General features: G+C 70.7%; 205 protein-coding genes, 4 tRNA genes, 3 rRNA genes, 4 pseudogenes and 3 riboswitches (1 of these 219 cut by a window edge). Of the genes and pseudogenes, 105 read left to right on the forward strand and 111 right to left on the reverse strand.

The window, feature by feature from the left end:
• The 10 genes from fusA to RGE_RS21430 form a co-directional block, all read left to right on the forward strand.
• Positions 1-763, forward strand: the 3' portion of a protein-coding gene (fusA, locus tag RGE_RS21390; protein WP_014430570.1) for an elongation factor G. Its footprint begins 1,298 nt before the window's first position; only the last 763 of its 2,061 coding nucleotides appear in the window; its start codon lies off the left edge, out of view; the stop codon is at positions 761-763.
• 243 nt (positions 764-1,006) lie between these two features.
• Positions 1,007-1,960 (forward strand): TerC family protein, encoded by a 954-nt coding sequence (locus tag RGE_RS21395; RefSeq protein WP_014430571.1) that lies wholly within the window; start codon positions 1,007-1,009, stop codon positions 1,958-1,960.
• A 43-nt stretch (positions 1,961-2,003) separates the two neighbouring features.
• Complete coding sequence (locus RGE_RS21400) at positions 2,004-2,663, forward strand: energy transducer TonB (protein WP_014430572.1); 660 nt, start codon at positions 2,004-2,006, stop codon at positions 2,661-2,663.
• A complete protein-coding gene (locus RGE_RS21405; RefSeq protein ID WP_014430573.1) occupies positions 2,663-4,921 on the forward strand; it encodes a TonB-dependent receptor in 2,259 nt (752 codons plus the stop codon). The genes RGE_RS21400 and RGE_RS21405 overlap by 1 nt, the downstream gene beginning before the upstream one ends.
• Positions 4,921-5,604 carry a Fe2+-dependent dioxygenase gene (locus RGE_RS21410; RefSeq protein ID WP_014430574.1) on the forward strand — a complete coding sequence of 228 codons (684 nt, stop codon included), beginning with the start codon at positions 4,921-4,923 and terminating at the stop codon, positions 5,602-5,604. Before RGE_RS21405 ends, RGE_RS21410 begins: the two co-directional genes overlap by 1 nt.
• A complete protein-coding gene (locus RGE_RS21415; protein ID WP_014430575.1) occupies positions 5,589-6,668 on the forward strand; it encodes an alpha-hydroxy acid oxidase in 1,080 nt (359 codons plus the stop codon). Before RGE_RS21410 ends, RGE_RS21415 begins: the two co-directional genes overlap by 16 nt.
• A 39-nt stretch (positions 6,669-6,707) precedes the next feature.
• Positions 6,708-7,316 (forward strand): hypothetical protein, encoded by a 609-nt coding sequence (locus RGE_RS21420; RefSeq protein ID WP_070099459.1) that lies wholly within the window; start codon positions 6,708-6,710, stop codon positions 7,314-7,316.
• Positions 7,317-7,694: 378 nt separating this feature from the next.
• Positions 7,695-7,850 carry a hypothetical protein gene (locus tag RGE_RS24410; RefSeq protein WP_014430577.1) on the forward strand — a complete coding sequence of 52 codons (156 nt, stop codon included), beginning with the start codon at positions 7,695-7,697 and terminating at the stop codon, positions 7,848-7,850.
• 48 nt (positions 7,851-7,898) lie between these two features.
• Complete coding sequence (locus RGE_RS21425; protein WP_100226722.1) at positions 7,899-8,141, forward strand: hypothetical protein; 243 nt, start codon at positions 7,899-7,901, stop codon at positions 8,139-8,141.
• A gap of 62 nt (positions 8,142-8,203) precedes the next feature.
• Positions 8,204-9,064 carry an HDOD domain-containing protein gene (locus RGE_RS21430; protein ID WP_014430579.1) on the forward strand — a complete coding sequence of 287 codons (861 nt, stop codon included), beginning with the start codon at positions 8,204-8,206 and terminating at the stop codon, positions 9,062-9,064.
• 9 nt (positions 9,065-9,073) lie between these two features.
• Here the strand turns inward: RGE_RS21430 and RGE_RS21435 are convergent, their stop codons facing one another.
• Positions 9,074-9,556, reverse strand: a complete 483-nt coding sequence (locus tag RGE_RS21435) for an Lrp/AsnC family transcriptional regulator (RefSeq protein WP_043785934.1) — start codon at positions 9,554-9,556, stop codon at positions 9,074-9,076.
• A gap of 124 nt (positions 9,557-9,680) precedes the next feature.
• Here RGE_RS21435 and phhA point away from each other — a divergent pair, with 124 nt between their 5' ends.
• On the forward strand, positions 9,681-10,634 hold the full coding sequence (phhA, locus tag RGE_RS21440) for a phenylalanine 4-monooxygenase (RefSeq protein ID WP_014430581.1): 954 nt from the start codon (positions 9,681-9,683) through the stop codon (positions 10,632-10,634).
• Here phhA and RGE_RS21445 read toward each other — a convergent pair.
• Positions 10,585-11,484, reverse strand: coding sequence for an esterase/lipase family protein (locus tag RGE_RS21445; protein WP_014430582.1), 900 nt, complete (start codon positions 11,482-11,484; stop codon positions 10,585-10,587). The two genes, phhA and RGE_RS21445, sit on opposite strands and share 50 nt — an antisense overlap.
• Before the next feature lie 128 nt (positions 11,485-11,612).
• On the opposite strand from RGE_RS21445, the gene RGE_RS21450 reads away from it, so the two are divergent.
• Together RGE_RS21450 and RGE_RS21455 are read left to right on the forward strand one after the other, a co-directional pair.
• Positions 11,613-12,329 carry an FFLEELY motif protein gene (locus RGE_RS21450; protein WP_014430583.1) on the forward strand — a complete coding sequence of 239 codons (717 nt, stop codon included), beginning with the start codon at positions 11,613-11,615 and terminating at the stop codon, positions 12,327-12,329.
• 60 nt (positions 12,330-12,389) lie between these two features.
• Positions 12,390-13,346: an MBL fold metallo-hydrolase gene (locus RGE_RS21455; RefSeq protein ID WP_014430584.1), complete on the forward strand. Its 957-nt coding sequence runs from the start codon at positions 12,390-12,392 to the stop codon at positions 13,344-13,346.
• Between the two features lie 207 nt (positions 13,347-13,553).
• Here RGE_RS21455 and rrf read toward each other — a convergent pair.
• From rrf to RGE_RS21495, 8 genes are all read right to left on the reverse strand, one after another.
• Positions 13,554-13,666, reverse strand: a 5S ribosomal RNA gene (gene rrf / locus RGE_RS21460).
• 118 nt (positions 13,667-13,784) lie between these two features.
• Positions 13,785-16,661 (reverse strand): 23S ribosomal RNA (locus RGE_RS21465).
• 276 nt (positions 16,662-16,937) lie between these two features.
• Positions 16,938-17,013: transfer RNA gene (locus RGE_RS21470), tRNA-Ala, on the reverse strand.
• Between the two features lie 7 nt (positions 17,014-17,020).
• Positions 17,021-17,097 (reverse strand) — tRNA-Ile (locus RGE_RS21475).
• A 73-nt stretch (positions 17,098-17,170) separates the two neighbouring features.
• Positions 17,171-18,699, reverse strand: a 16S ribosomal RNA gene (locus tag RGE_RS21480).
• Together the 16S, 23S and 5S rRNA genes with 2 tRNA genes alongside form the textbook arrangement of a ribosomal RNA operon.
• Positions 18,700-19,178: 479 nt before the next feature.
• On the reverse strand, positions 19,179-20,960 hold the full coding sequence (gene ptsP / locus RGE_RS21485) for a phosphoenolpyruvate--protein phosphotransferase (protein ID WP_014430585.1): 1,782 nt from the start codon (positions 20,958-20,960) through the stop codon (positions 19,179-19,181).
• A gap of 22 nt (positions 20,961-20,982) precedes the next feature.
• On the reverse strand, positions 20,983-21,252 hold the full coding sequence (locus RGE_RS21490) for an HPr family phosphocarrier protein (RefSeq protein WP_014430586.1): 270 nt from the start codon (positions 21,250-21,252) through the stop codon (positions 20,983-20,985).
• Positions 21,221-21,670 carry a PTS sugar transporter subunit IIA gene (locus RGE_RS21495; protein WP_014430587.1) on the reverse strand — a complete coding sequence of 150 codons (450 nt, stop codon included), beginning with the start codon at positions 21,668-21,670 and terminating at the stop codon, positions 21,221-21,223. The genes RGE_RS21490 and RGE_RS21495 overlap by 32 nt, the downstream gene beginning before the upstream one ends.
• 134 nt (positions 21,671-21,804) lie before the next feature.
• Between RGE_RS21495 and RGE_RS21500 the strand changes: the two genes are divergently transcribed.
• Positions 21,805-23,052: a CaiB/BaiF CoA transferase family protein gene (locus tag RGE_RS21500; RefSeq protein ID WP_014430588.1), complete on the forward strand. Its 1,248-nt coding sequence runs from the start codon at positions 21,805-21,807 to the stop codon at positions 23,050-23,052.
• Between the two features lie 4 nt (positions 23,053-23,056).
• On the opposite strand, the gene RGE_RS21505 is transcribed toward RGE_RS21500, so the two are convergent.
• From RGE_RS21505 to RGE_RS21550, 10 genes are all read right to left on the reverse strand, one after another.
• Entirely contained in the window at positions 23,057-23,734 is a 678-nt protein-coding gene (locus RGE_RS21505; protein ID WP_014430589.1) for a DUF4197 domain-containing protein, read from the reverse strand.
• Positions 23,735-23,793: 59 nt separating this feature from the next.
• Positions 23,794-24,762 (reverse strand): lipoyl synthase, encoded by a 969-nt coding sequence (gene lipA, locus RGE_RS21510; protein ID WP_014430590.1) that lies wholly within the window; start codon positions 24,760-24,762, stop codon positions 23,794-23,796.
• 78 nt (positions 24,763-24,840) lie between these two features.
• On the reverse strand, positions 24,841-25,506 hold the full coding sequence (gene lipB / locus RGE_RS21515) for a lipoyl(octanoyl) transferase LipB (protein WP_014430591.1): 666 nt from the start codon (positions 25,504-25,506) through the stop codon (positions 24,841-24,843).
• 5 nt (positions 25,507-25,511) lie between these two features.
• On the reverse strand, positions 25,512-25,787 hold the full coding sequence (locus RGE_RS21520) for a DUF493 family protein (RefSeq protein ID WP_014430592.1): 276 nt from the start codon (positions 25,785-25,787) through the stop codon (positions 25,512-25,514).
• A gap of 7 nt (positions 25,788-25,794) precedes the next feature.
• Entirely contained in the window at positions 25,795-26,685 is an 891-nt protein-coding gene (locus RGE_RS21525) for a D-amino acid aminotransferase (RefSeq protein ID WP_014430593.1), read from the reverse strand.
• Between the two features lie 37 nt (positions 26,686-26,722).
• Positions 26,723-27,868, reverse strand: a complete 1,146-nt coding sequence (locus tag RGE_RS21530) for a D-alanyl-D-alanine carboxypeptidase family protein (protein ID WP_014430594.1) — start codon at positions 27,866-27,868, stop codon at positions 26,723-26,725.
• A 17-nt stretch (positions 27,869-27,885) separates the two neighbouring features.
• A complete protein-coding gene (locus RGE_RS21535) occupies positions 27,886-28,503 on the reverse strand; it encodes an alpha/beta hydrolase (RefSeq protein WP_014430595.1) in 618 nt (205 codons plus the stop codon).
• A complete protein-coding gene (locus RGE_RS21540; protein ID WP_014430596.1) occupies positions 28,500-28,826 on the reverse strand; it encodes a (2Fe-2S) ferredoxin domain-containing protein in 327 nt (108 codons plus the stop codon). The genes RGE_RS21535 and RGE_RS21540 overlap by 4 nt, the downstream gene beginning before the upstream one ends.
• A 46-nt stretch (positions 28,827-28,872) precedes the next feature.
• Complete coding sequence (locus RGE_RS21545) at positions 28,873-29,988, reverse strand: VanZ family protein (RefSeq protein ID WP_014430597.1); 1,116 nt, start codon at positions 29,986-29,988, stop codon at positions 28,873-28,875.
• Positions 29,989-30,004: 16 nt separating this feature from the next.
• Entirely contained in the window at positions 30,005-30,433 is a 429-nt protein-coding gene (locus RGE_RS21550; protein WP_014430598.1) for a CopD family protein, read from the reverse strand.
• Between the two features lie 245 nt (positions 30,434-30,678).
• Here RGE_RS21550 and hemB point away from each other — a divergent pair, with 245 nt between their 5' ends.
• Genes hemB through RGE_RS21565 form a run of 3 tightly spaced genes read left to right on the forward strand, consistent with a single transcriptional unit; the run spans position 30,679 to position 33,664 of the window.
• Positions 30,679-31,683: a porphobilinogen synthase gene (gene hemB / locus RGE_RS21555; protein ID WP_014430599.1), complete on the forward strand. Its 1,005-nt coding sequence runs from the start codon at positions 30,679-30,681 to the stop codon at positions 31,681-31,683.
• 9 nt (positions 31,684-31,692) lie between these two features.
• Positions 31,693-32,769, forward strand: a complete 1,077-nt coding sequence (locus tag RGE_RS21560) for a magnesium transporter CorA family protein (RefSeq protein WP_014430600.1) — start codon at positions 31,693-31,695, stop codon at positions 32,767-32,769.
• Between the two features lie 13 nt (positions 32,770-32,782).
• On the forward strand, positions 32,783-33,664 hold the full coding sequence (locus tag RGE_RS21565) for a DMT family transporter (protein WP_014430601.1): 882 nt from the start codon (positions 32,783-32,785) through the stop codon (positions 33,662-33,664).
• 12 nt (positions 33,665-33,676) lie between these two features.
• On the opposite strand, the gene ybeY is transcribed toward RGE_RS21565, so the two are convergent.
• Positions 33,677-34,120: an rRNA maturation RNase YbeY gene (gene ybeY / locus RGE_RS21570; protein WP_014430602.1), complete on the reverse strand. Its 444-nt coding sequence runs from the start codon at positions 34,118-34,120 to the stop codon at positions 33,677-33,679.
• Positions 34,110-35,078, reverse strand: a complete 969-nt coding sequence (locus RGE_RS21575) for a PhoH family protein (RefSeq protein WP_014430603.1) — start codon at positions 35,076-35,078, stop codon at positions 34,110-34,112. Before RGE_RS21575 ends, ybeY begins: the two co-directional genes overlap by 11 nt.
• An 82-nt stretch (positions 35,079-35,160) precedes the next feature.
• On the opposite strand from RGE_RS21575, the gene embS reads away from it, so the two are divergent.
• The 3 genes from embS (at position 35,161) to ruvA (ending at position 38,354) form a co-directional block, all read left to right on the forward strand.
• Positions 35,161-37,026, forward strand: coding sequence for a sensor histidine kinase EmbS (embS, locus tag RGE_RS21580; RefSeq protein WP_014430604.1), 1,866 nt, complete (start codon positions 35,161-35,163; stop codon positions 37,024-37,026).
• 61 nt (positions 37,027-37,087) lie between these two features.
• On the forward strand, positions 37,088-37,732 hold the full coding sequence (gene embR / locus RGE_RS21585; RefSeq protein ID WP_014430605.1) for a response regulator transcription factor EmbR: 645 nt from the start codon (positions 37,088-37,090) through the stop codon (positions 37,730-37,732).
• A gap of 43 nt (positions 37,733-37,775) precedes the next feature.
• Positions 37,776-38,354: a Holliday junction branch migration protein RuvA gene (gene ruvA / locus RGE_RS21590; RefSeq protein ID WP_014430606.1), complete on the forward strand. Its 579-nt coding sequence runs from the start codon at positions 37,776-37,778 to the stop codon at positions 38,352-38,354.
• A 119-nt stretch (positions 38,355-38,473) separates the two neighbouring features.
• Here the strand turns inward: ruvA and RGE_RS21595 are convergent, their stop codons facing one another.
• Positions 38,474-38,944, reverse strand: coding sequence for a copper chaperone PCu(A)C (locus RGE_RS21595; protein ID WP_014430607.1), 471 nt, complete (start codon positions 38,942-38,944; stop codon positions 38,474-38,476).
• A 79-nt stretch (positions 38,945-39,023) separates the two neighbouring features.
• Between RGE_RS21595 and ruvB the strand changes: the two genes are divergently transcribed.
• The 7 genes from ruvB to RGE_RS21630 all read left to right on the forward strand — a co-directional run bounded on the left by ruvB (position 39,024) and on the right by RGE_RS21630 (position 46,657).
• Positions 39,024-40,088: a Holliday junction branch migration DNA helicase RuvB gene (gene ruvB / locus RGE_RS21600; RefSeq protein ID WP_014430608.1), complete on the forward strand. Its 1,065-nt coding sequence runs from the start codon at positions 39,024-39,026 to the stop codon at positions 40,086-40,088.
• 197 nt (positions 40,089-40,285) lie between these two features.
• Positions 40,286-40,714: a type IV pilin protein gene (locus RGE_RS21605; RefSeq protein ID WP_014430609.1), complete on the forward strand. Its 429-nt coding sequence runs from the start codon at positions 40,286-40,288 to the stop codon at positions 40,712-40,714.
• Positions 40,702-41,163, forward strand: coding sequence for a GspH/FimT family pseudopilin (locus RGE_RS21610; RefSeq protein WP_014430610.1), 462 nt, complete (start codon positions 40,702-40,704; stop codon positions 41,161-41,163). The genes RGE_RS21605 and RGE_RS21610 overlap by 13 nt, the downstream gene beginning before the upstream one ends.
• On the forward strand, positions 41,163-41,600 hold the full coding sequence (gene pilV, locus RGE_RS21615; RefSeq protein ID WP_014430611.1) for a type IV pilus modification protein PilV: 438 nt from the start codon (positions 41,163-41,165) through the stop codon (positions 41,598-41,600). Before RGE_RS21610 ends, pilV begins: the two co-directional genes overlap by 1 nt.
• A complete protein-coding gene (locus tag RGE_RS21620) occupies positions 41,593-42,675 on the forward strand; it encodes a PilW family protein (protein ID WP_014430612.1) in 1,083 nt (360 codons plus the stop codon). Before pilV ends, RGE_RS21620 begins: the two co-directional genes overlap by 8 nt.
• Before the next feature lie 5 nt (positions 42,676-42,680).
• The gene (locus RGE_RS21625; protein WP_014430613.1) at positions 42,681-43,229 is read left to right on the forward strand and encodes a pilus assembly PilX family protein; all 549 of its coding nucleotides are present in this window, start codon (positions 42,681-42,683) and stop codon (positions 43,227-43,229) included.
• Positions 43,230-43,243: 14 nt separating this feature from the next.
• Complete coding sequence (locus tag RGE_RS21630; protein WP_014430614.1) at positions 43,244-46,657, forward strand: pilus assembly protein; 3,414 nt, start codon at positions 43,244-43,246, stop codon at positions 46,655-46,657.
• A gap of 24 nt (positions 46,658-46,681) precedes the next feature.
• Here RGE_RS21630 and RGE_RS21635 read toward each other — a convergent pair whose 3' ends face one another.
• The 6 genes from RGE_RS21635 to RGE_RS21660 all read right to left on the reverse strand — a co-directional run bounded on the left by RGE_RS21635 (position 46,682) and on the right by RGE_RS21660 (position 53,034).
• Complete coding sequence (locus tag RGE_RS21635) at positions 46,682-47,320, reverse strand: histidine phosphatase family protein (RefSeq protein WP_014430615.1); 639 nt, start codon at positions 47,318-47,320, stop codon at positions 46,682-46,684.
• A 28-nt stretch (positions 47,321-47,348) separates the two neighbouring features.
• Positions 47,349-47,978 (reverse strand): YbhB/YbcL family Raf kinase inhibitor-like protein, encoded by a 630-nt coding sequence (locus tag RGE_RS21640; protein WP_014430616.1) that lies wholly within the window; start codon positions 47,976-47,978, stop codon positions 47,349-47,351.
• A gap of 61 nt (positions 47,979-48,039) precedes the next feature.
• The gene (locus tag RGE_RS21645; RefSeq protein WP_014430617.1) at positions 48,040-48,357 is read right to left on the reverse strand and encodes a DUF1840 domain-containing protein; all 318 of its coding nucleotides are present in this window, start codon (positions 48,355-48,357) and stop codon (positions 48,040-48,042) included.
• On the reverse strand, positions 48,354-49,598 hold the full coding sequence (locus tag RGE_RS21650) for a class I SAM-dependent methyltransferase (RefSeq protein ID WP_014430618.1): 1,245 nt from the start codon (positions 49,596-49,598) through the stop codon (positions 48,354-48,356). The genes RGE_RS21645 and RGE_RS21650 overlap by 4 nt, the downstream gene beginning before the upstream one ends.
• A gap of 59 nt (positions 49,599-49,657) precedes the next feature.
• Positions 49,658-51,754, reverse strand: coding sequence for a putative bifunctional diguanylate cyclase/phosphodiesterase (locus tag RGE_RS21655; protein ID WP_014430619.1), 2,097 nt, complete (start codon positions 51,752-51,754; stop codon positions 49,658-49,660).
• A complete protein-coding gene (locus RGE_RS21660; protein WP_014430620.1) occupies positions 51,751-53,034 on the reverse strand; it encodes an HD-GYP domain-containing protein in 1,284 nt (427 codons plus the stop codon). The genes RGE_RS21655 and RGE_RS21660 overlap by 4 nt, the downstream gene beginning before the upstream one ends.
• Positions 53,035-53,327: 293 nt before the next feature.
• On the opposite strand from RGE_RS21660, the gene RGE_RS21665 reads away from it, so the two are divergent.
• Positions 53,328-53,510 carry a DUF3563 family protein gene (locus RGE_RS21665; RefSeq protein WP_014430621.1) on the forward strand — a complete coding sequence of 61 codons (183 nt, stop codon included), beginning with the start codon at positions 53,328-53,330 and terminating at the stop codon, positions 53,508-53,510.
• On the opposite strand, the gene RGE_RS21670 is transcribed toward RGE_RS21665, so the two are convergent.
• Positions 53,511-54,113 carry a rhomboid family intramembrane serine protease gene (locus RGE_RS21670; protein ID WP_014430622.1) on the reverse strand — a complete coding sequence of 201 codons (603 nt, stop codon included), beginning with the start codon at positions 54,111-54,113 and terminating at the stop codon, positions 53,511-53,513. It abuts the gene before it with no gap.
• 11 nt (positions 54,114-54,124) lie between these two features.
• Entirely contained in the window at positions 54,125-55,117 is a 993-nt protein-coding gene (locus tag RGE_RS21675) for a recombination-associated protein RdgC (RefSeq protein WP_014430623.1), read from the reverse strand.
• A gap of 185 nt (positions 55,118-55,302) precedes the next feature.
• Here RGE_RS21675 and RGE_RS21680 point away from each other — a divergent pair, with 185 nt between their 5' ends.
• Together RGE_RS21680 and RGE_RS21685 are read left to right on the forward strand one after the other, a co-directional pair.
• Positions 55,303-56,832 carry a cobyric acid synthase gene (locus tag RGE_RS21680; RefSeq protein ID WP_014430624.1) on the forward strand — a complete coding sequence of 510 codons (1,530 nt, stop codon included), beginning with the start codon at positions 55,303-55,305 and terminating at the stop codon, positions 56,830-56,832.
• The gene (locus RGE_RS21685; protein ID WP_014430625.1) at positions 56,829-58,343 is read left to right on the forward strand and encodes a cobyric acid synthase; all 1,515 of its coding nucleotides are present in this window, start codon (positions 56,829-56,831) and stop codon (positions 58,341-58,343) included. Before RGE_RS21680 ends, RGE_RS21685 begins: the two co-directional genes overlap by 4 nt.
• 1 nt (position 58,344) lies before the next feature.
• Here RGE_RS21685 and RGE_RS21690 read toward each other — a convergent pair whose 3' ends face one another.
• On the reverse strand, positions 58,345-58,695 hold the full coding sequence (locus tag RGE_RS21690) for a cysteine-rich small domain-containing protein (RefSeq protein WP_014430626.1): 351 nt from the start codon (positions 58,693-58,695) through the stop codon (positions 58,345-58,347).
• Positions 58,696-58,795: 100 nt separating this feature from the next.
• On the opposite strand from RGE_RS21690, the gene RGE_RS21695 reads away from it, so the two are divergent.
• Positions 58,796-59,365 (forward strand): bifunctional adenosylcobinamide kinase/adenosylcobinamide-phosphate guanylyltransferase, encoded by a 570-nt coding sequence (locus RGE_RS21695; protein WP_014430627.1) that lies wholly within the window; start codon positions 58,796-58,798, stop codon positions 59,363-59,365.
• Here RGE_RS21695 and RGE_RS21700 read toward each other — a convergent pair whose 3' ends face one another.
• The 4 genes from RGE_RS21700 to RGE_RS21715 all read right to left on the reverse strand — a co-directional run bounded on the left by RGE_RS21700 (position 59,366) and on the right by RGE_RS21715 (position 64,083).
• Positions 59,366-59,839, reverse strand: coding sequence for a threonine/serine exporter family protein (locus tag RGE_RS21700; RefSeq protein WP_014430628.1), 474 nt, complete (start codon positions 59,837-59,839; stop codon positions 59,366-59,368).
• Complete coding sequence (locus RGE_RS21705) at positions 59,836-60,651, reverse strand: threonine/serine exporter family protein (protein ID WP_014430629.1); 816 nt, start codon at positions 60,649-60,651, stop codon at positions 59,836-59,838. Before RGE_RS21705 ends, RGE_RS21700 begins: the two co-directional genes overlap by 4 nt.
• A gap of 108 nt (positions 60,652-60,759) precedes the next feature.
• Positions 60,760-62,316: a methyl-accepting chemotaxis protein gene (locus tag RGE_RS24965; protein ID WP_014430630.1), complete on the reverse strand. Its 1,557-nt coding sequence runs from the start codon at positions 62,314-62,316 to the stop codon at positions 60,760-60,762.
• A 210-nt stretch (positions 62,317-62,526) separates the two neighbouring features.
• The gene (locus tag RGE_RS21715) at positions 62,527-64,083 is read right to left on the reverse strand and encodes a methyl-accepting chemotaxis protein (RefSeq protein ID WP_014430631.1); all 1,557 of its coding nucleotides are present in this window, start codon (positions 64,081-64,083) and stop codon (positions 62,527-62,529) included.
• A 315-nt stretch (positions 64,084-64,398) separates the two neighbouring features.
• On the opposite strand from RGE_RS21715, the gene RGE_RS21720 reads away from it, so the two are divergent.
• On the forward strand, positions 64,399-65,232 hold the full coding sequence (locus RGE_RS21720) for a nidogen-like domain-containing protein (protein WP_014430632.1): 834 nt from the start codon (positions 64,399-64,401) through the stop codon (positions 65,230-65,232).
• Positions 65,233-65,342: 110 nt separating this feature from the next.
• On the opposite strand, the gene RGE_RS21725 is transcribed toward RGE_RS21720, so the two are convergent.
• From RGE_RS21725 to RGE_RS21755, 7 genes are all read right to left on the reverse strand, one after another.
• A complete protein-coding gene (locus RGE_RS21725; RefSeq protein ID WP_014430633.1) occupies positions 65,343-65,711 on the reverse strand; it encodes a DUF1636 family protein in 369 nt (122 codons plus the stop codon).
• Positions 65,708-66,163: a vWA domain-containing protein gene (locus RGE_RS21730; protein ID WP_014430634.1), complete on the reverse strand. Its 456-nt coding sequence runs from the start codon at positions 66,161-66,163 to the stop codon at positions 65,708-65,710. The genes RGE_RS21725 and RGE_RS21730 overlap by 4 nt, the downstream gene beginning before the upstream one ends.
• Before the next feature lie 200 nt (positions 66,164-66,363).
• The gene (locus RGE_RS21735) at positions 66,364-67,371 is read right to left on the reverse strand and encodes an ATP-binding protein (RefSeq protein ID WP_014430635.1); all 1,008 of its coding nucleotides are present in this window, start codon (positions 67,369-67,371) and stop codon (positions 66,364-66,366) included.
• Between the two features lie 4 nt (positions 67,372-67,375).
• The gene (gene cobN, locus RGE_RS21740) at positions 67,376-71,155 is read right to left on the reverse strand and encodes a cobaltochelatase subunit CobN (RefSeq protein ID WP_014430636.1); all 3,780 of its coding nucleotides are present in this window, start codon (positions 71,153-71,155) and stop codon (positions 67,376-67,378) included.
• A 6-nt stretch (positions 71,156-71,161) separates the two neighbouring features.
• Complete coding sequence (cobW, locus tag RGE_RS21745; protein WP_014430637.1) at positions 71,162-72,208, reverse strand: cobalamin biosynthesis protein CobW; 1,047 nt, start codon at positions 72,206-72,208, stop codon at positions 71,162-71,164.
• A gap of 4 nt (positions 72,209-72,212) precedes the next feature.
• Entirely contained in the window at positions 72,213-72,782 is a 570-nt protein-coding gene (gene cobO / locus RGE_RS21750; protein ID WP_014430638.1) for a cob(I)yrinic acid a,c-diamide adenosyltransferase, read from the reverse strand.
• Positions 72,783-72,794: 12 nt separating this feature from the next.
• Positions 72,795-73,445 carry an energy-coupling factor ABC transporter permease gene (locus tag RGE_RS21755; RefSeq protein WP_014430639.1) on the reverse strand — a complete coding sequence of 217 codons (651 nt, stop codon included), beginning with the start codon at positions 73,443-73,445 and terminating at the stop codon, positions 72,795-72,797.
• A gap of 170 nt (positions 73,446-73,615) precedes the next feature.
• Positions 73,616-73,874: riboswitch (cobalamin riboswitch) on the reverse strand.
• Positions 73,875-73,909: 35 nt separating this feature from the next.
• A riboswitch (cobalamin riboswitch) is annotated at positions 73,910-74,134 on the forward strand.
• A gap of 67 nt (positions 74,135-74,201) precedes the next feature.
• On the opposite strand from RGE_RS21755, the gene RGE_RS21760 reads away from it, so the two are divergent.
• The 5 genes from RGE_RS21760 to RGE_RS21780 are packed head-to-tail and all read left to right on the forward strand — an operon-like array spanning position 74,202 to position 79,780.
• Positions 74,202-74,984: a class I SAM-dependent methyltransferase gene (locus tag RGE_RS21760; RefSeq protein ID WP_014430640.1), complete on the forward strand. Its 783-nt coding sequence runs from the start codon at positions 74,202-74,204 to the stop codon at positions 74,982-74,984.
• A gap of 38 nt (positions 74,985-75,022) precedes the next feature.
• Positions 75,023-77,149, forward strand: coding sequence for a TonB-dependent receptor (locus RGE_RS21765; protein WP_014430641.1), 2,127 nt, complete (start codon positions 75,023-75,025; stop codon positions 77,147-77,149).
• A complete protein-coding gene (locus RGE_RS21770; protein WP_014430642.1) occupies positions 77,146-78,069 on the forward strand; it encodes an ABC transporter substrate-binding protein in 924 nt (307 codons plus the stop codon). The genes RGE_RS21765 and RGE_RS21770 overlap by 4 nt, the downstream gene beginning before the upstream one ends.
• Entirely contained in the window at positions 78,066-79,040 is a 975-nt protein-coding gene (locus tag RGE_RS21775; RefSeq protein WP_014430643.1) for a FecCD family ABC transporter permease, read from the forward strand. Before RGE_RS21770 ends, RGE_RS21775 begins: the two co-directional genes overlap by 4 nt.
• Before the next feature lie 2 nt (positions 79,041-79,042).
• Positions 79,043-79,780, forward strand: a complete 738-nt coding sequence (locus RGE_RS21780; RefSeq protein WP_014430644.1) for an ABC transporter ATP-binding protein — start codon at positions 79,043-79,045, stop codon at positions 79,778-79,780.
• A gap of 55 nt (positions 79,781-79,835) precedes the next feature.
• On the opposite strand, the gene RGE_RS21785 is transcribed toward RGE_RS21780, so the two are convergent.
• The 6 genes from RGE_RS21785 to rsmB form a co-directional block, all read right to left on the reverse strand.
• Positions 79,836-79,911, reverse strand: a tRNA-Gly gene (locus RGE_RS21785).
• A gap of 6 nt (positions 79,912-79,917) precedes the next feature.
• Positions 79,918-79,993: transfer RNA gene (locus tag RGE_RS21790), tRNA-Phe, on the reverse strand.
• A gap of 26 nt (positions 79,994-80,019) precedes the next feature.
• Entirely contained in the window at positions 80,020-80,733 is a 714-nt protein-coding gene (locus RGE_RS21795) for a response regulator (RefSeq protein ID WP_014430645.1), read from the reverse strand.
• A 9-nt stretch (positions 80,734-80,742) separates the two neighbouring features.
• Positions 80,743-83,028 carry a sensor histidine kinase gene (locus tag RGE_RS21800; protein ID WP_014430646.1) on the reverse strand — a complete coding sequence of 762 codons (2,286 nt, stop codon included), beginning with the start codon at positions 83,026-83,028 and terminating at the stop codon, positions 80,743-80,745.
• On the reverse strand, positions 83,025-83,603 hold the full coding sequence (locus RGE_RS21805) for a DUF4390 domain-containing protein (RefSeq protein ID WP_014430647.1): 579 nt from the start codon (positions 83,601-83,603) through the stop codon (positions 83,025-83,027). The genes RGE_RS21800 and RGE_RS21805 overlap by 4 nt, the downstream gene beginning before the upstream one ends.
• Before the next feature lie 19 nt (positions 83,604-83,622).
• Complete coding sequence (gene rsmB / locus RGE_RS21810) at positions 83,623-84,960, reverse strand: 16S rRNA (cytosine(967)-C(5))-methyltransferase RsmB (protein WP_232504963.1); 1,338 nt, start codon at positions 84,958-84,960, stop codon at positions 83,623-83,625.
• Between the two features lie 91 nt (positions 84,961-85,051).
• On the opposite strand from rsmB, the gene folE reads away from it, so the two are divergent.
• Together folE and RGE_RS21820 are read left to right on the forward strand one after the other, a co-directional pair.
• On the forward strand, positions 85,052-85,801 hold the full coding sequence (gene folE / locus RGE_RS21815) for a GTP cyclohydrolase I (RefSeq protein ID WP_014430649.1): 750 nt from the start codon (positions 85,052-85,054) through the stop codon (positions 85,799-85,801).
• A 10-nt stretch (positions 85,802-85,811) separates the two neighbouring features.
• On the forward strand, positions 85,812-86,237 hold the full coding sequence (locus tag RGE_RS21820) for a BLUF domain-containing protein (protein WP_014430650.1): 426 nt from the start codon (positions 85,812-85,814) through the stop codon (positions 86,235-86,237).
• A gap of 1 nt (position 86,238) precedes the next feature.
• Here the strand turns inward: RGE_RS21820 and RGE_RS21825 are convergent, their stop codons facing one another.
• Genes RGE_RS21825 through RGE_RS21835 form a run of 3 tightly spaced genes read right to left on the reverse strand, consistent with a single transcriptional unit; the run spans position 86,239 to position 88,569 of the window.
• On the reverse strand, positions 86,239-86,784 hold the full coding sequence (locus RGE_RS21825) for a LemA family protein (protein ID WP_014430651.1): 546 nt from the start codon (positions 86,782-86,784) through the stop codon (positions 86,239-86,241).
• 2 nt (positions 86,785-86,786) lie between these two features.
• The gene (locus RGE_RS21830) at positions 86,787-88,070 is read right to left on the reverse strand and encodes a glutamate-5-semialdehyde dehydrogenase (RefSeq protein WP_043784377.1); all 1,284 of its coding nucleotides are present in this window, start codon (positions 88,068-88,070) and stop codon (positions 86,787-86,789) included.
• 34 nt (positions 88,071-88,104) lie between these two features.
• On the reverse strand, positions 88,105-88,569 hold the full coding sequence (locus RGE_RS21835; protein WP_014430653.1) for an Lrp/AsnC family transcriptional regulator: 465 nt from the start codon (positions 88,567-88,569) through the stop codon (positions 88,105-88,107).
• Between the two features lie 92 nt (positions 88,570-88,661).
• Here RGE_RS21835 and RGE_RS21840 point away from each other — a divergent pair, with 92 nt between their 5' ends.
• Positions 88,662-89,279, forward strand: coding sequence for a LysE/ArgO family amino acid transporter (locus RGE_RS21840; RefSeq protein WP_014430654.1), 618 nt, complete (start codon positions 88,662-88,664; stop codon positions 89,277-89,279).
• Position 89,280: 1 nt separating this feature from the next.
• Here RGE_RS21840 and RGE_RS21845 read toward each other — a convergent pair whose 3' ends face one another.
• Both RGE_RS21845 and RGE_RS21850 read right to left on the reverse strand, forming a co-directional pair.
• Positions 89,281-89,592 (reverse strand): DUF167 domain-containing protein, encoded by a 312-nt coding sequence (locus RGE_RS21845; RefSeq protein WP_014430655.1) that lies wholly within the window; start codon positions 89,590-89,592, stop codon positions 89,281-89,283.
• Positions 89,589-92,183 carry a DNA topoisomerase III gene (locus RGE_RS21850; RefSeq protein WP_014430656.1) on the reverse strand — a complete coding sequence of 865 codons (2,595 nt, stop codon included), beginning with the start codon at positions 92,181-92,183 and terminating at the stop codon, positions 89,589-89,591. The genes RGE_RS21845 and RGE_RS21850 overlap by 4 nt, the downstream gene beginning before the upstream one ends.
• 98 nt (positions 92,184-92,281) lie before the next feature.
• On the opposite strand from RGE_RS21850, the gene RGE_RS21855 reads away from it, so the two are divergent.
• From RGE_RS21855 to RGE_RS21865, 3 genes are read left to right on the forward strand one after another with little or no spacing between them, the layout of a single operon-like run.
• Entirely contained in the window at positions 92,282-92,770 is a 489-nt protein-coding gene (locus RGE_RS21855) for an SET domain-containing protein (RefSeq protein WP_014430657.1), read from the forward strand.
• 4 nt (positions 92,771-92,774) lie between these two features.
• Positions 92,775-93,698, forward strand: a complete 924-nt coding sequence (locus RGE_RS21860; protein WP_014430658.1) for a biotin--[acetyl-CoA-carboxylase] ligase — start codon at positions 92,775-92,777, stop codon at positions 93,696-93,698.
• Complete coding sequence (locus RGE_RS21865) at positions 93,692-94,339, forward strand: hypothetical protein (RefSeq protein WP_014430659.1); 648 nt, start codon at positions 93,692-93,694, stop codon at positions 94,337-94,339. The genes RGE_RS21860 and RGE_RS21865 overlap by 7 nt, the downstream gene beginning before the upstream one ends.
• Before the next feature lie 75 nt (positions 94,340-94,414).
• Here RGE_RS21865 and gap read toward each other — a convergent pair whose 3' ends face one another.
• Both gap and tkt read right to left on the reverse strand, forming a co-directional pair.
• Positions 94,415-95,413, reverse strand: coding sequence for a type I glyceraldehyde-3-phosphate dehydrogenase (gap, locus tag RGE_RS21870; protein WP_014430660.1), 999 nt, complete (start codon positions 95,411-95,413; stop codon positions 94,415-94,417).
• Between the two features lie 167 nt (positions 95,414-95,580).
• Complete coding sequence (gene tkt / locus RGE_RS21875; protein WP_014430661.1) at positions 95,581-97,608, reverse strand: transketolase; 2,028 nt, start codon at positions 97,606-97,608, stop codon at positions 95,581-95,583.
• A gap of 78 nt (positions 97,609-97,686) precedes the next feature.
• Here tkt and murU point away from each other — a divergent pair, with 78 nt between their 5' ends.
• Positions 97,687-98,379: an N-acetylmuramate alpha-1-phosphate uridylyltransferase MurU gene (gene murU, locus RGE_RS21880; RefSeq protein WP_014430662.1), complete on the forward strand. Its 693-nt coding sequence runs from the start codon at positions 97,687-97,689 to the stop codon at positions 98,377-98,379.
• Between the two features lie 3 nt (positions 98,380-98,382).
• On the opposite strand, the gene RGE_RS21885 is transcribed toward murU, so the two are convergent.
• A complete protein-coding gene (locus tag RGE_RS21885; RefSeq protein ID WP_014430663.1) occupies positions 98,383-99,366 on the reverse strand; it encodes a potassium channel beta subunit family protein in 984 nt (327 codons plus the stop codon).
• 92 nt (positions 99,367-99,458) lie between these two features.
• On the opposite strand from RGE_RS21885, the gene RGE_RS21890 reads away from it, so the two are divergent.
• Together RGE_RS21890 and RGE_RS21895 are read left to right on the forward strand one after the other, a co-directional pair.
• Positions 99,459-100,127 carry a histidine phosphatase family protein gene (locus RGE_RS21890; protein ID WP_014430664.1) on the forward strand — a complete coding sequence of 223 codons (669 nt, stop codon included), beginning with the start codon at positions 99,459-99,461 and terminating at the stop codon, positions 100,125-100,127.
• Between the two features lie 32 nt (positions 100,128-100,159).
• Complete coding sequence (locus tag RGE_RS21895; RefSeq protein ID WP_014430665.1) at positions 100,160-101,311, forward strand: FAD-dependent monooxygenase; 1,152 nt, start codon at positions 100,160-100,162, stop codon at positions 101,309-101,311.
• Here RGE_RS21895 and RGE_RS21900 read toward each other — a convergent pair whose 3' ends face one another.
• Positions 101,312-102,112 (reverse strand): carbon-nitrogen hydrolase family protein, encoded by an 801-nt coding sequence (locus RGE_RS21900; RefSeq protein ID WP_014430666.1) that lies wholly within the window; start codon positions 102,110-102,112, stop codon positions 101,312-101,314. It lies immediately after the preceding gene.
• Between the two features lie 121 nt (positions 102,113-102,233).
• On the opposite strand from RGE_RS21900, the gene glnE reads away from it, so the two are divergent.
• Both glnE and RGE_RS21910 read left to right on the forward strand, forming a co-directional pair.
• Positions 102,234-104,963, forward strand: a complete 2,730-nt coding sequence (gene glnE / locus RGE_RS21905; RefSeq protein WP_014430667.1) for a bifunctional [glutamate--ammonia ligase]-adenylyl-L-tyrosine phosphorylase/[glutamate--ammonia-ligase] adenylyltransferase — start codon at positions 102,234-102,236, stop codon at positions 104,961-104,963.
• Positions 104,964-104,971: 8 nt separating this feature from the next.
• Entirely contained in the window at positions 104,972-105,871 is a 900-nt protein-coding gene (locus tag RGE_RS21910; protein WP_014430668.1) for a DMT family transporter, read from the forward strand.
• Here RGE_RS21910 and RGE_RS21915 read toward each other — a convergent pair.
• Positions 105,858-107,285, reverse strand: a complete 1,428-nt coding sequence (locus RGE_RS21915) for an ArnT family glycosyltransferase (RefSeq protein WP_052311033.1) — start codon at positions 107,283-107,285, stop codon at positions 105,858-105,860. The two genes, RGE_RS21910 and RGE_RS21915, sit on opposite strands and share 14 nt — an antisense overlap.
• A gap of 169 nt (positions 107,286-107,454) precedes the next feature.
• Here RGE_RS21915 and RGE_RS21920 point away from each other — a divergent pair, with 169 nt between their 5' ends.
• A complete protein-coding gene (locus RGE_RS21920) occupies positions 107,455-108,447 on the forward strand; it encodes a glycosyltransferase family 2 protein (protein ID WP_014430670.1) in 993 nt (330 codons plus the stop codon).
• Positions 108,444-109,397 carry a lysylphosphatidylglycerol synthase transmembrane domain-containing protein gene (locus tag RGE_RS21925; RefSeq protein WP_014430671.1) on the forward strand — a complete coding sequence of 318 codons (954 nt, stop codon included), beginning with the start codon at positions 108,444-108,446 and terminating at the stop codon, positions 109,395-109,397. Before RGE_RS21920 ends, RGE_RS21925 begins: the two co-directional genes overlap by 4 nt.
• A gap of 13 nt (positions 109,398-109,410) precedes the next feature.
• Here RGE_RS21925 and RGE_RS21930 read toward each other — a convergent pair whose 3' ends face one another.
• Positions 109,411-110,250: a ferritin family protein gene (locus RGE_RS21930; protein WP_014430672.1), complete on the reverse strand. Its 840-nt coding sequence runs from the start codon at positions 110,248-110,250 to the stop codon at positions 109,411-109,413.
• Between the two features lie 68 nt (positions 110,251-110,318).
• The gene (locus tag RGE_RS21935) at positions 110,319-111,257 is read right to left on the reverse strand and encodes a MerR family transcriptional regulator (protein WP_014430673.1); all 939 of its coding nucleotides are present in this window, start codon (positions 111,255-111,257) and stop codon (positions 110,319-110,321) included.
• Between the two features lie 481 nt (positions 111,258-111,738).
• Between RGE_RS21935 and RGE_RS21940 the strand changes: the two genes are divergently transcribed.
• Genes RGE_RS21940 through RGE_RS21975 form a run of 8 tightly spaced genes read left to right on the forward strand, consistent with a single transcriptional unit; the run spans position 111,739 to position 118,632 of the window.
• Positions 111,739-113,031 (forward strand): NAD(P)/FAD-dependent oxidoreductase, encoded by a 1,293-nt coding sequence (locus RGE_RS21940; RefSeq protein ID WP_014430674.1) that lies wholly within the window; start codon positions 111,739-111,741, stop codon positions 113,029-113,031.
• Positions 113,031-113,801, forward strand: coding sequence for a DUF1365 domain-containing protein (locus RGE_RS21945; protein WP_014430675.1), 771 nt, complete (start codon positions 113,031-113,033; stop codon positions 113,799-113,801). Before RGE_RS21940 ends, RGE_RS21945 begins: the two co-directional genes overlap by 1 nt.
• A 13-nt stretch (positions 113,802-113,814) precedes the next feature.
• Positions 113,815-115,038: an SAM-dependent methyltransferase gene (locus RGE_RS21950; RefSeq protein ID WP_014430676.1), complete on the forward strand. Its 1,224-nt coding sequence runs from the start codon at positions 113,815-113,817 to the stop codon at positions 115,036-115,038.
• Entirely contained in the window at positions 115,039-115,581 is a 543-nt protein-coding gene (locus RGE_RS21955; protein ID WP_014430677.1) for a chalcone isomerase family protein, read from the forward strand.
• 5 nt (positions 115,582-115,586) lie between these two features.
• Entirely contained in the window at positions 115,587-116,876 is a 1,290-nt protein-coding gene (locus RGE_RS21960) for an MFS transporter (protein ID WP_014430678.1), read from the forward strand.
• Positions 116,873-117,400 carry a DUF3833 domain-containing protein gene (locus RGE_RS21965; protein WP_014430679.1) on the forward strand — a complete coding sequence of 176 codons (528 nt, stop codon included), beginning with the start codon at positions 116,873-116,875 and terminating at the stop codon, positions 117,398-117,400. Before RGE_RS21960 ends, RGE_RS21965 begins: the two co-directional genes overlap by 4 nt.
• A 3-nt stretch (positions 117,401-117,403) precedes the next feature.
• Positions 117,404-118,189 carry an SDR family NAD(P)-dependent oxidoreductase gene (locus RGE_RS21970; protein WP_014430680.1) on the forward strand — a complete coding sequence of 262 codons (786 nt, stop codon included), beginning with the start codon at positions 117,404-117,406 and terminating at the stop codon, positions 118,187-118,189.
• Positions 118,186-118,632, forward strand: a complete 447-nt coding sequence (locus RGE_RS21975) for a nuclear transport factor 2 family protein (protein ID WP_014430681.1) — start codon at positions 118,186-118,188, stop codon at positions 118,630-118,632. The genes RGE_RS21970 and RGE_RS21975 overlap by 4 nt, the downstream gene beginning before the upstream one ends.
• A gap of 16 nt (positions 118,633-118,648) precedes the next feature.
• Here the strand turns inward: RGE_RS21975 and RGE_RS21980 are convergent, their stop codons facing one another.
• The 5 genes from RGE_RS21980 to RGE_RS22000 form a co-directional block, all read right to left on the reverse strand.
• Positions 118,649-119,119 (reverse strand): hypothetical protein, encoded by a 471-nt coding sequence (locus RGE_RS21980; protein ID WP_198408834.1) that lies wholly within the window; start codon positions 119,117-119,119, stop codon positions 118,649-118,651.
• A gap of 136 nt (positions 119,120-119,255) precedes the next feature.
• Entirely contained in the window at positions 119,256-120,233 is a 978-nt protein-coding gene (gene corA, locus RGE_RS21985; RefSeq protein ID WP_014430683.1) for a magnesium/cobalt transporter CorA, read from the reverse strand.
• Between the two features lie 166 nt (positions 120,234-120,399).
• A complete protein-coding gene (locus RGE_RS21990; RefSeq protein WP_014430684.1) occupies positions 120,400-123,033 on the reverse strand; it encodes a PAS domain S-box protein in 2,634 nt (877 codons plus the stop codon).
• Complete coding sequence (locus RGE_RS21995) at positions 123,033-123,404, reverse strand: response regulator transcription factor (protein ID WP_014430685.1); 372 nt, start codon at positions 123,402-123,404, stop codon at positions 123,033-123,035. Before RGE_RS21995 ends, RGE_RS21990 begins: the two co-directional genes overlap by 1 nt.
• A 31-nt stretch (positions 123,405-123,435) precedes the next feature.
• The gene (locus RGE_RS22000) at positions 123,436-124,545 is read right to left on the reverse strand and encodes a sensor histidine kinase (protein WP_014430686.1); all 1,110 of its coding nucleotides are present in this window, start codon (positions 124,543-124,545) and stop codon (positions 123,436-123,438) included.
• Positions 124,546-124,704: 159 nt separating this feature from the next.
• Here RGE_RS22000 and RGE_RS22005 point away from each other — a divergent pair, with 159 nt between their 5' ends.
• Positions 124,705-126,861 carry a prolyl oligopeptidase family serine peptidase gene (locus tag RGE_RS22005; RefSeq protein ID WP_014430687.1) on the forward strand — a complete coding sequence of 719 codons (2,157 nt, stop codon included), beginning with the start codon at positions 124,705-124,707 and terminating at the stop codon, positions 126,859-126,861.
• Between the two features lie 10 nt (positions 126,862-126,871).
• On the opposite strand, the gene RGE_RS22010 is transcribed toward RGE_RS22005, so the two are convergent.
• Both RGE_RS22010 and RGE_RS22015 read right to left on the reverse strand, forming a co-directional pair.
• On the reverse strand, positions 126,872-127,606 hold the full coding sequence (locus RGE_RS22010) for a response regulator (protein WP_014430688.1): 735 nt from the start codon (positions 127,604-127,606) through the stop codon (positions 126,872-126,874).
• 67 nt (positions 127,607-127,673) lie between these two features.
• Entirely contained in the window at positions 127,674-128,297 is a 624-nt protein-coding gene (locus RGE_RS22015) for a response regulator (RefSeq protein ID WP_231384597.1), read from the reverse strand.
• Between the two features lie 104 nt (positions 128,298-128,401).
• On the opposite strand from RGE_RS22015, the gene RGE_RS22020 reads away from it, so the two are divergent.
• The 5 genes from RGE_RS22020 to hprK all read left to right on the forward strand — a co-directional run bounded on the left by RGE_RS22020 (position 128,402) and on the right by hprK (position 133,956).
• Complete coding sequence (locus tag RGE_RS22020) at positions 128,402-129,181, forward strand: HD-GYP domain-containing protein (RefSeq protein WP_014430690.1); 780 nt, start codon at positions 128,402-128,404, stop codon at positions 129,179-129,181.
• Positions 129,178-131,610: a sensor histidine kinase gene (locus RGE_RS22025; protein ID WP_014430691.1), complete on the forward strand. Its 2,433-nt coding sequence runs from the start codon at positions 129,178-129,180 to the stop codon at positions 131,608-131,610. Before RGE_RS22020 ends, RGE_RS22025 begins: the two co-directional genes overlap by 4 nt.
• A 317-nt stretch (positions 131,611-131,927) precedes the next feature.
• On the forward strand, positions 131,928-132,269 hold the full coding sequence (gene hpf / locus RGE_RS22030; protein ID WP_014430692.1) for a ribosome hibernation-promoting factor, HPF/YfiA family: 342 nt from the start codon (positions 131,928-131,930) through the stop codon (positions 132,267-132,269).
• Between the two features lie 249 nt (positions 132,270-132,518).
• Positions 132,519-132,989, forward strand: a complete 471-nt coding sequence (locus RGE_RS22035) for a PTS sugar transporter subunit IIA (RefSeq protein WP_014430693.1) — start codon at positions 132,519-132,521, stop codon at positions 132,987-132,989.
• A gap of 13 nt (positions 132,990-133,002) precedes the next feature.
• Entirely contained in the window at positions 133,003-133,956 is a 954-nt protein-coding gene (hprK, locus tag RGE_RS22040) for an HPr(Ser) kinase/phosphatase (protein WP_014430694.1), read from the forward strand.
• A 26-nt stretch (positions 133,957-133,982) separates the two neighbouring features.
• Here hprK and fur read toward each other — a convergent pair whose 3' ends face one another.
• Entirely contained in the window at positions 133,983-134,414 is a 432-nt protein-coding gene (gene fur, locus RGE_RS22045) for a ferric iron uptake transcriptional regulator (protein WP_014430695.1), read from the reverse strand.
• Positions 134,415-134,518: 104 nt separating this feature from the next.
• Here fur and RGE_RS22050 point away from each other — a divergent pair, with 104 nt between their 5' ends.
• From RGE_RS22050 to holA, 7 genes are read left to right on the forward strand one after another with little or no spacing between them, the layout of a single operon-like run.
• Positions 134,519-135,052: an outer membrane protein assembly factor BamE gene (locus tag RGE_RS22050; protein ID WP_014430696.1), complete on the forward strand. Its 534-nt coding sequence runs from the start codon at positions 134,519-134,521 to the stop codon at positions 135,050-135,052.
• Complete coding sequence (gene dapB, locus RGE_RS22055; protein WP_014430697.1) at positions 135,049-135,852, forward strand: 4-hydroxy-tetrahydrodipicolinate reductase; 804 nt, start codon at positions 135,049-135,051, stop codon at positions 135,850-135,852. The genes RGE_RS22050 and dapB overlap by 4 nt, the downstream gene beginning before the upstream one ends.
• A gap of 12 nt (positions 135,853-135,864) precedes the next feature.
• Entirely contained in the window at positions 135,865-136,518 is a 654-nt protein-coding gene (locus RGE_RS22060) for a MotA/TolQ/ExbB proton channel family protein (RefSeq protein WP_014430698.1), read from the forward strand.
• An 11-nt stretch (positions 136,519-136,529) separates the two neighbouring features.
• The gene (locus tag RGE_RS22065; protein WP_014430699.1) at positions 136,530-136,952 is read left to right on the forward strand and encodes an ExbD/TolR family protein; all 423 of its coding nucleotides are present in this window, start codon (positions 136,530-136,532) and stop codon (positions 136,950-136,952) included.
• A gap of 18 nt (positions 136,953-136,970) precedes the next feature.
• Positions 136,971-139,595, forward strand: a complete 2,625-nt coding sequence (leuS, locus tag RGE_RS22070) for a leucine--tRNA ligase (protein ID WP_014430700.1) — start codon at positions 136,971-136,973, stop codon at positions 139,593-139,595.
• Entirely contained in the window at positions 139,582-140,082 is a 501-nt protein-coding gene (locus tag RGE_RS22075) for an LPS-assembly lipoprotein LptE (protein WP_014430701.1), read from the forward strand. The genes leuS and RGE_RS22075 overlap by 14 nt, the downstream gene beginning before the upstream one ends.
• 2 nt (positions 140,083-140,084) lie before the next feature.
• A complete protein-coding gene (gene holA, locus RGE_RS22080; RefSeq protein WP_014430702.1) occupies positions 140,085-141,185 on the forward strand; it encodes a DNA polymerase III subunit delta in 1,101 nt (366 codons plus the stop codon).
• A gap of 206 nt (positions 141,186-141,391) precedes the next feature.
• On the opposite strand, the gene RGE_RS22085 is transcribed toward holA, so the two are convergent.
• From RGE_RS22085 to RGE_RS22110, 6 genes are read right to left on the reverse strand one after another with little or no spacing between them, the layout of a single operon-like run.
• Positions 141,392-142,258, reverse strand: coding sequence for a 2-hydroxyacid dehydrogenase (locus RGE_RS22085; RefSeq protein ID WP_014430703.1), 867 nt, complete (start codon positions 142,256-142,258; stop codon positions 141,392-141,394).
• Complete coding sequence (locus tag RGE_RS22090) at positions 142,255-142,743, reverse strand: CinA family protein (RefSeq protein ID WP_014430704.1); 489 nt, start codon at positions 142,741-142,743, stop codon at positions 142,255-142,257. The genes RGE_RS22085 and RGE_RS22090 overlap by 4 nt, the downstream gene beginning before the upstream one ends.
• On the reverse strand, positions 142,734-143,255 hold the full coding sequence (locus RGE_RS22095) for a phosphatidylglycerophosphatase A family protein (RefSeq protein ID WP_014430705.1): 522 nt from the start codon (positions 143,253-143,255) through the stop codon (positions 142,734-142,736). The genes RGE_RS22090 and RGE_RS22095 overlap by 10 nt, the downstream gene beginning before the upstream one ends.
• 8 nt (positions 143,256-143,263) lie before the next feature.
• Positions 143,264-144,214 (reverse strand): thiamine-phosphate kinase, encoded by a 951-nt coding sequence (gene thiL, locus RGE_RS22100; protein WP_014430706.1) that lies wholly within the window; start codon positions 144,212-144,214, stop codon positions 143,264-143,266.
• Between the two features lie 42 nt (positions 144,215-144,256).
• On the reverse strand, positions 144,257-144,904 hold the full coding sequence (locus RGE_RS22105) for a response regulator transcription factor (protein ID WP_014430707.1): 648 nt from the start codon (positions 144,902-144,904) through the stop codon (positions 144,257-144,259).
• Between the two features lie 19 nt (positions 144,905-144,923).
• Positions 144,924-146,981 (reverse strand): sensor histidine kinase, encoded by a 2,058-nt coding sequence (locus tag RGE_RS22110; RefSeq protein WP_014430708.1) that lies wholly within the window; start codon positions 146,979-146,981, stop codon positions 144,924-144,926.
• 134 nt (positions 146,982-147,115) lie between these two features.
• Between RGE_RS22110 and RGE_RS22115 the strand changes: the two genes are divergently transcribed.
• The 4 genes from RGE_RS22115 (at position 147,116) to RGE_RS24195 (ending at position 150,622) form a co-directional block, all read left to right on the forward strand.
• The gene (locus tag RGE_RS22115; protein ID WP_014430709.1) at positions 147,116-149,410 is read left to right on the forward strand and encodes an NADP-dependent malic enzyme; all 2,295 of its coding nucleotides are present in this window, start codon (positions 147,116-147,118) and stop codon (positions 149,408-149,410) included.
• A 236-nt stretch (positions 149,411-149,646) separates the two neighbouring features.
• Entirely contained in the window at positions 149,647-150,015 is a 369-nt protein-coding gene (locus RGE_RS22120) for a ribonuclease domain-containing protein (RefSeq protein WP_050985513.1), read from the forward strand.
• The gene (locus RGE_RS22125; RefSeq protein WP_050985512.1) at positions 150,012-150,446 is read left to right on the forward strand and encodes a barstar family protein; all 435 of its coding nucleotides are present in this window, start codon (positions 150,012-150,014) and stop codon (positions 150,444-150,446) included. The genes RGE_RS22120 and RGE_RS22125 overlap by 4 nt, the downstream gene beginning before the upstream one ends.
• The gene (locus RGE_RS24195) at positions 150,425-150,622 is read left to right on the forward strand and encodes a hypothetical protein (RefSeq protein ID WP_014430712.1); all 198 of its coding nucleotides are present in this window, start codon (positions 150,425-150,427) and stop codon (positions 150,620-150,622) included. Before RGE_RS22125 ends, RGE_RS24195 begins: the two co-directional genes overlap by 22 nt.
• A gap of 16 nt (positions 150,623-150,638) precedes the next feature.
• On the opposite strand, the gene rsmA is transcribed toward RGE_RS24195, so the two are convergent.
• The 3 genes from rsmA to RGE_RS22140 are packed head-to-tail and all read right to left on the reverse strand — an operon-like array spanning position 150,639 to position 155,009.
• Positions 150,639-151,403: a 16S rRNA (adenine(1518)-N(6)/adenine(1519)-N(6))-dimethyltransferase RsmA gene (gene rsmA / locus RGE_RS22130; protein ID WP_014430713.1), complete on the reverse strand. Its 765-nt coding sequence runs from the start codon at positions 151,401-151,403 to the stop codon at positions 150,639-150,641.
• Between the two features lie 7 nt (positions 151,404-151,410).
• On the reverse strand, positions 151,411-152,724 hold the full coding sequence (locus tag RGE_RS22135; RefSeq protein ID WP_014430714.1) for a peptidylprolyl isomerase: 1,314 nt from the start codon (positions 152,722-152,724) through the stop codon (positions 151,411-151,413).
• Positions 152,721-155,009 (reverse strand): LPS-assembly protein LptD, encoded by a 2,289-nt coding sequence (locus RGE_RS22140; protein ID WP_232504964.1) that lies wholly within the window; start codon positions 155,007-155,009, stop codon positions 152,721-152,723. The genes RGE_RS22135 and RGE_RS22140 overlap by 4 nt, the downstream gene beginning before the upstream one ends.
• A 108-nt stretch (positions 155,010-155,117) precedes the next feature.
• Between RGE_RS22140 and RGE_RS22145 the strand changes: the two are divergent.
• Positions 155,118-156,183: pseudogene (locus RGE_RS22145) on the forward strand (aminoglycoside phosphotransferase family protein).
• Position 156,184: 1 nt separating this feature from the next.
• Here RGE_RS22145 and RGE_RS22150 read toward each other — a convergent pair.
• On the reverse strand, positions 156,185-157,144 hold the full coding sequence (locus RGE_RS22150; RefSeq protein ID WP_014430716.1) for a LysR family transcriptional regulator: 960 nt from the start codon (positions 157,142-157,144) through the stop codon (positions 156,185-156,187).
• 19 nt (positions 157,145-157,163) lie between these two features.
• Positions 157,164-158,612, reverse strand: a complete 1,449-nt coding sequence (locus RGE_RS22155) for a M20 family metallopeptidase (RefSeq protein WP_014430717.1) — start codon at positions 158,610-158,612, stop codon at positions 157,164-157,166.
• 109 nt (positions 158,613-158,721) lie between these two features.
• On the opposite strand from RGE_RS22155, the gene RGE_RS22160 reads away from it, so the two are divergent.
• On the forward strand, positions 158,722-159,555 hold the full coding sequence (locus RGE_RS22160; RefSeq protein ID WP_014430718.1) for an enoyl-CoA hydratase-related protein: 834 nt from the start codon (positions 158,722-158,724) through the stop codon (positions 159,553-159,555).
• Here the strand turns inward: RGE_RS22160 and RGE_RS22165 are convergent.
• From RGE_RS22165 to RGE_RS22180, 4 genes are all read right to left on the reverse strand, one after another.
• The gene (locus RGE_RS22165) at positions 159,552-160,736 is read right to left on the reverse strand and encodes a CaiB/BaiF CoA transferase family protein (protein WP_014430719.1); all 1,185 of its coding nucleotides are present in this window, start codon (positions 160,734-160,736) and stop codon (positions 159,552-159,554) included. The genes RGE_RS22160 and RGE_RS22165 overlap by 4 nt on opposite strands.
• A gap of 13 nt (positions 160,737-160,749) precedes the next feature.
• Positions 160,750-161,334, reverse strand: a complete 585-nt coding sequence (gene metW, locus RGE_RS22170; RefSeq protein ID WP_014430720.1) for a methionine biosynthesis protein MetW — start codon at positions 161,332-161,334, stop codon at positions 160,750-160,752.
• Positions 161,327-162,481: a homoserine O-succinyltransferase MetX gene (gene metX / locus RGE_RS22175; protein WP_014430721.1), complete on the reverse strand. Its 1,155-nt coding sequence runs from the start codon at positions 162,479-162,481 to the stop codon at positions 161,327-161,329. Before metX ends, metW begins: the two co-directional genes overlap by 8 nt.
• A 31-nt stretch (positions 162,482-162,512) precedes the next feature.
• A riboswitch (SAM riboswitch) is annotated at positions 162,513-162,590 on the reverse strand.
• A gap of 23 nt (positions 162,591-162,613) precedes the next feature.
• Complete coding sequence (locus tag RGE_RS22180; protein ID WP_014430722.1) at positions 162,614-163,549, reverse strand: helix-turn-helix domain-containing protein; 936 nt, start codon at positions 163,547-163,549, stop codon at positions 162,614-162,616.
• Positions 163,550-163,634: 85 nt separating this feature from the next.
• On the opposite strand from RGE_RS22180, the gene eat reads away from it, so the two are divergent.
• From eat to eutC, 3 genes are read left to right on the forward strand one after another with little or no spacing between them, the layout of a single operon-like run.
• Complete coding sequence (gene eat / locus RGE_RS22185; protein ID WP_014430723.1) at positions 163,635-164,993, forward strand: ethanolamine permease; 1,359 nt, start codon at positions 163,635-163,637, stop codon at positions 164,991-164,993.
• Between the two features lie 4 nt (positions 164,994-164,997).
• Positions 164,998-166,395, forward strand: a complete 1,398-nt coding sequence (locus RGE_RS22190) for an ethanolamine ammonia-lyase subunit EutB (RefSeq protein WP_014430724.1) — start codon at positions 164,998-165,000, stop codon at positions 166,393-166,395.
• Complete coding sequence (gene eutC / locus RGE_RS22195) at positions 166,392-167,183, forward strand: ethanolamine ammonia-lyase subunit EutC (protein ID WP_014430725.1); 792 nt, start codon at positions 166,392-166,394, stop codon at positions 167,181-167,183. Before RGE_RS22190 ends, eutC begins: the two co-directional genes overlap by 4 nt.
• Positions 167,184-167,186: 3 nt before the next feature.
• Here eutC and RGE_RS22200 read toward each other — a convergent pair whose 3' ends face one another.
• From RGE_RS22200 to RGE_RS22220, 5 genes are all read right to left on the reverse strand, one after another.
• Positions 167,187-167,804 (reverse strand): glutathione S-transferase N-terminal domain-containing protein, encoded by a 618-nt coding sequence (locus tag RGE_RS22200; protein WP_014430726.1) that lies wholly within the window; start codon positions 167,802-167,804, stop codon positions 167,187-167,189.
• 85 nt (positions 167,805-167,889) lie between these two features.
• Complete coding sequence (locus tag RGE_RS22205) at positions 167,890-169,164, reverse strand: amidohydrolase family protein (RefSeq protein WP_014430727.1); 1,275 nt, start codon at positions 169,162-169,164, stop codon at positions 167,890-167,892.
• Positions 169,165-169,216: 52 nt separating this feature from the next.
• On the reverse strand, positions 169,217-169,849 hold the full coding sequence (gene upp, locus RGE_RS22210) for a uracil phosphoribosyltransferase (protein WP_014430728.1): 633 nt from the start codon (positions 169,847-169,849) through the stop codon (positions 169,217-169,219).
• A 22-nt stretch (positions 169,850-169,871) separates the two neighbouring features.
• Positions 169,872-171,116 carry a DUF1688 family protein gene (locus RGE_RS22215; RefSeq protein WP_014430729.1) on the reverse strand — a complete coding sequence of 415 codons (1,245 nt, stop codon included), beginning with the start codon at positions 171,114-171,116 and terminating at the stop codon, positions 169,872-169,874.
• Positions 171,109-172,377, reverse strand: coding sequence for a GTP cyclohydrolase II (locus RGE_RS22220; protein ID WP_014430730.1), 1,269 nt, complete (start codon positions 172,375-172,377; stop codon positions 171,109-171,111). The genes RGE_RS22215 and RGE_RS22220 overlap by 8 nt, the downstream gene beginning before the upstream one ends.
• A 162-nt stretch (positions 172,378-172,539) precedes the next feature.
• Between RGE_RS22220 and RGE_RS22225 the strand changes: the two genes are divergently transcribed.
• Both RGE_RS22225 and RGE_RS22230 read left to right on the forward strand, forming a co-directional pair.
• Positions 172,540-174,747, forward strand: coding sequence for a TonB-dependent receptor (locus RGE_RS22225; protein ID WP_014430731.1), 2,208 nt, complete (start codon positions 172,540-172,542; stop codon positions 174,745-174,747).
• Positions 174,748-174,752: 5 nt separating this feature from the next.
• Positions 174,753-175,715, forward strand: a complete 963-nt coding sequence (locus RGE_RS22230) for a BMP family lipoprotein (RefSeq protein ID WP_014430732.1) — start codon at positions 174,753-174,755, stop codon at positions 175,713-175,715.
• Between the two features lie 7 nt (positions 175,716-175,722).
• Here the strand turns inward: RGE_RS22230 and RGE_RS22235 are convergent, their stop codons facing one another.
• The 3 genes from RGE_RS22235 to RGE_RS22245 form a co-directional block, all read right to left on the reverse strand.
• Positions 175,723-176,787: a radical SAM protein gene (locus tag RGE_RS22235; RefSeq protein WP_014430733.1), complete on the reverse strand. Its 1,065-nt coding sequence runs from the start codon at positions 176,785-176,787 to the stop codon at positions 175,723-175,725.
• Positions 176,771-177,085 (reverse strand): hypothetical protein, encoded by a 315-nt coding sequence (locus tag RGE_RS24355; RefSeq protein WP_014430734.1) that lies wholly within the window; start codon positions 177,083-177,085, stop codon positions 176,771-176,773. The genes RGE_RS22235 and RGE_RS24355 overlap by 17 nt, the downstream gene beginning before the upstream one ends.
• A 128-nt stretch (positions 177,086-177,213) precedes the next feature.
• Positions 177,214-178,266: an adenosine deaminase family protein gene (locus RGE_RS22245; protein ID WP_014430735.1), complete on the reverse strand. Its 1,053-nt coding sequence runs from the start codon at positions 178,264-178,266 to the stop codon at positions 177,214-177,216.
• Between the two features lie 107 nt (positions 178,267-178,373).
• Between RGE_RS22245 and RGE_RS22250 the strand changes: the two genes are divergently transcribed.
• From RGE_RS22250 to RGE_RS22275, 6 genes are all read left to right on the forward strand, one after another.
• Positions 178,374-179,342: a BMP family lipoprotein gene (locus RGE_RS22250; protein ID WP_014430736.1), complete on the forward strand. Its 969-nt coding sequence runs from the start codon at positions 178,374-178,376 to the stop codon at positions 179,340-179,342.
• Positions 179,342-180,880, forward strand: coding sequence for an ABC transporter ATP-binding protein (locus tag RGE_RS22255; protein ID WP_014430737.1), 1,539 nt, complete (start codon positions 179,342-179,344; stop codon positions 180,878-180,880). Before RGE_RS22250 ends, RGE_RS22255 begins: the two co-directional genes overlap by 1 nt.
• A gap of 511 nt (positions 180,881-181,391) precedes the next feature.
• A complete protein-coding gene (locus RGE_RS22260) occupies positions 181,392-182,492 on the forward strand; it encodes an ABC transporter permease (protein WP_014430738.1) in 1,101 nt (366 codons plus the stop codon).
• Complete coding sequence (locus RGE_RS22265; protein WP_014430739.1) at positions 182,485-183,453, forward strand: ABC transporter permease; 969 nt, start codon at positions 182,485-182,487, stop codon at positions 183,451-183,453. The genes RGE_RS22260 and RGE_RS22265 overlap by 8 nt, the downstream gene beginning before the upstream one ends.
• The gene (locus RGE_RS22270) at positions 183,453-183,872 is read left to right on the forward strand and encodes a cytidine deaminase (RefSeq protein ID WP_014430740.1); all 420 of its coding nucleotides are present in this window, start codon (positions 183,453-183,455) and stop codon (positions 183,870-183,872) included. Before RGE_RS22265 ends, RGE_RS22270 begins: the two co-directional genes overlap by 1 nt.
• Entirely contained in the window at positions 183,869-184,678 is an 810-nt protein-coding gene (locus tag RGE_RS22275; RefSeq protein ID WP_014430741.1) for a purine-nucleoside phosphorylase, read from the forward strand. Before RGE_RS22270 ends, RGE_RS22275 begins: the two co-directional genes overlap by 4 nt.
• A gap of 81 nt (positions 184,679-184,759) precedes the next feature.
• Here RGE_RS22275 and RGE_RS22280 read toward each other — a convergent pair whose 3' ends face one another.
• The 3 genes from RGE_RS22280 to RGE_RS22290 form a co-directional block, all read right to left on the reverse strand.
• The gene (locus RGE_RS22280) at positions 184,760-185,662 is read right to left on the reverse strand and encodes an amino acid ABC transporter substrate-binding protein (RefSeq protein WP_014430742.1); all 903 of its coding nucleotides are present in this window, start codon (positions 185,660-185,662) and stop codon (positions 184,760-184,762) included.
• Positions 185,663-185,966: 304 nt separating this feature from the next.
• On the reverse strand, positions 185,967-186,488 hold the full coding sequence (locus RGE_RS22285) for a hypothetical protein (RefSeq protein ID WP_014430743.1): 522 nt from the start codon (positions 186,486-186,488) through the stop codon (positions 185,967-185,969).
• 218 nt (positions 186,489-186,706) lie between these two features.
• Positions 186,707-186,949 (reverse strand): helix-turn-helix transcriptional regulator, encoded by a 243-nt coding sequence (locus RGE_RS22290; protein ID WP_043785968.1) that lies wholly within the window; start codon positions 186,947-186,949, stop codon positions 186,707-186,709.
• 168 nt (positions 186,950-187,117) lie between these two features.
• Here RGE_RS22290 and RGE_RS22295 point away from each other — a divergent pair, with 168 nt between their 5' ends.
• Positions 187,118-187,372 (forward strand): hypothetical protein, encoded by a 255-nt coding sequence (locus RGE_RS22295; RefSeq protein ID WP_014430745.1) that lies wholly within the window; start codon positions 187,118-187,120, stop codon positions 187,370-187,372.
• A gap of 451 nt (positions 187,373-187,823) precedes the next feature.
• Here RGE_RS22295 and RGE_RS24200 read toward each other — a convergent pair whose 3' ends face one another.
• The 3 genes from RGE_RS24200 to RGE_RS23855 form a co-directional block, all read right to left on the reverse strand.
• A complete protein-coding gene (locus RGE_RS24200) occupies positions 187,824-188,831 on the reverse strand; it encodes a hypothetical protein (RefSeq protein ID WP_014430746.1) in 1,008 nt (335 codons plus the stop codon).
• Between the two features lie 111 nt (positions 188,832-188,942).
• Positions 188,943-190,034 (reverse strand): DUF3800 domain-containing protein, encoded by a 1,092-nt coding sequence (locus RGE_RS24205; protein WP_148280257.1) that lies wholly within the window; start codon positions 190,032-190,034, stop codon positions 188,943-188,945.
• Positions 190,035-190,347: 313 nt separating this feature from the next.
• Positions 190,348-190,620: a DUF3892 domain-containing protein gene (locus RGE_RS23855; protein ID WP_198408835.1), complete on the reverse strand. Its 273-nt coding sequence runs from the start codon at positions 190,618-190,620 to the stop codon at positions 190,348-190,350.
• Between the two features lie 302 nt (positions 190,621-190,922).
• Between RGE_RS23855 and RGE_RS22300 the strand changes: the two are divergent.
• From RGE_RS22300 to RGE_RS24800, 3 genes and pseudogenes are all read left to right on the forward strand, one after another.
• Positions 190,923-191,645: pseudogene (locus RGE_RS22300) on the forward strand (IS110 family RNA-guided transposase); the annotation flags it as partial.
• Positions 191,615-191,731: pseudogene (locus tag RGE_RS24795) on the forward strand (transposase); the annotation flags it as partial. The pseudogenes RGE_RS22300 and RGE_RS24795, both read left to right, overlap by 31 nt.
• 42 nt (positions 191,732-191,773) lie before the next feature.
• Positions 191,774-191,938 (forward strand): hypothetical protein, encoded by a 165-nt coding sequence (locus tag RGE_RS24800; RefSeq protein WP_232505046.1) that lies wholly within the window; start codon positions 191,774-191,776, stop codon positions 191,936-191,938.
• Positions 191,939-192,428: 490 nt separating this feature from the next.
• On the opposite strand, the gene RGE_RS24210 is transcribed toward RGE_RS24800, so the two are convergent.
• The 3 genes from RGE_RS24210 to RGE_RS23870 all read right to left on the reverse strand — a co-directional run bounded on the left by RGE_RS24210 (position 192,429) and on the right by RGE_RS23870 (position 194,455).
• On the reverse strand, positions 192,429-192,827 hold the full coding sequence (locus RGE_RS24210) for a hypothetical protein (RefSeq protein ID WP_014430751.1): 399 nt from the start codon (positions 192,825-192,827) through the stop codon (positions 192,429-192,431).
• 5 nt (positions 192,828-192,832) lie between these two features.
• Positions 192,833-193,402 (reverse strand): hypothetical protein, encoded by a 570-nt coding sequence (locus RGE_RS23865; RefSeq protein ID WP_014430752.1) that lies wholly within the window; start codon positions 193,400-193,402, stop codon positions 192,833-192,835.
• 78 nt (positions 193,403-193,480) lie between these two features.
• Positions 193,481-194,455 (reverse strand): restriction endonuclease, encoded by a 975-nt coding sequence (locus RGE_RS23870; RefSeq protein ID WP_014430753.1) that lies wholly within the window; start codon positions 194,453-194,455, stop codon positions 193,481-193,483.
• Positions 194,456-194,596: 141 nt separating this feature from the next.
• On the opposite strand from RGE_RS23870, the pseudogene RGE_RS22305 reads away from it, so the two are divergent.
• The 6 genes and pseudogenes from RGE_RS22305 to RGE_RS22330 all read left to right on the forward strand — a co-directional run.
• Positions 194,597-195,201 (forward strand): annotated as a pseudogene (locus RGE_RS22305) (IS110 family transposase); the annotation flags it as partial.
• 542 nt (positions 195,202-195,743) lie between these two features.
• Positions 195,744-196,808, forward strand: a complete 1,065-nt coding sequence (locus RGE_RS22310; RefSeq protein ID WP_014430754.1) for an IS110 family RNA-guided transposase — start codon at positions 195,744-195,746, stop codon at positions 196,806-196,808.
• Positions 196,809-197,348: 540 nt separating this feature from the next.
• On the forward strand, positions 197,349-198,089 hold the full coding sequence (gene deoC, locus RGE_RS22315; RefSeq protein WP_014430755.1) for a deoxyribose-phosphate aldolase: 741 nt from the start codon (positions 197,349-197,351) through the stop codon (positions 198,087-198,089).
• On the forward strand, positions 198,089-199,762 hold the full coding sequence (locus tag RGE_RS22320; RefSeq protein WP_014430756.1) for a bifunctional metallophosphatase/5'-nucleotidase: 1,674 nt from the start codon (positions 198,089-198,091) through the stop codon (positions 199,760-199,762). Before deoC ends, RGE_RS22320 begins: the two co-directional genes overlap by 1 nt.
• 3 nt (positions 199,763-199,765) lie before the next feature.
• Positions 199,766-201,094, forward strand: coding sequence for a thymidine phosphorylase (locus RGE_RS22325; protein WP_014430757.1), 1,329 nt, complete (start codon positions 199,766-199,768; stop codon positions 201,092-201,094).
• Positions 201,091-201,747, forward strand: a complete 657-nt coding sequence (locus tag RGE_RS22330; RefSeq protein ID WP_014430758.1) for a phosphoribosylanthranilate isomerase — start codon at positions 201,091-201,093, stop codon at positions 201,745-201,747. Before RGE_RS22325 ends, RGE_RS22330 begins: the two co-directional genes overlap by 4 nt.
• Here RGE_RS22330 and RGE_RS22335 read toward each other — a convergent pair.
• The 3 genes from RGE_RS22335 to RGE_RS22345 are packed head-to-tail and all read right to left on the reverse strand — an operon-like array spanning position 201,744 to position 205,223.
• Positions 201,744-202,679 (reverse strand): ABC transporter permease, encoded by a 936-nt coding sequence (locus tag RGE_RS22335; RefSeq protein WP_014430759.1) that lies wholly within the window; start codon positions 202,677-202,679, stop codon positions 201,744-201,746. The two genes, RGE_RS22330 and RGE_RS22335, sit on opposite strands and share 4 nt — an antisense overlap.
• Positions 202,679-203,737, reverse strand: coding sequence for an ABC transporter permease (locus tag RGE_RS22340; protein WP_014430760.1), 1,059 nt, complete (start codon positions 203,735-203,737; stop codon positions 202,679-202,681). Before RGE_RS22340 ends, RGE_RS22335 begins: the two co-directional genes overlap by 1 nt.
• The gene (locus tag RGE_RS22345; protein ID WP_014430761.1) at positions 203,727-205,223 is read right to left on the reverse strand and encodes an ABC transporter ATP-binding protein; all 1,497 of its coding nucleotides are present in this window, start codon (positions 205,221-205,223) and stop codon (positions 203,727-203,729) included. The genes RGE_RS22340 and RGE_RS22345 overlap by 11 nt, the downstream gene beginning before the upstream one ends.
• Before the next feature lie 173 nt (positions 205,224-205,396).
• Here RGE_RS22345 and RGE_RS22350 point away from each other — a divergent pair, with 173 nt between their 5' ends.
• Positions 205,397-206,185 carry a DUF3667 domain-containing protein gene (locus RGE_RS22350; RefSeq protein ID WP_043784383.1) on the forward strand — a complete coding sequence of 263 codons (789 nt, stop codon included), beginning with the start codon at positions 205,397-205,399 and terminating at the stop codon, positions 206,183-206,185.
• 93 nt (positions 206,186-206,278) lie between these two features.
• Here the strand turns inward: RGE_RS22350 and RGE_RS22355 are convergent, their stop codons facing one another.
• Positions 206,279-206,707: a hypothetical protein gene (locus RGE_RS22355; protein WP_014430763.1), complete on the reverse strand. Its 429-nt coding sequence runs from the start codon at positions 206,705-206,707 to the stop codon at positions 206,279-206,281.
• 112 nt (positions 206,708-206,819) lie between these two features.
• The gene (locus RGE_RS22360; protein WP_014430764.1) at positions 206,820-207,809 is read right to left on the reverse strand and encodes a BMP family protein; all 990 of its coding nucleotides are present in this window, start codon (positions 207,807-207,809) and stop codon (positions 206,820-206,822) included.
• Between the two features lie 200 nt (positions 207,810-208,009).
• Here RGE_RS22360 and bchE point away from each other — a divergent pair, with 200 nt between their 5' ends.
• From bchE to RGE_RS23430, 5 genes are all read left to right on the forward strand, one after another.
• The gene (bchE, locus tag RGE_RS22365) at positions 208,010-209,677 is read left to right on the forward strand and encodes a magnesium-protoporphyrin IX monomethyl ester anaerobic oxidative cyclase (RefSeq protein WP_014430765.1); all 1,668 of its coding nucleotides are present in this window, start codon (positions 208,010-208,012) and stop codon (positions 209,675-209,677) included.
• Positions 209,674-210,261, forward strand: a complete 588-nt coding sequence (gene bchJ, locus RGE_RS22370) for a bacteriochlorophyll 4-vinyl reductase (RefSeq protein WP_014430766.1) — start codon at positions 209,674-209,676, stop codon at positions 210,259-210,261. Before bchE ends, bchJ begins: the two co-directional genes overlap by 4 nt.
• A gap of 140 nt (positions 210,262-210,401) precedes the next feature.
• A complete protein-coding gene (gene purB, locus RGE_RS22375) occupies positions 210,402-211,772 on the forward strand; it encodes an adenylosuccinate lyase (RefSeq protein ID WP_014430767.1) in 1,371 nt (456 codons plus the stop codon).
• Complete coding sequence (gene pyrF / locus RGE_RS22380; RefSeq protein ID WP_014430768.1) at positions 211,769-212,590, forward strand: orotidine-5'-phosphate decarboxylase; 822 nt, start codon at positions 211,769-211,771, stop codon at positions 212,588-212,590. The genes purB and pyrF overlap by 4 nt, the downstream gene beginning before the upstream one ends.
• A 15-nt stretch (positions 212,591-212,605) precedes the next feature.
• Positions 212,606-215,566, forward strand: coding sequence for a PAS domain S-box protein (locus tag RGE_RS23430; RefSeq protein ID WP_014430769.1), 2,961 nt, complete (start codon positions 212,606-212,608; stop codon positions 215,564-215,566).
• Between the two features lie 3 nt (positions 215,567-215,569).
• On the opposite strand, the gene RGE_RS22390 is transcribed toward RGE_RS23430, so the two are convergent.
• The 3 genes from RGE_RS22390 to RGE_RS22400 all read right to left on the reverse strand — a co-directional run bounded on the left by RGE_RS22390 (position 215,570) and on the right by RGE_RS22400 (position 219,583).
• Positions 215,570-217,267 (reverse strand): M14 family metallopeptidase, encoded by a 1,698-nt coding sequence (locus RGE_RS22390; protein WP_014430770.1) that lies wholly within the window; start codon positions 217,265-217,267, stop codon positions 215,570-215,572.
• 58 nt (positions 217,268-217,325) lie between these two features.
• Positions 217,326-218,093: a class II glutamine amidotransferase gene (locus tag RGE_RS22395; RefSeq protein ID WP_014430771.1), complete on the reverse strand. Its 768-nt coding sequence runs from the start codon at positions 218,091-218,093 to the stop codon at positions 217,326-217,328.
• Positions 218,094-218,365: 272 nt separating this feature from the next.
• Positions 218,366-219,583, reverse strand: coding sequence for an NAD(P)/FAD-dependent oxidoreductase (locus RGE_RS22400; protein WP_014430772.1), 1,218 nt, complete (start codon positions 219,581-219,583; stop codon positions 218,366-218,368).
• 123 nt (positions 219,584-219,706) lie between these two features.
• Here RGE_RS22400 and RGE_RS22405 point away from each other — a divergent pair, with 123 nt between their 5' ends.
• Positions 219,707-220,081, forward strand: a complete 375-nt coding sequence (locus tag RGE_RS22405; RefSeq protein WP_043784385.1) for a TraR/DksA family transcriptional regulator — start codon at positions 219,707-219,709, stop codon at positions 220,079-220,081.
• A 2-nt stretch (positions 220,082-220,083) separates the two neighbouring features.
• On the opposite strand, the gene RGE_RS22410 is transcribed toward RGE_RS22405, so the two are convergent.
• Positions 220,084-222,273, reverse strand: coding sequence for a malate synthase G (locus RGE_RS22410; protein WP_014430774.1), 2,190 nt, complete (start codon positions 222,271-222,273; stop codon positions 220,084-220,086).
• An 11-nt stretch (positions 222,274-222,284) separates the two neighbouring features.
• Complete coding sequence (locus tag RGE_RS22415) at positions 222,285-222,974, reverse strand: haloacid dehalogenase type II (RefSeq protein ID WP_014430775.1); 690 nt, start codon at positions 222,972-222,974, stop codon at positions 222,285-222,287.
• Positions 222,975-223,026 lie beyond the last annotated feature (52 nt).

Genomic DNA, 223,026 nt, shown 5'->3' on the forward strand with positions numbered 1-223,026 from the left:
GACCAACGAGACCGTGATCTACGGCCTCGGCGACCTGCACCTGCGCACGCTGCTGGAGCGCCTGCGCGAGGTCTACAAGTTCGAGGTCACGACGCGGCCGCCGCGCATCGCCTACCGCGAGACGATCACCGCCAACGCCGAAGGCCACCACCGCCACAAGAAGCAGACCGGCGGCGCCGGCCAGTTCGGCGAGGTGTTCCTGAAGGTCGAGCCGCTGCCGCGCGGCGCCGGCTTCGAGTTCGCCGACCAGACCAAGGGCGGCGTGATCCCGAACCAGTTCATCCCCGCCGTCGAGAAGGGCGTGCGCGAGGTGCTGGTCGGCGGCGCGATCGCCGGCTATCCGGTGGTCGACGTGCGGGTCATCGTCTACGACGGCAAGAGCCACAGCGTCGACAGCAAGGAGATCGCCTTCGCCACGGCCGGCCGCAAGGCCTTCATGGCGGCGATCCGCGAAGCCCGACCGATCGTGCTGGAGCCGATCGTGACGATCGAGATCGTCGCGCCCGACGCGGCGATGGGCGACATCACCGGCGACCTGTCGGCCAAACGCGGCCTGGTGACCGGCACCGCCAATGCGGCGCCCGGCACGGTGGTGATCCGCGGCCAGGTGCCGATGTCCGAGCTCTCGGGCTACCAGTCGCGCCTGAACGCGATGACCGCCGGCCAGGGCCGCTACACGATCGAGCTGTCGCACTACGACCCGGTGCCGCCGACGGTGCAGCAGCAGCTGCAGAGCCAGCACCAGGTCAAGGAAGACGACTAAGCCTCCACGGGCGGGCCGCCGGGAGGCGCCCCGCCTGTTTCGCCCCGCCGGGCGCAGGGTTTGTGGGGCAGTTCCTAGAATCCGCCCGGTCGAAAGGGGAGTAGCCGCGCCCATCGGGCGCCGCGGCCCCCCGTCATCACGGAGCACCGGCTCGCCGCCGCCCTGCTCCCGGGACCGCACGGGATCTCCCGCGCAAGACCTTTCGGCACGAATCGTCCGTTCGTTGCCATTCCTGGAGGTCTCGTGGAGAGCATTGCACCGCTGTGGTTGTGGGTCGTCTTCGTCGTCTCGGTCGTCGTCGCGCTGGTCGTCGACTTCGTCGTCATGCGCCATCAGGGCGCACACGCCGTCGGCGTGCGCGAGGCGCTGCGCTGGTCGCTCGTCTGGGTCGCGCTGAGCCTGGCCTTCAACGCGCTGTTCTGGTGGGCGCTGCAGGGCACCCACGGCGCCGAGGTCGCCAACACACGCGCGCTCGAGTTCCTGACCGGCTACCTGATCGAGAAGAGCCTGGCGGTCGACAACATCTTCGTCTTCCTGATGATCTTCAGCTACTTCGCGGTGCCGCCGGCATTCCAGAAGCGGGTGCTGATGATCGGCATCGTCGGCGCGATCGTGCTGCGCACGCTGATGATCCTGGTCGGCTCCTGGCTGATCGCCGAGTTCCACTGGCTGCTCTACGTCTTCGGCGCCTTCCTGCTGATCACCGGCATCAAGATGTGGCGCCACGCCGGCGAGGCGCCTGACATGGAAGCCAACCCGGCGCTCAAGCTGCTGCGCCGCGTGCTGCCGGTCAGCCGCGGCCTGGACGGCGAGAAGTTCTTCACCGTCGAGGACGGCAAGCGCATCGCGACGCCGCTGCTGCTGGTCGTCGCGCTGGTCGGCATCACCGACGTCATCTTCGCCGTCGACTCGATCCCGGCGATCTTCGCCATCACGACCGACCCGTTCATCGTGCTGACCTCCAACGTCTTCGCGATCCTCGGCCTGCGCGCGATGTACTTCCTGCTCGCCGCGGCAGCCGAGAAGTTCCACCTGCTCGGCTACGGCCTGGCCGTCGTGCTCAGCTTCATCGGCACGAAGATGCTGCTGATCGACGTCTTCAAGATCCCGGTACTGGTGTCGCTGGGCGTCATCGCCGCGATCCTCGCGGTGACGATGGTCTGGAGCCTGAAGACGGCGCCGAAGCTCAAGACTTAACAAGGCAGATACGAATCATTCGCGTTCATGCTAGAGTCGTCGTATGAACACGATGGCTCTGGCACCGCAGATGCCCCCGCGCCGCCGCCGCCCGGCGTTCAGTCTCGTCGTCGTCGCTGCGCACGTTGTGCTGTTCTGGTTGGCGCTGGAGTTCGGCGTGCTCGAACGCGCGGTGGCCAGCGCCGCGCCGCTGGTCGTGCAGATCGTCGCGCCGACGGTGCAGCGTGAGCCGCAGCCCGAGCCGCTGATCCCCCGCCCCAAGATCGCACCGCCGCCGCTGGCCACCGTGCCGGTGCCGGAGGTTCCGGTCCAGCGCGAGACCCCGGCCGAGACGATCCGCGTCGCCGCCGCGCCCGCCAACCCGGTGCCGCCGGCGCCGACCGCCGCCCCGGCGCCCGCGCCGGTCACGCCCACCATCCGCCAGGTCCCGCCCAGCGCGCTGCGCTACCTCGTCGAGCCGCCGGTCGCCGTGCCGCTGGCGTCGCGTCGGCTGCGCGAGTCGGGCACCGTCGTGCTGCGTGTCGTCGTCGACGTGCGCGGCCATCCCCGCAGCGTGACGCTGCGGCGCTCGTCGGGCTTCCCCCGCCTGGACGAGCAGGCGCTGGGCGCAATGCGCCAGGCGCGTTTTCTCCCCTGCACCGACAACGGCCAGCCCGTCGAGTGCGAATCCGACGCTCCCATCGTCTACGAACTGGAGAACTGATGTCCCCGAAGACGCTCACGCTCGGCGCGCTGGCCGCCGGGTTCGGGCTCGTTCCGCTCGCGGTGGCGCAAACCGCACCCACCGAAGCCGACGAGACGACAACCCTTCCCGCGGTCCGTGCCAAGGCCGCCGCCGAGCCCGACGGCAAGTCGAGCTACCAGGCGACGACCACACGCATCGGCAAAGGCACGCAGGACCTGCGTGACGTGCCGCAGTCGGTCACCGTCATCACCGAACGGCTGATCGACGACCGGAATCTCGACACCCTGAAGGAAGCGCTGAAGAACACCGGCGGCATCTCCTTCCAGGCCGCCGAGGGCGGCGAGGAGGACATCCGGCTGCGCGGCTTCTCGCTGCAGTCCACCGGGGACATCTTCATCGACGGCATGCGCGATCCGGCGTTCTACGACCGCGATTCGTTCAACTGGGACCGTCTGGAACTGCTGCGCGGCTCGGCCTCGATGCTCTTCGGCCGCGGCTCCACCGGCGGCGCGGCCAACCAGGTGACCAAGCAGCCGCGCCTGCTGAGTGCCAACGAAGTCGGCGTGACGCTCGGCAGCGGCGAGTACGCCCGCGCGACGGCCGACTTCAACGTCAGGACCGGCGAGGAGGCCGCGCTGCGCATCAACGCGATGGCGACCAAGGCCGACGACTGGGGCAACAAGATCGACAAGCGCGGCATCGCGCCGACCTACCGCTGGGGCATCGGCAGCGCCGACGAGTTCAGCGTCGGCGCGTATTACCTGGACAACGACAACGGCGTGAACTACGGCCTGCCCTGGCTGACGCCCGGCACGCGCGGTGGCGACTGGCTGTGGCCGACGAGCCCGAAGAACACCTACGAACTGGCGAGCGACTACGCGCAGACCGGCACGCGCCAGGCCAACTTCAGCCACCTGCACCGCTTCGAGGACCGCTCCGAACTGCGCACTGCCGTGCGCGCCGCGCACTACTGGCGCGACCAGCGCGCCAGCGCCATCCGCTTCGCGCCGGCGTCGGCGCAGCCCGGCGGCCTGCCGGTGACCTCCGACACCTTCGGCCCGGACACGGTGCTGACACGCTCCAACGGCAGCGGCGTGCAGCTGAAGAACATGGAGATGGACACCGTCTACGTCCAGAGCGACTACAGCGGCCGCCACCGCTGGGGCGGACTCGAGCACTCGCTGCAGGCCGGCATCGACCTGGCCGACGAACAGTTCGACAACTACGGCGTCGCCGCCGGCTCGCCGACGTTGGTCAAGCCGCCGACGACCGTCGGCACGCCGGCCGACGGTGCCTGGGTCGACGAGTCGGCGCGCAAGCTGACGCGCACGCGGACCTTCGACGCCAAGGCCGTCGGCGTCTACGCGCAGGATCTGGTGCAGGTCGCACCGTCGTGGAAGCTGCTCGCCGGCCTGCGCTGGGACCGGCTGGACGGCGACTACAAGGCCATCACCGCGCAAGGCCAGCCGACGACGGGCAATCCGCCGCAGCCCAACCCCTGCTACACGCCGGCCGGCACCTCGTACAGCCGCAGCGACTCGCTGTGGAGCAAACGTTTCGGCGTGCTCTACCAGCCGTCGCCGTTCAGCTCGTACCACGCGTCCTACGGCACCTCGTTCAACACCGCCGGCGACACCTACCAGTACGACGCCGGCACCTCGAAGGTCGACCCGGAGTCCAGCCGCAACCTCGAGTTGGGCGCCAAGCTCGACAGCGAGGACGGACGCTTCACGACCCGCGTCGCGGTCTTCCACTCGACCAAGTACAACGAGCGCAACCGCGACAGCGAGACCGTCAACGCGTGCAACTACGTGCTCTCCGGCGAGCGCCACGCCGCGGGCTTCGAGTTCGACATCGCCGGACGGCTGACACCGGCCTGGGAGGTCTACGCCTCCTACTCGTGGATCCCGGAGGCCGAGGTCGACAAGTCCAGCGGCGCCGCCGGCACCGAGCCTGCGGGATCTCGTCCCGGACTGACGCCGCGCCACAGCGGCTCGCTGTGGACGACCTACCAGGTCTCGCCGAAGATCCGCGTCGGCGCCGGCCTCAACGGCCGCAGCCGAGACAAGCCGGTGGGGCTGGCAGCGGATTCGAAGATCAGCGCGCCGAAGTGGATCACCGCCGACCTGATGGCCGAGTACGCGACCGACGAGCTGAGCTACAAGGTGAACATCACGAACGTGACCGACGAGCACTATGCCGATCAGCTCTACCGCGGCCACTACATCGCCGGCAAGCCGCGCACCATCCAGTTCACGACGGTGCTGAAGTTCTGATGCTGCTGCGCCTGGACGGAGTGCTCGCCCCCGAAGCCCTCGCCGAAGCGCGGGCGCTGCTCGCTCGCGGCGAGTGGGTCGACGGTCGCACGACGGCCGGGGCGCAGGCCGCGCAGGTCAAGCGCAATCGCCAGCTGCGCGCCGACGCCCCCGAGACCCAGGCGCTGCAGCAGCTGGTGCTCGGCGCGCTCGAGCGCCACGCCTTGTTCTTCACCGCGGCGCTGCCCAAGCGCGTGCTGCCGCCCGGCTTCAACCGCTACGGCGGCGAAGCCAACCACTACGGCAACCACGTCGACCAGGCGATCCGCTACCACCCGCAGACGCGGCAGGCGATCCGCACCGACATCTCATGCACGGTGTTCCTGTCCGACCCGGCCGACTACGACGGCGGCGAACTCGTCATCGAGGACACCTTCGGTGAGCGCCGCGTCAAGTTCGCGGCGGGTGACGCCGTGCTCTACCCGGGCACCAGCGTGCACCGCGTCGAGCCGGTGACACGCGGCGAACGGCTGGCGGCGTTCTTCTGGATCGAGAGCCTGGTGCGCAGCGACGAGCAGCGCCGCCTGCTCTTCGACCTGGACATGTCGCTCGTGGCGCTGCGCGAGCGACACGGCGAGAGCGCCGAGACGGTGGCACTGACCGGCACGTATCACAACCTGCTGCGGCAGTGGGCGGACAGCTGAACACGCCGCCGGTCAACGCCGGCGACTACCAGGCACTGGCGCAGGAGCGGCTGGACGCCAACGCCTGGGCCTACTTCGCCGGAGGCGCTGGCGACGAGATCACGCTGCGCGACAACCGTGCAGCCTGGGAGGCGCTGCGCCTGCTGCCGCGCATCGGAACGTCGCTCGCCGGCGCCGACACCAGCGTCGAGCTGCTCGGCCGGCGCTGGCCGACGCCGCTGCTGCTGGCGCCGGTGGCGTACCTGCGCATGGCGCATCCCGACGGCGAACGCGCCGCCGCGTTGGCCGCCGCGGCCCAGGGCTGCGGTCTGGTGCTGAGCTCGCAGGCCAGCACCCGGCTGGAAGACGTCGCGGCCCTGGTACGCGACGAGGCCGGCCGCGGGCCGCTGTGGTTCCAGCTCTACCGCCAGCGCGATGCCGGCCTCACGCGCGAGCTGATCACCCGGGCCCACACGGCCGGTTTCGAGGCCCTGGTGCTGACCGTCGACGCTCCCGTCAGCGGCGCCCGCGACCGCGAACGGCGGGCCGGATTCCGCCTGCCGCCGGGCGTGTCTGCGGTGAACCTGCCACCGCCGAGCGCGGGTGGCGGCACGCTGCTGCAGCAGGCAGCGGAGCACGTACTGGATTGGGCGGCGATCGAGGCGCTGGCCGCCGCGTCGCCGCTGCCGCTGCTGCTCAAAGGCGTGCTGCACCCGGACGACGCGCGACGGGCGCTGAGCTGCGGGGTCGCCGGTCTCGTGGTGTCCAACCATGGTGGACGCACGCTGGATACGACCGTCAGCACGGCCTGGGCGCTGCCACGCATCGCCGACGCGGTGGGCGGCGCGCTGCCGCTGCTCGTCGACGGCGGCATCCGGCGCGGCACCGACGTCGTCAAGGCGCTGGCGCTGGGCGCGACCGCCGTGCTGCTGGGGCGCCCCCAGGTCTGGGCGCTGGCGACCGCGGGCGCGCCGGGCGTCGCGCACCTGCTGCGTCTGCTGCGCGACGAACTCGAGATCGCGCTGGCGTTGTGCGGCTGCCCTGGCAGCGCGCGCATCGGTCGCGGCCTGATCGCCGGCGGCTGAGACATGAGGCCGGTGAAGCCGGCTTTATCATCGCGGGTGATGCAAACGGCTGCTCCCGATCTCGCGCAGGTGCGCCTGGACAACGCACTCCGCCTGTTCGAGGAGTTCGTGCGCCAGACCGCACGCCACGCCGATGCCGCCACCCTGCGCGGCCTGGAGCGGCGCTTCGCCGAACGCGTGCAGATCCAGCCCAGCTACTGGAGCCAGATCAAGAGCCGCTCGCGCCAGATCGGCGAACGCCTGGCACGCCAGTTCGAGCAGCTCTGCCACAAGCCGCGCGGCTGGATGGACCTGCCGCACGACGGCAGTGCCGAACGCAGCGCCGAACCCGCGGCCGCCGCCACGACGACGGCCACCGCGGCCGCGCCACTGCCGGACAACGTGCCGCGCGACGACGACGAACGGTTCATCGTCGGCCTGGTGCTGACCTACTATCGCCGCCATCCGCAACGGGCGCGCACGCGGCTGCTGGACTTGCTCGGCGAGGTGCTGACTCCGCCGGCCGAGACTGCGCCCGCCCGTCCGGCCGGCTCCCCGGCCACGCGCACGCCGGCCCGGCCCGCTGCGTCCACGGCCGCAGCCGAGGATCCGGCGGATCTCTGGCGCCGCAGCCAGACCGGCGTCGCACCGCTGAAGCCGCGCAAGTAAGGCTCACGCGCGCCCTGGCGCGCCCGTTCCCTCGATCGACAGGCCGTTCCGCGGGCGTGGCAGACGCGGCACGCCCCCCTTGTTCGTTCGCCACGAAACGCTTGCCCTATTGATAACGTTGTCTTTATCATGCGCGCAAGCCCGCTGCATCAGCCCCTGGCCGCAGCGCCCTTCCACCCCCGATCGGATTCGATGAAGCCCGCACGAGCGTTCTGCCCGTTCCGTCGCCCCAGTTTGGCGGCCGCCGCTTTCGTCGTGTCCGTTCTCGTCACCCGCCCCGGGTCGACGCCGCTCGCCTGACGCCTTTGCTGGCGTGTCGACGGCCCGGGCATCCCCGGGCCGTTTCGTTTGTGCGGCCCGCTTTCGAGGAGAAGTTCGATGAAGACCACTGTCAGCCGCAAGCCCCGCAACCCGTTCGCCGTCGCGGCCAGCCGCCGGCGTGCCGGCCCGCACCGCCCGGGCAACGGCGCCCTGCGCCAACGCGCCCGCGACGCGATGCGCCGCGAACTCGAGACCGTGACCCACAGCCCCTGAACAGCACGCGGGACGGCCGCCGCCGCGGCGCACCCGCAGGAGACGATGATGAGAACCACCGCCCAGATCCTGGTGCCCGCGACCCGCGGCACGGCCCGCCGGCTCGCCGCCCGCACGCTGGTCGCCACCAGCCGCTGGCTGAGCCGCGTAGCCGCCTGGCTGCATGCCGAACGGCGCTTGCCGCCCGGTGAGCCCGTGCTCGAGTTCTACGCCGAGGCCGGCGCCCCCGAAGGCGCGCTGTACCTCGACGGCCAGCTCGTCGGGCACATCGCCGGCGTCACGCGCCTGTGACGCGTTCCTGCGCGGCTTAAGTGGACGCGCACGCGGCCGATAAATCCGCATAGAGTGTCCTCATGAGCCCGCCCGTTCCTGTCCGCCCGACGACGTTCGCGACGCCCGCGCGCGACGTCGACGGCTGGGCGCGGCGCTTCGACACCGCGTCGATGCCGATCCTGGCCGAGACTGCGGCAACGCTGCAGGGCCTGCGCGAGAACGAGGACGAGGTCGACGCCCATCTGCTCACCGAGACGGTCGCCGCCGATCCTCTGCTGACGCTGAAGCTGCTGTCGCACGTCGCCCGCGCGCAGCGCACGCGGAGCTTCGACACACGCGGCGACGTCGAGACGGTGACCGCGGCCCTGGTGATGCTCGGCATCGCGCCCTTCTTCCGCCTCTTCGCCGATTCGGCCGTCGTCGAAGACTGGCTCGGCGACCAGCCCGAGGCGCTCGAAGGTTTTCGCCGCGTGCTCGTGCGCGCGCACCGTGCAGCCAACTTCGCCACCGCGTTCGCCGTGCACCGCATGGATCACGACGTCGCCGTGATCCGCGAAGCCGCGCTGCTGCACGACTTCGCCGAGATGCTGGTCTGGCTGCATGCGCCGACGCTGGCATTGGAGATCGCGCGCATGCAGACCGACGACCCGGCGCTGCGCAGCGTCGTCGCTCAGGAGCAGGTGCTCAACATCCGGCTGACCGATTTGCAGCAGACGCTGCTGACGCAGTGGCGCCTGCCGCCGCTGCTGGTGAAGATCACCAACGAGCGTCACTCCGAGGCGGTGCAGGTGCGCAACGTGCTGCTGGCGATCCGCCTCGCACGACATACCTCGGCCGGCTGGGACAACCCGGCGATTCCCGACGACGTCGTCGACATCGCCTCGCTGCTGAACATGCGCATCGAGCCGACCTGGGCTCTGCTGCGCGACATCGACGGCTGAAGCGCTGCGCTACAGCGGCAGCGCGGTCGTCGACTTCAGGCGCTGCAGCACGAAGCTCGTCTTGCAGTCGCGCACCGCGGGGTGCTTGAGCAGCGTGTCCATCACGAAGCGCGAGTAGTGCTCCATGTCCTGCACGACGACGCGCAGCAGGTAGTCGATGTCGCCGCTGAGCGCGACACACTCGATGACCTCGGGCCAGGCCTGCACTGCGGCGGCGAACAGGTCCAGCGGGCTGCGGGCCTGCGGATCGTTGTGCTTCTCCAGGCGCACGGTCAGGTAGGCCGTCAGGCCCAGCCCGACGCGCTCGGGCGCGAGCAGCGCCACGTAGCCGGAGATGACGCCACCGTCTTCCAGACGCTTCACGCGACGAAGCGCGGCGCTCGGCGACAGCGACACGCGGGCCGCCAGCTCGTCGTAGGTGATGCGACCCTGCGCCTGCAGCACCTGCAGGATGCGTCGGTCCACGGCGTCGAGCGGGTCGGAAGGATCCATCGCGGTCATTCTTGCAGTTTTCCTGCGTCTTGACACCTATCAAGGCATTCGAACGCGCGCATCCTGCGCGGGCGCGGCGCTAGAGTGAACCGTGCGGTCCTGTGCCGCGCAGCCAGGAGACGGCATGAGCATCGCACTGGGCGCGGCCGCGCGCGACGGGAAGAATTCCGGGGTGGCGCCGGTGACTTATGGCGAAGGCGAGCGGCCGCCACGCGGCGACTACTCACGCGCCCGCGACGACTATTGCTGCGAGCAGGACTGGGCCGCCTACACCGAGGCGGAACACGATCTCTACCGACGGCTGCACGCACGCCAGTCGGCGCTGCTGCCCGGCCACGCCTGCGACGCCTTCGTGCGCGCACTGGGCCGGCTCGGGGCGCCGGAGCGCATCCCGCGCTTCGACGCGGTGTCCGACACGCTGGAGCGCAGCACCGGATGGCGGCTCGTCGCCGTGCCCGGGTTGATCCCCGAGGAGGCTTTCTTCCGCCTGCTCGCCGCGCGGCGCTTTCCGGTCACCGACTGGATCCGGCGGCCCGACGAGTTCGACTACATCGTCGAACCCGACCTGTTCCACGATCTCTTCGGCCATGTGCCGCTGCTGTTCGACCCGGTGTTCGCCGACTTCATGCAGGCCTACGGCGAAGGCGGGCTGAAGGCGGCGCGCCTCGGTGCCTGCGAGTTGCTGGCACGCCTGTACTGGTACACGGTCGAGTTCGGGCTGATCGCCACGCCGTCCGGCTTGCGCGCCTACGGTGCGGGCCTGCTCAGCTCCGGCGCCGAACTGTCGTACTGCGTACGTTCGCCACAGCCGCGTCGCGTCGAGTTCGAACCGGCGCGCATGATGCGCAGCCGTTATCGCATCGACAGCGTCCAGCCGACCTACTTCGTCATCCGGTCCTTCGAGCAGCTGTTCGACGCCTGCGCACCGGACTTCGCCCCGGTGTATGCCGCGGTGCGCGAAACGATGGCACGCGAGGGCGAGATCGAAGCCGGCGCCGGCGCTCCGGGTGACCGGGCGGCGGGGCCGTTCAGTCTTGCAACCAGCGCTGCAGTTCGGCCCACGGCTCCGGGCGCATGACCATGTCGACGTGGGCGACGCCGCTCAGATGGCGGTTGTCGGCTCCGGGCCAGGTGGCCGTCGACGGCGGGAAGACGATGTTGTCGCAGTGGCCGTAGAAACAGGTCAGCGAGCGCGCCAGCTCGGGTGACTCGCGCTCGGCCAGGCTGCGCAGCCAGCCCGAGTCTTGGCGCATCTGGCGCCCGTTGAGCGAGAACGCGAACCGCGCCAGCCAGGTCCCGCGGTGCGGCGTGCCGATCGTGATCGCATGGTGCACACGCATCGCGTCGCCGCGCTCGGCCCACCAGCGACGCAGCGCCAGGCCGCCCATGCTGTGCGCAACGATCACCGGCGCGCGGCCGGTGGCCTGCTCGATGCGCCGCACCGCGTCTTCGATGATCTCCACGTACTGGTCGATCGAGCCGAAGATCGGCGCGAGGTCGACCGCGACACAAGGCACGCCGGCGGCGTGCAGGCGTGCCAGCCACGGGTTCCAGATGCCACGATTGCAGACGAAGCCGTGAACCAGCACCACGCCGCGCCGGCCCCGGCTGTCGGGCGGCAGGTGGTCGGCGAAGCGAAGACTGCGAAACGGCTGCTGCCAGCAGAAGACACGCGGCGCGGCATGCACCTCGCCCCACCAGGCGCCGAGTAGTTCGGCCGGACGCGCACGCGGCGCCGGGTCGCTGCCAAGGGCCGCACGGAGCATGATGAACTCGAGCGCCAGGACGGCCGAGTAACCCAGCACGATGACCAGGGCACCGGCTGCGGCGAGCATGGCGCGCCCTTCGGCCAGCCAGTACAGCGCCCAGCCCCCGGCGAACGCCGCCAGGCCCAGCGTCGTGAGCTGCTGCAGACGGGCGAGCCGCATCACGCGGTGCGCAGCCAAGCTTGCGGCGGGAGAAACGAAGCGGGCTTGAGTCGACCGGTCGCGCACATGGGACGCAATGTTGCATCATCCGGGCGGCGCGCCATTGCGCCATGCGAAAGACGTCCGCCGTGTCTCCCGAAGGCCTGGCCATCCTCGAGAACCTGCAGCAGGTCGCCGCCGAACGCCGGCGCCGCGATGCCGACCCGACGCTGGCGGCGCGCACGCACGCGATCAAGGACTATCAGCATCGCCGGTTCTCGCACACCTACGCGGACCTGCTGGCGCAGCCGCGTTATGCGCAGTCCTCGCGCTTCTTCCTCGACGAGCTCTACGGCCCGCAGGACTTCACCGACCGCGACAGCCAGTTCGCCCGCGTCGTCCCCGGGCTGGTGCGGATCTTCCCGCACGAGCTGGTCGGCACGGTGCAGGCGCTGTCAGAGCTGCATGCGCTGTCGGAAGCGATGGACAGCGCGATGGGCGCGCAGCTGAAGTCGGCGCGTGTCGATGCACGCGTTTACACCGGCGCCTGGCAGGCGGTCGGACAACCGCGCGTACGAGCGCGACAGATCGAGTTGATGGTGATGGTCGGCAGCGCGCTCGATCGCTATACCCGCAACCCCCTGCTTCGCCACAGCCTGCGCCTGATGCGCACCCCGGCGCGGGCCGCCGGCCTGTCGGCTCTCCAGCACTTTCTGGAGACGGGCTTCGACACCTTCCGGGCGATGAAGGGTGCCGACGACTTTCTCCAGACGATCGCCGGACGTGAACGCGAGTTGGCGGCACAGTTGTTCGCGATCGACCTGGACTCGGCCCACGCCGACACCGAACTCGCGGCTCTGCCCTGAGGCCGCGCATGCTCGTCCCTACGGGGATAGGACTCGGGCTCTCGCGCCGAGAATCGGAGCATGGAGTCTGCCGCCTTCGTGCGGTCGGCATTCGAGCAGCTCGGTTTGCAGTTGTTCGAACGTGGCTGGCTGTCGTCCAACAACGTGCTGTTTCGAGCGTCGCGTTCGACGCCGGCGACGATCGTCGACACTGGCTACGGATCACACGAGGCACAGACGCAGGCACTGGTGCAAGAGGCGCTCGGCGACGTCGCGCTCGAACGCATCGTGAACACGCACCTGCATTCCGATCACGTAGGCGGCAATGCGGGCCTTCAGACGCGCTGGGGCTGCGAGACGCTGGTCCCGGAGCCCTCCTTCGACCTGGCGCGGCGCTGGGACGAAACCCGCCTGAGCTACGAGCACACGGGGCAGACATGCCCGAGATTCAAGGTCGATTCGCCGTTGGAGGCTGGAGGGGTCCTTCGTCTCGGCGACTACCGCTGGAAGGTCGCCACGGCACCGGGGCACGATCCCGATGCGGTCTTGCTCTATCAGCCGGACAGTGGCGTCGCGCTGACCGGTGATGCGCTCTGGGAGCGGCGCCTGGCGATCGTGTTTCCCGCGCTCGAAGACGATCGTGCTTTCGATGACGCGCTGTCGGCCTTGGACCTGGTGGAGCGCTTGGCGCCAAGGGTCGTCATTCCAGGACATGGGCGGGCCTTCACCGACGTCGCCGGCGCGGTACAGCGCAGCCGTCAGCGCCTGCACCAGTTCATTCGCCAGCCGGAACGTCATCTCGACTACGCCGAACGTGCGTTGCTGATGTTCCACATGCTCGAACACCGGCGGCGAACAGTGTCCGAACTGTTGACGTGGCTCGCCAGCACGCCGGTCTTCGTGCGAATCGTCGCGAGGCGCGGCCTCGGGGCTGGTGAAGCCGAGATCAACGCTCGCCGTGTCGTGGATTCATTGCTCGCCGGAGGTCAGTTGCAGCGGCACGGGGAGTGGGTGACGCTACCGGGATCGCCGGGCTGACGCTCGGCGGGGTGTCGCACGCCGCGGCGTGATTTTTTATCGCCCGGGTCGCGACCGGTACCGACGGAGTTGCGGCCGGAATGCCGCTCGTCTGGATCTGTCCGTCATCACGTGCCGTCGCCAATCGGTTTCGTTCGCACAAAAACAAAATCGTTCGGGCAAAAACAAAAAGGCCCGGTTCGTGAGAACCGGGCCTTCGAATAAATAGCCTGACGATGTCCTACTTTCACACGGGAACCCGCACTATCATCGGCGCAAAGGCGTTTCACTTTCCTGTTCGGGATGGGAAGGAGTGGGACCACCTCGCTATGGTCATCAGGCTTGACTTGTCGCCTCGCTGCTTCTTGCTGGGCAGCTAGGCCAATTCATAGAGCTTTGAAAATCAGCTTGTTCGATTGCGCTACTGGCATAACCCGTTTGACTCACCGTCAAAGTTATAGGGTCAAGCCGCACGAGCAATTAGTACCGGTTAGCTCAACGCATTACTGCGCTTCCACACCCGGCCTATCAACGTCCTGGTCTCGAACGACTCTTCAGGGGGCTCAAGGCCCCGGCAAGACTCATCTTGGAACGAGTTTCCCGCTTAGATGCTTTCAGCGGTTATCTCTTCCGCACTTAGCTACTCGGCAATGCCACTGGCGTGACAACCGATACACCAGAGGTGCGTCCACTCCGGTCCTCTCGTACTAGGAGCAGGCTTCCTCAATCTTGCAGCGCCCACGGAAGATAGGGACCAAACTGTCTCACGACGTTTTAAACCCAGCTCACGTACCTCTTTAAATGGCGAACAGCCATACCCTTGGGACCGGCTACAGCCCCAGGATGAGATGAGCCGACATCGAGGTGCCAAACACCGCCGTCGATATGAACTCTTGGGCGGTATCAGCCTGTTATCCCCAGAGTACCTTTTATCCGTTGAGCGATGGCCCTTCCATACAGAACCACCGGATCACTTAGTCCTACTTTCGTACCTGCTCGACTTGTCAGTCTCGCAGTCAAGCACGCTTATGCCTATGCACTATTAGCACGATTTCCGACCGTGCCTAGCGTACCTTCGAACTCCTCCGTTACGCTTTGGGAGGAGACCGCCCCAGTCAAACTGCCTACCATACACTGTCCCCAACCCGGATAACGGGCCAAGGTTAGAACCTCAAACACACCAGGGTGGTATTTCAACGTCGGCTCCACGATACCTAGCGGCACCGCTTCAAAGCCTCCCACCTATCCTACACAGATCTGTTCAAAGTCCAATGTAAAGCTACAGTAAAGGTTCATGGGGTCTTTCCGTCTTTCCGCGGGGAGATTGCATCATCACAAACATTTCAACTTCGCTGAGTCTCTGGAGGAGACAGTGTGGCCATCGTTACGCCATTCGTGCAGGTCGGAACTTACCCGACAAGGAATTTCGCTACCTTAGGACCGTTATAGTTACGGCCGCCGTTTACTGGGACTTCAATCAAGAGCTTGCACCCCATCATTTAATCTTCCAGCACCGGGCAGGCGTCACACCCTATACGTCGACTTTCGTCTTTGCAGAGTGCTGTGTTTTTAATAAACAGTCGCAGCCACCGATTCTCTGCGGCCTCATTGGGCTCCCCAAGTAAATGGTTCACCTACTAAAGGCACACCTTCTTCCGAAGTTACGGTGTCAATTTGCCGAGTTCCTTCTCCAGAGTTCTCTCAAGCGCCTTAGAATACTCATCTCGCGCACCAGTGTCGGTTTGCGGTACGGTCGTCTATAGCTGAAGCTTAGTGGCTTTTCCTGGAAGCAGGGTATCACTCGCTTCGGCGGCAAGCCGCCTCGTTATCACCCCTCATCTAAGACCCCCGGATTTGCCTAAGGGCCACGACTACAGGCTTGAACCGGGACATCCAACACCCGGCCGAGCTAACCTTCTCCGTCCCCACATCGCACTATAGATCGGTACAGGAATATTGACCTGTTTCCCATCAGCTACGCATCTCTGCCTCGCCTTAGGGGCCGACTCACCCTACGCCGATGAACGTTGCGTAGGAAACCTTGCGCTTTCGGCGAGGGGGCTTTTCACCCCCTTTAACGCTACTCATGTCAGCATTCGCACTTCCGATACCTCCAGCAGACCTCACGATCCACCTTCGCAGGCGTACGGAACGCTCTCCTACCACTTGCACTTGCGTGCAAATCCGCAGCTTCGGTAACTGGCTTAGCCCCGTTACATCTTCCGCGCAGGACGACTCGATCAGTGAGCTATTACGCTTTCTTTAAATGGTGGCTGCTTCTAAGCCAACATCCTGACTGTTTTAGCCTTCCCACTTCGTTTCCCACTTAGCCAATTTTGGGGACCTTAGCTGGCGGTCTGGGTTGTTTCCCTCTTGTGTCCGGACGTTAGCACCCGGTGCACTGTCTCCCAAGCTGTACTCATCGGTATTCGGAGTTTGCAATGGTTTGGTAAGTCGCCATGACCCCCTAGCCATAACAGTGCTCTACCCCCGACGGTAATACTTGAGGCACTACCTAAATAGTTTTCGGAGAGAACCAGCTATCTCCAAGTTTGTTTAGCCTTTCACCCCTATCCACAGCTCATCCGCTAGTTTTGCAACACTAGTCGGTTCGGACCTCCAGCAGGTGTTACCCTACCTTCATCCTGGCCATGGATAGATCACTTGGTTTCGGGTCTACACCCAGCGACTAGACGCCCTATTCGGACTCGGTTTCCCTTCGCCTTCCCTATTCGGTTAAGCTTGCCACTGAATGTAAGTCGCTGACCCATTATACAAAAGGTACGCCGTCACCCTTGCGGGCTCCGACTTTTTGTATGCATGCGGTTTCAGGATCTATTTCACTCCCCTCCCGGGGTTCTTTTCGCCTTTCCCTCACGGTACTAGTTCGCTATCGGTCGATTACGAGTATTTAGCCTTGGAGGATGGTCCCCCCATGTTCAGACAGGGTTTCACGTGCCCCGCCCTACTTGTCGTACGCTTAGTTCCACAGAAGACTTTTCTCATACAGGGCTATCACCTGCTATGGCCGGACTTTCCAGACCGTTCTGATAAATCGACTGCTAAAACGTACAGGCTCCTCCGATTTCGCTCGCCACTACTTTCGGAATCTCGGTTGATGTCTTTTCCTCGAGCTACTGAGATGTTTCAGTTCACCCGGTTCGCTTCGCCACCCTATGTATTCAGATGACGATACCCTTGCGGGTGGGTTTCCCCATTCGGAAATCCCCGGATCAAAGCTTGCTTGCCAGCTCCCCGAGGCTTATCGCAGACTGCCACGTCCTTCATCGCCTGTAATCGCCAAGGCATCCACCACATGCACTTAGTCACTTGACCCTATAACTTTGACGCCGAAGCTCTCGCTTCAGACATCCGGTCAATGACAGATTTGAGTATTCACGCGTTATGCCGAACTTCAATTCTCGCGAATCAAAGTTTGTATTGACGCAATCAAACTGTCGCTGATGGCACGGCGCATCCCGAAAGATGCTTTCCATCAGCAACGCTGATTTTCGACTCTATGAATTGTTAAAGAACGACAGCCGATCTAAACGATCGAACCGCAAAACACTCAGACAAGTGCTTTGCGCTTCAAACGCTACGTGGGATTCTTGGTGGAGGTGAACGGGATCGAACCGATGACCCCCTGCTTGCAAAGCAGGTGCTCTCCCAGCTGAGCTACACCCCCAAGATGATGGTGGGTCTGGTTGGATTCGAACCAACGACCCCCGCCTTATCAAGACGGTGCTCTAACCGACTGAGCTACAGACCCGCACGCTCGGGAAAGTCTGTCGTCAACAACAGCCGATAAGTGTGAGCGCTTAAACTTGAGTGCTTTTTTCCAGAAAGGAGGTGATCCAGCCGCACCTTCCGATACGGCTACCTTGTTACGACTTCACCCCAGTCACGAACCCTGCCGTGGTAATCGCCCTCCTTGCGGTTAGGCTAACTACTTCTGGCAGAACCCGCTCCCATGGTGTGACGGGCGGTGTGTACAAGACCCGGGAACGTATTCACCGCGGCAAGCTGATCCGCGATTACTAGCGATTCCGACTTCACGCAGTCGAGTTGCAGACTGCGATCCGGACTACGACCGGTTTTCTGGGATTGGCTCCCCCTCGCGGGTTGGCAGCCCTCTGTACCGGCCATTGTATGACGTGTGTAGCCCTACCCATAAGGGCCATGATGACCTGACGTCATCCCCACCTTCCTCCGGTTTGTCACCGGCAGTCTCATTAGAGTGCCCTTACGTAGCAACTAATGACAAGGGTTGCGCTCGTTGCGGGACTTAACCCAACATCTCACGACACGAGCTGACGACGGCCATGCAGCACCTGTGTCCAGGTTCTCTTTCGAGCACTCCCACATCTCTGCAGGATTCCTAGCATGTCAAGGGTAGGTAAGGTTTTTCGCGTTGCGTCGAATTAAACCACATCATCCACCGCTTGTGCGGGTCCCCGTCAATTCCTTTGAGTTTCAACCTTGCGGCCGTACTCCCCAGGCGGTCAACTTCACGCGTTAGCTACGTTACTGAGAAGAAACCCTCCCAACAACCAGTTGACATCGTTTAGGGCGTGGACTACCAGGGTATCTAATCCTGTTTGCTCCCCACGCTTTCGTGCATGAGCGTCAGTGCAGGCCCAGGGGATTGCCTTCGCCATCGGTGTTCCTCCGCATATCTACGCATTTCACTGCTACACGCGGAATTCCATCCCCCTCTGCCGCACTCAAGCTATGCAGTCACAAATGCAGTTCCCAGGTTAAGCCCGGGGATTTCACATCTGTCTTACATAACCGCCTGCGCACGCTTTACGCCCAGTAATTCCGATTAACGCTTGCACCCTACGTATTACCGCGGCTGCTGGCACGTAGTTAGCCGGTGCTTATTCTTCAGGTACCGTCATCCTCCCGAGGTATTAACCCAGAAGATTTCTTCCCTGACAAAAGCGGTTTACAACCCGAAGGCCTTCTTCCCGCACGCGGCATGGCTGGATCAGGCTTGCGCCCATTGTCCAAAATTCCCCACTGCTGCCTCCCGTAGGAGTCTGGGCCGTGTCTCAGTCCCAGTGTGGCTGGTCGTCCTCTCAGACCAGCTACAGATCGTAGGCTTGGTAGGCCTTTACCCCACCAACTACCTAATCTGACATCGGCCGCTCCAATAGCGCGAGGCCTTTCGGTCCCCCGCTTTCACCCATAGGTCGTATGCGGTATTAATCCGGCTTTCGCCGGGCTATCCCCCACTACTGGGCACGTTCCGATGCATTACTCACCCGTTCGCCACTCGTCAGCACCTTGCGGCCTGTTACCGTTCGACTTGCATGCGTAAGGCATGCCGCCAGCGTTCAATCTGAGCCAGGATCAAACTCTTCAGTTCGATCTTGAATTTGCTCAATAGGAATTGAAGTGAACTTCACTTCAGTTTCCATGAGCGTTTAAAGTCACTAGGACCTCGAAGTCTTGCGACTTCTTGGCACTCGCCTTCAAACGCCCACGCTTATCGGCTGTATGTTGTTAAAGAACTTCGCTGCTTTCGCGGCGTCGCCGATTAGTTATCAGCGAAGACCGAGATTCTGACATTTTTTAAAAACTCTGTCAAGCACTCGGCTTTTCTGCTTTTCGCTGAAACCCTTTCGGGATTTCTCGGCAACCGCTTCTTTCGAAGCACCGCCGTCGATCAGCAGAGCCTGCGACTGTAGCACGGGTTCCAATCGGCTTGCAAGCGGCCCGCCGAAAAAAGTTCTGAGAGGACCGGTTGCTCGTAGATGAAGAGGCACTCGCGGAGTGCCGATCACCTAGCAGAACGCGCTCTAGAGCGGAGCGTCCGGCCACGCCAAGCGGCAAGCCCGCGCGCCCTCAGTGAACGATGGCGGCAGAGAAGAGCCGCGCCGCCTCGAGTGCCGGGTCTTCGGCACGCAGCACCGCATCCACGTTGGCCAGCAGTCGGCGTGTGTCCGCACGCAGCACCCGCTGCTTGATCGACGCGATGCGCGCCGGGTGCATCGAGAAACTGCGCAAGCCCATGGCCAGCAGCAGGTCGGTGAAGGCAGCGTCCCCGGCCATCTCGCCGCAGACGCTGACATCCTTGCCGCGCGCGTTGGCCTGGGAGATGGTCTCGTCGATCAGACGCAACACCGCCGGATGCCAGGGGTCGAACAGATGCGACACGGCGTCGTCGGTACGGTCGATCGCCAGCGTGTACTGGATCAGGTCGTTGGTGCCGATCGAGACGAAATCGAAGTGATCGAGGAAGCGTCCGACCATCAGCGCCGCAGCCGGCACCTCGATCATCGCGCCGATCTCGACCTCGCCATAGGCGCAGCCGGCGTCGTCGAGCTGCTGCCGCGCCCGCGTCAGCGCGTCCAGCGTCATGCGGATCTCGCCGAGGTGGGCGACCATCGGCACCAGGATGCGCACCTTCCCGAAAGCACTCGCGCGCAGGATGGCCCGGAGCTGCTGGCGAAACATGTCCGGCTCGGCCAGGCTCCAGCGGATGGCGCGCAAACCCAGCGCCGGGTTCAGCGCATGCTCGTGGCGCAGCTCCTGCAGACTCATGCGGTCCAGCGGCTTGTCGGCTCCGATGTCGACGGTGCGGATCGTCACCGGCAGCCCCTGCATCGCGACGACGGCGTCGCGATAGGCCGCGAACTGCTCCTCCTCACCCGGCAGGTCGCCGCCGCGGTTCATGAACAGGAACTCGCTGCGGAACAGGCCGACACCGACGGCACCCGACTCCAACGCCCCCGCGGCGTCACCCGGCAACTCGATGTTGGCCAGCAGCTCCACCGCCTGGCCGTCCAGCGTGACCGCCGGTGTGTGGCGCAGACGGTTCAGGCGCGCCCGTTCGAGTTCGCTCTGGCGCTGGCGGAAACGGTACTCCTCCAGCACGATCGGCGACGGGTTGACGATGACGACACCGGCATCGCCGTCGATGACCAGCCAGTCGTCCTGGCGGATGAGCCGGCTGGCCTCGCGAGCGCCGACGACCGCCGGGATGTCCAGGCTGCGGGCGACGATCGCGGTGTGCGAGGTGCGCCCGCCGACGTCGGTGACGAAGCCGGTGAAGACGCTGCGCTTGAACTGGATCATGTCCGCCGGCGCGACGTCGTTGGCCACCAGCACCAGCGGCTCCTCGCCACCGAAGTCGCGCGTGTGCACGATCTCCGGCGCGACGGGAGCGGCGGTCTGGCCGGGCTTCACGCGCGCCAGGTAGCGCAGCAGTCGTTCGGCGAGCTGCTCGACGTCGGCCTTGCGCTCGCGCAGGTACTCGTCGTCCATCTCGTCGAACTGGCGGGCCAGCACCTCGAGCTGCGCCGACAACGCCCACTCGGCGTTGTAGTGGCGCTCGACGATCCATTGTTTGGTCGCGGCGCTCATCGTCTCGTCGTGCAGCAGCATCTGGTGCACGTCGAGCAGCGCCGACAGTTCCGCCGGCGCATCCGGCGACAGGTCACGCTTGAGCGTGGCGAGTTCGGCCGACACCGCGTCGCGCGCCTGGCGCAGGCGTTCGATTTCCTGGTCGACGCGTTCGGACGGCACGAAGTAGTGCGCGACGTCGACGCGGCTGGAGGCCACGAGCACGGCGCGACCGATCGCGACGCCGCGCGAGACGGGAGTGCCGAAGACCTGGATGCTCATGCGTTCGGCTCCCGTCGGCGTGTCACTGGCCTTCGCCGAACTTGCCGTCGATCAGCGCACGCAGCGCGTCCATCGCGGCCTGTTCGTCCTCGCCTTCGGTCTCGATCTCGACCTCGGCACCCAGCCCTGCGGCCAGCATCATCACCCCCATGATGCTCTTGGCGTTCACCCTGCGGCCGTTGCGACTGAGGAAGACCTCGCTGCGGTAACTGCCGGCCAGCTTGGTCAGCTTGGCCGAGGCGCGGGCGTGAAGACCGAGCTTATTGCTGATGGTGATTCGGGTCTTGATCATGTGGGCCCGGGGGGACTGCCTGATTCTGCCGGCGCGCGCCGCCGATCTGCATGACACCCTGCGCGCCCCCGGCCACGGCGCGCGCGACCAGTTCGTCCAGCGGAAGGTGGGCATAACACAGCGTGCGCCAGAGCATCGGCACGTTGACGCCGGCCACGACTCGCGCGCTGACGCCGTCGGCCAGCTCCAGCGCCGCGTTGCACGGCGTGGCGCCGAAGACGTCGACGAGGATCAGCGCCTCCTGCGCACCCAGCTGCGCCAGCAGCGCCCGCGCGCGTTCGACGACCTGCTCGGGCTGCATGCCGGGCTCGACATCCAGGGCCGCCAGCCCCGAGCCGCAATCCGGATAGACATGGGACGCGACCGCTCGCAGAGACGACGCGAGCGGGGCGTGGGCGATGACGAGCAGGGCAGCCATGGCGTAAGTGCGCGGATTATCGGCAGCTTTCGCCCCGACTTGCGCACCGTTCTTGCCGCAGGGCTTCCGTCGGCCGGACGGCCGGAGGCCCAAGGGTGACGTGCACCATGCCGCGGCAGCGCCAGAATCGGCGCATGGACCAGCTCAAACCGGGCGCGCTCGCGGGGCTGCGCGTGCTCGACCTCTCGCGCGTGCTCGCCGGCCCCTGGTGCACGCAGACGCTCGCCGACCTCGGCGCCGACGTCGTCAAGGTGGAGCGCCCGCGCTCGGCGCGCCACCCCGGCGGCGACGACACGCGCGGCTGGGGCCCGCCGTTCCTGAAGGACGCCGACGGCCACGACAGCGCCGAGGCCGCCTACTTCGTCGGCACCAACCGCAACAAGCGCTCGGTGACGATCGACATCGCGCACCCCGACGGCCAGGCGCTGGTGCGCCGGCTCGCCGACACCGCCGACGTGATGATCGAGAACTTCAAGGTCGGCGACATGGCGCGCTACGGCCTGGACGCCCAGACGATCCGCGCGACACACCCGCGGCTCGTCTACTGCTCGATCACGGGCTACGGCCAGACCGGGCCGTATCGCGACCGCGCCGGCTACGACTACGCCATCCAGGGCCTGGGCGGGCTGATGAGCGTGACCGGCGAGCGCGACGGCCTGCCCGGCGCCGGGCCGCAGAAGGTCGGCGTCGCGGTCGCCGACCTCTTCACCGGGATGTACGCGACGGTGGCGATCCTCGCCGCGCTGCGCCACCGCGACGCCACCGGCGAAGGCCAGGCGATCGACATGGCACTGCTGGACACGCAGGTCGCGATGCTCGCCAACCTGGGCGCCAACTATCTGGCGACGAAGACGCCGCCGCGGCGTGTCGGCAACGCCCACGCCAACATCGTGCCTTACCAGGTGTTCGAGGTCGCCGACGGCCACATGATCCTGGCGGTGGGCAACGACGGCCAGTTCAAGCGCTTCTGCGAGATCGCCGGCTGCGCCCAACTGGCCGCCGACGAACGCTTCGCGACGAACGCCGCACGCGTGCGCAACCGCCAGACCTTGATCCCGCTGCTGGAGCCGCTGCTGCACTCCCGCCCGCGTGCCGACTGGCTGGCCGCGCTCGACGCCGCCGGCGTGCCCTGCGGGCCGATCAATGACCTCGGCGAAGTCTTCGCCGACGAGCAGGTGCGCGATCGCGGCATGGTGACGCAGGCCACGCACCCGCAACTCGGCGAAATCGAACTGGTGGCGAGCCCGATGAAGCTGTCGGCGACGCCGCCGACGGTGCGCCGGGCGCCGCCGCTGCTGGGCGAGCACACCGACGAGGTGCTGCGCGAGATCGGCCTGGCCGAAGCCGAGATCGCCGCGCTGCGCGAGCGCGGCGTCGTCTGAGCGGCTAGAGCGAGAAGACCTTGCGCAGGATCGCGCTGCCGGTGCCCACCGGGTCGGCGCGGATCTTCTTCTCCTCCTCGCCGATCATGAAGTACAGGCCGTCGAGCGTCTTGGCGGTGACGTACTGCTGCACGTTCGCGTCTTCCTTGCGCACCAGGCCGAAGCCCATCGCCTTGCCGGCCACCGCGTTGTAGCGGTCGGCGAGCTTCACCTTCTCGGTGGCGCGGGTGACGATGGGAAGGAACTTCAGGCCCAGCGGCTCGCGCGTCTTGCGCGCGAAAAAGTCGGTGACCGAGGTGTCGCCGCCACGCACGATCTTCAGCGCGTCCTCGACGCTGATCGACTGCGCGGCGCTGACCAGCAGCGTGCGCGCCTCGGGCACCGCGGCTTCGGCGGCACGGTTCATCGCCGTCACCAGCTCGTCCAGGCGTTTGCCCTGGCCGGCCGCACGCAGCATGCCGGCCGCATCGTCGAGCGCGCCGGGCAGCGGGATGCGCACCTGCGGGTTGCCGAGGAAACCATCGCTGCGCCCCAGGAAAGCCACTGCGGCGACCGCGCCGCGCTCCAGCGCCGCACGCACGCCGGCGGCGGCGTCGGTTTCGCTCAGCGCGGCGGCGCGGCCGGCGAGCGGCCACGCGCTCGTCGCGGCGGCCAGGGTCCACGCGAAATGCCTGCGATCCATCGTGTCTCCATCAAGACGGGGATCCGATCGTGCGCGCCAGCGCGCGCGCTGGCAACCGATCAGCCTTCGGTGACGCCGGCTGCGTGCGCCTGCTGGTCGGCGTGGTAGCTCGAACGCACCATCGCGCCGACGGCGGCGTGGCTGAAGCCCATCGCCGCGGCCTCGCGCTCGAACATCTTGAAGGTGTCCGGGTGCACGTAGCGGCGCACCGGCAGGTGGTGGCCGCTGGGCGCCAGGTACTGGCCGATGGTCAGCATCTCGATGCCGTGGGCGCGCATCTCGCGCATCACCTCGAGGATCTCCTCGTCGGTCTCGCCCAGGCCGACCATCAGCCCGCTCTTCGTCGGCACGCCCGGCACCTCCTCCTTGAAGCGCTTGAGCAGGTTCAGGCTGAAGGCGTAGTCGGCGCCCGGCCGCGACTCCTTGTACAGGCGCGGCACGGTCTCCAGGTTGTGGTTCATGACGTCCGGCGGCGCGGTCTTCAGGATCGCCAGCGCCTTGTCCAGGCGGCCGCGGAAGTCAGGCACCAGGACCTCGATGCGCGTCGCCGGCGACTGCTCGCGGATCGCGGTGATGCAGTCGACGAAGTGCTGGGCGCCGCCGTCGCGCAGGTCGTCGCGGTCGACGCTGGTGACGACGACGTACTTCAGCTTCAGCGCGGCGACGGTCTGCGCCAGCTTCTTCGGCTCCTCGGCGTCCAGCGGGTCCGGGCGGCCGTGGCCGACGTCGCAGAACGGGCAGCGCCTCGTGCACTTGTCGCCCATGATCATGAAGGTCGCCGTACCCTTGCCGAAGCACTCGCCGATGTTCGGGCACGAGGCTTCCTCGCAGACCGTGTGCAGCTTCTGTTCGCGCAACACGTTCTTGATCTCGTAGAAGCGCGAGGACGCCGAACCGGCCTTCACGCGGATCCACTCCGGCTTCTTCAGCACCTCGGCCGGCACCACCTTGATCGGGATGCGCGAGGTCTTGGCCTGCGACTTCTGCTTGGCGGTCGGGTCGTAGGCCGGGGTCTGGGGGTCGGTCATGGCGCGGAGAGGCGGGCGTGAAGGCCCGGGATTATCCGCCCCGGCCCGTGGCCGCCCGGGCGTCAGGGTCGGGCGACCTCAGGCCGGCGCCAGCCGCCGCGCCAGCGCCTGGCCGAAGGCGCGCGCCGCGTCCTCCCAGGCGACCTCGACGCCCAGCGAGCGCAGGTCCACCGTCTTCAGCCCCTTGTAGCCGCAGGGGTCGATGCGCTCGAAGGGCTGCAGGTCCATCGCGACGTTCAGCGCCGCACCGTGGTAGGTGCAGTGGCCGCTGACCTTGATGCCGAGCGCGGCGATCTTGCCCAGGCCGGCGAACGGGTCGTCGTCGCGCGGCACCAGGCGGGCGTGGCCGAAGGGGTCGTCCAGGCGCACGTAGATGCCCGGCGCGCCGCGCACGCGGTGGCCGGTGACGCCGACGGCGCCGAGCACGTCCAGCACCGCCTCCTCGAGCCGGAAGACGTACTCCTTGACGAAGTAGCCGGCGCGCCGCAGGTCGACCAGCGGGTAGGCGACGACCTGGCCGGGGCCGTGGTACGTCACCTGGCCGCCGCGGTTGGTGCGCACGACCGGGATCTCGCCGGCGGCCAGCACATGCGCGTCGCGCCCGGCGATGCCTTGCGTGAAGACCGGCGGGTGCTCGACGAGCCAGATCTCGTCTTCGGTGGCGGCGGTGCGCGCCTCGGTGAAGCCGCGCATCGCGGCCTCGGTCTCGGCGTAGTCGCGCCGGCCCTGCAGCAGCAGCCGCATCGCCGTCAGAGCACGACCTTGACCATCGGGTGCGTGCTCAGCGTGCGGTAGAGCTCGTCGAGCTGCTCGCGGCTCGTCGCCGTGACGACGATCGTCAACCCGAGGTAGTTGCCGCCCTTGCTCGGGCGGCGCTCGACGCGCTCGCGGTCGAACTCGGGGTCGAAGCGCAGCGCCACCGCGACGATGGCTTCCTCGAAGCCTTCGACGTGCGCACCCATCACCTTGATCGGGAAGGCGCTCGGGTACTCGATGAGGCTTTGTTCGGGCGGGATGTCGGCCATCTTGACTTCAGATCGACTGCAGGCGCTTGGCCTGCTGGTAAGCCTCGTACAGGCGGGCGTAGACTGGCCCCGGCTTGCCGCGCAGCGCGCCGTGGCCCACCGGCACGCCGTCGACGCGGGTCACCGGCAGAACTTCCTTGGTGGCCGAGCTCAGCAGCACCTCGTCGGCCGACAGCAGCTCGGCCTCGGAGACCGGGCGCAGGCTGTAGGGGATGTCGCAGTCCTCGCACAGCTCGCGCAGCAGCTCGAAGCGGATGCCTTCGAGCACGTGTTCGCTCTTGGGCGCGCCGATCAGCGCGCCTTCCTGCACGATCCAGACGTTGCTCGACGAGGCCTCGGTGAGGAAGCCGTCGCGGAACATGATCGTCTCGACCGCGCCGTGGTCGGCCGACATCTGGCGCGCGAGCACGTTGCCCAGCAGGCTGGTGCTCTTGATGTCGCCGCGCTCCCAGCGGAAGTCGCGCGCGGTGATGCAGGCCACGCCGTGGTGGCGCTGGTCGGCGGTTGCGTGCTTCAGCGGGTTGACCATCATGAAGACGGTCGGCTCCAGGCCCTCGGGCATCACGTGGTCGCGCGGCGCGACGCCGCGCGTCACCTGGATGTAGACGACCTGGTCGTCGACGCCGCGCGTCTCGGCCAGCGTCTGCACCAGGCAGCGGCAGCGTTCCAGCCACTCGTCGCGCGTGTGCGGGTTCGGGATGCGGATCCTCGCCAGGCTGCGCTCCAGCCGCGCCAGGTGCTCGTCGAAGCGGAACAGCCGCCGGCCGTAGACCGGCACGACGTCGTAGATCCCGTCGCCGAAGATGAAGCCGCGGTCCAGGACCGGGATCTTCGCCTCGGCGAGCGGGGTGTAGTGGCCGTTCAGGTAGCAGAGCGTGTCGGGCAGGGCGATCGCCATGACGGTCTCGGTGTGGACGCCGCGTGAAGCTCCCAGATTACTTGATCCAGAGCCGCACGGCATCCCAGGCGCGGCCGAAGATGCCGGCCAGCCCCACCGGCTCCAGCACCTGCAGCGGGATCTGCGCCACCGTCGTGCCGCCGGCGGTCGTCACCTTCAGCGTGCCGACGCGCTGGCCCTGCTGCAGCGGCGCGACCAGCGGGTCGGTGCGCTCGATCGAGGTCTTCAGCTTCTCGCCCTCGCCGCGCGGCACGGCGACGAAGATCGCGCCCGGCGCGCCCAGGCGGGCTTCGGACTTGTTGCCCTTCCAGACCGGCACGGTGGCCACGGCCTTGCCGGCGTCGAACAGGCGGATCGCATCCCAGGCGGCGTAGCCCCAGTTCAGCAGCTTCTGGCTCTCGTTGGCCCGGGCCTGCATCGAGGCCGTGCCCATCACCACCGACAGCAGCCGGCGCTTGCCGTTGGGCATGTCGCGCTGGGCGCTGGCGACCAGGCAGTAGCCGGCGGCTTCGGTGTAGCCGGTCTTCATGCCGTCGACGCTCGGGTCGCGGCCCAGCAGCAGGTTGCGGTTGTCCTGGCGGATGTTGTTGAACGCGAAGGCCCGCTCCGAATAGATCGGATAGAACTTCGGGTGGTCCTGGATGATGCGCGTGGCGATGTAGGCGATCTCGCGCGGCGTCGTCTTGTGGCCCGGCTCGGTCAGCCCCGAGGGGTTCTTGAACTGCGTGTTCTTCAGGCCCCAGGCCTGGGCCTGCTTGTTCATCATCGCGACGAAGTTCTCGACCGTGCCGCCGACCGCCTCGGCCAGCGCCACCGTCGCGTCGTTGCCGCTCTGCACGATCATGCCGCGCAGCAGTTCGTCGACGCGCGGCTGCATGCGCGTGTCGATGAACATCAGCGAGCCGCCGTACTTGCGCTCGTCCCAGGCGCGCGTGGACACCGGCAGGCGCTGGTCCAGCGTCAGCTTGCCGTCGCGGATCGCGTTGAACACCAGGTAGGCGCTCATCAGCTTGGTCAGCGAGGCCGGGTCGGCCGGGGTGTCGGCGTCGCGTTCGGCCAGCACCTGGTTGGCGCTGACGTCGATCAGGATGTACTGGCGCGCGGCGATCTCGGGCGGCACCGGCGCCTGGGCGTGGGCGCCGGCCACGAAGAAGGCCAGCGCCAGGGAGAGGATTCGTTTCATCGGAAGGGTCGGGTGGGTCAGCGGTGCCAGGCACCGACGACGATCTGCTTGAGCAGCGTGAGCTGCCCGTGAAAGAAATGGCCGGCGCCGGGCACCACCGTCAGCGGCAGCGACTGGGGACGCGCCCAGTCGAGCACCGCCGCCAGCGGCACGACCTCGTCGGCCTCGCCGTGGATCACGACGCTGTCCTGAGGCACCGGCGCGGCGCGGAAGTTCCGTACCGCCGGCGCGACGAGCACCTGGCGCTCGACCGGCGTGCCGGCGTCGGCCAGGCGCGCGGCCAGCTGGGTGGTGATCGCGCCGCCGAAGGAGAAGCCGCCGACGGCCAGCGGCAGCGAGGGGTCGCGGAAGGCGGCGGCGACGGCCAGCGCGTCGTCCAGCTCGCCGACGCCGGCATCCCATTCGCCGCCGGAGCCGCCGACGCCGCGGAAGTTGAAGCGCACCGCACGGTAGCCCAGCTGCACGAAGGCGCGCGCCAGCGTCTGCACGACCTTGTTGTCCAGCGTGCCGCCGTGCAGCGGGTGCGGGTGGCAGAGCACGGCGACGCCGCGCAGGCCGGCCGCGGGGGCGTCGATCGCGACGTCCAGCGGGCCGACCGGGCCGGGAATCGCCCGGCGCTCGGTGGCGGCGTTCATCGGCCGACGTCGGGCGGCAGCATCAGGCGCTCGACCGGCCGCCCGTTCTTCAGGTGCGACTCGACGATCTCGTCGATGTCCTCGCGGTCGACGTAGGTGTACCAGGTGCCTTCGGGGTAGACGACGGCCACCGGGCCGCCGGCGCAGCGGTGCAGGCAGCCGGCCTTGTTGACGCGCACGCCGCCGGCTCCGGACAGGCCTTCGGCCTTGACGCGCGCCTTGCAGTGCTCGAACGCCTCCTGCGCACCTTGGCGGGCGCAGCTCGACTCTCCGGCGGGCCGCTCGTTGAGGCAGAAGAAGATGTGGTGCCGGAAATAACTCATTGCGGGATTGTAGGCAGCGCCCCCGGCACGGGCGCCGCGCAAGGGCTCAGTCGCGACTGGCCAGGCGGGCGAGCAGCCAGCCGCCGGCGGCATAAGGCCAGAGCCAGCCGATCCACTGCGACAGCCCGTGGAAACGCACGAAGCGGCCCTGCTCCCAGCTCTGCAGGCTGTCGGCGAAGTAGGGGTCGGCTGGGGCCTGGGCGACGAGCGTGACCAGCACGGTCAGCACCACCAGCCCCAGGCCGCAGGCGACGCGCCGGCCGACCGGCGCCAGCACCAGCGCGATGCCGGCCGCCGCCAGCAGCGCCGGGCCGACGGTCGGCGTCAGCCAGGCCAGCGCGTGCTGCGGGCCGAAGTTCAGCAGCGTCGACAGCGTCATCGCCGCCGTGCCCAGCGCCAGCGCGCCGGCCACCAGCACCGCGCGCCGCCAGCCCGGCGCGACGACCGAATACGCCACCAGGCAGGGCGCGAGCAGGCCCAGCACCGTGACCGCGGCCTCGGCCGGCGGCCACAGGCGATCGGTCGGCGTCGGCACCGAGGCCAGCAGCTCGTAGACCGGGTCGGCCCAGGGCACCTCGTCCAGCCAGTCGAGCGCGTAGCCGCGCAGACGCTCGCCGAACTGGCCCAGGCCCAGCGGCACCGGCGCCGGGAACAGCAGGCCCATCGGCCACAGCGCCAGCAGCGCCAGCGCCCCGGCGCTGCGCGGCACGAACCAGCGCTGGCGCAGGCCGTGCCAGCGGTCGATCAGGCCGACCGCGTGCAGCGCCGCGCCGGCCAGCGCGCCGACCGCGCCGCCGGCAGCGTTGAGCACGAAGTCCTTCAGCGACGAGTAGCGGGTCGGCAGGAACTGCTGCGTGACCTCGGCGCCGTAGGACATCGCCGCCGGCAGCAGCACGCCCAGCGCCAGCGAGGGCAGCGGCCGCCAGCCGCTGCGCCGTGCGGCGATCAGTAGCAGCGCCCCGAGCGGCACGTAGCCGACGAAGTTGGACCAGTCGTCGAACGGCGTCGCCCAGCGCGGCCAGTGCAGCACGAGCAGCGCCGTGAACTGCTGGCCCGGCGGCCAGCGCCAGCCCTCGAACGGGAACAGGCTGGCGTAGACGATCAGCGCCGCGAACGCCGCCGCCAGCGGCGTCGCCGAGCTGCGGTGACGTTCGCTCGTCACGCCTGCGCCGCGCCCTCTAGAAGGGCTTGACGACGACCAGCACGACGATCGCCATGAACAGGATCACCGTGACTTCGTTGAAGACCCGGAACCACTTGTGCGAGCGCTTGTTGGCCGAGTTCTCGAAGTCCTTGAGCACGCGGCGGCAGAACTCCTGGTAGACGAGGATCCCGGCCACCAGCGTCAGCTTGGCGTGCAGCCAGCCGGCCCCCGCGCCGACGCCGTAATACAGCCACAGCAGCAGCCCCAGCACGAAGGTCGGGACCATCAGGATCATCATGAAGCGGTACAGCTTGCGCGCCATCAGCAGCAGGCGCTCGCGCTCGGCATGACTGTCCGGCGGCACCATCGCCAGATTGACGAACAGACGCGGCAGATAGAACAGCCCGGCGAACCAGCTCGCCACGAAGATGATGTGGAAGGCCTTGACCCAGAGGTAGCTCATCGGGCCATTATGGCGGGCGCCACGAGGCGGAAAAAAGGAGGCCCCGGCCGGGGGCCGGGGCCAGCAAGCCTTATCGCTGTCATCACGGTAAGGCACCTGCTCAGGGAGGAAAAGCAGGGAATGACCGCCGCGCGTGCGGCTATCATTCATCGGTCACTTTAGCAGAGTGACCGGCGAAGAGCCAACCGAAATCCGTCGGGCCTTCGCAGGCGTGTGACACGCTCCAGAACCCCCAGGATCCGATCGTGCGTACCCTCCCTCCGTTCCCCGCGAGCCGGCCCCGCCGGCTGCGCCGCGATGCCTTCACCCGCGCCCTCGTGCGCGAGAACCGGCTGGCCCCCGAAGACTTCATCCTCCCGGTGTTCGTGCTCGAAGGCACGAAGCAAGTGCAGGACGTGCCGAGCATGCCCGGCGTGCAGCGCATGAGCCAGGACATGCTGTTCGGCGTCGCCGAGCAGTGCGTCGAACTGGGCATCCCGGTGCTGGCACTGTTCCCGAACATCGACGCGTCGCTGAAGACGCCCGACGGCCGCGAAGCGACCAACCCCGACGGCCTGATCCCGCGCACCGTGCGCGCGCTGAAGGAACGTTTCCCCGAGCTCGGCGTGATGACCGACGTCGCGCTGGACCCGTACACCAGCCACGGCCAGGACGGCGTTCTCGACGAGACCGGCTACATCATCAACGACGTCACCGTCGAGGTGCTGACCGCCCAGGCGCTGACGCACGCCGCGGCCGGCGTCGACATCGTCGCGCCCAGCGACATGATGGACGGCCGCATCGGCGCGATCCGCAGCGCGCTGGAGGCCGGCGGCCACATCCACACGCGCATCATGGCCTACAGCGCCAAGTACGCGAGCGCCTTCTACGGCCCGTTCCGCGACGCCGTCGGCACCCGCGGCACGCTGGGCAAGAGCGACAAGAAGGTCTACCAGATGGACCCGGGCAACTCGAACGAGGCCCTGCGCGAAGTGGCGCTGGACATCGCCGAGGGAGCCGACATGGTGATGGTCAAGCCCGGCCTGCCGTACCTGGACATCGTGCGCCGCGTGAAGGACGAGTTCGGCATGCCGACCTTCGCCTATCAGGTCAGCGGCGAGTACGCGATGATCAAGGCCGCCGCCGCCAACGGCTGGCTGGACCACGACGCCGTGATGATGGAAGCGCTGCTCGCCTTCAAGCGCGCCGGCGCCGACGGCATCCTGACCTACTTCGCGCTCGACGCCGCGCGTCTGCTGCGGCAGCGCTGATCCGCCTGCATGCGGGTCTTCCACGTCGGCGCGCCGGGTTTCCGTGAACTCGACGCGCTGCCGGAAGCGCTGCCGGCCGAGGGCTTCCTCTGGATCGGCAGCGCGCGCCGCGTCTTCGAGCTGCGGCAAGGCGAGTTGCAGGCGGCGCTGCAGCGCTGGAGCCTCGGCGCGCTCGTCGACCTGCACGTCTCGGACCTGCTGAACAACCAGCTGCCGAGCCACTACGACTACACCTCCTGGTACGACCTGCTGGTCTTCCGCCGCCTCGCGGCGGCGGCCGGCAGCCAGGATCTGTTCGTCGACGACGAACACGGCACGATGGCCAGCGCCGAACGCGCGCTGCGAGCGATCGACACCAGCCCGGTCGGCTTCGCCGTCTTCGACCGCGTGCTGATCACCGTGCACCCGACCGACTGCGCCGTGCACGAGCACTTCGCCGCGCGCCTGGCCGGCGCCGGCGCGCGCCTGCCGGCCAGCCCGCCGGACCTGATGCTGCGCATGGTCAACCACATGGTCGACAGCTACCTCGACCTGCGCCGGCTGCTGACGCGCCAGCTCGGCTACCTGCAGCAACGCCTGCTCGACCCGAAGAGCCGCTTCGGCGACTGGAGCGTGCTACTGCAGTCGCGCACCGCACTGCACGCGCTGGAAGACACCTGCGAGGACCAGCGCAGCGCGATGCAGGAATGGATCGACGCGCTCGACGAATGGCCCGAACCCGCCGAAGCCGCGGCCCAGCGCGAACGCGAGCTGCTGCGCGTGCGCTCGCGCGACGTGCTCGAACACGTCGAACGCGTGCTCTCGCACGTGCGCCGGCTCGAGCACTCGGCCGAGACCGCGGTGCAGATGCACTTCTCGGCGGTGGCCCACCGCACCAACGACATCATGCGCACGCTGACGGTGCTGACCGCCGTCTTCCTGCCGCTGAACCTGATCACCGGCTTCTTCGGCATGAACTTCGACTTCCTGCCGCTGGTGCATTCGAGCAACGGCATCTGGGTCGCGATCTGGCTGATGCTGGCCGTCGGCGTCGGCCTGGCGGTGTTCTTCTGGCGCAAGCGCTACCTCGGCGAACAACGCCGCTGACCCCCGTTCCCCGATGAGCCGTCCCACCCGCCGCCAGCTGGCGGTCCTGCTGCTGCTGACCCTGATCTGGGGCCTGAACTGGCCGGTGATGAAACTCGGCGTCAGCGGCTTCCCGCCGCTGTCCTTCCGCGCCGTGTCGATGCTCGCCGGGCTGCCGCTGTTCGGCCTGGCGCTGCTGGCGATGCGCGTGCCGCTGGCTCTGCCGCGCGAGCACTGGGGCGAGCTGCTGCGGCTGACGGTGTCCAACATGCTGGTCTGGCACGTCGTCGTGATCCTCGCGATCCCGTCGCTGAGCTCGGGCCGCGCGGCGATCCTCGGCTATTCGATGCCGGTGTTCGCGGCGCTCTGGGGCCGCTGGCTGTTCGGCGACCGGCTGGGCTGGCGCCAGCTCGCCGGCGTCGCCGCCGCCGGGCTGGGTGTCGTGCTGCTGCTGGCGCACGAGGCCGGGCGCCTGGCCGGCGCGCCCTGGGCCGCGGCGGCGATGCTGCTGGCCGCGGCGACCTGGGCCTATGGCACGCACCGCCTGCGCCGCAGCACGATCCCGGTGCCGCTGCTGGCGGTGTCGTTCTGGATGACGGCGGTGACGACGCTGGTGATGAGCGTGCTGGCGCTGGCCTTCGAGTCGCAGCGCTGGACCATGCCCTCGGCGCCGGGGGCCTGGGCCATCGCCTACAACGCCATCGGCGTGTTCTGCTTCGCGCAGGCGGCCTGGTTCTACCTGGCGCGCACGCTGCCGCCGGTGGCCAGCTCGATCAGCGTGATGATGATCCCGGTGCTGGGCACCTTCTCCGGTGCGCTGGTGCTCGGCGAGACGCTGCACTGGCAGGACTTCGCCGCGATGCTGCTGATCGTCGCCGCGATCGCCTCGGTGCTGGCGCGGCCCAAGGCCGGCTGACCCGCTGCGGGATCAGCCGCGGGCGTAGGGGTCGGCGAAGCCCAGCGCGGCGAGCAGCTCGGTCTCGCGCGCTTCCATCGCCTCGGCCTCGCCGTCGTCCTCGTGGTCCCAGCCCTGCGCGTGCAGCGTGCCGTGCACCAGCAGGTGGGCGTAGTGCGCCTCCAGCGTGACGCCCTGCTCGGCGGCCTCGCGCTCGACGACCGGCGCACAGAGGACCAGGTCGGCGACGACCTCGGGCTCGTGCTCGTAGTCGAAGGTCAGCACGTTGGTCGCGTAGTCCTTGCCGCGGTACTCGCGGTTGAGCGTGCGGCCTTCGTCCTCGTCGACGATGCGCACCGCGATGCGGCCGGAGGTTTCGAGCGCCGCGCGCACGAAGCGCGCGACGCGGTGGCGCGCCAGCGCGCCGCGGTGGCGGGCGTCGGCGAACTGCAGCGACAGTTGGAGTTCAGGCTTCACGCGGCTCCCGGGCGGCGTCGTAGGCCTCGACGATGCGCGCCACCAGCGGGTGGCGCACGACGTCGGCGGCGGTGAAATCGGTGAACGCGATGCCCGGCACGCGCTTGAGGATGTGCCGCGCCTCGACCAGGCCGCTGGCCATGCCCTTGGGCAGGTCGACCTGGCTGACGTCGCCGGTGACGACGCATTTGCTGCCGAAGCCGATGCGCGTGAGGAACATCTTCATCTGCTCGCGCGTCGTGTTCTGCGCCTCGTCGAGGATGACGAAAGCGTGGTTCAGCGTGCGCCCGCGCATGAAGGCCAGCGGCGCGATCTCGATCAGCCCGCGCTCGAAGGCCTTGGCGACGCGGTCGAAGCCCATCAGGTCGTAGAGCGCGTCGTAGAGCGGCCGCAGATAAGGGTCGACCTTCTGCGCCAGGTCGCCGGGCAGGAAACCCAGGCGCTCGCCGGCTTCGACCGCCGGGCGCGTCAGCACGATGCGCTGCACGCCGTGGCGCTCCAGCGCGTCGACGGCGCAGGCGACGGCGAGAAAGGTCTTGCCGGTGCCGGCCGGGCCGATGCCGAACGTGATGTCGTGCGCCAGGATCTGGCGCAGGTACTGCACCTGATTCGGCGTGCGGCCGACGAGGTCGGCATGGCGCGTATGCAGCACGATGCGCTCGGCGCTGCCTTCTGCAGGCGTGCCGGGCGCGGGCGGCGGCATCGCGCCGGCTTCGGCCAGCGCGAGCTGCAGCCGGCGTTCGCCGATCGGCGCCTCGGCCTGTTCATACAACCGGTCGAGCAGGGCGACGGCGCGTTCGACCGCCGGGCGCGGCCCGTCGATGCGGAAGCTGTCGTCGCGGCGCGCGAGCGTCACGCCGAGGCCGGCTTCGATGGCGCGCAGGTGCGCGTCGAGCGGCCCGCAGAGGTGGGCGAGGCGACGGTGGTCGGCCGGGGCGAGCGTGTGGCGGCGGATCAAGCGGCGAGGATGCGGGGGGACGACAGGAACTGCCATTGTCGCAGCGCCGCCGGGCAAGCGGCATGCCTCAGAATCGACCGACATGTCGCCGCCCGCCCTGCTCCGCCGCCTGTCGTCGCTGCTGACCGTGTTGCTGTTCGCCCTGCTGTCGCTGCCGGCGGCGGCGCAGACGCTGCGCATCACCTCGGCGCTGGCGGCGCCGGGCGACACGCCCGGTTTCCCGGCCGACGCCGACGCCCAGCCGGTCAGCCTGCCCGACGACTGGTCGCGTTCGCGCCCCGGCGCCAGCGGCCCGGTCTGGTACCGCATCGGCTTTCGCGCCCCCGAGCGCCCGGGCGACGACGAGCTGAGCGCGCTGTACATCGAACGCGCCTGCACCAACCTCGAGGTCTACCTCAACGGCCAGCTGGTCTTCAGCGGCGGGCGCATGCGCGAGCCGCTGACCAACAACTGCGGCCAGCCGCAGCTGGTGACGCTGCCGTCGGCGCTGATCGCGCCCGAGCTGAACACGCTGGACATCAAGGTCGCCGGCCAGTCGATGGCGCGCGTGGGCTCGCGCTGGCGCGCCGGCGGGCTGTCGGCGCTGGAACTCGGGCCGCAGTCGCTGCTGCTGCACCGCCAGGCGCGCCAGCACACCTTCGCCGTCGCGCTGCCGCAGGCGCTGTCGGCGACGCTGCTGCTGATGGGCAGCTTCATGTTCGTGCTCGGCACGATCAACCGGCGCGAGTCGCACCTGGCCTACTTCGGCGCGCTGACCGTGCTGTGGTCGGCGCTGGAGGCGCGGCTGTGGCTGCGCACCGTGCCGGTGGACGCCGCCGTCGCCGAGTTCCTGCTCTGTTCGCTGCTGGCCTTCATCACGCTGGCGGCGGTGCAGTTCCTGCTGCGCTACGCCCAGCACCGCAGCCGCATCGCCGACCGGCTGCTGCCGCTGCAGTGCGCGGCGATGCCGGCGACCCTGGTGCTCGCCGGCCCCGAGCGCCTGCACGTGCTGACGATGCTGTGGTCGCTGGTGCTCGGACTGCAGGTCGGCGCCGCAGCGATCTACTACCTGCGCGCGCAGTGGCGCGGGCATTCGCGCTCGTCGTGGGTGATGGCGGCGACGCTGGGCACGCTGGCGCTGGCCGGGCTGGTGGAGTTCGTCTCGCAGCAGGTCGGCGGCAGCCCGATGCCGGCGCAGGCCGCGCGTCTGGTGGCGCCGCTGATGTTCGTCGTCGTCGGCCTGCGCCTGGTGCAGCAGCACGGCCGCGCGCTGCAGGAAGCCGAACTCGGCCGCGCCCATCTCGAGGAGCGCGTGCGCGAAGCCACCGCCGAGATCGAACGCAACTTCCGTCAGCTCGCCGAGCTGCGTGTCGAGCAGATCACCGAGCGCGAACGCAAGCGCATCGCCGCCGACCTGCACGACGACCTGGGCGCCAAGCTGCTGACCATCGTGCACACCAGCGACGACCAGCGCATCTCGACGCTGGCGCGCGAGGCGCTGGAGGAGATGCGGCTGTCGGTGCGCGGCCTCACCGGCCGTGCGGTGCGCCTGGCCGACGCGCTGGGCGACTGGCGTGCCGAGGTCGTCAACCGGCTCGCGCAGGCCGGCATCCAGGCCGAGTGGGAAGCGCCCGAGGACCTGACGCAGATGCTGTCGGCGCGCGCCTTCGTGCAGACCACGCGCATCCTGCGCGAGGCGACGAGCAACATCATCAAACACAGCGGCGGCTCGCACGCCTCGGTGACCTGCACGGTGGCCGACGGCGACTTCAAGGTCGTTGTCCAGGACGACGGCGACGGCATCAAGATCGAGAACGACGGCCGGCTGGACCGCGGCCACGGCATGGCGACGATGAAGAACCGCGCCAAGCAGCTGCAGGGCCAGTGTCTCGTCGAGTCCGCGCCGGGGCGCGGGACCGTGATACGGCTCACGATCCCGCTCGACCGGGCGCTCGAGGCCGCCTCCTAGTCCGTCCCGCGATACCCTGCTGCTGTTAGCATAAGTTTTCGGCCCGAACGAGCCCGATTCCATGAAGAACGTCCTGCTGCTCGAAGACCTGCCCGAGATCCGCGCCTGGATGCGCAAGCTGGTGCTCCAGGTCTTCCCGACCGCCCAGATCTCGGAAAGCGCCCGCGTCCAGGACGCGATCTCGCTGGCCGCGGCCGTCAAGTTCGAACTCGCGCTGATCGACCTGGGCCTGCCCGACGGCAGCGGCGTCGATGTCGTCACCAAGCTGCGCGACGTGCAGCCCGACGCCCAGTCGGTCGTGGTCACGATCCACGACGACGACGAGCACCTGTTCCCGGCGCTGCAGGCCGGCGCCTTCGGCTACATCCTGAAGGAGCAGCCGCGCGAGCTGATCGTCGAGCAGTTGCAGCGCATCAGCCAGGGCGAGCCGCCGCTGTCGCCGTCGATCGCGCGGCGCATGATGGCCCACTTCACGCAGAAGGCGAAGCCGCAGACCTCGCTGCTGCCGCACGTGCAGCTGACCGACCGCGAGAGCGAAGTGCTGCTGCGCGTGGCCAAGGGCTACACGCTGCCCGAGATCGGCGTGCAGCTGGGCCTGTCGCGCCACACGATCGCCGACTACGTCAAGCAGATCTACCGCAAGCTCAACGTGAGCTCGCGCGCCGAGGCCGCGCTCGAGGCGCAGCGCCAGGGCCTGTTCCGCTGATCCCCCGCCGGGCCCGCGGCCCGGCGCGGCGACAATCGCGGCCATGATCGGACGACTCTCCGGCACGCTGGCCGAAAAGAATCCCCCGCAGCTGCTCGTCGACGTCGGCGGCGTCGGCTACGAGGTCGACGTGCCGATGAGCACGTTCTACCACCTGCCCGCGCTCGGCGAGCGCGTCGTGCTGCTGACCGAGTTCGTCGTACGCGAGGACGCGCAGCAGCTCTTCGGCTTTCTCACAGCGAGCGAACGCGCGACCTTCCGGCTGCTGGTCAAGATCAGCGGCGTCGGCCCGCGCATGGCGCTGGCGCTGCTGTCGGGGCTGTCGGTGGCCGAGCTGTCGCAGGCCGTCGCGGCGCAGGACGGCGCGCGCCTCGTCAAGGTGCCGGGCATCGGCAAGAAGACCGCCGAACGCGTGCTGCTGGAGTTGAAGGGCAAGCTCGCGCCCGACCTGGGCCTGCCCTCGGCCGCCGGCGGCGCCGGCGACGCCCATGCCGACATCGTGCAGGCGCTGATGGCGCTGGGCTACAACGAGCGCGAGGCGCAGGCGGCGGCCAAGGCGCTGCCCAAGGACGTCGGGGTCAGCGAGGGCATCAAGCTGGCCCTGAAAGCCTTGAACCGTTAGCCCCCGAGCTCGCTTTCGCTCGCTACCCCCCGAGGGGGCCGTCCGCCAACGGACCGGCGGAGCCGGTCCGTGGCGGGAAGCTGGGTCGCGCGGGGATCAGCGGACCTCGCTCGCCGGACTCAGTGACCGCTGTGCTTCATCGCCGGCATCGCGGCGTTCATCGCCTTCACCGGCACTTGCAGCTCGACGCTCTCGCGCTTCTTGTCGGCGCCTTCGAAGACCAGCGTCACCGGCACCGTCGCGCCGGCTTCCAGCGGCTGCTTCAGATCCATGAGCATCACGTGGTAGCCGCCGGGCTTGAGCTCGACGGTCTGGCCGGCCGGCAGCGCCAGGCCGTTGGGCAGCGCACGCATCTTCATCACGTTGCCTTCCATCGCCATCTCGTGGACCTCGGCGACGCCGGCCACCGGCGAGGAGACGCCGACCAGGCGCGAACCCTGCACCGAGCTGATCTGGGCGAACAGGCCGGTCGCCTTCTGCTGGGCGACGGTGCCGCGGATCCAGGCGTCCTTGACGGTGGTCTGCGCCGAGGCGGCCGCTGCGGCCAGGCTCATCAGCACGCCGATCGCGGCGGCGGCGGTACGGTTCATCGGAAACACTCCTTAGGTCGTCGGCGGCGGCCGACGCGGCCACCGGGTCGGGCAGTCTAGCTCGCCATAATCCGCCCACATGGCGATCAAGACCGACGACTTCGGCACTCCCCCGGCCCCGCGCGTGGTCAGCGCCGCCCCCGCCTCGCCCAACGAGGAGGCGATCGAGCGTGCGCTGCGACCCAAGGTGCTGGACGAGTACGTCGGCCAGGCGCGTGCACGCGAGCAGCTGGAGATCTTCATCCACGCCGCACGCGGCCGCGCCGAGGCGCTGGACCACGTGCTGCTGTTCGGCCCGCCGGGGCTGGGCAAGACGACGCTGGCGCACATCGTCGCCGCGGAACTGGGCGTCAACCTGCGCCAGACCTCGGGCCCGGTGCTGGAGAAGCCGCGCGACCTGGCGGCGATCCTGACCAATCTCGAGAAGAACGACGTGCTGTTCATCGACGAGATCCACCGCCTGTCGCCGGTCGTCGAGGAGATCCTCTACCCGGCGCTGGAGGACTACCAGATCGACATCATGATCGGCGACGGCCCGGCGGCGCGTTCGATCAAGCTCGACCTGCAGCCCTTCACGCTGGTCGGCGCCACCACGCGCGCCGGCATGCTGACCAACCCGCTGCGCGACCGCTTCGGCATCGTCGCGCGGCTGGAGTTCTATACCTCCGACGAGCTGACGCGCATCGTCACGCGCTCGGCCGGGCTGCTCGGCGTCGAGGTCGACCCGGCCGGCGCGCTGGAAGTCGCGCGGCGCTCGCGCGGCACGCCGCGCATCGCCAACCGGCTGCTGCGCCGCGTGCGCGACTACGCCCAGGTCAAGGGCGACGGCCGCATCGATGCGCCGATCGCCGACAAGGCGCTGGCGCTGCTGGACGTCGACCCGCTGGGCTTCGACGTCATGGACCGCAAGCTGCTGGAGGCGGTGATCCACCGCTTCGACGGCGGCCCGGTGGGCCTGGACAACGTCGCCGCGGCGATCGGCGAGGAGTCGGGCACGATCGAGGACGTCATCGAGCCCTACCTGATCCAGCAGGGCTACCTGCAGCGCACGCCGCGCGGCCGCGTCGCGACGCTCGCCGCCTACCGCCACCTGGGCCTCGCGCCGCCGCAGCGCGCCGGGGGCGACCTGTTCGGCGTCAACTGAAGTGCGCCCGCGGGGCCGCGGTGTGAAGGGCGTCACGCGCGGCGCGGCCGGTTAACAGTCGGTAACGACCTCGCCGGCATACTGCCTCAAGCCACATCGCCGGACGCCGATGTCCCGTGGGAGCGGATGGCCCGGTCGCACGCCCGTCCGCACCGCCGCCGCTGGCGCCGTTCGATGCCGACACGACCGAGACCCCGATGACGCTCCGTTCACGCCCCGCCGCGCGCGCCGGTTTCACGCTGATCGAACTGATGATCGCGCTGGCCATCCTGGCCATCCTGGCTGCCGTCGCGCTGCCCTCCTACAACAGCTACGTGCGCCGCTCGAAGATCCCGGTCGGCCTGGATGCGCTGTCGGCCTTCGCCACGCGCATGGAGCAGCGCTACCAGGACGTGGGCAGCTACGGCAGCAACGGCAACTGCGCGTTCACGCCGAGCAACGTCAACAACTTCACGCTGAGCTGCGAACTCACCAACAGCGGCCAGGGTTTCACCGCCACGGCCACGGGCACCGGCACGGTCTCCGACTTCACCTTCACGATCAACGCCAGCGGCGCGCGCACGACGACCTACAAGAGCACCACGCTGACCTGCTGGAGCACCAAGGGCACGGTATGCGACACCTGAAGCGCCGCGGCCTGACGCTGATCGAACTGATGGTGGCACTGGCCATCGGCGCGATGCTGATGCTCGCAGCCGCGCCGCACTTCGCCGAGTTCGTCTCCAACTCGCGCCTGCGCGAGGCCGGCAACGTGCTCTACACGCAGGCCCTGTACGCGCAGAGCGAGGCGCTCAAGCGCAACGGTACGGTGCGCCTGGGCATCGACGGTTCGACGGTGACCGTGACCGACGTCGGCGGCAACACGACGCTGCGCACCGTCACGCTGTCCGGCAGCGTCGCCGCCTCCGAGGCCAAGACGATCAGCTTCAACGGCCGCGGCATGATCGCCGCCGACGCGTCGATCGACCTCGGGCTGCCCGACCAGACCTGCTCGGCCGACCTGCGCTGCCCCGGCCTGCGCGTCGAAGGCGGCGGCGCGATCCGGCTGTGCGGCGACAACACCGGGACCTGCTGATGCGCACGCCACAGCTTCGCCGCCAGGCGGGATTCGGCCTGATCGACGCGCTGATCGCCCTGGCCATCCTGTCGATCGGCCTGCTCGGCCTGACGCGGCTGCAGGCCCGCTCGCTGAGCTACGGCACCGAGGCCGACCAGCGCGTCAAGGCCGTGCAGTTCGGCAGCGAACTGCTGAGCACCGCGATGGTCGACTCGGGCAATCCAGGGTGCTACCTGCTGCCGACCGCCGGCACCTGCGCGAGCGATGCCGCCAAGACCTATGCCGAGGGGCTGAAGACGCGTGTCGCCGGCACCCTGCCCGACGGCGCGGTGACGGTGACCTACGACGCCACCAAGCACCAGATGAAGATCGTCATCACCTGGACCGGCAAGGGCAGCCGCGAGAGCGGGGCCAGCGACACCACGCGCCGCATGGAGGCCAGCACCTATGTCTGAGGCGCGCCGCCGCGGGCTGCGTTCGCAGCGCGGCCTGTCGATCATCGAGGTCATGGTCGGCATGGTGATCGCGCTGATCATCAGCCTCGCCGCAGCCGGCAGCGCCCGCACCTTCACGGCCTCGCAACGCCAGGGCATCGGCTCCGGCGGCGTCGCCATCAACCTGACGACGGCGATGGCCACGCTCAAGGACGACGCGTCCTCGGCGGGCCTGGGATTCTTCGGCACGCGCGACTCGAACAACGTCTCGCAGTTCGCCTGTCACAAGATGCACCTGTCGTACAGGGCGACCAAGCTCTTCGACGGCACGGCCTTCTCGCCGATGTTGATCACGCACGGCACGCACAACGACCAGGTCGACCTCGTCTTCGCGAGCAGCATCGACGGCGGCGCCGACGTGTTGCTGTCGGGCACCGCCGGCGCCACCAGCGCGCAGACCCAGTCGCTGCTGACGGCAGCGGTCGATCAGCTGGTGATGCTGATCCCCGGCTCGGCCGGCTCGAGCAGCGAACCCTGCCTGGTGCGCGGCGTCACCTCCGTCACCGCGGCCACAAACGACTCGCCGCTGACCTTCGCCTTCGCCAACACCAACGACTACAACAAGGCGGCGTTCACGAACACGCCCGCGTTCACCGAGACCAACAAGGACCGCATCGTCGTCCTGGGCACGCTGAACTGGCGCCGCTACCGGCTCGACGGCACGACGCTGCTGTACGAGCAGCCCATCACCGGCACCTCGTCGACGCTGCTGCGCAACGTGATGTCCTTCCGCGCCCAGTACGGCGTCGCGACCAACGCCACCAGCAACGACCTGAGCTGGGTCGACGCGACGAACACCTGGGCCGCCGTCTCGGGCACCCTCGTCGACCGCATCCGCGCGGTGCGTTTCGGCGTCGTGGTGCGCAACGCCCAGCCCGAGCGGCCGCGCGCCGGCGGCTCGTGCGAAGCCAGCGCCAGCAAGCCCACGGACCCGTTCGACCCCGATACCGAGGTCGAACCCGACGTCGCCAACTGGCAGTGCTACCACTACCGCAGCGAGACCGTCGTCGTCCCGCTGCGCAACTTCGTCTGGTAAGGCCGATGAAGCGTGCCCTGCGCCGCCTGAAGCGCCGCGCCGAGCGTGGCGTGACGATGGTCGTCGTGCTGATCCTGCTGACCGTGATGCTGCTGGGCGGCCTGGTGCTGGCGCGCATGACCGAGGCCAGCACGATCGCCGGCGGCAACGTCGCCTTCCACGAGTCGGCGCTGCAGGCCAGCGAGATCGGTCTGAACACCGCGTTCACGGCCGTCAGGAACCTGAGCAACGAGCAGATGGCCGCCAACAACTGGTACTCGCCGGTCGAAGTGGCCAAGGACAGCAAGGGCGTGCCGAACGTCACCTGGAGCAACGCGCCTTCGATCGCCGTCGGCGCCAACACGGTGCGCTACGTCGTCGAGCGCGCCTGCACCGTCGCCGACGTGGACTACCCGCTGCGCGAATGCCTGGTCAAGCAGATTCCCCAGCCCAAGAGCCGGGTCGCCGGGTCCGAAGAGCTCGAGCCGCCCAACTCCAAGCAGTTCCGCATCACGGTGCGCGTCGAGGGCCCGAAGGGCACCGTCGTCACCGTGCAGTCTCTCGTGACCAAATGAGCAAGGGCCGAACGATGAAGTCCGTCCTGCAGTTCTCCACGTCCGCCGCCGCGCTGGCCGTGCTGCTGGCCGCGGCCACCGCGTCGGCCACCGACATCGCCGAGCTGCCGCTGAAGGCCTCGGTGCTGGCCAAGCCGAACGTCATCTGGGGCCTCGACGACTCGGGGTCGATGGACTTCGAGGTCATGCTCAAGACCAACGACGGCGCGTTCTGGTGGGACACCACCAACAGCACCGGCTACAGCGCGGGCCAGCCGATCTTCTACGACGCCGGCACGTCCAGCACCCAGTACCGCAAGCTCGCCTACCTGTTTCCCAACGGCTCGGGCGACGGCGAGCGCGAGCTGACCGACAGCACCAACGACCATTTCGCGATCATGCCGAGCGACGACTTCGCCTGGCTGCGATCGTCCGCGTACAACCCGCTGTACTACAACCCCGGCGTCACCTACAAACCCTGGTCGCCGGCCTACATCGGCAGCGCGGTGCAGGAGTTCGGCAACGCGACAGCGTCGTCGGCCAAGTCGCACCCGCTGTACGCCTCGTCGATGGACCTGACGACCAACGTCACGATCCCGTCGTCCTTCGACTCCACGCAGCTCAACCGCACCTTCATCGCGTTGAAGGGCATGAAGATCCCGTCGGGCGCGCGCTACTGCAACTACAACTCCGGCAGCGTCTGCAGTTCGCCGAACTCCGCGTCGAGCACCTTCACGGTGACCTCGTCGACGCCGCAGCGCGTCTGGATGTCCTACTACCCGGCGACCTACTACACCAAGCTGTCGTCGGCGACCTGCCCGACCGGCGCGACCTGCGTCGACGCCCCCGACGGCGCCAAGCTCCAGCGCCACGAGATCAAGGCGGCGAACTACTCGACGACCGCCGAATACAACGCCGCGATCCAGAACTTCGCCAACTGGTTCCAGTACTACCGCAAGCGCAAGCTGATGCTCAGCGCCGCCAGCGGCCAGGTGCTGGAGTCGCTGACCGGCCTGCGCATGGGCGTGGTCAACTTCAACAACCAGGCCAGCGTCACGATGTACGACATCGACTCGACGAGCGCCTCGACCAACGGTCGGCGGCTGGCCGGCATCTTCTACGCGAACCCCTCCAGCGGCGGCACGCCGACGCGCGAGACGCTGAAGTACATCGGCGGCCAGTTCACCGGCAACAGCAGCGTCATCCAGTACGCCTGCCAGCGCAACAACGTCTTCGTCGTCACCGACGGCTTCGCCTACGCCAACAGCGTCTCGCCGCCGAGCTACGACCAGTCGACCTACGGCACCGGCGCGCCCTACGAGACGATCTACAGCAACACGCTGGCCGATCTGGCGCTCGCCTACTACACGATCAACCTCAACAGCACCTTCGCCACCGGCAAGGTGCCCGCGACCACCACCGACACCAACACCAACCTGCACCTGAACACCTACGCGATGACGCTGGGTGCCAAGGGCACGATCTTCGTCGACGAGAACACGGCGGTGCCGACCACGACCTCGGCCTGGCCGAATCCGAGCTCGGACCGCAGCCCGACCGCGGTCGACGACCTCTGGCACGCGACGATCAACGGCCGCGGCAAGATGTACACCGCGTCGACGCCGACCGAGACCGCCGAGCGCATCCAGCTCGCGATGAACGACATGCTGAGCGCCGTCGGTGCCCAGAGCGGGGTCGCGGTCAGCACGGTGAACCTGCTGCGCGGCGACGGCTACGCCTACATGGCGACCTACAACCCGGCCGGCTGGTCGGGCGACCTGACGGCCAACACGATCGACGCCACGACCGCCGTCATCGCGACCGCGCCGTCCTGGTCCGCGGACACCCAGCTGCGCGCCCGCAACCTGACGGACAACCCGCGCCAGATCGCCACCGACAGCGGCAGCGGCGGCGTCGCCTTCACCGCCGCCAACGTCGGCGACACCGTCAACCCGAGCGCCGTCTACGGCACCTCGGCGGACCTCTTCGCCTACCTGCGCGGCGCGCGCACGCTCGAAGGCACGACCTACCGCCGGCGCACCAGCCTGATGGGCGCGGTGATCAACGCCGAGCCGGTCATCAGCCGCAGCGACAACGTCGTCTACCTCGCCTCGGGCGAAGGCATGCTGCACGCCTTCGACATCGCCAAGACGACCGCCAACGACGGCACGGTGAGCTTCGACGGCGACGAGCTCTGGGCCTTCGTGCCCAACGCGGTGCTGCCCGACATCGGCCAGACCGCCAAGCGCGCCTACACCTTCAAGACCCAGCTCGACGGCACGCCGGTGATCGGCAAGACCGGCACGTCGAGCAAGCTGCTCGTCGCCGGCATGGGCGCGGCGGGCCGCAACTACTACGCGCTGGACGTCAGCGACCCCCGCAGCAACACCGAGGCCAACGCCGCCTCCTGGGTGAAGTGGCAGTTCCCGGGGGCGTCGACCAGCAGCTACACGAGCAAGGTCGGCCAGACGCTGGGCAAACCCGTCATCGCCAAGGTCGGCGAGAACTACCGCGTCATCGTCACCTCGGGCTACAACGCGACCGTCGACAACCGCGGCCGGCTGTTCGTGCTCGACAAGGACACCGGCGCCGTCGTCAACGAGTACGTGACGAGCGACAGCTCGCCGGCCAGCGACACCGGCCTGGCGCACGTCTCCGGCTACCTCGAGGACGACGGCACGGTGCGCTACGTCTACGGCGGCGACCTGCTGGGCAACCTCTGGCGCTTCGACCTGACGCTCGAGCCGACGAACGCCAACGCCGTCGTCAAGGTGGCGGTGCTCAAGGACACCAGCGGCAACCTGCAGCCGGTGACGGCGGCGCCCGAACTGGTCGGCATCGACAGCCGGCGCGTCGTCCTGATCGGCACCGGGCGCCTGCTCGCCGTCAGCGACTTCGGCAGCAGCCGGGTGCAGACCTTCTACGCCATCGCCGACGGCAGCACGCTGGGCCTCACCGGCAGCACCGGGGCGCGCGCCTCGCTGGTCAAACGCGTCTACACGCGCAACACCAGCACCGGCAACGGCGCCATCACCGACAAGGACGGCGACGCCTCGGACAACGAACGCTTCGACGCCATCGACTGGACGACGCAACGCGGCTGGTACATGGACCTGCCCGCCGGTGAACAGGCCAACACCAGCCCGTCGGTGGCCTACGGCGCGATCGCGTTCACGACCAACGTCGCCGGCCGGACCGACTGCACCGCCTCGTCGTGGCTGTACATCCTCGACTTCAAGACCGGCTCGGTCTACGAGAACTCGAGCTTCGTCTCGACCCAGATCTCGCCGGTGGCCAACGCTTCCGGGGTCAACGCCGTCGTCACCACCGACGGCAAGGTGCGCGGCCTGGTGCAGACGACCAACGGCGACCCGACCACCAAGGACCTGGCGCTCAAGCCGACGATCCCCTCGGCGAAGAACTCCTGGCGCGAGGTGCGCAGCGAGTGAGGCCGCCGGCCGGCGCCGCGGCGCTCAGGCCGAGGCGTCGTCCAGGCCACCTTCGAGGTGGCCGTGGTCGTTCCAGCCGACCAGCACCAGCGCGCCGTCGGCGTGCAGCAGGCGGTTGATGCTGGCGTTGCCCAGCGTCCAGGTGCGCGGCGCGTCCAGCGCGATGCGTGTCGCGGCGCGGTACAGGCAGTCCAGCACGCCGCCGTGGGCGACGACGGCGATCGTCTGCCCCGGGTGGCGGGCGGCCAGCGCCAGCACCGTCGGCACGACACGGCCGTAGAAATCGACCAGGCGCTCGCCGCCTTCGGGGCCCCATTGCGGGTCGCGCCGGCGCCAGCGCAGCGTCTCCTCGGGCCAGCGCTGCTCGATCTCCGGGAAGGCCTGGCCCTCGAAACGGCCGAAGGCGCGTTCGCGCAGCCCGGGCTCGGGCGTCACCGGCAGGCCGGCGACGGCGCCGATCGCCGCCGCGGTGTCGGCAGCGCGCAGGAGGTCGCTGCTGTAGATCGCCTCCAGGCCTTCGTCGGCCAGCGCCTCGGCGGCGCGCGCCGCCTGCCAGCGGCCGACGCGGTTCAGGCCGATGTCGAGCTGCCCCTGGATGCGCTGGCCGACGTTCCAGTCGGTCTCCCCGTGCCGCAGCACGACGAGGCGGGTGGCCTCGTTCATGCGCGGCCCCCGTCGGCGGCGCGCACCGTCACCGCACGAGACGCCGGTTCAGCGTGTAGGTACCCGAGAAGGTGGCTTCGGCGCAGACGTGGCCGGCCAGCGCACGCCGCACCACCGGGCCGGTGAACGAGCCCTCGACCGGCAGACGGTCGAGCACGACGGCGTAGAGCGTGAACACGTAGTGGTGCACCAGCGAGTCGTTGAACGGCGGGAACGGACCGTCGTAGCCGTGGTACTGGCCGGCGAACTGGGCATCGCCCGCGAACCAGCCGGTGTAGTCGTTCAGGCCCTGGCGCGCGCCGTTGGGCAGATCCGGGCCGGGTTTGCCGCGAGGCGTGAAGCCGCGGCTGTACTCGCCCTCGGCGATGACCGCCGGGCGCGGCGGCAGGTCGACGAGCACCCAGTGGAAGAAGTCCACGCGCTCGAGGTCGGCCGGCACCTCGCGGTCGGGCTGGTTGACGTCGTCGGGACGGCTGGGCACGTCGAAGTCGTGGCAGATCAGCACCAGCGAGCGCGCCTCGGCCGGCACGTCGCTCCAGGCGAGGTGCGGGTTGAGGTTCTCGCCGAAGCCGACCTGCCCCGCCTCGTCGAGACGGCCGGCGGCGTAGCGCGCCGGGATGCGGTCGCCGTTGGTCCAGCTGTCGCTCCAGAGTTTCATCGTGTTCCCTCTTCGGTCCGGTGCCGCGGCACCGCGCACGCCGGCCTTCTCCGGGCCGGGCTCAGACTCCCCAGACGATCGGCTCGTCGGCCTCGCGGGCGCGGCGCAGCATCTGGATCATCGGCCAGACGCGGCTGCGCAGCGAGACCTGGCGCGCGACGCGCGCCGCCTCCCCCGCATCGCCGGCCGACGCCTCGCGGCGGGCCTCGTCGTCCTCGACGGCGGCCTGTTCGAGCGCGTCGATCGCGGCGTCCATCGCGCCGACCTCGATGATGCCCTTGGGCGCGGGCTCGCGCCCGATCAGGCGCAGCACGCGGTCGCCGTGCGGCCCGAGCATGATCAGGTCGCCGGTGGCCTGGCTCTTGAACTTGTAGATCATCCGGCTGAGTAGACGTACTGGCGGTTGAACGGGTAGGCCGATTGTGCTCCGCGCAGCGCACCTTCGCCCAGACGGCCGCTGGGCCGCGTGGCCAGCAACTGGTGCAGCGCCATCCAGCCGCGCTCGAAGCCCATCGCGCTGCCGGCCAGGTACAGGCGGAAGGCGCGCAGCGTGCGCTCGTCGGCGACGCGGCGCGCCGCCTCCAGCCGCGCCTCCAGCGCGTCGGACCAGCTCCACAGCGTGCGCGCATAGTGCGGCCGCAGGTTCTCCATGTCCACCGTCTCCAGCCCCTGCTCGGCCATCACGCGCAGCACGTGCGAGACGTGCAGCAGCTCGCCGCCGGGGAAGATGTGGCGTTCGACGAAGTCGCCGATGCCGGCGCCGAGCTGGGCGTTGCGCGTGCCCCCGGCGGTGATGCCGTGGTTCAGCAGCAGGCCGCCGGGCGCCAGCAGGCGGCGGATCTTGGCGAAGTAGGCCGGCAGCCGCGCCCGGCCGACGTGCTCGAACATGCCGACCGAGGCGATGCGGTCCCAGGGCTCGTCTTCGGGCAGATCGCGCCAGTCCAGCAGCCGCATCTGCACCCGCCCGCGCAGCCCGCGCTCGTCGATCAGGCGCTCGACGTGCGCCTGCTGGTGGCGCGACAGCGTGATGCCGGTGGCCTGGACGCCGTGGTGCTCGGCGGCCCACAGCAGCAGCGCGCCCCAGCCGGCGCCGATGTCCAGCAGGCGCAGGCCCGGGCGCAGCAGCAGCTTGCGGCACACCAGTTCCAGCTTGGCCTCCTGCGCCTGCGCCAGCGTCAGCCCCGGCTGCGCCCAGTAGGCGCAGGAATAGACGCGCCGCGGGTCCAGCCACAGCGCATAGAACGCGTCGGAGACGTCGTAGTGGCGGCGCACCTGCCAGGCGTCGCGCTGCGGGCGGTGGCGCCAGGCCGAACGCAGCCAGTCCAGCGGGCCGGCGCGCGACGCGGCCGTCGGGGCCGTGTCGGGCACCAGTTCGCCGGCGAGCTCGATGATGCGGTGCATCGGCCCTTCGAGCTCGACGCGGCCCTCGACGTAATCGCGCGCGATGCGGCCGATGCGCCCGCGCAGCAGCGGCGCCAGCGCACGCCAGGAGCGCGCCCGCAGCAGCACCGCGGCGTCGCCCGGCCCGACGCGGCGGCCGTCGGGCAGTTCGACGGCCAGCGCCCGGGCGGCCGCGGGCGCCAGGCCGCCGAGGCGGTCGAGCACGAGCTCGTCGAGCATGGGCACCTCCGCGCCGCCCGTCGCGGGCGAACCCGCAACGCCGGCAAACGGCGCGCCCGTCAGCGCACGAGGCGGATGTGGCGGCCGCCGGCGGTCGGCATCGGCCGCGGGCGCGGCGGCGGCAGGTGGCGCTCGAACGAGGCCGGGTCCATCGCCGGGGCGTAGAGGAAGCCCTGGAAGCTCTCGCAGCCCAGTTCGGCGAGGAAACGCCGCTGGGCCTCGTTCTCGACGCCTTCGGCGACGACACGCTTGCCCAGCGCCTGGGCGAGCTGGCTGATCGCGCGCACCAGGCCGACGTCGGTGTCGTCGTCGGGCAGGCCGGCGACGAAGCTGCGGTCGATCTTCAGCCGCCCGATCGGCATGCGCTTGAGCGCACCCAGGCAGGAGTAGCCGGTGCCGAAGTCGTCCAGCGCCAGCTGCACGCCCAGGCGGTCCAGCGCCTGCAGCCGCTCCAGCGCCTCGTCGGCCTTCTCGACGAGGATGGACTCGGTCAGCTCCAGCTCCAGCAGATGCGCCGGCAGGCCGCTGACGGCCAGCACGTCGGCCACCTGCGAGACGAAGTCGGGCTGGCGGAACTGCAGCGCCGAGACGTTGATCGCCACGGTCAGCGAACGGCCCGCCTCGTGCCACAGCGCCGCCTGGCGCACCGCCTGCGACAGCACCCAACTGCCCAGCGTGACGATGAAGCCGCTGTCCTCGGCGACGGGGATGAACGCCGCCGGCGCGATCTCGCCCAACTGCGGGTCGCGCCAGCGCAGCAGCGCCTCGGCGCCGCAGACGGCGCCGTCGCGGAAGCGGATCTGCGGCTGGTAGTGCAGGCGGAAGTGGCCGGCCTTCAGCGCCTCGCGCATCGCGTGCACCATGCGCACGTGCGAATGCGCGTCGCCGCCGGGCACCGGCTCGGCGAAGCGGTAGCCGGCGCGGCCGGCGGCCTTGGCGCGGCGCACCGCGGCCTCGGCCTGGCGCACCAGGTCGTCCAGCGCCTGGCCGTCCTGCGGGCACAGCGCGATGCCGACGCTGCAGGTCAGCGAGAACGGCGTGCCGTCGGCGTCGAAAGGCTGGGTGTTGACGACCTTGAGCACGCGCAGCACGGCCTTCTGCGCGCTGGCCTGGTCGGCGTCCTGCAGCAGCGCGGCGAAGTTGTCGCCGCCGATGCGCGCCAGCACGTCCTGCGAGCGCAGCGCCGCGCCGATGCGCTCGGCGACCTCGCAGAGCACTCGGTTGGCGACCTGCTGGCCGAAGCTGTCGTTGACGCGGCGGAAATGGTCCAGGTCGACGACCAGCAGCGCGAACGGCTGCTGCTCGCGGCGCCAGCGCAGCGCGGCTTCGGCCACCTTCTCGGCCAGCAGCGTGCGGTTGGGCAGGCGCGTCAGCGCGTCGTGCGAGGACAGCGTCTCCGACAGCGCGCGCACCTTGACCAGCTCGGTCTGGTCGGAGAACGAATAGACCCGGCCCTGCGGCCCGGCACGGCCCCACAGCGGGCGCGTCACGCGCTGCACGGTCTGGCCCTCGACGAGCTCCAGCCGCTCGGTCGAGGACAGCAGCGGCGCCGCGCGCAGTGCCGCCAGGCGGCGGTCGTAGCCTTCGGCGTCCAGCGTGCGCCGGCGCATCCAGTCGTGGATGCCGGTGCTGTCGCGCGCTTCCAGCAGTTCCTCGGGCACGGCCCAGATCTGGCCGAAGCGGCGGTTGAAGGCGCGCACCCGGCCTTCGAGGTCGGTGACGAGGATGCCGTCGCCGGTCGATTCCAGCGTCGCCTGCAGTTCGGCGACGACGGCCTCGCGTTCGTCCTCGGCGCGCTGTTCGCCGCTGCGGTCGCGCAGCGTCACCAGGGCGTGCGTCGGCACGCCGGCGGCGCCGCCGGGCAGCGGCTGCACGTGGCGTTCGACCGGCAGCGTGCCGCCGCCGGGCGTGCAAACCAGGCTGTCAGAGCGCAGCGGCGCGTAGCGGCCGGTGGCGATGTCGGCCCAGTAGGCGATGTCCTCGGGCGTGGCCAGCCACTGGGTCACGCGGCGGCCGAGCAGTTCGGCGACGGGCGACTCGAGCAGGCGCGTGGCCTCGGGGTTGGCGGCGACCACGGTCTGCCCGGCGAGCTCGATGATCCAGCCGGCCATCGGCAGGCTGTCGAGGAGCGGCGCCCAGGCAGCGATCAGGTTCACGCCCCGATCTCCTCGTCCAGGGCCTCGACCTCGGCGCGCGTCGGCGCGGGCTCGAAGAAATAGGTCAGGCGGTGGCGCGGCGCCAGGTACTCCAGCGCCTCGCGCGGCAGCTTGGCCGGGCTCAGGCTGCGGCGGATGCCGACCTCGGGCTCGGTCTCCAGGTCCAGGAACAACGCCTCGTCGCGCGCGATGCGCGCGTCGTGCACCAGCAGGCGCGGGCGCAGCGGGCGCGAGGAGTTGACGCTGACGACCATCGCGTAGCGCTCGTCGGACAGCTGCACCACCGAACCCGCCGGGTACACGCCCATCATCTTGATGAAGGCGTTGAGGATCGCCGGGTCGTACTTGGTGCGCGACTGCGCGAACAGGATCGACAGCGCCTCGTGCGGCGTCAGCGCCCGGGCCAGCAGCGCCGGGTTGCAGAGGTTGTCGTAGCGGTTGACCAGCGCGACGATGCGCGCCCCGGTGGCCATGCGCTCGACCGTCAGCCGCATCGGGAAGCCCGAACCGTCGGCGTGTTCGTGGTGCTGGGCCAGCACCAGCAGCGCCGCCGGCGCCAGCGTCATGCGCCGGCCCTGCGCGACGCCGCGCGCGACGTGGTCGCGGTAGGCGTTGAGTTCGGCGCTGGTGAAGCCGTCGTCCAGGTGGTGCAGGCGGTCGGGGATGTCGATCTTGCCGACGTCGTGCAGCAGCGCGCCGACGCCCAGGTCCAGCATCTCGTCGCGCGCCAGGCCGAAGGCGCGGCCCAGCAGCAGCGAGATCACGGCGACGTTGAGCGCGTGCGCGGTCGCGCGGTCACCGGCACCGGTGCTCAGCAGGCGGATGCACATCTCGCCGTCGACCAGCATCTTGTCCAGCAGCGCGCCGGTCAGCGACTCGGTCGTCAGACGCGCCTGCTCGGGACGCTGCGGCACCGAGTCCAGGGCATCGCGCCAGGCGCGTCCGGCCTCGATGTACTGGCGCTCGCACTGCTGCGCCGCGGCGCGCTGGGCGGCCAGCGCCTCGCGGCGGCGGCGGGCGGCGCGCTGCTCGGGCGTGTCGAAGGGCGCTGCCGGCGTGGCGGCGGCGCCGGCCGGCGCCTCGGCGGGCGGCTCGTCGTCGAGCGCGCTGCGCTCCGGCGCCCAGCGCAGACGCTGCAGCCCGAGCGAGCGGATCGTCGCGATCTGCTCGGGAGAGCTGATGCGAAAGCTCGACAGCGGGAACGGGTGCGACATCCACCCGAGATCGAGGTGGACGTACATCCCGACCCGCAAATCCTGGACGGCGATCGTTTGCGACATCGAAGAAGTGGTCCGGTTGGCCGTCATGCCGGGCACGACGGCGGTATCGACTCCATTTCGGCGCCGCGCGGCTTTACTTGAACCCTCGCCGCGACATTGCGTGACGCGCACACGACCCGGGTCAAGGACGGCACGAGGAAACGCCGAAATGCACCAAATTCGAGCAATCCTGCCGTGATGATGCGCCAGCTTCGTGCGCGCTCTGATTTATCACAATCCGGCATGACCTGAGCACGATCAAACTGGCTGCCAGACCATCGGAGCGGGCCAGCCAAAAGCCGGCCTGTGGAGCCATGAGCGTTGTCGAGATCCTGAAAGCCCTGTTGCCCGACCTGGAATCGCAGCAGGAACGCGACGAGAACTACCTCGCCACCAGCGAGGACGACGCCGACCTCGAGCGGCGATTGCACGAACTCGACGACCGCGGCCGCGACGTTCCGGCGCAGGCGATCGCCCTGGGCCTGTACGAACGCTGATCAGCCCAGCCAGGCGGCCAGCGCCACCGCGACGGCCGTCGGGTCGGTGATGCCGACAAAAACCAGGCCGACGACTGCACCACCGAGGTGCGCGTCGTGGTTGACGCGGCCGAAATCCTGGCGCGACGCCCAGATCGTGTACGCGAGGTAGCCCAGCGCGAACAAGGGCGCGGGCAGCGGCACCGGCAGCGGGAAGACGTAGATCGACCCGGTCGGGAAATAGACGATCGAGGCGAACAGCACCGCCAGCACCGCACCCGAGGCGCCCAGCGTGCGGTAGGCCGGCTCGCGCCGGTGCTGCAGCCAGGTGCCGAAGGCGCTGCCGGCGATGCCCGCCGAGTACAGCAGGGCGAACGCGGCGCTGCCGATGCGCCGCTCCAGCGCGAACGCGAACGCCCAGAAGGTGAACGCGTTGAACAGCAGGTGCGGCCAGTCGGCGTGCAGGAAGGCCGAGCTGACGACCGTGCCCCACTGGCCGCGGCGCGTCACCCAGAACGGCCGGAACAGGCCGCGTTCGAGCCAGTCCTCGCGCCAGCGCAGCGCCACCGCGCTGGCGACGACGATGGCGAGCAGCAGCAGCGTCGCGACGGGGGCGCCGAACATCGTGCCGGCGCTCAATCCCAGGGCGCGTCGGCCGTCGTCGCCGTCGTCGTCGCGGCCGCCGCCAGCGTGGGCGCGGGAAGCGGCGCCGGCGCGGCGTCACTGCGCTCCTGCCAGCCGCCCAGCGCCTCGGCCAGGTCGGCGATCAGCCCGGTCATCTCGCCGGTGACCAGCGCGACGTCGCCGTCGAAGTCGCGTCCTTCACGCTGCGCCTGGGCCTCGGCCTGCTCGAGCACGCCGTCGAGCAGCTTGATGCGCTTGATGGCCATCGATTCCGCGAGCACGAAGGACACCCGGCCCTGCCAGGTCATCGCCAGCTGCGTCGGCAGCTTGCCGGCGCGGATGTGCTCGCCGATCTCGTCGAGCTCCAGCGTGTGGCGCGCGTAGCGCACCGCGGCCTTCTCGCTGTCCGGCTGCTTGAGCTCGCAGTCGCGGTCGATCGTGAAGCCGGCCGGCGCTTCCTTGTCGGCCAGCCAGGCGGCCATCGCGGTGGCCGGCGCGAGCTGGGTCTGCGCCAGCCCGAGGCGAAAGCCCCCGCCCATCAGCTCGACGAGGCGGGTGACGATGGCGTCGGCCTTCTTCGCGCCGGTGACGCCGAGCACGACCAGCCCGGCCTTGGGCGCGATCCAGACCATGGTCGCCGAGCGCTTGGGGAAGGCGCGCGGCAGCAGTTCGCGCACGATCTCCTCCTTCAGCTCCTTGGCGCGTTTGCCCTTGGGGCGGCGGCCGGTCTCCTGCTCGACGGCGTCGAGCCGGCGCTCGAGCTCGTCCTTGACGACGCCGCCGGGCACGGCCTTGGTCTCGGCGCGCAGCTTCAGGATGATCTGGCCGCCGACGTTCTCGGCCAGCGCGCCGTGGTTCTCGCCGCGCGGCTCGACGAAACCCGAGGACTCGGGGTCGGTGGCGCCGCAGGGCAGGAAGCGGGCGCCGGCCAGACGGTCCTCGATCTCGGCGAGATCGGGCGCGTCCCAGTGTTCGATGCGGTAGACGAGGGCGTTCTTGAACATGCGGCGGGAAGTGGAGTCGGTCCCCGGCGGGCGGGGAAACGGTCGAATCTAGCAGGTCGGGCGACAGCGCCGCGCGCCGGCGGGTCACCCGGATAATCGGCCGGCGCCGCCGTGGCGCCCCGCCGTACGCTGAAGTGACGCCCGTCCCCGACCTCCCGCCGCCGCTGCCCGATCTCCAGGTTCCGATGCTCGACGCCGCCGTGCCGCGGCGCGGCCGCGCGCTGATGCTGCAGGGCACCGCGTCGGACGTCGGCAAGAGCCTGCTCGTCGCCGGCCTGTGCCGCGCCTACGCGCGCCGCGGCCTCGCCGTGCGCCCGTTCAAGGCGCAGAACATGAGCAACAACGCCGCGGTGAGCGCCGACTCCGACCTGCCGCCCAACGCCGACGGCAGCCTGCCACGCGGCGAGATCGGCCGCGCCCAGGCGCTGCAGGCGCGCGCCTGCGGCGTGCCGCCGTCGATCCACCACAACCCGGTGCTGCTCAAGCCCCAGTTCGGCGTCGGCTCGCAGGTCGTGCTGCGCGGCCGCGCGCTGGGCAACTGGCCGGCGCGCCACTATCACAACCTCAAGCCGCTGTTGATGCCGGCGGTGATGGACAGCTACCGCCGCGTCGCCGCCGAGGCCGACCTGGTGATCGTCGAAGGCGCCGGCGCCGGCACCGAGGTCTACCTGCGCCACTGCGACATCACCAACATGCGCCTGGCCGAGGACGCCGACCTGCCGGTGGTGCTGGTCACCGACAACGACCGCGGCGGCGCCATCGCCGCCGTCGTCGGCACCCACGTGCTGCACACGCCCGAAGAGCGCGCGCGCATCGTCGGCTACGTCGTCAACAAGTTCCGCGGCCACTTCTCGCTGTACGAACCGGCCTGCCGGGTGATGAGCGAACACACCGGCTGGCCGCTGCTGGGCGTCGTCGAGTGGTTCGACGCCGCGACACGCCTGCCGGCCGAAGACGCGCTGGCGCTGGAGCGTGCGCTGCCCGGCGGCAGCGCCGGCGTGAAGATCGTCGTGCCGCAGCTCGGCCGCACCGCCAACTTCGACGATCTGGACCCGCTGGCCGCCGAGCCCGGCGTCGCCTTGCACTGGCTGCTGCCCGGCGAGGCGCTGCCGGCCGACACCGACCTCGTGCTGCTGCCCGGCTCCAAGACCACGCGCGCCGACCTCGAGACGCTGCACCGCGAAGGCTGGGCCACCGACATCCTGGCCCACGTGCGCCGCGGCGGGCGCGTCGTCGGCCTGTGCGCCGGCTTCCAGATGCTGGGCCGCGTCGTGCGCGACCCCGAGGGCCTGGAAGGCGCGCCGGGCGAGACACCCGGCCTGGGCCTGCTCGACGTCGAGACCGTCATCACGCACGACAAGCGCCTGGTCGAAATCGACCGCCAGGACCTGGCCAGCGGCTGCCGCGTGCGCGGCTACGAGATGCACATGGGCCGCACGGCCGGTGACGGCCTGGCGCGCCCCTGGCTGCAGCTCGACGACGGCGCCGGCGGCGCCACGCCCGAAGGCGCGGTCTCGGCCGACGGCCGCGTGATGGGCAGCTACGTGCACGGCCTGTTCGCCGCCGACGGCTGGCGCCGCCACTTCCTCGAACGCATCGGCGCGCAGCGCTCGGCGCTGGACTACGAGGCCCAGGTCGAATCGACGCTGGACGCGCTGGCCGATCACGTCGAACGCGCGCTGGACCTCGACGCGCTGCTGGCGCTGGCGCGATGAACGACGCGCTGCCGTTCAGCCCGGCGCCGGCCGCGCCGCGGCGCGCGCGCCGGCTGATGGTGCAGGGCACCGGCTCGGACGTCGGCAAAAGCCTGCTCGTCGCCGGGCTGGCGCGGGCCTATGCACGCCGCGGCCTGGCGGTGCAGCCGTTCAAGGCGCAGAACATGAGCAACAACGCCGCGGTGGCCGGCGAGGCCGAAGGCGGCGGCAGCGGCGAGATCGGCCGCGCCCAGGCGCTGCAGGCGCGCGCCGCCGGCGTGCCGCGTTCGGTGCACCAGAACCCGGTGCTGCTCAAACCCGACAGCGACGTCGATGCCCAGGTCGTGCTGCGCGGGCGGGTGCTCGGGCGCTGGCCGGCGGCGGGTTACCAGGCGCTGAAACCCCGGCTGCTGCCGGCGGTGCTCGACAGCCTGGAGCGACTGTCGCAGCAGGCCGACCTGGTGCTGATCGAAGGCGCCGGCTGCGGCGCCGAGGCTTATCTCAGGCCGCAGGACATCAGCAACATGGGCCTGGCCGAAGCCGCCGACCTGCCGGTGCTGCTGCTCGGCGACGAGTCGCGCGGCGGCGTCACCGCCGCGGCCATCGGCCACCACACGCTGTGGTCGGCGAGCGAACGGGCGCGCGTGGCCGGCGTGCTGGTCAACAAGTTCCGCGGCGACCCGGCGGTGTTCGCGCCGGCCGCGGCGCAGATCGAGGCCGCCACCGGCTGGCCGGTGCGCGGGCTGGTGCGCTGGTTCGACGGCGCCGCGCGGCTGCCGCAGGAAGATTCGCTGGCGCTGGACGCCGCCGCCCGCCGCCGCAGCGGCGGCAGCCTCGTCATCGCCGTGCTGCGCACGCCGCGCCTGGCCAATGCCGACGACCTGGACCCGCTGGCCGCCGAGCCCGGCATCACGCTGCGCTGGGTGCAGCCGGGCGAGACTATCCCGCGCGAAGCGCAGGTCGTCGTCATCGCCGGTTCCAAGTCGACACGCGCCGACCTCGCCTTCGTGCACGCCCAGGGCTGGACGCACGACCTGCACGCCCACGTGCGCCACGGCGGCCGGGTCGTCGGCCTGTGCGCCGGCTTGCAGATGCTGGGCCACGCGGTGCACGACCCCGAGGGCCTGGAAGGCGAACCCGGCTCGACGCCCGGGCTGGGCCTGCTGGATCTGGAGACGACGATCACGCCGGCCAAACGATTGCTCGACGTCGACGCGCTGGACACCGCCAGCGGCGAACGTGTGCGCGGCTACGAGATGCACATGGGCCGTAGCGAGGGCGCGGCGCTGTCACGCCCCTGGCTGCGCCTGGACGGCCGTGCCGAAGGCGCGATGTCGGCCGACGGCCGTGTCGCCGGCAGCTACCTGCACGGCCTGTTCGCCGCCGACGGCTGGCGCCGGCGCTGGCTGGCGGCCTTGGGTGTCACGGGCGGCGTCGACTACGACGCGCGCGTCGAAGCCCTGCTCGACGCCTACGCCGCCCAGCTCGAAGCCGACCTGGACCTGGACGCGTTGCTGGCGCTGGCGCGCTGAATCAGGCGCCGGTCGTCTCGTCGGGCAGCGCGTTCTCGGGCTGCTGCGGGTAGCGCCGCGTCTGCGGCAGGCCGCGCCAGTGCACCGGGCGCTCCAGCCACTTCTGGATGAAGTTCCAGGACTGGCGGTAGCCGTCGTGCGGCAGCGTGCAGGCCGAGCAGTCCTTGCGCGTCACGCCGTTGGCGCTGACGAAGACCTGGTAGTTGCCCGGGCACTCCAGCGCGCTCAGCGGGCAGTAGCAGAACAGGCAGTTGAACTCGCGCTTGACGCCCGGGTGGCAGGGGTAGAACGGGCAGTCGCTGTTCGTGAAGCCCTTGTAGGCCTCGTTGGTCGTCGTGTCCTTGGGCTGCATGGCGCGGGCTCCGTCGTGGACCGTCATGCTAACCAGCGCCGCGCCGCCTTGCCTGACAAGGGGCTCGTATGATCGCCGGCCCCCGCACGACGCCAGAACCTTGCATCCCGGACACGAACTGATCCTCGGCGGCCAGCGCAGCGGCAAGACGCGCCGCGCCGAGCAGCTGGCCGCCGTCTGGCTGGCCACGCCGGGCCACGAGGCCGTCGTCGTCGCCACCGCGACGGTCAGCGACGAGGAGATGCGCGCACGCATCGAACGCCACCGCGCCGACCGCGCCGCGACGCTGGCGCGCGCCGGCTGCATCGAGGAGCCGCTGGCGATCGCCGCGGTGATCGCCGCGCAGTCGGCGCCGCAGCGACTGCTGGTCGTCGACTGCCTGACGCTGTGGCTGACGAACGCGCTGTGGCCGGCGATCGTCGGCCTGGACGCGCCGGCGCTCGACGACGCCGGCTTCGACGCCGCCTGCCGCGAGCTGTGCGAGGCGCTGCGCGCCGCGCCCGGCCCGGTGGTGCTGGTCAGCAACGAGACCGGCCTGGGCCCGGTGCCGGCCGACGCCGCGACGCGGCGCTGGCTGGACGCCCTGGGCCGGCTGCACCAGGCGGTGGCCGCGGCCTGCGCGCGCGTCACGCTGGTCGTCGCCGGCCAGGCGCTGGCCGTCAAACGCTGATCAGATCAGCGGCCGGCGGCGGTAGAACAGCAGCCCCGGCACCGCCAGGCCGACGGCCAGCGCGGCGATCACGTGCGCCGAGGCCAGCCCCGACTCGATGGCGCTGGCGAGCAGGTCGGGGCTGACGCCGTGGCGCTGCATCTGCGCCACCGCGATCAGCGCGGTGAACAGCTGCACGCCCGGGATCATCGGGATCATCGCGGCGACGGTGAAGGCCTTGGGGTGGGCGCGCAGCCGCTGCGCGCCCCAGATCGCCAGCAGGCTGACGGTGGCCGCGGCGACCAGCGTCGCCCATTCCAGCGGCATGCCGGCGCCGGCCGGGCCGAGCGCGTGGCGCAGCCCGCGGCCGAGCGCGCCGCCGACCGCGCAGAAAGGCAGCACCGGCGCCGGCACCGCGAAGGACAGGCCGAAGCCCACCGCCGCGACGGCCGCCAGCAGCGCCTGGGCCAGCAGTTCGAAGACGAAATCGCTCATCGCCAGCCCCAGACGTTCCAGACGCTGGTCGCCAGCAGGATGCCGCCGCAGGTCGCCGCCGACAGCATGGTCGCCACGGTCCAGCGCGTGATGCCGGTCGTGGCGTAGCCCTTGACCATGTCCGACACCGCGTTGATCAGCGGGAAGCCCGGCACCAGCATCAGCACGCTGGCGGCCATCGCGGTGCGCGGCTGCGCGCCGATGCCCAGGCGCAGGCCCAGCGCCGCGACCGAGGTCGCGACGAAGGCGGTGACGAAGAAGTTCAGCAGCGGGTTGAAGTGCAGCCGCGCCAGGCGCAGGCGCACGAACATCGCCGCGCCGCTGGCGGCCAGCGCGACCCCGCAGCTCACCGCGTCGGCGCCGGCCAGGCGCGCGAAGGCGGCACAGGCCAGGCCGACGGCGGCCGCCACCACCCAGGCCGGGTAGCGCAGCGGCTGCACGCCGTGCACACGTTCGCGGTAGGTGGCGAGATCGATGCGCCCGGCTTCGAATTCGAGCACCGCACGCTGCACCTCGATGACCAGGTGCATGTTGATGCCGCGGTCCTCGCAGCGCTGGGCGACGGTGACGCCGCGGCCGCCGACGACCGTGGTGACGATGACCGCGCTGGACATCGGCGCGACGTCGACCGAGGCGACGCCCAGGCGCGGCCCGAGGCGCCGGGCCATGCCTTCGACGAGCGCGCTCTCGGCGCCGTGCTGCATCAGCAGCACCGCGGTGTGGGCGCACAGACGGGTGATCTCGTGCTGGGCAGGCTCGTCGAGCCCGGCCGGGGCGTCGCTCGACGCCGGGGTGCGGGGGAATAACTTCAAGACAACTCCGACGGCGCGCCGGTGGTCCGGCGTTTTCTTGTTTTGCGGCGATTCTTCCAGATTCGCCGTCGGCGCAAGGCCGGGGCCCGCGGCGGCCCCGGCCGGAGCTCAGATGCGGAAGACCTCGACCGCTTCGCGCAGCCGGCGCGCCTGGTCTTTCAGGCTCTCGGCGGCGGCGCCGGATTGTTCGACGAGCGCGGCGTTCTGCTGCGTCGCCCGGTCGAGTTCGGCGACCGCGCGGTTGACCTCGCCGATGCCGGTGGACTGCTCGGTCGTCGCGCCGGTGATCTCGGAGATCGTCGTCGAGACGCGCGCCACGCTGTGCTCCAGCGCCGCCATCGCGTCGCCGGCACGCGTCACCAGCGCGCTGCCGGCCTCGACACGTTCGACCGACTCCTGGATCAGCGACTTGATCTCGCGCGCCGCCTGGGCGCTGCGCTGCGCCAGCGTGCGCACCTCGCCGGCGACGACCGCGAAGCCGCGGCCCTGCTCGCCGGCGCGCGCGGCTTCGACCGCGGCGTTCAGCGCCAGGATGTTGGTCTGGAAGGCGATGCCGTCGATGACGGCGATGATCTCGGCGACGCGGCGCGAGCTGTCGTTGATCGCGCCCATCGTCTCGACGACCTTGCCGACGGCCTCGTTGCCGCTGACGGCCGAAGCCGCGGCCTCGCCGGCCAGGCCCTGGGCCTGGCGCGCCGACTGGGCGGTGGTCTGCACCGTGCCGGTGAGCTGCTCCATCGCCGACGCGGTCTGCTGCAGGTTGGATGCGGTCTGCTCGGTGCGCGCCGAGAGGTCGGCGCTGCCGACGGCGATCTCGCCGGACGCCGTGCCGATGTTGTCGACCGAAGAACGCACGCTGGCGATCGTCGCGCGCAGCGCCTTCACCGTCGCGTCGAGCTCGGCCATCAGGCTGGCGGGGTGGGCGCTGGACAGCGACACCGTCAGGTCGCCGGCGGCCACCGCCTTCATCGCCGCCATCGCCTGCGCCGGCTCGCCGCCGATCTGGCGCAGCACGACACGGGCGATCCAGAAGCCCGCCAGGCCCAGCGCGACGATGACCGCGGCGGCCACCGCGATGGTCTTCGCCAGCCCGGCGTAGACCTTGGCGTCGATGTCGTCCATGTACAGCCCCGAGCCGACCATCCAGTTCCAGCCCGGCACGAGCTGCATGTAGTTCGTCTTCAGCAGCGGCTGCGTCTGGCCCAGCTTGGGGAACAGGATCTGGGTGAAGGCCTTGCCGTCAGGGCTGGCCTTCAGCGGGTCGATCATCGCCTTGATGATGTCGACGCCGTTGGCGTCGAGCACCTTGCCGACCATGCGCTGGCCGGCCCACTCCGGCCGTGCCGGGTGCACGACGTTCACCTGGTCCAGCGTCCAGACGAAGAAGTAGTCCTTGCCTTCGGGGCCCCAGCGCGCCTCGCGCATCGCGGCCTTGGCCGCCTCCTGCGCTTGTTCGGGGCTCATCTTGCCGGCCTCGGCCTTGAGGCGGAAACCGTTGATGATGGAGTAGGCGGTCTGCACCGCGGCGACGATCTCGCTGCGGCGGTCTTCGATGAGCTGGTTGCGCATCTGCCACGACGACAGGCCGGCCAGCAGGCACAGCCCGGCGATCGCCAGCGTGGTGAGGCCGACGATCTTGGAACGGAAGGACGAAAAGATCTTCAAGAGAAACTCCGACGGCAAGCCACCCGTGAACCGGGTTGATGTTTTTTCAATTCTGGCTTGCACCGAGTCGTATGACGACCGTCGACCGGACGGCCGACGACAAGGTCACACACAAGGCGGAAACCTCACGCGCCCGGCGAGCGGGCGCGTTGCCTCTTGAGCGATATTAAAGACGCGAGGCCGGCGCCTCGCTAGAGACACCCGCCGGCGTCAGATGCGGAAGACCTCGACGGCTTCGCGCAGCCGGCGCGCCTGTTCCTTCAGGCTCTCGGCCGCGGCGCCCGATTGCTCGACCAGCGCGGCGTTCTGCTGCGTCGCGCGGTCGAGCTCGGCGACCGCCTTGTTGACTTCGCCGATGCCGGTGGACTGCTCGTGCGCGGCACCGGTGATTTCGGAGATCGTCGTCGAGACGCGGCCGACGCTCTGCTCCAACGCGACCATCGCGTCGCCGGCGCGCGTCACCAGCGCGCTGCCGGCGTCCACCCGTTCGACCGACTCCTGGATCAGCGACTTGATCTCGCGCGCCGCCTGGGCGCTGCGCTGGGCCAGCGTGCGCACCTCCCCGGCGACGACCGCGAAGCCGCGGCCCTGCTCGCCGGCGCGCGCGGCTTCGACCGCGGCGTTCAGCGCCAGGATGTTGGTCTGGAAGGCGATGCCGTCGATCGTGCCGATGATGTCGCCGATGCGCCGCGAGCTGTCGTTGATCGCGCCCATCGTCTCGACGACCTTGCCGACCGCCTGGCTGCCGCTGACGGCCGAGGCCGCGGCCTGCTCCGACAGCTCGTGCGCCTGGCGCGCCGACTGCGCGGTGCTCTGCACGGTGCCGGTCAGCTCCTCCATCGCCGAAGCCGTCTGCTGCAGGTTGGACGCGGTCTGCTCGGTGCGCGCCGACAGGTCGGCACTGCCGACGGCGATCTCGCCGGACGCGGTGCTGATGCTGTCGATCGAACCGCGCACGCTGGCGATCGTCGAGCGCAGCGACTTCACCGTCTGGTCGATCTCGGCCATCAGGCTGTCGGCGTGGCCGACCGGCACGGTCACCGTCAGGTCGCCGGCCGCGACCGACTTCATCGCCGCCATCGCCTGCGCGGGCTCGCCGCCGATCTGGCGCAGCACGACACGCGCGATCCAGAAACCGGCGGCGCCGAGCACCAGGATCACCGAACCGGCCAGCGCCAGCATCTTCAGCGCCGCAGCGCGCACCTGGGCCTGGATGCCGTCCAGGTACAGGCCCGAGCCGACCATCCAGTCCCAGCCGGCCACGCGCTGCACGTACTGCAGCTTGGCCTGCGGCACGGTCTCACCCGGCTTGGGGAACATGACCTCGACGAAGGTCTTGCCGTCGGCGCTGGCTTTCAGGCTGGCGATCATCGTGCCGATGACGTCGACGCCGTTGGCGTCGAGCACCTTGCCGACCAGGCGCTGGCCGGCCCACTCGGGCTTGCTCGGCACGAGCACGTTAACCGAGTCCAGCGTCCAGATGTAGAAGTAGTCCTTGCCCTCGGGGCCGTAGCGCGAGTCGCGCAGCGCGGTCACCGCCGCGGCCTTGGCCTCGTCGACGCTCATCTTGCCGGCCTCGGCCTTGGCGCGGAACGAGTCGACGATCGTGAACGCCGACTGCACCGCGGTGACCAGCTCGGCCCGCCGGCCGTCGATCAGCTGGTTGCGCAGCTGCCAGAACGAGATCGCCGACAGCAGGCACATGCCGGCGACGGCGAGGACGATGAGGCCGACGATCTTCGAGCGGAATGACGAGAAGGGATTCAACGCGGGCTCCTGCAATGCGGGTCCGGCCGCGCGAGCGCGCAGCAGAAACTTGTTTCAAGTTCGGGCTGCAGCCGTCCTTCTTGAGGTCGATCAGCGCTGATTGCAGTGAAAAGGTGAAATCCGCAAGCATTCCGCACGATTTCGAAGCACACGCCAAGGCTGTCGGTCGGCCTTACAGAAGTTCGCCGCCCGCCTCGAGTTCGCTCATAACTCATTGACGTACAACGAGTTATGACCTTGGCCCGCACTTTGCAGAAGCCCGGCTGCCCCGGCACGAGCCGGACCCGGACTTCACAACACCAGAGAAAGGTCAAGATGAACACGAGTCTCCGAACCCTGGCGCTCGCTGCAGCGGCAGGCCTGGCGATGGCGTCGGCCGGTGCCGCGACCGTCACCATCCCGCAGTCGGCGCTGAAAGCCTCGCCGGGCGTCTACACCCCGGGGGGCTACTACACCAACGACCTCGGCGCCAACATCGTCACCACCGGCGGCGGCAACGCGGCCAACATCGGCCAGGCCGACGGCCGCAACGACGACGGCTACATGCAGCTGAACCTGGGCTTCGACTTCAGCTTCTTCGGCACGACGTACAACAGCGTGTACATCAACAACAACGGCAACGTCAGCTTCGGCGGCGGCATCTCGGCCTTCATCCCGAGCGGCCCGACCGGGGCCAACGCGCCGGTGATCTCGCCGTACTTCAGCGACGTCGACACACGCGCCAGCGCTTCCGGCGTCGTGCACTACAAGCTCGCGGCCAACGAGCTGGTGGTCACCTGGGACAACGTCGGCTACTTCGACAGCAACGGCGCGCCGCTGAACTCGTTCCAGCTCGTGCTGCGCTCGGACGCGCTCTCGGTCCCCGTCGGCGAAGGCAAGATCGGCTTCTTCTACGAGCAGATGCTCTGGGAGAACACCGACACCAGCCAGGTGGCCGCCGTGGGCTTCGGCGACGGCCTGGGCAATGCCGAGGTGCTGCAGGGCTCCACGCAGGCCGGCCTGTTCCCGGCGCTGAACAACAAGTACGTCTGGTTCGACGCCAATCTCGACGTCGTCGACCCCAACGAGGTCCCCGAACCGACGACGCTGGCGCTGGTGCTGGCGGCGCTGGGCGCCGCGGGCTTCTCGACGCGCCGCCGCACGAGCTGAGCAGGGCGGCAGAAGGCGAAGGGGCACCTCGGTGCCCCTTTCTTCTTGAATCGGACCGGCATCGAGCCCAGGCCGCACGGCGCTGCGGCCCGAGGCCTGTGGCCTGAAACTCAGGCCGGCGGCGGCAGCCGCGCCAGCGTGCCGCGGCGCAGGGCTTCGGGTCGCTCGCGCCACGGAATCTGGCCGTCTTCCAGCGCCTGGTGCCGCGCCGCGGCGGCCAGCAGGTCGGCGGCGCTGGCCGCGTCGGCCTGCAGGTCGCCGAAGACGTAGCTGTACTTGCCCGGCGCCTGCAGCGCGGCGCTGCAGCCGCGGCCGCAGGCCGACAGGCAGGCGACGGCGCGCACCTGCGGCGCGCCCGGCGTCTCGGCGGCCAGCGCCTGCACGGCGTCGAACAACTGCTGGCCGGCGGCGACGCCCTCGCGCGGCGCGCCCGCCGGGCGGCAGGTGTGGCAGACCAGCAGTTCGGTGATCGGGTTCATCGTCGTTCTCCTTGGATGTGGTGGGCCGGCACGCAGCGCGCGCCCCAGCGCTCGGCCCAGGCGGCGCAGCGGCCGATCGGTACCGGGCCGTCGTCGTGGTCGACGATCACGACCTGGGCCGCGGCACGCGGCGCCGGCGGTTCGCCGGGGCAGCGGCCGTCGCTCAGCAGCCAGAGCCAGGCACCGGCGTAGCGCTGCAGCACCGGCTCGGCGGCGGCCAGCGCCTGCGCCAGCGGCGTGCCGCCGCCACCGCCCAGCGGCGGCAGGCGCACCGCGGCGGCGCGGCGCGCCGGGCCGGGGGCGATCAGCCACTGCAGCCCGGCGCCGCCGAACGCCAGCAGGCCGAGCTGGTCGCCGTGGCGCGCGGCCTGTGCGACCAGCCAGGCGGCGACACCTTTGGCGCGCGCCAGCCGGCCGCCGCGGCGCATCGAGCCCGAGGTGTCGAGCAGCACCAGATGGCAGCGTGGCGGCGGCGCGGCGGCGGCACGGCGGCGCAGGTGTTCGGGCGCCAGCGGCTGCGGGCCTTTGGCGATCAGCGTGCACAGCCAGTCGGGCGCGCCGCCGCTCGTGGCCGCGGCGCCGGCCAGCGTGCCGCCCGGTGCGGGAAGCGGCCACCGCGGCAGGCCGGCATGCCGGCCCGGGCCGCGGCGGCCTAGGCTTTTGGGCGCCAGGTGCCGGGCAGCGAGGCGGTCTCGAAACCCGCCGGCTGCGGCGGCAGCGCGCCCCAGTCGCCGTCTCCGCCGCTGCAGGCCGCGGGCGGTGGTGGTGGCGCTTCGGGGCGCGCGGCCGGCGGCGGCGCCGGGTGGCGGCGGCGGTGCAGCAGCGCGTCGTCGGCGACGGCGTCGACGTCCTGGACAAGCACGGCGTCGCGGCCGTCCAGCGCCGCCAGCGCACGCGCGGCGCGCAGCATCACGAGGTCGGCACGCAGGCCGTCGACGCCGGCGGCGTGCGCCAGGTCGGCGGCACGCGCCAGCGCGGCGTCGCCGAGCTCGACCGCGTCCAGCCGCGCGCGCGCGGTGGCGATCGCACGCGCCAGCGCGGCGTCGTGCGCGGCGTGTTCGGACGCCACCCGCTGCGGGTCGCGATCGAACGCCAGGCGGGCGCGCAGGATGGCCTGGCGCGCCGCGGTGTCGGCCGGGTTGGCGATGACGACCGACAGCCCGAAGCGGTCCAGCAGCTGCGGCCGCAGCTCGCCTTCCTCGGGGTTCATCGTGCCGACGAGCACGAAACGCGAGGCGTGGCGCTCGGAGATGCCGTCGCGCTCGACCGTGTGCACGCCGCTGGCGGCGGCGTCGAGCAGCGCGTCGACCAGCGCGTCGGGCAGCAGGTTGACCTCGTCGACGTAGAGCACGCCGCCGTGGGCGCGCGCCAGGATGCCGGGCTTGAAGCGCAGCCGGCCGTCGCGCAGCACGTCCTCGACGTCCAGCGTGCCGACCAGCTGCTCCAGGCTGGCCGCCAGCGGCAGCGTGACGAAGGGCGCACCGGGCAGCAGCGCCGCCAGCGCACGCGCCGCGGTCGACTTGGCGGTGCCGCGCGGGCCGCTGATCAGCACGCCGCCCAGGCTTTCGTCGACGGCGGCCAGCAGCAGCGCCTGCTGCAGCCGCGGCTGGCCGACGAGGGCGCTGAACGGGTAGGCGGGGATCTCGGTCTCGGGGTTCATGCGTTCAGGCTTCGTCTTCGAGGCGCTGCTCCAGCGCCAGCAGGTGCGCGGTGATGCGTTCGCGCTCGGCGCCAGGCTCGCGCCACAGGCCGCGCTGCATCGCCTCCAGCAGGCGCTCGCCGACGGCGCGCAGCGCCCCGGGGTTGTGGCGCAGCAGGAACTCGCGTGTCGTCTCGTCGTGCAGATAGGCGTCGGCGACCAGCGCGTACTGGTGGTCCTCGACCAGGCCGGTGGTGGCCGAAAACGCGAACAGGAAGTCCACCGTCGCGGCGATCTCGAACGCGCCCTTGTAGCCGTGGCGGCGGATGCCTTCGAGCCACTTCGGGTTCACGGCGCGGGCGCGCAGCACACGCGCGATCTCCTCGCGCAGCGGGCGCACACGCGGCGCGCCGGGCACGCTCAGGTCGCCGTGGTAGAGCGCCGGCGCGCTGCCGCGCAGCGCCTCGACGGCGGCGGCCATGCCGCCCTGGAACTGGTAGTAGTCGTCGGAGTCGAGCAGGTCGTGCTCGTGGTTGTCCTGGTTGTGCGCGACCAGGTCCAGGCCCTGCAGCCGGGTCTCGAGCGCGGCGCGCGCCGCCTGGCCGTCGCTGCCGCCGCCGTAGGCGTAGGCGCCGGCACGCAGATAGGCCTCGGCCAGGTCGCCACGGCCCTGCCAGCGCCGGCCGGCGATCAGCTCCTGCAGCCCGGCGCCGTAGCCGCCGGGGCGCGGGCCGAAGACACGCCAGTTCGCCTGGCGCCGCGCGGCCTCGGCGTCCAGCCCGGCCTGCTCGGCGGCCCGCGCCTCGCGCTGCACACGCGCGCGCACCGGGTTCTCGTCGTCGCTCTCGTCTTCGGCCGGCACGGCGGCGACGGCACGCACCGCGGCGTCGAAGAGCTCGATCAGGTTCGGGAAGGCGTCGCGGAAAAAACCCGAGACACGCAGCGTGACGTCGATGCGCGGCCGGCCGAGCACGGCCACCGGCAGCAACTCGACGTCGAGCACACGGCCGCTGCCGGCGGCCCACTTGGGCCGCGCGCCCAGCAGCGCCAGCGCCTGGGCCAGGTCTTCGCCGCCCGAGCGCATCGTGCTCGTGCCCCAGACCGACAGGCCGACCGTGGCCGGCAGCGCGCCGTGGTCCTGCAGATGGCGTTCGACCAGCCGCTCGGCGGCGGCGCGCCCGGTGGTCCAGGCGGCGACGGTGGGCACGGCGCGCGTGTCGACGGCGTAGAAGTTGCGCCCGGTCGGCAAGGTGTCGGCGCGGCCGCGCGACGGCGCGCCGCTGGGCCCGGGCGGCACGACACGCCCGGCCAGGCCACGCAGCAGCTGGCGCATCTCCTCGGCGCCGCAGGCGTCCAACCGCGGCGCCAGCACGTCGCGCAGCGTGGCCAGCACCGGCGCGGTCTGCGGCCAGGCGGCGGCGTCTGCGGCCGGCGCGTCGGGCTGCAGCGCATGCGCTTCGAGCAGGCGCTCGGCCAGCAGCTCCAGGCGTTCACGCGTGTGGCCGGCGTGGCGCCAGGGCGTGTCGGCCAGAGACAGCAGCAGCGCCGGGCGCGGGCCGTCCCAGGGCCGGGCCCAGTCGGGCGCCAGCGGGTCGAAGTCCAGCGCCAGGTCGGCGGCCAGCGCACGCAGCAGGCTGGCGTCGCCCGGCGCGGCGCCGCGCTCGAAACGCGCCAGCGCACGCAGCGTGTCGCGCCGCGCCCGGCCTTCGGGCGAGCGGCCGAAGACGTGCAGGCCGTCGCGGATCTGCGCTTCCTTCAGCTCGCAGAGGAAGGCGTCGAGGCGGCGCAGCAGCGCCTCGCGCTGGCCGTCGTCCTCGGGCGCGTCGAAGCCCAGTTCGCGGTGCAGCCCGGCGCCGATCACCTGGCCGAGCAGCACCTGGCGCAGCCGGCGTGCGCGCGGCGGGTCCAGCGCCAGCGCCTCGTAGTACTCGTCCATCGTGCGTTCGATGTCGAGCAGCGCGCCGTAGGACTCGGCGCGCGTCAGCGGCGGCATCAGGTGGTCGACGATGACCGCCTGCGTGCGGCGTTTGGCCTGGCAGCCTTCACCGGGGTCGTTGACGATGAACGGGTACAGGTGCGGCATCGGCCCGAGCAGCAGGTCGGGCCAGCAGGCCTCGCCGAGCGCGACGCTCTTGCCCGGCAGCCATTCCAGGTTGCCGTGTTTGCCGACGTGCACGACGGCGTCGGCCGCCCAGTGGCGGCGCAGCCAGAAATAGAACGCCAGATAGGCGTGCGGCGGCACGAGGTCGGCGTCGTGGTAACGCGCCAGCAGGTCGGGCCCGCGCGAGCGCGCCGGCTGCACGCCGACGAAGACCCGGCCCAGGCGCAGCCCCGGGATCATGAAACGCCCGGCACGCAGCATCGGGTCGGCCTCGGGCGCGCCCCAGAGCGCGAGCACGGCGTCGCGGCAGACGGCCGGCAGACGCTCGAACTCGGCGCGGTAGTCGGCCAGCGCCAGGCTTTGCAGCGCCGGGCGCGCGTCGTTGGCCTCGGTGTCGTTGGTGACGCCGGCGGCCAGCGTGTGCATCAGCGCCTCGCTGTCGGGCGGCAAGGCGCCGACGGCGTAGCCCGCCTCGTGCAGCGCCTGCAGGATCAGCCGCGTCGAGGCCGGCGTATCCAGGCCGACGCCGTTGGCCAGGCGTGCGTCGTCGTTCGGGTAGTTGGCCAGCACCAGCGCCAGGCGCTGTTCGGCCGGCGGCGTGCGGCGCAGCCGGCACCAGCGCCGCGCCAGCTCGGCGACGAAGCGCATGCGCTCGGGCTCGGGCTGGTAGCGCACGACGTCGATCTCGGTGCGCTCGCAGCGCCAGGCCACGCCTTTGAAGCTGATCGCGCGCGTCGCGATGCGGCCGTCGACCTCGGGCAGCACGACCTGCATCGCCAGGTCGCGTGGCGCCAGGCCGTGCGGGTCTTCGGCCCAGCGTTCGCGCGTGCTGCCGGCCAGCAGCAGCTGCAGCACCGGCGCGTCGCCGGCCAGCGGCGTGAAACCGGCACCGGCGCCGCCGAGCGCGAACGCCGTCGCGTTGAGCACGACGTCGACCGCGTGGCGCGCCGCCAGCGCGCGCAGCAGCGCCAGGCTCTCGGGGTTCTTCAGCGTGTCCACCGCCAGCGCCAGCGGCTCCATTCCGGCGGCGGCCAGCGCCGCGAGCTGGGCGTCGAAGACCGCCGTGTTGCCCGACTGCAGATGCGCCCGGTAGAAAACCAGCAGCGCCACCGGCGCGCCGGCCGGGCGCGAAGGCCAGGCGGCGGCGTCGCGCGGCACGTAAGGCAGCGCACAAGGCAGCGGCTCGGGCAGCGACGGGCGTTCGCCGCGGCCGAAGGCGGCGTGCGCGACGAGCGCGAAGAAGGCCTCGGCCTGCGCCGGCCCGCCGTCGCGCAGGCAGCGCCAGAGCAGGCGGCAGTCGTTGGCCGCGGCGGTGGAACGCGCGAGCAGCTGCGGGTCTTCGCCGAAGTCGCCCGAGAACAGCGCCAGCCACTGGCCGCGCCGGCGCGCCGTGCGCCCGGCCTGCTCGACGAGATAGGCCCAGTCGGCGGCGTTGCCGAGGTGGTCGACGACGACCGCACGCGCGTGCTGCAGCACCTCGTCGACGTAGAGGTCCACCGACGCCGGCTGGCGCAGCGCCATCAGGTTGGCCAGGCGGACGCTGGGGAAGTCGGCGGGCAGCGCCGCGGCGGTGTCGGCCAGCAGCGCCAGCGTGCTGTCGGCGGCGCTGAGCACGACGATCTCGCCCGGCGTCTGCGCCAGGCGCACGACGCCGCGGCCCTCGTCGTCGACGAGGCCGGCGGCGCGTGTGGACAGCAGGTGCATCCGGCCTCAGCCGGCGGACAACGCCTGCTGCAGCTCGCGCTGCAGCACGGCCGCGTCGAGCTCGGCGCCGATCAGCACCAGGCGCGAGACACGTGCCTCGCCCGGGCGCCAGGCGCGGTCGAAGTGGCTGTCCAGGCGCGCGCCGACGCCTTGCACGACGAGGCGCATCGCCGCTCCCGGCAGCGCGACGAAACCCTTGGCGCGGTAGATCTCGTGGCGCGAGACGAGCGCGGCCAGCGCCTGCAGCAGGCGCTCGCGGTCCGTCACCTCGACCGTCAGCGCGACCGAGTCGAACTCGTCGTGGTCGTGATCCTCTTCTTCGTCGTGGTGGGTGCGGCGGGCGTCGATGCTGTCCTCGACGGCGCGGCCCAGGCCCAGCAGCACGTCGGGCGCCAGGCGCCCGTGCTGCGCTGCGAGCAGCTTGACGGCAGCCGGCGCGCCGGCGCGCACCTGGGCCTCGACGGCGGCCAGCGCCGCGGCGTCGAGCACGTCGGTCTTGTTCAGCACGACGAGGTCGGCGGTGGCGAGCTGGTCGGCGAAGAGCTCGGCCAGCGGCGACTCGTGGTCGAGGTTGTCGTCGGCGCGGCGCTGCAGGTCGACGGCCTGCGGGTCGTCGGCGAACCGGCCTTCGGCCACCGCCGGCGCGTCGACGACGGTGACGACGGCGTCCACCGTGAAGGCGTGGCGCAGCGTCGGCCACTGGAAGGCCTGCACCAGCGGCTTGGGCAGCGCCAGGCCCGAGGTCTCGATGACGAGGTGGTCGATGCGATCGCGGCGTTCGGCCAGACGCTCCATCACCGGCGCGAACTCCTCCTGCACGGTGCAGCACAAACAGCCGTTGGCGAGTTCGACGAGGTTGCCGTCGTCGCGGCCTTCTTCGTCGCAGCCGATGCCGCAGCCGCGCAGCAGCTCGCCGTCGATGCCGAGTTCGCCGAACTCGTTGACGATGACGGCGATGCGGCGGCCGCCGGCGTTCGTCAGCAGGTGGCGCAGCAGCGTCGTCTTGCCGGCCCCGAGGAAGCCGGTGACGATGGTCGCGGGGATCTTGTGCATGGGTTCAGTCCTCGATGCCGCGCTGCGCGGGCACGCCGGCGTCGTAGTGGTGTTTCAGCTTCGTCATCTCGGTGACCGTGTCGGCGGCCTCGATCAGCTCCGGCGGCGCGCCGCGCCCGGTCAGCAGCACGTTGACCTGCGGCGGGCGCGCGCGCAGGCAGGCGAGCAGCTCGTCCAGCGGGATCCAGCCGTAGCGCAGCGGCGCCATCACCTCGTCGAGCACGACGAGGAAGTGCGCGCCCGACAGCACCGTGTCGCGCACACGGTGCCAGCCGGCCAGCGCCAGCTCGGCGGAGTGGCCGAGGTCGCGGCTCTTCCAGCTGAAGCCGTCGCCCAGGCCCTCGATCGGGATGCCCAGTTGCTCGAACAGCCGGTGCTCGCCGAAACGTGCCGAGGGCACTTTCATGAACTGGAAGATCTTCACCGCCTTGCCGCGGCCGTGGGCGCGCAGCGCCAGGCCGAAGGCGGCGGTGCTCTTGCCCTTGCCCGGCCCGGTGTGCACGATCACCAGCCCCCGGCGTTCGCCCTGAGGGCGCGGCTTGTCGCGATCGAACGGGGGCGTTTCGATCTGCATGGCACCAGCCCGTCAGGCGGCGGCGGTGAGCCGCTCGTCCAGGCAGGCGCGCGCCCAGCCGGCTTCGCGCCAGCGGCGCACGGCGCGCACGATCAGCAGCGTGAACACCGGCTCCAGCGCCACCAGCACGAGGTAGGACGAAGCGAAACGCGCCCAGTCGGCGAACGGCGTCGCTTCCTGGCCGATGGCGAGCCAGAAGCCGACCATCGCCGTGACGCCGGCGTAGTAGGCGGCGTCCAGGCGCAGCACCGTGGCGACACGCGCTTCGCTGACCTGCGCGGCCGACAGCCGGCGGCCGATGCCGAAGTGCACCGCGGTGAGCGGCACGACCAGCGACAGCGTGTTCACCGCCAGGTGCACCAGGTCCTGCGGCTCGAACAGCAGGCCTTGCAGCAGCAAGCCGAGCGCGAAGCCGAACAGCGTCGGCAGATAGCCCAGCAGCAGGTAGATCGGCATCGCGCCGATGAAGTGCAGCTCCGACGGGCCGACGGCCATGTGGAAGGACTGCATGAACAGCGAGAAGAACACCGCCGCGAGCGCCGTGCGCAGCCACAGCGCCGGGCGCTTGGCGAGCGCGGGCAGGTGCGCCAGCAGCACGCCGCTGGCGGCGACGTTGGCAGCGAGGATCTTGGTCTGGGCGAGGACGCCGGGTTCGATGTGCATCGGGTGCTCCTGGGTCGAGACGGCGCGACGACGGCCGCCCGCCGCCGCACGAAGCGGCTCGGGCGCGGCGACACGGCACGCGCGGGAGGGGGAGGGCTCGGAAACGAAAGACGGGTTCGACGCGCCCGGCCGCTTCCCCGCGGCGTGCGCTACACGGCGCGCCGCTCGCGCGGCACGCCACCTCGTTGGCCGGTATCCGGGCTGGCGGACCTGTCCGTGACGCCTTCCCGGTGGCGACGCTGGTGCGCCGCCGTCCCAGTGGCCGTGTCACGGGCCGGAAGGGCCGGCACGAGGCCGTCTTTCCGTCCGCTTACCGTTGCGGGGGCAGCTCAGGTTGGGGCTCGCACCGTGACGGCCTCGCCCTTCCTGATTCCCGTTGAACTGCCTCGGCGGAGAGCCTCGGCGAGCACCAACGCGGCGCATGATACAGGTCAGGTCCCGCGACGGGGCTGCCGACGGCGCTGGTTATGATTCCGGCCGTTGGTGCTCGCGCCCACCCTCCGGTGGATGCAGTTCAACGGGAATCAGGGAGGGGCCACAGGCCCCCAACCTGAGCTGCCCCCGCAACGGTAAGCGGACGGGGCCTCACCGGCCCCAGCTCGTGTCGAAGCCACTGGGAGTCGTCTCCTGGGAAGGACACACGGGTCGTCTCCGTCAGCCCGGATACCGGCCAACGAGGTGGCGCGCCGCGCGAGCGGCTCGCCGTAAGGCGCCAGGCTGCGGGGAAGCGGCCAGGGCGCGTACGCCGGTATTCCCATGTCTTCCAACGCGCCGGAGCTCCGGCCCGACGCTGCCACGCCTTGCGCCTGGGGCGACGCCGAAGCGGCGTTCTACGCCCGCAGCATCGTGCGCAGCGGCTATGCCCGCGCCGTGCTGCCGCTGCTGCCGCGCGCGCTGCCCGATCTGCTCGACATCGGCGCCGGCAACGGCGTGCTCAGCCGCCGCATGCTGGCGCCGGGGGCGCGCTGGCACGCCGTCGAACCGCAAGCCGAGATGCAGCGCCGGCTGCAGGCGCTGCGCCCGGCGCTGGCCGCACGCGGCATCCGGCTCGAACTCTCGCCGGTCGACTGGACGCAGCTGGACCCCGCCGTCGCCGCCGACACGCTGCTGGCCGCGCACCTGCCGCCGGCGCAGCGTGAGCCCGCCGCCTTCCACGACGCGATGGCCGCACGCTGGCGCCGCTGCATGGCCTGGGTCGTGCCGGCGCAGGCCGGGCCGGCGACGTTCTGCCTGGCCGGTGTGCTGACGCCCGAGCTGCACGGTGCCGACACGCGCCCGGTCTTCGAGCGTGTGCTCGCCGCGCTGGGCCCCGGGCGCGCGCCGCAGGCGCTGCACTTCGCCGACTGGCGCTACGAGGTGTGTTTCGAGTCGCTGGCCGCGGCCCAGGCGCACGTCATCGAACGCCTGCGGCTGCCGCCCGGCGACGAACGCCGGCCGCAGGTGCTGGCCCAGGTCGCCGCCTCGGCGCGGCCCGGCCGTCGCGGCCTGCGCCTGGGCTGCGCCAAACGCAGCGCGGTGCTGCTCTGGCGCCGCGATTGACCCTGTTTTCCCTCCCTCCAAAAGAAGAGACGAAGAAGATGAAGCCACAGGAAAGATCACCGTCGCGCCGCTGGCGCCCCGTCGTGCTGGCGCTGGCGCTGCCGGCCGTCGCGCAGGCCCAGAGCGAGGCCGTCGAGACGGTGCAGATCACCGCCGAACGCCGCGTCGTCACCGCGACGCGCGCCGCCGAGGACCCGCTGGACCTGCCGTTCAGCACCTACGCCGTCGGCCGCGACGAGATGGACGCCGTCGGCGCGCGCACGCTCGAGGACGCGCTGCGCGCGGTGCCCGGGCTGCAGCACGGCACCCAGGGCAACTACTTCACGCGTTTCGAGACCCGCGGCCTGCGCGACACCCAGGACGTGCTGGTGCTGATCGACGGCGTGCCGCTGCGCCTGCTGCAGGGCAATGCCGACCTGACGCTGGTCGCGCCCGACCTGCTGGAACGCATCGAGTTCATCAAGGGCCCGGCTTCGGCGCTGTACGGCCGCAACGCGATCGGCGGCGTCGTGCAGATGTTCATCGAGCCCGAGGCCGAAGGCGGCAGCGCGCGCGCGACGCTGGGCAGCTTCGGCCGCCGCGACCTCGGCCTGCGCCAGCGCTGGGACGGCGAACGCGGCCACCTGTCGGTGGGCGCGGCCTACAGCCGCGTCGACGGCTTCCAGGACGGCACGCCGCGTGACCAGGCCACCGCCAGCGTCGGCGGCGAGCTGGCGATGACACGCGACTGGGCCAGCAGCGTGCAGCTCTTCTCCAGCCAGGTGAACGCCAAACGCGGCTCGATCGTGCCGCTGAAGGACGGCCACCCGATGTTCGGCATAGCCCCGGAAGACAACTACGGCATCCCCGGCGCCCACGTCGACGGCGAGTACCTGAGCCTGGCCTGGCGCAACCGCGTGCGCCTGACGCCGGCGCTGAGTTTCGAGCACCTGAGCAGCTGGGCGCGCTACGACCGCCTGTTCCAGGGCGGCATCACCATCGTGCCGCCGCCGGCCGCGGTGACCAAGGGCTGGTCGGAGACCGACACCCAGGACCGCGGGCTGTTCCACGAGTTCACGCTGAACGCCAAGGCCGAGCTGGGCGCGACGCATCACGCGCTGCAGCTGGGGCTGAACCTCGAGTCCGGCTGGCAGGACCAGGCCTCGCCGTCGTTCAGCGGCGCGCCGACCTACCGCGGCCCCGACTACGACACGCCGGTCAGCAACATCGGCAAGGACCCGCGCGGCATCCGCGGTGCGGTGACCGACTCGCGTTTCGACCAGAGCGTGCGCAGCCTGTACCTGCAGGACCGCATCGACATCGGCACGCTGAGCCTGAGCGCCGGCCTGCGTCGCGACCACTTCGAGCAGACGCTGTGGCGCAGCGGCACCGCCGTGCAGGCGCGCCAGGACGAAGGCCGCACCAGCCCGCGCCTGGGCGCCGACTGGCGCTACGCGGCGTCCGCCACCAGCGAGAACGCGCTGTTCGCCAACTGGGCCGAAGGCTTCCGGCCGCAGGCCGTGGCGCTGAACACGCGCTCGGGCGTCGTCGTGCCGGCGCTGCTGCGCCCGGAGGTCACGCGCAGCCTCGAGATCGGCGCCAAGGGCCGCGCCGTCGACGAGCGCTGGAGCTACCAGGTGGCGCTGTTCCAGGCCGACAAGACCGACGGCCAGCGATCGTTCCGCACCGGGCCCGACAGCTTCATCTTCACCAACGCCAGCTCGCGCGTGCGCGGGCTGGAAACGCTGCTGCGCGGGCGGCTGTCGGCCGCCTGGTCGGGTTATGCCCACTACACCTGGCAGGACGCGCGGCTGCGCGACTTCCCGACTTTCGACGCCGCCGGCAACCCGGGGCCCAACTACGCCGGCAACCGCATGCGCATGTCGGCACGCCACATCGCCGGCGCCGGCCTCGCCTGGTCGCAAGGCGACTGGCGGTGGACGGGCAGCGCCAACTACGTCGGCCGGCGCCCGCTGCGCGACAACGTCGAGCACTCGCAGATCCTGCCCTCGTACACGCTGCTGTCGACGGCCGTCACCTGGCAGGCGACGCCGCGGCTGTCGGTGCAGGCCGGCGTCGACAACCTGGCCGACGTCGAGTACATCGCCGACGACTTCTCGGCCCAGGACGCGGGCTGCTTCGGCACGCCGCGCAGCCTGTTCCTGCGGCTGAAAGCGCAGTGGTGAGCGGGCCCTCGTCGCCCGCGCGGCGTGCGCTGCTGGCCGGCGCGGCGCTGTGCGGCGCCGGGCACGAGGCCCGGGCGGCCGCCTGGCCGCGCAGCGTCGTCGACGCGAGCGGGCGAACGCTGCGGCTGGCGGCGCCGCCACAGCGCATCGTCGCGATCTTCCCGAGCAACATCGAGATCGTCTTCGCGCTCGGGCTGGAGGCGCGCGTCGCGGCGATCGGCGGGCGTGTGCGATATCCCGAGGCGGCGCTGGCCAAACCCTCGGTCGGCGGCGCGCTCGGCTACTCGCCCGAGGCGGTGGCGGCGCTGCGGCCGGACCTGATCGTGCTGACGCCGTCGCACGGCAGCGCGCTGGGCCTGGTCGAGCCTTTCGAACGCGCCGGCGTCGCGGTGCTGGTGCTGGCGCATCCGGACCTGGCGGCGGCGCGGCGCAACATCGAGCTCGTCGGCCGCGCCACCGGCAGCGAAACCGCCGCGGCGGCGCTGCTGGCGCGTTTCGACGGCTCGCTGGCGTCGATCCGCCAGGCCTGGCAGGGCCGGCCGCAGCCGAGCGTGTACCTGGAGACCGCGGCCGCCGCACGCGGCGCCTACCAGACCGTCGGCCGCGGCCATTACGCCGACGACGCGCTGGCCTGCGCCGGCGGGCGCAACGTCTTCAGCGACCTGGCCGGCGCGCAGCAGGTCAGCGCCGAGGCGGTGCTGCTGCGCGACCCGGAAGTCATCGTCTCGCTGCAGGCGGTGCCGCGGCCGGCCGCGGAGATCGCCGCCCGGCCGGGCTGGTCGCGGCTGCGCGCGGTGCGCGAGGGGCGGGTCGTCGTGCTGCCGCGCAGCCACTTCCTGATCCCCGGGCCGCGCCAGACCGAGGCCGTGCTGGCCTACGCCCGCGCGCTGCATCCGCAGGCCTTCGGAGCGGCAGCATGAGGGCCCGGCATGCGACGCCGCTGCTGGCCGCCGCGCTGCTGGTGGCAGCGGTGCTGGCGCTCAGCGGCGGCGCGGCCTGGGTGGCGCCGGCGCAATGGCTGGGCGGCGACGGGCTGATGCACGACCTGGTCTGGGTCTGGCGCGCGCCGCGTGTCGCGGCGGCGTTTTTCGTCGGCGCCTGCCTGGCGCTGGCCGGGCTGCTGTTCCAGGGCGTGTTCCGCAACCCGCTGGCCGAACCCTATCTGCTGGGCAGCGCCTCGGGTGCCGCGGTGGGCGCGGCCATCGCGCTGCTGCTGCCGCAGTGGCTGCCGCCGGGCTGGTCGCTGCCGCTGCTGGCTTTTGCCGGCGCCTGGGGCGCGAGCTGGCTGGTGCTGGCCGTCGGCCGTGCCGGCGGCGGCTGGCAGCCGGCGCGGCTGCTGCTGGCCGGCGTCGCGCTGGCGGCCATCCTGTCGGCGCTGCGCGGGCTGCTGCTGATGCTCTTCGGCGACGAGTCGACCAATCTGCGCGCGCTGATCTCCTGGCAGCTGGGCGGCGTGCAGACGCCGACCGCAGCGCAGTGCGCGGCCTTCGTGCCGCTGCTGGTGCTGCTGGCCGCCGGCGCCCGGCGGCTGGCGTTCGGGCTGGACGCGCTGGGCCTGGGCGAACAGGCGGCACACGGCATGGGCGTGCGCGTGCCGCGGCTGGTCGCGCAGGCGGTGCTGCTGGCGGCGCTGGCCACCGCGCTGGCGGTCTGCTGGGGCGGGCTGATCGGCTTCGTCGGCCTGGTGGTGCCGCATCTGCTGCGCTGGTGGCTGGGGCCGCTGCACGGCCGGCTGGTGCCGGCCTGCGTGCTCGCCGGTGGCACGGCGATGGTGCTGGTGGACCTGATCGCCCGCGCGGCGCTGGCGCCCAGCGAGATCCCGGCCGGGCTGCTGACGGCGCTGGTCGGCGGGCCCTTTTTCCTGGGCTTGCTGCTGAGGCGACGGGAGTGACGATGGAGACGACGACATGTCCCGCCCTGGCGGTGCAGGGGCTGCAGGTGCGTGCCGGCGCTCGCACGCTGCTGCACGGCATCGACGCCTCGTGGCCGGCGCGCGGCCTGTTCGCGCTGGTCGGCGCCAACGGCGCCGGCAAGAGCACGCTGCTGCAGGCCTTGATCGGGCTGCGCCCGGCACACGCCGGCGAGGTGCGCCTGCTCGGCCGCCCGCTGGCCGGCTGGAAGCCGCGCGCGCTGGCGCAGGCCATCGGCTACCTGCCGCAGCAGACGCACAGTCACTGGGACCTGACGGTCGACGAGCTGCTGCAGCTGGCACTGGCGCCGCCGAGCGCGGCGCTGATCGAGGCCTGCGAACTCGGGCCGCTGCGCCAGCGCCGGCTGCACACGCTGTCCGGCGGCGAGGCAGCGCGCGCGGCGCTGGCGCGCGCCATCGCGCACCGCCCGCCGCTGCTGCTGGCCGACGAGCCGGCCGCGCACCTGGACCTGCCGCACCAGCACCAGCTGATGCGCCTGCTGCGCGCCTGCGCCGCCGACGCCGCGGTGCTGGTGGTGCTGCACGACCTGCACCTGGCGGCGCGCTACTGCGACGAGGTCACGCTGCTGGCCGAGGGCCGCGTGATGGCCGCCGGCCATCCGGACGAGGTGCTGCGCAGCGCTTCGCTGAGCCAGGCCTACGGCAGCGCCGTGGTGCGCTGCGACCTGGGCCGCCAGCGCTTCTTCACTGCCGAGGACTGAACGGCGCCGAAAAGACAAAGGGCCCGGCTTCTTCCGAAACCGGGCCCTCGAATCTTGGAGCGGGATAAGAGGCTCGAACTCTCGACCTATACCTTGGCAAGGTATCGCTCTACCAACTGAGCTAATCCCGCATCTCTTGGTGGCCTGGGGCGGAATCGAACCACCGACACGCGGATTTTCAATCCGCTGCTCTACCAACTGAGCTACCAGGCCAAGAGCCCGCGACTATAGCACAGGTTTCAGGAAGTGCCGCGTTTGTTGCGCGAAAGATCGACGCCCAGCTGCTTGAGCTTGCGGTACAGGTGGGTGCGCTCGAGGCCGGTCTTCTCGGCCACGCGCGTCATCGAGCCGCCTTCCTTGGCGAGGTGGAACTCGAAGTAGCTCTTCTCGAATGCGTCGCGCGCCTCGCGCAGCGGGCGGTCGAGGTCGAAGCTCTGCTCGGGGCGCGGACCGCTGGGCACCGGCGCGGCCGGCACCGGGACGGCGGCCGACGGCGCCAGCGGGCTGCCGTTGACGTAGGGCCGCGTCATCGCCAGCGGATCGCGCAGGCCGGGCACCGCCGGGGCCGCGGCAGCGGCCAGGCGCTGGCCCGGGCGCACCAGGGCCTGCTCGACGGCGCGCAGCAGCTTCTGCAGCGTGATCGGCTTTTCGAGGAAGGCCACGGCGCCGTGTTTGGTCGCCTCGACCGCGGTGTCGATCGTGCCGTGGCCGCTCATCATGATGACCGGCATCGTCAGCAGCCCCGTCGCGCCCCATTCCTTGAGCAGCGAGATGCCGTCGACGTCGGGCATCCAGATGTCCAGCAGCACGAGGTCGGGGCGCAAGGACTCGCGCACGTGTCGGGCCTGGGCCGCGTTCTCCGCGAGTTCGACCGTGTGGCCTTCGTCGCTGAGGATCTCCGAGAGCAGGGCGCGAATGCCCAGCTCGTCGTCCACTACCAGAATCGTTGCCATGCGCTGAGGTCAATGCACCTGCGTTGCGTCACCGGAAGCCGTCGCCGGACCGTCGTCGGTCGCGGGATTCGGCGCAGGTGCGAGTAAGGAAAATGATAGCGAAACTCGTGCCCCGATCACCGGATGTTCGATCCCCTCGCCGGCATGCAGGTTGACGACCCGCAGCCGCGCGTGGTGTTCGTCGGCGATCTTCTTGACGACGGCCAGCCCGAGGCCCGTGCCCTTGGCCTTGGTCGTCACGTAGGGCTCGAAGGCCCGCTTGAGCACTTTCTCGGGGAAACCGGGCCCGTTGTCCTGCACGAACAGGCGCACCGAACGCAGCTCGCCGTTGTCGCCCACCGAACGCGCCGTGCCGATCTCGACATGCCCGTCGGGGCGCTCGGAGATCGCGTCGAGCGCGTTCTGCACGAGGTTGTGGATGACCTGGCGCAGCTGCGTCGCGTCGCCCATGATGCGCGGCAGCGGCTCGGCCAGCCGCACGACGAGCTGGCCGCCGTCGTGCGCCTGGCCGTACAGCCCCAGCACCTCGTGGGCCAGCGCGTTCAGGTCCAGCGGCTTCATCTGCGCCGCCGGCAGCCGGGCGTAGTCGCGGAACTCGTTGACCAGGCGCTGCATCGCGTCGACCTGCGAGACGATGGTCGCCACCGAGCGCAGCAGCAGCGCCTGGTCGTTGCCTTCGAGCTTGCTCTCCAGCCGGTGCTGCAGGCGCTCGGCCGAGAGCTGGATGGGCGTCAGCGGGTTCTTGATCTCGTGCGCCAGCCGGCGCGCGACCTCGGCCCAGGCCTGCGAGCGCTGCGCCGAGACGACTTCGGTGATGTCGTCGAAGACCATCAGCCGCTGCTCGCCGGGCAGCGGCGCGCCGCGCACCAGCAGGGTCAGCGTCACGCCTTCGGGGCGCGCCAGCTCGAAGGCATCCTGCCAGTGGTCGCCGCCGGCTTCGGTGCGGTCGGCGAGCTGCTCGTAGCGCTGCTCGACGCTGCGCGCGAAGCCCTCCAGCTCGGGCAGCTCGCCCAGGTGGCGGCCGCGCCAGGCCGCCACCGGCAGGCCGAGGATGCGCGTCGCGCCCGGGTTCACGGTGTCGATGCAGCCTTCGCGGTCGAAGACGATGACGCCGGCGGTCAGCGTGTCCAGGATGGTCTGCAGCCGGGTGCGCGCGCCTTCGAGCTGGGCGACGCCGCGCTGCACCTGCTCGCGCGCGTCGGCGAGCTGCGCCGTCATGTCGGCGAACGAACGCGTCAGCCCGCCGAGCTCGTCGCCCGAGGCGAACACCGGCTTGGGCTGCAGATCGCCGGCGGCCACCTGGCGCACGCCGTCGGCCAGCAGCAGCAGCGGCCGCGCGAGCTGGTTGCCCAGCAGGATGGCCAGCAGCACGGCGCCGAAGACGGCCAGGATCAGCGCCAGCGTCAGCGTGCCGATGTACATGCGCGACAGGCTGTCGCGCGCCAGCGCACGCTGCTGGTACTCGCCGTGCGCGGCCTGCACCGCCAGCGCGTCCAGCGCCAGCTTGCGCGGCAGCGGCTGCATCACCATCAGGAAGCGGTCCTGGCCGGGCGCCAGGCGGATGCTGGCGTCGGGCAGCAGGGCCAGCGCGCGCACGCGTGGCGCGGCCGGCTCGCCGGCGGCCAGCGCCTCCTCGTCCAGGCCTTCGATCTGGCTGGCCCAGCCCAGCGAGCGCGCCTGGCGCAGCAGCGTCGTCGACGGCCGCTCCGGCGGCGTCGCGCCGGGCGAGACGCCGGCGGTGGCCAGGATCTGGCCCGAGTGGCCGAGCAGCGCCAGCTCGCGCGCGCCGAGCTGCTCGCGCAGGCGTTCCAGCGTCAGCGGCGACGGCGAATGCATGTCGCCCAGGCGTTCGGCGGCCAGCCGCGCCTTGGCGCCGACGTCGGCCTGCAGCGCGTCCAGCGTCGTCTTGCCCAGCGACAGCCCGGCGTCCAGCGCGCCGGCCACCTTGACGTCGAACCAGGCGTCGATGCTGCGCGAGACGAACTGGTAGGACACGGTGTAGATCACCAGCCCCGGCAGCACGCCGACCAGCGCGAAGATGCCGGCCAGCTTGATCAGCAGCTTGCTGCCGAACTTGCCGCGTTTGAGCCGCAGCACCAGCCGCACCGAGGCAATGCCGATGACCAGCAGCAGCAGCCCGGCGACTGCGGCGTTCACCCAGAACAGCCAGACGAAATGGCGCTCGTAGAAACCGCCGCCGGCCGTCGACAGCGACAGCACGAAGGCCAGCACGAGCGCGGCGCCGGTGCCCGCGACCAGCGCGACGATCCAGATCCAGCGGGCCGTGCGACTCATGGCAGCTCGACCGGCAACTCGCGCTCCGCGCCGATCGCCCAGTCGGCCTGGCCGCCCAGGCCGATCTGCATCGGGCTGGGCAGCTGGCTGGTGTCCAGGCGCCAGCTGAACTCGATGTAGTAGTCCTTGCCGGACTCGAGCTGCGACAGGTCGGCGATGCGCCAGCCGGCGCTGCGCGTGACCGCGGCCATCGCCTCGGCCAGCGTGGGGTAGGTCTGGTTCAGGCCGCCGAGGCCGACACGCCAGCTGGAGGTCAGCGCCTGGTAGACGACGCGCCAGCTGCGCGAGACGCGCGCGATGCGTTCGTCGCGCCAGTACCAGCGGTCGCGGCGCAGCGTCGCCTGGGCGACGAAGTACACCGGCACGCCGCGCATCATCGCGTCCTCGACGGCCTTGGGCAGCGTCACGCGGGCGGCGAACTCCAGCGTCAGCGCACCTTCGCTGCGGCCGGTCTGCAGCTGGATCAGCTCGACGCCCTGGCCCCCGGGAGCGGCGCCGGCCGCACCCGCCCAGCCGAGCAGGACCGACAGCCCCAGGCCCAGCAGCAGTCTTCGGCGGACCGGCGGCAATCGCATGACGGGAAGGACTCGGGGCTCAGGCCTTGTGGATCAGGGCGTAGTAGAAGCCGTCGTGCAGCGCGCGGCGCGGCGTGGCCGACGGATGCGGCGAATTGTCGGCCAGCGGCAGCAGGTGTCCGGGCGACTGCGGATCGAGGCTCGCTCCGGCGTCGCCGTGGCGTTGCAAAAACGCGTCGATCTGCTCGGCACCCTCGCTGCGGAACAGCGAGCAGGTGGCGTAGACCAGGCGCCCGCCGGGGGCTAGCAGCGGCCACAGCGCGTCCAGCATCTCGGCCTGCAGCCGTGCCAGCGCGGTGATGTCGTCGGGACGGCGCAGCCAGCGCACGTCGGGGTGGCGGCGCACGATGCCCGAGGCGCTGCAGGGCGCGTCGAGCAGGATGGCGTCGAAGGGGCGGCCGTCCCACCAGTTCGCGGTGTCGCGCGCGTCGCTGGCGCGTACCTGGGCCTGCAGCTGCAGCCGGTGCAGGTTCTCCTGCACGCGCACCAGGCGCACCGGGTCGCTGTCCAGCGCCAGCAGGTCCAGGTCGGCAAGTTCCAGCAGGTGCGCGGTCTTGCCGCCCGGGGCGGCGCAGGCGTCGAGCACACGCGCGCCGGCCGGCAGCCCCGCGCCGACGAGCAGCGGCGCGGCGCGCTGCGCGGCCGCGTCCTGCACCGAGACCTCGCCTTCGGCGAAACCGGGCAGCTGCGTCACCGGGCAGGGCTCGGCGAGCACGATGGCCTGGCCGCCGAGCGCCGGGTCGTCGACCAGGCTGGCGGCGCGCCCCTGCGCCGCGAGGCGCTGCAGATAGGCCTCGCCGCTGCCGCGGCGGCGGTTGACGCGCAGCGTGAAAGGCGGGTGCACGTTGGCCGCCGCAAGCAGCGCCTGCCACTGCGTCGGCCAGTCGTGGCGCACGCGCTCGATCCACCACAGCGGGTGGTTGAAGGCGCCCAGCGGCTGGTGCCGCGCCGAATTGGCGAGGTGCTCGCGCTCGCGCACGAAGCGGCGCAGCACGGCGTTGATGAAGCCGGCGGCGACCGGCGTGCGGTGGCGCGCCGCATGCACCGCCTGGTCGACCAGCGTGTGGTCGGCATAAGGCGAGGGCTCGCCGGTCGGCCAGAGCAGCGCCAGCGCGGTCAGCAGCAGCGATTCGACGTGCGGCGGCGGCGTCTTCGGCGCAACGATGGCGCGCACCTCGCCGGCGCTGCCCAGCCAGCGCATCACGTGAAAAGTGAGCGCCTGCACGCCGGGACGCGCATCGGGCGCCACGCGCGCCAGCACGTCGGTCAGCGAACGGCCCTGGCGCACCGCGAGCACGGCGTCGGCGGTCAGGTCGAGCAGCCGCGACAGCGGCACGGACGAAGTCGGAGTGGTCACCAGGGCAGTCTAAGCGGAGCCTGCACGCTGGCGAAGCGCGCCGCACAATACCGAGTCCCTTCGCCACCGGCCGACCGGCCCGCCTCTTCCCATGGCCAAGACCGTCCTGCCCCCGGAGCCCGCGACGCCGCGCCTGCTGCGCAGCGAGGATGAACTGGCCACGCTGCCGGTCTCCGAACGCATCCGCTACCGCCTGGTCTGCGCGGACAAGCGCTTCCACGCCAACGACAACATCGCCGACTTCGTGCGCGAGGGCGAACTGCCCGAGCTGAAGAAGGAGGTGCAGGCCAAGCTCGAGGAGCTGCTGCGCGCGCTGGTCATCGACACCGAGAGCGACCACAACACGCAGGAGACGGCCAAGCGGGTGGCCAAGATGTACATCGACGAGGTCTTCCGCGGCCGCTTCCACCCGATGCCGTCGGTGACCGAGTTCCCCAACGCCGAGCGCCTGAACGAGCTGATGATCGTCGGCCCGATCACCGTGCGCAGCGCCTGCAGCCACCACCTGTGCCCGATCTTCGGCAAGGTCTGGATCGGCCTGCTGCCCAACGAGCACAGCAACCTGATCGGGCTGTCCAAGTACGCCCGCATCACCGACTGGATCATGAGCCGGCCGCAGATCCAGGAGGAGGCGGTGACGATGCTCGCCAACGAACTGCAGGAGCGCGTGCGCCCCGACGGCCTGGCCATCGTGATGGAAGCCGACCACTTCTGCATGCACTGGCGCGGCGTCAAGGACACCGACAGCGCGATGGTCAACAGCGTGATGCGCGGCGCGTTCCTGAAGGATCCGAACCTGCGGCGCGAATTCCTCTCGCTGCTGCCGCGCAAGCAAGACTGAAAGGCCCGCGATGCTCGTCCGCCTCATGTACGTCAGCCGCGCCGTGCCGGCGCTGGACCCCGAGGAGCTGCAGTCCATCCTGCGCGCCTCGCGTGCGCAGAACCCGGCGCTGGGCATCACCGGGGTGCTGTGTTATTCCGACGGCATCTTCGTGCAGGTGCTCGAAGGCGGCCGCAGCGCCGTCAACCGCCTGTACGCGCGCATCGTCGGCGACCCGCGCCACACCGAGGTCGAGATCCTCAGCTACGAGGAGATCGGCGAACGCCGCTTCGCCGGCTGGTCGATGGGCCAGGTCAGCATCGCGCGGCTGAACCCGGCGCTGCTCCTGAAGTACTCGGAGACCGCGACGCTGGACCCCTACGCGGTCTCGGGCCAGGTCAGCAAGGCGCTGTTCGACGAACTGGTGGCCACCGCGGCCATCGTCGGCCAGTCCTGATTCAGAGCCGGCCGGCCGGCCCGAAGCGGTACAGCGGCACCAGCAGCCGCGTCGGGAACTCGGCGATCGCCTCGTCGTAGGCGGCGCCGGCTTCGTTGAAGCGCTGGCGCGCGAAAGCCAGCCGCGAACCGCCGTCGGCCAGCACCACGGCCTGCTCGGCGATCGCCGGCTCGACCTTCAGCAGCGGATGCTGCTCCAGCAGCGCCAGCACGCGGCTGGCCGCGGCGCCCATCGCCGCCTCCCCCTTGACCAGCACCAGCGCGGCCTCCAGCCGCACCGGACGCGCGCCCAGCGCAGCGGCGGCCTCGCGCACCTGGGCCTCGGCGGCGAGCAGCGCGTCCAGCGCCTTGGCTTCGCCGGCCATCGGTTCGCGCAGCGCCTGGGCCAGCGCCTGCGCGGCCTCGCCGCGGCGTGCCAGCGCCTCGGCGACCTGCTGCCAGGCGGTGCCGATGGCCGTGCGCAGCGCCATCAGCCGGTTGTAGGCGCCGACCATCCAGAACACGAGCACGGCCGCAAGGGCCAGCACGGCGATCTGCAGTGCGGACACGGTCAGCGCCGGATCTCGCCCTGGCCGAGCACGATCCACTTCAGCGAGGTCAGCCCCTCCAGGCCGACCGGGCCGCGGGCGTGGAACTTGTCGGTCGAGATGCCGATCTCGGCGCCCAGGCCGTACTCGAAGCCGTCGGCGAAACGCGTGCTGGCGTTGACCATCACGCTGGCCGAATCGACCTCGCGCAGGAAGCGCATCGCGTTCGGGTGGTTCGTCGTCAGGATGGTGTCGGTGTGGTGCGAGCCGTGGCGGTTGACGTGGGCGATGGCCTCGTCGAGGCCGGCGACGACCTTGATGCTGATGACCGGCGCCAGGTACTCGGTGTCCCAGTCGGCCTCGGTGGCGTCGACGACCCGCGCGCCGGGCACGGCGGCGAGCATCGCCTTGGCGGCCGGGCAGCAGCGCATCTCGACGCCCTTGGCGGCGAAGACCGCGCCGATGCGCGGCAGGAAGGCCGCGGCCTGCGCCGCGTGCACCAGCAGCGACTCGGTCGCGTTGCAGGGGCTGTACTTCTGCGTCTTGGCGTTGTCGGTGACGACGACCGCCTGCTCCAGGTCGACCTCGGCGTCGACGTAAATATGGCAGTTGCCGTCCAGGTGCTTGATGACCGGCACGCGCGCCTCGGCAGCGATGCGCTCGATCAGGCTCTTGCCGCCGCGCGGGATGACGACGTCGACGTACTGCGGCATCGTGATCAGCCGCCCGACCGCGGCGCGGTCGGTGGTCTCGACGAGCTGCACCGCGTCGGCCGGCAGGCCGGCTTCGACCAGCGCGCCCTGCACCAGCTTCCACAGCGCGAGGTTGGAATGCAGCGCCTCCGAGCCGCCGCGCAGGATGCAGGCGTTGCCGCTCTTGATCGCCAGCGACGCGGCCTCGATCGTCACGTTCGGGCGGCTCTCGTAGATCATGCCGAAGACGCCCAGCGGCACGCGCATGCGGCCCACCGAGATGCCGGTCGGGCGGCGGCGCAGCTCGCTGATCTCGCCGATCGGGTCGGGCATCGCGGCGATCTGCTCGCAGCCTTCGGCGACCGTCTCGACGACCTTGGCCGTGAGCTTGAGCCGGTCGACCATCGGCTCGGCCAGCCCGGCGGCGCGCGCGGCGGCGAGGTCGAGTTCGTTGGCCTGCTGCAGCGGGCCGAGCTTCGTGCGCAGCGCGGCGGCCAGGCGGCGCAGCGCGTCGTCCTTGGCGGCGGAGCCGGCACGCGCCATCGCGGTGGAAGCGGCGCGCGCGGCGGCGCCGACGCGGTCCATGTAGGCGGCGATGTCGTCGATCGGGTTCATGGCGGGATTGTCCCGCATCCGCCCGGGCGGGCTTTCAGCGCAGCGTGCCCGGCGGCACCAGGCCGCGGCGCGGGATCGGCGTCGAGAACACGATCTGGGTGCGCGTCTCGCCCCAGGCGTTGATCGAGCCGAGGAAGGCCTCCAGCGCCGGCAGGTCGGCGGCGACGACGGTCAGCAGATACGAGTCGGCACCGGCGACGTGGTGGCATTCCAGCACCTCGGCGGCGCGGCCGATCTGCTCGAGAAAGGCCTTCTTCGCCGGCTGGCCGGAGACGGTGAGGCCGACGATCGCGCGCACCGTGTAGCCGGCACGCGCGGCGTCGACGTCGGCAGCGACGCCGCGCACGACGCCGGCGTCCTGCAGCCGCTTCAGGCGTTCGGCCGTCGCCGGGATCGACAGCCCGGCGGCTTCGGCCAGCACCTTCAGCGGGGCGCGACCGTCGCGCTGCAGCGCGAGCAGCAGCTTCCAGGCCTTGTCGTCGAGCACGTTTTCGGTCATGTGGCAGTTTGGCCTGAAATTTAGGTATATCGCAAGAATTCAGCCTGAGGAATCGCCTGGATCGACCGCCAAAGGCTTCGCACAATGAAGCCGTGGACGCTCAACTCACCCTCTTCCTGCAAGCCGGCGCGATCGGGCTGTCGATCGCCGCGCCGGTGGGCCAGATCGGCCTGCTGGCGATCCAGCGCACGCTGCAGTACGGCGCCGCCGCCGGCATCGCCACCGGGCTGGGCGCGGCGGTCGCCGACGCGATCTACGGCGCCGTCGGCGCCTTCGGCGTCACCGCGCTGATCGCCTTTCTCGTCGAGCAGCGCACGCTGCTGGCCGGCGGCGGCTCGGCGCTGCTGCTGTGGATGGCCTGGCGCATCGCGCGCCAGCCGCCGGCGCGGCGCGCGGGCGGGCCCGGCGAGCGGGCGCCGCTGGCGCGGCTCTTCGCCGGCACCTTCGTGCTGACGCTGGCCAATCCGACGACCATCCTGTCCTTCATCGCCGTCTTCGGCGCGCTGGCCGGGCGCAGCGCGGTGGCCTCGCCGTGGGTGATGGTCGCCGGCGTCGCCGCCGGCTCGGCGCTGTGGTGGTTCATCCTGGCCGGCGCAGTCGGCCGGCTGCGCACGCGTTTCGATGCCCGCTGGCAGCACCGGGTCAACCTCGTGTCGGCGGCGCTGCTGGCCGGTTTTGCGCTCTGGCAGCTGGCGGCGCTGCTGCGCTGAATCAGCCGGCGAGCACGCGCTGCAGCCAGGCCGCCACGGCCTCGGGCGCGGCGTCGAGCTCGATCGTCTTGCGCCGCCCGGTCTGGCCGTGAGTCAGCCGCACCGCACGCTTGGGCAGGTCCAGCTCGTCGGCCAGCCAGGCGACGAGCGTGTCGTTGGCCTTGCCGTCGACCGGCGGCGCGTTCAGGCGCACGCGCAGCGCGCCGTCGTGCAGGCCGTCGGCGCCGGTGCGGCGCGCATTGGGCACGACCGCCACGCGCAGCCGGCTGGCCGCCGCGCCGGCCGCACTCAGGCACGGCGGCGCGTCGTTCACGCCGCGGTCTTGCGTGCCGGCGCCTTCTTCGCCGGCGGCCGCGCGGCACGCGGCTCGAACTCGAAACCGACCTTGCCTTCCTTGGTGTCGTAGACGAGGAAGGCCTTGAACTTGCGCTTGGTCTTGTTCGAGACGAAGTCCTCGAGCAGCTTGGTGCGGCCGGTGGTCAGCAGGCGCGTCATCTCCTCGTGCGTCACCGGCTGCTGCAGGATCACGGCGCCGCTCTTGAAGTCGCAGGTCGCGTGCGGGCCGACGGCGTGCTCGCAGACGTAGCTCGTGCCGTGCTCGTAGACATGGCTGCGGCACTTCGGGCACGGGCCCAGGCTCTGCTGGCCGCTGAAGTCCACCGGCTCGCCTTCGCCTTCGGCGGGCTTGTCGTCGTCGCCGAAGTCGAACTCCAGCTTCCAGTTGCCGATCTCCTCGTCGCGCACGATGCGCAGCTCGGCGCTGAACGGCCAGCCGGCCTTGGAACGGAAGCCTTCCAGCGGGCCCAGGCGCTTGTCGCGCAGCAGCGCGTCGGCCTCGGCGAGCTCGAAGGTGCGGCCGGCCGGCAGCTTGGTGATGCTGAAGCCGCAGCCGCTACCTTCGGGCGAACCGGCGGCGCCGATGCAGGCGAAGCGGCGGTAGTTCTCCTTGACCACGCCGCCGCAGTTCGGGCAGGGCGAGGCCAGCGTCGCGTAGTCGCCGGGAATCGTGTCGCGGTCGTATTCCTTGGCCTTCTTGACGATGCGCTCGGCCATCTTGGCGATCTCGGCCATGAAGCGCTCGCGGCTCAGCTTGCCGTGCTCCATCTGCGACAGCTGGTACTCCCAGTTGCCGGTCAGCTCGGGCTTGGTCAGGTCCTCGATCGCCAGGCCGCGGAGCAGCGTCATCAGCTGGAAGGCCTTGGCGGTGGGCACCAGCTCGCGGCCTTCACGCAGCATGTACTTCTCGAGGATCAGGCCTTCGATGATCGCGGCGCGCGTCGCCGGCGTGCCCAGGCCCTTCTCGGCCATGGCCTGGCGCAGCTCGTCGTCGTCGATCAGCTTGCCCGCGCCTTCCATCGCCGACAGCAGCGTCGCTTCGGTGTAGCGCGCCGGCGGCTTGGTCTTCAGCTGTTTGACGTCCACGCCCTCGGTGCGCACGGTCTCGCCTTGCGTCACCGGCACCAGGTTGGCGTCCTCGTCCTGGGCTTCCTTGCCGTAGACCGCCAGCCAGCCCGGGTTGACCAGCACCTTGCCGTTGGTCTGGAAGTGGTGCGTCGCGCCGGCCGTCGCGACCTTGCTGATGCGCGTCGTGACCATGTACTCGGCCGCCGGATAGAACACGGCGATGAAGCGCTTGACGACCAGGTCGTAGAGCTTGGCCTCGATCTCGGTCAGGCTCTTCGGGGCCTGCAGCGTCGGGATGATGGCGAAGTGGTCCGAGACCTTGGTGTTGTCGAAGACACGCTTGGTGGGCTTCACGTAGCCGGCGTCCAGCCCCTTGCGCGCGTGCTGCGACAGCGCCGCCAGCGGGCCCGGCAGCTCTTCCTCGGCGAGCATCGCGAAGGTCTGCTTGACGACGGCCACGTAGTCCTCGGGCAGCGCGCGCGAGTCGGTCCGCGGGTAGGTCAGCACCTTGTGCTTTTCGTACAGCGCCTGGGCGATCGACAGCGTCGTCTTGGCCGAGAAACCGAAGCGCGAGTTGGCCTCGCGCTGCAGCGTCGTCAGGTCGTAGAGCAGCGGGCTGCTCTGCGAGCTGGGCTTGGCTTCCTCGGTGACGGTGGCCGGCTGGCCGCGCACGGCGGCGGCGATGGCCTGGGCGTCGGCCTCGTTCCACAGGCGGTCGGCACGCGCTTCGGCGTCGTCGGGGTTCTTCTTCCACTTCGGGTCGAACCACTTGCCCTCGTACTGCCCGGCCTGGGCGTCGAAGGCGGCGCGCACTTCCCAGTAGTCGCGTGCAACGTGCTTGCGGATCTTCTCCTCGCGCTCGACGACGATCGACAGCGTCGGCGTCTGCACCCGGCCCACCGTGGTGAGGAAGAAGCCGCCGTCGCGCGAGTTGAAGGCCGTCATCGCGCGCGTGCCGTTGATGCCGACCAGCCAGTCCGCCTCGGAACGGCTGCGCGCGGCGTCGGCCAGGCCCTGCATCTGCTCGTCGCTGCGCAGCTTGTCGAAGCCGTCGCGGATGGCCTGCGGCGTCATGCTCTGCAGCCACAGGCGGCGGATCGGCTTGGTGAAGGGCTTGCCGGCCGCGGCGTACTGGACGATCAGGCGGAAGATCAGCTCGCCTTCGCGCCCCGCGTCGCAGGCGTTGACGAGATCGGTGACGTCCTTGCGCTTGACCAGCTTGACCACCGCCGACAGCCGCGACTTGGACTTGTCGATCGGCGCCAGCTCGAAGTGCGGCGGCACCACCGGCAGATGGGCGAAGCTCCACTTGCCGCGCTTGACGTCGTAGGCCTCGGGAGCCTTGATCTCCACGAGGTGGCCGACCGCCGAGGTGACGACGTACTGGTCGTTCTCGAAATGGTCGGCGTGTTTCTCGAACTTGCCGGCGACCGGCGTCAGCGCACGCGCGATGTCCTGCGCGACGCTGGGCTTCTCCGCAATGATGAGAGTCTTGGTCATGTCTGCCTTGGCTCACGGCGAAGCAAGCCGTGCCTAAAATCCGCCGTCTTTCACGCGCACGCACACACGCGCGCGCCCCTGTAATTTCAATGTACCCAATGAAGAAGACCGTGCAACCAGCGGCGCCAAGGGGCGATGCGCGACGCATCCAGGTGCGGCGCAGCGGCGTGCACGGCAAGGGGGTGTTCGCATTGCAGGCGATCGCCGCCGGCACGCGTCTGATCGAATACAAAGGCGAGCTGATCGACTGGCCAGAAGCGCTGCGCCGCCACCCGCACGACCCGGCCCAGCCCAACCACACCTTCTACTTCCACGTCGACGACGGCCACGTGATCGACGCCAACGTCGGCGGCAACGCCTCGCGCTGGATCAACCACGCCTGCGACCCGAACTGCGAGGCCCAGCAGCTGGCCGACGGCCGCGTCTTCATCGACGCGCTGCGCGACATCGAAGCCGGCGAAGAGCTTTTCTACGACTACGGCCTGGTGATCGACGAGCGCTACACCGCCAAGCTTAAGAAGGAATACGCCTGCCACTGCGGCAGCCCGAACTGCCGCGGCACGATGCTCGCGCCCAAGCGCCGCTGAGACCATGGACGCCCCGGTGCCCACGCCATTTCACGCCGGCCAGGCCGAGCCGCTGCGCTGGGGTGCCGAGGAAGTCTGGCAACAGCTGCAGCCGCTGCTGCCCGGCGTCAGCGTCGAGGTCGTCGCGAGCACCGATTCCACCAACACCCGCCTGATCGAACGCGCCCGCGCCCAGGCCGGCCAGCGCGACGCGCCGGTCACGCGCCCGGGCGAGCTGCGCGGCTTCGGCGACCTGCCGCGGGCGCCCTACGGCCGCCGCGCCGGCGACACCGAGCCCTGCCTGCTGGTGGCCGAACACCAGACCGGCGGCCGCGGCCGCCTGGGCCGCGACTGGCTGGGTGCGGCGGGTGCGTCGCTGACCTTCTCGCTGTCGCTGCCGCTGGCGCCGCGCGACTGGTCGGGGCTGTCGCTGGCGGTCGGCGTCGCGCTCGCCGAGGCGCTGGACGTCGCGCCGCCGCGCATCGGGCTGAAGTGGCCCAACGACCTCTGGATCCTCGACGGCCCCGGCCGCGGCCGCAAGCTCGGCGGCATCCTGATCGAGACCGTGCCGGTCGGCCAGCGCCGCATGTGCATCGTCGGCGTCGGCCTGAACGTGCTGCCGCAGCCGGCCGAAGGCCTGACCCACGGCTACGCTTGCCTGCAGGAGCTCGACGGCGAGGCCAGCGCGCCGCGTGCGCTGGCCGCGGTGGCGGCGCCGCTGGTGCAGGCGCTGCTGCGTTTCGAGGCCCAGGGCTTCGCCGCCTTCCAGGCCGGCTTCGAACGCCGCGACCTGCTCGCCGGCCTGCCGGTGACGACCACCGGCCCCGAACCGCTGCACGGCGTCGCCGAAGGCGTCGACGAACGCGGCGCGCTGCGCGTGCGCGCCGGCACGCTGCACACGCTGGTCAGCGGCGAGGTCAGCGTTCGCCTGCGGGACGACACATGCTGAGGGCCCTGGCCGCCCTGCTGATCGGCGCCAACCTGCTGTTCTTCGCCTGGGCGCGGGGCTGGCTCGACCCCGCCGTGCCGCCACCGCAGCACGGCCAGCGCGAGCCGGCACGGCTGGCGGCGCAGATCCAGCCCGAGACGATCCGCATCGTCACGCCTCAGGCCGCCAGCGCCGCGGCGGCCAGCGTCGCCTGCGTCGAGGCCGGCCCGTTCAACGACGCCGACGCCGCCAGCGCCGAACAGGCGCTGATCGCCACCGGCCTGCCGGGCGACCTTTGGAAGCGGCGCGACCAGGCCCAGCCCTCGGTCTGGCTGGTCTACATCGGCCGCTTCCCCGACGGCGCCTCGATGCGCTCGCGCGCCGACGCGCTGCAGAAGCTGCGTGTGCCCTACGAGACGCTGGAGGCGCCGCCGGAGCTGGCCCCCGGCCTCGTGCTGTCGCGCCACGACTCGCGCGAAGACGCCGAACGCGGGCTCGCCGCCATCTCGACCAAAGGCGTGAAGACGGCCCGCGCCGTCGCCCTGCCGCCCCCGCCGCCGCAGCACTGGCTGCGGGTCGCGCGCGCCGACGCGACGTTGCAGGCGCGCCTGGCCGACGCGGCGCTGCCCGGCGGCACACGCTTTCACCGCTGCGCGCGCTGAACTCGCGCCGGCCATGAAAAACGGCCCCGCGTGGGGGCCGTCTTCGAGTCCCGGCCGCAGCCGGGTTCAGGGTCTTCAGGCCGAGATGACTCGCACCATCTCGAGAACCTTGCAGGAGTAGCCCCACTCGTTGTCGTACCAGGCCACGACCTTCACGAAGGTCTTGTCCAGCGCGATGCCGGCGTCGGCGTCGAAGACCGAGGTGCAGCTCTCGCCGCGGAAGTCGGTGGCGACGACCTTGTCGGTGGTGTAGCCGAGCACGCCCTTCATCGGGCCCTCGCTGGCGGCCTTCATCGCCGCGCAGATTTCCTCGTAGCTCGCTTCCTTGTTCAGCTCGACGGTCAGGTCGACGACCGAGACGTCGGAGGTCGGCACGCGGAAGGACATGCCGGTGAGCTTCTTGTTCAGCTCGGGGATGACCTTGCCGACGGCCTTGGCGGCGCCGGTGGAGCTGGGGATGATGTTCTCGAGGATGCCGCGGCCGCCGCGCCAGTCCTTGTTGCTCGGGCCGTCGACGGTCTTCTGCGTCGCGGTGGCGGCGTGCACCGTGGTCATCAGGCCGCGCTTGATGCCGAAGGTGTCGTTGAGCACCTTGGCGACCGGCGCCAGGCAGTTGGTCGTGCAGCTGGCGTTGGAGACGATGGCCTGGCCGGCGTAGGTCTTGTCGTTGACGCCGTAGACGAACATCGGCGTGTCGTCCTTGGACGGCGCGCTCATGATGACCTTCTTGGCGCCGGCGGCCAGGTGCTTCTCGGCGGTTTCCTTGGTCAGGAACAGGCCCGTCGATTCGACGACGATGTCGGCGCCGACCTCGCCCCACTTCAGCTCGGCCGGATCCTTGATCGCGGTGAGGCGGATCTTCTTGCCGTTGACGATCAGCGTGTGGCCGTCGACCGAGATGTCGCCCTTGAAGCGGCCGTGCACGCTGTCGTACTGCAGCATGTAGGCCAGGTAGTCGGGTTCCAGCAGATCGTTGATCGCGACGACTTCGATGTCGTCGAAATGCTTGATCGCGGCGCGGAACACCATGCGCCCGATGCGGCCGAAGCCGTTGATGCCGATCTTGATGGTCATGTCGTCTCTCCTGAACGGTGAAGGTGAACGGGCTTCGGCGCCTGGGCGACCGGACCTCGCGGCCCGGCCGGCGCCACTAGGGAGCGATCTTGCCGCAGGCGGCGCGACGGGTCACGCGCCGCCCTGCAGGCGGTGGTGGGCAAAGGCGAACGGTGCCTGCCACCGGGTCAGCGGTCGAGCACCTTGCGCACGACCGCGGCGACGTTCTCCGGCGTGAAGCCGAAGAGCTTGAACAGCACGCCGGCCGGCGCGCTTTCGCCGTAGCGGTCGAGACCGACGACGGCCGCGCAGCCGTACTTCCACCAGCCGTCGGTGACGCCGGCCTCGACGGCGATGCGCGGCAGCTTGGCCGGCAGCACCGAGAGCTTGTACTCGACGCTCTGGCGGTCGAAGGTCGTCGTGCTGGGCATGCTCACGACACGCACCGCGATGCCGGCGGCGGCCAGCTGCGCCTGCGCGTGCAGCGCCAGCTGCACCTCGCTGCCGGTGGCGATGATCACCGCCTGCGGCGCCTTCTTCAGGCCCACCTCGGCCGGCTCGGCGAGCACGTAGGCGCCCTTGCCGATGTCTTCCAGCGTCGCCTTGGGCGCGTAGGGCAGGTTCTGGCGCGACAGCAGCAGCGCCGTCGGGCGGTCGGTGTTGCCGATCGCCACCGTCCAGGCCACCGTCGTCTCGGCGGTGTCGGCGGGGCGCCAGACGTCCAGGTTCGGGATCAGGCGCAGCGACGCGGCGTGCTCGACGCTCTGGTGCGTCGGGCCGTCTTCGCCCAGGCCGATCGAGTCGTGGGTGAAGACGTGCACGACACGCTGCTTCATCAGCGCGGCCATGCGGATCGCGTTGCGGCTGTAGTCGCTGAACGTGAGGAAGGTGCCGCCGTAGGGGATGAAGCCGCCGTGCAGCGCGACGCCGTTCATCACCGCCGCCATGCCGAACTCGCGCACGCCGTAGTTGATGTGGCGGCCGCCGTTGGCCGCGCCGTCGTCGCCGAAGCGCAGCGCCGGCGTCGAGCTGGTGTTGGTCAGGTTGGAGCCGGTCAGGTCGGCCGAGCCGCCGAGCAGCTCGGGCAGGGCCTTGGTGAAGGCTTCCAGGGCCAGCTGGCTGGCCTTGCGCGTGGCCACCGTCTCGGCCTTGTCGTGCGCGGCGATCGCGGCGTCGGCGGCGATGCGCGCGAAGCCGGCGGGCAGCTCGCCCTTCATGCGGCGCTCGTACTCGGCGGCCAGCTCGGGGAAGGCGCTGCGGTAGGCGGCGAAGGCCTTGTTCCAGGCGGCTTGCGCGGCGCTGCCGGTCTTGCGCGCGTCCCAGGCGGCGTAGGCGGTCTTGGGCACGACGAAGGGCTCGTGCTTCCAGCCCAGGCCTTCGCGCACCAGCGCGATCTCGGCGGCGCCCAGCGGCTCGCCGTGCGCCTTGGAGGTGCCGGCGCGGTTGGGCGAGCCCTTGCCGATCGTCGTCTTGCAGATCACCAGCGTCGGCTTGGTGGCCGAGGCGCGGGCCTGGGTCAGCGCGGCGTCGACGGCGGCGACGTCATGGCCGTCGACCGGGCCGACGACGTTCCAGCCGTAGGCGTCGAAACGCTTGGCGACGTCGTCGACGTACCAGGGCGTGACCTGGCCGTCGATCGAGATGCCGTTGTCGTCGTACAGCGCGACCAGCTTGTTGAGCTTCCAGGCACCGGCCAGCGCGCAGGCCTCGTGGCTGATGCCTTCCATCAGGCAGCCGTCGCCGAGGAAGACGTAGGTGCGGTGGTCGACGATCTCGTGGCCCGGGCGGTTGAACTGCTGGGCCAGCAGCTTCTCGGCCAGCGCCATGCCGACGGCGTTGGTGATGCCCTGGCCCAGCGGGCCGGTCGTCGTCTCGACACCCGGCGTGACGTCGACTTCGGGGTGGCCCGGGGTCTTGCTGTGCAGCTGGCGGAAGTTGCGCAGCTCCTCGACGGGCAGGTCGTAGCCGGTCAGGTGCAGCAGCGCGTAGATCAGCATCGAGCCGTGGCCATTGCTGAGCACGAAACGGTCGCGCTCGGCCCACTTCGGGTCGGCCGGGTTGTGCTTGAGGTGGCGACCCCAGAGCGCGACGGCCATCTCGGCCATGCCCATCGGGGCGCCGGGGTGGCCGGAGTTGGCTTGCTGCACCGCGTCCATCGCGAGCGCGCGCACCGCGTTGGCCATCAGCGCGGTGTCAGGGGAGGAGGTCTTGGCCATGCTGCGCCGGCGGCCTCGTGGGCGCCGTCGGGGGTGAAGAAAGCCTTGGATTCTAGGGCGCCCCTACACTGCCGCCCGATGAGCGCCCGAGCCCTGATCCTCGCCGCCGGCCGCGGCGAGCGCATGCGACCGCTGACCGACACCACCCCGAAGCCGCTGCTGCCGGTGCGCGGCCGGCCGATGATCGAATGGCATCTGCTGGCGCTGGCGAAGGCCGGCGTGCGCGAGGTGGTCATCAACACCGCCTGGCTCGAAGAGCAGTTCCAGGCCGCGCTGGGCGACGGCTCGCGCTGGGGACTCACGATCCGCTGGTCGGCCGAAGGCGCGGCCTGGGGCGGCGCGCTGGAAACCGCCGGCGGCATCGCCACCGCGCTGCGCTGGCTGGCGCCGAACGGCGACGAAGCCTTCTGGGTCGTCTCGGGCGACATCGTCGCGCCGGACTTCGGCTTCGACGACGCCGACCGCCGCCGCTTCGAGGACAGCGGCGACCTGGGCCACCTCTGGCTGGTGCCCAACCCCGAGTTCAACGCCCGCGGCGACTTCGCGCTCGGCCCCGGCGGACGCCTGTCACGCGACGGCGAGCGCGCCTGGACCTACGCCAACCTGGCGCTGCTGCGCCCGGCGATCGTCGCCGGCATCGCGCCCGGCACACGCGCGCCGCTGGGCCCGGCGCTGTTCGCCGCCGCCGCGGCCGGCCGCCTTTCGGGCCAGGCCTGGCGCGGCGAGTGGCACAACGTCGGCACGCCGGCGCAGCTCGCGGCGCTGGGCTGACAGTCAGCGGTCGGCCAGCCCGGCGGTGACGGCGTCGATGCGCGCCATCACCTCGGGCGTCAGGCGCTCGACCAGCGCCATCGCACCCAGGTTGGCCTTCAGCTGGTCGACGCGCGAGGCGCCGGTGATGACGCTGCTGACGCGCGGGTTGCGGGCCACCCAGGCGATCGCCAGCTGGGCCAGCGTGCCACCCAGTTCGGCGGCGATCGGTTCGAGCTTGGCGACGGCTTCGTTCTTGGCCGCGTCGGTCAGGCCGTCGCGCAGGAAGGCCATGTTCTCCAGCGCGCCGCGGCTGCCGGCGGGCACGCCGCCGCGGTACTTGCCGGTCAGCAGGCCCGAGGCCAGCGGGCTCCAGGTCGTCAGGCCCAGGCCCAGGTCTTCGTAGAGGCGGGCGTACTCCTGCTCGACGCGGCGGCGGTGGAACAGGTGGTACTGCGGCTGCTCGACCACCGGCTTGTGCCAGCCGTGGCGCTCGGCCAGTTCCCAGGCGGCGCGGATGTCGGCGGCGCTCCATTCGCTGGTGCCCCAGTACAGCGCCTTGCCCTGCACGATGAGGTCGTTCATCGCACGCGCCGTCTCCTCGATCGGCGTGTTCGGATCGGGGCGGTGGCAGTAGACGACGTCGATGAAGTCCAGGCCGAAGCGCTGGAGCGAGCCGTCGACCGCCTGCATCAGGTACTTGCGGTTCAGCGTGTCCTTGCGGTTGACGGCATCGCCCGTGCGGTCCAGGCCCCAGAAGTACTTGCTGGTGACGACGTAGTTCAGGCGCGGCCAGGCCAGGCGGCGCAGCGCCTCGCCCATCACGACCTCGCTCTGGCCGGCGGCGTAGACCTCGGCGTTGTCGAAGAAGTTGACGCCGGCGTCGTAGGCGGCGGCCATCATCTCGACGGCGGCGTCGACGTCGACCTGGTTGTGGTACGTGACCCAGGAGCCCAGCGAGAGCGCGCTGACGCGCAGGCCAGAGCGGCCCAGACGGCGGTATTGCATGTGTGAACCTGACGGATGAGAGGAATGCGGCCGATGCTAGTGGGTCGCTGCGGCGACAGCAGCGCCCGCGCCGGGCGGCCACAATCGGCGCGATGGGAACGCTTTACCTCGTGCGCCACGGCCAGGCCTCGTTCGGCGCCGACGACTACGACGTGCTCAGCGAACTGGGCCAGCGCCAGTGCCGCCAGCTGGGCATCTGGTTCCGCGAACGCGGCATCACCTTCGACGCCGCCTTCCACGGTTCGCTCAAGCGCCAGCGCGCCTCCTACGAGGCGATCGCCGAGGGCCACGGCGCGGTGCCGCCGGCAGCGCTGCGGCCGCAGCTCGACGAGTACGACAGCCTGGCGCTGCTGAAGGCCGCACACCCCGAGCCGCTGCCGGCGGCCGACACGCCCGAGTCCTACCGCCGGTACTTCCAGCTGCTGCGCTCGGCGCTGGTGCGCTGGATGGCCGGCGAGATCGCGCCCGAGGGCATGCCGAGCTACGCCGACTGGCGCGCCGGCATCGTCGGCGTGCTCGACGAGGTACAGCGCATCCAGGACGGCAACGTGCTGCTGGTGGCCAGCGGCGGGCCGATCTGCACCGCGCTCGGCCACCTGCTGCGCACGCCGCACGAGGTGACGATCGACCTCAACCTGCGCATCCGCAACAGCGCGCTGACCGAGGTCGCGATCACGCCGAAGCGGCTGATGCTGGTCGCCTTCAACCACCTGCCGCACCTGGACCACCCCGAACGCCGGGACTGGGTGACCTCGACCTGAGCGGGCCCAAGCCGGACGGCGAGAATCGGCCCATGCACGAGGTCCACATCGCCGTCGTCGGCGCCGGCCCGGTCGGGCTGGCGCTGGCCCTGCACGCCGCGCGGCTGCTGCCGGCCGCGCGCATCACCGTCTTCGACGCCCGAGCGGCGACGCACGACGTCGCCGCCGACCCGCGCACGCTGGCGCTGTCGCTGGGCAGCGTGCAGTTCCTGCAGCGCCTGGTCGACTGGGCGCCGCCGCAGGCGATCGCCGAGGTGCAGGTCTCGCAGCAGCCGCCGTCCTTCGGCGACGCCGAGGTGCGCATCCGCGCCGCCGAGATGGGCGTGCCGCTGCTCGGCGCGGTGGCGACGTATGGCGAAGTCGTCGCGCCGCTGCAGCGCGGCTGGGAGGCCGCCGTGGCCGCCGAACCGCGCCGGCTGCGGCTGCGCCTGGGCACCGCGGTGCAGGCGGTCAAGCCGATGGCCGGCGGCGTCGAGCTCGACGCCGACATCGCCGAGTGTTTCGACCTCGCCGTCGTCGCCGAAGGCGGCGTCTTCGCCGGCCAGGTGCGCAAGGCCGTCGTGCACGACTACCGCCAGACGGCCTGGGTCGGCACGCTGGCGCTGGACGGCCTGCCGCCGGGCGTGGCCTTCGAACGTTTCACGCGCGAGGGGCCGCTGGCGCTGCTGCCGCGCGCCGACGGCCGCGCCGCGCTGGTCTGGTGCGTGCCCAGCGACGCCGACCCGGTGCGCCCACTCGATGCGCGCCAGCGCCTGGCGCTGCTGGCCGACCGCCTGCCGGCCGCCGCCGGGCGGCCGCGCGAGATCACGCCGCTGAAGGACTTCGCGCTCGGCCTGAATGCCGAACGCACGCTGGTCGACGGCCGCTCGGTGCGCATCGGCAACGCCGCGCAGACGCTGCACCCGGTCGCCGGCCAGGGCCTGAACCTGGGGCTGCGCGACGCCCACGAACTCGTCGCCGCGCTGCGCCATGCGGCCGACGTCGACGCCGCGCTGGCGCGCGTCGAATGGGCGCGTTCGCCCGACCGCTGGGCGACGATCGCGACGACCGACTTCCTGGCGCGCAGCTTCACCTGGCAGCTGCCCGGGCTGGGCCTGGCGCGCGGTCTCGGCCTGGCGGCGCTGCAGCAGGTCGCGCCGGCGCGCCACTGGCTGGCGCGGCGGATGATGTTCGGCAGCCGCTGACTACAGCCGCCGGTGCGCCAGCGCCGGCAGCTGAGTGCGCACCTCGGCCAGGCGCTGCGCCGAGACCTCGGCGAGCACCACGCCTTCGCCCTCCGGCCGCACCGCCAGCACCTCGCCCCAGGGGTCGGCGACCAGGCTGTGGCCCCAGGTGCGGCGGCCGCTCTCGTGCTGGCCGCCTTGGGCCGGCGCGAGCACGTAGCACTGGTTCTCGACGGCGCGGGCGCGCAGCAGCAGCTCCCAGTGCGCGCGGCCGGTCGTGTAGGTGAAGGCCGCGGGCACGCACAGCAGGTCGCAGGGCGGGGCCATCAGCGCGCGGTACAGCTCGGGGAAACGCAGGTCGTAGCAGACCGACAGGCCGACCCGCAGCGGCCCGCACTGCAGCGCCACCGGGGTGTCGCCGGGCGCGAGCGTCGTCGCCTCGGCATAGCGTTCGCGGCCGTTGTCGAAGGCGAAGAGGTGGATCTTGTCGTAGTGCGCGGCCTCGACGCCGTCGGGGCCGTAGACGCAGCAGCGGTTGTAGACACGCTGGCCGTCGGGCGCACGCAGCGGCAGCGTGCCGCCGACCAGCCAGACGCCGTGGCGGCGCGCGGTGTCGGCGAGGAAACGCTGGATCGCGCCGTCGCCCTCGGGTTCGGCGAACGGCAGCTTGTCGGTGTCGCGCAGGCCGATCAGGCAGAAGTACTCGGGCAGCGCGACGAGGCCGGCGCCGGCGGCGGCGGCTTCGCCGACCAGGCGTGCGGCGGCTTCGAGATTGCGCCCGAGATCGGGCGTGCTGACCATCTGGACGGCGGCGACTTTCATGGAGCCATTCTGCGTCAGCGCAGTCGCGCAGTTCACGTTCGGCCCTGCCGCCTGCACGCCGAGGGCCTTCAGCGCAGAATCGGCGCCCTCGACAAGAGCCAAGACCTTCGGAGGGTCGTCCATGTCAGCCGTCCAGAGCGCCGCGCCGTCGGCGGCGCACAGCCGTTTCGTGCAGCGCATCCGGCGCCGCTACGAAGCCGAGCGTGCGTTGCTGCCGCCGGGAGCGCCCGGTTTCGAGACCATCGTCGCGCTCGTCGCCACGCTGCGCGAACGTGGCCGCGAACTGCCGGCCGCGCTGCGTGTCGCGCGCCAGCTGGTGCTCGAACGGCTGGCGGTGCTGGATGTCGAAGACGCCGCGCCGCTGGAGACCGTCACCGCGACGATGACCTGGCTGGCCGAGGCCTCGCTGGAACTGGCGCTGGCCCAGGCGCGCCTGGACGCCGACGAACGCTACGGCGCGGCGCTGGACGCCGACGGCCGCCCGGTGGACCTGTGGATCATCGGCATGGGCAAGCTCGGCGCGCGCGAGCTCAACGTCTCGTCGGACATCGACCTGATCTACGTCTACGAGGACGAGGGCCAGACCGCCGGCCCGCGCCCGGTCTCGTTCCACGAGTACTTCGCCTTCGTCGCCAAGCGGCTGTACGCTCTGGTCGGCGAGACCACCGAGGACGGCTTCGTCTTCCGCGTCGACCTGGCGCTGCGGCCCAACGGCAACTCGGGGCCGCCGGTCGTGAGCCTGGGCATGCTGGAGGAGTACTTCCAGGTCCAGGGCCGCGAGTGGGAGCGTTTCGCGTGGCTGAAGAGCCGCATCGTCGCACCGCGTGCGGCGGTCGGCACGCAGCGCGCGCTGGCGCTGCGCTCGCTGGTCACGCCTTTCGTCTACCGCCGCTACCTGGACTACGGCGTCTTCGAGGGCCTGCGCCAGCTGCACCGCAAGATCCGCGACGAGGCCCAGCGTCGCGCCGCCGGCCGGCCCGAACGCGCCAACGACGTCAAGCTCTCGCGCGGCGGCATCCGCGAGATCGAGTTCATCGTCCAGCTGATGCAGGTGGTGCGCGGCGGCCAGTTCCCCGAGATCCGCACGCGCAGCAGCTTGCGCGCGCTGGGCAAGCTGGCGGCCGGCGGGCTGATGTCGCCCGAGACCGCGCAGCGCCTGGCCGACGCCTACGCGCTGCTGCGGCGCATCGAGCACCGCATCCAGTACCTCGACGACCAGCAGACGCATCTGCTGCCCACCGGCGACGAGGACCTGGCCTGGATCGCCGCCAGCCTGGACGGCGGCGACACCGGCACGATGCTCGACCGCCTCTGCGAGGCGCGCGAAACGGTGGCCGCCGAGTTCGACGCCTTGCTGATGGAAGGCGCCGGCGGCGCCAAGAGCCAGGGCCGCAACGGCTGCCGCCAGTGCGGCACCGGGCCGCTGCCGATCGACAGCGAGCAGTTGCTGGAGAAGATGCCGGCGGCGCTGGCCGAGCGGCTGCGCCACTGGGCGACACAGCCGCGCGTGCAGGCGCTGCGCGACGAGAGCCGGCTGCGCCTGGGCCGGCTGATGCAGGCCGCGGCACGCGGCATCGCCGAGGGTGGCTGCACCGAGCAGGCGGCGCTGCGTTTCGTCGACTGGGTCGAGCCGCTGCTGCGCCGCGAAAGTTATCTCGCGCTGCTCGCCGAGCGTCCCGAGGTCCAGCGCCGGCTGCTGCGCCTGCTGGGCCTGGCGCGCTGGCCGATGCAGTACCTGATGCGCCACCCGGGTGTCATCGACGAACTGGCCGACGCCAGGCTGCAGCACCAGCGTTTCGACCGCGAGAGCTTCGCCGCCGAGCTGGAGGAACGCCGCGCCGCCTGGGACCGCGCCGGCGAATGCGACGAGGAGCGGCTGCTGGACATGCTGCGCCAGGCGCACCACGCCGAGGTCTTCCGCACGCTGGTGCGCGACGTCGAAGGCGAGCTGACCGTCGAGCAGGTCGCCGACGACCTGTCGGCACTCGCCGACACCATGCTCGCGATCACCGTGCGCTGGGCCTGGAGCCGCTTCCGCCAGGCCCACCGCGAGCAGCCGGCGCTGGCCGTCATCGCCTACGGCAAGCTCGGCGGCAAGGAGCTGGGCTACGGCAGCGACCTGGACGTCGTCTTCCTCTTCGACGACGCCGACGAAGCCGACCCGGCACGCGCCCAGGAGATCTACGGCGCCTTCGTGCGCAAGCTGATCACCTGGCTGACGCTGCGCACCGCGGCCGGCGAGCTGTTCGACATCGACACCGCGCTGCGGCCCAACGGCAACTCGGGGCTGCTGGTGACCTCGATCGCGTCCTTCGAGCGCTACCAGGTCGGCCGCGGCAGCAACACCGCGTGGACCTGGGAGCACCAGGCGATCACGCGCGCGCGCTGCGCCGCCGGCGGCCCGGCTCTGGCCGCGGCCTTCGACGCCACGCGGCGCGCGGTGCTGGTCGCCGAACGCGACCCGCAGGCGCTGCGCGAGGAGATCGGCGCGATGCGCCGCAAGGTGCGCGACGCCCATCCGGTGCGCGCCGGGCGCTACGACGTCAAGCACTCTGCGGGCGGCATGATGGACGTCGAGTTCGCCGTCCAGTACCTGGTGCTGGCGCATTCGCGCACCCATCCGGAGCTGATCGGCAACCTGGGCAACATCGCGCTGCTGCTCATCGCCGAAGACGGCGGCCTGCTGCCGGCCGGCGTCGGCCGCGCCGCCGCCGACGCCTACCGCGAGCTGCGCCGCGCGCAGCACACCGCACGCCTGGACGAGCAGCCGACGCAGTTCGAGCCCGAGCGCCTGGCGCCGCAGCGCGACGCCGTGCTGGCGCTCTGGCGCGCGGTCTTCGGCGAAGGCTGAAGTCCCCGATGTCCCCGACCGACCGCCGCGCGCGGCTGGACGGCCGCGCCGTCGTGCTCGTCGTCGTCTGCTGCGCGCTCTGGGGCCTGAACCAGGTGGCGACCAAGCTCGCGCTGGCCGAGATCCCGCCGCTGATGCAGGCCGCGATGCGCTCGGCCGGCGCCGCGCTGCTGGTCGCGGCCTGGGCACGCTGGCGCGGCATCCGCTTGTTCGAACACGACGGCACGGCGTGCGCCGGGCTGGCGATGGGGCTGCTGTTCGCGCTGGAATTCGGCTGCATCTTCATCGGCCTGCAGCACACCGCGGCCTCGCGCATGGTGGTCTTCATCTACCTCGCGCCCTTCGTCGTCGCGCTGGGCATGCCTTTCGTCGCGCACGACGAACGCCTGCGCCCGGCGCAGCTGGCCGGGCTGGCGGCGGCTTTCGCCGGCGTCGTCTGGGCCTTCGCCGAGGGGCTGCACGCGCCGACCGCCGGTAGCCGCAAGTGGCTGGGCGACGCGCTCGGCGTCGCCGCGGCGGTGATCTGGGGCCTGACGACGCTGACGCTGCGCGGCAGCCGGCTGGCCAGCGCGGCGCCCGAGAAGACGCTGCTGTGGCAGCTCGCGGTGTCGGCGCTCGCGCTGGCTGCGGCGTCCTGGGCCGGCGGCGAGACGCTGGTGGCGGTGCCGGGGCCGGGCGCGCTGTGGCCGCTGGCCTTCCAGATCGTCGTCGTCACCTTCGCCAGCTACCTCGTGTGGTTCTGGCTGCTGCGCCACTACCCGGCGACGCGGCTGTCGGCGTTCACGCTGCTGACGCCGGTGTTCGGGCTGCTGGCCGGCGTGCTGATCCTCGGCGAACCGGCGACGGCGCGCCTGCTGGTCGCGCTGGCGGCGGTCTGCGCCGGCATCGCGCTGGTCAATCGCGCCTGATCACCAGCGCCGCGTAACGCCGCGCCTGGCGCGCGTCGCGCGTGTACAGCGGCAGCAGCGTCCATTCGTGCGGCCGGGCATCGGGCTGCGCGGCCAGCGTGCGGGCCTCGTCGGCCGCGTCCTCGCCGGCGGCGACGTAGACCGTCACGCCACGCGCCGCCGCCGCTTCGGCGGGCAGCAGCAGCCGCGCCTGCGGGAACTGCGGGCGCAAGCCGGCGGCCAGGCGCGGCGGCGAGACGACCAGCGTGTCGACCCGGGGCGCGACGGCGCGCAGTTCGCCGGCCAGCGCGCCGACCGGTTCGTTCAGTTCGTCGGGATCGGCCTTCCAGCCGGCCAGCGGCGCGCGCAGCGTGATGCCCACCAGCAGCAGCGCGGCCAGCACGACGGTGGCGAGCTCGAAGCGGCGCACCGCGGCGGCCGGCGGTGCCGCCGGCAGCAGCAGCCAGCCGGCCAGCGGCACGAGGAACAGCATCGGCTGCATCCAGCGCCCCTTGAAGTGCGTCACGCCACCGGCCAGCGCCATCGCCACCAGCATCAGCGCCAGCAGCCCGAAGTAGACGAGCACCGCGCGGCGCACCTGCGGCGGCTGCGCCGGCGCGGCCCCGGCGCGGGCGGCGCGCCAGGCCGGACGCACGACCATCAGCCCGAAGACCAGCCCCCAGAGCGCGACCATGCTGACGACCGCGTTCACCGCGCTCCAGACGCCGGCCAGGCGCGCCACGAAGCCGCCGTCGCCGTGGTCCAGCGCCATCTTCTGTGCCGTGCCGCGGGTGACTTCGGCGGCGTGCTGCAGCGCCCAGGCCGCGTGCGGCAGCACGACGAGCAGCGCCACGGCGACGGCCGCCAGCGTCCAGCGCGAGAACACGCGATCGCGCAGCGTCGGTGACACGAGCGCGGTGCCGACCAGCAGCGCATGCAGGATCAGCAGGTTGTACTTGGCCAGCAGACCGAACCCGACCGCGGCGCCGAAGGCGAGGTAGAGCGCCGGCCGCGGCCGCAGCATCAGTCGCACGAACACCCCCAGCGCCAGCGCCGCGCAGGCGGTGGCCAGCACGGTGTGCGTCAGGTCGCGCTGCGACTCCCAGCCGATCTGCGGCAGCCACAGCATCGCCGCGGCAACCAGGCCGGCTGCCGAGCCGACCAGCGGCCAGGCGGCCCAGGCCAGCGCCGCATAGGTGCCCAGCAGCAGCAGGTTCTTCAGCAGCGCCAGGCCGGCGATCGAGGGCCCGGTGATCTGGAACACCGCCCATTGCAGCCAGGTGTAGAGCGGCGGCTGGGCGCCGTAGCCCCAGGCGAGGTGGCGCGTCCACAACAGCTGCTCGGCCTCGTCCAGTTCCGGCGCCGGCGACACGAGCACCCGCGACAGGGCCTGCAGCGCGAAATAGGCGAATGCGATCCAGATCCAGCGCCGCACACCCGAATCGGGTGGTAGGCCAACGTGGGCAGAAGAAGACATCGATCCAGCGGATGGACTACGGGTTAACTCGGGTCTAATGCGCAGCGTATTCCATCGGGACGAAACTTTGCCTGCACGAAACGTCCCGCGCTGTCTGATGCTGCAACCCGTCGATTCTTCCTCCTCCATGGCCGCCGGCACGGTGCCGGCGGTGACGGCGCCCGAGGTTTCGGTCGTCATCCCGATCTACAACGAAGCCGAGAACCTGCGCGACCTCGTCGCCCGCGTGCACGAGGCGCTGGCCCCGCGGCCGGGCGGCTTCGAGCTGATCTGCGTGGACGACGGTTCGCGCGACGGCAGCGACAAGCTGCTGGTCGAGCTCGCCGCCGAACGTCCCTGGCTGAAGCCGGTGATCCTGGCACGCAACTACGGCCAGTCGACGGCACTGCAGGCGGGCTTCGAACGGGCGCTGGGGCGCTACGTCGCGACGCTCGACGGCGACCTGCAGAACGACCCGCTGGACCTGCCGGCGCTGCTCGACCGCCTCGAAACCGACGATTCGATCGACATGATCTCGGGCTGGCGCGAGCACCGCCAGGACCGCGCGATCTCGCGCCGCCTGCCTTCGCGCATGGCCAACCGGCTGATCTCCTGGGCGACCAAGGTCGAGCTGCACGACTACGGCTGCGCGCTGAAGGTCTACCGCCGCGAGATCATCGAGCGCATCCACCTCTACGGCGAGCTGCACCGTTTCATCCCGTCGCTGGCCAAGGAGGCCGGCGCGCGCATCGCCGAGGTGCCGGTGCGCCACCACGCACGCACGCGCGGCGTTTCCAAGTACGGCATCGACCGCACCTTCCGCGTCATCCTGGACCTGCTGCTGATCGTCTTCGTGCTGCGCTATCGGCAGCGGCCGCTGCACGTCTTCGGCGGGCTGGGGCTGTCGCTGGCGACGCCGGGCGTGCTGATCCTGGCCTACCTGATGGCGCTGAAGATCCTGGGCGAGGAGATCGGCCACCGGCCGCTGCTGATGGCCGGCACGATGCTCGTGCTCGTGGGCCTGCAGTTCATCGTCGCCGGGCTGATCAGCGAGATGCTGGTGCGCATCTATCACGAAGGCGGGGCGAGGCCGCAGTACCACGTGCGCAGCGCGCGCATGCCGGCCGACGGCAGCCGGTGACCGGCGGCTTCGCCAAACGCGGCTGGCGGCTGGTCGCCGCGCCGCTGCTGCTGGCGGCGGTGTTCTGGCTCGCCGGGCCGGCCGACGTCTGGGGCACGCTGCGCCGGGCCGACGCCGGCTGGCTGGCCGTCGGGCTGGCCAGCGCCTTCGCCGCGAACCTGGTGTCGGCGCTGCGCTGGCGCGCGCTGTGCGCCTGGATGCAGATGGTGGTGACGCGGCGCTGGGCCGTCGTCACCTACTTCCGCGGCGTGGCGGTCAACGTCGCGCTGCCGGGCGCGGTGGTCGGCGGCGACGTGCTGCGCGCCACGGCGCTGCAGCGCCAGGGCCATCCCGGCGTGCCGGCGGCGATGTCGGTGCTCGGCGACCGCGTCAGCGGGCTGTGGATGCTGATCGCGCTCGGGCTCGCGGCGCTGGTCTGGGGGCTGGGCTCTCCCGAGTGGCAGGCCTTCGTCACCCGCTGGCCGGCGCTGGCGCCGTGGGGCTCGCGGCCGCTGCTGCTGGGCTTGCTGGCGGCCTTCGTCGCGCTGCCCTGGCTCGTGCTGCGGCTGGCCGCGCGCGGGCTGGCGGTGGGCACGCGGCTGGCCGGTGCGCTGGCGCCGCTGCTGCAGCACCCAAAGGCGGCGCAGCAGTACGCGGCGCAGGTGCTGCTGTCGCTGGCGGTGCAGGCCTTGTCGGTGCTGGCGCTGGGCTGCGGTGCCGCCGCTGTCGGCGCGCCGGTGGCGCCCTGGGCGCTGGCTGCCGCCGCGGTGCCGATCTTCCTGATGGCGACGCTGCCGGTCAGCTTCGGCGGCTGGGGCACGCGCGAGGCGGCGGCGGCCGTCTGCCTGGTCCCGCTGGGCGTGGCGCCGGCGCAGGCGGTGACGCTGTCGGTGATCTACGGCCTGTACCCGATCGTGCAGGCGGCCGTGGCGCTGGCCTCGGCCGAGGGCGGCCTGAAGCCGCCGCGCTGAGCCCCGGCGCCGCTCAGGCCGGCTGGGCGCCGCGCCCGAGTTCCTTGCGGTAGCGGTTGAGGTCCTGGACGCTGGCGAAGCTGCGCCCGAACAGCAGGCTGAGGTTGTGCAGGATGCGTTCGACGACGCGGCCTTCCCACTCGGCGTCGAAGCGGATCTGGCGGTCCAGCCAGGCTTCGAGCCAGGCCGGGTCGGGCAGCCGGCTCTGCACCGTGTCGTTGGGGAACAGCTTGGCGTTGACGTGCAGGTTGGTCGGGTGCAGCGCCTGCGCGGTGCGGCGCGCGCTGGCCATCAGCACGCCGACCTTGGCGAAGGCGCTGCGCGCCTCGTCGCCGCAGCGCACGAGCGCCCGCTTCATGTAGCGCAGGTAGGCGCCGCCGTGGCGCGCTTCGTCGCGCGCCAGCGTCTCGTAGATCGCCTGGATCACCGGCTCGGTGTGCCACTCGGCGGCGCGGCGGTACCAGTGGTTGAGCCGGATCTCGCCGCAGAAGTGCAGCATCAGCGTCTCCAGCGCCGGCGCCGGGTCGAACTCGAAACGCACCGCGTGCAGTTCGTCCTCGGTCGGCGCGAGGTCGGGGCGGAAACGCCGCAGGTACTCCATCAGCACCAGCGAGTGTTTCTGCTCCTCGAAGAACCAGACGCTCATGAACGCCGAGAAGTCGCTGTCCTCGCGGTTGTCGCGCAGGAACATCTCGGTGGCCGGCAGCGCCGCCCACTCGGTGATGGCGTTCATCTTGATGGTCTGCGCCTGCTCGTCGCTGAGGCGTGCGGCATCGAAGCGCTCCCACGGAATGTCCGTGTCGAGGTTCCAGCGCACGGCTTCGAGCTGCTTGAAGAGTTCGGGATACAGCATGGCGGGCTCGTGAAGTCGTGACGCCCGAGTCTAGGCAGCCGCGTGCAACCGCGTGCGCGTCGGGTTGTTCAGCGCGGCGTCTCGCGCCAGCGGCGCAGCTCGGGCGCGATCTGGTCCAGCGCATCGATCGGCAGCACGCCCTCCAGGCGACGCCGGAACAGCACCGGCGCGCTGCCGCCGACCCAGATGCCGACCTCGGCCGGCAGCTTCTCGCGCAGCTCGGCCAGACCGTCGACGACCTGGTTGGGACTCATGCAGCCGGAGAAGCTGAGGGCGACGATGTCGGCGCGATAGGCGCCCGCGGCCAGCACGATGTCCCACAGCGGCGTCTGCGTGCCCAGGGCGATGCAGCGGCAGCCGTCCATCGCCATCAGCGTCTCGCACATCAGCAGGCCCAGGCCGTGCGGCTCGCCGGGGAAGGTGCTCAGCAGCACCGACGGCGTGCCGCCGTCCAGCGGCTCGGGCACCGAGGCGATCGCCTGGCGCAGCAGGCTCTGCACGGTCTCGGTGTACAGGTGCTCCTCGTAGACCTCGACCTGGCCGCGCAGCCAGGCGTCGCCGACGGCGGTGTTCAGCGGCGCGACGACGTCGACGACGAAACGCGAGATGCCGTGGCGCACCAGCATCCGGCCGAGCTCGCGCCGCAGGCCGGCGGGGTCGTGGCGGCGCAGGAGGTCGAGGGCGCGCTCCAGGTCGGCGGAGGCCACCGTGTTGTCGGCGCGGCGCTGCGGCTGGTCGACGGTGGACGCGGTCAGTTCGTTGAGCTCGGCGGCCGGCATCGGGACGATGCGGCCGGGGCGGTGGCCGGCATCGAGCAGGCGCTTGATGAGGCGGAGCTTCTCGACCTGTTCCAGGGGGTAGGCGCGTTCGCCCTGCGGATCGCGCGAGGGGGACGGGAAGCCGTAGCGACGCTCCCAGACACGCAAAGTGTCCTTGCTGAGGCCGGTGTCGCGTTCGACGGCGGCGATCGACAGCGTCAGCGCTTCAACGTTGGTGCGCTCGTTCATCCGCAGCGCCTTGGTGTTGTCCTGGACAAAGCCATGATGGATTTCGAAAGTTGACCTAATATAGGCCTAAGTCGCACGTTTGAACAGGACAAGACATCGTCAAAGCCGCGACCTGCACTGCAAGAACTTAAATGTGACTGTATAGTCACTAAGCATACCGAGAGGTTCACATGACGCCGATGCCGCAGCAGATCCCACGTTCCGCCACCTGTCCGCCGTCAAGGTCTGCGGAACTTTGCGCGCCGACGCCGGTCACAGCGGGCAAGAAGGTCGCCAACGCGGCCGCAGTTCTCCTGTCGTGCGGACTCACGGGTCTCCTGTCTGCCAAGCCTGAGCGTTTCTCCTCCTCCTCCCTCCCTCCCTCGTTCGCTCAGCGCCGCCGCACGGCAGTCTTTCTCTCCCGGCGTACCGCCTCGTGCGGTACGCCGGCCCTCCGGGGTCGGGTCCACCTGAACGCGCACGGCGCGGCGGGGAGTCGCTGATGCGCCGCGTCGCTGTCGTCGGCTCCGGGATCGCCGGCCTGGCCGCTGCCTACGAACTGTCCTCCGATGCCCGCGTCACGCTGTTCGAGGCGGGCGACTATTTCGGCGGCCACACGAACACGATCGACCTGACGGTCGACGGCGTCACGCACGGCGTGGACACCGGCTTCCTGGTCTTCAACCACCGCACCTACCCGAACCTGCTGCGCCTGTTCGCCGAACTCGGCGTCGAAACCGCACCGTCGGACATGTCGTTCTCGGTGCAGGCGCGCGAGCACGGCCTGGAATGGAGCGGCTCGGACCTGAACTCCGTCTTCGCCCAGCGCCGCAACCTGCTGCGCCCGCGCTTCCTGAAGATGCTGGCCGAGATCGTGCGCTTCAACCGCCTGGCCACCGCGATCGCCGAGGCCAGCGCCGAGGACGCGCTGGCCGAGCCGATCGGCGAGTTCCTCGACCGCCACGGCTTCGGCAACGACTTCCGCGACTGGTACTTCCTGCCGATGATCGGCTGCATCTGGTCCTGCCCGACCGAACAGATGCTGCGCTTCCCGGTCGCGACGATGATCCGGTTCTGCCACAACCACGGCCTGATCCAGGTGAACGACCGGCCGCAGTGGCACACCGTGCGCGGCGGCGCCCGCAACTACGTCGAGAAGATGCTGCCGCGCATCGCCGACGCGCGCGTGTCCAGCCCGGTGTTCCAGGTGCGCCGCGATGCCGACGGCGTGGCCGTCACCTCGACGGCGGGCACCGAGCGTTTCGACGAACTGGTGCTGGCCTGCCACAGCGACCAGGCGCTGGCGCTGCTGGCCGACGCCAGCGAGGACGAACGCGCCGTGCTCGGCGCGATCCGCTACCAGCCCAACCGCGCCGTGGTGCACGCCGACGCCTCGGTGCTGCCCCAGCGCAAGCTGGCCTGGGCCTCGTGGAACTACGTGCGTTCGCCCGACCGCGGCCGCGAGCAGGCCGCCGTCTGCCTGCACTACCTGCTCAACCGGCTGCAGCCGCTGCCCTGGACAAAGCCGGTCATCGTCTCGCTGAACCCCGAGATCGAGCCGGCGCCGGAGACCGTCTTCCGCGAGATCGAGTACGCACACCCGGTGTTCGACCTCGGCGCGATCGAGGCCCAGCGCCGCGTGCCGGCGCTGCAGGGCCGCAGCCGCACCTGGTTCTGCGGCGCCTGGACCCGCTACGGCTTCCACGAAGACGGCCTGGCCTCGGCGCTGGACGTCGTGCGCGCGGTGCGCGCCCACTGGCAGGCCGGCCGCCCGGCGCTGCACGAGGCCGCGTGATGGACGCCACCACGGGCACCACGCCGCAGGCCCTGCTGGGCACCGGCGTCGTGCGCCACCGGCGCCTGAAGCCGGCCGGGCACGCCTTCGAGTACACGACCTACTTCATGCTGCTGCCGATGCGACGGCTGCGCGCCGCGCCCGAGGCCGCGGTGCGGCGCAACCGCTTCGGCCTCGTGGCCTTCCACGACGCCGACCACGGCGACGGCCGCGCCGACTCGCTGGCCTGGCTGGAGGAACTGCTGGCCGCCGAAGGCATCGCCGACGCCGACGGCGAGATCTGGCTGCACACCTACCCGCGCGTGCTGGGCTACGTCTTCAAGCCGGTGAGCTTCTGGTACTGCGAGCGGCGCGACGGCTCGCTGGCGGCGATCGTCGCCGAGGTCAACAACACCTTCGGCGAGCGCCACTGCTACTTGCTCGCCGGCGAGGACCTGCGCTGGGGCCGCGAGCTCGTCGCGCGCAAGGTCTTCCACGTCTCGCCGTTCTGCCGCGTCGAAGGCCGCTACCGTTTCCGCTTCCTGCGCACCGCCGAGCGCACGGTGGCGCGCGTGGACCACGACGACGACGAGGGCCCGCTGCTGCTGACCAGCGTCAGCGGCCGCCTGGCCCCGCTGACCGCGGCCGCCGCACGCGCGGCCTTCTTCGGCATGCCGATGATGTCCCTGGGCGTCATCGTGCGCATCCACTGGCAGGCGCTGCAGCTATGGCTCAAGCGCGTGCCGTTCATCAGCAAGCCCGAACCGCCCCGGGCGTTCACGACCCGCTGACCCAGGAACCGCCATGACGACGACGACCGCCAACGCCTTCGCCCTGCCCGAGTCCGCTCCCGCGGCCGCCCGCACCGTCTTCCGCCTGCTGCGGCGGCTGGCCGTCGGCACGCTGGACGTGCAGCTGCCCGACGGCAGCCTGGCCCATTTCGGCACCGGCCGCGAAGGCGAGCCGCGCGCTTCGATGCGCATGCTCGACTGGAGCGTCTGCTCGGCGACGCTCAAGAGCGGCGACATCGGCTTCGCCGAGGCCTACCTCGACGGCCTCTGGACCTCGCCCGACGTCGTCGCGCTGCTGCAGCTGTTCATCGCCAACCGCGAGGCCGTCGAGGACGCGATCTACGGCCGTTGGTGGGGCTCGCTGCTGCACCGCTTCAAGCACCTGCTCAACCGCAACTCGCGCCGCGGCAGCCGCAAGAACATCCACGCCCACTACGACCTGGGCAACACGTTCTACCGGCTCTGGCTGGACGAGACGATGAACTACTCGAGCGCCTGGTTCGACGGCGACACGAGCAAGCCCATGCCCGAGGCCCAGCGCGCCAAGGTGCGGCGCGCGCTGCGCGAGTGCGGCGTGCGCGCCGGCGACCGCGTGCTCGAGATCGGCTGCGGCTGGGGCGCGGTGGCCGAGGCCGCGACCAACGAGTTCGGTGCCCGCGTCACCGGCGTCACGCTGTCGACCGAGCAGCTGGCCTACGCCCGCGAGCGCCTGGCGCGCCTGGGCCTGGGCACCCAGGCCGACCTGCGGCTGCAGGACTACCGCGACATCCAGGACGGCCCGTTCGACGCCGTCGTCTCGATCGAGATGTTCGAGGCCGTCGGCCGCGAGTACTGGGGCAGCTACTTCCGCACCGTGCGCGACCGGCTCAAGCCCGGCGGCCGCGCCTGCATCCAGTCGATCACGATCCGCGACGACCTGTTCGCGCGCTACCTGCGCTCGACCGACTTCATCCAGCAGTACGTCTTCCCCGGCGGCCTGCTGCCCAGCGCCTCGGCCTTCCGCGCCGAGGCGCGCAAGGCCGGGCTGGAGGTCGTCGGCGAACTCGCTTTCGGAGCCGACTACGCCGAGACGCTGCGCCGCTGGCGCGTGGCCTTCCTCGCCCAGGAGAACACGGTGCGCGCCCAGGGCTTCGACACGCGCTTCGTGCGCATCTGGGAGTTCTACCTCGCGTACTGCGAGGCGGCCTTCGCCACCGGCAACACCGACGTCGTGCAGTTCACGCTGCGCCGGACCTGAATGGACGCCACGCGTCGCGCCCTGCTGGCCGCCGCGTTCGCCCCCGGCGTGGTGCTCGCGTCCCGGCCGCTGACGCCGCCGCCCGAGCTGGCCGCCTATGCGCCGCTCGCGCTGCGCGGCGAAGGCCGGCTGCGCGTGCTCGGCTTCGCGATCTACGACGCCCGGCTGTGGACCGGCGAGGGCTTCGCGCCCGAGCGCTGGGCCGACGCGCCGCTGGCGCTGGAGATCCGTTACGCGCGCGGCTTCGCCGGCCGCGACATCGCCGAGCGCTCGATCGCCGAGATGCGCCGCCAGGGTGAACTGCCCGAGGCCCAGGCCCGGGCCTGGCAGCAGGCGATGGCCACGATGTTCCCCGACGTGAAGCCCGGCGACCGCCTGGTCGGCGTGCGCGGAGCCGACGGCGGCACGCGTTTCTACGCCAACGGCCGGCGCATGGGCGAGCTCGACGACACCGAGTTCGGCCGCCGCTTCTTCGGCATCTGGCTGGCGCCGCAGACCTCGGAGCCGACGCTGCGCTCGCGCCTGCTCGGCCAGATCGGATGAACGCCATGGGCCTGGAGACACGCGCGGGCGCCGGCGCGGCGCCGCGCTGGCGTGGCGGCTTCGCCGACGGCCTGCGCTACGGCGCGCTCGGCCTGCCGCTGGCCTTCGTCGCGCTGCCGCTGTACGTGCTGCTGCCGGCGCACTACGCCGCCGAATACGGCGTGCCGCTGGCGACGCTGGGCGCGCTGCTGCTCGCGGTGCGCGCGTTCGACGCCGTCGTCGACCCGGCGATCGGCCGCCTCGTCGACCGCCTGTTCGCCGGCTCGCCGGCGCGGCTGCTGGCCGTCGCCGCGGCGGCGGCGCTGCTGCTGGCCGCCGCCTTCCACGGCCTGTTCTTCCCGCCGGTGGCCGGCGGCACGGCGCTGCTGGCCTGGTGCGCGGCGCTGCTCGTCGCCGCCTACCTGGCCTACAGCCTGCTCGCCGTGCTGCACCAGGCCTGGGGCGCGCGCCTGGGTGGCGACGCCGCGGTGCGTGCACGCATCGTCTCCTGGCGCGAAGGGCTGGCGCTGGCCGGCGTGCTGGTCGCCAGCGTGCTGCCCTCGCTGGCCGGGCTGCAGGCCACCAGCGCGGTCTTCGCCGTCGCGCTGGCGCTCGCGCTGCTGCTGCTGGCCGGTGCACCGCGCGCCGAGCCGGCGCCGGCCGCCCAGCGCTTCGATTGGCGCGCACCGCTGGCGACGCCGGCCTTCCGCCGCCTGCTCGCCGTCTTCCTCGTCAACGGCATCGCCAGCGCGGTGCCGGCGACGCTGGTGCTGTTCTTCGTGCGCGACCGGCTGCAGGCCCAGTCCTGGGAGCCGGTGTTCCTGGCCGCCTACTTCGCCGCCGGCGCGCTGGCGATGCCGCTGTGGGTGAGGCTGGTGCCGCGCCTCGGCCTGGCCGGCGCCTGGCTGGCCGGCATGGCGCTGGCCGTCGCCGCCTTCGTCTGGGCGGCGACGCTGGGGCCGGGCGACACGACGGCTTTCGCCGCGGTCTGCGTGGCCAGCGGCGTCGCGCTGGGCGCCGACCTGGCGCTGCCCGGCGCGCTGCTGGCCGGCATCGTGCGCGGCGCCGGCCACGGCGGCCGCGAAGGCGCGTACTTCGGCTGGTGGAACCTGGCCACCAAGCTGAACCTGGCGCTGGCCGCCGGGCTGGCGCTGCCGCTGCTGGGCCTGGCGGGTTACGCGCCGGGCGCCCGTGAACCCCAGGCGCTGGCGGCGCTGGCCGCCGCCTACTGCCTGCTGCCCTGTGTGCTGAAAACCGCCGCCGCCGCGCTGCTGTGGCGCTGGCGGCACCGACTCGACGAGGAGAACCCACGATGAACCGACGCCTGCTGCTAGGGCTGGCCGCCGCCGCGGCGCTGGCCGGCTGCGCCGGCCCGACCCCCGCCGACTACGCCGCCGAGAGCCCCAAGCTCGACCTGAAGACCTTCTTCAACGGCGAGATGACGGCGCACGGGATGTTCGCCGACCGCTCGGGCAAGGTGGTGCGCCGCTTCACGGTGCAGATGACCGGCACCTGGAACGGCGACGACGGCGTGCTCGACGAACGTTTCACCTACAGCGACGGCAAGACCGAGCGCCGCGTCTGGAAGCTCAAGTCGCTGGGCGGCGGGCGCTACGAGGGCCGCGCCGACGACGTCGTCGGCGTCGCCCTGGGCACGGCCGCCGGCAACGCGCTGAACTGGCGCTACACGCTGAAGCTGCCGGTCGACGGCAGCGTCTACGAGGTCCAGTTCGACGACTGGATGTTCCAGATGGACGACAAGGTGATGCTGAACAAGGCCGAGATGAGCAAGTTCGGCGTTCGCCTCGGCGAAGTCACGCTCGCCTTCCAGAAGCACTGAACAATGGCCCTGAACCCCCCGCTGGCCGACTGGAAGGGCCGCAGCGCCTGGCTCGTCGGCGCCTCCACCGGCATCGGCCGCGCGACCGCCTCGCGGCTGCATGCGCTGGGTGCCCGCGTCACCGTCTCGGCGCGCGACGCCGAAGCGCTGGCACGTTTCGTCGCCGCGCATCCGGGCAGCGTCGCGCTGCCGCTGAACGTGACCGACCGCGCCGCGGTGCAGGCCGCGGCCAAGCAGGTGTTCACACAAAGCGGCACGCCCGACCTCGCGCTGTACTGCGCCGGCACCTACACGCCGATGCGCGCCACGGCCTTCGACCTCGACGTCGCGCTGCAGCACGTGCAGGTCAACTACGCCGGCGCGCTGCACTGGCTGGACGCGCTGCTGCCGGCAATGCGCGCGCGCGCCGCCGCCGGCCAGGGCGCGCACCTGAGCCTGGTCGGCAGCGTCGCCGGCTACCGTGGCCTGCCGCAGTCGCTGGCCTACGGGCCGACGAAGGCGGCGCTGATCAACCTCGCCGAGACGCTGTACCTGGACCTGCACCCGGCCGGCGTCGGCGTGTCGATCGTCAACCCGGGGTTCGTCGACACGCCGCTGACGGCGCAGAACGGTTTCCGCATGCCGGCGCTGCTGACGCCCGAAGAAGCCGCCGAAGCCATGCTGCGCGGCTGGGCGCGCGGCGACTTCGAGATCCACTTCCCGCGCCGCTTCACGCTGTGGCTGAAGGCGCTGCGCCACATCGGCTACGGCCCGTACTTCGCCGCGGTGCGGCGTTCCACCGGCCTGTGACGATGAAGACCGCACACCCCGACCCGCGCGTGCAGCGCCTGGTGCAGGCCTTCGAGACGCTGTCGCCGGCCGACCTGGCGCGGCTGGGCGAGGTCTACGCACCTGATGCCGTCTTCAAGGACCCGTTCAACGAGGTCCGCGGCGCTCCCGCGATCGCGGCGATCTTCGAGCACATGTTCCGCACGCTGGAAGCGCCGCGTTTCGTCGTGCACGAAGCGGTGGCCGCCGGCGAGCAGTGTTTCCTGACCTGGGACATGCACTACCGCATGAAGCGCTTCGTGCGCGGCGAGCAGACGATCCGCGGCGCGACCCACGTGCGCTTCGCCGCCGACGGCCGCGTCGCGCTGCACCGCGACTACTGGGACGCCGCCGAGGAGCTCTACGAGAAGCTGCCCGCCGTCGGCGCCGCGATGCGCTGGCTCAAGCGCCGCGCGTCGAGCTGACCGAAGCCGCCCGCGTCTAGCGTTGTCCTTCGGTCAGCGCATCCACCTGGAAGCGCCCGCTCTTGTCGACGAGCCAGATCTCGGTGAACCGCGCGAAGCCCAGCCGCGCCGGCGCCGGGTAGGGCGCGGCGCGTTTGATCATCGCGACGACCCAGGGCGCGACCTCGTCGGCCGCCGGCTTGCGCACGACGTGCACGTTGGCGACCTGGCCCATCGCGTCGATCTCGGTCTCGACGACCATCACCGAATACAGCAGCGGCGGCAGGCGGCCCTTGTAGATGCGCGCCGGATAGGCGGAATAGAGGTGGCGCGCGGCCTCCACGCGGTACTGCTTCTCGTGCTCGGCGGCCGACGCCGGCGGCGGCGTGCCCAGCTCGGGGGCGGGCACGGTGGCGAACTGGGCCTGGGCCGGGCCGGCAAACGCCAGCGCCGTCAGCACGGCGACCGCGGCGGCGCGTCGCAGGCGGGCGCTCGCGGTCAGGGGCAAGAGTCGATTCATGGGTCCTGCGTCCGAATCGTGTCGAGGCGACCGTGACGGGCAGTCGCGGCCAGAGCCTACACGATGCGCGGAGGCCGGCGCATCGTCGCCGGCTTGGCCCGGCGCCGCAATTGCTGGGCAGGAACTAACGCAACCAGCCTTTTCGGCGGAAGTAAAGAAAGGGCGCGGCCACCGAAGCGACCATCAGCGCGATCGCGAACGGGTAGCCGTAGGTCCAGTCGAGCTCGGGCATCGAGCGGAAGTTCATGCCGTAGATGCTCGCGATCAGCGTCGGCGGCAGCAGCCCGACCGAGGCGACCGAGAAGATCTTGATGATCTTGTTCTGGTTGATGTTGATGAAGCCGACGGTGGCGTCCATCAGGAAGTTGATCTTGTCGAACAGGAACGCGGTGTGCGAGTCCAGCGAGTCGATGTCGCGCAGGATCTGGCGCGCCTCCTCGAACTGCTCGGCGTTCAACATGCGGCTGCGCATCAGGAAGCTAAGCGCGCGCCGCGTGTCCATCATGTTGCGGCGGATGCGGCCGTTCAGGTCTTCCTCGCGCGCGATCGCTGCCAGCGCCTCGCCGGCGCTGCGGTCGTCGACGTCCTGCGTCAGCACGCGCGCGCTGACACGCTCCAGGTTGTCGTAGACGCCTTCCAGCGCATCGGCCGAGTACTCGGCGTCGGCGTCGTAGAGCTTGAGCAGCACGTCCTTGGCGTCCTCGATCAGCGCCGGGATGCGGCGTGCGCGCAGACGCAACAGGCGGAACACCGGCAGGTCCTCGGCGTGCACCGAGAACAGCACCTTCTCGTAGAGGATGAAGGCCACGCGCACGTTGCGCGAGCCCTGGCGTTCGGGGCCGGTGTCGCCGTCGATCAGGAAGTCCGAGCGGATGTGCAACTCGCCGTTGTCTTCCTCGTAGAAACGGGCCGATTCCTCCAGGTCCTCGTCGACGACGTCCTCGGGAATCGACAGGCCGAAACGCGAGCGGACCCAGTCCTTCTCTTCGGCGGTAGGCGCTTCGAGATCGACCCAGACCGGCTGCAGGCCGGCCAGCGCATCGGGGTTGTCGATCTCTTCCTGGAACAGCCGGCCGTTGGCCAGCGTGAAGACGTTGAGCATCGCGATCTCTCGGCGTCGCGCCGCCGCGGTCCTGATGCCGCTGCGGCCGGTCGATGGTCTGGAGGGGGTTGTAGACCGCCACGCTCCAGGCTTCGACGCCGGAGCGGACGGTCAACGACTAGGGGGTTGTTCCATGGGGTGGTCCCGGTGAACGGGGAAGCCGGGATTATTGCACCGCACCGGTGGCACCCGCGTGACGCGCGGGCCGCTGCGAGTCCCTCGCCAGAGGCAGCCAGAGGGTCACCGTCGTGCCGCGTCCGGGGGTGCTGGCGATGTCGACGCGGCCGCCCTGCAGCTCGACGATTTCCTTCACCAGGCTCATGCCCAGCCCGGTGCCCGGGATGCTGCCGGAAGGGTCGGCGCGGTAGAAACGCTCGAAGATGCGCGCCAGCTGTTCCGGCGACATGCCGATGCCGTGATCGGTGACCCGCACGCCGACCGCCGGCTCGCCGCGCAGCTCGCCGGACTGCGTCGTGACCAGGATCGAGCCGCCCTCGGGCGAATACTTCACCGCGTTGGACAGCACGTTGGTCAGCGCGCGGTTGGTCTTCTCGGGGTCGACGTCGAGCACGCAGTCCGGGTGCGCGACGTCGATCTGCAACTCGTGCGCGGCGCCTTCGATCAGCATCGGCCCGACGGCCTGGGTGACCAGGCTGTCCAGGCGGCAGGGTTCGCGCTTCAGGTCCTTGCCCTGGCGGGCCTCGATGCGCGCCAGGTCGAGCAGCTCGTTGACCATGTTGATCAGCAGCGAGGCCTGGCGGTGGATGGTCTCCAGCATGTCGCGCCGGCGCTCCTCGGACACCGGGCGGCGCAGCAGCAGCTCGGTGAAGCCGAAGACGCTGACCATCGGCGTGCGCAGCTCGTGCGCGGCGGTGGTCAGGAACTCGCTCTTCATGCGGTCGACCTCGGTCTCGCGCGTGATGTCGCGGAAGAACAGGATGGTCTCGTGGTGGCCCGGCCCGGCGCGGCGCGCCATGCGCGCGAGCACGCGGCGCTCGGGGCGCACCAGCTGCAGCAGGTCGGGGCCGTCGGTGCGGTCGCCGGCGGCCAGCGCCAGCGACACCGGCGCGTAAGGCGTGGCCGGGTCGCACTGCTTGAGGAAACGCCGGTCGAACTCGTCGACGCCGATGCCGGCTTCGGCGCTGGCCGCATCCCAGCCCGACATCGCGAGGAAGGCCGGGTTGCAGTAGACGAGCTGGCCGCCTTCGGCCTCGTCGCCGGCGTCGAAGACGACGAAGCCGTCGGGCGACAGGTCGAAGACCGCGTTCAGCCGCGCGCTGCGCTCGGCGATCGCCATGCGCGCGCGTTCGCGCTCGGTGACGTCGTTGAGCACGCCGACGTAGTGCTGCGGCGCGCCTTCGGCGTTGGGCACCGGCGAGACCGTCAGCTCGTTGAAGAACAGCGTGCCGTCCTTGCGGTAGTTGCGCAGCACGACCTGGGTCGACTGGCCCTGCTCGATGGCCTGCTTGAGCTCGGCGAGCTGCGGCTGCTCGCGGTCCTCGCCCTGCAGGAAGCCACAACCGCGCCCGATGCTCTCGTCGCTGGCGTAGCCGGTGATGCGGCCGAACGCCGGGTTGGCGTAGAAGATCGGGAAACCCGGCAACGACATGTCGCAGATGATGACGCCGTTGGTCGTGCACTCCAGCGCCCGGCTGTACAGGTTGAGCATCGAGAAGGTCATGCGCTGCTCGGTCATGTCGCGCACGACCGCGGCGTAGCGCAGGCCGTCGGTGGTCTCGGTGCGCGACAGCGACACCTCGGCCGGGAACGGCGTGCCGCCGCGGCGGCTGGCCTCGATCTCGAAGCGCGCGACGTAGGTGCCGCTGGAGCGCATGTACAGCCCCGCCAGCGTGCGCCGCTCGGCGTCCTCACAGCTCAGGCCGGGCAGCAGGTCGGACACCGGGCGGCCCAGCGCCTCCTCGGGCTGCAGGCCGAAGATGCTGCTGACGCCGGGGTTGACGACGCGCACGCGACCGGCGGCATCCAGGCCGAGGATGACGTCGGGCACGGCCTGCAGGATGGCCTCGTTGCGCGACTCGGCGCGGCCGATCGCTTCCATCTGGTCGCGCAGCCGGGTCGAGGTCTCGTTGAGCGCATCGGCCAGCTCGCGGAACTCGCGGCTGCCGCCGTGCGGCTGGATCTGCGCGCCGGCGTTGCGGCCCAGCTCGGCCGAGAACTGCACCAGGCGCTGCAACGGCGCCAGCGCGCGCTGGATGAACCAGTAGGTCGCGACGATGGTCATCAGGCTGACCAGCGCGATCGCCAGCACCGCCTCGTAGGACAGCGCACCGAGCCGGCTGCGCTCGGCATCCAGCGAATAGGTGAGGCCGAAGCTGCCGAGCCGCCCGCCGGGGCCGGCCGGCGCCCAGACCTGCACCGCGCCCTCGCCGACGAAACCGGTGCGCCCGGCCAGCGCCGGCACGCCGCGCGCAGGCGTCGCACTGGGCGTCTCGCGCCCGACCAGGCCTTCGGCCGACTGGCGCAGCGACAGCAGCTGCACGCCGCCGGCGTCGACGACTTCCAGCCGCTCGACGCCGGGCATGCCGGCGAAGCTGCGCAGCAGCGCATCCAGCTCGGCAGCGTCACCGGCTTCCAGCGCCGGCGTGGCGGCCGCCGCGGCACCGAGCGCGATGGACTGCGCCCAGCGCTGCGCGGTGTCGACGGCGACGTCGTCCAGGCGCGAGGCCGAGACGCGGAACAGCAAGGCCATCGCCAGCACCATGCTGACGACGAGCAGGGCCAGCAACTGGTGGCGCAGCCGCCGCGGCCACCCGGGCACGCGCCACGGCCGCGCCGCCATCAGGCGGTCTCCAGCAGGCGCTCGATGGTGTCGATCAGCTGCAGCGGGCTGAAGGGCTTGACGAGGTACTCGTCGGCGCCGGCGGCCTGGCCGGCCTCGCGGTCGCGCGCCTGGCCGCGCGCGGTGAGCAGCACGATCTTAATCGGGCGTGTCACCGGGTCGCTCTTCAGGCGCTGGCAGACCTGCAGGCCGTCGAGCTCGCCGGGCATCATGACGTCGAGCAGCACCAGATCCGGATGCACCGCCTGCGCCAGCCGCAGGCCGTAGGCGCCGTCGGCGGCTTCGTGGATCTCGTAGGCCTCGAACTCCAGCGTCATGCGGATCAGCTTGCGGATGTCGGCCTGGTCTTCGACGATGAGGACGCGCTTCATGGCGGCTCCTGGTGAAACGGGTGCGGGCGGATCAGCGCGGCGCCGAATCGGCGGAACGCTTGCGGGCGCGCGCCATCAGCGCGGCCAGATCACGGGCGTATTGCTGCGCCTGGACGATGTCCAGCTGCGAGTTGTCGTTGCGGAACGGCGCGCCGGTCGGCAGGTCGATGACGAAGTTGCGCATGCCGTCGTCGTCCTCCTCGCGCAGCTGGCCGCCGTGCAGCGAGACGATGTGCTGGCAGAGCTTGAAACCGATCTGGTCGCGGGCGTCGCGCTTGGCCGGCGCGCGCTGCCCGGCCACCTGGCTGCGCGGCAGGTCGACGGCGTCGGCGTATCGTGGCGCGAACATGCCGCAGTCGCGGAAGACGATGACCGCACGCGGGCCCATTTGGCGGTGTTCGATGTCGAGCACAGCACCGGCCGGCGAGCTGCGCAGCGCCGACTCCAGGCACTCGAGGAAGACGCGGCGCAGCCAGTGCTCGCTGCCGTACAGCGTCGCCAGGCTGGCGGCGTCGGTCTGGGCACGGAAGCGCACCTTGATCTGGCGCGACATCGCGACCGGTTCCACCTCGGCCCAGACGGTCTGCAGCAGCGACCAGAGTTCGATGCGGTCGTTGGCGAACAGCGCGCCGCTCCCCCAGAGCTGCGCCAGGTCGACGAGCTTGTCGAGCACGCGCACGAGCTCGTGCACGCCGTCGACGAGGGCGTCGACCTCGGGCCCGCCGCCGTGCTCGCGCGCCAGCGCGATCGCGTTGCGCGTCTCGGCCATCGGGTCGCGCAGGTCGGTGCGGATCACCTGCATCAGGTTGTCGAATGCCGAACCGGCGTCGTCCGACGCGTCAGGGGCGATCAGCACGAAGGCGTCCTCGCGCGAGAGCCCCGGGATCACCCGGCACTGCAGTTCGGGAGCGGGCAGTCCGGGAGCACTGGCCACGCCGACCGAGACGAGCTTCCTGGCGGTTTGCTGGGTCACCGCGGCGGACACGGCTGCGACCATGTCCGGATCGAAGAGCTTGTGGCCCGGCGCGAGGCCGGTGCGCAGACAGGCGTCGCTGTTGGCATAGCGCACCGTCGCGTCGCGATGGACCCACAGCAACCCCGATTTCAGGTTCTCGAGCAGCTCGGTCAGCGTGGAGTGCATGGTTGGCGTTCGTCCCTGAGTCGCATTTTGCATATTTATCATTTTTGCGTGCGGCAATCGATCACGCTTTGTCGGCCGGCGACGCGCAAAAGCGACGCCCGGCCAGCCCGCGGCGGCCGGGATATCCTGCGCACCCTCTTTCCTCGCCCGAGGCCTGTCGTGATCCGCCTGTCCTTCATCGCCGCGCCGCTGCTGCTGGCCGCCGCGGCCGTCGCCGCGCCGCGCGACGCCGGCGCCCCCGCGCCCACTTCCGACCGCTTCTATGGCGTGCAGGTCGACGACCCGTACCGCCAGCTCGAGAACGTGCGCGACCCCGCGGTCGCAGCCTGGATGAAGGCCCGTGCACGCGAGGCGCGGAAGACGCTGGACTCGATCCCCGGCCGGCCGGCGATGGCCCGCCGCGTCGCGCAGCTGATGGCCGACGCCGGCACGCGCTTCGGCGCGCTGCAGCGCCGCCCCGGCGAACGCCTGTTCTACGAGAAGCGCGGCGCGCGCGACGACCAGTTCCGGCTCTACGTGCGCGACGGCGCGCACGAGCGGCTGCTGGTCGACCCGCTGGCCGCTGCGCCGCGCGGCACGCCGCACGCGATCGACTACTTCGAGGCCTCGCCCGGCGGACGCTACGTCGCCTACGGCCTGTCGGCCGGCGGCTCCGAGGACGCCGAGCTCTACGTCGTCGAAGCCGCCAGCGGCCGGCGCGTGCTCGGCCCGGTGAGCCGCGCGCAGTACGGCAACGTCGCCTGGCTCGACGACGAGAGCGGCTTCTTCTTCACCCGGCTGCGCCCGAGCGCGGCCGACGCGCCGCCGGCAGCCAAGTACGCCGGTTCGCGCGCCGTCTTCGTGCGCCTGGGCAGCGACGTCGAGAAGGCGCCGGTGGCGCTGTCCTTCGAGACGCCCGGCGTCGTGATCGACGAAGCCCAGGACGCGCCTGCCGTGCAGCCGGTGCCTGGCACCGGCTGGGCGCTGGCGCTGGTCAGCCACGGCACCGACCACGAGATCGCCGCCTGGGTCGCGCCGCTGGCCGACGCCGTCGCCGGCACGGCGCGCTGGAAGCCGCTGTTCGACCGCGAAGCCGGGGTCACCGCGCTGCAGACCGTCGGCGAACGCCTGTTCCTGCTGAGCCACCGCGACGCCCCGCGCTACCGCCTGCTGGAGAGCACGGTCACCGCCGCCGGCCTGGACACGGCGCGCGTGCTGGTGCCCGAAGGCGAGGGCGTGCTGACCGGTCTGGCGCGCGGCGCCGACGCGCTGTACCTGCGCCGCCGCGACGGCAGCGCCTCGTCGCTGCTGCGCCTGGCGCTGACCGACGGCGGCCGGCTCGAGGAAGTGACGCTGCCGGTGCGCGGCGCCTTCGAGATCGAAGGCTACGACCCGCGGCTGCCCGGCGTGACGCTGGCGCTGCAGGGCTGGACCGAGCCCGAGCGGCTGTGGTCGGTGAAGCCCGGCGCCGACGGCAGGGTCGCCGTCACCGACACCCAGCTGCTGCGCCCCGGGCGTGTCCCGGGCGCCGGCCGCTACGTCGTGCGCGAGGTGCTGGTGCCCAGCCACGACGGCGCCAAGGTGCCGCTGGCCATCGTGCACCGCGCCGACCTGAAGCTCGATGGCCGCGCGCCGACGCTGCTCTGGGGCTACGCCAGCTACGGCATGACCGACGAACCCTGGTACTCGGCGACGCGGCTGGCCTGGCTGGAGAAGGGCGGCGTCTTCGCCGTCGCCAACCCGCGCGGCTCGGGCGCCTTCGGCGAGGACTGGTACCGCGCCGGCAAGCGCGAGACCAAGCCCAACAGCTGGAAGGACTTCATCGCCACCGGCGAGTACCTCGTCGCCCAGGGCTACACGACGCCGGCGCGGCTCAGCGCCTGGGGCGGCAGCGCCGGCGGCGTGCTCGTCGGCCGCGCGATCACCGAGCGCCCCGACCTGTTCGGCGCCGCGGTGATCTCGGTCGGCGCGCTGGACATGGTGCGCGCCGAACTCGAGCCCAACGGCCCGCCGAACATTCCCGAGTTCGGCAGCGTCGCCACCGAGGACGGATTCCGCGCGCTGCTGGCGATGAGCAGCTACCACCAGGTGCACGACGGCGTGCGCTACCCGGCGGTGCTGCTGACGCACGGCATCAACGACGCCCGGGTCGAGGTCTGGCAGAGCCTGAAGATGGCGGCGCGGCTGCGCCAGGCCACGGCCAGCGGCAAGCCGGTGCTGCTGCGTCTGGACTTCGACGGCGGCCACGGCATCGGCGCCACGCGCGCCCAGCAGGCGGCCGAGATCAGCGACGTCTACGCCTTCCTGCGCTGGCAGGCGACGGGCAGCGCGCGCTGAGCGGCGGCGCCTAACCGGCTTCGACGATGGCCAGCAGCGACGCGCGCAGCGTCGCCCAGTCGGCCTGGGCGACGGCCGTGTCGCCCGCGGCGGCGGCGCGGTCGAGTGCCGCGGCGCGCTCGCTGTCGCTGCCGTAGCCCAGCGTCAGCAGCACCGACTTCAGGCTGTGCGCCAGGCGGCGCAGCGCGCCCAGGTCGCCGGCCGCCAGCGCCGCGTCGCCCTGGCGCACGTCGCGCAGGAACTGCGGCAGGCAGCTCGCGCGGTAGGCCTGGTAGAGCGCGGCGTCGCCGGCGAAGTACTGCGTGACCGCGCCCGGCGCCGGCGACGGCGACGCCGCCGGGGCGTCGTCGAGCGCACGCTGGGCGCAGGCTTCGAGCTGGTCCAGCGGCACCGGCTTGGCCAGCGCCTCGTCGACGCCCAGGCCTTCGAGCTGCTCGCGGCGTTCGGCCGAGATCCCGGCGCTGAAGGCCACCAGCCGCGGCCGGCTGCTGGCGCCGCGCGCGGCGGCCAGCTCGTGCAGCAGGTCGACACCGCTGCCGTCGGGCAGCATCAGGTCGCAGATGACGAGCCGCACCGCGCCTTCGGCCAGCGCGGCACGCGCTTCGGCCAGTGTCGCGGCTTCGACGAGATCGATCGGCAGCTCCTCCAGCGCGATCTGGACGAAGCGTCGGATGGAAGGGTCGTCCTCGACCAGCAGCACCCGCGGCGGCGACGCCTTGACGTCGGCGGCGGGTGCCGTGCTCACTGGCGCACCCTGTGTCCTGCGACAGGTCCCGCCGAGCGGGAATGAGCCCCGGACAAGTCCTGAAGGCTCATGCGGCCTCGACGGTCGTGTCCAGCGCCGCCTTCAGCAGGCCCGGGAGCTGGGCCACGAGCTGCGGCTTGTGCACGACCGGCACGCCTTCGAGCGCGAAGGCGTAGGGCGCGCGGCCGGCTTCGTCGAGCGAGGTGACGACGATCAGGCGGCTGCGGCTGAACTGCGGATGCGAGCGCAGGCTGGTGATCAGCGTCGCGCCGTCGATGCCCGGCAGCAGGATGTCGACGATCAGCACGTCGGGCTGCAGCTGGCCGGCGAGCGCCAGGCCGGCGATGCCGTCGTCGGCAACGTGCAGCTCGACGCCGCTCAGGTGCTGCTTGACCAGCAGCGAGACGAGGTTCTGGTAGTGCGCCGAGTCTTCGATCAGCAGCACGCGCCGGGCCGTCGACGCCGGACGCGGCGCCGTCGCGGTGCGCGACGGACCCGAGCGGCGGCCTTCACGCCAGCGCTCGACCGAGTCGCGCGAAATACGACGGTGTCCACCCGGGGTCTTCCACGCTTCCAACTCGCCGCGGTCGACCATCATCTGCACCGAGCGCACCGCCATGCCGAGCAAGCGAGCCACCTCCAGCGTGCTGAAGGTGTCGCGTGCGTCTTCTGACATAGGGATTTCGGCCATTGAGTAATTCTGCCGAATTTCCGGGCCTCCGTGGACGCGACTCCAAACTGATAAAAGCAACATTGCTGATAATTCGTCACGTCAGATCAGAGGAGTTCCCTTCCATGCACGCCCCGCCGGCCGGCGATGACCGCGCGGACGCAACCGCCTCGCCCAACCGTTTCGACGATGCCGCGCACGCGCAGATGGAGTGTTTCCTGCGCGACTTCGGCGAGATGTACCAGGAGGTCACGCGCGCGCACCACGAAGCGCTGTTCCGCCTGGCGATGGCGGCCGAATACCGCGACAACGACACCGGCGAGCACATCATCCGCATGGGCTTCCTCTGCGAGGCCCTGGCCTTGGCGATGGGCCGCACGCCGCGCTGGGCGGCGATGCTGCGCAAGGCCGCGCCGATGCACGACGTCGGCAAGATCGGCATTCCCGACAAGGTGCTGCAGAAGCCCGGCGCGCTGGACGAGGCCGAGCGCGCGACGATGAACGAGCACGCACGCATCGGCGCCGAGATCCTCGGCCAGTCGCGCATCCCGCTGTTCCGCCTGGCCGCCGAGGTGGCGCTGTCGCATCACGAGCGCTGGGACGGCAGCGGCTATCCGTCGGGGCTGCAGGGCAGCGCCATTCCGCTGGCCGGGCGTATCGTCGCCGTCGTCGATTTCTTCGATGCGCTGACGATGGACCGCTGCTACCGCAAGGCCTTCCCGGACGCCCAGGCCCTGCAGATGCTGCGGGAGCAGAGCGGCCGCGCCTTCGATCCCGAGATCGCCTCGGCCTTCCTGGCCCACGCGCCGCGCCTCGTCGCGCTGCGCGACGCGATCAACCGGCGCAAGCCCAGCTTCGCCGAACTCGTCGACGGCACGACGCCGCCCCAGGCGCTGCCGACATGAGCACGGCCGCCGATTCGCGTCGCCGGCGCAAGCGCACTCTGACCGCCCGCCTCGTCCTCGCGGGCGGCGCGACACTGGTCGCGCTACTGGCGGCGGTGGTCGGCGGCATCGCCGCCTACGAGTACGAGGAAGCGTGCCTCGTGCAGCAGGACCGCGCCGAACTGCTGGCGCGCATGGTCGAGGAACACGCGGCGCACGCGCTCGACGATGCGACGAACGTGCTCGCCGTGGGCGCCGCCGCGGTCCACCGCACGCCGCCGGAGCGCCTGGCCGAACTCGGCGACGCGTTCGTGCAGATGGCCGCCGGCCAGCCGCTGGTGGCGGCGATGCTGCTCGTCGACGAGCGCGGCAGCGTCGTCGCGTCCAGCGTGCCGGCCGCACGCGGGCTCAGGCTGGACAGCGCACGCTGGACCTTGGCGCGCGCACAGGCCCAGCTGCACTACGGCAGCTATCTCGCCGACGCGGCGCCGGTGCTGCCCGGACGCGACAGCGTGCCGGTGCTGCGCAGCGTCGTCGGCGCCGACGGCCGGCCGGGAACCCTGGTCGCGCTGCTGGACACGGCCAGGCTCGCCGAGTTCCAGCGCCACGCGCGCGAGGACCCCGGCACCAGCGCACTGCTCGTGCGCCGCGACGGCGAGGTGCTGAGCGCGACGCCCGAGGCCGGCGTCGGCGCCGGCGGCCGCATCACCGTCCGTCCGGACGGCGATGTCGAGTTCGACAACGGGCGCCGCGTCGTCGTCGCGACGCACACGCTGGCCTCGCGTCCGGAGCTGACGGTCGTCGTTGTGCGCGACCTGGAGGTGGGGCTGGCGGTGTGGCGCCGCATGCTGGCCTGGCTGCTCGCCGGCGGCGCGGTGGCCGCCGCGGTGATCGCCGCGATGACCTTCGTCGCCGAACGCAGCGTGCGCGCCCGCGAGGCGGCGCGACGCCAGCGCGACGCGGCGCAGCACGCCGTCGCGCTGCGCGAACGCGAGCTGAGCGTCATCGTCAAGAGCGTGCAGGAGCTGATCTTCCGCACCGACCACGAAGGCCGGCTCACCTTCGTCAACGCGCGCTGGCAGGCCGCGACCGGCCAGCCCAGCGAGTCGCTGCTCGGGCGGCGGCTGCTGGACCTGGTCGCGCCGGCCTCGCGCGAGGCCGTGGCGGCGCTGCTGGCGCCCGAGGCCGCCGGCTCGCGCGCGGCGCAGATCAGTTTCGCCGGCAGCGAGCGACGCCTGTTCGACCTGGCGCTGTCGCCGCTGATCGAAGGCGGCCGCGTCGTCGGCCACGCCGGCAGCGCTGTCGACGTCACCGAACGCTGCGCCGCCGAGCGCGAACTGCAGGAGCAGCTCGCGCTGTCGGCGCTGATGCTCGACACGATGCCGCTGCCGGTCGCGCTGATGGACCGCGAGGCCTGCTACGTCACCGTCAACCGCGCCTGGGAGCAGCAGGCCGGCATGGCGCGCGAGGAGCTGGTCGGCAAGCGCGCCCGCGACTACCTGCTGCTGGCCGAGGCCGCGGTGCACGAGCGCTACAACCGCGAGGTGCTGGAGCACGGCGGCTCGCTGAGCTACGAGTCGGAGGTCTCGCAGGCCGACGGCACGCGGCGCACGATGGCCGTCACCAAGGCCGCGGTGATCGGCGCCGACGGCCGCCCGCGCGGCCTGCTCGCCGCGCTGACCGACATCACCGAGTTCCGCGAAGCCGATCGCGCGATGCGCGAGGCGCGCGACATCGCCGAGGAAGCCTCGCGCTCGAAGTCGGAGTTCATCGCCAACATCAGCCACGAGCTGCGCACGCCGCTGCAGGCGATCATCGGCTTCTCCGAACTGGGCATGGTGCGCGGCCGTGCCCACGAGCGCCTGGCGTCGATGTTCGGCGACATCCACGCTGCCGGGCAGCGCATGCTGGCGCTGGTCAACGACCTGCTGGACGTCTCGAAGATCGAGAGCACGGTCGGCACCTTCCACCTCGAGCGCACCGACCTGCGGCCGCTGGTGCGCGAGGTCGCGCGCGAGATCGACCCGCTGCTGGCGCGCCGCCGGCTGCACCTGGACCTGGTGCTCAGCGAGGGCCAGCTCGTCGCCAAGGTCGACCCGCTGCGCTTCCAGCAGGTGGTGCGCAACGTGCTGGCCAACGCGGTGCGTTTCTCGCCCGACGGCGCGACGATCGAGCTGCGCGGCGACATCGACGCCAGCAACCAGATCGTCGTCACGGTGCGCGACCACGGCCCGGGCATTCCGCCGGCGGAACTGGAGAAGATCTTCGAGGCCTTCGTGCAGTCGAGCAAGACGAAGGACGGCTCGGGCGGCACCGGCCTGGGCCTGGCGATCTGCCGCAAGATCGTCGAGGCCCACGGCGGCAGCATCCACGCCGAGAACGCCGAGGGCGGCGGCAGCCGCTTCACGATCGCGGTGCCGGCACGCGGCTTCGCCGACACGGTGGTCTGAGCGCCGGAGCGACAGGTCGTGCGAGCCCGGGCAACAGCACATCATGCCTCGCCGAAGGCCCTTTCGTGCGTGCCGAAACGTGCGTTTCTGCGCGCCGTCAACGGTGCTGAAACAGCCGTTCGAAACGGCCTCGCGACCGCTCCGGAGTCCGCTTGTCATCGTTCTGCAACGGGTGCACACTGGCCCGGACGGCCCTCGAAAAGACCCTCTTTCACACCCCTCCTGGCACCGCTTCCCCACCCCGCGTTTTCACCCAGCCGAGCCCTCTGCATCACCCGGGCACGGCGCGTTCCCACCCCCTCTCTTAGGAGGCATCAATGAACCTGACGATCAGCGGCCACCACCTCGAAGTCACGCCGGCCCTTCGTGAGTACGTGCTCACCAAGCTGGACCGCGTCACGCGACACTTCGACCAGGTCGTGGACGTCACGGTGCTACTCACCGTCGAGAAGCTGAAGGAAAAGGAACGCCGCCAGAAAGCCGAAGTGACCCTGCGCGTGAAGGGCCGCGACATCTTCGTCGAGCAGTCGCACGAAGACCTGTACGCGGCGATCGATCAGCTGATGGACAAGCTCGACCGCCAGGTCGTGCGCCACAAGGATCGTGTGCAGGACCACCATCACGCCACGGCCAAGCGGCTGGACGCCAACGCCGGCTGAGGCTGTCGCGCCCCGGCATCGACGACGGCCCTTCGGGGCCGTTTTTCATGCACCACCCCGGCGAGATCGCACAGGGTTATTCATCTGCCGCAAACACTTGTTGTCATGTAGCCGCAAGAATTCGCGGTTCCCCTGCATCGGGTGGCCCGCTCTCGAGCCGGCTGGAACCCCGATTGCTATCATCCTTCGTCTAGCAACACGACGCGGCAGCAGCGCAGCAGAAACGCGGCCCGCGAGGGGAAGAGCCCCATGAACCGACTCGCCGCCATCCTGCCTGCCAGCAACGTGCTGGTGAACGTCGAAGCGACGAGCAAGAAGCGCGTCTTCGAACAGGCCGGGCTGCTGTTCGAAAACCAGCACGCGATTGCACGTGGTCTCGTCACCGACAACCTGTTCGCGCGCGAACGCCTGGGCTCCACCGGCCTGGGCCACGCCGTGGCGATTCCGCACGGCCGCATCAAGGGCCTGAAGAATCCGCTGGCGGCGGTGCTGCGCGTGCAGCAGCCGATCCCGTTCGACGCCCCGGACGACGAGCCGGTCTCGCTGCTGATCTTCCTGCTCGTGCCCGAGGCGGCGACGCAGCGGCACCTGGAGATCCTCTCCGAGATCGCCGAGATGCTGTCCGACCGCGAACTGCGCGAGAAGCTCAAGACCGAGGCCGACGCGGCCGCGGTGCACAAGCTGATCCACGACTGGGAACCGCTGAAGTCCGTCGCATGACGGCGCGCGTGCGATGAAGCCGACATCGATCAGCGCCGAAGCGCTGTTCGAGGCGCATCGCGCGGCGCTGCGCTGGGAGTGGATCGCCGGCCACGCGCACCCGGAGCGTCGTTTCGACGACAGCGCGGTGCGCGACGCGCGCTCGGCGGCCGACCTCGTCGGCTACCTGAACTACATCCATCCGTACCGGGTGCAGATCGTCGGCCGGCGCGAGATCGCCTATCTCGTCGCCAGCGCGCCCGAGGACCAGGAGCGGCGCATCGCGCGCATCGTCACGCTCGAGCCGCCGGTGCTGATCGTCGCCGACGAGCAGGTGCCGCCGGACCGGCTGGTGGCGATGTGCGACCGCGCCGAGATCCCGCTGTTCATCACGCGCGAGTCCGCCGGCCACGTCATCGACGTCGTGCGCGCCTACCTCGCGCACCTGTTCGCCGAACGCACGACGCGCCACGGCGTGTTCATGGACATCCTCGGCCTGGGCGTGCTGCTGACCGGCGAGTCGGGTCTGGGCAAGAGCGAACTCGGGCTGGAGCTGATCTCGCGCGGCCACGGCCTCGTCGCCGACGACGCCGTCGACCTGTACCGCACCTCGCAGACCGCGCTCGAAGGCCGCTGCCCCGAGCTGCTGATGAACCTGCTCGAGGTGCGCGGCATCGGCCTGCTGGACATCAAGGCCATCTTCGGCGAGACCGCGGTGCGGCGGAAGATGCGCCTGCGCCTCATCGTGCACCTGGTGCGCAAGGAGACGATGGAGCGCGAATTCGAGCGCCTGCCCTACGAGCCGCTGTACGAGGAGATCCTCGGCATCCCGGTGCGCAAGGTGGTGATCGCGGTCGACGCCGGGCGCAACCTCGCGGTGCTGGTCGAGGCCGCGGTGCGCAACACGGTGCTGCAGCTGCGCGGCATCGACACCTATCAGGAGTTCATCGAGCGCCACCAGCGCGCGATGGAACGCGGCCAGAACTGAGAACGCGCGCCGGCCGCGCGCGCCCTCTACTTGCCGTGGCGGTGCTTGCAGTCCGGGCGCGTGCAGCGCGCGTACAGCGCCAGCGCGTGGTCCTGCAGCTCGAAGCCGCGCTGCGCGGCGATGGCGCGCTGGCGGACCTCGATCTCCGGGTCGTAGAACTCCTCGACGCGGCCGCAGTCCATGCAGACCAGGTGGTCGTGGTGCTGGCCTTCGTTGAGCTCGAAGACCGACTTGCCCGACTCGAAGTTGCTGCGCGACAGCAGCCCCGCCTGCTCGAACTGCATCAGCACGCGGTAGACGGTGGCCAGGCCGATGTCGGCGCCTTCGGCCAGCAGCGCCTTGAACACGTCCTCGGCCGTCATGTGGCGGCGCTCGGCGCTCTGGAAAACCTCCAGGATCTTGATGCGCGGCAGCGTGGCTTTCAGGCCGCTGCTCTTCAGTTCTTCGGCGTTGGACATGTCGGAAATCCTCGAGGGCCGGCGCTGCACGGTCGCCAGCTAGAATGCCGGCCATCATAGCCAGCCTATCGCGCCGTTCTCTGCGGCCGCGCAGGAATCCCCTCATGCTTCGCATCCTGGCCCTGCTGTCCGGCTCGCTGTTGCTGGGCGCGTGCTCGTCGACGCCGTCGTCCGGTCCCAGCTTCCTCGGGTTCATCACGCCGTACCGCATCGACATCGTCCAGGGCAACGTCGTCACGCGCGAACAGCTTCAGGCGCTGAAGACCGGCATGTCGCGCGAACAGGTGCGCAACGTGCTCGGCACGCCGCTGGTCACCGACGCCTTCCACGCCCAGCGCTGGGACTACATCTTCACGATCCGCCGCCCGGGCACCGATCCGCAGCGCCGCAGCATCGTCGTGCGCTTCGACGCCAGCGGCACGATGACCGGCGTCGAGGCCCCGGACGATCTGCCGACCGAACGCGAGTTCGTCGACTCGATCACGCGCCAGAAGGACGAGAAGCCGGTCGTGCCCAAGCTCGAGCTGACCGAGTCCGAGCGCCTGGCGCTGCCGCGCCCGCCCAAGCGCGAGGAAGCCGCGCCCGAAGCCGAACCGCAAGGGGCCGCGCGCAGCTACCCGCCGCTGGAGGCCTCGTGAGCGTCGTCTCGATCGCGGTGGCCGGCGCCTCCGGGCGCATGGGCCGCATGCTCGTCGAGGCGGTGCTGGCCAGCCCCGACTGCCGCCTGAGCGGCGCGCTCGACCTCCCGGACAGCCCCGCGCTGGGCCAGGACGCCGGCGCCTTCCTCGGCCGCACGACCGGCGTCGCCGTCACCGCCGACCTGCGCACCGGCCTGGCCGGCGCCGACGTGCTGATCGACTTCACCCGCCCCGAAGGCACGCTGACGCACCTGGCGCTGTGCCGCGAGCTCGGCGTGCGCATGGTCATCGGCACCACCGGCTTCACGCCGCAGCAGAAGGCCGAGATCGCCGCCGCCGCGCAGCAGATCGGCGTCGTCTTCGCGCCGAACATGAGCGTCGGCGTCAACGTCGTGCTCAAGCTGCTGGAGACCGCCGCCAAGGCGCTGGCCGACGGCTACGACATCGAGATCGTCGAAGCCCATCACCGCCACAAGGTCGACGCCCCGAGCGGCACCGCGCTGGCGATGGGCGAAGCGGTGGCGCGTGCGCTCGGCCAGGACCTGTCCGAACACGCGGTCTTCGCGCGCGAAGGCCACACCGGCGAGCGCAAGCCCGGCACGATCGGCTTCGCGACGATCCGCGGCGGCGACATCGTCGGCGACCACACGGTGCTGTTCGCCGGCACCGGCGAGCGCATCGAGATCAGCCACCGCAGCAACAGCCGCGCGAACTACGCCGCCGGCAGCGTGCGCGCGGCGCGTTTCCTCGTCGCCCACGGGCCCGGGCTGTACGGCATGGCCGACGTCCTGGGCCTCTGAGCGCGCCCGCCGATGCAGGGCCTGGAGCACTTCTGGGGCGAGGCCGACACGGTCGGCCGCATCGTCGCGCTGCTGCTGTTCACGATGTCGGTCGTGGCCTGGCTGCTGATCGTCTGGAAGGGCCTGCTGCTGCGCCGCGCCGGCGCCGACATCCGCCGCGCCGTGCCGGCCTTCTGGGACTCGGCCTCGATCGGCGACGGCCGCAGCCGCGTGCAGGCGCTGGACCGTGAAGGCGTGCTGCTGCCGCTGGTCGACGCCGCCGTCGCGCCGGCCGCCGGCGGCACGCTCGAAGGCGCGGCCGCGCTCGAAGCGCGGCTCACGCGCCGCTTGCGCGACGCGCTGCACCGCGGCCTCGCGCACCTGCAGTTCGGCCAGGTCATCCTGGCTTCGATCGGCAGCACCGCGCCCTTCGTCGGCCTGTTCGGCACCGTCTGGGCGATCCACCACGCGCTCACCGGCATCGGCGACGCCGGCACGCTGACGATCGAGAAGGTCGCCGGCCCGGTCGGCGAAGCGCTGGTGATGACCGCCGCCGGCATCGCCGTCGCCGTGCCCGCGGTGCTGGCCTTCAACACCTTCGGCAAGCTGGTCGCCGCCTGCGAGGCCGAGCTCGAAGGTTTCGCCCACGACCTGCGCCGCATGGTGCTGGACGCACCGCAGGACTGAGAGCAGCGGCGATGGCTTTCGGACGCCTGGACCGATCGAGCCCGCCGCCGCCGATCAGCGACATCAACATGACGCCGCTGATCGACGTCATGCTGGTGCTGCTGGTGATCTTCATCGTCACCGCGCCGCTGCTGGCCTCCAGCCTGAAGCTCGACCTGCCGGCCGCCGGCGCCTCGACGCCGTCGGACACGCCGGGTTTCGTCGCCGTCGCGCTCGACGCCGACGGCCAGCTCTACCTGGGTGAACAGCGCGCCAGCGCCGAGGAAGTCGAGCGTGCGCTGCGCGAGGCCGGCGCACGCGATCCGCAGACCGAAGTGCGGCTGCGCGCCGACCGCGCCGTGCCCTACGGCCAGGTCGCCGGCTTGATCGACGTCGCCCAACGTGCGGGCTTGTCGCGCATCGGCTTCGTCACCGAGCCTGCCGCACCCAGGTAGCTCCCTACAATCCGGGGGATGAACGAAAAGTACGTCCCCGCGGAAGTCGAAACCGCCGCCCAGGCGCACTGGAACGCCACCGGCGCGTTCAAGGTCGTCGAAGATCAGAGCAAGCCCAAGTTCTACGCCTGCTCGATGCTGCCCTACCCCAGCGGCAAGCTGCACATGGGGCACGTGCGCAACTACACCATCAACGACATGATGGCGCGCTACCTGCGCATGAAGGGCATGAACGTCCTGATGCCGATGGGCTGGGACGCCTTCGGCCTGCCGGCGGAGAACGCGGCCATCGACAACGGCGTCGCGCCGGCGAAGTGGACGCGCGCCAACATCGCCGACATGAAGAGCCAGATGCAGCCGCTGGGCCTGGCCTTCGACTGGAGCCGCGAGGTCGCCACCTGCGACGCCGGCTACTACAAGTGGAACCAGTGGTTCTTCCTGAAGATGCTCGAGAAGGGCATCGCCTACAAGAAGACGCAGATCGTCAACTGGGACCCGATCGACCAGACGGTGCTGGCCAACGAGCAGGTCGTCGACGGCCGCGGCTGGCGCTCGGGCGCGATCGTCGAGAAGCGCGAGATCCCCGGCTACTACCTGGCGATCACGAAGTACGCCGACGAGCTGCTCGCCGGCGTCAACGACAGCACCAGCGCCCACTACCTCGAAGGCTGGCCGGAGCGCGTGCGCCTGATGCAGGAGCACTGGATCGGCAAGAGCGAAGGCGTGCGCTTCGCCTTCACGCACGACATCCGCGGCGCCGACGGCGAGCTGATCCAGGGCGGGCGCATGTACGTCTTCACGACGCGCGCCGACACGATCAAGGGCGTCACCTTCTGCGCCGTCGCGCCCGAGCACCCGCTGGCGCAGCACGCCGCGCGCGACAACCCCGAGCTGGCCGCGTTCATCGAGACCTGCAAGAAGGGCGGCACGACCGAGGCCGAACTGGCGCTCAAGGAGAAGGAAGGCCGCCCGACCGGCCTCTTCGTCACCCACCCGCTGACCGGCGAACAGGTGCCGGTCTGGGTCGGCAACTACGTGCTGATGAGCTACGGCGACGGCGCGGTGATGGGCGTGCCGGCGCACGACGAGCGTGACTTCTCCTTCGCCAAGAAGTACGGCCTGAACATCGTCCAGGTGGTGCACGTCGACGGCGAGCACTACGACTACGAGCGCTGGCAGGACTGGTACGGCGACAAGACGCGCGGCGTGACGATCAACTCCGGCAACTACAGCGGCCTGCCGTACAAGCAGGCCGTCGACGCCGTCGCCGCCGCGCTGGCCGCCAAGGGCCTGGGCGAGAAGAAGACCACCTGGCGCCTGCGCGACTGGGGCATCAGCCGCCAGCGCTACTGGGGCACGCCGATCCCGATCATCCACTGCCCGCACTGCGGCGACGTGCCGGTGCCCGAGAAGGACCTGCCGGTCGTGCTGCCCGAGGATCTGGTGCCGGACGGCAGCGGCAACCCGCTGAACAAGTGCGAGTCCTTCCTGAACGTCGCCTGCCCGAAGTGCGGCGCCGCCGCCCGGCGCGAGACGGACACGATGGACACCTTCGTCGACTCGTCCTGGTACTACATGCGCTACTGCTGCCCGGACAGCGACGGCGCGATGGTCGACGCGCGCAACGAGTACTGGATGCCGATGGACCAGTACATCGGCGGCATCGAGCACGCGGTGCTGCACCTGCTGTACGCGCGCTTCTGGACCAAGGCGATGCGCGACATCGGCCTGGTGAGCTTCAGCGAGCCGTTCACGCGGCTGTTCACGCAGGGCATGCTGCTCAACGAGTCCTACTACCGCGAGGACGCGTCGGGCAAGAAGCGCTGGTTCTACCCGAGCGAAGTCGACGTGAAGTTCGACGAGCGTGGCCAGCCGGTGGGCGCCGTGGCCAAGGCCGACGGCCAGCCGGTGCAGCTCGGCGGCATCGAGAAGATGTCCAAGAGCAAGAACAACGTCGTCGAGCCGCGCGACATCATCGCCCGGTTCGGCGCCGACACCGCGCGCACCTTCACGATGTTCGCCGGCCCGCCGGACCAGAGCGCCGCGTGGTCGGACTCGGGCGCCGAAGGCGTGTTCCGCTTCCTGCGCCGGCTCTGGAGCTTCGGCGTCAAGGTCGCGCCGCGCGTGGCCGCCGCCGGCGCCGCGCCGCAGGGCACGAACCCGCTGCGCTACGAGGTGCACACGCTGCTCAAGCAGATCGGTGCCGACTACGACCGGCTGCAATACAACACCGTCGTCTCCGGCGCGATGAAGCTGCTGAACGCGCTGGAAGACGGCGCCGGCGCAGCCGACGACGCGACGCTGCGCGAAGGCGTCGGCATCCTGCTGCGCGCGCTGTACCCGGCGGCGCCGCACATCACGCACGCGCTGTGGGGCGAGCTCGGCTTCGCCGCCACGCTGGGCGAGCTGATCGACGCGCCCTGGCCCGAGGTCGACGACGCCGCGCTCGAGCGTTCGGAGATCGAGCTCGTGCTGCAGATCGCCGGCAAGACGCGCGGCAGCGTGCGCATCCCCGCCGACGCCGACCGCAAGGCGATCGAGGCGGCGGCGCTGGCCTCGCCCGAGTTCGCCAAGTTCGGCGAAGGCAAGGCGGCCAAGAAGGTCATCGTCGTGCCGGGCCGGCTCGTCAATGTCGTCGTCTGACCGCCGCCGCGCGCTGGGCGCGATCGCCGCGCTGGGCGCGCTCGCGCTCGGCGGTTGCGGCTTCCAGCTGCGCCGGCCGCAGAAGCCCAGCTTCGAGCGCATCGCGCTCGTCGGCTTCAAGCCGAAGTCGACGCTGGCGGCGGCGCTGCGCCGTGCGCTCGAACCCGACGTGCGCATCGTCGACGTGCCGGCGGCCGCGCAGGTCATCCTGCAGGTCACCGAGGACAAGCGCGAGAAGAGCGTCGTCGCTTCCACCTCCGCCGCCCAGGTGCGCGAGTTCGAGATCCGCGTGCGCCTGCACTTCAGCGCCCACACGCCCGACGGCCGCGAGCTGATCGCGCCGACCGAGCTGCTGCGCGAGGAAGACCTGAGCTACAGCGAAACCGCGGCCCTGGCCAAGCAGTTCGAGGAAGCCGACCTGTACCGCGACATGGAGAACGACATCGTCATCCAGGTCATGCGACGCCTGGCGGCGATCCGCCTGTAACGATGCAACTGCGTCCGGAACAGCTCGAGCAGCGCCTGCAGCGCGGGCTCGACACGCTCTACACGATCCACGGCGACGAGCCGCTGCTGGCCCAGGAAGCGGGCGATGCGATCCGCGCCGCCGCGCGCGCCGCCGGCTTCGTCGAGCGCCAGGTCTTCACCGTCGGCCAGCACTTCGACTGGAGCGGCCTGCTCGGCGCCTCGCAGGCGCTGTCGCTGTTCGCCGACCGCCAGCTGATCGAGATCCGCATCCCCAACGGCAAACCCGGCAAGGACGGCTCGGAAGCGCTTCAGCGCTACTGCCAGCAGCTCTCGCCCGAGGTGCTGACGCTGGTGACGCTGCCCAAGCTCGATTTCCAGCAGCAGAAGTCGGCCTGGTTCGCCGCGCTCGACGGCGCCGGCCCGGTGCTCAAGGTCGAGCCGGTCGAACGCAAGGCGCTGCCGGCCTGGCTGGCGCAGCGCCTGGGCCGCCAGGGCCAGCGTGTGGCCAGCGGCGAAGCCGGGCAGCAGACGCTGGCCTTCTTCGCCGACCGCGTCGAAGGCAATCTGCTGGCCGCGCACCAGGAGCTGCAGAAGCTCGCGCTGCTGTACCCGCCGGGCGAACTGAGCTTCGAGCAGGTCGAGGCCGCGGTGCTCGACGTCGCACGCTACGACGTCTTCAAGCTCGGCGAGGCGGTGCTCGCCGGCCAGGTGGCACGCGCGCTGCGCATGCTCGACGGCCTGCGCGCCGAAGGCGAGGCGCCGGTGCTGGTGCACTGGACGCTGGCCGAGGACCTGCGCGGCCTGGCACGCGTGCGCGCCGCCGTCGACGACGGCAAGCCGCTGCCCCTGGCGCTGCGCGAAGCGCGTGTCTGGGGCACGAAAGAAAAGCTCTACGAACGCGTCGTGCCGACGCTGGCCGGCCACCAGGCACAGCACCTGGTGCAGGCGGCGAGCACGGTCGACGGCATCGTCAAGGGCCTGCGCCACCCCGACTGGCCGGCCGAACCCTGGGACGCGCTGCGCCGCTTGGTGCTGATGGCCGTCGAGGCCGCCGCCGCGGCCGGCACGCCGACGCGCGGCACGCGCGCCAGCATGCCGCGCGCGCTGGCGCTGCACGCCTAGGAGCTTGGCGGCTTCGCCGCCCAAGCTCCTAGGCTGCGCCGGCACGTTGGGCTCCCCCTAGTCCCCCTCCGAGATGGGGCTCCAGCTCGTCAGACCGCACCCTCCAGCCTCCCTCCGGGAGGGAGGCTCCAGTCAGTCTGACGAATGCTGTGGTGCGGTTCCGCCCACGTCGGCAGTTGCCAGACTCCGCCGCGCAGCCTGCTGGCTCAGTAACCGCGGCCGCGATCGACGAGGTGAGCGACGGGCCGGCCGTCGCGCCAGGCGCGCAGGTTGGCCGCGGCGACGCGGCTGGCGCTGCGCGGGTCGGTCGCTGCCGCAGCGTGCGGCAGCACGGTGACGCGCGGATGGGCCCAGAAGGCGTGGCCCGCCGGCAGCGGTTCTTGGCGGAAGACGTCGAGCACCGCGTGGTGCAGCCGGCCGGTGTCCAGCGCCGCCAGCAGGTCGGGCTCGACGACGTGGGTGCCGCGGCCCAGGTTCACCAGTGACGCGCCTGCGGGCAGCGCGGCGAGGAAACGGGCGTCGATCAGATCGCGCGTGGCCGGCGTCAGCGGCAGCAGGTTGACGACGATCTCGGCGGCCGCCAGCAACGGCGCCAGCTCGCGGCCGCGGTGCCAGTGCTCGACGCGGTAGCCCAGCGCCGCCAGGCGCGCGCCGACCGTGCCGCCCATCTCCCCGCGCCCCAGCACCAGCACCGGCACCTCGTCGGCGCGGCGCTGCGCGTGCGGCCGCCACAGGCCTTCGCGCTGGCGCGCGGCGTAGTCGAAGAAGCCGCGGTGCAGCGCCAGCACGGCCCACGACGCGGTCTCGGCCATCGCCGCGTTCATCACCGGGTCGACCATGCGCGCCACCGGCACGCCGGGCGGCAGCGTCGGGTCGGCGAGCAGGCGGTCGACACCGGCCCACAAGGACTGCACCAGCGCCAGCGAGGGCATGCCGGCCAGCGCGCCGGGCGGCGGGTTGGCGACGACGGCGACATCGGCATCGCCGTCGTCGCACCAGCGTGCTTCGGGCAGCGCGGCGGCCAGCTCCTGCCGCCAGCGCGCGTCGATCTCGCCGGCGAGGCGGACCTTCATGCGTGCGCCGCCGCCACGAGCGCGGCCAGCGCCGCGTCCACCGTCGCTTCGCGCACCGCGGCGCGGTCGCCGCCGAGTTGCAGCAGCCGGGCCTCGGTGCGCCCGGCCACGGCCCAGGCGATCCAGACCGTGCCGACCGGCTTGCCGGGCACCGCGCCACCCGGGCCGGCGATGCCGGTGACGGCCAGCGTCAGCTCGACCGGCGCGCGCGCCAGCAGCCCTTCGGCCATCGCACGCGCAACCTCCTCGCTGACCGCGCCGTGGGCGGCGATCAGCGCCGACGGCACGCCCAGCAGACCGGTCTTGGCTTCGTTGCTGTAGCTGACCACGCCGCGTTCGAACCAGTCGCTGGAGCCGGCGACCGCGGTGCAGGCCGCGGCCAGCAGGCCGCCGGTGCAGCTCTCGGCGCAGGCGATGCGCCAGCCGCGCGCCCGCAGCGCGTCGGCCAAGGCCAGCACCGCGGGCTCGAAGCGGGTCAGCGCCACAGCGCGACCCCGATCGCGATGACCAGCAGCGTGCAGCCCGCGGCCACCAGGTCGTCGAAGACGATGCCGAAGCCTTCGCGCCAGCCGATCGTGCCGTCGGGCCGCGGTTTGAAGCGCCGGTCGGCCCAGCCCACCGGGCCGGGCTTGGCGGCGTCGAAGAAACGGAACAGCGCGAACGCGAGCGCCTGCATCAAGAAGCCGGCCGGCGTCACCAGCCAGAGCACGATCCAGAACGCGACGACCTCGTCCCAGACGACGGCCGACGGGTCGCCGACGCCCATGTGGCGCGCGGTGATCGCGCAGACCCAGGGCGCGATCAACAGCCCGGCGCCGATGAGCAGCGCCCAGCCGGCCGTGCCCAGCCAGTGGTCGAGCAGCCAGAACGCGCCCCAGGCCCACAGCGTGCCGAAGGTGCCCGGCGCCTTGGGCGCCAGGCCGCTGCCGAAGCCGAACGCGATGCAGTGCGCCGGGTGGCGCAGCATGAAGGCGGTGCTGGCGCGGGAAGCGAGCATCAGGCCCGTCAGGCGAAGTGGTCGAAGCCGCGCGCCGCGACGTCCATCGGCCGGCCCTGGCCGTCGACGAAACGCAGCTCGTCCTCGGCGTCGATGCCGCCGATGCAGGTCACCGCCACCTGGGCTTCGGCGGCGGCGGCGAGCACCGCGTCGCGGCGCGACGGCGGCGCGGTGAACAGCAGCTCGTAGTCGTCGCCGCCGGCGAGCAGGCATTCGCGCTGCAGCTCGGCCGACTGCATCGCCAGCACGGTGCTGCGCGGGATGGCGTCGTAGTCGACCGTCGCGCCGACGCCCGACAGCCGCATCACGTGGCCCAGGTCGCCGGCGAGGCCGTCGCTGAGGTCGATCGCGCTGGTGGCCAGGCCGCGCAGCGCGATGCCCAGCGGCACACGCGGCTCGGGGCATTCCATCGAGCGCCGCACCTCCTCGAAGGCGCTGCCGGGCAGCGTCGCCGTGCCGCGGAAGACCTCCAGCGCCAGGCGCGCGTCGCCCAGGCGGCCGCTGACCCAGAGGTCGTGGCCGGGGCGTGCGCCGCTGCGCAGCAGCGCCTGCTCGGGCGGTACCTGGCCGAAGACGGTGATGCAGATCGACAGCGGGCCGGCCGTCGTGTCGCCGCCGACGAGTTCGATGCCGTGGCGCTCGGCCAGCGCGAACAGGCCGCGCGAGAAGCCGGCGAGAAAGCTCTCGTCGACACGCGGCATCGAGATCGCCAGCGTGAAGGCCAGCGGCTCGGCGCCGCAGGCTGCCAGGTCCGACAGGTTCACCGCCAGCGCCTTGTGGCCCAGGCGCTCCGGAGCGACCGTCGACAGGAAGTGGCGGCCCTCGACCAGCAGGTCGCTGGAGACGGCCAGGCGCATGCCCGGCTCGACGTCCAGCAGCGCGCAGTCGTCGCCGACGCCGACGGCGGCCCGGCGCGGCGCGCGGCCGAAGTACTTCTCGATGAGTTCGAATTCGCCCATGGTGGTCGGCGGGGCCGGCGGCAAGGCGCCTGCCCGCGGTGCTCAGGCGCCGGATTCTCGCAGCAGGTTCGCGAGCTCGATCGCCGACTTGACGTTCATCTTCTCGAACACGCGCGCGCGGTGGACCTCGACGGTGCGCACGCTGATCGCCAGCTGGTCGGCGATGCCCTTGTTCGGCCGGCCCTCGACGACCAGGCGCATGACCTCGCGCTCGCGGTCGGTCAGCTCGGCCAGCGAGCGCCGCACCGACTCGGCCACCCGCCGCCGGCCCAGCGCCTCGGCGCTGACCAGCAGCGCCTGTTCGACGCGGTCGACCAGCGTGTTGTTCGAGAACGGCTTCTCTACGAAGTCGAAGGCCCCGCGCTTGACCGCGGCCACCGCGGTCGGCACGTCGCCGTGGCCGGTGAGGAAGATCACCGGCAGCGTCTCGGTCAGTCCGGACTCGGCGAGCTGCTCGAACAGCGCGATGCCCGACTGGCCGGGCATGCGCACGTCCAGCAGCAGGCACGACGGCGCATCGGGCCAGGGCGCGCGGCAGCCGGCGCGGAAGGCCTCGAAGGCCTCGGCGCTGGCGAAGCCTTCGGACAGCAGGCGGCGCGAACGCAGCAGCCAGGCGAGCGCATCGCGCACGACGTCCTCGTCATCGACGAGGTAGACGACCGGAATGCCGAGGGCGGGATCGGGGCGCATCGGATGCGAGTATCGCCGCTCAGCCGCCGGCGGCATGTTCGCGCGGCTGGCCGCCCGGCGTCGGCGTGCGCGCGGCCGGCAGCGTGAAGCGGAACTCGCTGCCGCGGCCGTCGGCGCCGGGGCCGAACTCCAGCGTGCCGCCGTGCTGCTCGACGACCGTGCGGCACAGGCTCAGCCCCAGGCCCATGCCTTCGGTGCGGGTCGTGTAGAAGGGCGTGAAGAGCTTGTCGGCGACCTCGGCCGGGATGCCCGGCCCGCGGTCGGCGACGACGATCTCGATGCGCTGCGGCGAGGCCTGGCGCACGCGCAGCGCCAGCACGCGCTCTTCCAGCGGCGTATCGGTCTCCATCGCCTGGATGCCGTTGCGCGTCAGGTTCAGCAGCACCTGCTCGAGCATCGTGCGGTCGCATTCGAGGCGCGGCGCCCGCTTGGGGATGTCGATCTCGACGCGGGTGCCGCTCTTGCGCGCCTGCAGCCGCACCAGCGGCAGCACGGCGTCGATCAGCTGGTCGGCGCCCAGCGTCTCGCGCTGCTGCACGCGCCGGCGCACGAAGTGGTGCACGCTCTTGATGATGCGGCCGGCGCGCTCGGCCTGCTCGGCGATGCGCTCCAGCGCCTGGCGCAGCATCGCGTCGACCGGGCCCGGCGGCGTGCCGTCGTGGGCCGCGTCGTCGAGCAGGTTCAGCGAGCCGCTGGAGTAGCTGGCGATCGCCGCCAGCGGCTGGTTCAGCTCGTGGCTCAGCAGCGAGGCCATCTCGCCGACGGTCGCCAGGCGGGCGCTGGCCTGCAGCCGGTCCTGCTGCTGGCGCGACAGCTCCTCGATGCGGCGCTGGGCGCTGACGTCGAGCACGGTGCTCATCCAGCCGGTCTGCCGGCCCTGGCCGTCGACCAGCGCGGCCTCGTAGATCATCACCGGGAAGCGTTCGCCGTTCTTGCGCATGAAGACCGTCTCGAAGCCTTCGCGCGCCTCGCGCGCCGGGCGCCCGGCGCCGACCAGCCGGCCGCGCTGGCGCTCGGCGTAGACCTCGACGAACTCCGGCGGCCAGTACGGCGGCAGCGGCTGGCGCATCTCCTCCTCGCTGAAGCCGACCATCGCGCAGAACGCCGGGTTGACGTAGGTGATGCGGCCCTGCAGGTCGCGGGCGCGCAAGCCGGTGACCAGCGAGTCCTCCATCGCCTTGCGAAAGGCCAGCGCCTCGCCGAGCGCTCGTTCGACACGCGCGCGCCGGCGCACGTCGCGCGCCAGCAGCAGCACCACGGCGAACAGCGCCAGCGACAGGCCCAGCACCAGCGCGGTGGCGACGTTGGGGATCAGGCTGGGCCGGCCCGAGGCGCTGTCGGCACGCAGCTGCAGCGCCGCGCCGGGCACGTCGATGACACGTTCGGCCTGGTAGATGCCGGCGCCGCGCACGAGGCCGGCACGCGCCAGCCGCGTGCCGTCGCCTTCGACGAAGCTCAGCTCGTGGCGGCGCGCCTGGCGCGGCCCGAGCGCGCCGTCCAGCAGCTGCGGCAGGCCGACGGTGCCGACGAGGAAACCGACCTCGCGCCCGCTGCGCAGCACCGGCACGCAGACGTCGACGACCTCCTCGCCGATGCCGCCGTCGCCGGGCACGAAGTAGCTGCGCGAGAAGGCCGGCGCCGCCAGGTGGCGCGCCGCGGCGCAGGCGATGCCGGCCTCGACGTCCAGCGACTGGCGCGGCATCGCCGAGAACAGCGGCAGCGCGAACGGGCCGTCGACCGCGTCGCCGATGCGCAGCTCGGGGTCGCGGCGTTCGATGCGCAGCAGCAGGCGCTGGCCGCGCAGCAGCGCCGCGGCGTCGGCACGCCAGCGCTCGGCGGCCGGGTCGCCCCAGCTCAGCGCCTGCAGCGAACGCATCGCCGCGAGCAGGTCGCGCTTGGCCTCGGCGGCGGTCTCGGTGGCCACCTCGTCGGCCTCTTCCTGGGCGCGCGTGGACTCGTGGCGCAGCGTCAGCCAGACCAGCAGCGACTGGGCGACGATCAGCAGCAGCACCAGCGCCAGCCAGGGCAGCCAGCGGTGCAGGCGCGGGGCGCGCGCGGAGTCGTCGGGGTCGTTCATCGTGCGGTCGGGGGAATGCCGCGCAGTATCGGCGGCGCGGCGGGCGCGAAGGCTACGCGCTTTTGCGCATCGCAGCAGGGTCTGAAGCCGCTGCCTAGAATCTTTGGCCCCTCGCGACGCCACCAGGAGACAGGATGTCCAGCCCCGAAGACAAGCGCGCCGAGCTGCGTCGCGCCGCGCTCGAATACCACGAGCTTCCGACCCCCGGAAAGCTGGCCATCGCGCCGACCAAGCAGATGGTCAACCAGCGCGACCTGGCGCTGGCCTATTCGCCCGGCGTCGCCTTCGCCTGCGAGGAGATCGTCGCCGACCCGGCGGCCGCCTTCCGCTACACCTCGCGCGGCAACCTCGTCGCCGTGGTCACCAACGGCACCGCGGTGCTGGGCCTGGGCGACATCGGCCCGCTGGCCGCCAAGCCGGTGATGGAAGGCAAGGCGGTGCTGTTCAAGAAGTTCGCCGGCATCGACGTCTTCGACCTCGAGGTCCAGGAGAAGAACCTCGACCGCCTCGTCGAGCACATCGCCGCGCTGGAGCCGACCTTCGGCGGCATCAACCTCGAGGACATCAAGGCGCCGGACTGCTTCTACGTCGAGCGCAAGCTGCGCGAGCGCATGAAGATCCCGGTCTTCCACGACGACCAGCACGGCACGGCGATCGTCGTCGGCGCCGCGGCGCTGAACGCGCTGAAGGTCGTCGGCAAGCGCATCGACGAGATCAAGGTCGTCGCCAGCGGCGCCGGCGCCGCGGCGCTGGCCTGCCTGGGGCTGCTGGTCAAGCTGGGCGTGCGGCGCGAGAACGTCTGGGTCACCGACCTGGCCGGCGTCGTCTACCGCGGCCGCACCGAGCTGATGGACGATGACAAGGCCCAGTTCGCCCAGGACACCGCGGCGCGCACGCTGCGCGAGGTCATCGAAGGCGCGGACATGTTCCTGGGCCTGTCGGCCGGCGGCGTGCTCAAGCCCGACATGGTGCGTTCGATGGCCGCGCGGCCGATCGTCTTCGCGCTCGCCAACCCGACGCCGGAGATCCTGCCCGAGGAGGTCAAGGCCGTGCGCGACGACGCCGTCATCGCCACCGGCCGCACCGACTACCCGAACCAGGTCAACAACGTCCTGTGCTTCCCCTACATCTTCCGCGGCGCGCTGGACTGCGGCGCGACGACGGTGACCGACGAGATGGAGATCGCCGCGGTGCACGCGATCGCCGAGCTCGCCCAGGCCGAGCAGGACGACGCGGTGGCCGCGGCCTACGGCGGCCAGACGCTGTCCTTCGGCCCCGAGTACCTGATCCCCAAGCCCTTCGACGCCCGGCTGATGATCAAGATCGCGCCGGCGGTGGCCGCCGCGGCCCAGGCCAGCGGCGTCGCGCTGCGGCCGATCGAGGACTTCGACGCCTACCGCGAGAAGCTGCAGGCCTTCGTCTACGCCTCGGGCCAGACGATGCGGCCGATCTTCAACATCGCCAAGCGCGCGACGGCACGCCGCGTGGCCTATGCCGAGGGCGAGGACGAACGTGTGCTGCGCGCGGTGCAGGTCGTCGTCGACGAGGGCCTGGCGCGGCCGACGCTGATCGGCCGGCCGGCGGTGATCGCGCGGCGCGTCGAACGCATGGGGCTGCGCGTGCGCGAGGGCCTGGACTTCGAGGTCGTCAACGTCGAGCAGGACAGCCGCTACCGCGACTTCTGGCAGACCTACCACCGCATGGCCGAACGCAAGGGCGTGACGCAACAGGTGGCCAAGATCGAGATGCGCCGGCGGCTGACGCTGATCGGCTCGATGCTGCTGGCCAAGGGCGAGGTCGACGCGATGCTCTGCGGCACCTGGGGCACGACCGCCAGCCACCTGCACTACATCGACCAGGTCATCGGCCGGCGCGAAGGCGCCAGCGTCTACGCCTGCATGAACGGGCTGATCCTGCCGGGGCGCCAGGTCTACCTCGTCGACACCCACGTCAACTACGACCCGACGGCCGAGGAGCTGGCCGAGATCGCCGAGATGGCCGGCGACGAGCTGCTGAAGCTGGGCATCCAGCCCAAGGTGGCGCTGCTGTCGCACTCGAACTTCGGCACCAGCGACCAGCCCAGCGCGGTCAAGGTGCGGCGCGCGCTGGGCTTGCTGCGCGAGCGCGCGCCCTGGCTGGAGGTCGACGGCGAGATGCACGGCGACATCGCGCTGGACGCCCAGGCGCGCGCCGCGCTGATGCCCAACGGCACGCTGCAGGGCGACGCCAACCTGCTGGTGCTGCCCAACATCGACGCCGCCAACATCGCCTACAACCTGCTGAAAACAGCCGCCAGCGGCGGCATCGCGATCGGCCCGGTGCTGCTCGGCGCGGCCAAGCCGGTGCACGTGCTGACACCGTCGGCGACCGTGCGCCGGATCGTCAACATGACGGCGCTGGCCGTCGCCGACGCCAACGTTTTGCGCTGACTTGCTCCTTCCGACGCGCCCGCCACGGCGCGTCGGCATAGACAAAGCGAACATGTGTGCGCCTACTCACTTGGCGCGCACCTTGCCCTTTTTTGAGGCACAACCTTGAGTTTTCCGCGGCCGGAAGGTACCATCGCGGTTTGTTCTTTCAGGGTTGACCCGTGTTCTGGTCCGGTCAGGCCGACAGGAGTGGCGCGCTCCGACAGGCGGTTTGCAGAGGGGCTCTCGCGATCGTCATGGCCACAGGCCTGGCGTCCGGCGCAGCAGTCCATGCACGCCCCGCCGCGCCCCCGTCCGACTCGCCCAGCGTCGTCACCCTCGAAGAACTCCCGGCCCAGGCCCAGAAGACCTACCGGCTGATCCGCTCCGGCGGGCCGTTCCCCTACCCCAAGGACGGCACGGTTTTCTTCAATCGCGAACGTTTGCTTCCGGCCAAGGCGCGCGGCTACTACCGCGAGTACACCGTGCCCACGCCGGGCGCACGCAACCGGGGCGCCCGTCGCATCATTTGCGGCGGCCAGCAAGCGACCGCACCGGACACCTGTTTCTATACCGCCGACCATTACGCGAGCTTCAGCCGGATCGCGGAAGCGGGCGCGCGGTGACACCTGTTTTTGAACCCCCAAGGAGGCACGCGACCATGGAGTTGCAGACCGTCCGACCCAACATCGTCCAGGCGATACGGGCCTACCGTGTCGATGACCTGATGCAGGCCGCCGGAGGCGCCGGCCAGCATTTTCTCTACGCCAACCTGTCGGCTGCCCAGTCGAAGCAGGAGGTGCTGGAGGCGATCGCGGCGGCGTTCCTGTTCCCTGCCCACTTCGGCAAGAACCTCGACGCGCTGTACGACTGCATGACCGACCTCGTGCACAAGGCCGGGCCGCAGCCGGGCTTCGTCGTCGTGCTCGAGCAGATTCCCGACAACCCGCGTTTCGACCGCGAGGCGCGCGAGCAGCTGCTCGACGTCTTCCGCGACGCCGCCGATTTCTGGGGCGAGCGGAGGATACCGTTCAGGTGCTTCTATTCTTTTCAGTAGCCCGCTCCCAGGAAAACGGGTCATGGGAGCGGGCCACGGAAACGGCCCAGAACACCACCGCGGTCAAGCCGGCCGCCAAGACGGTCTCGAAGAACGGTCAGAACCCCAACTTCGGCATGAACATGCCGATGATGTGCAGCGCGTTCGACACCGCGGCCTGGCTCAACGCCGCCTGACGGCGGCGGCGATCGTTCAGCCGGCGGCCACCGCGCGCGCGAGCGCCAGGTAGTCCGCCACCGGCACTTCTTCGGCGCGGCGCTGGAGGTCGAACCCGACCTCGGCGCCGCGTTGTTCCATCCAGCGTCCGAGCGTGTGGCGCAGCAGCTTGCGCCGCTGCGAGAACGCGACCGTCACCAGCTCGCCCAGCAGCGCCGCGTCGACGCCCTCGGGCGCCGGCAGCGGCAGCATGCGCACGATCGCCGAGTCGACACGCGGCGGCGGGTCGAAAGCCTCGGGCGGCACGTCGAGCACCGACTCGATCTCGTAACGCCACTGCAGCATCACCGACAGGCGGCCGTAGTCCTTGCCGCCGGGGCCGGCGGCCATGCGGTCGACGACTTCCTTCTGCAGCATGAAATGCTGGTCGACGACGTGCTCCACCGCTTCCAGCAGGTGAAAGAGGATCGGCGTCGAGATGTTGTAGGGCAGGTTGCCGACGACGCGCAACGGCCGCCCGGCGGCTGCCGCCAGCGCGGCGAAGTCGACCTTCAGCACGTCGGCTTCGACGACCTCCAGCCCCTGCACGCGGCGCAGCCGCGCCGCCAGGTCGCGGTCGAGCTCGACGACGGTCAGGCGCTCTATGCGTTCGAGCAGCGGCATGGTCATCGCGCCCAGGCCCGGGCCGATCTCGACCATCGCCTCGCCCGGCTGCGGGTCGATCGCGTCGACGATCGCGTCGATGATCGAGTCGTCGGCCAGGAAGTGCTGGCCGAAACGCTTGCGCGGCTGGTGCTTCACGCGGGGCTCAGACCGGAGGCTCGCGGAACTCGATGTACGACCGATCGCGAAGGTCCTTGGCCCACTCGTTGTAGGCGTCGTCGAACTTGCGTTCGCGCAGCACGTTGCGCGCCTGTTCGCGCACCTGGCGCGCCTCGACCGGCACTTCGCGGCGCTCGACGACCTGGATCAGGTGCACGCCGAAGCGCGACTGCACCGGCTCGGAGACGCCGCCCACGGGCAGCTTGTTCATCGCGTCCTCGAACTCCGGCACCATCGTGCCGGGCGAGAACCAGCCGAGGTCGCCGCCCGACGGCGCCGAGCCGTCTTCCGAGTACTGGCGCGCGATGTCCTCGAAACGCCGCTGGCCGGCCGCGATCTGGCGGCGGAAGTCCGCCAGCCGACGCTCCGCGACCTCGGGCGAGACCTGGTCGGAAGTGCGCACGAGGATGTGGCGGGCATGGGTCTGCGTCACGCGCACCGCGGTCGTCTCCTTGCGTTCGACGACCTTCAGGACGTGGAACCCGGCGCCCGAGCGCACGAGTTCGGGCTTCACCTCGCCGGCCGGCACGTCGCGCACCGCCTCGACGAAGAGGTCCGGCAGGCGCGCCGAAGGCCGCAGCCCGATGACGCCGCCACGCTCCTTGTTGGAGTCTTCGGAGATCTCGCGTGCGACCGCCGTGAAGTCCTCGCCCTTGCGCACGCGCGCCAGCGCCTGCTCGGCGCGAGCCTTGCGCGCGGCGACCACGGATTCGTCGCCGCCTTCGGGCACGGTGACCAGGATCTGCGCGATGTTGAGCTCGACGTCGGCCTGGGTGGCGATGTTCTGCTGCGCCAGGTAGCGGTCGATCTCGCCGTCGGTGATGCGGATGCGCTGGTAGACCTCGCGCTCGCGCACCCGCTCGATCATGATCTGGTCGCGCAGGTTGGCGCGGAAACGCGCGTAGTCGATGCCTTCGGCGCGCAACCGGGCGCGCAGCTGCTCGGCGCTGATCTGGTTCTGCGCCGCCACGCTCTGCACCGCACGGTCGAGTTCGGGCTCCTCGACACGCATGCCGCTGTCGCGGGCATAGGTGACGACGGCACGTTCTTCGATCAGGTCGTCGAGCACGCGCTTGCGCACTTCCTCGACCGCGGGCTGCGGGCCGCCGGCACGCGCCGCCTCCTGGAGCACCCGCTGCACGCGAGTCTCCAGCTCGGCGGCGGTGACGGCCTCCTGGTTCACGATGGCGACGATGTAGTCGCCGTTGCGCTGGCGCTGCTGCGCCGGGGCCGTGACGGCCGCGGCAGCGAGCGCCAGCGCCAGCGCGGCGCGGCGCCAGGCGTTGAGGGATTCGGTCATTCGTCGGAGGAGATGGGGTCGCGGCGGTCTTCGCGCAGCAGGGTGTAGCCCGGGATATTGTCCTTCAAGACCCCGAGCGGGTTGGAGCCCAGGCGCGACAGCCCGACCAGCTCCAGCTGGAACATCAGCCGCGTCGTCGCTTCGCTGCGGCCGGTGGACAGGCGCTCGGCGACGAAGCGCCCGATCCAGCACCCGGCGTCGTACTCGACGCCGAGGATGGAGTCGGTGATGCGGCTGTCCTTGGTGCTGTAGTTGAAGCGGCCGACGCTGTACCAGGTGCCGCTGCAGGCCCCGCCGCCGCCGGCGGCCGCGCCGATCATCGAACGCGAACCGCGTTCGGCGGCGGTCGGCACGCGGCCGAAGAGCGGCCATTGCCAGCCGACCTCGACCTGCTCGCTCAGCCCGCGCGTGAAGCGGTAGGTGGCGCTGACGGTGCGGAACGGCCCGGGCGAATAACGCGCGCCGACCACCGAGCGCACGGTGCGCGAGATCTCGGGGCTGTACTGCACGGTGCCGTCCAGCGTCCAGCTCGGCACGAGCGAGGTCGAGCCGAGCAGCAGAAGGTCGGAGAAACGCTGGTCGAAAGGTTCGCCGTCGGGCGTGCCGTCGGCCTGGGGCGTGACACGCTGGTCCGAGAACAGGTAGCGCTGCACGACGCCGAGCCGGAACAGCTCCTTGCCGTTGACCGCGTCGACGACGCGCGAGGTCACGCCGGCCGTCAGCAGGTTCGAGTCGGAGACACGGTCGACGCCGGAGAAGGCGTTGGGCGTGTAGATCGACTGGAAGTTGAAGTCCTTGCCGAAGGAATCGAAGTTCGGCAGGTCGGACTGCTTCTCGTAGGGCGTGCGCACGTACAGCAGGCGCGGCTCCAGCGTCTGGCGCAGCGCGCGGCCGAAGCCCGAGGTCTCGCGTTCGAGCTCGACGCCGAAGTCCAGGCTGAAGGTCGGCACCGAACGCGAGGCGCTGCGTTCGCCGTTGGCCATGCGCTGGTCGGTGCGGTAGCTGGCGGCGTTGAACGCCAGCCGCGGCTCCAGCCACCAGCCCGGCTCGCCGAAGCGGTGCCCCACCGAGGCCAGCAGGTGCACGCGGTCGCCGGTGAGCCGGGTGCCGTCGTCTTCGCCGTCGGGCAGCGTGAAGCGGTTGAACTCGGTCTCGGCGCTGTAGCTCAGGCCCGCGACGCTGCCGCCCAGGCGCACGCCGGTCTGCGGGCTGCGCTGGTACGGCGAGATGACACGCTGGTCGCTGTCCTGCAGCACCTGCCAGCGCTGCATGCGCAGGTAGGCGACGCCCTCGGCCTCGCCCAGACGCAGCGGCTGCTCCACGTCGGCGTCCGAACTCAGCAGGCGCGGCGTCAGGCTGCGGCGCGAATCGGGGAAGTCCTTCCACCAGCCGTCGTCGGAGACGTGGCGCAGGTTGGCCGAGTAGAACGCCGAATCGCCGAAGCGGCCCTCGTGCTGCCACTGCCAGGCGCTGCGCGAGCGGCCGGCGACCTGGTCGTGCGGCAGCAGGTCCAGGTTCAGCGTGCCGCCCAGCGAGGGCTCGAGATAGCGGAACTCGGTCTGCAGGCCGGCGCCGCGGCGCGTGGACAGCCAGGGCGCGATCGTCGCGTCGCGGTTGGGCGCGATGTTCCAGTAATAGGGAACGGTCAGCTCGAAGCCGCTGCGGCTGTCCAGCCCGATCGACGGCGGCAGCCAGCCCGACTTGCGCTCGTCGGTCAGCGGGAAGCTGATCTCCGGGCCGCCGAGGATGGGCACGCCGAGGAAGCGCAGCACCGCGCCTTCGGCGACGCCTTCGTTGGCGTCGAAATCCATGCGCACCGCGCGCGCCTGCAGCACCCAGTCGGGCTCGGCGTCGCCGTCGCGCGGGCAGCTGGTGTACAGCGCGTTGCTGAGCCGGGCGCGCGAGTTGTCGAGGAAGTCGATGCGGTCGGCGCGGCCGCCGGAGCCGAGTTCCGGGAACGCGAACTCGGGCTCGAGGAAGAAACCTTCGAAGCGCTGCACACGCAGCTGCAGCTCGGGGCCCCAGTAGATCGCGCCCTGGCGTTCGATGCGCACGTGGCCACGCGCGATCGCCAGGTCCTCGGCCTGGTCGTAGCTCAGGCGGTCGGACTGGATCACCGTGCCGCCGCGGCGGAACTCGGCGTCGCCTTCGGCCACCGCGTCGAGGTTGGGGCGCGAACGCACTTCCTGCGCGCGCAGCACGATCGGCAGGCGGCGGCCGGCCTCGCCGCCGGGCGGGGCCGTGAGCTTGCGGTCGGGGATGAGCTGCGGGGGGGATGGCGGCACGCTTTCGGCCGGGGCATCCGGGGCTTGCGCCCGAACACCCGCGCCGACGAACGCCAATCCCGCCGCCAGCGCCAGCGGTGTCAGTCGCATTTGTAGAATCGATTATCCATGAGCGACAGCCTGCCCACCGCCGCCGTCGCGTGGCCCGACGAGGGCCGCCGACTCGCCTTCGAGCACTGGCTCGATTCCATCGCCGCACGCCACCAGATCGACCGCGCGACGCTCGCGCCGGCGTCGGCCGACGCGAGCTTCCGCCGCTACCTGCGTGTCGACGCCGGCCGCGGCAGCCTGATCGTGATGGACGCGCCGCCGCCGCAGGAGGACGTGCGCCCCTTCGTGCACGTCGCCGGCCTGATCGAAGCCGCCGGGCTGCACGCGCCCAAGGTGCTGGAGTGCGACGCCGAACAAGGTTTCGTGCTGCTCACCGACCTGGGCCGCAAGCTGTACCTGGACGCGCTGCGCGACACCGAAGGCCGCCACGCCGACGCGCTGATGCGCGACGCGCTGCGCGCGCTGGTGCAGTTCCAGGCCCATGTCGACGCCGCGACGCTGCCCGTGTACGACGAGGCGCTGCTGCGCCGCGAACTCTCGCTGTTCCCCGAGTGGTGCGTGCAGCGCGAGTTCGGCGTCACCTGGAGCGACAAGGAACACGCGGCCTGGAACCGCGTCTGCGACGCGCTCGTCGCCAGCGCGCTGGCGCAGCCGCAGGTCGCGGTGCACCGCGACTGGATGCCGCGCAACCTGATGGTGGCCGAGCCCAACCCCGGCATCCTCGACTTCCAGGACGCGGTGCGCGGCCCGATCACCTACGACCTGGCCTCGCTGCTGCGCGACGCCTTCCTGTCCTGGGACGAGGCGCAGGAAATCGACTGGGCCGTGCGCTGGTGGGAACAGGCGCGCCGCGCCGGGCTGCCGCTGGGCGACACCGATGGGCCACGACTTCGGCGAGTTCTGGCGCGCGCTCGAATGGATGGGGCTGCAGCGCCACCTGAAGGTGCTGGGCATCTTCTGCCGCCTGAAGCACCGCGACGGCAAGCCGCGCTACGCCGAGGACCTGCCGCGTTTCTTCGACTACGCGAGCAAGGTCGCGATGCGCTACGCACCGCTGAAGCCGCTGCTGCCGCTGCTGCAGCCGCTGTCGGGCCGGCGCGTCGAGACCGGCTTCACCTTCTAGTTCAGGCGACGAGCGCCAGCGGCCCGCCGCAGGCGGCCAGCCAGGGGTCGCGGTCGTCACCGCCGAAAGCCTGGATCAGGAACTCCAGCAGCGCGCGCGTTCGCGCCGGCACGTGCTTGCGGCTGGGCATCGCGGCCCAGATCGACAGCCCCGACAGCCGCCAGGCCGGCAGCACACGCTCCAGGCGGCCGTCGGCCAGCACCTCCTCGAGCACCAGCGTCGGCAGCGCGGCGACGCCGAGCCCGGCGACCGCTGCGGCGAGCTGGGTCTGCACGTCGTCGCAGCGCAGCACCGGCGCACGTTCGGGCATCACCGTCTCGGTGGCTTCGCTGGCACCGGCTTCGCCGCCCCGGAAGAAGACCAGCCCGCGCGGCTGCGCCGCCGGTTGGAACAGCAGCTCGTGGCGCGCCAGATCGCGCGGATGGCGCAGCCGGCCATGGCGCGACAGGTAGCCGGGGGCGGCGCAGAGCAGCACCTCGGAGCGCGCCAGCCGGCGCGCGACGAAGTCGCCGTCGATCGGGTCGCGCAGCGTCAGCAGCGTGACGTCGTAGTCCTCGTCGACGGTCTCGACGCGCCCCGGCGCCGTCAGCTCCAGCGCCAGCTTGGGGTGCTGGGCGGCGAAACGCGGCAGGTGGCGCACCAGCTGGTGCGCCGCCAGCGCCGACGGGCACAGCAGGCGCAGCGGCCCGCTCAGCTCGCGCGTCGCTTCGCCGGCCAGCGCGTCGGCCTCGTCGACCTCGGCCAGGATGCGCCGCGAACGTTCCAGGTAGCTCTCGCCGACCTCGGTCAGCGCGACACGGCGTGTCGTGCGGTTCAGCAGCCGCGCGCCCAGGTGGGCCTCGAGTTCGGCGACGACCCGCGTGACGACCGGCGGCGCCATGTCCAGCGCCCGTGCCGCACGCGCGAAGCCGCCTTCGTCGACGACGCGCACGAAGACCTTCATCGCGCGCAGCTGGTCCATCGTGGCCTCCGGCCCTGGCTCAGCGGAAGGCGGCGACCACCTGCGCCACCGCGGCCGTCAGGCGCTTGGCGTAGGGCACGTGCAGGAACTCGTTGGGCCCGTGGGCGTTGCTCTTGGGGCCCAGCACGCCGCAGACCATCATCTGCGCCTTCGGGAAACCGGCCTGCAGCATGCTCATCAGCGGGATCGTGCCGCCCTGGCCGATGTAGCCGACCGGGGCGCCGAAGTGCGTGTTCGACGCCGCGTTCAGCGCGTCTTCCAGCCAGACCGGCAGCTCGGGCGCGTTCCAGCCGCTGGCGCCCAGCGCGCCGGCGCGGCCGTCGGGCACGAAGCTCACGCGCGCGTTGTACGGCGCGTTGTCCTCGAGCAGCGCCTTCAGCCGGATGCTGGCCTCGTGGCCGTCGACCAGCGGCGGCAGGCGCAGGCTGAGCTTGAACGCGGTGTAGGGGCGCAGCACGTTGCCGGCGCTCTTCAGCTCGGGGAAGCCGTCGACGCCGGTGACGCTGAGCGTCGGCCGCCAGGTACGGTTGAGCAGGCCTTCGACCGGGTCGGTGGTCGTCGGCAGCGCCAGGTTGCCGTCGGCGCCGCAGACCCAGGGCATGCGCTTCCAGACGTCGTCGCCGAGGATGGCCGCGGTGGCCTGGGCCTGGGCGACGCGCGAGGCCGGCACCTCGCAGTGGAAGAACTCGGGCAGCAGCTGGCCGGTTCTGGCGTCCTCCAGCCGGTCGAGCACCTGGCGCAGGATTCGGAAGCTCGACGGCACCAGGCCGCTGGCGTCGCCGGAGTGGATGCCTTCGGTCAGGATCTCGACCTTCAGCACGCCGCTGACCATGCCGCGCAGGCTGGTCGTCAGCCACAGCTGGTCGTAGTTGCCGGCGCCGCTGTCCAGGCAGACGACGAGGCCGACCTCGCCGAGGCGGGGCTTCAAGGCGTCCAGATAGGCCGGCAGATCGTGCGAGCCGCTTTCCTCGCAGGTCTCGATGACGCCGACGCAGCGCGGGTGCGCCGTGCCCTGGGCCTTCAGCGCCTCGATCGCGGTGACCGCGGCGTAGATCGCGTAGCCGTCGTCGGCGCCGCCGCGGCCGTAGAGCAGGCCGTCGACGTACTTCGGCGTCCAGGGGCCCAGGTCGTTGCGCCAGCCGCTGAACTCGGGCTGCTTGTCCAGGTGGCCGTAGAACAGCACCGTGTCGGTCGCCGCGCCGGTGGCCGCGACCTCGAAGAAGATCACCGGCGTGCGCCCGGGGATGCGCACGATCTCGATCGCCAGGCCCGGCACGCGGCGCGATTCGACCCAGGCCACGGCGTCCTGCACGACGCGTTCGATGTGGCCGTGGGCCTGCCAGTCGGCGTCGAACATCGGGCTCTTGGCCGGCACGGCGATGTAGTCGGTGAGGGCGGGCACGATGCGCTCGTCCCAGGCGCGGTCGACGAAGTCGGCCAGCGGCAGGTGGCGGTCGGGTGCGTTCATGGGCGGCTCCTGCGTGAATCGGGCAATCCCGCCAGTGTAGGCCTGCGCCCCCGCGGGCCGAGGGGAAGCCGGGCTTCGCAGCGCCGGGGGCCGCCGCTATCCTGGGCCGATGACGACCGACTTCTTCCGCCTCGAGCTCGCCGACACCGGCGTCGCCCACCTGCAGCTCGCGCGCCCCGAGCGGCTGAACACGATGACGCCGGCCTTCTTCCCGGCGCTGCGCGAGGTCGTCGAGTCGCTCAACGCCGAGGGCCGCACGCGCGTGCTGGTGATCTCCTCGACCGGCAAGCACTTCAGCGCCGGCATGGCGCTGGACGTCTTCGCCAGCGACCTGTCGCTGCTGGACACCGGCAACGCGCGCCGGCGCCTGGCCTTCCAGGACTCGCTGCGCCAGCTGATGCGCTGTTTCGACGTGCTGGAATCGGCGCGTTTCCCGGTCATCGCCGCGGTTCAGGGCGGCTGCATCGGCGGCGCGCTCGACCTGGCGGCGGCCTGCGACCTGCGTGTCTGCTCTGCCGACGCCTTCTTCACCGTGCAGGAGATCCAGATCGGCATGGCCGCCGACCTGGGCGTGCTGCAGCGCCTGCCGAAGATCGTGCCGCCGGGCGTCGCCCGCCAGATGGCCTACACCGGCGAACGGCTGGGTGCCGAGCGCGCGCTGGCCATCGGCCTGGTCAACGCCGTGCTGCCCGACGCCGCGGCGACGCTGGACCACGCGCTGACGCTGGCCGCCGAGATCGCCACCAAGTCGCCGCTGGCCGTCGCCGGCAGCAAGCTGGCGCTGAACTACGCCATCGACCACCCGACGGCCGACGCGCTGGAGCAGATGGCGCTGCTGCAGAGCGCGATCTTCGACATCGGCGAGATGGCCAAGGCGATCCAGGCCTGGCAGACCAAGGCCGACGCCGGCTTCGACCCGCTGGCGCCCGTCCCGCGCGTCTAGCCTTCGATCTTGCGCTTCGCGCGCAGCGGCGCCAGCACCTCGTCGGTGTCCTGGCCCAGCGTCGGCGCGTTGCGGCGGTGGCCGCCCGGCGTGCGCGACAGCTTGGGCACGATGCCGGGCACCGTCAGCGTGCTGCCGTCGTCCAGCGTCACCGGCAGCAGCATCTCGCGCGCGGCGTAGTGCGGGTCGTGGGCGATGTCGGCGGCGGTGTAGATGCGCCCGCCGGGCACCGCGGCGGCGTCCAGCGCCGCCAGCACCTCGTCGACCGTGCGCGTGGCGGTCCAGGCGCCGATCGCGGCGTCGAGTTCGGCGACCCGCGCGACGCGGCCGGTGTTGTCGGCCAGTTCCGGGTCGGCGGCCAGGTCCTCGCGGCCGATGGTCTTCATCAGCCGGCGGAAGATGCTGTCGCCGTTGCCGGCCACCAGCACCTGGCCGTCGCGGCAGACGTAGGCGTTGGTCGGCGCGATGCCCGGCAAGGCGCTGCCGGCCGGGCCGCGCACGGCGCCGAAGGCGCTGTACTCGGGCAGCAGGCTTTCCATGCAGTTGAACACCGCCTCGTAGAGCGCGACGTCGATGATCTGGCCGCGGCCGCTCTTCTCGCGCTCGTGCAGCGCCATCAGCACGCCGATGACGCCGTGCAGCGCCGCCAGCGTGTCGCCGATCGACACGCCGACGCGCACCGGCACACGCCCGGGCTCGCCGCTCAGGTGGCGCAGGCCGCCCATCGCCTCGGCGACGACGCCGAAGCCGGGTTTGTCGCGATACGGCCCGGTCTGGCCGTAGCCGCTGACCCGCAGCACGATCAGCCGCGGGTTGGCCTCGGCCAGCGCCTCGGGCGCGAGGCCGAAGCCCTCCAGCGCGCCGGGGCGGAAGTTCTCGATCAGCACATCGGCTTCGAGCGCCAGCTCACGCACCAGCGCCTGGGCCTCGGGGTCCTTCAGGTCCAGCGCCACCGAACGTTTGTTGCGCGACTGCACCTGCCACCAGACCGAGGTGCCGTCCTTCAGCAGCCGCCAGCGACGCAGCGGGTCGCCGCCGTCGGGCGGCTCGATCTTGACGACCTCGGCGCCGAAGTCGGCCAGCGTCTTGGCGGCAAACGGCCCGGCGATCAGCTGGCCGAGTTCGAGCACCTTGAGCCCGGCGAGCGGGCCCGGCGACAGCGAGGCGTGGGGCGTCTGCATGCGCCCAGTCTAGTCAGCTGCGTTCGAACTTGAACACCGCCACGCTGGCCAGCAGGTTGGGCAGCGTGCGCACGACACGCCCGTCCTGCAGCCCGAAGGCGTCGCTGATCTGCAGCCCGTTCTTGCGCGCCAGCACCTCGAAGTCGGCGTAGGTGCCGACGCGGATGTTGGGCGTGTCGTACCACTCGTAGGGCAGGGCGCGCGTCACCGGCATGCGGCCGCCGACGACACGCACGCGGTTGGGCCAGTGGGCGAAGTTCGGGAAGCTGACGATGCCGATGCGGCCGACGCGCACCGTCTCGTGCAGCATGCGCTCGGCATTGCGCAGGTGCTGCAGGGTCTCGATCTGCAGCACGACGTCGAAGCTCTGGTCGTCGAACAGCGCCAGCCCTTCTTCCAGGTTGAGCTGCACGACGTTGACGCCGCGCTGCACGCAGGCGAGCACGTTGGCGTCATCGATTTCGATGCCGTAGCCGGTGCAGCCCTTGTGGCGCTGCAGCCAGGCGAGCAGCTCGCCGTTGCCGCAGCCCAGGTCGAGCACGCGGCTGCCGTGCGGCACGAGGTCGCCGATGATCTGCAGGTCGCGGCGTTCAGACATGGGCGGCCTCCGTCTTCACGGCGCCGACCCGCGCGGCGACGGTCTCGAAGTAGGCGCGCATCGCCTGGTGGTAGCGCGGGTCCTCCAGCAGGAAGGCGTCGTGGCCGTGCGGGGCGGCGATCTCGGCGTAGCTGACGGCTATGCGGTTGTCGACCAGCGCCTTGACGATCTCGCGCGAACGCGCCGGCGAGAAGCGCCAGTCGGTCGTGAAGCTGACGACGAGGAACCGTTTGTCGCGTGCCGGCGCGAAGGCCGCCGCGAGCTTGCCGCCGTGCTCGCGCGCCGGGTCGAAGTAGTCCAGCGCGCGCGTGATCAGCAGATAGGTGTTGGCGTCGAAGTAGGCGCTGAACTTGTCGCCCTGGTGGCGCAGGTAGCTCTCGATCTGGAACTCGATCTCCTGCGTGCTGTAGCCCAGCTCGGCGGCGCGCAGCTCGCGGCCGAACTTGGCCTCCATCGCGTCGTCGGACAGGTAGGTGATGTGGCCGATCATGCGCGCCACGCGCAGGCCGCGTTTGGGCACCACGCCGTGTTCGTAGAAGTGGCCGCCGTGGAAGTCGGGGTCGGTGACGATGGCGCGGCGCGCGACCTCGTTGAAGGCGATGTTCTGCGCCGACAGGTTGGGCGCGGTGGCCACCGCGATGCAGTGCTCCAGCCGCTCGGGGTGGCGCATCGCCCAGGACAGCGCCTGCATGCCGCCCAGGCTGCCACCCAGCACCGCGGCCAGCTTGGGGATGCCCAGGCGCTCGACCAGCCGCACCTGCGCGTCGACCCAGTCCTCGACGGTGACGACCGGGAAGTCGGCGCCCCAGGCCTTGCCGGTGGCCGGGTTCAGGTGCGTCGGCCCGGTCGAGCCGAAACACGAGCCCGGGTTGTTGACGCCGATGACGAAGAAGCGCTCGGTGTCCAGCGGCTTGCCGGGGCCGACCAGGTTGTCCCACCAGCCGGTGGCGCCGCGCTCGTCGACGCCGGCGACGTGGTGGCTGGCGTTGAGCGCATGGCACACCAGCACCGCGTTGCTGCGCTCGGCGTTAAGCCTGCCGTAGGTCTCGTAGACCAGCGAGTAGGAAGGAAGCGACGCCCCGCTGCGCAGCGGCAGCGGCTCGTCGAAGTGCATCGTCTGGGGAGTGACGCGTCCGACCGAAGCCATAAAACAAAAACCCGGCGCCGCCGTCAGCGGGCACCGGGTCTCGGTGTCCTCTTTAGCGGCATTTGTTAAAGCGCCCGCAATCAGGAAACAAATCGGCGCTGGAGCGGGCAGTATACGCCCCGCTCCGGGGCCTCAGCCGCTGCGCGCCAGCGTCTCGGACGGGCGTTCGCCGAACTGCCGGCGGTAGTCGGCGGCGAAGGCGCTGAGGTTCCAGAAGCCCCAGGCCTGGGCCGCGGCCTGCACCGTCTGTCCCGGGCGGCCGGCGCGCAGCAGGCGGCGCACGGCGTTCAGCCGCACGCTGCGCAGATAGGCCAGCGGCGTGACGCCGGCCTCTTCCTCGAAGGCGTACTGCAGCGTGCGCCGGCTGACGTGCAGCGCCGCGCAGAGTTCGGCGACGCCGGGCACCCGCTCGGGCGAGGCCGCCACCAGCGCATGCGCCTGGGCGACCAGATGGCGGCGCGACGCGGCGTTGCCACGCTCGCGCGGCACGGCGCGCGCGGCCAGCAGCCCGGCCACGGTGTCCAGCAGCGCCGACGGCGGCGGCGCCTGGCCGGCGGCGGCCAGCGCCAGGATCGCGCGCGCCAGCGCCAGCGCGTCGCGGCGCTGCGCCGGCTCCAGCGGCCACCAGGCGGCCTCGCGCGACTCGGGCTGGGGCAGCGCCGGCGCGTGCCGCGCCAGCAGCGCACGCGAGACGACGATGCCGACGATCGAATGCCCCGCCGGGCTGACGAGCTCGAAGCTGCCGTCGGTGCCGCTGGCCATCACCGCGCCGGCGCCGACCCGCCGGCCGTTCAGCCGCGAGCCGTCGTCGGCTTCGGTCAGCCCGCACCAGACGGCGTCGCGCCAGACCTCGCAGCGCTGGCGCAGGCGCTGGCTGGTGCGCTCGCGGAAGAGCTGCACGCCATCGGCCAGCGCCTCGTCGAGCCGGCCGTCGAAGCGGCCTTCGCCGAGCTGGTCGTACTCCTGGCGCCAGCCGCTCAGGTGCGCGGCGTGCTCGTCGACGTCGTGGGCGGCGCGGCTGGCGGCGCGCCATGGTGCGTTCTGCACACGGTTCGTGCTTTGCAACATTGCCGATTCCCGCTAACGCGCAGCCCGACCGCGCTTCTACGCTTGCCCTGGAGCAAGGGCCGCGCCCGGCCCGGAGGGATTTCAGATGTCGCAACCCGCACTGAACAAAACGCTGTCGACCTGGCAGCTCTGGGGCATCGCCGTCGGGCTGGTGATCTCCGGCGAGTATTTCGGCTGGAGCTACGGCTGGGCCAGCGCCGGCACGATCGGTTTTCTCGTCACCGCGGTGTTCATCGCGCTGATGTACACGACCTTCATCTTCAGCTTCACCGAGCTGACGACCTCGATCCCGCACGCCGGCGGCCCCTTCGAATACGGCCGCCGCGCCTTCGGCCCCACCGGCGGCTACCTCGCCGGCTACGCGACGCTGGTCGAGTTCGTCTTCGCGCCGCCGGCCATCGCGCTGGCGATCGGCTCCTACCTCGCGGTGCAGTTCCCGGGGCTGGACCCGAAGATCGCCGCGGTCGGCGCCTACGCGATCTTCACCGTCGTCAACATCCTCGGCGTGCAGATCGCCGCGACCTTCGAGCTCGTCGTCACCGTGGTCGCGATCTTCGAGCTGCTGGTCTTCATGGGCGTCGTCTCGCCGGGCTTCTCGCTCGCCAACTTCGCCAAGGGCGGCTGGGCCGGCAGCGACGGCTTCCACCTCGGCGCCATCGGCGGCATCTTCGCGGCGATCCCGTTCGCGATCTGGTTCTTCCTGGCGATCGAAGGCGTGGCGATGGCCGCCGAAGAGGCCAAGGATCCGAAACGTTCGATCCCGCGCGCCTACATCGGCGGCATCCTGACGCTGCTGGTGCTGGCCATCGGCGTCATGGTCTTCGCCGGCGGCGCCGGCGACTGGACCAAACTCTCCAACATCAACGACCCGCTGCCCCAGGCGATGAAGCTGATCGTCGGCGAATCCAGCGGCTGGCTGCACATGCTGGTGTGGCTGGGCCTGTTCGGGCTGGTGGCCTCGTTCCACGGCATCATGATCGGCTACTCGCGCCAGATCTACGCGCTGGCGCGCGCCGGCTTCCTGCCGGGCTCGCTGGGCGCGGTGCACCCGCGTTTCAAGACGCCGCACCGGGCCATCGTCGCCGGCAGCGTCGTCGGCCTGCTGGCCATCTTCAGCGACGAGTGGCTGCAGTTCGGCGGCCAGACGCTGACCGCCAACATCGTCACGATGAGCGTCTTCGGCGCGATCGTGATGTACATCGTCAGCATGGCCAGCCTGTTCAAGCTGCGCCGCAGCGAACCCGAGATGGCGCGCCCGTTCAGCGCGCCGCTGTTCCCGTGGTTCCCGGGTTTCGCGCTCGGCGCCGCCGTGCTCTGCCTGGCGACGATGAGCTACTACAACCCGCTGATCGCGGCGCTGTTCGGCGGCCTGGGCGCGGCCGGCTGGCTGTGGTTCAAGCTCGCCGGCAAGCTGAGCCCGGTGCTGCCGGCGACGGCCGCCTGAGACCATGGCCTACGCGCACGTCGTCGGCGGCTCGCGCCACGTCTTCGAGGACCTGCGCACCCTGATGGCGCGCGCGACGCCGGCGCGCTCGGGCGACGAGCTGGCCGGCGTCGCCGCCGCCAGCCGCGCCGAACGCGCCGCCGCCCAGCACGCGCTGGCCGAGCTGCCGCTGGCGACCTTTCTCGACGAAGCCGTCGTGCCCTACGAGGACGACGAGGTCACGCGGCTGATCGTCGACAGCCACGACGCCGCGGCCTTCGCGCCGGTGGCGCACCTGACGGTCGGCGGCTTTCGTGACTGGCTGCTGTCCGACGCCGCCACCGAACCGGTGCTCGCCGCGCTGGCGCCGGGGCTGACGCCCGAGATGGCGGCCGCGGTCAGCAAGATCATGCGCAACCAGGACCTGGTGCTGGTGGCGCGCAAGTGCCGCGTGCGCACGCGCTTTCGCGACACGATCGGCCTGCCCGGGCGCATCGCGACGCGGCTGCAGCCCAACCACCCGACCGACGACGCCGCCGGCATCGCCGCCAGCGTGCTCGACGGCCTGCTGCACGGCAGCGGCGACGCCGTCGTCGGCATCAACCCGGCCAGCGACAACGTCGCCCAGGTCACGCGGCTGGTGCAGATGCTCGACGCGGTGATCTCGCGCTGGCAGATCCCGACCCAGAGCTGCGTGCTGACGCACGTGACGAACACGCTGCGCTGCATCGAAGCCGGCGCGCCGGTGGACCTGGTGTTCCAGTCCATCGGCGGCACCGAGGCGACGAACCGCAGCTTCGGCATCGACCTCGCGCTGCTCGCCGAGGCCCGCGCCGCGGCGCTGTCGCTGCAGCGCGGTGCGCTGTTCGACGACGGCACCCGCGGCGAAAACGTCATGTACTTCGAGACCGGCCAGGGCAGCGCGCTGTCGGCCGGCGCGCACCACGGCTGCGACCAGCAGACGATCGAGGCGCGCGCCTACGCCGTCGCACGCCACTTCGGCCCGCTGCTCGTCAACAGCGTCGTCGGCTTCATCGGCCCGGAGTACCTCTACGACGGCAAGCAGATCCAGCGTGCCGGGCTCGAAGACCACTTCTGCGCCAAGCTGCTGGGCCTGCCGATGGGCTGCGACGTCTGCTACACCAACCACGCCGAAGCCGACCAGGACGACATGGACACGCTGCTGACGCTGCTCGGCGTCGCCGGCTGCAGCTTCGTGATGGGCGTGCCCGGTGCCGACGACGTGATGCTGAACTACCAGACGACATCGTTCCACGACGCGCTCTACCTGCGCCGTGTGCTGGGGCTCAGGCCCGCGCCCGAGTTCGAACGCTGGCTGGAGGCGATGCAGATCACCGAACCCGGCGCACCCGACCGATTGCTCGCCGGCCTGCCGCCGGCTTTCGCCCGGATCGCCGGATGAACGACGCCGTCACGCCCGAACCCTGGCAGGCCCTGCGCCGCCACACGCCGGCACGCATCGGCCTGGGCCGCGCCGGCGTCAGCCTGCCGACCGCCGCGCACCTGGACTTCCAGCGCGCCCACGCCGAAGCGCGCGACGCGGTGCACCGGCCGTTCAACGCCGACGCCGTCGAAGCCGGCATCACCGCGCTGGGCTTGCCGACGCTGCGCCTGCACAGCGCCGCGCCCGACCGCGCGAGCTACCTGAAGCGCCCCGACCTGGGCCGGCGCCTGGACGCGGCCTCGTGCAGCGTGCTGCGCGAGCTGCCGGCACCGGAGCAGCCGCCGGACCTGGCGCTGGTCGTCGCCGACGGGCTGTCGACGCTGGCCGCCGAACGCCATGCCGCGGCCCTGGTGGCCGCGCTGCGCGCCACGCTGCGCCGCGGCTGGCGTTTCGCGCCGGTGGCGGTGGTCGAGCAGGCGCGGGTGGCGATCGGCGACGAGATCGGCCACGCGCTGGGCGCACGCCTGGTCGTCGTCGCGATCGGCGAACGGCCCGGGCTCAGTTCACCCGACAGCCTGGGCCTGTACCTGACCTGGGCACCGCGCCCCGGGCGCACCGACGCCGAGCGCAACTGCATCTCCAACGTGCGCCCCGAAGGCCTGCCGGTCGAGGCCGCGGCGTCGCGCCTGGCCTGGCTGCTGGACGAAGCCCGCCGCCGCCGCCTGACCGGCGTCGAGCTGAAGGACGAAAGCGAACCGCCGGTGCCGCCGCTGGACCTGAGCGCCAGCTTCCTGCTCGGCGGCTGAGGTTCAGCCGCGCGGCGGCGCGGTGTCGATGAAGCTCTGCCGTGCGGCGAGCTTCTCGGCCAGCTTCGCGAGGTTCGGGTAGGGGCTGCGCCAGTCGACTTCCGGGAAGCGGAAGTCCAGATAGCCCAGCGCGCAGCCGACGGCGACGTCGGCCAGCGTGTAGTGGATGCCGGCGCACCAGGGGCGGTCGCCCAGGCCCTGGCTCATCGCCTTCAGGCTGGCTTGCACCTTGGTCATCTGGCGGGCTATCCAGGCCTGCGAACGCTCGCCTTCGGCGCGGCCGCTCCAGGTGGCTTCCAGGCGGGCGAGGATCAGCGCGTCCAGCACGCCGTCGGCCAGCGCTTCCCAGGTGCGCACCTCGACACGCTCGCGGCCCGAGGGCGGGATCAGCTTGCCGACCGGCGACAGCGTCTCCAGGTACTCGACGATGACGCGCGAGTCGAAGACCGCCTCGCCGCCTTCCATCACCAGGCAGGGCACCTTGCCCAGCGGGTTGGACTTGAGGATCGAGTCCGTGCCCCAGACGTCTTCCAGCACGAACTGGAAGTCGAGCTTCTTCTCGGCCATGACGACGCGCACCTTGCGGACGTAGGGGCTGGTGAGCGATCCAATGAGTTTCATGGGGGGGAACGGGTTACAGCTTTGGGCTTGCCAGGGCCGATCGATTCTAGCCAAGCCCCTCTGAACCCCCCGGGGCACCCTGCCCCTAGGAACGCTGTAGCGTGAAGTCCACGCTCGCCGGCCGTCCGGGCAGCGCGAGTTCGGCCGTCGCCGGCGCCATGCGCGAGACGACGCGGCCGCCACGCACCACCAGCAGGCGCTGGGCGCGCAGCCGGATCGCCTCGGCCGGCGAGCGCGCCTGCAGCAGCACGAAGTCGGCGCGGCAGCCGGGCTCCAGGCCGTAGCCCTCCAGCCCCAGGATGCGCGCGCTGTTCACCGTCACCGCGTCGAAACACTGGCGCATGCCGGCCTGGGAGGTCATCTGCGCGACGTGCAGCCCCATCGCCGCCACTTCCAGCATGTCGCCCGAGCCCAGCGAGTACCACGGGTCGAGCACGCAGTCGTGGCCGAAGCCGACGTTGACGCCCGCGGCCAGCAGCTCGGGCACCCGCGTCATGCCGCGGCGTTTCGGGTACGTGTCGTGGCGGCCCTGCAGCGTGATGTTGATCAGCGGGTTGGCCACCGCGTGCAGCCCGGCCTCGGCCATCAGCGGCAGCAGCTTGCTGACGTAGTAGTTGTCCATCGAGTGCATGGACGTCAGGTGCGAGCCGGTGACGCGGCCCTGCAGCCCCAGGCGCTGGCACTCGTAGGCCAGCGTCTCGACGTGGCGCGACAGCGGGTCGTCGCTCTCGTCGCAGTGCATGTCCACACGCAGGCCGCGGCGCGCGGCGATCTCGCAGAGCAGCTTCACGCTGGCGGCACCGTCCGCCATCGTGCGCTCGAAATGCGGAATGCCGCCGACGACGTCGACGCCCAGGTCCAGCGCCCGCTCCAGGTTGGCCAGCGCGCCCGGCGAACGCAGCACGCCGTCCTGCGGGAAGGCGACGAGCTGCAGGTCGAGGTAGGGCGCGACGCGTTTCTTCACCTCCAGCAGTGCCTCGACGGCCAGCAGCCGCGGGTCGCAGACGTCGACGTGGCTGCGGATCGCCAGCAGCCCGCGCGCCACCGCCCAGTCGCAGTACTGCAGCGCCCGTTCGACCAGCGCCTCCTGCGTCAGCAGCGGCTTGAGTTCGCCCCACAGCGCGATGCCTTCGAGCAGCGTGCCGCTGGCGTTGACACGCGGCAGCCCGTAGCTGAGCGTCGCGTCCATGTGGAAGTGCGCGTCGACGAAAGGCGGGCTGAGGAGCCAGCCGCCGGCGTCGACGACCGGCGTGCCTTCGGGCGCGGAGAGCGCGGGGCCGACGGCGGCGATGCGGCCGTCCTGGACCAGCAGGTCGAGACCGCTGCGGCCGTCGGGCAGGGTGATGTTGCGAACGAGCATGGGGAGGTCGGCGAGGCGGTGAACGCCGCCGAGCATACGGCGCGGGCCGGCGCTACTTGGTGCCGAAGATCCGGTCGCCGGCGTCGCCCAGCCCGGGCAGGATGTAGCCGTGTTCGTCCAGGCGCTCGTCGATGGCCGCGGTGTAGACCGGCACGTCGGGGTGGTGCGCCTGGAAGTTGCGCAGGCCTTCGGGCGCGGCCAGCAGGCAGACGAAGCGGATCGACTTGGGCCGCGTCTCCTTCAGCCGCTCGACGGCGGCCACCGCCGAGTTGCCGGTGGCCAGCATCGGGTCGAGCACGATGGCGTCGCGCTCGTGCATGTCCTGCGGCATCTTGAAGTAGTACTCGACGGCGACCAGCGTCTTCGGGTCGCGGTACAGGCCGATGTGGCCGACGCGTGCGCCGGGCACGACCTCGAGCATGCCGTCGAGAAAACCGTCGCCGGCGCGCATCACGGCGACGAAGACCGTCTTCTTGCCGTCGATGACCGGCGAACGCATCGTCGCCAGCGGCGTCTCGATCTCGATCATCGAGGTCGGCATCTCGCGCGTGACCTCGTAGGCCATCAGCATCGACAGCTCGTGCAGCAAGCGGCGGAAGCTGTTCGTGCTGCGGTCCTTCTGGCGCATCAGCGTCAGCTTGTGCTGCACCAGCGGGTGCGTGACGTGGTGGACGATGGGCGTCATGCGGCGGGTTCGGGGTTTGGGGTCAGAAGATCGTGCCGTCGCTGTCGATGTCGACCGGCGGGGCGCCGTCGGCGCGAAGCTCGCGCGCGATCTGGCGCCCGGCGGCCCAGGTGCCGCCTTCGAGCACGCAGGCCAGCGGCAGCTGTTCGGCGTTCAGGCCCAGGCGTGCACGCACGCGCTCGGCGACTTCGTCGAGCAGGGTCACGGTCAGCGCGCGCCACTCGACGATGAACTCGTCGGCGGGCTTCCAGCGCCGCGCCAGGTCGCGCGGGTTGCGCGCCAGCAGCACGCCGCCGTCGAGCAGCAGGCCGCCGTTGCGGTACTCGGGCAGGCCGGTCAGCGCGTCCAGCCCGCTGACCTGCACGCCGCACCACTGCAGCGGCTCGATCAGCGAATAGGCCAGCCACTGGCTGAGCTTGTGGAACGGCACCCAGCCGGGCGTCAGCGGGTCGCTGCCGCCGCCGGGCGCGGCGTTGCCGGCGAAACGGTGCGGCCAGACGTCGCCGGCACGCTGGCCGGCGACGACGCTGCCGCTGGTCCAGATCGGCGCCATCACACGCAGCAGCACGCCGAGGATCTCGGCCGCCGTCACCTCGCTGCGCCCGCCAGCGGTCAGCAGGTCGTACATCAGCCCGGGGCGCGACTCCAGGCCGCTGCGCCCGCTTTCGGCCATCAGCGCGTCACCCAGGCGCACCAGCAGCGCGGCGCGGCCTTCGAGGCCGACCATCGGGTTGTCGGCCGTCACCTGGAAGAGCTCGGCCAGCGCACGGGCGTCCAGCCGGCGCAGCGCCGCGGCGTCGGCGCGCAGCGGCTCGCTGCTCTCGAAAGCGAAGGCGCCGGCGAGGAAACCGCGAAAGCTGGCGACACCCAGGCCTTCGGAGCGCGAATAGAACGGCGCCTCGTCGCCCTCGCCTTCGCGAAAGCGCCAGGCGCCGCCGGCGCCGGCGTCGAGCAGCACGCTGACGACGGCGACGTCGAAGTAGGCGCGGGCGCGCTCGGCCGGTGTCGCCCGGCCCAGGCGTTCGTCGAGCAGCGCCCGGCGGTCGACGCCGCCGGCCTCGAAGTGCCGCCAGCGGCTGTGGAAGGGAATGCGGCCGTCGGGGAAACGTTCGCGCGTCAGCGTGGCGACCCGTTCGGCGACCTCGTCCAGCCGCGAACGGTCGAGCCGGAACCAGCCCGAGCGCCCGTCGGCCACCGCCTGCGTGATCGCCGCCGATCGCAGCCGGATCGTCGCCGGGTCGCGCAGCAGCGCCAGCGCGTCATTCAAGGCTGCGTCCCTTCACCTGTGCCAGGTCGTCTTCGCTCGGCAGCCGGCCGTCGGGCGTGAAGTAGCCGGCGGCGATCTTGGCCTCGATCTCGACCCGGGCGTCGGCCGGCACCAGCGCGTCGGGGATCTTCACGCGTTCGCCGACCTCGATGCCGCTGCCGGTGATCGCGTCGTACTTGTCGTTGCTCATGCTGACCAGGCGGTGGATCCTGCGGATGCCCAGCCAGTGCAGCACGTCGGGCATCAGCTCCTGGAAGCGCATGTCCTGCACGCCGGCCACGCACTCGGTGCGCAGGAAGTACTTGTCGGCACGGTCGCCGCCTTCCTGGCGCTTGCGCGCGTTGTAGACCAGGAACTTGGTGACCTCGCCCAGCGCGCGGCCCTCCTTGCGGCTGTAGGCGATGAGGCCGACGCCGCCGGCCTGCGCGCCCTGGATGCATTCCTCGATGGCGTGCGTCAGGTAGGGCCGGCAGGTGCAGATGTCGGAGCCGAAGACGTCCGAGCCGTTGCACTCGTCGTGCACACGCGCGGTCAGCGTCACCTCGGGGTTGGCGAGGTCGCGCACGTCGCCGAAGACGTACAGCGTCTGGCCGCCGATCGGCGGCAGGAAGACCTCCAGGTCGCTGCGCGTCACCAGCTCGGGGTACATGCCGCCGGTCTCCTCGAACAGCACGCGGCGCAGCTCGGCCTCGGCGACGCCGAAACGCTCGGCCACGCCGGGCAGCCACCAGACCGGCTCGATCGCGATCTTGGTCACCGCGGCGCTGGCGTCGGCCAGCAGGAAACGGCCGTCGACCGCCAGGCGCTGGAAGGCGATGGCCTGCTTGATCTCCGGGAGGTGCACGCGCGCCTTGGTCACGGCGATCGTCGGCCGGATGTCGTAGCCCTGCGCCAGATGGCCGGCGTAGACCTGCTGCACGCTGGCGCCCCAGGGGTCGATGGAGACGATGCGGCGCGCGTCGCTCCACTGCGGGTACGGACCGATGGGGTCGGTGGGCGAGGTGTTCGTCAGGTCGGCGCGGTGGCCGCGCGGCAGGTTGCCGGCGGCCACGGCCAGCGCGCGGTAGACGCCGTAGCTGCCGCTGTGCGTGCCGATGACGTTGCGCTGGCCGCGCTGGGTGGTGGTGCCGACGAGCGGACCCCGCTCCTGCGGATCGGCCGCGCCCCAGCGGATGGCGGGCGCGCCGGCGGGGCCCTGGCCCCGATGGGAGGTCAGGCGGATGTGCCGCAAAAGCGGCGGCGAGACGGACTCGGCGGGCATCACGTTCCTCTGCTGGACGGGCGGACCACGATAAACACGGGATCCGCCGGCTGCTTGCGGGGTTTCCCCGCCTGCTTGAGGGGGCCCTGCGCAAGCAACGTGCCCGGTGGCATGCCGATTGCGCCGCGGCGCCGCGAGCCGAAACCACACCAGGAGGATCCCATGGCCCGAACCCCGCGCCTGCCGGCGCACCACGCCGTCGCAGCGGCCGCGATCACCGCGCTTCACCTCGGTGCATCCGCACAGTCCAGCGACGAAGCCGAAGCCGGCAAGCTGCAGACGATCTCGATCACCGCCGAGCGCCGGCTGGAGAACATCCAGGAAGTGCCCAACTCGGTCAGCGTGCTGCAGGGCGAGACGCTGGAGGTGCTGAACACCAGCGGCCAGGACATCCGCATGCTGTCGGCGCGTGTGCCCAGCCTGAACATCGAGTCCTCCTTCGGCCGCGCCTTCCCGCGCTTCTACATCCGCGGCTACGGCAACACCGACTTCCGCCTCAATGCCTCGCAGCCGGTCTCGCTGGTCTACGACGACGTCGTGCAGGAGAACGCCATCCTGAAGGGCTTCCCGGCCTTCGACCTGGAACGTGTGGAAGTGCTGCGCGGCCCGCAGGGCACGCTGTTCGGCCGCAACACGCCGGCCGGCGTCGTCAAGTTCGACTCGGTGGCGCCGACCCAGCGCTTCGAGGGCTACGGCAGCCTGTCCTACGGCCGCTGGAACACCGTCAACCTCGAAGGCGCGCTCAACGTGCCGACTTCCGAGACCTCGGCGCTGCGTGTGTCGGTGCTCAACCAGACACGCAGCGACTGGGTGCACAACACCAACCCCGACGGTCCGACGCAGGACCTGGAGGGCTACCGCGACAGCGCCGTGCGCCTGCAGTGGAAGACGCAGCCGACGAAGGACTTCAGCGCGCTGTTCAACCTGCACGCGCGCGACTTCGACGGCTCGGCGCGGCTGTTCCGCGCCAACATCATCCAGAAGGGCACGAACGACCTGGTGCCCGGCTTCGACGCCGACAAGATCTTCATCGACGGCGTCAACCGCTCCGAGCTGCAGAACTACGGCGGCAGCGCGCGCCTGCGCTGGGACCTGGGCCCGGTGGCGCTGTACTCGGTGACCGGCTACGAGCAGGTGCACACCTACAGCCGCGGCGACATCGACGGCGGCACGCCCAGCGGCCCCGGCGTCATCTTCTTCCCGTCCGAAACCGCCGACGGCATCCCGACGCACGACCAGTGGACGCAGGAGTTCCGCGTCGAGTCGACCGGCAAATCGGCGCTCGGCTGGCAGGCCGGCGTCTTCCTGTTCCGCGAGAACTTCGACTTCGAGAACTTCGGCTACGACTCGCTCAGCGCCGGCAACCCGCAGAGCTCCTACGAACGTTCGCGCCAGAAGAACGACGCCTGGGCCGTGTTCGGCGCCACCACCTGGCAGGCGACGCCGGCACTGTCGCTGCGCGCCGGGCTGCGCTACACGCGCGACAAGAAGGACTTCGACATCCTCGACTACTCCGGCGGCCTGGGCACGCTGGACTCGATCAGCGCCTCGACGCACGACAACAAGGCCAGCTGGGACCTGAGCGCGACCTACGCGCTGTCCAAGGACGTCAACCTGTACGCGCGTGCCGCCACCGGCTTCCGCGCCAGCAGCGTGCAAGGCGCCGGCGCCTTCAACGGCCAGTCGATCGCCAAGCCCGAGACCAACACCTCGGTCGAAGCCGGCATCAAGGCCGACCTGTTCGAACGCCGCGCGCGCCTGGCCTTCAACGTCTTCCACTACACGGTGAAGGACCAGCAGCTCACCGCGGTGGGCGGCGCGGCCAACTCCAACATCCTGCTCAACGCCGACAAGGCCACCGGCCAGGGCTTCGAGCTCGACCTGCAGGCCTACCTGAGCGAGAACCTGCTGGCCACGCTGGGCATGGGCTACAACCTGACCAAGATCCAGGACAAGAACCTGGCCGTCTCGGTCTGCGCCCAGTGCACGGTGACCGACCCGCTGACCGCCGGCGGCAAGGCGCTGATCGACGGCAACCCGCTGCCGCAGGCGCCCAAGCGCACCGTCAACTTCACGCTGAAGTACACGCAGCCGCTGGCCGGCGGCGACGCCTACGTGCTGACCGACTGGGCTTACCGCAGCGAGGTCAACTTCTTCCTCTACGAGTCCAAGGAGTTCACCGGCAAGTCGCTGCTCGAAGGCGGCCTGCGCGTGGGTTATGTCTGGGGCAACGGGAAGTACGATGCCGCGGCTTTCGTGCGCAACCTGACGAACCAGGTCCGGGTCGTCGGCGGCATCGACTTCAACAACCTCACCGGCTTCATCAACGACCCGCGGACCTACGGGGTGCAGTTCAAGGCCAGCTTCTGACGACGATGAAACGCTTCCTCCTGGCCGCCGCGACGCTCGCGGCGGCGGCCACCGCCGGTGCGCAGCCGGCGGTGATCTACGAACTCGGCGGCAAGAACGACAAGTCCTTCGGCGAGGCGGCCTGGCGGGGCGCGGAACAGTGGAAGAAGGAGACCGGCAAGCCGTACCTCGAGTTCGAGATCGCCAACGCCGCGCAGCGCGAGCAGGCCGCGCGGCGTTTCGCCGAACGCGGCGCCGACCCGGTGGTCGGCGTCGGCTTCCCGCAGGCCTCGGCGATCGAGAAGGTGGCCAAGGACTTCCCGAAGCAGCGCTTCGCGATCGTCGACATGGTCATCAAGCTGCCCAACGTGCAGAGCTTCGTCTACCGCGAGCACGAAGGCAGCTTCCTCGTCGGCATGCTGGCGGCGATGGCCAGCAAGACGGGCAAGGTGGGTTTCGTCGGCGGCCAGGACATCCCGCTGGTGCGCAAGTTCCTCTGCGGCTACGAGCAGGGCGCGAAGTACGCCAACCCCAAGGTGCAGGTGCTGTCGGCGATGACCGGCACGACCAACGCCGCCTGGACCGACCCGCCGCGCGGCGCCGAGCTGACCAAGGCCCAGATCGCCCAGGGCGTTGACGTCGTCTTCAGCGCCGCGGGCACCACCGGCTTCGGCATCATGCAGGCGGCCAAGGACGCCGGCATCTACGCCATCGGCGTCGACAGCAACCAGAACCATCTGCACCCGGGCACGATGCTGACCTCGATGGTCAAGCGCGTGGACCTCGCGGTCTACCAGGCCTTCAAAGGCGTGCAGCCGGGCGTGACGGTGCTGGGGCTGAAGGAAGGCGGCGTCGACTACGCGCTCGACGAATACAACGCCAAGCTGATCACGCCGGCGATGAAAGCCAAGGTCGACCAGGCCAAGGCCGACATCGTCGCCGGCAGGCTGTTGGTCATCGACTACACCGCGGCCAACGCCTGCAAATGACGCCGACTCAGGCCGGGGCTGCGGCGGCATCGGCCAGCAACTGGCCGAACAGGTCGACATAGTCCTCGCCCGCGGCCTCCAGGCGCGCGAGCGTGGCGGACAGCAACGCCGCCACGCGCGCCGCGTGGCGATCGCGCCAGCGCGCCGCCGCCGTGGCGAGATCGGTGTCGAAGACCGTGCCGACCGCAAAACGCCGCGGGAAGCCGTAGATGAACGGGCTCAGCGTGCCGTCGGGCTCGACGACCAGTGCCGGCACCAGATCGGCGAACCCCGCGCCCGCGGCGTCGCCGCCGGCCAGCAGCGGCCAGGCGCAGGCGCAGATGGCCTGGCGGCGATGCACGTCGAGGAACACCGCCGGCCCGCCGGGGCCACGTTCGACCGAAAGCAGCGCCAGCAGCAAGGCTGCGGCGCGGAACTCGCGGTCGTCGGGCACTTCGTCGTGCATCTCGCGGGCCGCAGCGCCGAAGGCGCATAGCGGGTGCACTTCCAGCGCCGCCGCCCCGACCTCATCGGCGAAGGCGTACAGCCAGGCCAGACGGTCGGCGTTGGAGCGGGTCAGCGTAAACACGAGCACGAAGCGCTGGCCCTGCTCGCGCAGCGCGTCGAGTCCGCGGCGCATGCGCCGAAAGGCGCCAGGGCTGCCGCGCATCGTGTCGTGCTCGGCCGGCGGGCCGTCGACACTGACCGCTACGACGCCGGCCACAGGTGCCAACGCACGGGCACGCGGTGCATCGAGCAGCGTGCCGTTGGTCACCAGAGCCGTCGAGTAGCCGAGTTCGCGGCACGACTGCAAAAACCGCTCGCAATCGGGCCACAACAGCGGCTCGCCACCCGAAACGCCGACGTAGCCGTAGCCCAGCGCACGCGCCTGAGGCAGGAAACGCTGCAAAGCGTCCAGCGGCAGCGCCGCCGCACGCCGAGGGCCGCTGTCGGAATAGCAGTGGTGGCAGTGCAGGTTGCAGTTCAGCGTGGCCTGCACCTGGATCAGGCGCAGGCCCTGGCGCCCGAACAGCGCCGGCGTGGGCAGTGCGGCATCCGCGGGATCTGCCCGCGCTTCAGCTGCCCCGCACACGGCGCGTGGCGTTGACGAGGATCTCGTCGGGCACCGGGATGCCGTTGACCAGCACCTCGAAGTTGATGCGCGTGGCGACCAGTTCGTCGAGCAGCTTCTCGAACTCGCCGCGCTTGGGCGGCCACTTGAAGCGCATCTGCCCGTTGCCGCACCAGTCGCCGTCCGGATCGACGGCGATCAGCGAACCGCCGGCCGCCGTGGCGAGCGTCGCCAGCTTGCTGACTTCGGCGACCGAGATGCGCTGCCCGACCTTCATGATCTTGCTGATCGCTGCGTCGGAACCGCGTGTCGTGGCCATGGAATCCTCCTTGTCGGTTATTGCTCGGATGGCGCCGGGCATCGGCGCGGGGCGCCATTCCAGCTGTAGGCCGGGGCGCCCGGCGCTTCAAGCAACGACGAGGGGGATGTCCCCAGAACGGCGCCGGTTCAGGCCGGCAGCACCAGCCCCAGCGAGGCCGCGTGCGCGCGCACGACGGCCTCGGTCGCGGCGCGTTCGTTGGCGCCGAGGAAGGAGTGGCGTGCCGCCTGCACCGTCATCGCCAGCAGGTCGGCCACGGCCAGCGGCGTCTCGCGCAGCAGCGCCGCCGCTTCCGACGAGTGGCTGAGGCAGGACATCAACCGGTTGTCGGTGTGATAGCTGAGGCTCACGCCGGCGCGCCACAGCGCGGTGATCGGATGCGCCGCCACCGAGGCCGCGGCGCCGGTGTGCACGTTGCTCGTCGGGCAGACCTCCAGGTGCAGCCCGGCGTCGCGCACGCGGTCGAGCATCTCGACACGCGCCGGGTCGGACAGCACGTCGACCAGACGCACGCCGTGGCCGACCCGCAGTGCGCCATGCTGCAGCGCTTCGAGCACCCGTTCGGCGCCGTCGGCCTCGCCGGCGTGCAGCGTCAGCGGCAGGCCGGCGGCGCGTGCCGCGGCCAGCGCGTCGGCGTGGTCGCCGGGCGGGTGGCCGTGCTCGGGGCCGGCGAGGTCGAAGCCGACGACGCCGCGGCCGGCCCAGCGCAGCGCCAGCTCCAGCGCGCGGAAGGTCTGCACCTCGGGCAGCTGGCGCATCGCGCAGACGATCAGGCCCGACGGCAGCGCGCTGCGCTTCAGGCCGTCGACGATGGCCTCGACGGCGGCGTCGCCATCCACGCCGTGGGCTTCGAACAGCAGCGGCGCGACGCGGAACTCGGCCAGCAGCGCACCGTCGGCGCGCGCGTCCTCGGCGGCTTCGTAGGCGACGCGCGCCAGCGCCTCGGGCGAGGCCATCGCCGCGACCGTCAAGGCGAAACCTTCGAGGTACTTGGGCAGGCTGCCGGCGTGCGCGTTGGCGTCGAACCAGGCGTCCAGCGCGGCGACGTCGGCCGCGGGTGACGGCAGGCCGCGCTGCTGCAGCAGCTCGTGCAGGGTCGAGACACGCAAGCCGCCGTCCAGATGCTCGTGCAGCAGCACCTTGGGCAGCGCGTGGGCCAGCGGGGTGTCGGGGTCGTGCATCGCGGCGCGTTGAGCAAGCCCCGTGCCGCTTTCGGCCCGGCGAGGCTCGGCTTTTGCTACAGGTCGTCTTGTATCCTGACCGCCCCATACCCCATCGCCGTCGCGCCATGCCGCTCCGTACCCTCGCCGCGCTCGCGGCCTGCGTCGCCGCCGTGCAGGCCGCCGGGGCGGCGCCGGCCGTGGTCTACGACACCGGCGGCAAGTTCGACCGCTCGTTCAACCAGTCGGCCGCCGAAGGCGCCGAGCGCTGGAAACGCGAGACCGGCCAGCCCTTCCTCGAGTTCACCGTCACCAACCCGGCGCAGCGCGAGCAGGCGCTGCGGCGCATGGCCGAACGTGGCGCCGACCCCATCGTCGGCATCGGCTTCGCGCAGAGCAGCGCGATCGAGAAGGTGGCGCGCGACTTCCCCAAGCAGCGTTTCGTCATCGTCGACGCCGTCGTCACGCTGCCCAATGTGCAGAGCATCCTGTTCAAGGAACACGAGGGCAGCTTCCTGGTCGGCGTGATGGCGGCCACGGCCAGCAGGACCGGCACCGTCGGTTTCGTCGGCGGCATGGACGTGCCACTGATCCGCAAGTTCCAGTGCGGCTACGAGCAGGGCGTGAAACACGCCGATCCCAAGGCCAAGGTGCTGGCGGCGATGACCGGCACGACACCGGCCGCGTGGAGCGACCCGGCCCGCGGCGCGGAGCTGGCGCGCACGCAGTTCGTGCAGGGCGCCGACGTCGTCTTCGCCGCCGCGGGCGCCACCGGCGTCGGCATCCTGCAGGCGGCCCGCGACGCCGGCAAGCTGGCGATCGGCGTCGACAGCAACCAGAACCATCTGCACCCCGGCACGATGCTGACGTCGATGGTCAAGCGGGTGGACGTCGCGGTCTACAAGGCCTTCCAGGGCGTCACGCCGGGGGTCACCGCGCTGGGCCTGAAGGAAGGCGGCGTCGACGTCGCGATCGACGAGTACAACGCCAAGCTGGTGACGCCGGCGATGAAGGCCAGGCTGGAGCAGGCGCGCGCCGACATCGTGGCCGGCAAGCTGAAGGTCGTCGACTACATGGCCAACAACGCCTGCCGCTGATGCCGACGACGGGGACCGAGACGCGCGGCGCCGCGGTGCGCCTGCGCGGCATCCGCAAACGCTTCGGCGCGGTGCAGGCCAACGACGGCGTCGACCTGACGGTGGCGCCGGGCAGCGTGCACGGCATCGTCGGCGAGAACGGCGCGGGCAAGAGCACGCTGATGGCCATCCTCTACGGCTTCCACCCGGCCGACGAGGGAACGATCGAGGTCGACGGCCGCGAGGTGACGATCACGAGCGCGCGCGACGCGATCGCGCTGGGCATCGGCATGGTGCACCAGCACTTCATGCTGGTGGACAGCCTGAGCGCGCTGGACAACGTGCTGCTCGGCGCCGAGGACGGCTGGCAGCTGGGCCGCGCCCGCGCCGCGCTGCGCACGCGGCTGGACGCGCTGATGGCCGAGACCGGCCTGCAGGTGCGCCTGGACGCCACGGTGGCCGAGCTGCCGGTCGGCGAGCGCCAGCGGCTGGAGATCCTGAAGGCCCTGGTGCGCGGCGCGCGCCTCTTGATCCTGGACGAGCCGACCGCGGTGCTGACGCCGCAGGAGACCGAGCAGCTCTTCGTCACGCTGCGCCGGCTGCGCGAACGCGGCACGACGATCCTGCTGATCACGCACAAGCTGAAGGAGATCCTGGCGCTGTGCGACGCGGTGACGGTGATGCGCGCCGGCCGCGTGGTGCTGGACGGCCCCATCGCCGGCATGACGCTGGACGGGCTGGCCGAGGCGATGGTCGGGCGGCGCGTGCAGCTGGGCCGTGGTGTCGACGCTGGCGCGGCGCCGGGCGAAGAGCTGTTGGCCGCACACGGCCTGCGCTGGCGCGACGCGCTGGGCGTGCCGCGGCTGGACGGCGTGTCGCTGTCGCTGCGTGCCGGCGAGATCGTCGGCGTGGCCGGTGTCACCGGCAACGGCCAGGGCGAGCTGCTGGACGCGCTGGCCGGGCTGCTGGCGCCGCAGGAAGGCGAACTCGCCCTCGGCGGCCGGCGCTTCACGCCGCCGCACTGGCTGGACCCGGCGACGGCGCGCACGCTGAAACTCGCCCACGTGCCCGAAGACCGCCACGCGCGCGGGCTGGTGATGCCCTTCCCGATGTGGGAGTCGGCGGCGCTGGGCCACGAGGCCGGCTACGCACGCGCCGGCTGGCTGGACGGCGGCCGCATGCGCGCCGACTGCGCGGCGATGATGGAACGCTACGACGTGCGCCCGCGCGACCCGGCGCTGCGCTCGTCCAGCTTCAGCGGCGGCAACCAGCAGAAGCTGATCCTGGCGCGCGAGACCTGGGGCGGGCCGAAGGTGCTGCTCGTCGGCCAGCCGACGCGTGGCGTCGACATCGGCGCCATCGAGTTCATCCACGGCCGGCTGCGTGCGCTGCGCGACGGCGGGGCGGCGGTGCTGGTGGTGTCCTCGGAACTCGACGAGATCCTGGCGTTGGCGGATCGGGTGCTGGTGATGGCCGGCGGCCGGGTCGTGGGTGAGTTGCCGGTGTCGGAATGCAGCGAGGCGGTGTTGGGGCGATTGATGGGAGGGGCTGTTTCGTGATGCCCGTTGCGCTCGTTCGCCTGCATCGGCGCGAGGCACGCCAGGAGGCCGCCGCCGGGGGCTCCGGCTCGCGGACCGGCGCTGCGCGCCGGCTTCGTTGCGCTGCTCGGATTCGGGGTCGCGCGGCCCAACTCGCTGCGCTCACTGCGTTCGCTCCGCTCAAACAGTCGGCCGCGAGTCAGATCACGATGCGCGCTGCGCGCGCCGACCCCGAAGCCTCCGCTGCTCACCCGCGAAAGTCGCCCCCAGCGACGGCCCCCTGCCGTGCCCACAACGAGCGGTGGCGCACCGCCTGTCTGTATGCCACCAGCGGCGAACGAGCAGGTCGTCGGGGCGTGTCGCGGAGTGAAGTATTAGGAGGAGGGCGGGCGCCAGCCCGCCCGGGGGACATGAACGCAGCGGCACGCCCCGGCGGCCTGCGGACGCGCCGATGCATGAATGCGCGGCGGCCGGCTCACGCGCCCATGTCGGCGAACGCGGACCGCCGGCCCGAACACAGGGACGCCACACCATGACCCGCACCCCCGACCTCCCCCGCTGGGTCGACGTCGCCGTGCTGCCGCTGGTGAACCTGGCGGCGGCGCTGCTGGTGGCCGGTGGCGTGATGGCGCTGGTGGGCTTCGAGCCGCTGCAGGTGATGAAGCTGCTGGCACAGGGCGCGTTCGGCAGCCGCATCGGCTGGGGCTACACGCTGTACTACGCGACGACCTTCGTCTTCACCGGGCTGTCGGTGGCCGTGGCCTATCACGCCGGGCTGTTCAACATCGGCGGCGAAGGCCAGGCGATGCTGGGCGGGCTGTGCGCCGGGCTGGTGGCGCTGGCCGCCTCCAGCGTGCTGCCGGCCTGGCTGATGCTGCCGCTGATGGTGGTGGCGGCCGCCGCCGGCGGCTGCGCCTGGGCCGCGGTGCCGGGCGCGCTGCAGGCCTGGCGCGGCAGCCACGTCGTCATCACGACCATCATGTTCAACTTCGTCGCCGCGGCGCTGCTGGGCTGGCTGCTCGTCGGGCCGCTGAAGGAGCCCGGCAACATGACGCCCGAGAGCGCCGCCTTCGCCGACTCGGCACACCTGCCGGGCCTGCACGAGGCGCTGGGCTGGATCGGCGTCGAGTGGCCGAAGACGCCGCTGAACCTGTCGCTGGGGCTGGCCGCGGCCGCCGCCGTCGGCGTCTGGGCGCTGCTGTGGAAGACGCGCGCCGGCTACGCCATCCGCGCCGTCGGCTTCGCCCCCGAGGCGGCGCGTTATGCCGGCATCGCGCCCAAGCGCACGGTGCTGCTGGCGATGGCGATCTCGGGGGCGCTGGCCGGGCTGGTGGGGGTCAACGAGATCGCCGGCGTGCACGGCCGGCTGATCCCCGACTTCGTCGCCGGCGCCGGTTTCGTGGGCATCGCCGTCAGCCTGATCGGGCGCAACCACCCGCTGGGCATCGTGCTCGCGTCGCTGCTGTTCGGCGCGCTGTACCAGGGCGGCGCGGAGCTGGCCTTCGAGTTGCCGGGTTTCTCGCGCGACATGGTCGTGCTGCTGCAGGGGCTGGTGGTGCTGTTCGCCGGGGCGATGTCGCGCATCGGCGCGCCGGCGCTGGCGCGGCTGTTCGGGAGGCCGGCGCGTGGATGAGCTGGCGATCGGCTCGCTGGTGGCGAGCACGCTGCGGGTGTCGGTGCCGCTGATCCTGTGCGCGCTGGCCGGGCTGCTGTCCGAACGCGCCGGCGTCATCGACCTGGGCCTCGAAGGCAAGATGCTCGCGACCGCCTTCGCCGCCGCCGCCACCGGCGCGGTGACGCAGTCGCTGCCGGCGGCGCTGGCGGTGGCGCTGGCCGTCGGCCTGGCCTTGTCGATGCTGCAGGGCTACGCCTGCGTCACGCACGGCGGCGACCAGGTCGTGTTCGGCATGGCGATCACGATGACCGCCGCCGGCGCCACCGTCGTGCTCGGGCTGGCCTGGTTCCAGCAGGGCGGGCAGACGCCGCCGCTGGACGACGCGGTGCGCCTGGGCCCGTGGTTCACCGCGCTGGGCGAGCAGGTGGGGCGGCTGCCGGGCATCGGCCCGGGGCTGGCGCTGGCGCTGTTCGGCCACACGGCGCTGGTCTACGGCGCGCTGGCGCTGGTGGCCGCCATCTGGTGGCTGCTGTGGCGCACCCGCTTCGGGCTGCGGCTGCGCGCCGTCGGCGAGAACCCGGCGATGGTCGACGCCGCCGGTGTCGGCGTCGCGCTGCTGCGCTACCAGGCGCTGTCGCTCAACGGCCTGCTGTCGGCGCTGGCCGGCTGCTCGCTGGTGCTGGCGCAGAACCCGTCGTTCATCCCGAACATGACCGCCGGCCGCGGCTACATGGCGCTGGCGGCGATGATCTTCGGCAAGTGGCACCCGGCCGGCGCGCTGGCGGCCTGCCTGCTGTTCGGTTTCCTCGACGCGGTGTCGATCCGGCTGCAGGGCGCCGAGCTGCCGCTGGTCGGCACGGTGCCGGTGCAGGCCATCCAGGCGCTGCCCTATCTGCTGACGGTGGTGCTGCTGGCCGGCTTCATCGGCCGCTCGCGCGCGCCGGCGGCGCTGGGCCGGCCTTACGTGAAGGAGCGCTGATGCAGCCCGACGACGAGACGATGCAGCGCCTGGTCGACGCCGCGCGGGCGGTGCGCCTGAACGCCTACGCGCCCTACTCGCGCTTCGCCGTCGGCGCCGCGCTGCTGGACGCCGAGGGCCGTGTGCATGCCGGCGCCAACGTCGAGAACGCCGCCTACCCGCAGGGCTGGTGCGCCGAGACCTCGGCGCTGGCGGCGATGGTGGCCGCCGGCGGCCGGCGCGTGCGCGCCGTCGTCGTCGTCGGCGCCGGGCCGCGGCCGCTGACGCCTTGCGGCGGCTGCCGCCAGAAGCTGCGCGAGTTCGCCACCGCCGACTGCCCCGTCTGGAGCGCCGACGAACACGGCGTCACCGCGCGCCACACGCTGGGCGCGCTGCTGCCCGCGGCCTTCGGGCCCGACCATCTGGAGAACACGCCATGAACGAGAGCATCGCCGCCAGCGTGCAGCGCCTGGCCGCGCTGGGCCCGGCGCCCGCCGTCGCCGTCGTGCTGGGCAGCGGCTGGGACGGCATCGCCGCGCTGGTCGACGACCCGGTCGACGTGCCGTATGCCGAGCTGCCGGCCTTCCCGCGGCTGAGCGTGGCGGGCCACGCCGGCGTGCTGCGCGCCGGGCGCGTGGGCGGCACGCCGGTGTGGCTGCTGCGCGGGCGCAAGCACGCCTACGAAGACGGCGACGCGGCCGGCATGAAGGGCGCCATCCGCACGCTGGCCGCCGCCGGCTGCCGCACGCTGGTGCTGAGCAACGCCGCCGGCAGCCTGGACGCGGCGATGCCGCCGGGCTCGCTGATGCTGATCGCCGACCACCTGAACGTCGTGCAGCGCACGCCGCTGCACGGCGAGCCGGGCAACGACCGTTTCGTCGACATGGGCCGCGCCTACGACCCGGCGCTGCGCGAGCTGGCGCGCCAGGTGGCCGCGGCCCAGGGCATCACGCTGCCCGAAGGCGTCTACGCCTGGGTGCTGGGGCCGCAGTTCGAGACCCCGGCCGAGATCCGCATGCTGGCGGCGATGGGCGCGCAGGCGGTGGGCATGAGCACCGTGCCCGAGACCATCCTGGCGCGCCACGCCGGGCTGCACGTGCTGGGGCTGTCGATGTTCACCAACATGGCCGCCGGCCTGTCGGCCGAGACGCTGAGCCACGAGCACACGATGGCCGTGGCGCGCGGCGGCGCCGACGACGCGGCGCGGCTGCTGGTGGCGCTGCTGCCGGTGCTGGCGGCGGCCTGAAACGGCTTCAGCCCTCGCGCGTGAAATCGCGCTCGGGCCTGAGGCTGGCGTACAGCGCCTTCCGGCGCTGCGCGTCCCGCCTCAGAGCTGGTAGCCCAGCACCATCGCGACCCCGGCTTCCTTGTTGGGGCGCAGGATGCTGTCGCGTGTCATCCGGCTCATCTTGATGGCCAGCTTGTCGCCGACGAACCACTTGCGATAGAGCGTGTCGGCCTCGCCGCTGGCGTACAGGCGCGCCAGCGTGCGGTCGACGGCGGCGAGCAGCGCCTTGTCGTCCTTGCGCACCATCACGCCATAAGGTTCGACCGACAACGCCAGCGTGCTGAGCTGGAACTTGTCGGCCGAGCCGTCGGCCGAAGCCAGGCCTTGCAGCAGCGAGTCGTCCTGCGCGAAGGCGCGCACCTTGCCGGCCTTCAGCGCGGCATACGCCTCGTTGTTGTTCGGGAAGACCTGCAGCTTGAGATGCACCTCGGTCTCGGCCAGGCGGGTGAAGAGCTTCTCGGACGTCGTGCCCTTGCTCAGCGCCAGCGGCAGGCCGTCCAGGTCCTTCAGCGTCGTGACCGGCGTGTCCTTGGGCGTCAGCACGCGCATCTGGGCGACGAACATCGTGTAGCTGAACGCCACCTGCTCCTGCCGCGCCTTGGTGTTAGTGGTGGAGCCGCACTCCAGGTCGATCTCGCGCGCCAGCAGCTTGGGGATGCGCTCGGCGCCGCTGACCACCTTGTACTGGACCTGCAGTTCGGGCAGCTTCAGCTCGCGCTTCAACTCCTCGACGGCGGCCAGGCACAGGTCGACCGAGTAGCCGACCGGGCGCTTGTTCTCGTCGAGGTACGAGAAGGGCCGCGCCGCTTCGCGCACGCCCAGCGTGATGGTCTTGGTGGACTTGATGCGGCTGATCGTGTCGCCCGGGGTCTGGGCACTCGCAACACCGCAGGCCGCCAGCAGCGTGATGACTGCCAGCCGGCCGAAACGCAGGGACGCCATGGGGGGCCGTCTTTCGGGAGATCGGGGAGGGCGAGATGGTAAATCTCGGATGGCGTCCATCCCATGACCAGCAGGGGGTGGGGCGTCGCTGTCGTTTCGGCGGGGTGTGACCGATTGCTCGCCTCGGCTGCGTCGTTGTGGTGCACGTCCGCTTGCGCCGGTGGGGGCCGGCCGCCGGGGCGTGTCCCTGCGTTCATGTCCCCCGGGCGGGCTGCGCCCGCCCTCCTCCTAATACTTCACTCCGGGACACGCCCCGACGGCCGGCGGGCGGCGCGGAGGTGCACTGACGGGCTCGCTCGACGCTTCAGCGTGCCGTTCCCTGGCGCAGCCCGTAGGCCCTGGCGATTCCCGCGGCGCCGAAGAGCACGATGACGGCGATGCCGGCGACTCGTTGGTCGAGCGTGTCGCCCACCACCAGCAACAGCAGCCCGCCCGCGACCAGCAGGACGCAGCAGACCATCAGGAACCACTGCGTCCCCACGTTGCCCGAGGACGGCGGGCTGGCATAACGCTCCTTCCAACTGAGCCGCAGGTCGCTGGGCGGGTAGGCGGCCACGAGCAGCAAGCTGCGCAGACTCATCCACGCCACCACGCCCAGCCCGACCACGAGCATCAGCAGCAGGTTGTGCAGCACCCCGAGCGCGATGGCCACCACGATGGCCAGTTGGTACTGCGTCGCCAGCCTGTCGCGCAGCCGCTGCTCGGTGGCGGCGTCCGGAAGGATGCGGCCCTTGCCGAAGACGCCGAGCGGAAAGAAGACCGTGCGGCCGGCCGCGTCGTGCTTGAAGTTGCCGCGGGCCAGATCGTCGAAGTAGTTCAGTCGCATGTTTGATGGCGAGTCATCGTTTGGCGCTCGGATCCCTGCAGACGGAGCGACCGATTACTGACCATTCTCGGCACGCAACGGCGCGACTCGAATGCTGCCGCCAGTCCCGCAGAGGATGACTCTCATAGCGCGGCGGGGCAGCGGGCACCTCAAGGTGCGAACGTGGGGCGGGCGGCGGGCGTGCTACAGGAACTTGCCGCCCACCGATATGCGCCGGTTCAGTGCTCGTCCAAGCCCTGAAACTTGTCCGGATCCACCAGGTCCTTCAGCGGCACGCCGACGGCTCTGGCGAGAGCGTCGGCGTTGTCGATCGAGATGTTGATGCTGGCTCGCTCCACGCGGCTGACATAGGCCCGGGGCACTTCAGCCTCCAGCGCCAGCTTCTCTTGAGTCATGTCCTTCAGGCGACGCACGCGGCGCAGATTGCGCGCGAACACCTCACGAGCGGTCGGGGTCGGCATCAGCTTCGGCATACGGGCACAGCATGGCTATCCCGGGTTGCCGACTCCACACTCTTTGTGACACTCTATGTGTCGTTTGTGGATCTCTAAGTTTCCTAGAGTTCATCAAACGACGCAGATGAGTATCTTTTTGGATACAGCGCAGCACACGCCACAAGGAGGCCACGCATGAAGAAGCCCGACAACCTGGGAACGGACTCCGACGCCTGGGCCGTGCTCGACGAAGCCCAGCAGTTGCTGCTTCGTGCCGAATCAGTGGTCGTACTGCTCGGCAGTGAGCCCGACGCGTCAGCTCACCATTCGTACGCGGCAGACGTTGCCAGCGACCTTCTGATGAGGGTGAAGGAGAGGGTGTCCGAGGCGCAGGAGATAGTGCGCAGGCCTCGTCAGCCATCTTCATTGATCAATGACGAAAGGCGCTGAGTACTGGTACGGGATAGAGACCGCGGCGCCGCCGCCAAACTCGAAGTCAAGAGTTTCATTGACCCGATGAGCTAGTCTTAGAAACGCAGTGCGGATGTCACATTTGGGCAAGTCAGAGGCTCCGGCCGTGTTTACGATAGATCACTAGGCTTAGGAAAACCCGGCCTAACTGCCGCCGGAGCGAATGCGAGGCAATTTACACCAGTGCTCTTTGACAGATTCTTTCATGCCCATTCAGCACCGTGATTTACAAAGACACCAATGGACGGAGGCATTATCAAGTGCTACCGCACTCGCACGGCCACCACAGCAACAGCCAGTTAACGCCGGCTACTCTAGATAGAAACCGATTTTGATGGGGTCGTTTGCGCGCCTTTCTTTGAGACACTATCTAGCCAGTTCCGGCGGAATTAGCGGCGCCGACCGGCACAACGTAGCACGCAAGCGCAGCTCATGCGTCGCTGGCTCCACGCTTCGTCAGAGATGTATTTCTCTTGCGATTTATTTTCCGCATACCAGCGACCATCTCCTCAAATTTCCGTTGACGCTCTTCTATTTCAGCAAGTAACTCATCCGGCGGGTCGACGATGTCATTGATATAACGAAATAGGCGATCCATACCTTCTTGATTTGGCCCAATCTCGATCACGGCTATAGCTCGGGGAGTGAGGTGGTCTGCAAGCACCCTAAAGAGGTGATCCAAATCAGTTGTAAACGAAGAAAGGGCCTTCTTTAGATTTTTATCGCCGACCCGACGACGGACCGCAGTGAGTATTTTTGCATTGTGGCGATACAGGTCTACGCCAATATCATGATTGAGAACTACGCAACGCTCGCGGGTCGCAACATCAACCAAATCCTTTGCGTTTCGAATATCCTCAATCCGGACCCCCTCCCGAATCCTGTAAATCTCCGCGGTAGTCGCAATTATGGGAATATGGAAGAAGATGTGATGATCAACAAGTGACTTTTCGACTTGGCTCTCAATGGCTTCACCAACCTTGTTAACCATAGCGTAGGCGAGCTGGTAGATTGCCTGCGCAATCGACTTTTCATTAGCGCCATCGGCAAGCAACTCCGTTCCTTTGCTGCATACCGGCCCAAGTACGCGCGGATATTGCCATCCGTATTTAAACCGTTGAGGAACAAAGTGATCAAACGGGTTAAGAAAATCTGTAGGAGCGAGCTCACGAAATCCTCCATACTGGTCAGGCGAAAATACCCAACGAGTCCCTGGGTGCCGATACTTGCATTCAACCATCAAGTCCATAAAGCAGCCGCGCGTTATGTACGAGGCGTCAATGTCGTAAGAGAACTCACGCTCGATCGCGAGTTCGTCTTCCTTTAGGTACGAGTAGTGAAACTTGGCCACGCATCCTTGCGCCTGCAAATAGGCCAGGAGGTCACTCTCAAGGGGCAGACCGGAGGAGAGCAGCGATTGTTGCCAGGGCTTGGGCATTGTAGTAATGGCATCTTAGGCGCCAGACGCGAATACTTCTCATGCGCCACCGACCAATAGATCTCGCCGAACCGCCCTTTCGCGCACGACGGGTGGTTGACGCAAAAAAGGTTAGATTCGCTCTCCCGCGAGAGCTTTCACCATGAAGTCAACGGCATTCACTCCACCAATCTCCTCCGTGCCAAGCGCGCGTGGCGTAACTACCGGAGCCGGCCAGATGGCATGAACAATAAACCGCTCGATTCCCGCCTGCTGGAGCTGCTCGGTCAGCTCGTCCTTTGCGCCACGCGCGATATTGCCAGCGAAGTAAGCAGCTGCACCAGCCAAAAGATCCACGACCTGCAGCTGAGGAAGGGTACGCGAGTCGGCAAATTTCAGCGTTCCCGCCCTCAAAGGAAACTCGAACTTCCTTCGGTCGTAGCCGATTACTACCGGCGAAGCGGCAGGATTCATCATTGCAGCAAATGTTTCTCGCTCTGCCGCCACCGGCTTGGACTCGTCGTGTATGGCATAGAACTCTTCACCGAACTGCGTACCCCATACGCTCAACTGATAGAAGACAGAGCCAATGGCAGGATCTAGAGCGAGGTAGTTCACGCCATCCAGTATTTCGTCAATCTCCCTCTGGGCAATAAGATAGGGACCGAATGATGCCCGGTGGCGAGGCTCGCTGCAGTTCTCGTAGAGCGCTCTAACCGCCTCGAAGAATTCAGCCTTGTTACCTGCATTCGGCGTTCTTATCATCCGCACGAAGGTGGATAGAAATAGTTCGAATCTCGCTTCCCCACAAAATACAGGCGTCACGTAGTAATGAAGATTGGCTATCGCAATATTTGCACCACGCTCGTAAAGATCTAGGCCAGCACGATTAGCAAGCGTCTCCTCGATGATGTCAACAGCCTTGCACATCGCCATGTAGCGCTTGTGAGTAATCGATACTTTGACTCGCATAGGCGTCATGAGCGGCGACGCAAGAAATGCTAGAAGCCGGCGCCTGCCTGCATCTGATTTCTTCAGTGATGTGAACTTAACTTCCTGGGTTTGCGGTGTTCGCACAAGGTTCAGGAGGTCATTCGCCTCCTCCCGACCGAAGTCAGAAGAAGCAAGAACAAATACAGGCTGATTGGGATCCAGCAAGGCGGCACCAGTATTACCAGCCTCATCAAAGTGCACTTCAGGCGGCATAGATATTCGCAGCTCCACGCGTCATTTGCAGCATCACCAGGCCGCGCAGACCATTCAATTCCTGCGCAACAGACTTTCCACAAGGAAATCAGCCTCATCGCCCATGCGATATCCATCGTCCGGCTGACGCTGCCATAGGCACCATGAAGAAGTAGCGTTGGTTACTAGGTGACTCTAGTCACTCCGCCAAGCCGACCAAGCCCGCCGCTCACCTTTGAGGGAAAGCCCCGCCCTGCCGCGGCCGTCGGGCAGCCGGTGTAGGTTTAGTCCCACAACGCGCCGCTCGCCGTGTCTGTCTTACGGCGACGCCGCATTTTGTTTGGACGAAAAATTAGAATTCCGGCAGGTTTTCGAGATTGTCGGCCTCCTTCCCGTTGTCGACGGTCTTTATATATTCGACGCCTTTGACTTTGATGATGAAGACAGGCTGCCCCTTTTTCCAATTGCCATCGGTTCCCCTCAGGATCGTCACGAAGCTAGTGCCATTCTTAATCGAGGAAATCACAGTCGCTCGCGCGTATTCCGAGTGCGCGCCAATGGTGTCGCCATTGTCAGGGTGCGCACGGACTCTATCGATATGCGTGTGGGCGCTGTTGTAGCGCACGGCGGAAATTCCATAGTCAGACCATTTAGCCATTTGTGTTCCTCGGTTCCAAACAAAGATCTAACGAACATCAGCGCCAATGTGCGATTCGTATCCGAAAATTGAATGTTGCGACGTGCAACAACATTCGGCAATCCTGCGAACAGATGATGCGGATCGGACTTTGCGGGCCTAACGAATGAAAGGCACATCCCTTCGCATCCCACCCACTCAAGGTTTTCCCTCAGGCAAGGACGGCCGCCCGGTACGACGATGGGGTTGCGAAATCTCATCCTCCACCGGGCTGACGCAAGGAGATGTCCATGACGATTCTGTTTATCGGCATCGATCTGGCCAAGAACGTGTTTGCCCTGCACGGTGTCGACGAGCGCGGCAAGCCTGCGCTGGTGCGCCCGGCAGTGCGCCGCGACCAGTTGCTCGAAGCGGCGGCCAAGCTGCCGCCATGCACCATCGGCATGGAAGCCTGCTCTGGCGCGCACCACTGGGCTCGGCGCTTCCAGGACTTCGGCCACACGGTGCGGCTGATGGCGCCCAAGTTCGTCGTTCCCTACCGCATGAGCGGGCGCCGCGGCAAGAACGACGCGGCCGACGCGGCCGCGATCTGCGAGGCCCTGCAGCGCCCGGCGATGCGCTTCGTGCCGGTCAAGTCGACGCAGGCGCAGTCGCGCCTGGCGGTGCATACGGCGCGCCAAGGCTGGGTGAGCGCGCGCACGGCAGTCATCAACCGCCTGCGCGGCGTGCTCAGCGAGTTCGGCATCGTGCTGCCGCTCAAGGCCGCTACGGTGCGCAGCCGCGCCGGCGAGCAGCTCGACACCGTGCCCGGCTGGGTGCAGACCGTGTGCCGCGACCTGCTGGCCGAACTGCAGCGCCTGGACGAGCGCGTGGCCGCGTACGACGAGCACATTCGCCTGATGGCCCAGGCCGACGACCGCGCCCGCGCGCTCATGGCCATGCCCGGCATCGGCCCGACCACTGCAGCGCGCTGCTGGCCAGCATCGGCTACGGCCACGACTTCGCCAACGGCCGCCAGCTCGCCGCCTGGATGGGCCTGGCGCCCGGCCAGTACAGCTCGGGCGGCAAGAACCGGCTCGGGCGCATCACCAAGGCCGGCGACGCCTACCTGCGCACGTTGTTCATCATGGGAGCGCGTGCCGTGCTGGCCGCCGCGACCAACAAGCACGACCGGCTGAGCCGCTGGGCCACCGCGCTGGTCGAGCGCCGCGGCTACTGGAAGGCCGTGGTCGCCATCGCCGCCAAGAACGCGCGCATGGCCTGGGCGATGCTCGCCAAGGACGAAGAGCTCAAGCCCATTGCCTGAGCGCGCGCCACGCCGCCAAAGCCAACCGCCAAACTCATCGGAGAAAGGCGACCTCGAATCCGTTTCTGCCACCGCGTGACGCCAGCGTTGATGGATCAAGGTTGGACCTGCGCGGGGAGTGCTCGTTTGACTCAAGGCGGCGCCGGACACGGCGACCGCGGCTAACGAATGGAGCCCCCGCGCGCGTCTTTCATCAGGGCCAGCAGCATCGAACGCTGCATCAAAGGCCGGTTGTAGTTCTGCAGTCCGCACCTTAGTTCTTGCGCCGTCAGGCGGCGCAATGGCAGTACACCGTCGAAGTGCCTTGATGAATCGATGATCGATTCATCAAGGACTCTATTTACTTGACAGGCGGGGATGCCCTTGTAGTTGGATTTGAGGTGCCGTGGAGGCAGATGACTGGCCGCGGAGGGACGATTACCACTGGAGCCCGTAGCGGCCAGGCGTTGGCTGCCGCAACGGGTCGCCTCGAATGAGTAATTAGACACCACTAGCTCAGCTGCTTGCGTAACAACACAAGTTTCAATACAAGTGCCCACATATATCCCGCGAGGATGGCGGACAAGATCGTTACGAAGCAGTAGGCGGTGCGAACGGCATCGTAATGGCTAGGCACCGAAGTGCTATCTGAGGCGTACGCAAGGAATGATTCTTTGGCAAGCTTGATTGCATCTGGTGCAAATATTAGCGCCACAGAAAGTGCCATAACCGATACCGGCAACGCTTTGCTTAACAGAACGGCGGTTACAAACCTCTTCGCTGCGACGTTGTCCTCTCTGTGGGCCTTTGGCACCGTTTCAAGCGCCTTCGCAATCTCCGTGTACCAAAGGCTGAATAGTATTGCAGCGACAGCCATCAGCAGGCTGGACGCTGAAAGTAGATCGCTCATTGATGTCACGGGTTAGGCGGAACGCCGAACTTGGCGCAAAGGCGATTGTAGGAGGATGGAGATATCTCGTAGGTGGATACGCTCCCCTTCTTCTTTCCCACAGGTGAGAGGCTACCATCGATGTCGGCGAGCGCCTTGTTCAATTCATCCACCACGTTCTGACTGTTAATGACAACTGTGTAGTCTAGAGCGTTGTTCTGTCGACTCGCTGCAGTAAGTGACGCACTCAAAGTTCTCTCGACATGAGTTCTGAGTTGGTATTGGTATTTTGAGATTACCGATCGGATGAGCGACCGACTCTCAGTCAATGTCGTCTGAAAGAGACTGCTGACGGTTCGTTCGTCCGGAATAACGCCATTGAACGCAGTTTCGATAAGAAGCAGCAGCCTGTACTCAAGCATGTCACTGCCGCGCTTGAAGACCTTCTGACCGCGGAACATTGCCAAGTACTCGTTGATCGATGCGCCGAGGCATGCGTTCAGACGGGTATTCAAGTCAGCCGCATTGCAGCCGAGAATTGCAGCTATCTCGGCTTCCTCGGCGGGCGCGAGATTTAGGGTAGCGGTGATCTGCAAAGCTGACTCCCTGTGGTGTCTAACGTTTGAATTCACCGGCCTGCGCGGCTTTACGCGCAGACCCGGCGGAATGAGAGACTAGAGCGCACCATCATACAATATTTCCGGTAGCGCCATTTCTGGAGACCAGATGCCAGAGGTAACTTTGACATATGACTTGCAGAGAGCGGCAATCTTGCTCTCTGTCCCAAAACGAAGAGTCTGTCGTTGAACTTCGGTCAGACTTTCGATGGCGTTGGAGCAAAAGCCATATGTCGACAGATACAAGCCGCCTGAAATCTGCTCATTGACTATAACGTTCAGAAATTCGCTGATTGCTCCTGCGCCAACGCGCTGACCTGAACGCCAATGTTTAACTTCGACGTAGTACGTATGTGTCTTGGATGCCACTTGGCAAGTGAGAACAATGTCTTTGCCCCCGTCTTTGCTGCCAGGAGTAAGTCGCGCCTCGAATCCCAAGCCCTCGAAAACCTCTGTGAGGAGCCTTTCCATCTCTCTCCATTCAATTTCATCCAAGTAGCGAGGATTTCTTACGATGAGAGAAATGAGCTTTCGACTCAGCTCGCGCCGGATTAAATTGACCAGTGAGACATCGACGGCCGGAATCTGCTCAAGCCGGCTGACCCATGACCGCAGGGAATCCAAGTCGATTAGTTCAATGCCAACAGGTGTGCTTCGGCGCAGAGCTTCGCGTGCTGCATAGGTAAACCGAGCGTTGGTTACTAGCATAGCGCGGGAAATCCCAGCGCTCACAGCCGCACCAAGAACGCGATGTACTGCGTCCGTACCTACGGCGCCTTGGCGGTAATGCTTGTATTCGATTGCGATTTCATCTGCTTCCTGATCGCCTGGCGTTCCCTTTCTTGCGATGAAATCGACGCCGATATCCCGCTGGTGACCTACGGACTCAATTGTGTAGCCATCCTCAGTTAATAGGGACCCAAGAATCTCGCCCATCATTTTCTCTGCATCTTGTGGAGATGCAGATGGTGTCGCCGAGGCTTCAAGACGGCGAATGAGGGCCTTCAGTTCTTCCCGGCGATTGCTGTCCATTGTTGAGCTTTAACGAATGAAATGGACATCCCCATAGCGTCCCACCCGCCTGAGGTTATCCCTCAGGCAACGACGGCCGCCCGGTACGACGATGGGGTTGCGAAATCTCATCCTCCACCCGGCTGACGCAAGGAGATGTCCATGACCATTCTGTGTATCGGCATCGATCTGGCCAAGAACGTGTTTGCCCTGCACGGTGTCGACGAGCGCGGCAAGCCTGTGCTGGTGCGCGCGGCGGTGCGCCGCGACCAGTTGCTCGAAGCGGTGGCCAAGCTGCCGCCGTGCACCATCGGCATGGAAGCCTGCTCGGGCGCGCACCACTGGGCTCGGCGCTTCAGGACTTCGGCCACACGGTGCGGCTGATGGCGCCCAAGTTCGTCGTGCCCTACCGCATAAGCCGGCGCCGCGGCAAGAAAGGCGCGGCGGACGCCGCCGCGATCTGCGAAGCGCTGCAGCGCCCGGCGATGCGCTTCGTGCCAGTCAAGTCAACGCAGGGGCAGTCGCGCCTGGCGGTGCACGTGCGCCGGCATGGCAGTCATCAACCGCCCGCGCAGCGTGCTCAGCGAGTTCGACATCGTGCTGCCGCCCAATGCCGCCACGGTGCGCAGTCGCGCCAGCGAGCACTGGACACCGTGCCCGGATTGGTGCAGACGGTGTGCCGAACCCAGTTGGCGGAACTACAGGGCCTGGATGAACGTTTGGCCGCGTACGAGGAGCACAGTCGGCTGATAGCCAAGCCCACGACCGCGCCGGATTAGCCTATTTACTTTCGGCCACCACCACCTGCGGGTGCGTTGCTGCGACCACCACCCGATGGACTACCTGTGCCACTTGGCCAACCACCGCCGTTGCCTTGGCCACGCCCGCCGCCCCCGCCACCGGAACTGCCGCCACCAGAGCGGCCGCCGCCCTGCGAGCCACCACCGCCACTACGACCACCGCCCGAATTTCCACCTTTGCTCATATGCAAACTCCTGACCGAAAGATTGAGGAAGCGAATTGCCGGCCGGCACTGGCAACACAGGCGGAAAAAAGACGCCGAAAGCGGCGCCGGTTACAGATGATTCTGAGCCCCCCCACCAAGCCCACCAAGCCCGCCGCCCCCCCTTCGAGGGGACGCCGGCCCGCCGGCGCGAACAGACCCGCACCGCCCTGCCGCGGCCGTCGGGTGGCCGGTGTAGGGAATACGAAGGGACTTCCCGCAACCAGCACGTCGCCGAGACGCCAGGATTGAGGGAGGGATCAGTCCGACGCTGGAAAGGAGAAGTCCGTGGAAAAGCCTCCTGCAATGCCTGTCGTCCGAGTAGGCGTGGATCTGGCCAAACGCGTGATCCAGGTGCACGCGGTGGATGCCGCCGGGCACGTGGTGGTGGCCCGAGCGCTGCCGCGCGAGAAGTTTCTGGCCTGGTGCGCGCAACTGCCGCCGGGCTGTACGGTGGCGATGGAGACCTGCAGCGGCGCGCACCACTGGGCCCGCCGGCTGCAAGAGATGGGTTTGCGGCCGCGGCTGCTGGCGGGCCATTTCGTCGGGCCGTACCGACTGCAGGGCCGGCGCGCCAAGAACGACGCCAACGACGCGGCGGCCATCTGCGAGGCAGCCAGCCGCCCGCAGATGCACTTCGTGCCGGTCAAGAGCGCCGAGCAGCAAGCGGTGCTGGCCGTGCACCGGCTGCGCGAGGGCTACAAGGTCGAGCGCACGGCCTGCATCAACCGCATCCGCGGCCTGCTCGCCGAGTTCGGCATCAGCTTCGCTCAGACACCCGAGGCGCTGCGCGAAGGCCTGGCCGACGCGCTGGAAGACGCCACCAGCGAGATGCCGTGGCTGGCTCGCGTGGCACTGCAACGTGCGCGGCTGCAGTGGGTCGAACTCGATTGCCACATCGCCTGGTGCGACGAGCGCATCACCGCACACCTCAAGGCCGACGCGCAGGCGCAGACGGCCGCCAGGCTCATCGGCATCGGAGCGGTGGGCGCCTCGGCAGCGGTGGCCACCGTCGGCGACTTCCGCCAGTTCAAGAGCGGCGCGCAGTTCGGATCCTGGGTCGGCCTGGCGCCGAGCCAGAACTCCAGCGGCGGGAAAGCCAAACTCGGACGCATCACCCGACACGGTGACACCTACCTGCGCACCCTGCTCATCCAGGGCGCCAAGTCCGCTGTCATGACCGCGCACAAACGCGACGACCGGATCTCGCGCTGGCTGGTGCAACTCACCGCGCGCGTGGGCTGGCAAAAGGCCGTCGTGGCCATGGCCAACAAGAACGCCCGCATCCTCTGGGCGGTACTCGCCAAGGGACAGCGCTTCGATCCCGACCACGTCAGCAGCAAACCCGGCGGCGCGGCCGCCGCCTGTTGACGCGACCGGCCCCGAATTCACCGACTTCCTCCAGGCGTGCGGCAGAAGATGCATCACACAGGTCAGACCGGCGGCGGGCAAGCTCGACTAATCCAATGTCGCGCCACAGGCGTCGACGAGTAGGGAATGGAGCCCCGCCGAGCGGTTCGTATCTGGGCCCGCACGGGCAAGCCGTGCAACAAGGCCGTCTGTAGATGTGCAGTCTGTTCTCTGTGCCGATGCAGCCTCGCGGCGCACGCCTCAGCTGGAAGACGATTGACCGGAGCCATCGCGTGTTGACTCGGTGGGAAGTCCCTGTAGAAGTATTAGGAGGAGGCCCGGCGCAGCCGGGCCGGGGGACATGACCGGAACCGGCCACCCGGCGGCCGTGGCACGCCGCGGCGCTCGCACGCGATAAGCGCGAGCGCAACGCCAAAACACACCCGCCGCGCGCAACCAAACAAAAGGCAAGCCGACGACAACTACAGGCGCCATCAACCAACGCCCCACACCCCGGTGTCAAACTCCACCCCGACACCCATCCCCGCCCGCCCACCCGAAATGAAAGACCTGATCGCCACCTCCCGCACCGCGCTCGCCTGTCTGGACCTGACGAGCCTGAACGACGCCGACACGGCGGCTGACGTGGAGCGCCTGTGCCGGCGCGCCGAGGGGCCGCAGGGGCGGGTGGCGGCGGTGTGCGTCTGGCCGCGGTTCGTGGCGCAGGCGCGGGCCGCGCTGCCGCCGGCCGTCAAGGTGGCGGCGGTGGCCAACTTTCCGGACGGCAGCACCGATGTCGAACGCGCCGTGCGCGAAGCGGCCGAGATCGTGGCCGCCGGCGGCGACGAGGTCGACGTCGTGATGCCCTGGCAGGCGCTGGACCAGGCGCGCACGCTGCTCGCCCAGGTGCGGCGCGAAACGCGCGGCCGCACGCTGAAGGTCATCCTCGAGACCGGCGAACTGCGCGACCCGCTGCTGATCCGCAACGCCGCACGCATCGCGCTCGACGCCGGCGCCGACTTCCTGAAGACCAGCACCGGCCGCACGCCCAACGGCGCCACCATCGACGCCGCGCGCCTGCTGCTCACCGCCATCACCAGCGGCGGCTACCGCCAGGTGGGGCTCAAGGTCTCGGGCGGCATCCGCACCGCCGAGCAGGCGCAGAACTACGTCTACCTGGCGCGTGCGGCCCTCGGCCAGCCGACGCCGGCGCGCTTTCGCATCGGCGCCAGCAGCCTGCTCGACGACCTGCAGGCCGTGATCGGCGGCACGGCGCGGCCGGCTTCGGCCGCCAGCTACTGATGGCCGCGCTGCGTGCGGCCTTCGCCGCGCTGGCCGCGGCGCTGGTGGCCGGCTGCGCCGCGGCGCCGGTTGCTGCGCCTGAGGCCAGCGCCCCCGCCGCCACCGTCTCGCTGCGCCTGCTGGCGATCAATGACTTCCACGGCTACCTGATGCCGCCGCCCGGCGGCCTGCGCCAGCCCGACCCCAACGAGCCGGGCCGCGTGACGACGGTGCCGGCCGGCGGCGCGGCGGTGATGGCCACCGCGGTGCGCGAGCTGGCGGCCGGGCACCCGAACCACGTCTTCGTCGCCGCCGGCGACCTGGTCGGCGCGTCGCCGCTGCTGTCGGCGCTGTTCCACGACGAGCCGACGGTGGAGTCGATGTCGGCGATGGGCCTGGCCTTCAGCGCCGTCGGCAACCACGAGTTCGACGAAGGTGCGGCCGAGCTGCTGCGCCTGCAGCACGGCGGCTGCCACCCGGTGGACGGCTGCCGCGGGCCGCAGCCTTTCGCCGGCGCCGGCTTCCAGTACCTGGCGGCCAGCACCGTCGTGCGCGCCACCGGCCAGACGCTGCTGCCGGCCTACGCCATCCGCCGCTTCGACGGCGTGCCGGTGGCCTTCGTCGGCCTCACGCTGAAGGGCACGCCGCACATCGTGATGCCCTCGGGCGTCGCCGGGCTGGAGTTCCGCGACGAGGCCGACACCGTCAACGCGCTGGTGCCCGAGCTGCGGCGCCAGGGCGTCAACACCGTCGTCGTGCTGCTGCACGAAGGCGGCGAAGCCGACGGCGGCCGCGACGGCTGCGACAACCTGCGCGGCGCCATCACGCGCATCGTGCCGCGGCTGGACCCGGCGGTGGCGGTGGTCGTCAGCGGCCACACCCACCGCAGCTATGTCTGCCGCGTCGACGGCCGCCTGGTCACCAGCGGCGACCACTACGGGATGCTGGTCACGGCCATCGACCTGCAGCTCGACCGCGCCAGCGGCCGGGTGCTGCAGTCGGACGCCAAGAACGTCGTCGTCGACCCGGCGCGTTTTGCGCCCGACGCGCGCCAGCAGGCGCTGATCGCCGCCTACGAGCGCCTGGCGGCGCCGCTGGCGCAGCGCGTGGTCGGCAGCATCACAGCGTCGCTGACACGCGAGCCCGACGCCTCGGGCGAGTCGGTGCTGGGCCGCGTCATCGCCGACGCCCAGCTGGAAGCGACACGCGCCGTCGGCGCCCAGGCCGCGCTCACCAACCCCGGCGGCATGCGCAGCCCGATCCTGAAGACCGGCGACGGCCGCGTGCGCTACGCCGACGTCTTCGAGGCCCAGCCCTTCGGCAACCAGCTCGTCACGCTGACGATCAGCGGCGCCCAACTGGCCGCGCTGCTGGAGAACCAGTTCCACGGCGAGCGCCCGCGGGTGCTGCAGGTCTCGCGCGGGCCGCACTACGAATGGGACGCCACGCGCCCGGCCGGCTCGCGCCTGGTGCCGGGCTCGCTGACGCTGGACGGCCGGCCGGTCGCGCCGGCGCAGCGCCTGCGCATCACCGTCAACAGCTACCTCGCCGACGGCGGCGACCGCTTCGCCGTGCTGCGCGAAGGCAGCGAGCGTGTCTACGGCATAGCCGACGCCGAGGCCCTGGCGCGTTACCTCGGCGCGCATCCCGGGCTGGAACCGCCGCGCGACGTTCGCATCGTGCGCCGGCCCTGAACGATGCTGGCCGCCGAGATCATCGCCGCCAAACGCGACGGCCACACGCTGGCCGAAGCCCAGATCCGCGCCTTCGTCGCCGGCCTGACGGCGCCCGAAGGCGAGGCGCGCTGGAGCGACGCCCAGGTCGCCGCGCTGGCGATGGCCGTGCTGCTGCGCGGCATGGACCGCGCCGAGACCGTGGCGCTGACGCAGGCGATGACCGACTCCGGCGAACGCCTGCGCTGGGCCGGCTTCGGCCGCCCGGTGCTGGACAAACACAGCACCGGAGGCCTGGGCGACAAGACCAGCCTGCTGCTGGCGCCCATCGTCGCCGCCTGCGGCGGCCTGGTGCCGATGATCAGCGGCCGCGGCCTGGGCCATACCGGCGGCACGCTGGACAAGCTGGAGGCGCTGCCCGGCTACGGCGTCGACCCGTCGCCCGAACGCCTGCACGCGGTGCTGCGCACGGCCGGCTGCGCCATCATCGGTGCCTCCGAGCGCCTGGCGCCGGCCGACCGCCGGCTCTACGCCATCCGCGACGTCACGGCCACCGTCGAGTCGCTGCCGCTGATCACCGCCAGCATCCTCAGCAAGAAGCTCGCGGCCTGGCTGGACGCGCTGGTGCTCGACGTCAAGCTCGGCAGCGGCGCCTTCATGCGTGACGCGGCGGCGGCGCAGGCGCTGGCCACCAGCCTGGTCGACACCGCGCGCGGCGCCGGGCTGGCCGCTGCGGCGCTGGTCACCGACATGAACCAGGTGCTGGGCCGCAGCGCCGGCAACGCGCTGGAAGTCGCCGAATGCCTGGCGCTGCTGCGTGGCGAGCCGGGGGATGCGCGCCTGGTCGAGGTCACGCTGGGCCTGGCGGCGCGGCTGCTGGTGCTGGGCGGGCTGCAGGCCGACGAGCCGGCGGCGCTGGCCGCGGCACGCCGGGCGCTGGCCAGCGGCGCGGCTGCGGAACGTTTCGCGGCGATGGTCGCCGGGCTCGGCGGCCCGGGCGACGTGCTGAAGAATGCGCGGCTGGCCAGCGCACCGGTGATCGCCGAGGTGCCGGCGCCGCGCGACGGCGTCGTCGCCGCGATCGACGCGCGTGCGCTGGGTTATGCGATCGTCGAGCTGGGCGGCGGCCGGCGCCGCGGCGGCGACGCCATCGACCCGCGTGTCGGCCTGGACGAGATGGTCGCGCTGGGCGAGACGCGACGCGCCGGCGAGCCGCTGGCGCGCGTGCACGCGGCCGACGAGGCCGGCGCCGCGCGCGCCGTGGCCGCGGTGCAGGCCGCCGTCACGCTGGCCGACAGCGCGCCGCCACCGCCACCCTGGCTGCATCAACGCATCGACGGAGACATGGCATGAAGCCCGTGGTCAAGATCTGCTGCATCGCCAGCGTCGACGAAGCGCGCCGCGCGGTCGCGGCCGGCGCCTCGGCGCTGGGCCTGGTGTCGGCGATGCCCAGCGGGCCCGGCGTCATCGACGACGCGACGATCGCCGAGATCGCCGCCGCGGTGCCGTCGCCGACGCGCAGCTTCCTGCTGACCTGCCGCACCGACGCGGCCTCGATCGCCGCGCAGCACGCCGCCGCCGGCACGACGACGCTGCAGCTGGTCGACGCGGTGGCGATCGAGGAGCTGCAGGCGCTGCGCACGCTGTGCCCAGGCGTCGAGATCGTGCAGGTCATCCACGTCACCGGCGAAGCCTCGATAGCGGAGGCGGTGGCGGTGGAGCCGTATGTCGACGCGATCCTGCTCGACTCGGGCAACCCGGCGCTGGCGGTCAAGGAGCTGGGCGGCACCGGCCGGCGCCACGACTGGGCGATCAGCCGCCGCATACGCGACGCGATCGGCCCGCTGCCGCTGTATCTGGCCGGTGGCCTGAACCCGGCCAACGTGCGCCAGGCGGTCGAGACGGTGCAGCCCTACGGCCTGGACCTGTGCAGCGGCGTGCGCTGCGACGGCCAGCTCGACGACCGCAAGCTGGCCGCGTTCTTCGCCGCGCTGGACGGCGTCTAACGTTCGCCCTGGCGATACGGCTTCATCAAGGCCTGCGGGTAGGCCGCGCGCCGCGCCATCACGACCAGCGCGACGATCGCCATCGCGTAAGGCAGCATCAGGTAGACCTGGTACGGCAGCTCGACGCCGAAGACACCGCCACCGGCCTGCTGAAGCCGCAGCTGCAGCGCGTCGAAGAAGGCGAACAGCAGCGCGCCGGCCAGCGCCTTGCCCGGCCGCCAGGACGCGAACACGACCAGCGCCACGCAGACCCAGCCGCGGCCGTTGACCATGTTGAAGTAGAAGGCGTTGAAGGCCGACAGCGTCAGGAAGGCGCCGGCCACGCCCATCAGCGCCGAACCCGCGGCCACCGCGCCCAGGCGCAGGCGCACGACGTTCAGGCCCTGGCCTTCGGCGGCGGCCGGGTTCTCGCCGACCATGCGCACCGCCAGCCCCAGCGGCGTGCGGTAGAGGAACCAGGCGATCGCCGGCACCAGCAGCAGCGCCAGCAGCACCGGCGGCGTCTGCTCGTTCAGCACGGGGATCGGCAGCCAGGACATCGGCTCGAAAGGTTGGATCGTCGGCGGCGTCTCGACCTTGGGGAAACCGACGCGGTAGGCGAAGCTCGCCAGGCTGGTCGCCAGCAGCGTGATGCCCAGCCCGGCGACGTGCTGCGACAGCCCGAGCACGACGGTCAGGCCGCCGTGCAGCAGGCCGAAGACGGCGCCGACCGCCGCCGCGACGGCGACCCCGGTCCACAGCCCGGCGCCCTGGTAGACCGCCAGCCAGCCGGCGAAAGCCCCGGCGACCATGATCCCCTCGATGCCGAGGTTCAGCACCCCGGCGCGTTCGCACATCAGCACGCCCAGCGTGCCCAGCACCAGCGGCGTCGCGATGCGCAGCACCGCCACCCAGAAGGGCGCGGCCATCAGCAGGTCCAGCGTCTCGCTCATCAGCGGCGGATCCGGTATTGGGTGAGCATCGTCGCCACCAGCACCGTGATCAGCGACACGGCGACGATGACGTCGGCGATGTAGGTCGGCACGGCGACGGCGCGGCTCATGCTGTCGGCGCCGACCAGCATGCCGGCGACGAAGACCGCGGCGGCGACGACGGCCAGCGGGTTCAGCATCGCCAGCATCGCGATGACGATGCCGCTGTAGCCGTAGCCCGGGCTCATGTCCAGGGTGACGTAGCCGGTGCGCCCGGCCACCTCGACGGCGCCGGCCAGCCCGGCCAGCGCGCCCGACAGCAGCGCCACCTTCACCGTCGTCCAGCCCACCGGCATGCCGGCGAAACGTGCGGCGCGCGGGTTGGCGCCGACGGCGCGGATCTCGAAGCCCAGCGTCGTGTACTTCAAGAGCGCCCACAGCGCGACGGCCAGCCCGACGGCGGCCGCCAGCCCCGTGTGCACGCGGCTGCGTTCGACCAGCTTGTCCAGCTGCAGCGCGTCCTGCAGCGCCACGCTCTGCGGCCAGCCCATCGCCATCGGGTCCTTCATCAAGCCGTCGAGCATCGCCGAGACGAAGAGCAGCACGATGAAGTTCAGCAGCAGCGTCGTCACGACCTCGTCGACGCCGAAGCGGCTCTTCAACAGCGCCGGCCCCAGCAGCAGCAGCGCGCCGGCCAGCGCGGCGGCGGCGATCATCAGCGGGAACAGGATCGCCGGCGCGACTTCGTAGCCGGTGCCGCCGTGCAACCCGCCGACGGCCACCGCCGCCAGCGCGCCGGCGTAGAGCTGGCCTTCGGCGCCGATGTTGAACAGCCGCGCGCGGAACGCCACCGCGGCGGCCAGGCCGGTCAGGATCAGCGGCGTCGCGCGCGTCAGCGTCTCGGTGATCGCGAAGCGCGAGCCGAAGCCGCCTTCGAGCAGCAGCGCGTAGGCCCGGCCGACCGGCGCGCCGGCCCAGGCGACGAGGAGCGAGGTGACGAGCAGCGTCACCGCCACGGCGGCCAGCGGCGCGGCGACGAGCAGCGCCCGCGGCACCTCGGTGCGTCGTTCAAGCCGCATGCGCCACCTCCCGGCCGGCACCGGCCATCGCCAGGCCGATGTCGGCCAGCGTCCAGTCGGCCGCCGCACGCGGCGCGCCGAGCACGCCGTGGTAGAGCACGGCGACGCGGTCGGCGAGCGCGAAGATCTCGTCCAGGTCCTCGCTGATCAGCAGCACCGCGGCGCCGGCGGCGCAGGCGTCGAGCAGCTGCTGGTGCACGTAGGCGACGGCGCCGACGTCCAGGCCCCAGGTCGGCTGGTTGGCGACCACCAGCCGCGGCGTCGTGCCGCTGCCCAGCAGCGCGCGGCCGAGGATCAGCTTCTGCATGTTGCCGCCCGACAGCGAGCGGGTCGTCGTGTCCAGGCCGCCGCCGCGCACGTCGAAACGTTCGACGACCTGGCGCGCGAAAGCGCGTGCGGCGCCGCGGCGCACGACGCCCCAGCGGGCGAAGGCCGGGCTGGCGTGGCGCTCGAGCACCGCGTTCTCCCAGATCGGCAGGTCGCCGACGACGCCGACGGCGTGGCGGTCTTCGGGGATGCGCGCGACGCCGGCTTCGACGAAACGCCGCGGCGCGGCCGGCAGCGGCCGGCCGTCGAGCAGCACGGCGCCGCGTGGCGCCGCGTGTTCGCCGCACAGCGCCTCGGCCAGCGCCTGCTGGCCGTTGCCGGCGACTCCGGCCACCGCGAAGACCTCGCCGGCGCGGATCGCGAGCGTCGTGCCGGGCAGCTCGCAGACCACCGGGCCGGGTTCGTGGCGTGTCTTGACCGCCGGTGCCACCGTGCGGCCGACCATCGCCTCGGCCAGGTCGGCTTTGCTCGCGCCTTCGGCCGGCAGCACGGCGATCAGCTTGCCGCCGCGCAGCACGGCGATGCGGTCGCTGACACGCAGCACCTCGTCGAGCTTGTGGCTGATGAAGATGATCGACAGGCCGTCGGCGACCATCTGCGCCAGCGTCGCGAACAGCGACTCGCTCTCCTGCGGCGTCAGCACCGCGGTCGGCTCGTCGAGGATCAGGATGCGCGCGCCGCGCACCAGGGCCTTGAGGATCTCGACGCGCTGGCGCTCGCCCACCGACAGCTCGGCGATGCGCGCGTCGGGGTCGACCTGCAGGCCGAAACGCTGCGCCGCGTCGAGCAGGCGGCGGCGCCAGTCGCCGCGGCGCGTGAACGGCTGCCACAGCGGCTCGGTGCCGAGCATCACGTTGTCGAGCACGCTCAGGTTGTCGGCCAGCGTGAAGTGCTGGTGCACCATGCCGATGCCGGCGGCCAGCGCCGCCTTGGGCTGGCCCGGCGGCAGCGTGCGGCCGTCGACTTCGATCGAACCTTCGTCGGCGACGTAATGGCCGAAGAGGATGGACACCAGCGTGCTCTTGCCGGCGCCGTTCTCGCCGAGCAGCGCGAGCACTTCGCCGCGGTCCAGATCCAGCGAGATGCCGTCGTTGGCGACCAGGGGGCCGAAGCGTTTGGTGACGCCTCGCAGGCGCAGGACCGGGGGACTCGCAGACATCGCCGGATTGTCACGCACGAAGCGCGCCAGCCCGGGCGTGCAGCCGCCGCGGGCTACCATCGCGGCTGCCTTCGGAACACCGCCGCACCACCCTGGACTCCTGCCCCAACTGCGAGCAGCCGCTGCCCGAGCCGACGCCCAAGTTCTGTCCGCACTGCGGCCAGGAGACGCGGGTGCGCGCGCCGACCGTCGGCGAGTTCGTGCAGCAGTTCGGCGGCGCCTACCTGTCGACCGAAGGCGCGATGTGGCGCACGCTGGCGCTGATGTTCCGCCGCCCCGGCGAGCTGACGCGCCAGTACCTGCGCGGCCGGCGCAAGCACTACGTGCTGCCGCTGCGGCTGTACCTGACGATCAGCGTGCTGGTGCTGCTGGCGGTGCGGATGTCCAACCTGCTCGACGCCGGCCAGCCGCAGCCGGCGGTGCAGTTCGACAAGGACGATCCGCCGAAGTTCGAACTCAACGTCGGCGGCGCCAGCGTGCAGTTCGCTTTCAAACCCGACGGCACCGGCGTCGAGTGCCACAACCTGCCGGCCCTGGTCTGCAAGCGGCTGGAGCAGCGCCTGGGCACCGGGCCCGAGGCGCTGGCCAACGACGCGCGCGGACTCAAGGCCCGGCTGGTCGACGCCATCGGCCCGTCGATGTTCGTGCTGCTGCCGGGCTTCGCGGCCTGGCTGGCGCTGGCCTACCGCAACCGGCGGCTGCGCTACACCGAGCACCTCGTCTTCGCGCTGCACGTGCACGCGTTCTGGTTCGCGATGCTGGGCATCACGCTGCTGCCGCTGGGCGGCCTGCAAGGCCTGGCCTGGGTCGTCGTGCCGGTCTACACCTGGCTGGCGATGCGCCGCGTCTACGGCGGGCGCTGGTGGACGCAGGCGCTGCGCAGCGGCCTGGTCGCCACGCTCTACGGCGTGACGATGATCGCCGCGCTGGTCGTCGCGGCGCTGTGGGCGCTGCTGGCCTGAGGCCGCAGCGCCGCGGTCGTCAGCCATCGCGCGTGCAATCGCGCGATGGCCTTCGGCAGGCGCAGAACGCCTTCCGGCGTCCTGCGTCCAGGCTCAGCTCTTCACCAGGCTGGAGACCAGCGAACGCAGCGCGTCCTTCAGGCGCTCCTGCGCCAGCGCGCTGCATTCGGCGGGCGTGGCGACCGGGCGGCCGTCGAAGACCGTCGAGCTCTTCGCCGGCTCCCAGACGAAGCGCCGCGTCGGCGTGGTCTTGGGCAGCAGCGTCACGCGTGCGGTGACGACGCAGAGCTTGCCGTCGACGACGCCGCCTTCGACCTGGCTGAGGAAGCCCCACTTGGACTTGGGGTAGAGCTTGGTCAGGCGCTCGGCCGGCAGCGCTTCCTTCCAGGCCGCCATCACGGTCGGCTTGTCGATCAGGGCGGCGGTCGAGAAGTCCTCGATGTCGTAGGAAGGCGCGGTGGCGGCCGACGCGAACGGCGCGGCGACGGCCAGAACGGCGGCACAGAGCAGGGCACGGGTCATGGTGCTTCTTCGTCTTGTTGGCTTGGGAAGGCGAGGGCCGGCGGGCGCGGCGCGCCCGGGCGGCATGCTAAGCGCGAACGCGGCGGGGAAAGCGTGCGCTTCCCCCGAGGCGTCACTTGCTGGCCTTGGGCTGGCTGTCGTCGACCTTGACGACGAAGCTGCCGGCGAGGATGGCCTTCTCCTTGGCCTGGACCTTGGCGACGAGATCGGCCGGGACCTTCTTCGCGAAGGTGCCCAGCGGGGCCAGTTCGGAGCCCTTGAACTTCATCGTCGAGTAGCGGCCGTAGTCCTCGGCCTTGAAGGCGCCGGCCTTCACCGCCTTGATCGCGGCGTCGATCGTCGGCTCCATGTTCCAAAGCGCCGAGGCGACCACGGTGTCGGGGTACTGCGCCTGGGTGTTGATGACGTTGCCGATGGCCAGGACCTTGCGCTCCTTGGCGGCGTCGCTGACGCCGAAACGCTCGGCGTACATCACGTCGGCGCCCTTGTCGATCATCGCGAAGGCGGCTTCCTTGGCCTTGGGCGGGTCGAACCAGCTGTTGATGAAGCTGATCGAGAACTCGACCTTGGGGTTCACTTCCTTGGCGCCGGCGATGAAGGCGTTCATCAGGCGGTTGACCTCGGGGATCGGGTAGCCGCCGACCATGCCGATCTTGCCGCTCTTGCTCATGCCGGCGGCGATCATGCCGCTCAGGTAGGCCGGCTCCTGGATGTAGTTGTCGAAGACGCCGAAGTTGGGCGCCTGCGGCTTGCCCGAGCTGCCCATCAGGAACGAGACCTTCGGGTAGTCCTTGGCGACCTTGCGCGCCGCGGTCTCGACGGCGAAGGACTCGCCGAGGATCAGCACGTTGCCGGACTCGGCGTACTGGCGCATCACGCGCTCGTAGTCGGCGTTGGCGACGTTCTCGCTGAACACGTACTCGACCTCGCCACGCGCCGCGGCCGCCTTCAGCGCCTTGTCGATGCGGCTCACCCACTGCTGTTCCACCGGCACGGTGTAGATCGCGGCGACCTTCAGCTTGGTTTGCGCGAAGGCCGGGACGGCGACGGTGGCCGCCAGCGAGGCGGCGGCGAGCAGGGTGATGCGGCGGGTGATCTTCATCGGGGCTCCTGGGGGCTGTATCGGGGTGTAACGACTCCGATCGGGCACTTTAGCAAGCTCCGTGCCCCGACGCACTTGACAACAGCCAAGAGTGTCAGGCCCGGTTGTCAGTGGGGCTGTCACGCCTCATTGACTTAGGGCAAAACTGAAATCAGGGTGCCCGCCTACCGTGCGAGTCCGAATCGCGAGGAGCCGTTTCCATGCGTGTGCTGTTCATCCACCCCAACTATCACTCCGGCGGTGCCGAGATCGCCGGCAACTGGCCTCCCGCGTGGGTGGCGTACCTGGCAGGCTACCTCAAGGCGGGCGGCTACACGGACGTCATCTTCGTCGACGCGATGACCAACGACCTGAGCGAAGACCAGGTCCGTGAAAAGATCACGACGCTCAAGCCCGACATCGTCGGCTGCACCGCGATCACGCCGGCGATCTACAAGGCCGAGCGCACGCTGCAGATCGTCAAGGAAGTGAACCCCGACATCGTCACGGTGCTCGGCGGCATCCACGGCACCTTCATGTACCCGCAGGTGCTCAAGGAAGCGCCGTGGATCGACGCCGTCGTGCGCGGCGAAGGCGAACAGGTCATGCTGAACCTGGTCACCGCCGTCGACCAGGGCCGCTTCATGGCCGACCGCAACTGCGTCAACGGCATCGCCTACGCGACCCCGGACGGCAAGGTCGTCGCCACGCCGGCCGAGCCGCCCATCCAGGACCTGGACCGCATCACGCCGGACTGGGGCATCCTGGAATGGGACAAGTACATCTACATCCCGATGAACAAGCGCGTCGCGATCCCGAACTTCGCGCGCGGCTGCCCGTTCACCTGCTCGTTCTGCAGCCAGTGGAAGTTCTGGCGCGACTACCGCATCCGTGACCCGAAGAAGGTGGTCGACGAGATCGAGACGCTGGTCAAGGAACACGACGTCGGCTTCTTCATCCTCGCCGACGAAGAACCGACGATCCACCGCAAGAAGTTCATCGAGTTCTGCGAAGAGCTGATCAAGCGCGACCTCGGCGTGCTGTGGGGCATCAACACCCGCGTCACCGACATCCTGCGCGACGAGAAGCTGCTGCCGCTGTTCCGCAAGGCCGGCCTGATCCACGTCTCGCTGGGCACCGAAGCCGCCGCGCAGCTCAAGCTGGACATGTTCAACAAGGAGACCACGATCGAGCAGAACAAGCGCGCGATCCAGCTCCTGAAGGACAACGGCATCGTCACCGAAGCGCAGTTCATCGTCGGCCTCGAGAACGAGACCGCCGAGACGCTCGAAGAGACCTACAAGATGGCCCGGGACTGGAACCCGGACATGGCCAACTGGGCGATGTACACGCCGTGGCCGTTCTCCGACCTGTTCCAGGAGCTGGGCGACAAGGTCGAGGTCTTCGACTTCGAGAAGTACAACTTCGTGACCCCGATCATGAAGCCCGACGCGATGGACCGCGGCGAGCTGCTCGACCGGGTGATGAACAACTACCGCCGGTTCTTCATGAACAAGGCGTTCCTGCAGTACCCGTTCACGAAGGACAAGCTGCGCCGCAAGTACCTGATGGGCTGCCTGAAGGCGTTCCTGAAGAGCGGTTTCGAGCGCAAGTTCTACGACCTGGGTCGCGTCGGCTACTGGGGCCCGCAGACCAAGAAGACGGTCAACTTCAGCTTCGACAAGGAGCGCCGCATCGACGCCCAGACCGCCGACGAGCTCTCGCGCGTCGACGACGGCTGGGTCACGATGCACGGCCCGAAGATCGAGATGCGCCGCCGCAAGGGCGACGACAACTTCGAGCTCGCCAAGGCCGCGATGGCCTGCGGCGGCGGCACCGAGCAGCTGAGCGAAGAGCAGCAGGCCGCCACGGAGGTTCGCGCGTCGTGAACGTCGCCGGCCGCATCGGTCCGAACGCCATCATCCGCGTCGCGGAAGTGCTGCCCTCGCGGGTCGGCACCGACCTGACGCGGCGGCTGTTCGACCGCGCCGGCCTGGTCGACTACCTGACCGCCCCGCCTCAGTCCATGGTGGACGAGGCCGAGGTGCGGCGCCTGCACGGCGTGCTGCGCGAATCGCTGGGCCCGGCGGCCGCACGCGAGATCGCGCACGCCGCCGGCGTGCGCACCGCCGACTACCTGCTCGCCCGCCGGATCCCCAAACCGGTGCAGGCGCTGCTGAAAGTGCTGCCCGCGCCGCTGGCCGCACGCGTGCTGCTCACCGCGATCGGCCGCAACTCCTGGACCTTCGCCGGCAGCGGCCGGTTCAGCTATGTCGTCGGCCGCCCCTGCGTGCTGACGATCCGCGACAACCCGCTGTGCCGCGGATGGCAGGCCGAAGAGCCGGCGTGCGACTTCTACACCGGCACCTTCGAGCGCCTCTTCACGGTGCTGGTGCACCGCAATGCGCAGGTGCGCGAAGTCGCCTGCGAGGCCTGCGGCGACACCGAGTGCCGCTTCGAGATCACCTGGTAGACGCCGCCTGAGCGTCCGGCGCCGAAATGGGCGCCAACGTGTCACGGGACACGGCCTAGAATCTGCAATACCCCCTAATTGGGGACCTTCGGCCGTCTGCGCGACGGCCGCCGCCATTTCTGCCTTGTCCGGCGTCCGCGATGACCTTGACCGCTCTGACCGCCCTTTCTCCGCTCGACGGCCGTTACGCCGCCAAACTCGCCGCCCTGCGCCCGCTGCTGAGCGAGTTCGGCCTGATGCACCGGCGCGTGCAGGTCGAGGTCGAGTGGTTCATCGCGCTGTCGGACGCCGGCTTCGCCGAGTTCAAGCCGCTGTCCGAAGCCGCACGCGGCCTGCTGCGCAGCCTGGCGCTGCGTTTCAGCGAAGCCGACGCCCAGGCAATCAAGGACATCGAGCGCACGACCAACCACGACGTCAAGGCCGTCGAGTACTGGATCAAGGCGCGCATCGAGCACGAGCCCGAGCTGCGCACGGCTGGCGAGTTCGTGCACTTCGGCTGCACCAGCGAGGACATCAACAACACCAGCCACGCGCTGATGCTGAAGGCCGCGCGCGACACCGTGCTGCTGCCGGCGATCGACGCGCTGATCGAGCGCCTGCGCAAGATGGCGCACGGCTTCGCCGCGGTGCCGATGCTCAGCCGCACCCACGGCCAGACGGCCAGCCCGACGACCGTCGGCAAGGAAATCGCCAACGTCGTCGCGCGCCTGACGCGCGCCCGCGACGTCATCGCCTCGGTGCCGCTGCGCGCCAAGATGAACGGCGCGGTCGGCAACTACAACGCCCACATCGCCGCCTGGCCCGAGTTCGACTGGGAGACCTTCAGCCGCCAGGTCGTCGAGGACCGCCTGGGCCTGGTGTTCAACCCGTTCACGATCCAGATCGAGCCGCACGACTACATGGCCGAGCTGTTCGACGCCGTGACGCGCTGCGACACCATCCTGATCGACTTCGCGCGCGACGTCTGGGGCTACATCTCGCTGGGCTACTTCAAGCAGAAGACCAAGGCGGGCGAGATCGGCTCGAGCACGATGCCGCACAAGGTCAACCCGATCGACTTCGAAAACGCCGAAGGCAACTACGGCCTGGCCAACGCGCTGCTGACGCACCTGGCGCAGAAGCTGCCGATCAGCCGCTGGCAGCGTGACCTGACCGACAGCACGGTGCTGCGCAACATGGGCGTGGCGCTGGGCTACGCGGTGCTGGGCCACGACAGCCTGCTGCGCGGCCTGGACAAGCTGGAGCTCAACGAAGCCGCGCTCGCCGCCGACCTGGACAGCGCCTGGGAAGTGCTGGCCGAAGCCGTGCAGACGGTGATGCGCCGCCACGGCCTGCCCAACCCCTACGAGCAGCTGAAGGAGCTGACGCGCGGCCGCGCCGTCACGCGCGAGACCTTCCACGCCTTCATCGACGGCCTGGACGCGCTGCCCGAAGGCGAACGCGAGCGGCTCAAGGCGATGACGCCGGGCAACTACATCGGCCGGGCGGTGCAGCTGGCGCACAAGGCATGACGGCTTTCATCGACCGGCTGGCCGACGCGACGGCGCGCCAGGCGTCGATGCTGTGCGTCGGGCTAGACCCCGAGCCGGCGCGTTTCCCCGGCGCCTGGAAAGGCGACGCGGCGCGCATCTACGACTTCTGCGCCGCGATCGTCGACGCCACGCACGACCTGGTCTGCGCCTTCAAGCCGCAGATCGCCTACTTCGCCGCGCACCGCGCCGAGGACCAGCTCGAGCGCCTCGTCGCCCACGTCCGCCGCGTCGCGCCGGGCGTGCCGGTGATCCTGGACGCCAAGCGCGGCGACATCGGCTCGACCGCCGAGCAGTACGCGCGCGAGGCTTTCGAGCGCTACGACGCCGACGCGGTGACGCTGTCGCCGTACATGGGCGTCGACTCGATCGAACCCTATCTGCGCTGGGACGGCCGTGGCCTGATCCTGCTGTGCCGCACCTCCAACCCCGGCGGCAGCGACCTGCAGAACCAGCTGCTCGACGGCGGCGAACGCCTGTACGAACGCGTCGCGCGCCTGGCCGCCGGCCCGTGGAACCGCGACCGCCGCCTGGGCCTCGTCGTCGGCGCCACCTTCCCCGAGGAGATCGCCCGCGTGCGGGCGATCGCGCCGACGGTGCCGCTGCTGATCCCCGGCGTCGGCGCCCAGGGCGGCGACGCGGCCGCGACGGTGCGCGCCGGCTGGCGCCCCGACGGGCCGATCATCGTCAACTCGTCGCGCGCCGTGCTGTACGCGAGCGGGGGCGAAGACTTCGCCGCTGCAGCCCGGCGTGTCGCCGAGGCCACCCGCGAGCTGTTGCAGCGCGAACGCGGCTCGTAGCCTCCCGGTCCCGCCTTGGTCACGAGCCTGCCCGACGACCACGCGCCGCGCCCGCCGCAGCGCGGTCCGGCCGGTGACCCGGGCGGACGGCGGCTGCGCACCGGCGCCGCCGGCGGCGACCGCGCCCTGCTCGCCGCGGCACTGGCTGCCGCCGCCGCGGCCGTCGCCGCGATCGCGGCGCCGATCCCGATCGATACCGCGCTGCGCCTGCCGCTGGCCGCCGCGCTGGGCCTGGCGGCGCTGCTGGCCGCCGCCGGCGCCGCCCTCGTGCGCCGCGTGCAGCAGGAGGCCCGCGCCAGCGCCAGCGGCGAACGCGAAGCGCGCACGCTGCTGGCGATGGCCGCCGACGCCTGCTGGGAGCTCGACGCCGAGCACCGCCTCGTCGCCATCCGCCGCCGCCACAGCGACGCGCTGAGCGCGAGCGAAGGCCTGGGCCAGCTGCCCTGGGAGCTGCCGCAGTTCGGCTGCGATGAAGAGACGCTGGACCTGCTGCGCGCCGACCTGGACGCGCGCTCGCCGTTCCGCGACCGCCTCGTGCACTGGCTGGGCGCCGAAGGCCGGCCGCGTTCGCTGCTGATCAGCGGCGAGCCGCGGCGCGACGCTCGCGGCGCCTTCGTCGGTTTCCGCGGCGTCGCACGCGACGTCAGCGCCGAGATGGCGGCGCGCCGTGCGCTGGCCGCCGCCGAGACGCGCTACGAGGAGCTGTTCGCACGCATCCCGACGCCGCTGGTGCTGCACCGCCGCGGCCGGGTGCTCGACGCCAACCCGGCGGCGCTGGCGCTGCTGGGCTGCGAGACGCTGGAGACCCTGGTCGGCCACGAGCTGCTCGGCGCCTACGAAGCCGGCGAATCGCGCGAGCGCGAGCGCCGCCGCTTCGACGAACTGGAGGACGCGCCGGTCGGCGCGGCGCTGGCGATCGCCGACTTCCGCCTGCAGCCGCGCGGCGGCGAGCGCCTGTCGGTGCGCGCGATTTCGGTGCGCATCGAGGCCGAAGGCGGCCCGGCGACGCTGTCGATCTACGCCGACGACACCGAGCGCCTGGCCGCCGAGCAGACGCTGCGCCGCTCCGAGGCCGTGCTGACGCATCTGTTCGCCAGCAGCCCCGAGCTGATCACGCTGACCGACCTGGGCACCGGACGCTTCACGATGGTCAACGACACCTTCGTGCGCGCCACCGGCTTCGCCGCCGCCGACGTCGTCGGCCGCACGGCGATCGAACTCGGCCTCTGGCGCCACGACGACCAGCGCCGGCTGTTCGCCGAGCAGATGCAGCGCGGCGGCTGCGCCACCGACCTGCCGGCCGAGTTCCGCGCCCGCGACGGGCGGGTGCTGGCGGTGCTGGTCTCGGGCACACGCTTCAGCGTCGAGGGCCACGACTACCTCGTCGTCAACGCGCGCGACGTGACCGACGCCGAACGCAGCCGGCGCGAGCGCGAGGCGATCCTGGAAAACGCCTCGATCGGCATCGCCGTCACGCGCGGCGGGCGCTTCATGCTCGCCAACCGGCGCTTCGAGCAGATGTTCGGCTGGCCGCCGGGCGGCCTGGTCGAGCGCCCCGCGGCGGTGGTCTGGCCGGGCAGCGACGAGATCGTCGAGATCGCGCGCGGCACGCTGCCGGCGCTCGCGCGCGGCGAGCCCTTCGAACTCGAAGGCCACGCCCAGCGCCGCGACGGCAGCAGCTTCGTCGCGCGCCTCGTCGTCAAGGCCGTCGACCCGGTCGACCCGGCACGCGGCGGCGCGGTCTGGATCGTCGAGGACGTCACCGAACGCCGCGAGTTCGAGCGCCGCCTGGCCGCCGCACGCGACGCCGCCGAGGCCGCCAACCGCGCCAAGAGCGCCTTCCTGGCCAACACCAACCACGAGCTGCGCAACCCGCTCAACGGGATGATCAACCTCGCCAAGCTGGCGCGCGACGCCAAGCTCGACGAGAAGCTGCGCCAGCAGTACCTGGACCACATCGCCGAGAGCGCGCAGTCGCTGGCGGCGATCGTCTCGGACATCCTGGACGTCTCCAAGATCGAGGCCGGCCGCATGGAGCTGGCCAGCGAGCCTTTCGACCTCGTCGAGCTGCTGCGCGGCGCGCAGCGCGTCTACACGACGATGGCCGCGGCGCGCGGGCTGTCGCTGGAGTTCGACATCGGCCCGGGGCTGGACGGAACCGTCGTCGGCGACCCGCTGCGCGTGCGCCAGATCGTCACCAACTTCCTCGGCAACGCGCTGAAGTTCACCGCCGAAGGCGGCGTGCGTGTCGCCGCGCGGCGCGTGCCCGGCGGCCGCGTGCGGCTGGAGGTGCACGACAGCGGCCCGGGCATCGACCCGGCGACGCAGGCGCGGCTGTTCCGGCCGTTCACCCAGGCCGACGAGTCGACGACGCGGCGCTTCGGCGGCACCGGCCTCGGGCTGTCGATCTGCCGCGAGCTGGCGACGCTGATGGGCGGCGAGGTCGGCGTCGACAGCCAGCCGGGCGCGGGCAGCGTGTTCTGGGCCGTGCTGCCGCTGCCGCGCAGCCTGGCGCCGGCGGCGTCCACGCCGGCGGCCGTCGCCGCCGCGGCGCCCGCGTCCACCGCCGCCGCACCGCGCGAGCTGGCCGGCGCGCGCGTGCTGATGGCCGAGGACAACCCGGTCAACATGATGATCGCCGTCGCGCTGCTCGAGCGCTGGGGGCTGGACGTCGAGCAGGCGGTCGACGGCCGCCAGGCCGTCGAGGCGGTGGAACGTGCCGCCGCCAGCGGCCGGCCCTTCGACGCCGTGCTGATGGACGTGCAGATGCCGGTGATGAGCGGCTACGAGGCGACGCGCACGCTGCGCTACCGCGAGGCCGGCCGGCGCCTGCCGATCATCGCCCTGACCGCCGCGGCGCTGGTCAGCGAACGCGAGGCCGCGATCGCCGCCGGCATGGACGACTTCCTGACCAAGCCGATCGACGCCGACAAACTCCGCGAGACCCTCGCACGCTGGGTGCGGGCCTCGGCCTGAGCCTCAGTCGAGCGTCACCTCGGTGCGCACCGTGCCGGCGCGATCGGCGCAGGCCACGAGCCCGATCGCCGCACCGCGCGGCCCCTGCACGACCCATTCGACGACCGCGCGGTCGGCGGTGATCTCGCGCTGCGGCAGGAAGGCCTGCAGCGACTGGCGCGGCGCGTGGCCGTCCAGGTGCGGGCCTTCGATGCGCTCGCGGCCCGAGATCAGCGTGCACTCGGGCGGCAGGTGGATCTGGAACACCGTGCCGCGCACCGTCTTGCGCTCGATCGCGCGTTTGCTGATGTTCGACGGCAGGTAGCCGGCGTTGCCGACGGCCAGGCGCACACGCCAGGTGTCCGGGCCCAGCGCCCGCACCTCGGCGCGCAGCAGCTCCAGCTTGGGCAGCGACAGCGCCAGCTGCGTCAGCCAGGCCGGGAAACGCGCCGCCTCGCGCTCGCGCAGCGCCGGCGGCGGGTTGCGCCAGTAGTTCATGCGGTCCCAGCCGCCGAGCTCGACCATGCCCAGCTGCGGATGGCGGAACGGGTACCAGTCGACGTGCGCCTGGCCGCCGCACTGCTCATCGCTCCACTTCAGCAGCTTCAGGTCGTCCTCGGCCGGGTGGTCGCGGTACCACTCGATCCACTTGTAGTCGGCGATGCCGGCTTCCTTGTTCGGCGCCCAGATCTCGACCGTCCAGAACAGCGCGCCGAGGTGCTCGTAGACCCAGTCCTGGGTGCCGGTGATGACTTCCTTGGGGTGGTACTTGAAGTCGTGGAAGGTGCTGATCGCCGGGTAGCCGGTGAGCCTGGCGCCGAGGTCCGACAGGCGCTTGTAGATCCACAGGTCCTCGGGCGTCATGTCGTCGTCGGACTGGGTGCCCATCGGCCGCAGGATGACGCCGCTGTGGGTGTGGAAGCTGACCGCGGCGCCGACGTTGGGGTGGCGCACGAGGAAGTCGACCATCGCGCGCACCTCGGGCTCGCTGGCCGGGTAGGGGCCGGCGCCGATCTGCTCGAACTCCTGGCGCCAGAAGGCGGGGAAGTTGCGGTTCAGGTCCAGGCCCTCGACGTCGCGGTTGGCGCTGATGCGCACGCCGTCGAAGTGCTTCAGCGTGCCTTCGGGGATCAGCCGGTAGTACTCGCCGCCGAACTCGCCGGGCTCGCGCGCGACCATCAGCCGCGGCTCGTCGGCGTGTTTCTTCCACGGCCCGTGCGGGTCGGGCACACGCATGTAGAGGATGCGGCCGTCGCCGTCGACGTCCTCGATGGTCAGGCCGTCGACCGGCTCCTCGGCATACGGATAAGGCCGGGTCGACGAGCGGATGTGGCGCGGCCGGTCGGCGAGCGCGAGTTCGGCGCCGTCGGGGTTCAGCCGCGGGCAGAGGTAGACGGCACGCGTGTCCAGCAGCTGGCGGATCTTCTCGTCGCCGGCCTCGTAGCCGGTGACCAGCTGGTGCAGCCAGTACAGGCAGGCGGTGCTCGCGGTGAGCTCGGCGGCGTGGATGTTGCCGTCGACCCAGAACGCGGGTTTGTCGCGGTCGGCGCCGGTGTCGGCGTTGGTCAGCGCGACCAGCCAGATGTCCCGGCCTTCGTGGCTCTTGCCGATCGACTCCAGGCGCACCAGCCCGGGGCAGGCGGCGGCGTAGTCGGCCAGCAGGCGCGAGAGTTCGGCGTGGCGGTAGAAGACGTCGAAGCGGGGGACGGGAATGGCGGCCATGGTGTCGTCGCGGCGAAAGACCGCGGCGATTGTGGCCCGCGCCGGGCCGGCGTGGGGCTCAGCCGCAGCGCCGCAGCCGGCACTCGCCGTCGACGAAGACGCGCAGCTCGCCGGGGGCGAAAGCCGACCAGGGCTCGCCGGCGGTCAGCGGCTCGGTGGCGACGATGGCGACGCGGTCGCCGGGCTGGGTCCGCGCGGCGAAGTCGACCGTCAGGTCCTCGTCGGCCAGCGTCGCGGCGCCGAACGGGTGGCGGCGCTCCAGCGAATGCAGCTTGGTCGAGCCGTGCGCCCACAGCGCCTGGCCGTTGGACAGCAGCAGGTTGAACGTGCCGTGGCGCGCCGGCAGCGGCAGCAGCTCGGCCAGCGTGCAGGTCAGCTCGTCGATCGTCGGCAGGTCGGCGTGGGCCTTGTCCAGCTCCTGCATCAGCCAGCAGAAAGCGCGTTCGCTGTCGGTGTCGCCCACCGGGCGGAAGGCGCCGTGCAGCCGCGGCACGAAGCCCTTCAGGTCGCCGTTGTGCGCGAACACCCAGTAGCGGCCCCACAGCTCGCGCACGAAGGGATGGGTGTTCTCCAGCGCCACGCGGCCCTGCGTCGCCTTGCGGATGTGGGCGACGACGTTCAGGCTCTTGATCGGGTAGTGCTTGACCAGCTCGGCCACCGGGCTCGAACGCGCGCCGTGGTGGTCGATGAAGTGGCGCAGCCCACGCTCCTCGAAGAAGCCGATGCCGAAGCCGTCCTTGTGCTCGTCGGCACGGCAGGCCAGACCGGCGAAGCTGAACATCACGTCGGTCGGCGTGTTGGCGTTCATGCCCAGCAGCTGGCACATCGTCAGAAGGTGTGAAAGAACCCGGCGTGCCCGCGACGGGGTGCAGCCGGGTGTCGGGCAAGGCGCGTCGCGCAGCCGGTACTCGATGTACCGGCAAGCGGCGCAACGCCGCCCGGCGCCCGGATGTGCCCCGTCCCGCAGGGGCGAGCCGACGAGCGACCCCAAGGCGGTGCCGGGCGCGCTGGGATCAGCGCCGAGACGTCGTCGCGCCGTCGCACGTTCGGGGTCGCTTGGCGGATCGACGCGGGCATGGCGGGTTCTTTCGCACCTTCTTACTCGAACATCAGCTTGGTGATGCCGCGCCAGCTGAGCAGGCGGCCGGGGTTCTGGCGCTCCTCGAGCACCGCGCTCATGCGCCGCAGGATGCGCGGGCTGCGGCGGGCGCGCCAGACGACGAGGTCGGCCAGCCAGGGCCGGTGGTTGACGTGCGAGGCCTTCTCGTAGAGCGCGAAGCGCGGCTTCAGGCCGGCCAGCGCGGCTTCGTGGCGGGCGCGCACCGCGGCGTCGTCGCCGCCTTCGAGCAGCGCGGCGGCGGCCAGCAGGCCGGTTTCCAGCGCCTTGCCGATGCCTTCGCCGGAGAAGGCGTAGGTGCTGCCGGCGGCCTCGCCGGTGACCAGCAGCCCGGGGCGCGACCAGCGCGCGCCACCCAGCGAGCAGCGCAGCGGCGCGCCTTTCCAGTCGCCACGCAGCTCGCCGCGTTCCAGCAGCTCGGCCGCCGGCGCGTGCACCGAGGCGAAGGCTTCGAGCATCTGGCGCAGGTTGACGTCGCGCATCGAGGCGCGGCCGCCGGCTTCGGTCGCGTGGCTGCCGGTCAGCCCGGCACCGACGTTGAAGACGCCGCCCGGGCCCGGGAAGATCCAGCCGTAGCCGCCCGACAGCCGCGGGTGCCAGACGATCTGCAGCTCGCGCAGGGTCTGCGCCAGTTCCGGGTGGTGCACGTAGCCGCGCAGCGCGACGCCGCTGGGCGCACGGCGCTCGCAGACGCCGGCGGCGACCAGCGGCGGCACCGAGGCGCCGGTGGCCAGCACGACCCAGCGCGCCTGGACCTCGTGTTCGCCGTCGGGCCCCTTGAGCCGCGCGCCGACGACCCGCTCGCCGTCGAGCAACGGGGCGACGAAACGCCAGGGTGCGGCGAAGCGCGCACCGGCCTCGCGTGCGGCGCGGCAGACGATGTCGTCGAGCTCGCGCCGCGGCAGCACGGCCAGCGTGCCGGGCACGTCGACGTGGCCGCCGCGCGGTGCGACGCAGCGCACGTGCTGGGCGCGGAAGGCGCGGTCCATCACCTCGTCGTAGACGCCGAGCGCACGCAGCGCGGCGTGGGCGTCGGGGATCAGGCCGTCGCCGCAGACCTTCTCGCGCGGGAATTCGTGCTGGTCGACGAGCAGCACCTCGCGCCCGGCCTGGGCGAGCGTGCGCGCGCAGGCGCTGCCGGCAGGGCCGGCGCCGATGACGAGCACTTCGCAGGCAGCCGGAAGCACGGTGGGCGACACGCGGGCGATTGTAGGGAGCGCCGCAGCAGGGTCGGCGGCTTGACCGAACTCAATCTTGCGCCCCGCAGCGCGGCGCAAGATGGCCCGATCGAGGCTCCGAAGAGCCCTGCTGAGGAGAAGACGATGTCCACCCACCTGACGGCGGGCCAACGGGCATTGCTGGAAGCCGCGCTCGTGCAGCGGCAGCATCAGCTCGACCGCCGGCTCGAAGAGCACCACCAGGGCCTGTCGCGCGCCGAACACGCGCACGAGCTGCGCGACGACCACGACGAGCAGCGCCAGCGCGAGGACGAGCGCGACGTCGACATGGCGCTGTCCGACCTGGAGCTGCGTGAACTGGGCGAGGTCAGCGCCGCGCTGCGCCGGCTGCAGGCCGGCGAATACGGCCGCTGCGCCGACTGCGACGAGCCCATCGCCTTCGACCGGCTCAAGGCCGAGCCCTGGGCGCAGCGCTGCGTGGCCTGCGAGAGCCGGCGCGAACGCCAGCCCTCGCGCTAGCGTCAGGCCGCGGCCTTCACCTTCAGCCGCCAGGCGTGCAGCAGCGGCTCGGTGTAGCCGGAGGGCTGCTTGGTGCCCTTGAAGACCAGATCGCAGGCAGCCTGGAAGGCGGCGCTCTCCTTGGCGCGGCCGGCCATCGCGCGGTAGGCCGGGTCGCCGGCGTTCTGCTGGTCGACGACCTTGGCCATACGCTTGAAGGTGGCGCGCACACGGGCCTTGTCGACGACGCCGTGCTCCAGCCAGTTGGCGATGTGCTGGCTGGAGATGCGCAGCGTCGCGCGGTCTTCCATCAGGCCGACGTCGTGGATGTCGGGCACCTTGGAGCAGCCGACGCCCTGGTCGACCCAGCGCACGACGTAGCCGAGGATGCCCTGCACGTTGTTGTCCAGCTCCTGCTGGATCTCGGCCTCGCTCCACTTGGCCTTCTTGACCACCGGCACCGTCAGCAGGCCTTCGAGCAGGGCCTCGCGCTCGGCGTCGACGTCGGTCTTCTCCAGCGTCTTCTGGATCTTGGCGACATCGACCTGGTGGTAGTGCAGCGCGTGCAGCGTCGCCGCGGTCGGGCTGGGCACCCAGGCGGTGTTGGCGCCGGCCAGCGGGTGGGCGATCTTCTGCTGCAGCATCGCGCCCATCAGGTCGGGCATGGCCCACATGCCCTTGCCGATCTGCGCCTTGCCGCGCAGACCGCACTCCAGCCCGACGAGCACGTTCTGGCGCTCGTAGGCCTGGATCCAGGCGCTCGCCTTCATGTCGCCCTTGCGCAGCATCGCGCCGGCCTTCATCGCGGTGTGCATCTCGTCGCCGGTGCGGTCGAGGAAGCCGGTGTTGATGAAGGCCACGCGGTCGGCGGCAGCGGCGATGCAGGCCTTGAGGTTGACGCTGGTGCGGCGCTCCTCGTCCATGATGCCGAGCTTGACGGTGGCCTTGGGCAGGCCCAGCAGCGCCTCGACACGGCCGAAGAGTTCGCTGGCGAAGGCCACCTCGGCCGGGCCGTGCATCTTCGGCTTGACGATGTAGATCGAGCCGGCGCGCGAGTTGACGATGCCGTTCGCGCCATGGCGCTGCAGGTCGTGCAGCGCGATCGCCGTCGTGACGACGGCGTCGAGGATGCCTTCGGGGATCTCGCGCTCGTCGTCGCCGAACAGCACCGCCGGCGTCGTCATCAAGTGGCCGACGTTGCGCACGAAGAGCAGCGAGCGGCCGTGCAGCACGACCTCCTCGCCGTTCGGGCCGGTGTAGCGGCGGTCGGGGTTCAGGCCGCGCGTGAAGGTCTTGCCGGCCTTGGTGACCTGCTCGGTCAGCGTGCCCTTCAGGATGCCCAGCCAGTTGGAGTAGGCCAGCACCTTGTCGGCGCCGTCGACGACGGCCACCGAGTCTTCCAGGTCGAGGATGGTCGACAGCGCCGCCTCGACGACGAGGTCGCAGACGCCGGCCGGGTCGGAGGCGCCGATCGTCGTGCCGCGGTCGATGCGCAGGTCCAGGTGCAGGCCGTGGTGCACGAACAGCAGCGACGACGGGCTGCCGGCCTCGCCCTGATAACCGACGAACTGCGCCGGCTTCTTCAGCGCCACCGTCTTGCCGTCCTTCAGCGTCACGACGAGCTGGCCGCCTTCGACGCGGTAGCCGGTGGAGTCGATGTGCGAGCCCTTGGCCAGCGGCACGGTGCGGTCGAGCACGTAGCGCGCGTACTCGACGACCTTGGCGCCGCGCACGGGGTTGTAGGCGCCGGCGCGCGTGGCGCCGTCGCTCTCGGGCAGCGCGTCGGTGCCGTAGAGCGCGTCGTACAGCGAACCCCAGCGTGCGTTGGCGGCGTTGAGCGCGTAGCGCGCGTTGGTGATCGGCACGACGAGCTGCGGGCCGGCCTGCAGCGCGAGCTCGCTGTCGACGTTCTTCGTCGTCGCCTTCACCTTGGCCGGCACCGGCACCAGGTAGCCGATCTTCTCGAGGAAGGCGCGGTACTTGGCCATGTTCTTGATCGGGCCCGGATGCTTGGTGTGCCAGGCGTCGAGCTCGGTCTGCAGCCGGTCGCGTTCGGCCAGCAGCGCGGCGTTCCTCGGCGCCAGGTCGGCGACGATGGCGTCGAAGCCGGCCCAGAAGGCGGCGGGCTCGACGCCGGTGCCGGGCAGCACCTGGTCTTCGATGAAGCGGGCCAGCAGCGTGTCGACGTGCAGTCGGTGGAAGGTCGTGCGCATGAGGGGGCGTTTCAGGAAGGGAAGAAGGACAGGACGTCGCGCAGGCTGGTGCCGGTGCGCGTGGGAGCGGTAGCCAACTGTTCGGGCGGCAGGCCGGCGCGGTTGACCCACAGCGTCGTGAAGCCGAACCAGGTGGCGCCCAGCGCGTCCCAGCCGTTGCTGGAGACGAAGAGGATCTCGCGCGCCGCGACGCCCAGCGTCGCCGGCGCCAGCGCATAGGCGGCGGGGTCGGTCTTGTAGCGCTGCGCCGGCTCGACGCTGATGACGTGCTGCAGCAGCGGCGCGAAGCCGGCGCTGCGCACCGCGACGGCCAGCATCTCGGGGTCGCCGTTGCTGAGGATGGCGGCCGGGATGGCGCGCGCCTTCAGCGCCTCCAGCACCTCGCGGTTCTCGGGGAAGGCGCTCAGGTGGCGGTACTGGTTCATCAGCCGCTCTTCGCTGGCCGGGTCCAGCACCAGGCCGCGGTGTGCGACGGCGTAGCGCAGGCCGGCACGCGTGAGGTCCCAGAACGGCCGGTAGCGGCCGCTCATCGACACCAGCCGGGTGTATTCGATCTGCTTGTCGCGCCAGATCTGCGCCAGCGCATCGCCGTGGCCGGGGAAGAGCTGCTCGGCCAGCAGGCCGACGCTGTAGACGTCGAACAGCGTGCCGAACGCGTCGAAGACGACGGCGCGGGGCGGAGCAGGCGTGCGGGCGACCATGATCCAGCAAATCTAATCGGGGACGCGCCGCCGATTGAGTACGCCAAAGTCA

Origin of the sequence: Rubrivivax gelatinosus IL144, assembly GCF_000284255.1 — a bacterium.
GTDB classification, from domain to species: Bacteria; Pseudomonadota; Gammaproteobacteria; order Burkholderiales; family Burkholderiaceae_C; genus Rubrivivax; species Rubrivivax gelatinosus_A.

Excerpts from the sequence above, each read along its gene's own strand:
- RGE_RS21860 (WP_014430658.1), top strand. The coding sequence starts at position 92,775 with ATGGACGCCCCGGTGCCCACGCCATTTCACGCCGGCCAGGCCGAGCCG.
- RGE_RS21435 (WP_043785934.1), bottom strand. The coding sequence starts at position 9,556 with ATGGATCCTTCCGACCCGCTCGACGCCGTGGACCGACGCATCCTGCAG.
- RGE_RS22205 (WP_014430727.1), bottom strand. The coding sequence starts at position 169,164 with ATGCTCGTTCGCAACATCACCCTGCCCGACGGCCGCAGCGGTCTCGAC.
- RGE_RS21760 (WP_014430640.1), top strand. The coding sequence starts at position 74,202 with ATGTCTTCCAACGCGCCGGAGCTCCGGCCCGACGCTGCCACGCCTTGC.
- RGE_RS22340 (WP_014430760.1), bottom strand. The coding sequence starts at position 203,737 with ATGCGGCTTGAACGACGCACCGAGGTGCCGCGGGCGCTGCTCGTCGCC.
- RGE_RS22360 (WP_014430764.1), bottom strand. The coding sequence starts at position 207,809 with ATGAAGATCACCCGCCGCATCACCCTGCTCGCCGCCGCCTCGCTGGCG.
- RGE_RS21635 (WP_014430615.1), bottom strand. The coding sequence starts at position 47,320 with ATGAACGAGGCCACCCGCCTCGTCGTGCTGCGGCACGGGGAGACCGAC.
- RGE_RS21670 (WP_014430622.1), bottom strand. The coding sequence starts at position 54,113 with ATGTTCGGCGCCCCCGTCGCGACGCTGCTGCTGCTCGCCATCGTCGTC.
- RGE_RS21835 (WP_014430653.1), bottom strand. The coding sequence starts at position 88,569 with ATGACCGAAAACGTGCTCGACGACAAGGCCTGGAAGCTGCTGCTCGCG.
- RGE_RS23870 (WP_014430753.1), bottom strand. The coding sequence starts at position 194,455 with ATGGACAGCAATCGCCGGGAAGAACTGAAGGCCCTCATTCGCCGTCTT.
- RGE_RS22085 (WP_014430703.1), bottom strand. The coding sequence starts at position 142,258 with ATGAAGGTCCGCCTCGCCGGCGAGATCGACGCGCGCTGGCGGCAGGAG.
- RGE_RS21565 (WP_014430601.1), top strand. The coding sequence starts at position 32,783 with ATGAGCCGTCCCACCCGCCGCCAGCTGGCGGTCCTGCTGCTGCTGACC.
- RGE_RS21505 (WP_014430589.1), bottom strand. The coding sequence starts at position 23,734 with ATGGATCGCAGGCATTTCGCGTGGACCCTGGCCGCCGCGACGAGCGCG.
- RGE_RS21900 (WP_014430666.1), bottom strand. The coding sequence starts at position 102,112 with ATGAAAGTCGCCGCCGTCCAGATGGTCAGCACGCCCGATCTCGGGCGC.
- RGE_RS24210 (WP_014430751.1), bottom strand. The coding sequence starts at position 192,827 with ATGAGCGATCTACTTTCAGCGTCCAGCCTGCTGATGGCTGTCGCTGCA.
- RGE_RS22150 (WP_014430716.1), bottom strand. The coding sequence starts at position 157,144 with ATGGACCAGCTGCGCGCGATGAAGGTCTTCGTGCGCGTCGTCGACGAA.
- RGE_RS21955 (WP_014430677.1), top strand. The coding sequence starts at position 115,039 with ATGGACGCCACGCGTCGCGCCCTGCTGGCCGCCGCGTTCGCCCCCGGC.
- RGE_RS21430 (WP_014430579.1), top strand. The coding sequence starts at position 8,204 with ATGAGCCCGCCCGTTCCTGTCCGCCCGACGACGTTCGCGACGCCCGCG.
- RGE_RS22120 (WP_050985513.1), top strand. The coding sequence starts at position 149,647 with ATGGCCACAGGCCTGGCGTCCGGCGCAGCAGTCCATGCACGCCCCGCC.
- RGE_RS21425 (WP_100226722.1), top strand. The coding sequence starts at position 7,899 with ATGAGAACCACCGCCCAGATCCTGGTGCCCGCGACCCGCGGCACGGCC.
- RGE_RS22190 (WP_014430724.1), top strand. The coding sequence starts at position 164,998 with ATGGCCTACGCGCACGTCGTCGGCGGCTCGCGCCACGTCTTCGAGGAC.
- RGE_RS24200 (WP_014430746.1), bottom strand. The coding sequence starts at position 188,831 with ATGCCCAAGCCCTGGCAACAATCGCTGCTCTCCTCCGGTCTGCCCCTT.
- corA (WP_014430683.1), bottom strand. The coding sequence starts at position 120,233 with ATGCTCAACGTCTTCACGCTGGCCAACGGCCGGCTGTTCCAGGAAGAG.
- metW (WP_014430720.1), bottom strand. The coding sequence starts at position 161,334 with ATGTCTGAACGCCGCGACCTGCAGATCATCGGCGACCTCGTGCCGCAC.
- RGE_RS21520 (WP_014430592.1), bottom strand. The coding sequence starts at position 25,787 with ATGGCCGACATCCCGCCCGAACAAAGCCTCATCGAGTACCCGAGCGCC.
- RGE_RS21530 (WP_014430594.1), bottom strand. The coding sequence starts at position 27,868 with ATGAAACGAATCCTCTCCCTGGCGCTGGCCTTCTTCGTGGCCGGCGCC.
- RGE_RS21620 (WP_014430612.1), top strand. The coding sequence starts at position 41,593 with ATGTCTGAGGCGCGCCGCCGCGGGCTGCGTTCGCAGCGCGGCCTGTCG.
- RGE_RS22395 (WP_014430771.1), bottom strand. The coding sequence starts at position 218,093 with ATGTGCCAGCTGCTGGGCATGAACGCCAACACGCCGACCGACGTGATG.
- RGE_RS21400 (WP_014430572.1), top strand. The coding sequence starts at position 2,004 with ATGAACACGATGGCTCTGGCACCGCAGATGCCCCCGCGCCGCCGCCGC.
- embR (WP_014430605.1), top strand. The coding sequence starts at position 37,088 with ATGAAGAACGTCCTGCTGCTCGAAGACCTGCCCGAGATCCGCGCCTGG.
- RGE_RS22310 (WP_014430754.1), top strand. The coding sequence starts at position 195,744 with ATGCCTGTCGTCCGAGTAGGCGTGGATCTGGCCAAACGCGTGATCCAG.
- RGE_RS21685 (WP_014430625.1), top strand. The coding sequence starts at position 56,829 with ATGAACGACGCGCTGCCGTTCAGCCCGGCGCCGGCCGCGCCGCGGCGC.
- RGE_RS21950 (WP_014430676.1), top strand. The coding sequence starts at position 113,815 with ATGACGACGACGACCGCCAACGCCTTCGCCCTGCCCGAGTCCGCTCCC.
- hpf (WP_014430692.1), top strand. The coding sequence starts at position 131,928 with ATGAACCTGACGATCAGCGGCCACCACCTCGAAGTCACGCCGGCCCTT.
- RGE_RS22390 (WP_014430770.1), bottom strand. The coding sequence starts at position 217,267 with ATGGCCGCCATTCCCGTCCCCCGCTTCGACGTCTTCTACCGCCACGCC.
- RGE_RS22345 (WP_014430761.1), bottom strand. The coding sequence starts at position 205,223 with ATGTCTGCGAGTCCCCCGGTCCTGCGCCTGCGAGGCGTCACCAAACGC.
- RGE_RS21495 (WP_014430587.1), bottom strand. The coding sequence starts at position 21,670 with ATGGCTGCCCTGCTCGTCATCGCCCACGCCCCGCTCGCGTCGTCTCTG.
- RGE_RS22280 (WP_014430742.1), bottom strand. The coding sequence starts at position 185,662 with ATGGCGTCCCTGCGTTTCGGCCGGCTGGCAGTCATCACGCTGCTGGCG.
- RGE_RS21995 (WP_014430685.1), bottom strand. The coding sequence starts at position 123,404 with ATGAAGCGCGTCCTCATCGTCGAAGACCAGGCCGACATCCGCAAGCTG.
- eat (WP_014430723.1), top strand. The coding sequence starts at position 163,635 with ATGTCGCAACCCGCACTGAACAAAACGCTGTCGACCTGGCAGCTCTGG.
- RGE_RS21965 (WP_014430679.1), top strand. The coding sequence starts at position 116,873 with ATGAACCGACGCCTGCTGCTAGGGCTGGCCGCCGCCGCGGCGCTGGCC.
- RGE_RS22415 (WP_014430775.1), bottom strand. The coding sequence starts at position 222,974 with ATGGTCGCCCGCACGCCTGCTCCGCCCCGCGCCGTCGTCTTCGACGCG.
- RGE_RS22160 (WP_014430718.1), top strand. The coding sequence starts at position 158,722 with ATGACGACCGACTTCTTCCGCCTCGAGCTCGCCGACACCGGCGTCGCC.
- RGE_RS21800 (WP_014430646.1), bottom strand. The coding sequence starts at position 83,028 with ATGAGTCGCACGGCCCGCTGGATCTGGATCGTCGCGCTGGTCGCGGGC.
- ruvB (WP_014430608.1), top strand. The coding sequence starts at position 39,024 with ATGGCGATCAAGACCGACGACTTCGGCACTCCCCCGGCCCCGCGCGTG.
- RGE_RS21885 (WP_014430663.1), bottom strand. The coding sequence starts at position 99,366 with ATGCAATACCGCCGTCTGGGCCGCTCTGGCCTGCGCGTCAGCGCGCTC.
- RGE_RS22075 (WP_014430701.1), top strand. The coding sequence starts at position 139,582 with ATGTCGTCGTCTGACCGCCGCCGCGCGCTGGGCGCGATCGCCGCGCTG.
- RGE_RS21445 (WP_014430582.1), bottom strand. The coding sequence starts at position 11,484 with ATGCGGCTCGCCCGTCTGCAGCAGCTCACGACGCTGGGCCTGGCGGCG.
- RGE_RS22095 (WP_014430705.1), bottom strand. The coding sequence starts at position 143,255 with ATGCTCGCTTCCCGCGCCAGCACCGCCTTCATGCTGCGCCACCCGGCG.
- RGE_RS24410 (WP_014430577.1), top strand. The coding sequence starts at position 7,695 with ATGAAGACCACTGTCAGCCGCAAGCCCCGCAACCCGTTCGCCGTCGCG.
- RGE_RS21630 (WP_014430614.1), top strand. The coding sequence starts at position 43,244 with ATGAAGTCCGTCCTGCAGTTCTCCACGTCCGCCGCCGCGCTGGCCGTG.
- RGE_RS21755 (WP_014430639.1), bottom strand. The coding sequence starts at position 73,445 with ATGCACATCGAACCCGGCGTCCTCGCCCAGACCAAGATCCTCGCTGCC.
- RGE_RS21910 (WP_014430668.1), top strand. The coding sequence starts at position 104,972 with ATGTCCCCGACCGACCGCCGCGCGCGGCTGGACGGCCGCGCCGTCGTG.
- RGE_RS22410 (WP_014430774.1), bottom strand. The coding sequence starts at position 222,273 with ATGCGCACGACCTTCCACCGACTGCACGTCGACACGCTGCTGGCCCGC.
- pyrF (WP_014430768.1), top strand. The coding sequence starts at position 211,769 with ATGACGGCTTTCATCGACCGGCTGGCCGACGCGACGGCGCGCCAGGCG.
- RGE_RS21780 (WP_014430644.1), top strand. The coding sequence starts at position 79,043 with ATGGAGACGACGACATGTCCCGCCCTGGCGGTGCAGGGGCTGCAGGTG.
- folE (WP_014430649.1), top strand. The coding sequence starts at position 85,052 with ATGGCCAAGACCGTCCTGCCCCCGGAGCCCGCGACGCCGCGCCTGCTG.
- glnE (WP_014430667.1), top strand. The coding sequence starts at position 102,234 with ATGTCAGCCGTCCAGAGCGCCGCGCCGTCGGCGGCGCACAGCCGTTTC.
- RGE_RS22135 (WP_014430714.1), bottom strand. The coding sequence starts at position 152,724 with ATGACCGAATCCCTCAACGCCTGGCGCCGCGCCGCGCTGGCGCTGGCG.
- RGE_RS22230 (WP_014430732.1), top strand. The coding sequence starts at position 174,753 with ATGAAACGCTTCCTCCTGGCCGCCGCGACGCTCGCGGCGGCGGCCACC.
- RGE_RS21560 (WP_014430600.1), top strand. The coding sequence starts at position 31,693 with ATGCGGGTCTTCCACGTCGGCGCGCCGGGTTTCCGTGAACTCGACGCG.
- RGE_RS21500 (WP_014430588.1), top strand. The coding sequence starts at position 21,805 with ATGGACCAGCTCAAACCGGGCGCGCTCGCGGGGCTGCGCGTGCTCGAC.
- RGE_RS21610 (WP_014430610.1), top strand. The coding sequence starts at position 40,702 with ATGCGACACCTGAAGCGCCGCGGCCTGACGCTGATCGAACTGATGGTG.
- thiL (WP_014430706.1), bottom strand. The coding sequence starts at position 144,214 with ATGGGCGAATTCGAACTCATCGAGAAGTACTTCGGCCGCGCGCCGCGC.
- RGE_RS22285 (WP_014430743.1), bottom strand. The coding sequence starts at position 186,488 with ATGCGACTGAACTACTTCGACGATCTGGCCCGCGGCAACTTCAAGCAC.
- RGE_RS21970 (WP_014430680.1), top strand. The coding sequence starts at position 117,404 with ATGGCCCTGAACCCCCCGCTGGCCGACTGGAAGGGCCGCAGCGCCTGG.
- leuS (WP_014430700.1), top strand. The coding sequence starts at position 136,971 with ATGAACGAAAAGTACGTCCCCGCGGAAGTCGAAACCGCCGCCCAGGCG.
- RGE_RS21645 (WP_014430617.1), bottom strand. The coding sequence starts at position 48,357 with ATGATCTACAAGTTCAAGAGCCAGGCCACCGGCGACCTGATCATGCTC.
- RGE_RS22105 (WP_014430707.1), bottom strand. The coding sequence starts at position 144,904 with ATGCGCCCCGATCCCGCCCTCGGCATTCCGGTCGTCTACCTCGTCGAT.
- RGE_RS21865 (WP_014430659.1), top strand. The coding sequence starts at position 93,692 with ATGCTGAGGGCCCTGGCCGCCCTGCTGATCGGCGCCAACCTGCTGTTC.
- RGE_RS22325 (WP_014430757.1), top strand. The coding sequence starts at position 199,766 with ATGCTGGCCGCCGAGATCATCGCCGCCAAACGCGACGGCCACACGCTG.
- RGE_RS22115 (WP_014430709.1), top strand. The coding sequence starts at position 147,116 with ATGTCCAGCCCCGAAGACAAGCGCGCCGAGCTGCGTCGCGCCGCGCTC.
- gap (WP_014430660.1), bottom strand. The coding sequence starts at position 95,413 with ATGACCATCAAGATCGGCATCAACGGCTTCGGCCGCATCGGGCGCATG.
- RGE_RS21640 (WP_014430616.1), bottom strand. The coding sequence starts at position 47,978 with ATGAAACTCTGGAGCGACAGCTGGACCAACGGCGACCGCATCCCGGCG.
- RGE_RS22220 (WP_014430730.1), bottom strand. The coding sequence starts at position 172,377 with ATGCCCGCCGAGTCCGTCTCGCCGCCGCTTTTGCGGCACATCCGCCTG.
- RGE_RS21890 (WP_014430664.1), top strand. The coding sequence starts at position 99,459 with ATGGGAACGCTTTACCTCGTGCGCCACGGCCAGGCCTCGTTCGGCGCC.
- RGE_RS21700 (WP_014430628.1), bottom strand. The coding sequence starts at position 59,839 with ATGAGCGATTTCGTCTTCGAACTGCTGGCCCAGGCGCTGCTGGCGGCC.
- RGE_RS22295 (WP_014430745.1), top strand. The coding sequence starts at position 187,118 with ATGAAGAAGCCCGACAACCTGGGAACGGACTCCGACGCCTGGGCCGTG.
- RGE_RS21690 (WP_014430626.1), bottom strand. The coding sequence starts at position 58,695 with ATGCAGCCCAAGGACACGACGACCAACGAGGCCTACAAGGGCTTCACG.
- RGE_RS21625 (WP_014430613.1), top strand. The coding sequence starts at position 42,681 with ATGAAGCGTGCCCTGCGCCGCCTGAAGCGCCGCGCCGAGCGTGGCGTG.
- RGE_RS21410 (WP_014430574.1), top strand. The coding sequence starts at position 4,921 with ATGCTGCTGCGCCTGGACGGAGTGCTCGCCCCCGAAGCCCTCGCCGAA.
- RGE_RS21920 (WP_014430670.1), top strand. The coding sequence starts at position 107,455 with ATGGCCGCCGGCACGGTGCCGGCGGTGACGGCGCCCGAGGTTTCGGTC.
- embS (WP_014430604.1), top strand. The coding sequence starts at position 35,161 with ATGTCGCCGCCCGCCCTGCTCCGCCGCCTGTCGTCGCTGCTGACCGTG.
- RGE_RS21855 (WP_014430657.1), top strand. The coding sequence starts at position 92,282 with ATGAAGAAGACCGTGCAACCAGCGGCGCCAAGGGGCGATGCGCGACGC.
- RGE_RS21665 (WP_014430621.1), top strand. The coding sequence starts at position 53,328 with ATGAGCGTTGTCGAGATCCTGAAAGCCCTGTTGCCCGACCTGGAATCG.
- RGE_RS22275 (WP_014430741.1), top strand. The coding sequence starts at position 183,869 with ATGAACGAGAGCATCGCCGCCAGCGTGCAGCGCCTGGCCGCGCTGGGC.
- RGE_RS22020 (WP_014430690.1), top strand. The coding sequence starts at position 128,402 with ATGCACGCCCCGCCGGCCGGCGATGACCGCGCGGACGCAACCGCCTCG.
- RGE_RS22405 (WP_043784385.1), top strand. The coding sequence starts at position 219,707 with ATGTCCACCCACCTGACGGCGGGCCAACGGGCATTGCTGGAAGCCGCG.
- RGE_RS24355 (WP_014430734.1), bottom strand. The coding sequence starts at position 177,085 with ATGGCCACGACACGCGGTTCCGACGCAGCGATCAGCAAGATCATGAAG.
- RGE_RS22290 (WP_043785968.1), bottom strand. The coding sequence starts at position 186,949 with ATGCCGACCCCGACCGCTCGTGAGGTGTTCGCGCGCAATCTGCGCCGC.
- RGE_RS22050 (WP_014430696.1), top strand. The coding sequence starts at position 134,519 with ATGCTTCGCATCCTGGCCCTGCTGTCCGGCTCGCTGTTGCTGGGCGCG.
- cobW (WP_014430637.1), bottom strand. The coding sequence starts at position 72,208 with ATGCACAAGATCCCCGCGACCATCGTCACCGGCTTCCTCGGGGCCGGC.
- RGE_RS21525 (WP_014430593.1), bottom strand. The coding sequence starts at position 26,685 with ATGGCGATCGCCCTGCCCGACACGCTCTGCTACCTGAACGGCCACTAC.
- cobN (WP_014430636.1), bottom strand. The coding sequence starts at position 71,155 with ATGCACCTGCTGTCCACACGCGCCGCCGGCCTCGTCGACGACGAGGGC.
- RGE_RS22245 (WP_014430735.1), bottom strand. The coding sequence starts at position 178,266 with ATGCACGACCCCGACACCCCGCTGGCCCACGCGCTGCCCAAGGTGCTG.
- RGE_RS21850 (WP_014430656.1), bottom strand. The coding sequence starts at position 92,183 with ATGACCAAGACTCTCATCATTGCGGAGAAGCCCAGCGTCGCGCAGGAC.
- RGE_RS22060 (WP_014430698.1), top strand. The coding sequence starts at position 135,865 with ATGCAGGGCCTGGAGCACTTCTGGGGCGAGGCCGACACGGTCGGCCGC.
- RGE_RS21795 (WP_014430645.1), bottom strand. The coding sequence starts at position 80,733 with ATGGCAACGATTCTGGTAGTGGACGACGAGCTGGGCATTCGCGCCCTG.
- RGE_RS22335 (WP_014430759.1), bottom strand. The coding sequence starts at position 202,679 with ATGAGCGAGACGCTGGACCTGCTGATGGCCGCGCCCTTCTGGGTGGCG.
- RGE_RS22270 (WP_014430740.1), top strand. The coding sequence starts at position 183,453 with ATGCAGCCCGACGACGAGACGATGCAGCGCCTGGTCGACGCCGCGCGG.
- lipB (WP_014430591.1), bottom strand. The coding sequence starts at position 25,506 with ATGCGGCTGCTGCTGCAGGGCCGGCGCGACTACGCCGAGACCGAGGCC.
- ruvA (WP_014430606.1), top strand. The coding sequence starts at position 37,776 with ATGATCGGACGACTCTCCGGCACGCTGGCCGAAAAGAATCCCCCGCAG.
- RGE_RS22225 (WP_014430731.1), top strand. The coding sequence starts at position 172,540 with ATGGCCCGAACCCCGCGCCTGCCGGCGCACCACGCCGTCGCAGCGGCC.
- RGE_RS21405 (WP_014430573.1), top strand. The coding sequence starts at position 2,663 with ATGTCCCCGAAGACGCTCACGCTCGGCGCGCTGGCCGCCGGGTTCGGG.
- RGE_RS22200 (WP_014430726.1), bottom strand. The coding sequence starts at position 167,804 with ATGAAACTCATTGGATCGCTCACCAGCCCCTACGTCCGCAAGGTGCGC.
- eutC (WP_014430725.1), top strand. The coding sequence starts at position 166,392 with ATGAACGACGCCGTCACGCCCGAACCCTGGCAGGCCCTGCGCCGCCAC.
- cobO (WP_014430638.1), bottom strand. The coding sequence starts at position 72,782 with ATGCAGATCGAAACGCCCCCGTTCGATCGCGACAAGCCGCGCCCTCAG.
- phhA (WP_014430581.1), top strand. The coding sequence starts at position 9,681 with ATGAGCATCGCACTGGGCGCGGCCGCGCGCGACGGGAAGAATTCCGGG.
- RGE_RS21940 (WP_014430674.1), top strand. The coding sequence starts at position 111,739 with ATGCGCCGCGTCGCTGTCGTCGGCTCCGGGATCGCCGGCCTGGCCGCT.
- lipA (WP_014430590.1), bottom strand. The coding sequence starts at position 24,762 with ATGACCGACCCCCAGACCCCGGCCTACGACCCGACCGCCAAGCAGAAG.
- RGE_RS21820 (WP_014430650.1), top strand. The coding sequence starts at position 85,812 with ATGCTCGTCCGCCTCATGTACGTCAGCCGCGCCGTGCCGGCGCTGGAC.
- RGE_RS21990 (WP_014430684.1), bottom strand. The coding sequence starts at position 123,033 with ATGGCGGCGCGGCCGTGGCGCGTGCCCGGGTGGCCGCGGCGGCTGCGC.
- RGE_RS21765 (WP_014430641.1), top strand. The coding sequence starts at position 75,023 with ATGAAGCCACAGGAAAGATCACCGTCGCGCCGCTGGCGCCCCGTCGTG.
- RGE_RS21535 (WP_014430595.1), bottom strand. The coding sequence starts at position 28,503 with ATGAACGCCGCCACCGAGCGCCGGGCGATTCCCGGCCCGGTCGGCCCG.
- RGE_RS21550 (WP_014430598.1), bottom strand. The coding sequence starts at position 30,433 with ATGAGCTACCTCTGGGTCAAGGCCTTCCACATCATCTTCGTGGCGAGC.
- RGE_RS22025 (WP_014430691.1), top strand. The coding sequence starts at position 129,178 with ATGAGCACGGCCGCCGATTCGCGTCGCCGGCGCAAGCGCACTCTGACC.
- RGE_RS22180 (WP_014430722.1), bottom strand. The coding sequence starts at position 163,549 with ATGTTGCAAAGCACGAACCGTGTGCAGAACGCACCATGGCGCGCCGCC.
- RGE_RS21605 (WP_014430609.1), top strand. The coding sequence starts at position 40,286 with ATGACGCTCCGTTCACGCCCCGCCGCGCGCGCCGGTTTCACGCTGATC.
- RGE_RS22165 (WP_014430719.1), bottom strand. The coding sequence starts at position 160,736 with ATGCAGACGCCCCACGCCTCGCTGTCGCCGGGCCCGCTCGCCGGGCTC.
- RGE_RS21420 (WP_070099459.1), top strand. The coding sequence starts at position 6,708 with ATGCAAACGGCTGCTCCCGATCTCGCGCAGGTGCGCCTGGACAACGCA.
- RGE_RS21735 (WP_014430635.1), bottom strand. The coding sequence starts at position 67,371 with ATGAACCCCGAGACCGAGATCCCCGCCTACCCGTTCAGCGCCCTCGTC.
- RGE_RS22330 (WP_014430758.1), top strand. The coding sequence starts at position 201,091 with ATGAAGCCCGTGGTCAAGATCTGCTGCATCGCCAGCGTCGACGAAGCG.
- RGE_RS21540 (WP_014430596.1), bottom strand. The coding sequence starts at position 28,826 with ATGAGTTATTTCCGGCACCACATCTTCTTCTGCCTCAACGAGCGGCCC.
- RGE_RS21675 (WP_014430623.1), bottom strand. The coding sequence starts at position 55,117 with ATGTTCAAGAACGCCCTCGTCTACCGCATCGAACACTGGGACGCGCCC.
- murU (WP_014430662.1), top strand. The coding sequence starts at position 97,687 with ATGAGCGCCCGAGCCCTGATCCTCGCCGCCGGCCGCGGCGAGCGCATG.
- RGE_RS21650 (WP_014430618.1), bottom strand. The coding sequence starts at position 49,598 with ATGCTCGACGAGCTCGTGCTCGACCGCCTCGGCGGCCTGGCGCCCGCG.
- deoC (WP_014430755.1), top strand. The coding sequence starts at position 197,349 with ATGAAAGACCTGATCGCCACCTCCCGCACCGCGCTCGCCTGTCTGGAC.
- RGE_RS21960 (WP_014430678.1), top strand. The coding sequence starts at position 115,587 with ATGGGCCTGGAGACACGCGCGGGCGCCGGCGCGGCGCCGCGCTGGCGT.
- RGE_RS21725 (WP_014430633.1), bottom strand. The coding sequence starts at position 65,711 with ATGAACCCGATCACCGAACTGCTGGTCTGCCACACCTGCCGCCCGGCG.
- RGE_RS21775 (WP_014430643.1), top strand. The coding sequence starts at position 78,066 with ATGAGGGCCCGGCATGCGACGCCGCTGCTGGCCGCCGCGCTGCTGGTG.
- purB (WP_014430767.1), top strand. The coding sequence starts at position 210,402 with ATGACCTTGACCGCTCTGACCGCCCTTTCTCCGCTCGACGGCCGTTAC.
- RGE_RS22035 (WP_014430693.1), top strand. The coding sequence starts at position 132,519 with ATGAACCGACTCGCCGCCATCCTGCCTGCCAGCAACGTGCTGGTGAAC.
- RGE_RS22015 (WP_231384597.1), bottom strand. The coding sequence starts at position 128,297 with ATGGCCGAAATCCCTATGTCAGAAGACGCACGCGACACCTTCAGCACG.
- RGE_RS21945 (WP_014430675.1), top strand. The coding sequence starts at position 113,031 with ATGGACGCCACCACGGGCACCACGCCGCAGGCCCTGCTGGGCACCGGC.
- RGE_RS22355 (WP_014430763.1), bottom strand. The coding sequence starts at position 206,707 with ATGACCCGTGCCCTGCTCTGTGCCGCCGTTCTGGCCGTCGCCGCGCCG.
- hprK (WP_014430694.1), top strand. The coding sequence starts at position 133,003 with ATGAAGCCGACATCGATCAGCGCCGAAGCGCTGTTCGAGGCGCATCGC.
- RGE_RS21720 (WP_014430632.1), top strand. The coding sequence starts at position 64,399 with ATGAACACGAGTCTCCGAACCCTGGCGCTCGCTGCAGCGGCAGGCCTG.
- RGE_RS22255 (WP_014430737.1), top strand. The coding sequence starts at position 179,342 with ATGCCGACGACGGGGACCGAGACGCGCGGCGCCGCGGTGCGCCTGCGC.
- ptsP (WP_014430585.1), bottom strand. The coding sequence starts at position 20,960 with ATGAGCATCCAGGTCTTCGGCACTCCCGTCTCGCGCGGCGTCGCGATC.
- upp (WP_014430728.1), bottom strand. The coding sequence starts at position 169,849 with ATGACGCCCATCGTCCACCACGTCACGCACCCGCTGGTGCAGCACAAG.
- RGE_RS22155 (WP_014430717.1), bottom strand. The coding sequence starts at position 158,612 with ATGAACGCACCCGACCGCCACCTGCCGCTGGCCGACTTCGTCGACCGC.
- RGE_RS21660 (WP_014430620.1), bottom strand. The coding sequence starts at position 53,034 with ATGTCGCAAACGATCGCCGTCCAGGATTTGCGGGTCGGGATGTACGTC.
- fur (WP_014430695.1), bottom strand. The coding sequence starts at position 134,414 with ATGTCCAACGCCGAAGAACTGAAGAGCAGCGGCCTGAAAGCCACGCTG.
- RGE_RS22320 (WP_014430756.1), top strand. The coding sequence starts at position 198,089 with ATGGCCGCGCTGCGTGCGGCCTTCGCCGCGCTGGCCGCGGCGCTGGTG.
- RGE_RS21935 (WP_014430673.1), bottom strand. The coding sequence starts at position 111,257 with ATGAACGAGCGCACCAACGTTGAAGCGCTGACGCTGTCGATCGCCGCC.
- bchE (WP_014430765.1), top strand. The coding sequence starts at position 208,010 with ATGCGTGTGCTGTTCATCCACCCCAACTATCACTCCGGCGGTGCCGAG.
- RGE_RS21930 (WP_014430672.1), bottom strand. The coding sequence starts at position 110,250 with ATGCTGTATCCCGAACTCTTCAAGCAGCTCGAAGCCGTGCGCTGGAAC.
- RGE_RS21895 (WP_014430665.1), top strand. The coding sequence starts at position 100,160 with ATGCACGAGGTCCACATCGCCGTCGTCGGCGCCGGCCCGGTCGGGCTG.
- tkt (WP_014430661.1), bottom strand. The coding sequence starts at position 97,608 with ATGGCCAAGACCTCCTCCCCTGACACCGCGCTGATGGCCAACGCGGTG.
- RGE_RS21490 (WP_014430586.1), bottom strand. The coding sequence starts at position 21,252 with ATGATCAAGACCCGAATCACCATCAGCAATAAGCTCGGTCTTCACGCC.
- RGE_RS22260 (WP_014430738.1), top strand. The coding sequence starts at position 181,392 with ATGACCCGCACCCCCGACCTCCCCCGCTGGGTCGACGTCGCCGTGCTG.
- RGE_RS21595 (WP_014430607.1), bottom strand. The coding sequence starts at position 38,944 with ATGAACCGTACCGCCGCCGCCGCGATCGGCGTGCTGATGAGCCTGGCC.
- RGE_RS21680 (WP_014430624.1), top strand. The coding sequence starts at position 55,303 with ATGCTCGACGCCGCCGTGCCGCGGCGCGGCCGCGCGCTGATGCTGCAG.
- RGE_RS21455 (WP_014430584.1), top strand. The coding sequence starts at position 12,390 with ATGGAGTCTGCCGCCTTCGTGCGGTCGGCATTCGAGCAGCTCGGTTTG.
- RGE_RS22250 (WP_014430736.1), top strand. The coding sequence starts at position 178,374 with ATGCCGCTCCGTACCCTCGCCGCGCTCGCGGCCTGCGTCGCCGCCGTG.
- RGE_RS22110 (WP_014430708.1), bottom strand. The coding sequence starts at position 146,981 with ATGAACGACCCCGACGACTCCGCGCGCGCCCCGCGCCTGCACCGCTGG.
- holA (WP_014430702.1), top strand. The coding sequence starts at position 140,085 with ATGCAACTGCGTCCGGAACAGCTCGAGCAGCGCCTGCAGCGCGGGCTC.
- metX (WP_014430721.1), bottom strand. The coding sequence starts at position 162,481 with ATGGCTTCGGTCGGACGCGTCACTCCCCAGACGATGCACTTCGACGAG.
- RGE_RS21805 (WP_014430647.1), bottom strand. The coding sequence starts at position 83,603 with ATGCGATTGCCGCCGGTCCGCCGAAGACTGCTGCTGGGCCTGGGGCTG.
- RGE_RS22000 (WP_014430686.1), bottom strand. The coding sequence starts at position 124,545 with ATGCACTCCACGCTGACCGAGCTGCTCGAGAACCTGAAATCGGGGTTG.
- RGE_RS21830 (WP_043784377.1), bottom strand. The coding sequence starts at position 88,070 with ATGAACCCGATCGACGACATCGCCGCCTACATGGACCGCGTCGGCGCC.
- RGE_RS22065 (WP_014430699.1), top strand. The coding sequence starts at position 136,530 with ATGGCTTTCGGACGCCTGGACCGATCGAGCCCGCCGCCGCCGATCAGC.
- pilV (WP_014430611.1), top strand. The coding sequence starts at position 41,163 with ATGCGCACGCCACAGCTTCGCCGCCAGGCGGGATTCGGCCTGATCGAC.